The organism is Pollutibacter soli, assembly GCA_029269725.1.
In the GTDB taxonomy this organism is placed as follows: domain Bacteria; phylum Bacteroidota; class Bacteroidia; order Chitinophagales; family Chitinophagaceae; genus Pollutibacter; species Pollutibacter soli.
Window position 1 is genome coordinate 1 of record JARJHS010000008.1, and the last position, 230686, is coordinate 230686.

Annotated in this window: 185 protein-coding genes (1 of these 185 cut by a window edge); 100 read left to right on the forward strand and 85 right to left on the reverse strand. The window is 42.1% G+C overall.

The window, feature by feature from the left end; all coding sequences use genetic code 11:
• Positions 1–216 precede the first annotated feature (216 nt).
• Positions 217–2685 carry an outer membrane beta-barrel protein gene (locus P2W82_RS18150; protein WP_336517345.1) on the reverse strand — a complete coding sequence of 823 codons (2469 nt, stop codon included), beginning with the start codon at positions 2683–2685 and terminating at the stop codon, positions 217–219.
• A gap of 197 nt (positions 2686–2882) precedes the next feature.
• Here P2W82_RS18150 and P2W82_RS18155 point away from each other — a divergent pair, with 197 nt between their 5' ends.
• Positions 2883–3929 (forward strand): sensor histidine kinase, encoded by a 1047-nt coding sequence (locus P2W82_RS18155; protein WP_336517346.1) that lies wholly within the window; start codon positions 2883–2885, stop codon positions 3927–3929.
• Between the two features lie 4 nt (positions 3930–3933).
• Positions 3934–4638, forward strand: coding sequence for a LytR/AlgR family response regulator transcription factor (locus tag P2W82_RS18160; protein ID WP_336517347.1), 705 nt, complete (start codon positions 3934–3936; stop codon positions 4636–4638).
• A 37-nt stretch (positions 4639–4675) separates the two neighbouring features.
• On the opposite strand, the gene P2W82_RS18165 is transcribed toward P2W82_RS18160, so the two are convergent.
• The 5 genes from P2W82_RS18165 to P2W82_RS18185 all read right to left on the reverse strand — a co-directional run bounded on the left by P2W82_RS18165 (position 4676) and on the right by P2W82_RS18185 (position 17173).
• Positions 4676–5710: a PorP/SprF family type IX secretion system membrane protein gene (locus P2W82_RS18165; RefSeq protein ID WP_336517348.1), complete on the reverse strand. Its 1035-nt coding sequence runs from the start codon at positions 5708–5710 to the stop codon at positions 4676–4678.
• Between the two features lie 222 nt (positions 5711–5932).
• Positions 5933–6073: a hypothetical protein gene (locus P2W82_RS18170; RefSeq protein ID WP_336517349.1), complete on the reverse strand. Its 141-nt coding sequence runs from the start codon at positions 6071–6073 to the stop codon at positions 5933–5935.
• Between the two features lie 174 nt (positions 6074–6247).
• Positions 6248–15196 (reverse strand): PKD domain-containing protein, encoded by an 8949-nt coding sequence (locus tag P2W82_RS18175; RefSeq protein ID WP_336517350.1) that lies wholly within the window; start codon positions 15194–15196, stop codon positions 6248–6250.
• A gap of 244 nt (positions 15197–15440) precedes the next feature.
• Positions 15441–16346, reverse strand: a complete 906-nt coding sequence (locus P2W82_RS18180) for a ribonuclease Z (protein ID WP_336517351.1) — start codon at positions 16344–16346, stop codon at positions 15441–15443.
• A gap of 458 nt (positions 16347–16804) precedes the next feature.
• Complete coding sequence (locus P2W82_RS18185; protein ID WP_336517352.1) at positions 16805–17173, reverse strand: STAS domain-containing protein; 369 nt, start codon at positions 17171–17173, stop codon at positions 16805–16807.
• Between the two features lie 201 nt (positions 17174–17374).
• Between P2W82_RS18185 and P2W82_RS18190 the strand changes: the two genes are divergently transcribed.
• Together P2W82_RS18190 and P2W82_RS18195 are read left to right on the forward strand one after the other, a co-directional pair.
• Positions 17375–19912 (forward strand): ATP-dependent Clp protease ATP-binding subunit, encoded by a 2538-nt coding sequence (locus P2W82_RS18190; RefSeq protein ID WP_336517353.1) that lies wholly within the window; start codon positions 17375–17377, stop codon positions 19910–19912.
• A gap of 144 nt (positions 19913–20056) precedes the next feature.
• Positions 20057–21580 (forward strand): bifunctional GNAT family N-acetyltransferase/carbon-nitrogen hydrolase family protein, encoded by a 1524-nt coding sequence (locus P2W82_RS18195; protein ID WP_336517354.1) that lies wholly within the window; start codon positions 20057–20059, stop codon positions 21578–21580.
• A gap of 74 nt (positions 21581–21654) precedes the next feature.
• Here P2W82_RS18195 and P2W82_RS18200 read toward each other — a convergent pair whose 3' ends face one another.
• Positions 21655–22083, reverse strand: a complete 429-nt coding sequence (locus P2W82_RS18200; RefSeq protein ID WP_336517355.1) for an META domain-containing protein — start codon at positions 22081–22083, stop codon at positions 21655–21657.
• 356 nt (positions 22084–22439) lie between these two features.
• Between P2W82_RS18200 and P2W82_RS18205 the strand changes: the two genes are divergently transcribed.
• A complete protein-coding gene (locus P2W82_RS18205; RefSeq protein ID WP_336517356.1) occupies positions 22440–23405 on the forward strand; it encodes an L-threonylcarbamoyladenylate synthase in 966 nt (321 codons plus the stop codon).
• 172 nt (positions 23406–23577) lie between these two features.
• Here the strand turns inward: P2W82_RS18205 and P2W82_RS18210 are convergent, their stop codons facing one another.
• The 3 genes from P2W82_RS18210 to P2W82_RS18220 form a co-directional block, all read right to left on the reverse strand.
• Positions 23578–24435 (reverse strand): sugar phosphate isomerase/epimerase family protein, encoded by an 858-nt coding sequence (locus tag P2W82_RS18210; protein WP_336517357.1) that lies wholly within the window; start codon positions 24433–24435, stop codon positions 23578–23580.
• A gap of 118 nt (positions 24436–24553) precedes the next feature.
• Positions 24554–25459 (reverse strand): ThuA domain-containing protein, encoded by a 906-nt coding sequence (locus P2W82_RS18215; RefSeq protein WP_336517358.1) that lies wholly within the window; start codon positions 25457–25459, stop codon positions 24554–24556.
• A 161-nt stretch (positions 25460–25620) separates the two neighbouring features.
• Positions 25621–26664, reverse strand: coding sequence for an acyltransferase family protein (locus P2W82_RS18220; RefSeq protein ID WP_336517359.1), 1044 nt, complete (start codon positions 26662–26664; stop codon positions 25621–25623).
• A gap of 235 nt (positions 26665–26899) precedes the next feature.
• Here P2W82_RS18220 and P2W82_RS18225 point away from each other — a divergent pair, with 235 nt between their 5' ends.
• The 7 genes from P2W82_RS18225 (at position 26900) to P2W82_RS18255 (ending at position 36629) form a co-directional block, all read left to right on the forward strand.
• The gene (locus P2W82_RS18225; protein WP_336517360.1) at positions 26900–27331 is read left to right on the forward strand and encodes an RrF2 family transcriptional regulator; all 432 of its coding nucleotides are present in this window, start codon (positions 26900–26902) and stop codon (positions 27329–27331) included.
• A 15-nt stretch (positions 27332–27346) separates the two neighbouring features.
• Positions 27347–27748, forward strand: a complete 402-nt coding sequence (locus P2W82_RS18230) for a group III truncated hemoglobin (protein ID WP_336517361.1) — start codon at positions 27347–27349, stop codon at positions 27746–27748.
• Between the two features lie 221 nt (positions 27749–27969).
• Positions 27970–30435, forward strand: a complete 2466-nt coding sequence (locus tag P2W82_RS18235; RefSeq protein ID WP_336517362.1) for a glycoside hydrolase family 95 protein — start codon at positions 27970–27972, stop codon at positions 30433–30435.
• A gap of 170 nt (positions 30436–30605) precedes the next feature.
• The gene (locus P2W82_RS18240; protein ID WP_336517363.1) at positions 30606–31766 is read left to right on the forward strand and encodes an alpha/beta hydrolase-fold protein; all 1161 of its coding nucleotides are present in this window, start codon (positions 30606–30608) and stop codon (positions 31764–31766) included.
• Positions 31767–31806: 40 nt separating this feature from the next.
• Positions 31807–32880, forward strand: a complete 1074-nt coding sequence (locus tag P2W82_RS18245) for an alpha/beta hydrolase-fold protein (RefSeq protein WP_336517364.1) — start codon at positions 31807–31809, stop codon at positions 32878–32880.
• A 77-nt stretch (positions 32881–32957) separates the two neighbouring features.
• Entirely contained in the window at positions 32958–34877 is a 1920-nt protein-coding gene (locus tag P2W82_RS18250; protein WP_336517365.1) for an alpha/beta hydrolase-fold protein, read from the forward strand.
• A 27-nt stretch (positions 34878–34904) separates the two neighbouring features.
• Positions 34905–36629 carry a family 43 glycosylhydrolase gene (locus tag P2W82_RS18255; RefSeq protein ID WP_336517366.1) on the forward strand — a complete coding sequence of 575 codons (1725 nt, stop codon included), beginning with the start codon at positions 34905–34907 and terminating at the stop codon, positions 36627–36629.
• A 453-nt stretch (positions 36630–37082) separates the two neighbouring features.
• Here the strand turns inward: P2W82_RS18255 and P2W82_RS18260 are convergent, their stop codons facing one another.
• A complete protein-coding gene (locus P2W82_RS18260; protein WP_336517367.1) occupies positions 37083–38348 on the reverse strand; it encodes a hypothetical protein in 1266 nt (421 codons plus the stop codon).
• A gap of 319 nt (positions 38349–38667) precedes the next feature.
• Between P2W82_RS18260 and P2W82_RS18265 the strand changes: the two genes are divergently transcribed.
• Together P2W82_RS18265 and P2W82_RS18270 are read left to right on the forward strand one after the other, a co-directional pair.
• Positions 38668–39192 carry an ATPase gene (locus P2W82_RS18265; RefSeq protein WP_336517368.1) on the forward strand — a complete coding sequence of 175 codons (525 nt, stop codon included), beginning with the start codon at positions 38668–38670 and terminating at the stop codon, positions 39190–39192.
• A gap of 463 nt (positions 39193–39655) precedes the next feature.
• Complete coding sequence (locus P2W82_RS18270) at positions 39656–40273, forward strand: hypothetical protein (protein ID WP_336517369.1); 618 nt, start codon at positions 39656–39658, stop codon at positions 40271–40273.
• 191 nt (positions 40274–40464) lie between these two features.
• On the opposite strand, the gene P2W82_RS18275 is transcribed toward P2W82_RS18270, so the two are convergent.
• Positions 40465–40833, reverse strand: a complete 369-nt coding sequence (locus P2W82_RS18275) for a winged helix-turn-helix transcriptional regulator (protein WP_336517370.1) — start codon at positions 40831–40833, stop codon at positions 40465–40467.
• Between the two features lie 125 nt (positions 40834–40958).
• Here P2W82_RS18275 and P2W82_RS18280 point away from each other — a divergent pair, with 125 nt between their 5' ends.
• The 9 genes from P2W82_RS18280 (at position 40959) to P2W82_RS18320 (ending at position 47309) form a co-directional block, all read left to right on the forward strand.
• Positions 40959–41753: an SDR family oxidoreductase gene (locus P2W82_RS18280; protein WP_336517371.1), complete on the forward strand. Its 795-nt coding sequence runs from the start codon at positions 40959–40961 to the stop codon at positions 41751–41753.
• A gap of 20 nt (positions 41754–41773) precedes the next feature.
• Positions 41774–42088, forward strand: a complete 315-nt coding sequence (locus P2W82_RS18285) for a nuclear transport factor 2 family protein (protein ID WP_336517372.1) — start codon at positions 41774–41776, stop codon at positions 42086–42088.
• A 231-nt stretch (positions 42089–42319) separates the two neighbouring features.
• A complete protein-coding gene (locus tag P2W82_RS18290) occupies positions 42320–42685 on the forward strand; it encodes a hypothetical protein (RefSeq protein WP_336517373.1) in 366 nt (121 codons plus the stop codon).
• 191 nt (positions 42686–42876) lie between these two features.
• Positions 42877–43563, forward strand: coding sequence for a hypothetical protein (locus P2W82_RS18295; RefSeq protein WP_336517374.1), 687 nt, complete (start codon positions 42877–42879; stop codon positions 43561–43563).
• 170 nt (positions 43564–43733) lie between these two features.
• Positions 43734–44165, forward strand: coding sequence for an OmpA family protein (locus P2W82_RS18300; RefSeq protein WP_336517375.1), 432 nt, complete (start codon positions 43734–43736; stop codon positions 44163–44165).
• 2 nt (positions 44166–44167) lie between these two features.
• Positions 44168–44617 (forward strand): hypothetical protein, encoded by a 450-nt coding sequence (locus P2W82_RS18305; RefSeq protein WP_336517376.1) that lies wholly within the window; start codon positions 44168–44170, stop codon positions 44615–44617.
• 129 nt (positions 44618–44746) lie between these two features.
• Complete coding sequence (locus P2W82_RS18310; protein WP_336517377.1) at positions 44747–45739, forward strand: SDR family NAD(P)-dependent oxidoreductase; 993 nt, start codon at positions 44747–44749, stop codon at positions 45737–45739.
• Between the two features lie 60 nt (positions 45740–45799).
• On the forward strand, positions 45800–46564 hold the full coding sequence (locus tag P2W82_RS18315; RefSeq protein WP_336517378.1) for a helix-turn-helix domain-containing protein: 765 nt from the start codon (positions 45800–45802) through the stop codon (positions 46562–46564).
• A gap of 103 nt (positions 46565–46667) precedes the next feature.
• Positions 46668–47309, forward strand: coding sequence for a hypothetical protein (locus P2W82_RS18320; RefSeq protein ID WP_336517379.1), 642 nt, complete (start codon positions 46668–46670; stop codon positions 47307–47309).
• A 55-nt stretch (positions 47310–47364) separates the two neighbouring features.
• On the opposite strand, the gene P2W82_RS18325 is transcribed toward P2W82_RS18320, so the two are convergent.
• The 5 genes from P2W82_RS18325 to P2W82_RS18345 form a co-directional block, all read right to left on the reverse strand.
• Complete coding sequence (locus P2W82_RS18325) at positions 47365–48618, reverse strand: sensor histidine kinase (protein ID WP_336517380.1); 1254 nt, start codon at positions 48616–48618, stop codon at positions 47365–47367.
• 272 nt (positions 48619–48890) lie between these two features.
• Positions 48891–49568, reverse strand: coding sequence for a response regulator transcription factor (locus P2W82_RS18330; RefSeq protein ID WP_336517381.1), 678 nt, complete (start codon positions 49566–49568; stop codon positions 48891–48893).
• Between the two features lie 344 nt (positions 49569–49912).
• Positions 49913–51400 carry a Do family serine endopeptidase gene (locus P2W82_RS18335; RefSeq protein WP_336517382.1) on the reverse strand — a complete coding sequence of 496 codons (1488 nt, stop codon included), beginning with the start codon at positions 51398–51400 and terminating at the stop codon, positions 49913–49915.
• A gap of 522 nt (positions 51401–51922) precedes the next feature.
• Entirely contained in the window at positions 51923–53455 is a 1533-nt protein-coding gene (locus tag P2W82_RS18340; RefSeq protein WP_336517383.1) for a tannase/feruloyl esterase family alpha/beta hydrolase, read from the reverse strand.
• A gap of 230 nt (positions 53456–53685) precedes the next feature.
• Positions 53686–53853, reverse strand: a complete 168-nt coding sequence (locus P2W82_RS18345; RefSeq protein WP_336517384.1) for a hypothetical protein — start codon at positions 53851–53853, stop codon at positions 53686–53688.
• Positions 53854–54493: 640 nt separating this feature from the next.
• Here P2W82_RS18345 and P2W82_RS18350 point away from each other — a divergent pair.
• Positions 54494–55156, forward strand: coding sequence for a hypothetical protein (locus P2W82_RS18350; RefSeq protein ID WP_336517385.1), 663 nt, complete (start codon positions 54494–54496; stop codon positions 55154–55156).
• 185 nt (positions 55157–55341) lie between these two features.
• On the opposite strand, the gene P2W82_RS18355 is transcribed toward P2W82_RS18350, so the two are convergent.
• Complete coding sequence (locus P2W82_RS18355) at positions 55342–58350, reverse strand: sensor histidine kinase (protein ID WP_336517386.1); 3009 nt, start codon at positions 58348–58350, stop codon at positions 55342–55344.
• 17 nt (positions 58351–58367) lie between these two features.
• Here P2W82_RS18355 and P2W82_RS18360 point away from each other — a divergent pair, with 17 nt between their 5' ends.
• A complete protein-coding gene (locus P2W82_RS18360) occupies positions 58368–59594 on the forward strand; it encodes a clostripain-related cysteine peptidase (protein WP_336517387.1) in 1227 nt (408 codons plus the stop codon).
• Between the two features lie 6 nt (positions 59595–59600).
• Here the strand turns inward: P2W82_RS18360 and P2W82_RS18365 are convergent, their stop codons facing one another.
• From P2W82_RS18365 to P2W82_RS18375, 3 genes are all read right to left on the reverse strand, one after another.
• A complete protein-coding gene (locus P2W82_RS18365; protein ID WP_336517388.1) occupies positions 59601–59906 on the reverse strand; it encodes a hypothetical protein in 306 nt (101 codons plus the stop codon).
• Positions 59907–60818: 912 nt separating this feature from the next.
• Positions 60819–63968: a PVC-type heme-binding CxxCH protein gene (locus tag P2W82_RS18370; RefSeq protein WP_336517389.1), complete on the reverse strand. Its 3150-nt coding sequence runs from the start codon at positions 63966–63968 to the stop codon at positions 60819–60821.
• 442 nt (positions 63969–64410) lie between these two features.
• Positions 64411–64977, reverse strand: coding sequence for a hypothetical protein (locus P2W82_RS18375; RefSeq protein ID WP_336517390.1), 567 nt, complete (start codon positions 64975–64977; stop codon positions 64411–64413).
• 264 nt (positions 64978–65241) lie between these two features.
• Here P2W82_RS18375 and P2W82_RS18380 point away from each other — a divergent pair, with 264 nt between their 5' ends.
• Both P2W82_RS18380 and P2W82_RS18385 read left to right on the forward strand, forming a co-directional pair.
• Positions 65242–66267, forward strand: coding sequence for a sensor histidine kinase (locus P2W82_RS18380; protein ID WP_336517391.1), 1026 nt, complete (start codon positions 65242–65244; stop codon positions 66265–66267).
• On the forward strand, positions 66264–66980 hold the full coding sequence (locus tag P2W82_RS18385) for a LytR/AlgR family response regulator transcription factor (protein ID WP_336517392.1): 717 nt from the start codon (positions 66264–66266) through the stop codon (positions 66978–66980). The genes P2W82_RS18380 and P2W82_RS18385 overlap by 4 nt, the downstream gene beginning before the upstream one ends.
• Positions 66981–67302: 322 nt before the next feature.
• Here the strand turns inward: P2W82_RS18385 and P2W82_RS18390 are convergent, their stop codons facing one another.
• On the reverse strand, positions 67303–68202 hold the full coding sequence (locus P2W82_RS18390) for a Kelch repeat-containing protein (protein ID WP_336517393.1): 900 nt from the start codon (positions 68200–68202) through the stop codon (positions 67303–67305).
• A gap of 141 nt (positions 68203–68343) precedes the next feature.
• Here P2W82_RS18390 and P2W82_RS18395 point away from each other — a divergent pair, with 141 nt between their 5' ends.
• On the forward strand, positions 68344–68778 hold the full coding sequence (locus P2W82_RS18395) for a DUF2214 family protein (RefSeq protein WP_336517394.1): 435 nt from the start codon (positions 68344–68346) through the stop codon (positions 68776–68778).
• Between the two features lie 81 nt (positions 68779–68859).
• Here P2W82_RS18395 and P2W82_RS18400 read toward each other — a convergent pair whose 3' ends face one another.
• The 5 genes from P2W82_RS18400 to P2W82_RS18420 all read right to left on the reverse strand — a co-directional run bounded on the left by P2W82_RS18400 (position 68860) and on the right by P2W82_RS18420 (position 74375).
• The gene (locus tag P2W82_RS18400; protein ID WP_336517395.1) at positions 68860–69732 is read right to left on the reverse strand and encodes a sugar phosphate isomerase/epimerase family protein; all 873 of its coding nucleotides are present in this window, start codon (positions 69730–69732) and stop codon (positions 68860–68862) included.
• A gap of 267 nt (positions 69733–69999) precedes the next feature.
• On the reverse strand, positions 70000–70902 hold the full coding sequence (locus P2W82_RS18405; protein WP_336517396.1) for an alpha/beta hydrolase: 903 nt from the start codon (positions 70900–70902) through the stop codon (positions 70000–70002).
• 73 nt (positions 70903–70975) lie between these two features.
• Positions 70976–72973, reverse strand: coding sequence for an ABC-F family ATP-binding cassette domain-containing protein (locus tag P2W82_RS18410; protein ID WP_336517397.1), 1998 nt, complete (start codon positions 72971–72973; stop codon positions 70976–70978).
• Between the two features lie 145 nt (positions 72974–73118).
• Positions 73119–73769 carry a J domain-containing protein gene (locus P2W82_RS18415; protein ID WP_336517398.1) on the reverse strand — a complete coding sequence of 217 codons (651 nt, stop codon included), beginning with the start codon at positions 73767–73769 and terminating at the stop codon, positions 73119–73121.
• 66 nt (positions 73770–73835) lie between these two features.
• Positions 73836–74375, reverse strand: coding sequence for a nuclear transport factor 2 family protein (locus tag P2W82_RS18420; protein WP_336517399.1), 540 nt, complete (start codon positions 74373–74375; stop codon positions 73836–73838).
• 223 nt (positions 74376–74598) lie between these two features.
• Between P2W82_RS18420 and P2W82_RS18425 the strand changes: the two genes are divergently transcribed.
• The gene (locus P2W82_RS18425; protein ID WP_336517400.1) at positions 74599–75504 is read left to right on the forward strand and encodes a polysaccharide deacetylase family protein; all 906 of its coding nucleotides are present in this window, start codon (positions 74599–74601) and stop codon (positions 75502–75504) included.
• A 160-nt stretch (positions 75505–75664) separates the two neighbouring features.
• Here the strand turns inward: P2W82_RS18425 and P2W82_RS18430 are convergent, their stop codons facing one another.
• Together P2W82_RS18430 and P2W82_RS18435 are read right to left on the reverse strand one after the other, a co-directional pair.
• Positions 75665–76516, reverse strand: coding sequence for a dienelactone hydrolase family protein (locus P2W82_RS18430; RefSeq protein ID WP_336517401.1), 852 nt, complete (start codon positions 76514–76516; stop codon positions 75665–75667).
• A 50-nt stretch (positions 76517–76566) separates the two neighbouring features.
• The gene (locus P2W82_RS18435; RefSeq protein ID WP_336517402.1) at positions 76567–77622 is read right to left on the reverse strand and encodes a saccharopine dehydrogenase family protein; all 1056 of its coding nucleotides are present in this window, start codon (positions 77620–77622) and stop codon (positions 76567–76569) included.
• An 86-nt stretch (positions 77623–77708) separates the two neighbouring features.
• Here P2W82_RS18435 and P2W82_RS18440 point away from each other — a divergent pair, with 86 nt between their 5' ends.
• Positions 77709–77972: a short-chain dehydrogenase gene (locus P2W82_RS18440; RefSeq protein ID WP_336517403.1), complete on the forward strand. Its 264-nt coding sequence runs from the start codon at positions 77709–77711 to the stop codon at positions 77970–77972.
• Between the two features lie 100 nt (positions 77973–78072).
• Here P2W82_RS18440 and gcvP read toward each other — a convergent pair whose 3' ends face one another.
• Complete coding sequence (gene gcvP / locus P2W82_RS18445) at positions 78073–80964, reverse strand: aminomethyl-transferring glycine dehydrogenase (protein ID WP_336517404.1); 2892 nt, start codon at positions 80962–80964, stop codon at positions 78073–78075.
• A 183-nt stretch (positions 80965–81147) separates the two neighbouring features.
• Between gcvP and P2W82_RS18450 the strand changes: the two genes are divergently transcribed.
• Positions 81148–81636: a YkgJ family cysteine cluster protein gene (locus tag P2W82_RS18450; RefSeq protein ID WP_336517405.1), complete on the forward strand. Its 489-nt coding sequence runs from the start codon at positions 81148–81150 to the stop codon at positions 81634–81636.
• A gap of 1244 nt (positions 81637–82880) precedes the next feature.
• Here P2W82_RS18450 and P2W82_RS18455 read toward each other — a convergent pair.
• On the reverse strand, positions 82881–83816 hold the full coding sequence (locus tag P2W82_RS18455) for a sterol desaturase family protein (protein WP_336517406.1): 936 nt from the start codon (positions 83814–83816) through the stop codon (positions 82881–82883).
• A 336-nt stretch (positions 83817–84152) separates the two neighbouring features.
• On the opposite strand from P2W82_RS18455, the gene P2W82_RS18460 reads away from it, so the two are divergent.
• A complete protein-coding gene (locus P2W82_RS18460; protein ID WP_336517407.1) occupies positions 84153–85403 on the forward strand; it encodes an MFS transporter in 1251 nt (416 codons plus the stop codon).
• A 309-nt stretch (positions 85404–85712) separates the two neighbouring features.
• On the opposite strand, the gene P2W82_RS18465 is transcribed toward P2W82_RS18460, so the two are convergent.
• Together P2W82_RS18465 and folK are read right to left on the reverse strand one after the other, a co-directional pair.
• Positions 85713–86345, reverse strand: a complete 633-nt coding sequence (locus tag P2W82_RS18465) for a deoxynucleoside kinase (protein ID WP_336517408.1) — start codon at positions 86343–86345, stop codon at positions 85713–85715.
• A gap of 36 nt (positions 86346–86381) precedes the next feature.
• Complete coding sequence (gene folK, locus P2W82_RS18470; RefSeq protein ID WP_336517409.1) at positions 86382–86885, reverse strand: 2-amino-4-hydroxy-6-hydroxymethyldihydropteridine diphosphokinase; 504 nt, start codon at positions 86883–86885, stop codon at positions 86382–86384.
• Between the two features lie 60 nt (positions 86886–86945).
• Between folK and sppA the strand changes: the two genes are divergently transcribed.
• Positions 86946–88706, forward strand: coding sequence for a signal peptide peptidase SppA (gene sppA / locus P2W82_RS18475; protein ID WP_336517410.1), 1761 nt, complete (start codon positions 86946–86948; stop codon positions 88704–88706).
• Between the two features lie 32 nt (positions 88707–88738).
• Positions 88739–89272: a hypothetical protein gene (locus P2W82_RS18480; RefSeq protein ID WP_336517411.1), complete on the forward strand. Its 534-nt coding sequence runs from the start codon at positions 88739–88741 to the stop codon at positions 89270–89272.
• 214 nt (positions 89273–89486) lie between these two features.
• Here P2W82_RS18480 and P2W82_RS18485 read toward each other — a convergent pair whose 3' ends face one another.
• Positions 89487–94883: an alpha-2-macroglobulin family protein gene (locus P2W82_RS18485; protein ID WP_336517412.1), complete on the reverse strand. Its 5397-nt coding sequence runs from the start codon at positions 94881–94883 to the stop codon at positions 89487–89489.
• Positions 94884–95140: 257 nt separating this feature from the next.
• On the opposite strand from P2W82_RS18485, the gene pbpC reads away from it, so the two are divergent.
• Positions 95141–97468 (forward strand): penicillin-binding protein 1C, encoded by a 2328-nt coding sequence (gene pbpC / locus P2W82_RS18490; RefSeq protein ID WP_336517413.1) that lies wholly within the window; start codon positions 95141–95143, stop codon positions 97466–97468.
• Positions 97469–97640: 172 nt separating this feature from the next.
• Here the strand turns inward: pbpC and bioA are convergent, their stop codons facing one another.
• Entirely contained in the window at positions 97641–98936 is a 1296-nt protein-coding gene (gene bioA / locus P2W82_RS18495; RefSeq protein ID WP_336517414.1) for an adenosylmethionine--8-amino-7-oxononanoate transaminase, read from the reverse strand.
• Positions 98937–99019: 83 nt separating this feature from the next.
• On the opposite strand from bioA, the gene P2W82_RS18500 reads away from it, so the two are divergent.
• From P2W82_RS18500 to P2W82_RS18515, 4 genes are read left to right on the forward strand one after another with little or no spacing between them, the layout of a single operon-like run.
• The gene (locus P2W82_RS18500) at positions 99020–99583 is read left to right on the forward strand and encodes an RNA polymerase sigma factor (protein ID WP_336517415.1); all 564 of its coding nucleotides are present in this window, start codon (positions 99020–99022) and stop codon (positions 99581–99583) included.
• Positions 99573–101078, forward strand: a complete 1506-nt coding sequence (locus P2W82_RS18505) for an outer membrane beta-barrel protein (protein ID WP_336517416.1) — start codon at positions 99573–99575, stop codon at positions 101076–101078. Before P2W82_RS18500 ends, P2W82_RS18505 begins: the two co-directional genes overlap by 11 nt.
• 33 nt (positions 101079–101111) lie before the next feature.
• The gene (locus P2W82_RS18510; RefSeq protein WP_336517417.1) at positions 101112–102392 is read left to right on the forward strand and encodes an LVIVD repeat-containing protein; all 1281 of its coding nucleotides are present in this window, start codon (positions 101112–101114) and stop codon (positions 102390–102392) included.
• A 5-nt stretch (positions 102393–102397) separates the two neighbouring features.
• Positions 102398–102985, forward strand: coding sequence for a hypothetical protein (locus P2W82_RS18515; RefSeq protein WP_336517418.1), 588 nt, complete (start codon positions 102398–102400; stop codon positions 102983–102985).
• 124 nt (positions 102986–103109) lie between these two features.
• Here the strand turns inward: P2W82_RS18515 and P2W82_RS18520 are convergent, their stop codons facing one another.
• From P2W82_RS18520 to P2W82_RS18530, 3 genes are read right to left on the reverse strand one after another with little or no spacing between them, the layout of a single operon-like run.
• Positions 103110–103583, reverse strand: coding sequence for a YdeI/OmpD-associated family protein (locus P2W82_RS18520; RefSeq protein ID WP_336517419.1), 474 nt, complete (start codon positions 103581–103583; stop codon positions 103110–103112).
• The gene (queG, locus tag P2W82_RS18525) at positions 103561–104511 is read right to left on the reverse strand and encodes a tRNA epoxyqueuosine(34) reductase QueG (protein WP_336517420.1); all 951 of its coding nucleotides are present in this window, start codon (positions 104509–104511) and stop codon (positions 103561–103563) included. The genes P2W82_RS18520 and queG overlap by 23 nt, the downstream gene beginning before the upstream one ends.
• Positions 104512–104571: 60 nt before the next feature.
• Positions 104572–105597, reverse strand: coding sequence for a serine hydrolase domain-containing protein (locus P2W82_RS18530; protein ID WP_336517421.1), 1026 nt, complete (start codon positions 105595–105597; stop codon positions 104572–104574).
• 81 nt (positions 105598–105678) lie between these two features.
• Between P2W82_RS18530 and clpB the strand changes: the two genes are divergently transcribed.
• The 3 genes from clpB (at position 105679) to P2W82_RS18545 (ending at position 110563) form a co-directional block, all read left to right on the forward strand.
• A complete protein-coding gene (gene clpB / locus P2W82_RS18535) occupies positions 105679–108294 on the forward strand; it encodes an ATP-dependent chaperone ClpB (protein ID WP_336517422.1) in 2616 nt (871 codons plus the stop codon).
• A gap of 189 nt (positions 108295–108483) precedes the next feature.
• Positions 108484–109038 (forward strand): DsbA family protein, encoded by a 555-nt coding sequence (locus P2W82_RS18540; RefSeq protein ID WP_336517423.1) that lies wholly within the window; start codon positions 108484–108486, stop codon positions 109036–109038.
• Between the two features lie 400 nt (positions 109039–109438).
• Entirely contained in the window at positions 109439–110563 is a 1125-nt protein-coding gene (locus P2W82_RS18545; RefSeq protein WP_336517424.1) for a hypothetical protein, read from the forward strand.
• A 370-nt stretch (positions 110564–110933) separates the two neighbouring features.
• Here P2W82_RS18545 and P2W82_RS18550 read toward each other — a convergent pair whose 3' ends face one another.
• Positions 110934–112154 (reverse strand): DEAD/DEAH box helicase, encoded by a 1221-nt coding sequence (locus tag P2W82_RS18550; protein WP_336517425.1) that lies wholly within the window; start codon positions 112152–112154, stop codon positions 110934–110936.
• Between the two features lie 92 nt (positions 112155–112246).
• Here P2W82_RS18550 and P2W82_RS18555 point away from each other — a divergent pair, with 92 nt between their 5' ends.
• The gene (locus tag P2W82_RS18555; protein ID WP_336517426.1) at positions 112247–112768 is read left to right on the forward strand and encodes a YdeI/OmpD-associated family protein; all 522 of its coding nucleotides are present in this window, start codon (positions 112247–112249) and stop codon (positions 112766–112768) included.
• 394 nt (positions 112769–113162) lie between these two features.
• On the opposite strand, the gene P2W82_RS18560 is transcribed toward P2W82_RS18555, so the two are convergent.
• Positions 113163–113471, reverse strand: coding sequence for a DUF3817 domain-containing protein (locus P2W82_RS18560; protein WP_336517427.1), 309 nt, complete (start codon positions 113469–113471; stop codon positions 113163–113165).
• Positions 113472–113629: 158 nt separating this feature from the next.
• On the opposite strand from P2W82_RS18560, the gene P2W82_RS18565 reads away from it, so the two are divergent.
• The 6 genes from P2W82_RS18565 to P2W82_RS18590 all read left to right on the forward strand — a co-directional run bounded on the left by P2W82_RS18565 (position 113630) and on the right by P2W82_RS18590 (position 119261).
• A complete protein-coding gene (locus tag P2W82_RS18565) occupies positions 113630–113959 on the forward strand; it encodes a YtxH domain-containing protein (RefSeq protein WP_336517428.1) in 330 nt (109 codons plus the stop codon).
• A gap of 239 nt (positions 113960–114198) precedes the next feature.
• Positions 114199–115281: a hypothetical protein gene (locus tag P2W82_RS18570; protein WP_336517429.1), complete on the forward strand. Its 1083-nt coding sequence runs from the start codon at positions 114199–114201 to the stop codon at positions 115279–115281.
• Between the two features lie 494 nt (positions 115282–115775).
• Positions 115776–116894: a DUF2911 domain-containing protein gene (locus P2W82_RS18575; protein WP_336517430.1), complete on the forward strand. Its 1119-nt coding sequence runs from the start codon at positions 115776–115778 to the stop codon at positions 116892–116894.
• A gap of 374 nt (positions 116895–117268) precedes the next feature.
• Positions 117269–117571, forward strand: a complete 303-nt coding sequence (locus P2W82_RS18580; RefSeq protein WP_336517431.1) for a transposase — start codon at positions 117269–117271, stop codon at positions 117569–117571.
• Between the two features lie 132 nt (positions 117572–117703).
• Positions 117704–118354: an outer membrane beta-barrel protein gene (locus tag P2W82_RS18585; protein WP_336517432.1), complete on the forward strand. Its 651-nt coding sequence runs from the start codon at positions 117704–117706 to the stop codon at positions 118352–118354.
• A gap of 400 nt (positions 118355–118754) precedes the next feature.
• Positions 118755–119261, forward strand: coding sequence for a cupin domain-containing protein (locus P2W82_RS18590; RefSeq protein ID WP_336517433.1), 507 nt, complete (start codon positions 118755–118757; stop codon positions 119259–119261).
• A 161-nt stretch (positions 119262–119422) separates the two neighbouring features.
• Here P2W82_RS18590 and P2W82_RS18595 read toward each other — a convergent pair whose 3' ends face one another.
• The 9 genes from P2W82_RS18595 to P2W82_RS18635 all read right to left on the reverse strand — a co-directional run bounded on the left by P2W82_RS18595 (position 119423) and on the right by P2W82_RS18635 (position 129395).
• On the reverse strand, positions 119423–119782 hold the full coding sequence (locus P2W82_RS18595; protein WP_336517434.1) for a hypothetical protein: 360 nt from the start codon (positions 119780–119782) through the stop codon (positions 119423–119425).
• Positions 119772–120323 (reverse strand): RNA polymerase sigma factor, encoded by a 552-nt coding sequence (locus P2W82_RS18600; protein WP_336517435.1) that lies wholly within the window; start codon positions 120321–120323, stop codon positions 119772–119774. The genes P2W82_RS18595 and P2W82_RS18600 overlap by 11 nt, the downstream gene beginning before the upstream one ends.
• Before the next feature lie 519 nt (positions 120324–120842).
• Positions 120843–121241, reverse strand: coding sequence for a sulfite exporter TauE/SafE family protein (locus tag P2W82_RS18605; RefSeq protein ID WP_336517436.1), 399 nt, complete (start codon positions 121239–121241; stop codon positions 120843–120845).
• A gap of 3 nt (positions 121242–121244) precedes the next feature.
• The gene (locus P2W82_RS18610; RefSeq protein ID WP_336517437.1) at positions 121245–121787 is read right to left on the reverse strand and encodes an inorganic diphosphatase; all 543 of its coding nucleotides are present in this window, start codon (positions 121785–121787) and stop codon (positions 121245–121247) included.
• A gap of 59 nt (positions 121788–121846) precedes the next feature.
• Positions 121847–122218 (reverse strand): fluoride efflux transporter CrcB, encoded by a 372-nt coding sequence (gene crcB / locus P2W82_RS18615; RefSeq protein ID WP_336517438.1) that lies wholly within the window; start codon positions 122216–122218, stop codon positions 121847–121849.
• A complete protein-coding gene (locus tag P2W82_RS18620; RefSeq protein WP_336517439.1) occupies positions 122215–122664 on the reverse strand; it encodes a nuclear transport factor 2 family protein in 450 nt (149 codons plus the stop codon). The genes crcB and P2W82_RS18620 overlap by 4 nt, the downstream gene beginning before the upstream one ends.
• Before the next feature lie 138 nt (positions 122665–122802).
• Positions 122803–123765, reverse strand: a complete 963-nt coding sequence (locus tag P2W82_RS18625) for a PhoH family protein (RefSeq protein WP_336517440.1) — start codon at positions 123763–123765, stop codon at positions 122803–122805.
• A 479-nt stretch (positions 123766–124244) separates the two neighbouring features.
• A complete protein-coding gene (locus P2W82_RS18630; protein WP_336517441.1) occupies positions 124245–126635 on the reverse strand; it encodes an ABC transporter permease in 2391 nt (796 codons plus the stop codon).
• A gap of 252 nt (positions 126636–126887) precedes the next feature.
• Positions 126888–129395 carry a TonB-dependent receptor gene (locus P2W82_RS18635; protein WP_336517442.1) on the reverse strand — a complete coding sequence of 836 codons (2508 nt, stop codon included), beginning with the start codon at positions 129393–129395 and terminating at the stop codon, positions 126888–126890.
• Positions 129396–129502: 107 nt separating this feature from the next.
• Here P2W82_RS18635 and P2W82_RS18640 point away from each other — a divergent pair, with 107 nt between their 5' ends.
• A complete protein-coding gene (locus P2W82_RS18640; RefSeq protein ID WP_336517443.1) occupies positions 129503–130531 on the forward strand; it encodes an SMP-30/gluconolactonase/LRE family protein in 1029 nt (342 codons plus the stop codon).
• A 243-nt stretch (positions 130532–130774) separates the two neighbouring features.
• Positions 130775–132349, forward strand: a complete 1575-nt coding sequence (locus P2W82_RS18645; RefSeq protein WP_336517444.1) for an ArnT family glycosyltransferase — start codon at positions 130775–130777, stop codon at positions 132347–132349.
• Here the strand turns inward: P2W82_RS18645 and rpe are convergent.
• Together rpe and P2W82_RS18655 are read right to left on the reverse strand one after the other, a co-directional pair.
• Positions 132346–133014 (reverse strand): ribulose-phosphate 3-epimerase, encoded by a 669-nt coding sequence (gene rpe / locus P2W82_RS18650; protein ID WP_336517445.1) that lies wholly within the window; start codon positions 133012–133014, stop codon positions 132346–132348. The two genes, P2W82_RS18645 and rpe, sit on opposite strands and share 4 nt — an antisense overlap.
• A gap of 44 nt (positions 133015–133058) precedes the next feature.
• Positions 133059–133871: a tetratricopeptide repeat protein gene (locus P2W82_RS18655; protein ID WP_336517446.1), complete on the reverse strand. Its 813-nt coding sequence runs from the start codon at positions 133869–133871 to the stop codon at positions 133059–133061.
• A gap of 85 nt (positions 133872–133956) precedes the next feature.
• Here P2W82_RS18655 and P2W82_RS18660 point away from each other — a divergent pair, with 85 nt between their 5' ends.
• Together P2W82_RS18660 and P2W82_RS18665 are read left to right on the forward strand one after the other, a co-directional pair.
• The gene (locus P2W82_RS18660; protein ID WP_336517447.1) at positions 133957–135075 is read left to right on the forward strand and encodes a TolB family protein; all 1119 of its coding nucleotides are present in this window, start codon (positions 133957–133959) and stop codon (positions 135073–135075) included.
• 351 nt (positions 135076–135426) lie between these two features.
• Complete coding sequence (locus P2W82_RS18665; protein ID WP_336517448.1) at positions 135427–135897, forward strand: hypothetical protein; 471 nt, start codon at positions 135427–135429, stop codon at positions 135895–135897.
• A gap of 215 nt (positions 135898–136112) precedes the next feature.
• Here P2W82_RS18665 and P2W82_RS18670 read toward each other — a convergent pair whose 3' ends face one another.
• A complete protein-coding gene (locus P2W82_RS18670) occupies positions 136113–139724 on the reverse strand; it encodes an amidohydrolase family protein (RefSeq protein WP_336517449.1) in 3612 nt (1203 codons plus the stop codon).
• Positions 139725–139960: 236 nt separating this feature from the next.
• On the opposite strand from P2W82_RS18670, the gene P2W82_RS18675 reads away from it, so the two are divergent.
• Positions 139961–142240, forward strand: a complete 2280-nt coding sequence (locus tag P2W82_RS18675; protein WP_336517450.1) for a cation:proton antiporter — start codon at positions 139961–139963, stop codon at positions 142238–142240.
• Between the two features lie 210 nt (positions 142241–142450).
• On the opposite strand, the gene P2W82_RS24835 is transcribed toward P2W82_RS18675, so the two are convergent.
• Positions 142451–142561 carry a four helix bundle protein gene (locus P2W82_RS24835; RefSeq protein ID WP_419555724.1) on the reverse strand — a complete coding sequence of 37 codons (111 nt, stop codon included), beginning with the start codon at positions 142559–142561 and terminating at the stop codon, positions 142451–142453.
• Between the two features lie 260 nt (positions 142562–142821).
• Positions 142822–143316, reverse strand: coding sequence for a metallophosphoesterase family protein (locus P2W82_RS18680; RefSeq protein WP_336517451.1), 495 nt, complete (start codon positions 143314–143316; stop codon positions 142822–142824).
• Between the two features lie 109 nt (positions 143317–143425).
• Here P2W82_RS18680 and P2W82_RS18685 point away from each other — a divergent pair, with 109 nt between their 5' ends.
• The 15 genes from P2W82_RS18685 to P2W82_RS18755 all read left to right on the forward strand — a co-directional run bounded on the left by P2W82_RS18685 (position 143426) and on the right by P2W82_RS18755 (position 154901).
• Positions 143426–144583, forward strand: a complete 1158-nt coding sequence (locus P2W82_RS18685) for a homogentisate 1,2-dioxygenase (protein WP_336517452.1) — start codon at positions 143426–143428, stop codon at positions 144581–144583.
• Between the two features lie 302 nt (positions 144584–144885).
• Complete coding sequence (locus P2W82_RS18690; protein WP_336517453.1) at positions 144886–145287, forward strand: alpha/beta hydrolase family protein; 402 nt, start codon at positions 144886–144888, stop codon at positions 145285–145287.
• Positions 145288–145502: 215 nt separating this feature from the next.
• A complete protein-coding gene (gene infA / locus P2W82_RS18695; protein WP_336517454.1) occupies positions 145503–145721 on the forward strand; it encodes a translation initiation factor IF-1 in 219 nt (72 codons plus the stop codon).
• 37 nt (positions 145722–145758) lie between these two features.
• Positions 145759–145875, forward strand: a complete 117-nt coding sequence (gene rpmJ / locus P2W82_RS18700; RefSeq protein ID WP_336517455.1) for a 50S ribosomal protein L36 — start codon at positions 145759–145761, stop codon at positions 145873–145875.
• 73 nt (positions 145876–145948) lie between these two features.
• Positions 145949–146329 carry a 30S ribosomal protein S13 gene (rpsM, locus tag P2W82_RS18705; protein ID WP_336517456.1) on the forward strand — a complete coding sequence of 127 codons (381 nt, stop codon included), beginning with the start codon at positions 145949–145951 and terminating at the stop codon, positions 146327–146329.
• Between the two features lie 153 nt (positions 146330–146482).
• Entirely contained in the window at positions 146483–146905 is a 423-nt protein-coding gene (rpsK, locus tag P2W82_RS18710) for a 30S ribosomal protein S11 (protein ID WP_336517457.1), read from the forward strand.
• A 97-nt stretch (positions 146906–147002) separates the two neighbouring features.
• Complete coding sequence (gene rpsD, locus P2W82_RS18715) at positions 147003–147608, forward strand: 30S ribosomal protein S4 (protein WP_336517458.1); 606 nt, start codon at positions 147003–147005, stop codon at positions 147606–147608.
• A gap of 91 nt (positions 147609–147699) precedes the next feature.
• Positions 147700–148698 carry a DNA-directed RNA polymerase subunit alpha gene (locus P2W82_RS18720; protein WP_336517459.1) on the forward strand — a complete coding sequence of 333 codons (999 nt, stop codon included), beginning with the start codon at positions 147700–147702 and terminating at the stop codon, positions 148696–148698.
• 91 nt (positions 148699–148789) lie between these two features.
• The gene (rplQ, locus tag P2W82_RS18725) at positions 148790–149308 is read left to right on the forward strand and encodes a 50S ribosomal protein L17 (RefSeq protein WP_419555725.1); all 519 of its coding nucleotides are present in this window, start codon (positions 148790–148792) and stop codon (positions 149306–149308) included.
• Positions 149309–149394: 86 nt separating this feature from the next.
• Positions 149395–150495, forward strand: coding sequence for a glutamine-hydrolyzing carbamoyl-phosphate synthase small subunit (gene carA, locus P2W82_RS18730; protein WP_336517460.1), 1101 nt, complete (start codon positions 149395–149397; stop codon positions 150493–150495).
• Between the two features lie 2 nt (positions 150496–150497).
• Entirely contained in the window at positions 150498–150923 is a 426-nt protein-coding gene (aroQ, locus tag P2W82_RS18735) for a type II 3-dehydroquinate dehydratase (protein WP_336517461.1), read from the forward strand.
• 240 nt (positions 150924–151163) lie between these two features.
• A complete protein-coding gene (locus P2W82_RS18740) occupies positions 151164–151991 on the forward strand; it encodes a hypothetical protein (RefSeq protein ID WP_336517462.1) in 828 nt (275 codons plus the stop codon).
• A 150-nt stretch (positions 151992–152141) separates the two neighbouring features.
• Positions 152142–152960: a hypothetical protein gene (locus P2W82_RS18745; RefSeq protein ID WP_336517463.1), complete on the forward strand. Its 819-nt coding sequence runs from the start codon at positions 152142–152144 to the stop codon at positions 152958–152960.
• 36 nt (positions 152961–152996) lie between these two features.
• Positions 152997–153530 (forward strand): RNA polymerase sigma factor, encoded by a 534-nt coding sequence (locus P2W82_RS18750; protein ID WP_336517464.1) that lies wholly within the window; start codon positions 152997–152999, stop codon positions 153528–153530.
• 12 nt (positions 153531–153542) lie between these two features.
• Complete coding sequence (locus P2W82_RS18755) at positions 153543–154901, forward strand: hypothetical protein (protein ID WP_336517465.1); 1359 nt, start codon at positions 153543–153545, stop codon at positions 154899–154901.
• 365 nt (positions 154902–155266) lie between these two features.
• Here the strand turns inward: P2W82_RS18755 and P2W82_RS18760 are convergent, their stop codons facing one another.
• From P2W82_RS18760 to P2W82_RS18780, 5 genes are all read right to left on the reverse strand, one after another.
• The gene (locus P2W82_RS18760; RefSeq protein WP_336517466.1) at positions 155267–156184 is read right to left on the reverse strand and encodes a DUF5777 family beta-barrel protein; all 918 of its coding nucleotides are present in this window, start codon (positions 156182–156184) and stop codon (positions 155267–155269) included.
• A gap of 13 nt (positions 156185–156197) precedes the next feature.
• Complete coding sequence (locus P2W82_RS18765) at positions 156198–156752, reverse strand: YceI family protein (protein ID WP_336517467.1); 555 nt, start codon at positions 156750–156752, stop codon at positions 156198–156200.
• A 4-nt stretch (positions 156753–156756) separates the two neighbouring features.
• On the reverse strand, positions 156757–157173 hold the full coding sequence (locus tag P2W82_RS18770) for a hypothetical protein (protein ID WP_336517468.1): 417 nt from the start codon (positions 157171–157173) through the stop codon (positions 156757–156759).
• A gap of 116 nt (positions 157174–157289) precedes the next feature.
• Positions 157290–157700, reverse strand: a complete 411-nt coding sequence (locus P2W82_RS18775) for an OB-fold protein (RefSeq protein ID WP_336517469.1) — start codon at positions 157698–157700, stop codon at positions 157290–157292.
• 362 nt (positions 157701–158062) lie between these two features.
• A complete protein-coding gene (locus P2W82_RS18780) occupies positions 158063–158695 on the reverse strand; it encodes a peptidylprolyl isomerase (RefSeq protein WP_336517470.1) in 633 nt (210 codons plus the stop codon).
• Positions 158696–158807: 112 nt separating this feature from the next.
• Here P2W82_RS18780 and P2W82_RS18785 point away from each other — a divergent pair, with 112 nt between their 5' ends.
• From P2W82_RS18785 to P2W82_RS18795, 3 genes are all read left to right on the forward strand, one after another.
• Positions 158808–159485, forward strand: coding sequence for a toxin-antitoxin system YwqK family antitoxin (locus P2W82_RS18785; RefSeq protein ID WP_336517471.1), 678 nt, complete (start codon positions 158808–158810; stop codon positions 159483–159485).
• Between the two features lie 305 nt (positions 159486–159790).
• Positions 159791–160672: an SPFH domain-containing protein gene (locus P2W82_RS18790; protein WP_336517472.1), complete on the forward strand. Its 882-nt coding sequence runs from the start codon at positions 159791–159793 to the stop codon at positions 160670–160672.
• Positions 160673–160685: 13 nt separating this feature from the next.
• Entirely contained in the window at positions 160686–160874 is a 189-nt protein-coding gene (locus P2W82_RS18795; protein ID WP_336517473.1) for a type II toxin-antitoxin system antitoxin, read from the forward strand.
• Positions 160875–161000: 126 nt separating this feature from the next.
• Here P2W82_RS18795 and P2W82_RS18800 read toward each other — a convergent pair whose 3' ends face one another.
• The 8 genes from P2W82_RS18800 to P2W82_RS18835 all read right to left on the reverse strand — a co-directional run bounded on the left by P2W82_RS18800 (position 161001) and on the right by P2W82_RS18835 (position 168163).
• Positions 161001–161201, reverse strand: a complete 201-nt coding sequence (locus tag P2W82_RS18800; RefSeq protein WP_336517474.1) for a helix-turn-helix transcriptional regulator — start codon at positions 161199–161201, stop codon at positions 161001–161003.
• A 3-nt stretch (positions 161202–161204) separates the two neighbouring features.
• Positions 161205–161645, reverse strand: a complete 441-nt coding sequence (locus tag P2W82_RS18805) for a hypothetical protein (RefSeq protein ID WP_336517475.1) — start codon at positions 161643–161645, stop codon at positions 161205–161207.
• Between the two features lie 341 nt (positions 161646–161986).
• Positions 161987–162985 carry a DUF4097 family beta strand repeat-containing protein gene (locus P2W82_RS18810; RefSeq protein ID WP_336517476.1) on the reverse strand — a complete coding sequence of 333 codons (999 nt, stop codon included), beginning with the start codon at positions 162983–162985 and terminating at the stop codon, positions 161987–161989.
• Positions 162982–163545 carry a hypothetical protein gene (locus P2W82_RS18815; RefSeq protein WP_336517477.1) on the reverse strand — a complete coding sequence of 188 codons (564 nt, stop codon included), beginning with the start codon at positions 163543–163545 and terminating at the stop codon, positions 162982–162984. The genes P2W82_RS18810 and P2W82_RS18815 overlap by 4 nt, the downstream gene beginning before the upstream one ends.
• A 5-nt stretch (positions 163546–163550) precedes the next feature.
• Positions 163551–164090 carry an RNA polymerase sigma factor gene (locus P2W82_RS18820; protein WP_336517478.1) on the reverse strand — a complete coding sequence of 180 codons (540 nt, stop codon included), beginning with the start codon at positions 164088–164090 and terminating at the stop codon, positions 163551–163553.
• A gap of 269 nt (positions 164091–164359) precedes the next feature.
• Positions 164360–164953, reverse strand: a complete 594-nt coding sequence (locus P2W82_RS18825; RefSeq protein ID WP_336517479.1) for a porin family protein — start codon at positions 164951–164953, stop codon at positions 164360–164362.
• 55 nt (positions 164954–165008) lie between these two features.
• Positions 165009–165632, reverse strand: a complete 624-nt coding sequence (locus P2W82_RS18830) for a hypothetical protein (protein ID WP_336517480.1) — start codon at positions 165630–165632, stop codon at positions 165009–165011.
• A gap of 263 nt (positions 165633–165895) precedes the next feature.
• Complete coding sequence (locus P2W82_RS18835) at positions 165896–168163, reverse strand: aconitate hydratase (protein ID WP_336517481.1); 2268 nt, start codon at positions 168161–168163, stop codon at positions 165896–165898.
• A 396-nt stretch (positions 168164–168559) separates the two neighbouring features.
• On the opposite strand from P2W82_RS18835, the gene P2W82_RS18840 reads away from it, so the two are divergent.
• Positions 168560–169546 carry an AraC family transcriptional regulator gene (locus P2W82_RS18840; RefSeq protein ID WP_336517482.1) on the forward strand — a complete coding sequence of 329 codons (987 nt, stop codon included), beginning with the start codon at positions 168560–168562 and terminating at the stop codon, positions 169544–169546.
• 140 nt (positions 169547–169686) lie between these two features.
• On the forward strand, positions 169687–170634 hold the full coding sequence (locus tag P2W82_RS18845) for a helix-turn-helix domain-containing protein (RefSeq protein WP_336517483.1): 948 nt from the start codon (positions 169687–169689) through the stop codon (positions 170632–170634).
• Between the two features lie 1051 nt (positions 170635–171685).
• Here P2W82_RS18845 and kdsA read toward each other — a convergent pair.
• Positions 171686–172507 carry a 3-deoxy-8-phosphooctulonate synthase gene (kdsA, locus tag P2W82_RS18850; RefSeq protein WP_336517484.1) on the reverse strand — a complete coding sequence of 274 codons (822 nt, stop codon included), beginning with the start codon at positions 172505–172507 and terminating at the stop codon, positions 171686–171688.
• 555 nt (positions 172508–173062) lie between these two features.
• Here kdsA and P2W82_RS18855 point away from each other — a divergent pair.
• The 4 genes from P2W82_RS18855 to P2W82_RS18870 all read left to right on the forward strand — a co-directional run bounded on the left by P2W82_RS18855 (position 173063) and on the right by P2W82_RS18870 (position 176383).
• On the forward strand, positions 173063–174007 hold the full coding sequence (locus tag P2W82_RS18855; protein ID WP_336517485.1) for an NAD-dependent epimerase/dehydratase family protein: 945 nt from the start codon (positions 173063–173065) through the stop codon (positions 174005–174007).
• Between the two features lie 60 nt (positions 174008–174067).
• Entirely contained in the window at positions 174068–174409 is a 342-nt protein-coding gene (locus P2W82_RS18860) for a hypothetical protein (protein ID WP_336517486.1), read from the forward strand.
• 75 nt (positions 174410–174484) lie between these two features.
• Positions 174485–175060 carry a hypothetical protein gene (locus tag P2W82_RS18865; protein ID WP_336517487.1) on the forward strand — a complete coding sequence of 192 codons (576 nt, stop codon included), beginning with the start codon at positions 174485–174487 and terminating at the stop codon, positions 175058–175060.
• Positions 175061–175153: 93 nt separating this feature from the next.
• Positions 175154–176383: a peroxiredoxin family protein gene (locus P2W82_RS18870; protein ID WP_336517488.1), complete on the forward strand. Its 1230-nt coding sequence runs from the start codon at positions 175154–175156 to the stop codon at positions 176381–176383.
• A gap of 21 nt (positions 176384–176404) precedes the next feature.
• Here the strand turns inward: P2W82_RS18870 and P2W82_RS18875 are convergent, their stop codons facing one another.
• Both P2W82_RS18875 and P2W82_RS18880 read right to left on the reverse strand, forming a co-directional pair.
• Positions 176405–176890: a GAF domain-containing protein gene (locus P2W82_RS18875; protein ID WP_336517489.1), complete on the reverse strand. Its 486-nt coding sequence runs from the start codon at positions 176888–176890 to the stop codon at positions 176405–176407.
• A 43-nt stretch (positions 176891–176933) separates the two neighbouring features.
• Positions 176934–177737, reverse strand: coding sequence for a glycoside hydrolase family 16 protein (locus P2W82_RS18880; RefSeq protein WP_336517490.1), 804 nt, complete (start codon positions 177735–177737; stop codon positions 176934–176936).
• Between the two features lie 239 nt (positions 177738–177976).
• Between P2W82_RS18880 and hisG the strand changes: the two genes are divergently transcribed.
• The 7 genes from hisG (at position 177977) to P2W82_RS18915 (ending at position 185804) form a co-directional block, all read left to right on the forward strand.
• Entirely contained in the window at positions 177977–178834 is an 858-nt protein-coding gene (hisG, locus tag P2W82_RS18885) for an ATP phosphoribosyltransferase (RefSeq protein ID WP_336517491.1), read from the forward strand.
• A gap of 23 nt (positions 178835–178857) precedes the next feature.
• Positions 178858–180147, forward strand: coding sequence for a histidinol dehydrogenase (gene hisD / locus P2W82_RS18890; RefSeq protein WP_336517492.1), 1290 nt, complete (start codon positions 178858–178860; stop codon positions 180145–180147).
• Positions 180148–180434: 287 nt separating this feature from the next.
• Positions 180435–181490 carry a histidinol-phosphate transaminase gene (gene hisC, locus P2W82_RS18895; protein WP_336517493.1) on the forward strand — a complete coding sequence of 352 codons (1056 nt, stop codon included), beginning with the start codon at positions 180435–180437 and terminating at the stop codon, positions 181488–181490.
• A gap of 43 nt (positions 181491–181533) precedes the next feature.
• The gene (locus tag P2W82_RS18900) at positions 181534–182808 is read left to right on the forward strand and encodes a PQQ-dependent sugar dehydrogenase (RefSeq protein WP_336517494.1); all 1275 of its coding nucleotides are present in this window, start codon (positions 181534–181536) and stop codon (positions 182806–182808) included.
• 40 nt (positions 182809–182848) lie between these two features.
• Positions 182849–183268 (forward strand): c-type cytochrome, encoded by a 420-nt coding sequence (locus tag P2W82_RS18905; protein WP_336517495.1) that lies wholly within the window; start codon positions 182849–182851, stop codon positions 183266–183268.
• A 94-nt stretch (positions 183269–183362) separates the two neighbouring features.
• A complete protein-coding gene (gene hisB / locus P2W82_RS18910) occupies positions 183363–184502 on the forward strand; it encodes a bifunctional histidinol-phosphatase/imidazoleglycerol-phosphate dehydratase HisB (protein WP_336517496.1) in 1140 nt (379 codons plus the stop codon).
• 147 nt (positions 184503–184649) lie between these two features.
• On the forward strand, positions 184650–185804 hold the full coding sequence (locus tag P2W82_RS18915) for an acyltransferase family protein (protein WP_336517497.1): 1155 nt from the start codon (positions 184650–184652) through the stop codon (positions 185802–185804).
• Positions 185805–185918: 114 nt separating this feature from the next.
• Here P2W82_RS18915 and P2W82_RS18920 read toward each other — a convergent pair whose 3' ends face one another.
• The 9 genes from P2W82_RS18920 to P2W82_RS18960 form a co-directional block, all read right to left on the reverse strand.
• On the reverse strand, positions 185919–187679 hold the full coding sequence (locus P2W82_RS18920; protein WP_336517498.1) for a type 1 glutamine amidotransferase family protein: 1761 nt from the start codon (positions 187677–187679) through the stop codon (positions 185919–185921).
• A gap of 99 nt (positions 187680–187778) precedes the next feature.
• Positions 187779–189059, reverse strand: coding sequence for an IPT/TIG domain-containing protein (locus P2W82_RS18925; protein WP_336517499.1), 1281 nt, complete (start codon positions 189057–189059; stop codon positions 187779–187781).
• A 22-nt stretch (positions 189060–189081) separates the two neighbouring features.
• Entirely contained in the window at positions 189082–190218 is a 1137-nt protein-coding gene (locus P2W82_RS18930; RefSeq protein WP_336517500.1) for a glycan-binding surface protein, read from the reverse strand.
• Between the two features lie 38 nt (positions 190219–190256).
• Complete coding sequence (locus tag P2W82_RS18935; RefSeq protein WP_336517501.1) at positions 190257–191942, reverse strand: RagB/SusD family nutrient uptake outer membrane protein; 1686 nt, start codon at positions 191940–191942, stop codon at positions 190257–190259.
• Between the two features lie 12 nt (positions 191943–191954).
• Entirely contained in the window at positions 191955–195149 is a 3195-nt protein-coding gene (locus P2W82_RS18940) for a SusC/RagA family TonB-linked outer membrane protein (RefSeq protein ID WP_336517502.1), read from the reverse strand.
• Positions 195150–195556: 407 nt separating this feature from the next.
• Entirely contained in the window at positions 195557–199696 is a 4140-nt protein-coding gene (locus tag P2W82_RS18945) for a two-component regulator propeller domain-containing protein (RefSeq protein WP_336517503.1), read from the reverse strand.
• Positions 199697–199735: 39 nt separating this feature from the next.
• Positions 199736–202951, reverse strand: coding sequence for a T9SS type B sorting domain-containing protein (locus P2W82_RS18950; protein ID WP_336517504.1), 3216 nt, complete (start codon positions 202949–202951; stop codon positions 199736–199738).
• A gap of 66 nt (positions 202952–203017) precedes the next feature.
• Complete coding sequence (locus P2W82_RS18955; RefSeq protein ID WP_336517505.1) at positions 203018–203659, reverse strand: HdeD family acid-resistance protein; 642 nt, start codon at positions 203657–203659, stop codon at positions 203018–203020.
• A gap of 62 nt (positions 203660–203721) precedes the next feature.
• Entirely contained in the window at positions 203722–204831 is a 1110-nt protein-coding gene (locus P2W82_RS18960; protein WP_336517506.1) for an acyltransferase family protein, read from the reverse strand.
• 209 nt (positions 204832–205040) lie between these two features.
• Between P2W82_RS18960 and P2W82_RS18965 the strand changes: the two genes are divergently transcribed.
• The 14 genes from P2W82_RS18965 (at position 205041) to P2W82_RS19030 (ending at position 216562) form a co-directional block, all read left to right on the forward strand.
• Entirely contained in the window at positions 205041–206474 is a 1434-nt protein-coding gene (locus P2W82_RS18965) for an anthranilate synthase component I family protein (protein ID WP_336517507.1), read from the forward strand.
• A 19-nt stretch (positions 206475–206493) separates the two neighbouring features.
• Positions 206494–207087: an anthranilate synthase component II gene (locus P2W82_RS18970; RefSeq protein WP_336517508.1), complete on the forward strand. Its 594-nt coding sequence runs from the start codon at positions 206494–206496 to the stop codon at positions 207085–207087.
• Between the two features lie 5 nt (positions 207088–207092).
• Positions 207093–208082: an anthranilate phosphoribosyltransferase gene (gene trpD, locus P2W82_RS18975; RefSeq protein ID WP_336517509.1), complete on the forward strand. Its 990-nt coding sequence runs from the start codon at positions 207093–207095 to the stop codon at positions 208080–208082.
• An 8-nt stretch (positions 208083–208090) separates the two neighbouring features.
• Positions 208091–208885 (forward strand): indole-3-glycerol phosphate synthase TrpC, encoded by a 795-nt coding sequence (gene trpC, locus P2W82_RS18980; RefSeq protein ID WP_336517510.1) that lies wholly within the window; start codon positions 208091–208093, stop codon positions 208883–208885.
• Between the two features lie 22 nt (positions 208886–208907).
• Positions 208908–209522 carry a phosphoribosylanthranilate isomerase gene (locus tag P2W82_RS18985; protein WP_336517511.1) on the forward strand — a complete coding sequence of 205 codons (615 nt, stop codon included), beginning with the start codon at positions 208908–208910 and terminating at the stop codon, positions 209520–209522.
• Positions 209519–210031 carry a GNAT family N-acetyltransferase gene (locus P2W82_RS18990; RefSeq protein ID WP_336517512.1) on the forward strand — a complete coding sequence of 171 codons (513 nt, stop codon included), beginning with the start codon at positions 209519–209521 and terminating at the stop codon, positions 210029–210031. Before P2W82_RS18985 ends, P2W82_RS18990 begins: the two co-directional genes overlap by 4 nt.
• A 40-nt stretch (positions 210032–210071) precedes the next feature.
• Positions 210072–211271, forward strand: a complete 1200-nt coding sequence (gene trpB / locus P2W82_RS18995) for a tryptophan synthase subunit beta (protein WP_336517513.1) — start codon at positions 210072–210074, stop codon at positions 211269–211271.
• 8 nt (positions 211272–211279) lie between these two features.
• The gene (trpA, locus tag P2W82_RS19000; RefSeq protein ID WP_336517514.1) at positions 211280–212050 is read left to right on the forward strand and encodes a tryptophan synthase subunit alpha; all 771 of its coding nucleotides are present in this window, start codon (positions 211280–211282) and stop codon (positions 212048–212050) included.
• Positions 212051–212057: 7 nt separating this feature from the next.
• Positions 212058–212654: an imidazole glycerol phosphate synthase subunit HisH gene (gene hisH, locus P2W82_RS19005; protein ID WP_336517515.1), complete on the forward strand. Its 597-nt coding sequence runs from the start codon at positions 212058–212060 to the stop codon at positions 212652–212654.
• Positions 212654–213382 (forward strand): 1-(5-phosphoribosyl)-5-[(5-phosphoribosylamino)methylideneamino]imidazole-4-carboxamide isomerase, encoded by a 729-nt coding sequence (gene hisA, locus P2W82_RS19010; RefSeq protein ID WP_336517516.1) that lies wholly within the window; start codon positions 212654–212656, stop codon positions 213380–213382. Before hisH ends, hisA begins: the two co-directional genes overlap by 1 nt.
• A 108-nt stretch (positions 213383–213490) precedes the next feature.
• Positions 213491–214078: a hypothetical protein gene (locus P2W82_RS19015; protein ID WP_336517517.1), complete on the forward strand. Its 588-nt coding sequence runs from the start codon at positions 213491–213493 to the stop codon at positions 214076–214078.
• Positions 214079–214104: 26 nt separating this feature from the next.
• Positions 214105–214875, forward strand: a complete 771-nt coding sequence (hisF, locus tag P2W82_RS19020; RefSeq protein WP_336517518.1) for an imidazole glycerol phosphate synthase subunit HisF — start codon at positions 214105–214107, stop codon at positions 214873–214875.
• A gap of 14 nt (positions 214876–214889) precedes the next feature.
• Positions 214890–215486 (forward strand): bifunctional phosphoribosyl-AMP cyclohydrolase/phosphoribosyl-ATP diphosphatase HisIE, encoded by a 597-nt coding sequence (gene hisIE, locus P2W82_RS19025; protein WP_336517519.1) that lies wholly within the window; start codon positions 214890–214892, stop codon positions 215484–215486.
• Positions 215483–216562, forward strand: a complete 1080-nt coding sequence (locus P2W82_RS19030) for a TlpA disulfide reductase family protein (protein ID WP_336517520.1) — start codon at positions 215483–215485, stop codon at positions 216560–216562. Before hisIE ends, P2W82_RS19030 begins: the two co-directional genes overlap by 4 nt.
• Positions 216563–217176: 614 nt before the next feature.
• Here P2W82_RS19030 and P2W82_RS19035 read toward each other — a convergent pair.
• Positions 217177–220488, reverse strand: a complete 3312-nt coding sequence (locus P2W82_RS19035; RefSeq protein WP_336517521.1) for a TonB-dependent receptor — start codon at positions 220486–220488, stop codon at positions 217177–217179.
• A gap of 179 nt (positions 220489–220667) precedes the next feature.
• On the opposite strand from P2W82_RS19035, the gene P2W82_RS19040 reads away from it, so the two are divergent.
• Positions 220668–221867, forward strand: coding sequence for a bifunctional 3,4-dihydroxy-2-butanone-4-phosphate synthase/GTP cyclohydrolase II (locus P2W82_RS19040; protein ID WP_336517522.1), 1200 nt, complete (start codon positions 220668–220670; stop codon positions 221865–221867).
• A 233-nt stretch (positions 221868–222100) separates the two neighbouring features.
• Here P2W82_RS19040 and P2W82_RS19045 read toward each other — a convergent pair whose 3' ends face one another.
• The 5 genes from P2W82_RS19045 to ggt all read right to left on the reverse strand — a co-directional run.
• Positions 222101–226846: a translocation/assembly module TamB domain-containing protein gene (locus tag P2W82_RS19045; RefSeq protein WP_336517523.1), complete on the reverse strand. Its 4746-nt coding sequence runs from the start codon at positions 226844–226846 to the stop codon at positions 222101–222103.
• A gap of 411 nt (positions 226847–227257) precedes the next feature.
• Complete coding sequence (locus tag P2W82_RS19050; protein WP_336517524.1) at positions 227258–227875, reverse strand: porin family protein; 618 nt, start codon at positions 227873–227875, stop codon at positions 227258–227260.
• A gap of 221 nt (positions 227876–228096) precedes the next feature.
• Positions 228097–229041, reverse strand: coding sequence for a hypothetical protein (locus P2W82_RS19055; RefSeq protein ID WP_336517525.1), 945 nt, complete (start codon positions 229039–229041; stop codon positions 228097–228099).
• A gap of 55 nt (positions 229042–229096) precedes the next feature.
• A complete protein-coding gene (locus tag P2W82_RS19060) occupies positions 229097–229675 on the reverse strand; it encodes an O-methyltransferase (protein WP_336517526.1) in 579 nt (192 codons plus the stop codon).
• Positions 229676–229714: 39 nt separating this feature from the next.
• A protein-coding gene (ggt, locus tag P2W82_RS19065) for a gamma-glutamyltransferase (protein WP_336517527.1) crosses the window boundary here: on the reverse strand, positions 229715–230686 show its 3' portion. Its footprint extends 774 nt past the window's final position; only the last 972 of its 1746 coding nucleotides appear in the window; the start codon falls outside the window, past its right edge; the stop codon is at positions 229715–229717.

The following is a 230686-nucleotide window of genomic DNA, read 5'->3' on the forward strand; positions in this document are numbered from 1 at the left end:
TCTATGTACTGGTAATAATCGCCAAGAAGAACTTCCAATTAAAGCAATCGATATATGAAATACTTCAAGTGTTCAGTATATCAATTTTTGATAAAACACCAATACATTCTCTGTTCTCCAATCCAACTCAGCAACAAAATTTTAAAAACAGTAATGATAACCAATTGAAAATCTTTGACTAAAGACGCAACGCTAGTGACAACGAACAACTAACAACTACTCCGTCCTTCCCTTTAAATCATCTCCACCTTCCACATTCCTTCTTCTCTTATTAAATGTATCTTTTCCAAAATTGAAATTGAATGCCAATCCAACACGACGTGTATCGCGTACCTGGTAATTGGCAGCTTCACTGCCTTCTGCGATAATAATATCTTTGAATTTCAGACTCCAGAAAATATCATCGACGGTGAGTTTGACATTGCCCTTGCCCTTGAGTACTTTTTTCTGCAGCGCGAAATTCACATACCAACGGGGTTCCATGATGCGTTGAATGTTGATCACCCGATGCGTATATCTTCCGGACAATTCCGCACTCCAGTCTTTTTTAAAGGTGAACATATTGATCGCCTGTACCCGGAACGCATTGATGTTTTGCGCGAGATCCTGGCCATAGATCTCACCCTGTGTTTTGAAATTCGCGACCGCAAGCATAAAATTCATGCGCCACCATTTTACTATCGGGATCTGGAAGTTCATTGTCGTTACCAGCATCCGACGCATCGCCGCATTTTCAGGCCGCGTGATGTAGAAGCTGTCTACCACTCCTGTAGCAGAGAAAATGGCATCATCATAGCGTTCATATCCCAGCGAGAACATAAACCATTGTTTATAGTTATAGTTCATTTCCGCCTGGAAATTATACGCCGGCATGAGGTATGGATTTCCTGTGCGGAAATTGTACTGATCGATAAATACCAAAAACGGATTGAGTTGCTGATAATAAGGTCGGCTGATCCTTCGTGCTACATTCACCGAAATTTTTTGCCTGGTTGCACTATCGAGTAAATAACTCACATAAACACTCGGGAATAACCCGGAGTAGTTTCTTTTGACAATACTTTCCTGGACACGTGAATTCGCCAGCAGGTGACCTTCAGTGTTGGTATTCTCTATTCTCAATCCAATTTGTGAACTCCATTTTTTCCAATCTTTTTTGCCGTTGACATAGAGCGCATTGATATTCTCTTTATACACAAAGTGATTCGATTTGGATGGATCAAAACTGCTTCCACCGTTGATCATATCATAGTATTCGGAGTTGTTGTCATTTTTTACCCAGCTGGATTTATAACCTGCAGAAAAGCTAAACCTGTTTTTCATCGGGTAACTGTAATCGGCTTTCAGCACATAGATGTCCAGCGTTGAAGGCAGTGCATACCTGAACGTATAGCTACTGTCGCCGGCAGGAGAAAAAGAGTTCACATAATTGTTGAATACCTGGTCGGCGTCGTTATTGTACCGGATATAGTTGGCTTCCGCAGAAATTTCATGCCCGGTATTATTGAACTTATGCAGCCCGTTGGCATTGATGTTATACTGACCCCATTTGTATCTGCCATTCATAGTACCATAAGCATCGGCTTCGGGATTCAATCCAGACTCACCAAAATAATTATCGTACACCATCTCTTCTTTGCGGGTTCTGAAATAACCCAGGAACTGCATTCCAAATGAAGTTTTTTGCGTCAGGTTATAGTCAAAACCTATCCGCGCATTTCCATCATTTCCCCAATCGGTTCTGTAATTCAGGAACGTCGCTTTGGAAGTGATGGCGTGCGCAGAGTCGTAATACGTGCGGTAATTTCTTTCATCGGTGAAACCTTTTTCATCATTGAAACTGAAATTGCCAAACAGCGCGAATTTTTTTGTGTTGTAATTCAGGTTTAATGAATTGTACCAACGGTTGCTTATACCCTGTGAAAAGCTGGAGGAAAGGTTGCCTGTAAAACCCGCCTGTTTATTTTTTTTGAACCGGATATTGATTACTGCGCCACCGGCTGCATCATAGCGTGCAGGCGGATTGGTGATGAGTTCGATCTTATCGATGGTTGCGCCGGGAATTGATCGCAGGTATGCAGCAAGATCAGCTGTTGACATATAGGTTTGCCTTCCTTCGATCAATACCAGAACGCCTGCTTTATTATTTAGCGATATTTCACCATCTGCAGTTATCGCAACACCAGGCGTTTTTTCAAGCAGCTCCAGTACATTGCTGGTGGCCGCAGTGATCATAGCGTCAACGTTTACCACGGTCTTGTCGATTTCTCTTTCCAGCAAAGGTTTTTTCGCATTGACAATAACTTCCTTCAGATTTTTTTCGCTGTCTGGTGTCAGAATAATTACCGGAATTTTATAGTTCATCTGCCCCGTACTCAGATCAACTGTTGTGCCGCTATAACGTAAGTGGCCCTTCGCATTAATCTCAATGCAGTATCGATCGGCAGAAAGTCCATTAAAAACAAAACGGCCATTATCACGGGAAATTTTTCTTTGTACAATGGTTGAATCCGAAATCCGGATCAGTTTGATTTCTGCACCGGAAACCGCCTCCTGCTGAATATCTTTTATAAGTCCGATGATTTCTCCCGTGCCTGTCTGTGCGTCGGTCGTAAAAGCAGTCAGTGTGAAAAGCAAAGCCGTTACTAAAAAGATCCTGGTCATGGCTGAAGTATTTTTGGTCATGCAACAAATATTCAGCGCTTCAGAGTGCCTTGAAAATTATATTGATGTACATATGCTTTACCTTGTCAGAACCGGTGTTAGGCATGACGAAGGATTTGGTCATTGATTAGCCTGTTTCCGACAGGAATAAGGCTGTGTTCGACCTTAATGTTTTGATACCGATGAGGGGTAGTTAAGTTTGTAATAAGATTTGTATAATGAAAAGTAATTCGACAGAACAGACTGGCAGAGAATTCCCGATTCGATGGTTTAGTAGGATAGCATTAACGTTGTTTATCAGCGGATTGATTTTATTCTTTGCGCATTTCTATTTTGGAGTAGTTAAAAATGTGCCTCAGGAAAAAATTTCGTTCGGTGCAGTTATCTATTTTGTTGTATTAATGGTTGCGGGTCGATTTATCGCTTTATGGTGGACAAGCAGGAATGAGAAATTTTCCGGAAGGGCAGTGGCGATGATTTCGGGCTTTTTGGTGATCGCCATCATTGCCACTTTTTTTGTTGCGGGTATTACATCACATTCGGATGTCTTCACCAGTGTAATGTTTGCGGGAATTCCTTTTACGATAGTTGCTCTGATGACGGGCATGCTCCTGAGAACTATTCGTGCGGGTATCCGAAGCCGTGTGAATATTGCAGAGACGCGTGCAGAGAAGTCCAATACTGAGTTGAGGATGTTGCAGAATCAGTTAAGCCCGCATTTTTTATTCAACACTTTGAATAACCTCTATGGGATGTCGCTCACGCAACAGGATAAGGTTCCGGGAATGATTTTGAAATTATCCGACCTTTTGAGGTATTCTGTATATGAAGGCAAACAGGAACTGGTACCGTTGAAGAGCGAAGTGGATTATCTGAAAGATTATATCGATTTTGAAATCATTCGCATTGGCGAAAAATTGAAAGGTCATATCTATCTGGAGGAATTATCGGATAGCAGTATCCAGATTGCTCCGCTGGTGCTGATTGTATTTGTGGAAAATGCGTTCAAACATTCAAAAAATACTACCGATAGTGAAATTTATATTGATATTACACTTAAAACCTGGAATGGTTGGGTGTTGTTTTCGATAAGGAATTCTGTAGATCGTACAATTAAAGAGGGTGAGGTTCTGCGAAGAGAGTCTGGAATCGGGCTGGAAAATGTGCGGAAAAGGCTCAAACTGCAATACCCGAATGAGCATGAACTTGATATTCAGCAGGGAGAAAAATATTACCAGGTCAATATGAAACTGAAAATCAAATAAACTGATGGTGCGTTGTGTAATAACTGATGATGAACCGATCGCGAGGGATATAATAGTAAAATTCTGCGGTCATTTTCCTGAGCTGCATATTCTGGCCATCTGCGCCAATGCACTTGAAGCAAAAAAGGTTTTACATCAGGAAGAAGTCGATCTGTTATTTCTGGATATCAATATGCCGGTGCTGGATGGAATTTCTTTTTTAAAAACCCTTCGCAACCCACCCCAGGTTATTTTTACAACAGCTTATAAGGAATATGCGTTGAATGCTTTTGATCTTTCTGCGGTGGACTATCTGCTGAAACCTTTTTCTCTGGAGAGGTTCATGGTTGCTGTCGATAAGGCGTTGGATAAGATTTCAGGCACCAGAGGCAAGGCCGAAGAGCCGACTGTAGGCGCAGTGGAAGACGCGTTATTTGTGAAGGCAGATGGGAAAATATTCAGGATTCAGTTTCGTGATATGGTTTATGCAGAAGCCAATGGCAATTACACCAAAATCGTTTGTAAAAATCAAACAGTAATGCCAATGACGAGCTTCAGCAGCTTTGAAGAACAGTTGCCGAAGTCACTTTTTATAAGAATACACCGGTCATTCATCATAAATAAAAACTTAATCACTCTGATAGAAGGGAACCGGGTTTTTGTCAACGGTTTAGAAATTCCGATAGGAAGTAATTATAAAGAAACCTTTATGCGGGAACTTAAGCTGTAATGGTGAGCAGTCTTTGTCCGCGGGTATTCATGCATTGTTAAAACCGGGGGCATCTTGCCGCGTCCAGCGACGACCTTTCGCTATTCACAAAAGCCTTCCACGACATAGTCAGTTCAAATCCGCCGCGGCCCTGGCTGGCTGTCATTAGTTTTGAGTAATTGAGATCATAGCTGAAGCCCACATTAAAACTGTTGTATTCCAGTTGTACAACAGGAACCAATGCATCACCCACGCGAAGCATGGCTCCCAACCCGACAGCGATATGGTTCAATCCTTCGGGTGCATCGGTCATGTCATTGAAAATGTAAGAGACAATTCCGCCACCAATAATTTCGGTGTATGCGCCTTGCTTTACATAATTGAATTCAGAACTGAGCCGGACGACATCTGAAATCATAACCCTTATACCTGCATTCCCCTGCCATTTCGGACTAAGTTGAATTTCTTCATTGATAAATCTTTCCGTTGGTTTGTTGAAATGCCATAATGAGGCGCCCACATAAAAATTTCCAATCTCACCAATATTGCTGTTGAAACTCATGCCTACCGCCATATCGGCGAAGGTTCTTTTCATTCCCGAGAATATTTCCCCGGTCGGAGCCGAAGGATCATATCCGCGGGATGATGAATACTGATTATCGAACGTCAGGTCTTTTGCATTAAAACTCCGCTGAACAACCCCACCCATAAATCCGAGCGACAGGTATCTGTTTCTTTCAGCATCTAACGACTTGTGAAAATTAACAGCCGGCATCAATTGAAAAGTTTTCAAACGACTGCTTCCCGCAACATCATAAAATGAATTAATTCCCAGAGTGAGAAAATCATCCGCTCTGCCGACAGGCATTTTGTACTCGCCACTGACGATCGAAGTCTGAAAAGGCACTCCTAATGATTGCCACTGGTTCCTGTACGCAATCTGCACACGAACATCACCCGTGAAAATCCCCGCCAGCGCAGGGTTCCGCATCAGCGGAGTTTCATAAAACTGCGATAAGTGTACATCCTGCGCCTTTACAGGCTGCAATTGAAACATCGCTGCCGACATCAGTAAGAGTAGATATTTTTTCATCTCTATTGAGTTAAACGTGAAACGTTCAATGTTGAACGTTATCTGTTGACATTCATGGTTACATAGGGAATTTCATTGGGATTGATATTGCGTTGTTCGATGATCATTGTTCGTTCTTTGTTATTCGTTCATCGTTTAATGTTCATCGTTAGAGCCGGACAGATTGAAGTTCATAAACTTCATTTTAGCCGCTTAGGCTTACGTTCTACGTTTACCGTTAAACTATTTCTTTCGCCATTTTTCCGGATTCGGTTTCTGTGCAATCATTTTCGCAGCGGATATGATTGATAATGATTTGTTTGCTCTGTTGAATCCAACAACTGAAATGGATGTTGATCTGAGCCTGTTACGAGTTTTGTTCATTTGTTTTATTTATAAGTGCTACCAATTGCGTTGTACGTTAAACGTTGTACGTTAAACGTTATCTTTTCTATTTCATAGTGTTTTCTGAATTTCATAGACCAGACTGTGTCCGCTTAGGCTAACGTTTCACGTTTCACGTTCCACGTTTCACGTTCCACGTTTTACGTTTCACGTTTAACGTACTATCATAATGCTTCCACTCTTATCAATCCTCTGTCCATTATCACAAACCATCTGTATCGAGTACACGAATACTCCGGATGGAAGTTTCTGACCTTTATACACACCATCCCATCCTGCTTTTTTATCATCGATATTGAAATCTTTATTTTCAAAAACCAGTTCTCCCCACCGATTGAATATGCGGAGATACTTCACGCTTCTTATTCCTTTACCACGTGGATAGAAGATATCATTGGCTCCATCTCCATTCGGCGTAAAGGTGTTCGGTATGAATACATCTTTATCTGAACAGGCAAGTGATACACGCAGGTCGTCGCTGGCTTTACATCCCTGTGCATTTGCAACTGTGAGCTTGTAAGTAATTGCCGAGATCGGGCTCGCCACCGGCGCCGGGCAATTGGTACAGCTCAATGTATTCGATGGCGCCCAGGTATAGCTGACCACATCATTGCTCACTTTGCTGTTGATAATAAAAGAGTCGCCACTGTATACTGAAGTATCACGACCCAGTTCAACTTCCGGTAGTGGGATTACTGTTATGGTTACCTGTTGTTCGCTGGTGAAGCACTGGTCGGTTCCATATCCTGTTACTGTATAGGTTGTTGTTACTTCCGGTTTGGCAATCGTTTCTGCAGTATTGATGCTGCTTAACCCGGTTGCAGGCGTCCATGTATAACTAACCGCGCCGGTTGCCCTGAGTGTTACCTGTTCGCCAATACAAATCGTTTTATTTTCCGTTGCACGGATGGTGAATGGTTGTGTTACTCTTACTCTCACTGTATCGGTGTCGGTACACCCTTCTTCAGATGTTACAGTAACGGTGTATACAACATCAGTGAGGGGAGTTGCCACAGGATTTGCGATTGAAGGATCTGACAAACCACGGACCGGAGTCCAGCTGTATTTCACACCGCCACCTGCAATCAATTGTGTTGATTGACCACGGCATATTTTAATATCCCGCGTATTTAAAGTGACCGTAGGTTTTGGATTCACAACGAGTGTAAATATGGCTGTATCCGGGCACGAACCGACAGCTGTTCCTGTCAGTATAATATGATAGGTTCCCGCAGTATTGAATTGTTGGGTTGGAGGTAGTTGCTGATCAGAGTGATTTCCATTCGCAAAATCCCATGACCATTGTTCAACATTCCCGGTCGCAGTAGCGCGGAAGTTAACGCTGCTACCAATACAAATCGACGCTGGTCCTGAAATTCTAATGACAGGTTTGGCGACAACCTTGATGGTGTCATCAAAAACAGATGTGCATCCGGAAGCAGTTTTCACCGTTAATCTGACAGGATATTGTCCCGGCTGGTTAAATGTTACAGTCGGGTTACGGTCAGCGCTTTGTGGTAACGCATTCCCAAAATTCCAGTTGAAGCTATTGGCTGTTGCTGTGGAGGTGTTTGTGAAATGTGCCGTGAATGGCGCGCATCCGGATTTCGCGTTCAATGTAAACCCAGCGACCGGATTTTTAACCGATTCTATTTCAATGGTATCTTTTGCACTGACAACAGTACATCCGTCACTTACACTTACCATCACCTGTTGCTTACCCGCGACAGGAATAAAGCTGACCTGGTTATTGTCCGAACCAGGTACGGACCAGGCGTACTGATAGCCTGCGCCCATTCCTCCGTTCGCTGTTGCAATCAGCGAAATTGTACCGCCCTCGCAAACGATCGGAGTACCTGATATTTTCACGGTCAACGGTGCTCGTCGGGTGATGGTAACTGTTACCGTACTATCACATCCTGCAGCATTCACAAATGTCTTGCGGAAAACCCCGCTTCGGGTAGTTGTATCTCCCCAGGGAAGCGTATAAATTTCACCGGTGCATTGTGTAACCTGTATCGACGATGCTGTCGCGATTTTATTTGACAGCACCAGTGTTGTGATAAGACTATCACATCCCCTGGTATTCTTCACTGTATCCAGATATGTTCCCGGTAATGTAATAGTGAATCCCGATGGCAGCTTGTATAAAGTACCCATACAAACTGAAGCTGTCACTGATTTTCTTTCCGCAGTTTCCACCAGCAATTTGATTGTCGTGATGATACTGTCGCAACCTCCGGCACCACGGATGGTATCCGAATAGTTACCTGCCAGATTTGTTTTCCTGCCCGAAGGGAATGTATAGGTGTCGCCAAAGCATATCGAGGCATTGATGTCTTTCCTGGTCACGGGGATTAATCTCAATTGTATGGTGTAGAGAATACTATCACAACCCAGATTATTTCTCAATGTATCCAGGTGTCGGCCCGCAGTATTCACTGTTTTACCAGATGGCAACAGGTAACTGTTACCGGTACAGATAGCTATCTGCAGGTTTTCTTTTACCGGATCAAACACCTTCAGCTCCACCGTATAAATAACACTGTCGCAACCGGCGATATATTTCAATGTATCCAGGTACTGATTTTGTTTTGATACAGATTTTCCGGATGGAAGAATATATAAGTTACCAGCGCAAATAGTTGTGCTGATGTTTTTCCGTACCACATCAACAACAGTAACGGTGATTGTTGAGATCAAACTGTCGCATCCGCGGATATTTCTTACAGTATCAATGTATGTTCCGGCTTTATCAAAAAGTGCACCGGAGGGAGCGGTGACTTTTGTTCCCGCACAGATACTTTGTGTGTTTGATTTTCTCGTGACATCGTCAATGCTTAATGTCACTGTGTTAATAATACTGTCGCAACCAAGATCTGTTCTGATAGTGTCAATGTATACCCCAGCTGCTTTTACTGGTCTGCCGGCGGGAAGTATATAAGTTCCACCTGCACAAATACTGGCATTGATTGATTTTTTTATTGCAGGTATCAGGATCAGATTGGTGGTGATAATCGCACTATCACATCCATTAAGAATACTTCTGAGCGTATCAACATATTTGCCTGCAGTTGTAACAGGTTTGCCGGAAGGAAGCGTATATGATTTTCCAGAACAGAAACTTGCGTTTACGGTCGTTTTTCCTGCGAGATATACATTGAGACTGACGGTTTGAATAAGACTGTCGCAACCACCGGCGTATTTTAATGTATCGGAATATATTCCTGCATTTGAAACTTTTTTTCCTGAAAGCAGCGTATAGCTTCCACCGGAACAGATGAGGGCAACAATGCTGTCCCGTTTCAGGTCAGCTAATGTTGTAGTAAGGTGTGTTATTACACTATCGCATCCTGAAACATATCTCACGGTGTCGCTCACCTGTCTCGCGGTATTTACGACAAGTCCGCTGGGTAGCGTGACTTTATCTCCGGCACACAATGCCACTTTTAATGTGACCTCATTCTTTTCCTGTACGGTAAGATTTAATGTAGTGATCAGGCTGGCGCAGCCGTTTGCGTTATACAGCGTATCTTTTATAGTTCCTGTTGTTCCCCATTTTTTACCTGAAGGAAGCGTGTACTGCTGACCTGCGCAGATATTTGCTTTAACTGTCGCAGTCTTGAATGAGTCGACCGCAACTTTTATTGTATCGGTAAATGTGCACCCTCCCAACTGGATCTCCAGCCAGTAGATTCCCGGTTTCGTGACTTTGAATGTTGGATTGATTGAATTGTCTTGCCATTTGTAAGATGTGGCACCGCTAACAGTGGCATCAATTGTCCATGGCAGATTTGATTGACATATCGTGGTGTCATTGCCCAGCGGATGCAGATCTGTGCTGACCACAAGGAATGAATCCCTGATCATACATTGATCAAGAAGAATATCCACCCAGTAATAGCCAGGTGTTGACGTATAGATGTAATAATCGGTAGCGCCTGTATTCCATTTGTATTTTTCACCGCGGCCACGATATGCACTCAACGTGACTTTATCAACATTACATAAAGCCTGTGTTTGTAATGATTTCTTTTCTATCGGTGTAATGAAAAGATCGAGGGTATCCCGTGCAATACAATTCTTGTATTTTACTTCCACCCAATGTTTGCCAGAATAACTGAATGTTGCTTTCGGTGTTGCGGAACCGTTACTCCAGTAGTAAGTTGCTCCGTCATGCGAAGTTGCATTCAACTGTATACTTGCCCCGTAAGTGCAAATACTGGTGTCTTCACCCAATTCAACAGAAGGCCGTGCAGGAACTGTAATCGTTTGCCAGGCGGTGTCTGTCTTTCCGCAAACTGTATTTTTAACTACGAGCCTTGCATTGTATGTTTTGTTGACCGTGAGTGCAGGGTACGCGAAAACCGGAGAAACTGCATTTGATTTCTGGTTATTATAACCAAAATCCCACTCATAAGCGATCGATGACCCGTAGGTGGAATTGTTTAAAAATTGTACTCCTTTGTCCTTTGTACAATCAAACTGCGTATCAAAATTGGCGACGGCAATACATACATTACCGGGTAAACAGGTGTCCACATGTTTTACTGAAGAGATATTCAATTCGATTTTCCCGGTTACATATTGATTGTACATATTCACCTCCGGAGTAAACACCTGGATATAGTAGCTCGTTTTCGGAGCCAGACATTTATAAGTGTTTTTCGTTAATGCATCCTGTACGCAACTCTGCTCCTGCATAGCTCCGCAGTTGCCTGTCATCATGCGGTATTTTATTTCTGATGATCCTGCATTTGTAGTTTCATTGATGAAAACAGTAACATCCAGCGTATCCTTTCCTTCAACATCGATCCTGTACCAGCTGGACTTGTATTTCGCAGTGCTTGCTCCGGGTGGACAGGAAAGCGTAGGATTGAATTCGCCATAGTCGGTACCTATTGTGTGGCAGTCAACTGAAAGCTCAACGATCTTTGTTGAAATACTTGTGAGTGTAGTTACCACCGGCCGGCTACAGAAGTCACCTGCTTGTTCCTCCATCCTAATTTCCGGATACACATCTTCAGTCGTTGCACCACATCCTGTAATCATGATATAATACGTACCTGGCTCGATGCATTGTGTTCCGAAATTATCCGCGTTTGTGCTGGTACTGGGTCGGTGCTTTAAACCTTTGTTTGTGGAATCACCCGGAATTACTTCTTTAAAAAGCTGGATGTAATAATCTCCGGAATATTTAAGCGTATTGTTAAGAACTGCTCTGTAATTGAGAACGCCGGTTACACTGGTTTTGAATTTGTACCATAATGTTTTCTGACAGTTGTATGCATATTGCGGGTCAGTGAGATCGCCGGTTGCACAGGTCAGGTTATCGGTTTCTCCTTTTTTCGTTGTACCCGGTGATATTGTTCCCATATCACTGGTTTGATAATAATGATCGAATTTTGTTCTGGGTACGCTCGCAGAATCCACCAGCACTGATACTTCCACCTGGTGATTAGGCTGCATATAGTATGAGTTCGCGTAAGGATATGGATTATTGTTTTCTACGATGATATAATAGCGGGTAGGAACAAACGAACAGGGTTCTACAAAGAAGTCCACCTCGTTGTAACCCGTACAGTAATAATAGTAGTTGTTGTTTTTTACAAAGCTGAGGCCTTGCGTAAGTGTCGAATCAACGCCTCCGCCACTGACAAGCTCGACAAAAGAAAGTTTTCCGTCAGCGTCTGTTTTATAAATCGAAAACGGATACTGGTAAGTCTTGCCAGGTGTTTTATTTTCAACCTTGACTTTTACCGTTCCCGGTTTATCTATCTGAAAGGAATACCATAGATTTCGTCTGTCTATGGTATACCAGTCGGGAGATGTTGCATTATCGGGATGTAAGACGTTGTTTGTTTTGTCGAGGTAAATATTGTCATTTACGGCTGATCCGCAGGCAGATGTATTAGGATCTTTTTCGCGTGCACCTGTTGTGCAATAAAAGAAATCATTGCTGGGGGCGCGATCTTTATTCAACGGGTTTACTTCACCCTTTTTGCCGTTATACCAGGTGCTGTCCGCTTTTACAACTCCAAAATCATATGCATTTTTGGCATGATCAAAACGGGAGTAACCCACCTTATCAATGTATATCGATGGCGTTACATTGTGACAGTACGTTCTGGACTCAGAAAAAATGGCAAGCGTGTACGTGCCCGGCAGCAACCGGCATATCTGGATCTGTCCTTGTTTATTCAGACATTCCTGCAGCAGCCCTTCTGACGTCATTTTCGTGCTGTCTTTTCTGACGTCAAATGGAAATACAGTACCCCAATACCCTTTGGTATCAATCTGCAGATAGCTTTCCTGTGTTGTGGTAAACACATAATAAGCTACATGTTTCATATCCGGAGAACATGCTTTAATCGGATGCTTTGAAAATGGCGTATCAGGAGTACAATTGAAGTTTTCGGTACGAAGATTATAAGTCTGATAAGTTACCGGATAGGCAGCAGTAGAATTTGATTGTGCACCCCATTCAATCAGGTAGGGTTTTTTTGTATTGGTGTCGATGGATGCTTTATAAGGTCGGTTGAACTGCGGTTGTGGACAGGCTTCTGCAAGCGTGATGGTAATCTGATTTGAAAATCCTACTTCTGAAACCTGCGTATTGAATTTGCCCAATGGATCAGAATAAGAAGGTCCATAGGTTGATGCAATGATGGTGTACCAGCCGGCAGGAAGTGGATTACACTGGTCGGTAACCCCACCATTTTTGAAGCAACTGCTCCAGCCGGCAACGGGAGAAAGCTTATCAACTCCATCGGTGATTTTGCCATTCAGTAATGTAAGATAACCGGCATAATTATAGTAGTATCCGATTCCTGCACTGATATTGATCAGCGACGGTTTGCTGAGATAGAACTGGCGGAAAATATGTTTCGTATAACCGTTACAGGTAGTAAGGTTTTTGATCATGTCGCCATTGTCTTTACAGCTGAATGTGTCGATGTCGCTGTAAAGAGTCATTGAGCCTTTCTTCATTGCAGTATCCCAGATACTGCCCATGTTCTGCGCTGTAGCTGGTGTAAAGTGCTCAGTGGTATAAGTTGCGGTTGTATATTTTATATTCGATGCAGTACCGATAAAACCAGGCCCTCCGAATGTCGCATGGGTGTAAGTTCCGGGAGTGACACATGCCGAAGTTCCGGAGTTGGAATACCACATACAATTCGTCCATTGTTTAAGCCCGGTAATTCGCTGCGGGAAACTGAATTTATTCTGTGCAGTAGCAAGCGCATTGGCATCGCCCTGGTATAAAATGGAATAGGGAATGGTGGCCTCTGAAAAGATGATGCTCATACTATCTTTCACAGAGAACTCACGATAGATAACTTTGGTAGTATCGTTATTGTAATTACAGACAATTCCTGCAGGAAGCACGGTATTAGCGCAACCAAAAGTGTCGGGCTTGGCTGTATATGAAGTATTGTTTTTCAAGGGTTGCATTTCTCCTCCGGAGACATTGATAAAGTCAACTTTATCTTCCGCAGCAAGAGAGAACTTATTTGATGGATTAACCGTTTTTGCTACCATATAAACATTGACGGTCTGCCCAAGGCTGCTCATCAGGCACTGGGTATAATTCCCGGTATAAAAATTACTTGTATAAAAATTAGTTGCAGGAACGGCGCTATCGGATCCCATCACCTGTAATACATAGTTCCCCGGATCAAGACAAGGTAGCGTATTGTTGTACTGATACGTTGCAATCAGATTTGCCGGATCAAGATCAGTACAATCTGTAGTCAGGCTTTGTTTGTAAACACGTAATAAAATATAAGGGCTGCATGACTGTGTCGCGTAAATCTGGAGAGTCGTGGTTTTGGCAAGTGTAAAACTGAAAAAGGTACTTAGGTTATATCGTGTGTTATTGAAAATGACACCTTTCTCCGGCATCGATTTCGGGCAGCTATGTTCGCTGTGTCGGGCGTTACATGCCAGCTGATCTGAAAAATTATGACTCACTCCATTATTATCTGAAGTGATTACACCCAGTTTATTTGAAGCGGGCATGGTCGTTACAGGGTTATGACCTTTAGTTGGTCCTGTACCATCCCACACCAATGCAAGTTTGTAATCTTCAATAACATCTTTATGAAACAGTAACTGGACAGTATAAACCTTGTTGGTTTTCAACTGTCCGCAACTGTATATTTTTCTGTCATAGCCATAATAACCGCCGATAAGACTATCACAACCTCCAATCTGTGTAAGTCCGCCAGTCCCTGCTGCCGCTGTTACATCACCTTCATACAAACGATATCCCACAACGCGACGCGGATAGTTGTAAACCATGTTAGAAGGTCCGAGCCAGACACTGAAGTAGTCAAAATAATCAGGTGTGGTGAACGTATGCCATGTACTTTTAGTAAAGTCTTTGAAGGATCCGTTGGGAAGACACACTTCACCTGCATTTTCGATCGACTGGCACTCCACATGAAAGGTGTTTACAGTCATTCTGTTTGCAGACACCTTGCCGAATTTCATAGCCGTTTTAGGCTTATCATATTCTGCTCCTGTTGTATCTGTGACATCGAGAGTTATATAGATCGGACCATTAGCATTGTTATTTGAACTCACCTGAATCAGGTAGTCGCCTTTATCAATACAGGGATGTTGCGTCCAACCGAAAGTTTCAATCGGCGTAAACTTGGTGGCGAGTTCGGGATTGCCGGGAAGACATTGATTGGTTTTAAAAACAGCGAATCCCACATTGCCTGCCTGTATCGCACTTCCGTTCTGACTGAGTGTTACCCTTACTGCCCGTGTTGTGGGAAGTGAAAATTTATACCAAACTGTTTTTTTATTGATTCCACCCGTGCTGAATGATTGAACAAAATATTCTCCGGTCTGTGTTGTTGCTTTAGTCAGATCAGATTGTGCGGAAGTGAATTTCCCCAAACCGAATCCATCACTGCCGAAAGCGATTTCCGTGGCTTTGCTGCAGTCATTATTTGCTGGTTGAGCAACTGCGCCAATGCAAAAGAATAACGTTATAAGCAGAAAGAAAACCTTCCTCAGCCGGAGATAAATGCTTCGTGAATCGACATATCGGTTGTTCCTAACAGTTATTGCAGGACGGGGATGGATCATGGGTTAATACTTTCGGGTTTCAGCAACAGAAGACTGTTGCAGGGTCAGCATCGGAGGATGGATAGATGGTGTTTCCCGGAGTGGATACGCGGCTTGAAATCGTTATTGACAGCGAATAAGCTTTACAGAATCAGGTTAAAATTCCGCAGGTAAGTCAGAGGACAGGGAGATGTTAAAGGTTCGTAAAAATAACAGACAGATTCCGATTTTGCAAACCGGGATGTTAAACGTTAAGGTTCAACGTTCAACGTATAACGTAAGTAACGCCTTCTTTTGCGAGTTCTACTTCAGGGAATACCAGTTCAGCTTCCTGGCGGAAGGCATCCAGTTCTTCATATTTGCTGCTGAAATGCCCGAGGATCAGTTTTTTTACGCCGGCAGTTTTTGCAATGGTGGCCGCTTCTTTTGCTGTTGAATGAAATCTTTCACGTGCGCGCTCCCTCATTTCATCGAGATACGTCGCTTCGTGATAAAGCAGACCACAACCTTTTACAATTTCTGCTATTGATTCATCATAAGAGGTATCGGCAGTGTATGCGTAAGAGTAAGAGGGTGGTGAAGGTTTGGTCACCTCTTCATTTTTTGTCAATATCCCTTCGGAACTGGTATAATCTTCACCTTCTTTCAGGTGAGGATAAAAACTGGTAGGAACGCCAGCTTTCACTGCTTTATCAGGATCTACTTTTCTTGGTTTCGGTTTCTCACGGAAAAGAAATCCCCAGCAGGGAATCCGATGCCTTACTTTGAAACTATGAACAGTAATTTTTCTTTCATCAACCAGCAAACCGGGTTCGCCCAGCGGATGAAAATGTAAAGAGTAAGACAGATGTGCCTCACCAACTTTAAACTGCAGGTCAAGAATCTCTTTCAACGGAGCAGGAGCATAGATATGCAGCGGCTCTGTTCTGCTCGTTAAATTAAAACTGTTCAAAAGTCCCGGCAATCCGAAGTAATGATCTCCGTGGAGATGAGAAATAAATATGTGATTGATACGACTTCTCCGGATTTTATACCGGTTCATCTGAATCTGTGTGCCCTCACCACAATCCACCAGGAACAGGTGATCTTCGGTGGTAATTACCTGGGATGTCGGATGCCTGTCGTGCATCGGAAGAGCAGAATTATTTCCCAGGATGGTTACAGCCAGCATAATTTGTCGCGAGTCAGTAGTCGGAACCCTGCCTGCAGGCAGCACCAGGTGGATAAATTGAACTCCTGGGAATTACAAATCCTTACTGATTCTCTTTTGTTTTATTTAACAGATTCAATTCAACTTTTATTTCAATCTGCGCGAAATTCCTTTTTGAATTTCTGCAGTATAATTCCTTTACGTTTAAATAATGTGCCGCACGGAGCGTGAACGTTTTAATGCCCTTGCAATTACAGATGAATCTGGCATTTTTCACCGACACATTAGGCGTTGTTTTTCCAACTACATCAAATTACTTATATCACCTCACACCTTCGGCCTGATGCAAACAGGATGTTTCTACCGCAACACGAACGTTTCCTCCCGTTGCAACTGAAGATGAAGCAGGCATTCGCAAAAGCTAACTTATCACTTTCAGCCTTCAACTTTCAACTGCTGCTTACTACTCACTACTCACTTCACAGATCCAGTTCCCTCTCAATTTCCTCCATCTGCACGATATCCCATGCTTCACTTTCCGTGGGGGTAGTATTGAGTAATTCAAGAATCTCCTGTTTATCGAGCCACTCTTCAAGCGACGGCTGAAGGCAGCAAAGCACAAGGGATTGTTGTTTTTCGTACGATTGCTGTTGCTCTGCTGCAAGCGATTCGGCTGCCGGGGCATCCATAGCGATTACGGCAGACATATTGATGATCACATTGCCTGTAACATTTTCACGCGTTTTGTCTAGTATCTGCTTCCATTCTTCTGTCATATTGCCAGAAAAAACGGGCTCCTGTATAGTTATGACATGAAATTTTTCCTTGGTATCAATTTTGACATTCATCCATTCAATATTTCAACTTTTGTTTTTTCCGAGGATACTCTGCATTTCGGAAATGGAAAGGATCACGGCTCGCACATGCCAAACGCCTCACAACTAATTGAGACCTACCATACAATAAATGCGATAGCATCTGAGTTCTAAGAACATAAGTCAAAAATATTCGTTATTATTGTATTGCTTCAAAAAATAAATCATGCGCTAATGGATAATAATTTTTCGGCCCAGGTTAAAGAAATAATTTCTTTTAGCAGGGAAGAAGCGCTGAGGTTGGGTAATGATTTTATCGGTACCGAGCATTTATTACTCGGTTTGATCAGGGAAGGAGAAAATACGGCCGTTAAAATCCTTAAAAATCTTAACGTAGATCTTTACGAACTCCGCAAGGAAGTTGAATTGGCTGTGAAGGATAAAACCGGAAAAAACATAGCTAATATCAACAGTCTGCCTTTAACCAGGCAAGCGGAAAAAGTGATACGGGTAACCGTTCTGGAAGCAAAGGCACTGAAAAGTCCTACTGTTGAAACGGAACACCTGATGCTTTCTATCCTGAAGAATAAAGAAAATATTGCAACGCAAATCTTAAATCAATTTGACGTGGACTACGATCTCTTCCGTAATGAACTAGGCGTGGTGAAAAGCAATGATGTCCGGAGCGAGTACACTGATGATCCGGATGATGAATTTGATGATGAAAAGAAAAGCTATTCACAACGCGGAAAACAACAAGGCAGCGCCGCTGCAAAAAGCAAAACTCCGGTACTCGACAATTTCGGCAGGGATATTACTCGCCTCGCTGAAATGGGATCTCTTGATCCTATAGTAGGCCGTGAGGCAGAAATTGAAAGGGTATCACAGATCCTATCACGCCGCAAAAAGAATAACCCGATCCTGATCGGTGAACCAGGTGTGGGTAAAACAGCTATCGTGGAAGGTCTTGCACTGCGCATCGTGCAGCGCAAAGTGTCCCGTGTTCTGTTTGATAAACGTGTAGTATCACTTGATCTGGCAGCATTGGTTGCGGGTACTAAATACCGTGGTCAGTTTGAAGAAAGAATGAAAGCGATCATGAATGAACTCGAGAAGAACAGGGATGTGATTCTCTTCATTGATGAAATCCATACAATTGTTGGTGCCGGTGGCGCGAGCGGTTCGCTGGATGCTTCCAACATCTTCAAACCTGCGCTCAGCCGTGGTGAACTTCAATGTATAGGTGCATCTACTCTTGATGAGTACCGCATGTATATAGAAAAAGATGGAGCATTGGATCGTCGTTTTCAGAAAGTGATGGTAGATCCGCCAAGTGTGGATGAAACTATCCAGATACTGAATAATATCAAGTCGAAATACGAAGACTATCACAATGTGAATTATACTGAAGATGCCATCGACGCCTGTGTGAAACTAAGCGATCGTTATATCACCGATCGTCTGTTGCCGGACAAGGCTATCGACGTGATGGATGAAGTTGGCGCAAGAGTTCACCTGAAAAATATCAATGTTCCTGAAGAAATTCTGGATCTGGAAAAGAAGATCGAGGATATCAAGCAGGAAAAAAATAAAGTAGTGAAGAGCCAGCGCTTTGAAGAAGCAGCTTCTCTCCGCGATAACGAAAAACGTTTGCAGGAAGAGCTTGAAAAGGCAAAGAACAACTGGGAAGAGGAAAGCAAACATAAACGTTTTCCGATCACTGATGAGGCCATTGCTGAAGTAGTGAGCATGATGACGGGTATTCCGGTAAAACGCATGGTACAGGCGGAAACTGAAAAACTGCGTAACATGTCTGTTGACATGAAAGCGATGGTAGTAGGACAGGATGAAGCCATCGTCAAAGTGGTGAAAGCCATCCAGCGTAACCGCGTAGGTCTGAAAGATCCGAAGAAACCAATCGGCACATTTATCTTCCTTGGTCCGACCGGTGTCGGTAAAACTGAATTGGCGCGTGCGCTTTCCCGTTATATGTTCGACTCGGAAGATTCTTTAATCAGGATCGACATGAGTGAATACATGGAAAAATTCACAGTCAGCCGTTTGATCGGTGCGCCTCCCGGGTATGTCGGTTATGAAGAAGGTGGGCAGCTTACAGAAAAAGTGAGACGTAAACCTTACTCCGTAATCCTCCTGGATGAAATTGAAAAAGCGCATCCGGATATCTACAACATCCTCCTGCAGGTGCTGGATGATGGACAACTGACCGATGGTCTTGGCCGCAAAGTCGATTTCAAAAATACACTGATCATCATGACATCAAATATCGGTGTGCGCCAGTTGAAGGATTTCGGTGACGGTGTTGGTTTTGCAACAAATGCACGCCAGGCCACTTCTGATGAGAATAACAAAGCAGTAATTGAAAAAGCGCTGAAGCGTACATTCTCTCCTGAATTCCTCAACCGTGTGGATGATGTGGTGATCTTTAATTCACTTACGCGCGAGAATATATTCTCCATCATCGATATCCTGATGAAAGGTGTGATGAAACGTCTGTCAAATCTCGGGTTCTCTCTCGAGCTTACCGAAGACGCGAAGAATTTTATCGCTGATAAAGGATACGATTCACAATTCGGTGCAAGGCCATTACACAGGGCTATCCAGAAATACCTGGAAGATCCGCTGGCCGAAGAGATCCTCAACATGAGTATCAAACCCGGTGATGTAATGATCGCAGACCTGGATAAGGAGAATCAGAAAATCAGTTTCCGGCTGAAAGAAGATTCTGCCAAAGTGGAGAAATCTGAAGCTTAGGAATTTACAATCTTTAATAGTGAAGGTGCCTGAAAAAGTCGGGCACCTTTTTCGTTTAACGTGTAACGTTAAACGTTAAACGTTGAACGTTCAACGTTGAACGTTCAACCTTAGTTGTAACTTTGATTCGTAAACGATTTCAGCATGAGTACTCCCATAATCAACGTCCGCAATTTAACGATCGACGATTACAAAGAACTGAAAGCTGCAATGGTGCAGGCTTATGCAAGCATGGGAGGACAGTACTGGGGAGAAGCTGCACTCAACAGGTTGATCTCAAAATTTCCCGATGGGCAGGTAGTGATTACAGTGGATGACAAGGTTGTAGGGTGTGCGTTGTCGTTGATTGTGAATATGGAGCGATTCGGTGATAATCATACTTATCGTGATATCACGGGAAACTATAGTTTTGAAACGCATGACCCGAAAGGGGATACGCTGTATGGGATTGAAGTTTTTGTACATCCGGATTATCGTGGAATGCGACTGGCGAGAAGATTATATGAAGCAAGGAAAATTTTGTGCGATCGTTTGAACCTGAAAGCAATTATCGCTGGTGGAAGAATTCCGAAATATGGAATGTACGCGGATCAGATGTCGGCCAGAGATTACATAGATAAGGTAAAAAAGCGGGAAATTTTTGATCCTATTCTCAGCTTTCAGCTCGCAAATGATTTTCAGGTGAAAAAAGTACTGAGGAATTATTTACCTGAAGATGAGGAAAGTCGCGGCTATGCGACCCTGTTGGTATGGCACAATGTGTATCATATTACGGAACAGAATTATCTCCGGAGAAAAAAGGATATTGTTCGGATCGGAGTCGTGCAATGGCAGATGAGACCCTATCACGAGCTGAAAGATTTTCTTACACAGGTGGAGTATTTTGTCGATGCAGTGAGTGATTATCAGTCTGACTTTATTCTCTTCCCGGAATTGTTCAATGCACCGCTGATGATCAGGTACAATAATCTTGATGGCAGGGCCGCGATAAAAGAACTTGCCGGATTTACAGATTCGATTATTGATGCCATGAGTAAAATGGCCGTGAGTTATAACCTGAATATCATTGCCGGAAGTGTTCCTGAACTGAGGGACGGCAAAATTTATAATGTTTCGTATATACTTCAACGTAATGGAAAGATCGACAGCATTCCTAAAATTCATATCACTCCGTCTGAAGAGTACGACTGGAATATCCAGGGGGGTAACGAGATTAAAGTGATCGATACGGATGTAGCCCGGATTGGCGTACAGATATGCTATGATGTAGAGTTTCCGGAAATGACCAGAAAGCTTGCAGAGGATGGGATGGAGATATTATTTGTTCCGTTTCTGACCGACACACAAAATGCATACAACCGGGTTCGATTCTGCGCCCAGGCACGTGCAATAGAAAACGAATGTTTTGTTGCGATCGCAGGCAATGTCGGCAACCTGCCCAAGGTAACCAATGTGGACCTTCAGTTTGCACAATCAGCAGTGCTTACACCTTCTGATTTTGCATTTCCCGTCAATGGCGTTAAAGCGGAAGCAACGCCGAATACGGAAATGATTGTAGTAAGTGATGTTGACCTGTCATTGCTGACAGAGCTCCATAATTACGGCAGCGTACAAACGCTGAAAGACCGTCGTGTGGATTTGTATCAGCTACAGTTTTTAAAGACCTGACAGGTTTTCAAAACCCGTCAGGTCTGCAGCAGTCGGCTGTTGCCTATTGCCTGTTCACTATTGTCTCCTTTTGCCTATAAATACAGCGCTTCAAACTCCGCCAGCAAATCATCTCCTTTCTTCAGCTGCATATGATCCCCTGAAATCAGGTATCCGTCGGCGTTCGATAATGCTTTTAAAAATGCATCCTCCACTTTCATAATTTCAGCAGTGCACATCATACGTGTGCCCGCCTGAGGTCCGAGTTTCAGTTTGTCTGCAGTTGCTGATTCATAGCTTCCGGTAAACCTGTTGCATCCGGAACTTCCGGTTGATTTACCATCATAGAACCGGATAAATACATCATTCATTTGCGGAAGTTCCATACCTGGCATTTTCATCAGCTTCCAGCGTGTGTTGGTGAATAGTGCATTGGGCTTTGTATTGTTTTCGGGCATGGTTGTTTTTTTTGAACATGAAGTTGAGAATGCAATCAATAAGATCAATGCTAAAATATGTTTCATCTCTTTTTGTTTTTAACCAGATGAAAAGTTGTCGATTCTTACATAATTTAATGTTTCTGTGGCTATGTTTTTGGCTTTTGAAGTTATTTCTTGTGTGGGCAGAGGGCAGTGGTAACAACCGGAATTTGAGAATGGAGTTTTATAAACTAATTGATAAACGTTACTAAGTCCGTACAGAACAGGAATGTGACAGATGTCAGCGCTTTTAACTTTCGGTTAAAATTTTAATCTATTCAACTGGCTTTGCGACGATGAACAATAAACCTTGAACCATGAACTATGAAACTGCCGGCCGGCAGGCAGGCTGGCTGTTCAAACTGTGCCTGTGACTGTAAACTGTGAACTATATTTGCCCCATGCAAACCGAGATCGGTCATGACATCCATAAAGCCATTGAATTTCTGAAAGCCGGAGATGTTGTGGCTATTCCTACCGAGACGGTTTATGGTCTTGCTGGTAATGCATTAAATGAAGAAGCAATCGTCCGGATTTTCGAAGCCAAGCAACGGCCACGATTCAATCCTCTGATTGTACATGTAGCCTCATTTGACCAGGTGATCAATTTTGTACAGGACATTCCTGTCGACTGCACAAAACTCGCGGAGAAATTTTCGCCCGGCCCGATTTCATTTTTACTTAATAAGAAGGATATCATACCTGATCTTGTAACGGCTGGCAGCCCGAAAGTGGCGATTCGTATTCCTTCCCATCCGGTAACACTCGAAATATTAAAGCATACTGGATTTCCGCTTGCTGCGCCGAGTGCCAATCCATTCGGTTATGTGAGCCCGGTTAGTGCAGAGCATGTATTTGCCGGTCTGCACGACGTGATTCCATACATTCTTGATGGGGGACCCTGCCAGGTCGGCCTGGAGTCAACTATTGTAGGGTTTGAAGAAGAAAATATTACCGTATATCGTCTTGGAGGTGTCACTACGGAAGAAATACAACAGGTGACGGGTAAGCAGGTCAACCTTCAATTAAATCACGAACAGCCGGATACTCCTGGTCAGCTGAAAAGTCACTACGCTCCCAACTTACCTCTATGGGTAGGCGATGTTGACAGCCTGATGCAGGTACACACGGGCAAACGGATTGCTGTGATTGCTTTTAAGAAAAAGTATGTTTATCCCGAACCGGCGTTCCAGTTCACGCTTTCGCCCGAAGGCGATCTGCAGGAAGCTGCGAGAAATTTGTTCAGGGTTTTAAGAGAAGCAGATGCGCTTGATGCGGATATCATCCTTGCTGAAAGATTTCCTGAGTCCGGCCTTGGTCGTGCAATCAATGACAGGCTTACGAGAGCGAGTTTTATCGATCGTTAAGTTTGATCATTTGCCAGAATCGCGGTTGTTTTCTATGTGCCTATGTGGTGCAGAATTTTTTTGCACCACATAGGCACATAAAACACATAGAAATACTCCCCCACAAAAATTTACATTTGATTATAGCATGGCTAAACTGCCTGATACTACGTTTTACGTTTAACGTTATACGTTATACCACTCCATGTTTCTCCCGCATCTGCTTTATAAACGCAAACCCTTTTTCCGCCATATCCCATGGCGCTGAATACTCTCTCCAGACATTGATTGCATTAGCAAAATCGGGATCATTCCTGGTGAAAGCTTCTATCGTCAGCCATCCCGAATAATTTATGGCTGCAATGGAACTGAAGATATCATCCCATGGCAGGTGTCCGTCACCTGGAGTGCCACGATCGTTTTCGCTGATATGAATATGTGCGAGCACCGGTGAGATTCTTTTCAGCGCTTCACCAATCTTTTTCTCTTCGATATTGGCATGATGTGTATCGAACATCGCACGCACACGCGGATGATCAGCTTGATTAATCAATGTTGATAACTGGTCCATGGTGTTCACGAGATAGCATTCAAACCTGTTCAGCGCTTCAACTGCAAAGGTGATATCAGCCTGGGCTGCGTAGTCGCCTGCTTCACGGAGAACTTCTGCACTCCACCCGATTTCCTGATCACTTGGCGGCTGACGATTTGGAAAATACGCAAACGCAGAATGTATCGGACCACAGATAATACGTGAACCGATTGCCTGCGCGCAATCCACCGCATGTTTTAACTGATCAACGGCCTTCGCACGAACAGGTGCTGATGCACTGACAGCATTACCCTCAACGCTTCCACCCGTAACGCATGTGGCTTCCAGCCCGATCGATTTCAGATGTGCTCCGAATTTTCTATATACCTGAGGATCCGGTTCCGCCATGAATACTTCTATACCATCATAGCCGATCTTTTTTATTCGTTCAGCAATGGGGTAAAATTCATTTGGAATACCACCGTTCCATACCAGTAGGTTAAAGCCCGTCTTTATCATGAGTTGTCGGTTGTCAGTTGTCAGATCGTGTGATAATCTCTGACAATTTTAAAATTTTAATCTGGGAAAGAGTTTACATCCGCATCGTCTAACGTTCAACGTTAGACGTTTCCCGTCCTCACATACCACGGTAAGGAACATCCATCTTAAACTTCCCCTTCCAATGGTCGGGAACTTTTTTTCCAAGCGTCCAGAAGATGGCATTGATCACCATTCGTTGTAAAGATTCTTCTTTGAAATCTTCGGGATGCCCCAATGTGGTAAAAAATATTGTTGCGCCTTCCGGATTTTTCCATGTCCAGGCCACAGGGTTCTCAATGGCAGGTTGTGATTCAGGATCTACTGATTTTCCCATCAGCAACCAGTTTGCTCCTTTTACGGGATAGTCGGGAAGTGTTCTGTACAACCATGAGCGAACATGGAAGTCTGGGTTCACACCTTTAAGGATCGGATGATCTTTTGCAGCAGGAATACCAAATACATCTGTACTGCTGGTGTGTCCGTAATGTGTATGTTTGGCAACGCCGCCCCAGCCAGGAGGGGCACCAAATGCACGTTCACCGAATGCGTTCCATTTTTCCAATGGATCTCCTTTTGGATAATTGAATGCATGTGTTGTTGTTCTGAATCCGATCATTGGTTTGCCGGACTTCAGATAATCATCAATATGTTTTAATTGCTCTGCAGGGAGTCTTCTCCAGCGAAGAAAAAAGATGGCGAGGTCTGCTTCTTTTAAAGCTTCAAGCCCGGGAATATTTTCTTCTGCATTCTGATCCGGATAGGCCTTCAATACTTTTGTACGCATGCCATAGTTCTTTTCCAGTTCAGCAGCCAGCAGTGGCATAGTAGATTCGCCACTGTATTCATGATCGCCGGTAATGAAAACGATTAAAGGTTTTTTCTTTTCTTTCTGCGCACATGCAGAAACAGAAAACAGTAAGAGAAACATGGACGGAAACAGCATGCGCGTTACTGAATAGATCGTGAATGGAGCGGATGAAGGAAGCTTCATTTTCAATGGCATGGGCTATTTTTGAATATTGATCTTCGAATGTAATTAAAACAGATGTGAAAACTGCCAGCACAGTGCGTGACAGTTTCCTGTATTTTTCAATTATTAGAGGGGTGCAATTATTTCGGACCCGGCCCCTGAAAAGAGCAGATCATCATTTTTTTCAACTGATCTCAGGCCGTCTGTACAGTCGTAGATTCTTTTTGAATAGCCTGTTTATTGGATTTTTGCGGAAGCAGGGCTTTTAGAATCATTTTCTGAAGATTTAATTCAAAAAATTTATGGAGCAGATAAGCTAATAATAACGCAGCAATCACAGAAGGAATAATTATCAATACACTGCTGGAAAACTCCGGGTATCTTATTTTCAATGCATGTATAATGACATAGCCAATATTCTGATGCACTAAATAAAGTGTGTAGGAAATTGAGCCTAGAAATACTAATACAGGGATTTTTATAAATGATAAACGTCCTTTTACAAAGAGGAAAAATAACAGATATAAAATAGAAATCATCGCTGTCCCGATTAGTTTGCCATCATGCAACAAAGCAATTACATAAGTGGCTGCTAAAAGTGCATAGGCCAATTTGGAATTGATAGTTTCATTTTTCAATTTATAAAAAAGAATTCCTGCAATAAAATAGCTGCCGTATGGCAGATTCAGGTAGGTGTCTAAAGTTGACGGCAGGTTAAAAAAGTAGTCAACATAGATCAACGATAACCAGACACAACAAATGGCTGTAAGCCTTTTGAGATTTCCGGTGGCAATGATTATGGCAACCAAGGCATAAAATAAAATTTCACAGGCTAAAGTCCAGTAGGCCCCATCAACTGGTAATCCCCCCAAAAGCTTGGGTACCATGGTGAGATTTAAAAAGTAATTTTTTAAAGAGACAATTCGACCAGGTAAATTATATAACCTTGTTATGATGAATGTAATGGTCATTGCAATCCAAAAAACAGGATATAATCGCGCAAACCTTTTTATTATGAATTCTTTTGAAGATCGAACGTTGCTGGCGGTTACGATGATCACAAATCCGCTGATCATGAAGAATAAATGAACGCCATAGTAGCCAAAAAAAATGTCGTATTCAGGACTGAAGTTATGGCCGTATAAAAGTCTGTAATGTTCAGTATAGTGTGCTATCATTACCAAAAATGCCGCAATACCTCTCAACGCGTCTAACTCTCCAAACCTGTCTTTATTCATGTCAGCACACTAATTTTAGGATATTAAAATTTGCCGAAAGTACAAAATATTCCAACCCTGCGGGATAAAATCGATCATAAGGAGTTGAACTCGTTTGGATAATATTGTCATGTAGTAAAAAATTATATCTATTAAAATCCGGCCGCTTTTAAAAATAGCAGGGTATGGCTCAATCAGATAACAATAAAAGAGTTTTTAGTCTTTTATTTAATTGTGTTTGTATCTTTGTGCAGATATGTTTTCAAAAACATGCGAACACGCCATCCGTGCGATGATTTTTGTCGCTCAGAAATCCCGGATGGGTGAGAAGACAGGTATCAGGGAAATTGCAAAAGCAGTGGATTCTCCTGAGCAGTTCATTGCTAAAATTTTACAGGATCTGAGCAGGAAAGGTTTGGTCAGATCATTAAAAGGTCCAACCGGTGGATTTTTTCATGACGAACATACTTTGAACCGACCGATTGCTGATATCGTAAAGGCTTTAGATGGGGACAAAATTTTTAAAAACTGTGCTCTGGGACTTAAACAATGTTCGGAATCTCACCCATGTCCGTTACATGAAGAGTTTAAAAAACTTAGAAATGGAATCAGCCTATTGCTCGAGAAAACAACACTTAGTAAATGTTCAGAAGTGCAGGCCAAGCATCTGGTCTTTCTGAGAAGATAAAAGTAATAATAGAAAATGCAAACTGAAACATCAAAAGATATTATTTCAATTATTGAAGTGCAATTGCTGGTCAACAGTTTTTACGAAAAGGTAAAACAGGATCCTGTGCTGGCGCCGATATTTTACGCTGTCATCCAGGACCGTTGGCCGCATCATCTTGAAAAAATGTATCGCTTCTGGCAAACAGTTTTGCTGGAAGAACAAACCTATTTCGGTGCTCCATTTCCTCCGCATGCAAACCTTCCCGTAACAAAAGATCATTTTGATCGCTGGCTTTCGCTCTGGTACGAAACGATCGACCAATATTTTACAGGTGCTAAAGCCGATGAAGCCAAATGGCGGAGCAGCCGGATGGCGGAAGTGTTCCTAGCAAAAATTGAATATTACAGAAACAATGCTGCGAAACCTTTAATATAATAATCTGAAAAACAGTTCTCATTTCTCTGCAACGACAAATATCCAATGCAGCATATTTCCGTGCATGCATAAGGATATAGAATTATCGGGGCGTTTTTATCGTTCGTATTTCCGCAACCTTTAAAATATTGCCTGAAAAATTTTGCATGTGAATGATTTATTAAAAACATAATTTCAAAGATTGGACTTGCTGATACTTTGACTGTTTTTAATTAAATAATATGCGTCTCCTCGTTGCTTCTGTACTGATGGTTCTTTTTTCCAATCCTGTATATTCACAAAGCCAGCATCTCAGGCTTTGGTATAAAAAACCTGCTGAAAATGTGTGGGAAAGTGCATTGCCTGTGGGTAATGGCAGGCTTGGTGCAATGGTGTATGGAAATGTTCCTGCTGAAACTATTCAGCTGAATGAACATACAGTCTGGAGTGGGAGCCCCAACCGGAATGATAATTCTCTCGCGCTTCAATCATTACCAGAGATCCGTCAACTCATTTTTGAAGGGCGCCACAAAGAAGCAGAAGAGCTTGCCAATAAAACCATATTGTCTAAAAAATCGCACGGTCAGAAATTTCAACCGGTGGGCGATTTACAGATCCGGTTTCTGGGCCACGAAAACTATACGGGTTACTACCGCGAGCTCGATATCGAAAAAGCTGTTGCCAGGACTGTTTATGTGGTAAACGAAGTGGAGTATCAGCGGGAGGTGTTTGCTTCATTTGCTGATGATGTAATGGTGATCAGGCTTTCTGCTAATAAACCCGGCATGCTTTCATTCACTGCCCATTTTCGCTCACCTCACACGGGCGCCATCAGGAAAACAAATAAAGATGGCAGTATAACAGTTGAGGCAGTAACATCCAGCCATGAAACGGTGGAAGGCAAAGTCAGGTTTAAGGGAATTGCGAAAATAAAAAATAACGGAGGTCGTGTGTCGGTGACCGACACGGCTATGATTGTTGAAAAAGCCAATGAAGTAATCATTCTTGTTTCTGTCGCGACAAATTTTAATAATTATAAAGACCTTGGTGGTGATGAACAGAAAAGATCGGCTGATTATATCGGTCGTGCATTTGCGAAGAGTTTTTCCGCTATGATTAACGCTCATGTAAAAGCTTATCAGCGATATTTCAACAGGGTAAAACTTAATCTTGGGAAAACCAATTCACCGGACCTGCCTACGGATGAACGCCTGAAAAACTTTCGCAGCAGCGAAGACCCGGAATTTACCACGCTGTATTTTCAGTATGGCAGATACCTGCTCATTTCTTCTTCAAGACCAGGATCTCAGCCAGCAAACCTGCAGGGCGTGTGGAACAACAGAATGAATCCACCATGGGATAGCAAATACACCATCAATATCAACGCCGAAATGAATTACTGGCCGGCAGAGAAAACAAATCTTGCTGAATTGCATGAACCGTTTTTAAAAATGGTTCGTGAGCTCTCTGAAACAGGTGAGCAAACAGCAAAAGAAATGTATGGTGCCCGCGGATGGATGGCCCATCACAATACAGATATATGGCGGGCAACGGGAGCCATCGACGGCGCCTTCTGGGGGCTGTGGACCGGTGGCGGCGGATGGACGAGTCAGCATCTCTGGGAGCATTACCTGTACAGTGGCGACCGGAAATATCTTCAATCCATCTATCCCATTCTGAAAGGAGCCGCTTTGTTTTATGTGGATTTTCTTGTAGAGGATCCGAAAAGAAAATGGCTGGTGATCAACCCGGGGATGTCGCCGGAAAATGCACCAAAAGCGCATGGCGGTTCCTCTCTTGATGCAGGCGCCACTATGGATAACCAGATTGTATTTGATGTGTTCAGTACAACGATACGTGCAGCATCGATTCTCGGTACCGACGAGGCATTTTCAGATACTTTAAAACAAATGCGTGACCGTCTTCCGCCTATGCAGGTGGGTCAGCATGGACAGTTACAGGAATGGCTGGATGATATTGATGATCCCAAGGACGACCACCGGCATATTTCGCATCTGTATGGATTATTTCCCTCCAGCCAGATCTCACCGTATCGCACACCCGAACTTTTTTCAGGAGCGAAAAATACACTCATACAAAGGGGTGATGTTTCAACCGGATGGAGTATGGGATGGAAGGTCAACTGGTGGGCGAGGATGCTGGATGGTAATCATGCGTTTAAACTAATCAGGGATCAATTAACGCCGGTGGGTACTAACCCTGGTGGAGGTGGCACATATGCAAATCTTTTCGACGCACATCCGCCATTTCAGATTGATGGAAATTTCGGTTGTACGTCGGGGATAGCTGAAATGTTAGTGCAAAGCAGTGATGGATCAATTTCAGTTTTACCTGCACTTCCTGACGAATGGAAAACGGGTGATGTAACGGGGCTGCGCACACGCGGCGGCTTCGAAATTGAAAGGATTGAATGGAGAGATGGAAGGCTTGTAAACCTGGTTGTAAAATCCAACAATGGAGGACAACTCAGAATCCGTGTTCCTAACACGGTAAAGGCATCCGGGCAATTTTCCATGAAACCTGCAGCAGGTGAGAATCAGAACATGTTCTTTTTTGTCGAGCAGACTAAAACGCCTTTGATCTCACCAAAGACAACGATTACAAAACCACAATTGAAAGAAACATTTTTATACGACATCAACACTGAGCGTGGAAAGACTTACCGCTTCATACCAGATCAACAATAAACTTCTACTATTTTATCATTGACAAACGGCGGATGATAATAAACAGTAAGTTCCGGTCGTGCTCCATAGAATTTCTGTTGTAAAACAGGATAATCTACAAATTTGTCATGCATTTTTTAAGTGTGTTTGTTGTCCATTCGATATATTTAAAATCCGAATACTGCTGCCGGATGAAAAAGAAAATTATTAGCTGGTTGACGACTGGTTTACTCCTCTTCTGTTTTGCTTTAAACTCAAACGCTCAGCCGCCTCGTGGGCCTTTTGTTATCTCACCGCAGATCCTGCCGGATAAAAAGGTGGTGTTTCGCTACCTGGCTCCATCAGCATCCAATGTAAGATTGAATGCGCAATTCGAAAAGGCGCCGGTGCCGATGGTCAAAGACAGCATTGGGATATGGAGTGTAACAGTAGGGCCGGTGATCCCTGATATTTATCCCTATAGTTTTTCTGTTGATGGTGTTACTGTGATGGACCCCGCTAATCCGGATTATTTTCCTAACGAAAGATTTAAAGCAAGTCTTGTTGATGTTCCGGGTTTCACACCACTGTTGCATTCCATCAGAAATGTTCCGCATGGTGTCGTCAGCTATGAGTATTATCCTGCCTCAGATGGCCTGACCGGAACTGTAATGATATATACACCTCCGGGTTATGATCGTGACCAGGCAAAGAAATATCCTGTTTTCTATTTGATCAGCGGAACAACTGATACGGAAGAAACTTTTTTTAAAGTCGGTCGGGTAAATATGATTCTCGACAATCTTATTGCGGAAGGTAAAGTGAAACCGATGATTATCGTAATGCCGTATGGAAACATTGCGGCACGAACTGCGGAGCAGAAAAATCAGCCCAAACCAGCAGATCCTACCGGAAGAGATAATCCGGAAGCGGTGGCAAGATCAAAAGCATTTGAAGATGATCTGACAAAAAAATTAATTCCATGGGTCGATAAAAATTACCGCACTGTGGCAAATCGGGATAGTCGTGCAATTGGTGGATTCTCTCGTGGAGGAGGCCAAACGCTCAGGGCAGCCTTCGGAAATCTTGACCAGTTTGCATGGGTCTGCGCTTACAGTTCTTATTTGTCTGACGAAGAGATGAAAAGAAGTTATAGCCATATAATCGATAATGTGGCAGAAACCAATAGCAAACTGAAACTTTTATGGATCGGTGTGGGTACAGAAGATTTTTTATACAGCGGCACGGCAGGCTTTCTGAATTTTCTTACAGCCAACAGGGTTGTGTACACCAGCAGAATAAGTGGTGGCGGACATACATGGATGAACGTTCGAAATTACGTTGCCGAAACGGCGCAACTGCTGTTTAAATGAATCCAAAATAGGTATCTCAACGATCATCGAAATAACAGATATGAAAACATTTTTCATAACCTCGCTGGCTTGTATCCTTTTACAACTTACTGTAAGCGCTCAACGCCCGCCAGCTTTGAATTCTCCCGAAGTACACCCTGATCATAGCATCACATTCAGGTATTTTTCACGCGATGCGAAACAGGTTTCAGTAAGTGGCGAGTTTTTGAAAAAGCCACAGATGATGACCAAAGACACCGGTGGAATCTGGAGTGTGACTGTCGAACCTGTACAGCCTGACATCTATCCTTATAGTTTCCGGGTGGATAGCGTTCAGGTTGCCGATCCAAATAATACTTATGTGTTTGCGAATGAAAGATTCAAAAGAAGCATAGTTGATATTCCGGACGAAAAGCCCCTTGTTCATTCCTTACAGCCAGTTCCTCATGGCACAGTCAGCTACCGGTATTATTTTTCATCTTCTTTGCAAACGACACGACGTTTACTCGTGTATACCCCACCGGGATATCGCGACAGCAATAAAAAATATCCGGTCCTCTATTTAATACATGGCGGATCGGATACAGAAGAAACCTGGACGAAAGTTGGCAAGGCAAATCTTGTTGCAGATAATCTGATTGCACAGGGCAAAGCGCAACCAATGATTATTGTTATGCCCTATGGCAATGTCAGGCCCGCGCCTATGCCTGATTTTACCAGGGATGTAATGAATGATATTATTCCTTTCGTAGAGCAGAACTATCGGGTATTAAGTGATAGCAAGCATCGTGCGGTTGCCGGTTTTTCGGTAGGTGGTGGGCAGACATTGAATATTGGTCTCACGAACACAAATCGTTTCGGATATGTATGTTCCTATGCACCATATACAGAAACGGAAGAGTTTAAAAAGAATTTCACCAACTATTCTCCTGATGTAAAAAAACTGAATGATCAGCTCGCGCTGTTTACCATCAGTGTGGGCACAGAAGATTTTTTATATGAAAGCGTGAAGAAGAATATTGCCATGTTCGAAGAGAAAAAAATCAAGGTTAAACCATATATCGTTGCGGGCGGACATACCTGGATGAACTGCCGGTTGTTTCTTGCTACTTCTCTGCAGGAAATTTTCAAGTAAAACAAAAGAGAATTGCCAGAATTGATGACGATATAATCAGATTGAAAAATTACCCAGGTATTTATAAAAATTTTGTGATGAAAAAATTATTGATCGTATTAGTTCTTCATTTGTCAATGCGTGTGGAAGCACAGGACATTGAAAAACAGGCCCCGGCGGGTTTTGATTCCCTGGTTGCAAATGTTCCACACGGCAGGATCGATACCATAACTTATCCTTCAAAAACGGTAGGCGTAAATCGCAGGGCGATTGTTTATACACCACCAGGATTTTCAAAAAGTAAAAAATATCCTGTACTTTATCTTTTACATGGTATCGGTGGCGACGAAAAAGAATGGTTCACCAATGCAAAGCCGCAGAATATTTTCGACAATCTTTATGCAAAAGGCAGGATCGAACCCATGATAGTAGTGATGCCGAATGGAAGGGCGATGAAAGATGATCGTGCCGGTGGAAATATTTTTGACAGCGCAAAGGTAAAAGCCTTTTCTACTTTCGAACAGGACCTGATTAACGACCTGATTCCATTCACAGAAAAGAAATACCCTGTGATTAAAGATCGTCAGCATCGCGCAATTGCCGGACTATCGATGGGAGGGGGGCAAACACTCAATTTCGGATTGGGTCATCCGGAAATGTTTGCCTGGGTGGGTGGATTTTCATCTGCACCGAATACAAAAGCTCCGGAACTATTGGTTCCTGATCCTGCGAAAACAAAGCAGAGCAACCAGCTGATCTGGATTTCCTGCGGAATAGATGACGGCCTCATCGGCTTTAGCCAGCGAACACATGAGTATTTGCAAAAACATGACATTCCACACATCTACTATGTCGAGCCGGGCGCACATGATTTTAAAGTATGGAAAAACGATCTGTACATGTTTTCCCAGCTGCTTTTTAAAACTCCCGATCCGTCCTTGTTTCAAAAGTATTCAGTGCTGGGAACACCCGCTACAACCAATGTGCGGAATGCAAAGTATCCGCAGGTATTGCCGGACAGTCGTGTGATTTTTAGGTTGAAAGCACCCGAAGCGCAGAAAGTTCAGATTGACCTTGGGAAAAAATACAACATGGCGAAGGATACAGGTGGCTACTGGCAGGTAATCACTGATTCAATCAGCGAAGGGTTTCATTATTATTCTTTATTGATTGATGGCGTGGCTGTTGCCGATCCGGCGAGTGAATCATTTTATGGCATGGGCAGGATGGCGAGTGGAATAGAAATTCCTTTTGTTGGTGGCGATTACTATGCTGTGCGGGACGTCCCGCACGGAGTCATTGAGCAGAAAAGGTATTTCTCGCCGGTGACCAACAGCTGGCGGAGAATGTTCGTGTATACGCCACCGGGATACAACGAAAACTCTGGCAGCAGGTTTCCTGTGCTCTATATACTGCACGGCGGTGGTGAAGATGAAAGAGGCTGGGGTATGCAGGGAAAAACAGATATGATCATCGACAATCTTATTGCCGAGGGAAAAGCAAAGCCGATGATCGTAGTGATGATGGATGGAAACCTTGGTGCGGGAGGTCTTGCAGGATTCGGGGAAAGAAATTTGATGCTTTTTGAGAATGAATTGAAGCGTGGAGTAATTCCATATGTTGAAAAAAATTTCCGCGCGGCTAACACGGGAGATCAACGGGCACTTGCAGGACTATCAATGGGTGGATTGCAAACTTTGCATGCCGGTGTCAGGAACACCGATATGTTTTCTTACCTCGGTGTATTCAGTTCGGGATGGTTTGCCAATAGGACTGATATTACAAATCCGCAGTATGAGTATATGAAGAACAATGCGACGACCATCAACAAAAACGTGAAAAGTTTTTGGATCTCAATGGGAGGAAAAGAAGATATCGCCTACAACAATTGCAAAGTCATGATGGCTAAGTTTGATGAGCTCGGTATAAAGTATGTGTATACTGAATATCCGGGAGGGCATACATGGCCTGTGTGGAGGAATAATCTGTATAATTTTGCTCAGTTGTTGTTTAAGTAATTCATTTGCTTCGCTAAAAAAATGTCTATGTTTTCTTTATCCTGCCGGTTAATATCGTTGAGTGTTTTACTGATTTTGCAATTGAGCACAATCGGTCAGACAAATGGCGGAAATCAGTTTACCATTTGTAATCCGATGGACCTGAGTTATCGCTATTGCCTCGACACGCCTTCACGTAGAGAAGCAGCAGATCCTACGATGGTGGTGTTTAAAGACGAGTATTATTTGTTCGCTTCAAAATCCGGAGGATATTTTCATTCTACTGATTTAATCAGGTGGGATCTGATCACGACTAATGATCTGCCAATTGAAGATTATGCACCGACAGCGATGGTGATGAAAGACACGCTCTATTTTATGGCGTCTGGTGCTGCTCCGAAAATTTATAAAACAACTGATCCGAAGTCAGGCAATTGGACCGTGGTGAATGAGTCTTTTCCTATCGGGATGATTGATCCGGATCTTTTTGTTGACGACGATGGTCGTTTGTTTTTTTATTATGGATGCTCAAATATTGATCCTTTGCATGCAGTGGAACTCGATCCGGTTTCGTTTAATCCAATAGGTAAGCCGGTAGATCTGCTGAACAGCAATAAAAAATTACACGGCTGGGAAAGAAAGAGTGATTACAATGACCAGGCAGTTGATCCATGGATTGAAGGAGCGTGGATGACAAAATATAACGGTAAGTACTACCTGCAGTATGCTGCCCCCGGAACGGAGTTTAAAAGTTACAGCGACGGTGTATATGTATCAGACAAGCCATTGGGTCCTTACACAATGGCGAAACATAATCCGGTTGCTTACAAACCTGAGGGATTTGTCGCAGGAGCCGGGCATGGCAATACTTTCCGGGATCGTTATGGAAACTACTGGCATATCGCAACGATGACAATATCCAATAAGCATATGTTTGAAAGAAGACTCGGATTGTTTCCTGCTTTCTTCGACAAGGACGGGACCTTTTATATTTATACCGGTTTTGGCGATATGCCGATACGCTTGCCTTCAAAAAAAATAAATGGTCCTGATGAAATTTCTACCGGATGGATGCTGTTGTCATACAATAAGCAGGTGCAGGCTTCGTCTGAGTTGCCGGAACATCCTAAGCAAGATGCAGTTGATGAAGAAATCCGTTCATTCTGGAGTGCCCGAACAGGAGAGAAAGGTGAATGGTTTAGTATAGACCTCGGAAAGTCGGCCGAAGTAAATGCCGTGCAGATCAATTATTACGAGTATAAGTCTGATCTCCTGGGAAGGAAGCCGGGAATTTACTATCAGTATTTACTTGAATATTCTGATGACAACAAAACCTGGAAAACGATGGTTGATAAAACCAGCAACACCGAGGATCGTCCGCACGATTATATTGAACTGGGTAAACCTGTAAAGGCAAGATATATCCGCATAACAAATTACCGTGTGCCGGATGGAACGTTTACATTGTCTGGCATCAGGGTATTTGGAAAGGCAAATGGAAGCAGGCCTGCGCAGGTGAATAAAATTGATGTGTCCAGGAATGCAGCCGATCGCTGCCAGGCGGTGATTAAATGGCCGGCGGTGCCAGGTGCAACAGGTTACAATATCCGTTATGGTACCGATCGAAATAAGTTGTATCACAACTACCAGGTCCTTGGTGTAAATGACCTGAAGCTGAACAGTCTCGACAGCAATGAAAAATATTTTTTTACTGTTGATGCTTTTAATGAATCTGGTGTAACCCGAGGATCAGCGATAAAGGCCGTTGAATAAAAAGATGTAGTGCTGATAAAAGGCTAACCAGATGCAAGGATTTTCACACTTCGACTTTTACATCCATGCAGACACTGACATCAGAATTCTTATGTAATCCAGTATCCACCAGGATTTGCGCAACAAACAGCAGGTCCTGATTAAAAAGAAACGTCTACAGAATTATCGTGTACTAAAATTTTAAAAAGCAGACTTGCTGTGTAGAACAGATAAACACCCTTGCACTCCCGAAATAAATTTGCCGTTACTTTATTCCTGTGCTTGCCTTACCGTCTGGTTTATTGTATGTTTAGCGAGCGTGCATGTTTTTCTGAGAGTCAGATGGAAAAGACGGGAATATCGGAAAGAATCGGTAAAGGAAGCTTTGATATAATTTTAAGAAAACAGCAAAAATATATTACTCTTACAATGTAAAAAGCCTGTATCGGAGACGTATCATCAGTCCTTAAATCTTCACCTGTTCGCTTCTGAGATCCAATGAAACTGGTTCTCTGTAAGTTGAAAATGTCTGTTGTTTTTTTCGAGATAGAAAAACAATGTATCCTTTCTTACCGGTCCCCAGAGCTGAAGCCGGTTACTATCAACGATTTTATAATTAAACGAAAACAGGGGAACACTGTCCGTAGGAAATTTTTTAAAATCAATCACGTGTTTAATTGTATCCGGCTGATACGCAAAATATCCGCGACGATATCGTTGTCTGAATAAACTGTCGGTAGTATTGACGCTGCCCATTCCATTGACGTCAAAAATAAAGTCTTTCCAATCGGTATCTTTATTCGCTGCGACAGCAAGTGTATCTCCGTTTCTGGCAAAAACCTTTATATCATAAATGCCCGTGTTGATCGGTCGTGGAGCAACGGGTTCCAAACCATTCAGGTATCGGTCCCGGCTCTGAATAAATGGCATAATGATAAAAACGATGATGAATGCCAGTTTCAGAATTCCTCTTCCGATACGATGCCAGGTCTTCGTCAATTCGATATCGTATAAGGCAGTTGCGCGCACAGATCTGTTGAGAAAAAAGAAATGGAAGAGTCGCCGCCAGTCCTGTAATACAAGGAACAATGAATAGATCATCACCTGCATGGAATACAGTTTCACAGGGATATCATAGCTGAGGTTGAGCATAAAGACATTGGTGAAAGTGGCGAGGGCCAAAAGAGCGCCGGGTGTAACTGTTTTCCTGTTCAGTAATAAAAGCCCGGTAAATGTTTCAATGGCACCGGAAAAAATCTGGTACGGTGCTGAATAACCGAAAAACATCCACGAAAAACGCATCGGGAGATAATCGCCCAGTGGGGTGGCCAGCTGACTCAGGTTAGGAGGATACATCTGCAGAGCAAAAAGTTTGATGATGCCGTAGCTCAAAGCGACGATGGAAACATAGTACCTGACCATCGTTCTTAAAAAATAGCCGAGTGTGTTGTAATTGCGTTCTCGTTTTCTATCGATGATTGTCCAGATGATGGCACCTGTAAATGCCAGGATAAGGTAAGTGTAAAATTGTGCCCATGCGTATGAATAATCGCCGCTGCCGCCACCATCGATGTTCAGATTATTCTTTACATGAAGGATGTTTTTGTTGAACAAATTGACTATCCAATGATCGATGGTGTCGACCCATGAGAATAAGTCCGATATCCATGGGAACCAGGCCCATGGACTGATGGTGACGAGGAAGAAGATGAAGAAAAAGCGAAATAGGAAATTACGCATGGATGGAAGGTTGAGGGGCTAAGATATTGAAAAAGGCAGCAGGCAGCAGTATGCCGGTAGCAGATATAAAGCGGTGTTCGTTTTGTTTTCGCCGTTTTCAGTTTTCAGTTTTTTTGTAGGCCGCGGATAGCAGACGTAAAGCAATGTTCGTGTATTTTCTTCCGGTGTTTAGTTTCCTGTTTCCTGCTCCGCTGCTTACAGTTTTTATTCGATCCAGCTATAAATACTTACTGTATAGTTAAGCGTTTAATTGCCAGTATAGTCGGTTATAAGCAATTGTAATCAATTGTCGGATTGTGTATATTTAGCGTTGCCTGCAATGCAGTTCCCAATTCAGCAAACTTCTCGAGAATTCAGTTTTGACTATATTGCAGAAAAGCTTTTGCCAAACGTATTTATAATTGCAGGTTGTAATGGGGCAGGGAAGACGACAGCATCATTCACTGTTCTACCTGAGTTATTGAATGTGAAAGAATTTGTCAATGCTGATGAAATCGCACGTGGTCTTTCACCTTTTCAACCAGAAACGGTTTCAATTGAAGCTGGAAAGATTATGTTACGACGAATTGATGAATTGATATCATCTGGGCAAGATTTTGCTTTCGAGACAACTTTATCGACCCGTAGTTTTGTGAATCTTTGTCACGAAGCTCAAAGTGTTGGGTATTCAGTTAATTTGATATTCTTTTGGTTAGATAGCATAGATCTTGCAATTGAGCGAGTTAGACAAAGAGTATCTGAGGGCGGACATAATATTCCTTCCGATACGATCAAGAGGAGATATAGTTCAGGATTAAGAAATTCGTTAATTTGTTCCAGAATGAAGTTGATTATTGGTTGCTGATAGACAATTCGCGAACAGAACTTGAAGTGATAGCCGAAGGAAAGAAGCAAACAAAATTGACAATTCATAACGAAGAAAAGTGGAATGGCATCAATGACTACGTTAGAAATAAAGAATAAGGTTATCGAAGGGAGCAAACTTGCGGTACTTCGATTAATTGAAAAGCGGAGACGCGAGAACTCTTACCTCATTGTATCTGACAACGGGAAAGTTGTCAAAGTAATGGCAAAAGACATTAAGGTCTAAGACTGCACTGCAGGCAACATCGGCCTATGACGCAATACGGGCAGAAGAAAATATCCTGATCGACATGAACACAGATGAACTTCGGTTCCGGGCGACAGGAACACAGATCAGCTTTGGAATATAACATCGACGACATAACTTTACTCAGCTGACGGTCCAGGCAGACGGAATCCTAATTCCCGTACTGCGCAAAGCCGTGGGCGTTAGCGGCAATTTTATGACAGGCAAGACAATTATACTGGGAATTTTCATTTTGACATTTTTTTCATGCAATTCAAATAGAAGAAACGATGAACCTAAAAATGAAACGCCTAAAGCGTTGGAAGATAAAAGTTATTCATCAGAGATAATTTCTAAACGAAGTTATCTCGACATGATAGAAAGTCTTTATAATGAAGTATTGCGAGTCGACTCGGACTTGAAAACTTTAGAAGACAAAATCACAAATCTTGGCAAGGCAAAGTCGGACTCGTTGGATAGGTTTGAAAATTTCAACGAAAAGAATGGATTGTATTACGATTTAGCGGAAAAACGAATTTCAGCAATTAAAGATTCTTTATTGCGTGATAAATTGAAAACACTCATCATCAACAGTCTTACAACGTATAGTCTGAAAATTGCGAATCACAAGGAGTTGATGACGACGATTGAGACTAACAGTATAACAATTTCTGACTTACATACCTCTTTAAAAATTGTGACTACTTTACCAATAATTGAGAAATTCCAGGCTGATAACTTTCCTAAATCTCAGGCAATTGAGGGATATATAAAACAACAACAAGACGCTTTAAAAATGACGGATACCCTATTTAAAAAAAGAATTCCGTTTTAATCGCAATGTTCGTATAACGCTGCTACCATTGGCCTATGCGAAATACGGGTAGGCATTGACAAATATCTGCGTAAGTCTCGTTCGTAAAATCTCAACCGTAGTATTTCTATAACTGATAGTGGAAAGAGTCTGGTTTTACAGCGTATAGGACCATTTGTGAACCACTTATAACTTCAGCCTCCATTATAAAACTACTCACTTTCGGAGCTGAGGCGTTTTGATATGACCGATCGTAGCTGGCCTTCATTTTGGTCGCCCCAGTTTCCCAGCGCTGCAATTACGGGAATCACCGTTTTACCTAATTTAGTTAAGCTGTACTCCACCTTTGGCGGCACAACCGGATAAATTTTTCGTGTAATCAATTCATGTTCTTCCAATTCATTTAACTGAATATTCAGCACACGTCTTGAGGCATCAGGAATTTTTCGTTGCAGTTCACTCGGACGTTTGTATCCTTCGTTGATAAACCACAACAAACGGATTTTCCATTTACCATACAGCACTTCACCAATCAGATCCAAACCACAATTCAGATTCGGTAAGCTCTTTCTTTCATACATAAGATAAAAGTAAACCTATGTTCCAAACTGTACAATAGGGGAGAAATTTATCCCTATATGAATCGTAATTCCGTACTTGTACGTGGGGTACATAAGTTCCAATTTTGCCTTAAATAATTTAATTCATGGATCAGCAATTTAATTTCAATAATGAACTATCTGGCAAAATCGCTTTGGTAACAGGTGGTACGAAAGGAGCCGGAAAAGCAATTGCAGAAAGGCTTTTACAAGCCGGAGCAACGGTTATCATTACCGCAAGAAACGCACCGGAAAAAGAAAACGGTAGTCTGCATTTCATTCCTTCTGATTTGAGTAAGGCAGCAGGAACACAAACAGTAGTCAGAGAAGTACTATCGACCTTTGGGAAGGTAGACATTCTTGTAAACAATCTTGGCTCATCGGCGACTCCTGCTGGTGGGTTCGCTGTACTGACTGATGAAGATTGGGAATCAACTTTACAGGCTAATTTGCTTGCTCCTGTCCGACTGGACAGAGGCTTTTTACCACAAATGATCAATCAAAAAAGTGGTGTTATTATTCATATAGCTTCTATTCAGGGCAAACTACCCCTATATGATTCTACATTGCCCTATGCAACTGCAAAAGCAGGATTGATCAATTACAGTAAAAGTTTATCAAAAGAGGTTACCCCAAAAGGTATCCGTGTGTTAACTGTTTCACCGGGATGGATAAATACGTCAGCATCGATAGCCTGGTTGGGCGAGATCGCAAGAAATGCAAATAGTACAGTAGAAGAAGCTCAGCAAAATGTCATGGATGCATTGGGTGGAATACCTTATGGCAGACCTGCCGAACCAGAAGAAGTAGCTGAGTTGGTTGGTTTTCTTGTTTCACCAAGAGCCGGTTATTTAACAGGAACAGAATTTGTAATCGACGGCGGAACAATTCCGACCATTTAATAATCTCAAAAATTAAGACAATGAACTTACCAAAAGTAATTACCGAGTTAATAAAAACACAGAACAGTTTTGACAGCACAGCCTATGCAAATTGTTTTACCGAAACAGCAATAGTGTTTGACGAAGGAAAAACACACAGTGGGAAGGCAGAAATAAAAAACTGGATAGACAAGGCTAACAAAGAATATCAGGCGGTAATGAAACCCCTGGAATATTCTGAAAACGAACATATATTGAAAACGGAAGTTTCCGGGAAGTTTCAAGGAAGTCCGGCTATAATGACTTTCCATTATGAATTTAGAGATGGATTAATTCAGGCTTTGAAAATCGTGTAAACAAATAGTATTCCATGGCAAGGTATTGGCAAAAACAGGGCTGAAGGGCGACCTTCAGCTTTTGTATTACTATTAAGCTCTTTACTTTCGGCCGGCTGAAATATTTATATTGCCATGCCTTCGTCGATAATCAAAACGTTGGGTGAAATTCCGTTAAAACTCCGACCAGGAGTGAAATTATTGAGTATCAAAGGTATAATTACAGCAAATAATTAATTTGAAAATAAAATTATGGCAAGCACAGCAAAGTTATTAGAGGACAGTTTACTGGTAATCTGGAATGACCGGAATTCTGACAAGCGGCTTGAAACAATGAAGCAAATTTATGCACCAGACATTCATTTTTATGAAAACAATGATGGAAATGCAATTGTGGGACATCAGGCGATAAACGAACTTATTTCAAAATTGCAGAGTGGGTGGCCAATTGAATTTCAGTTTGAACTGAACAAGCCATCGCAGGTAAATCATACTGCACAGATTATTTCCTGGAATCTTGGACCAAAGGGAGCGACGCCCATTGCGACTGGGATGGATGTAGCCATTACAGAAAATGATTTGATTAAATCGTTGTATTTATTTTTAGACACAAAATAAAATAGCCACTGCTGTAGCCTGGCGCACGGCTAAGAATGTTCCAGAATTCTACTTCTATACCTGACAACCTGTTTCAGGAAATTTCAAAAACAGTTACCCTGAACACAAATGACGAAAGATGGTGTAGTGAGTTTGATGTACTTAAAATAAAGAATTGCTATTGCAATCAATGAAAGGAAACTTACTATATTATGTCGCTTAGGTTAGTTTTTGGGTTTCATCATAGCACTCATTCTATGCGTTATTGTTTTTCAGTTTTTTTACTGTTGCTATGTGGTTGCAGCAAATATCCTGTTGTAGCTGAAAAGCCCGAATGTAAATTAGCGACCGTAACCAGGTACGGTTATGACGATTATACACTTACTTATGACGGTGCAAAAATTATTAAAGCCGGAAATGATCCTATAACCGGGTCTTCGTTGACTTATGATAATAATGGCAGACTTACAACAGTAGAAATGCCATCAAATTCTCCCATGTATAAAAAAGTATTGTATTATAATGCCGAAGGAAAGGTGTCGATAGAAAAGAATTATGAGAAGCGAACTGTGAATTGGGTAGAGAGTACTGTTTTATATTTTACTTATACCAATGGCAGAGTAACTTCGATCAGGGAAACGGTTCAGTGGGCTTCACCTGCCATGGAATTCGAACACGAGGTAATATGGGATGGAAACAATATTCGCAGTATCATTATCAGATCTGGTGGTACGACTATTTGTTCACAGCAGTATAGCTACGATCTTACCCGAAAGAATGCTGTAACTGCTTTCATGGATCTGTATCATGTTGATCAACTTCAGCCCCGGTTTAAAATGCCTTTGTATTTTAGTAGCAACCTGCTGATAAAGAGGAGAATGATTGTCCTTCTGCATTAACAACTGATATTACATACGATCTCAGCGACAGTCTTCACATAAAAATATACACATATGGAAACGAGTTTCTGGCGTATACCTATGAGTGTCGCTAATCGTATCTCAAAAATATTCAGGCACGTTTTTAATGACCAGTAACTTTGCTTTATATGATTCTTTAAAATCCCGACATGCAAATGACTTCAAAGATATTAGCATTCCTGTTTATTTTATTGGGTGAAAGTCCGGTTTTTGTTCCGGTGAGTGAACAACATGTGACGACGATACATTTTGAAAAAGGCGATTTTAAAATCAGTAACGTCAATAAAGATAAACTTGACGAAATAGTTAAAAAGTCTGTGCCTGATTCAATTACTTATCTGAAAATATTTGGTTATTCTGATACTGCAGGAAGTGCGAAATACAATGAAGACCTATCGAGAAAGCGTGCGTATGAAGTTTATCATTATCTGGCCAGAAGAATAAAGATTGACTCTTCAAAAATCTATATCACCTGGTTAGGCGAGAAGGCTGAAGGCTATGATTTGCATTTTCCGGATGCGCATATTCAGCAGCGTTGTGTGGATGTTATTGCAAGTTTCGGTAAACGAGTGAAAAATTAGCGATGATTTCATTCTCTTCTAAATGGCTGACGAAATTCCTGATCTTTTCTTTGCTCGTTCTTTTAATAATACTAACAGCTTATTTGATTAAACAGAAAATACTGGCGGCGAACCAGCAAAAAAATGTGGCAAATGCGGTTGCCGGAATCGAAAGCTTACATGAATTGATTAACCGGCAACAAGTGGAATTTGGAGAATATCTATTCAAAAAAGATTGCATTAGTTGTCACCCCGCTAGAAACCAAATGGAAAATTATCTGAGGGGGATTTTGAATCAGATGGATGAAAAATATCTGATTCTTTTTTTAACCAGGCAAGACTCACTCGTAAAAGCTAAAGATCTGATTGCAATGGACATTAAAAAGCGATGGTATCCCGTGAGTACAAGTCAACACTTTAAGTATTCTGGAAGTGAACTTGAAAAGTTGATTATTTATTTACGCGATTTGTAATTTTTCGCTCTAGGTACAATGACAATAATTGCTGCTAAAAGACTGGCCTTTTAAACAAACCATCTTCGGACTTTTAAACAAAGTCAGCTCAATTTAACCTGTCTAGTTTTGTTCCAGCAAACAATGAAAATGGAACAGAACAATTACTATGGTGCATTACAGAAACCACTCGATTCAGGATTCAATGCCAGGTCATCTACGGCCGATGTTATCAAAGGAATAGATCTCACAGGGAAAATTGCAATCGTTACCGGCGGCAATACTGGTATTGGGCTGGAAACTACAAGGACACTTGCGGCTTCTGGAGCAACAGTGATTGTACCTGCGCGGGATACTGAAAAAGCGAAGAAGAACCTCTACGGCATTGATAATGTAGAAATCGGGTCGATGGATCTCATCAATCCGGATTCGGTAGATGCTTTCGCAGAAAAGTTATTGCCTCTGGAAGACCTTTTGCATATGCTCATTAACAACGCGGGCATAATGTGGGTGCCATTGAGAAAAGATAATCGTGGAATCGAATCGCAACTGGCGACAAATTATTTAGCACAGTTCCAGCTGACTGCCAGACTTTGGCCTGCACTTAAAAAAGCCAATGGAGCAAGAGTAGTGAACGTCTCATCGCAGGGGCATCAGTTTGCACCTTTCAATTTCGATGATCCGAATTTTCAGAATAGAGAATACGAAACACTTCAAGCTTATGGTCAATCCAAGACAGCTGTCAATTTATTTTCCGTTGAGCTTGATAGCCGTGGGAAGAAATTCAATGTAAGAACTTACGCTGTTCATCCTGGTTCGATCGGCGGCACTGAGTTAGCAAGAGAAGCGTCGCTGGAACTATTTCAGCAGATGGGTTTTCTTGATGCTGACGGAAAATTGCGGGCCGAGGTGGCCGCATCATTGAAAACAGTTCCCCAGGGAGCTGCTACTACTGTCTGGTGTGCCACAAGTCCGCTTCTTAATAACATCGGCGGAGTGTATTGCGAAGATGGTGACATCGCTCCGATTGCCGCTGAAACTTCACCTTCTGTTGGGGTAAAACTCTATTCGCTTGATGAGTCCGATGCAAAACGCTTATGGAATCTAAGTGAAGAAATGACGGGATTAAAATTCAGTATTTAATGTGTACTATTTTTGTAGAACTGATTCCTTTTGTATGATAGGAATGCAAAAAAATGAATGATGGAGTATAAGGCCAAATATATCACTGAGGATATTAAACTCTCCTGGTACGAGGATAAGTTTTTCAAATCGGATATCATGTTCGATCACCATATGCTGATCTGGTTTATCTCTGGTGAAACTAAAATCGTTCAGGCGGACGCAACATATATTTTTAAGAAAGGTGATATTTTTTTGATCCCCAGAAATCAACTGGCGACAATCATCAACTATCCGAAAGATGGTGAGCCTCATAAAACCGTGGTAATGCATTTATCGACTACGCGATTACGGGATTATTATTCGAAACTGAATGTAAAACCAAAGCCATCGGCCTCACATAAAATATTAAGCTACAACAATCATCCCTTGCTGGAAAGTTGCCTCTCTTCTTTGATTCCATATTTTGAAATGAAGGATCTGCCCGGGGATATTGCGACATTGAAAATAACAGAGGCGTTAACAATTTTGAGAACGATCGATGAGAAAATCGACGACGTTCTGGCAAATTTTGAAGAGCCAGGAAAAATTGACCTGGCCAGTTATATGGAAAAGAATTTTATGTTCAACCTCCCCCTGGAAAAATTCGGCTATCTGACCGGAAGAAGTCTTACTACTTTTAAGCGTGATTTTAATAAAGCCTTTAATACAACTCCGCAACGTTGGCTTACACAAAAGCGACTTGAGCTTGCGCACTATCAATTCGTAGAAAAGAAAATGAAACCCATCGATGTTTGTTACGAAGTGGGTTTTGAAAATTTATCGCATTTTTCATTTGCGTTTTAAAAACAGTTTGGTTATTCGCCGTCAGAATTGGTCGGGAGATGAATTGGCCGAATCATCCAATATGTATAATTTGGACGAATAAGCTCCATCTTCAAGTAATCGAATGAACTTTATTCTGATTTTTTTCATTTTGGATATTCTGATTTCGATAAACCTTAGCGGACAAAAATTCAGACGTGTAGCTGTTACTGATTCAGGGGCAGGATCAAGAAGAATGTTAGAGGGTTATGTTGCGAAGTTTGACGAGTATTCTGCTGCAAGCTTCACGCTGTATGAGAATAACTATTTCAGTTTTGTTATTTCGATTCAGAATAACTTAAAAGTAAGTGATGGTGAATATCGGTTTCACGGTGATACACTGGTTTTGAAATCTTACTATCCGGAGAAAAAGATGCCCATTAAACTAATGGTAAGGGAAAGGGAGATTGGAGATTCAAACATCAGAAATTTTGATATTATAGAAGATCTGGCGGGGCATCAGTATCCTAATTCGGCAATCAATATCAACCAGGATTCAGTTCAGTGCTTTTATGGAGATATGGAATGTTTTGGGTCATCAATCAAATCCATTGACAGTATCAAAGTGGTTATTGGAACAGGAATTTCCTCTGGTTGGTTAAAGGTATCGCCTACAAAGAAAATCATGAGGATCCAGTTGCAGACGGAAATTCCGATGGATAGGTATTTCGCTATGCGTCTGCGTTTAGTCAGGAGGGAAGGCGGATTTGATGAAGTCTATGAATAAATTTTCTATCGAAAGTAGAGCATCAGGTAAAAATCGGCCCTGCAACAATTTAATTTTATTTTCTATTGATCCGGAGCGTGACCTGCCCGTCTTCATGTTCATAGGTTATCTCCAGTCCGTTTGTATCTGCAATCTTTTTCACAATCGCCAAACCAAGTCCGTTTGAACCCGACTCAGCGCTCGTTGCTGCAAATCGTTTGAAAAGTTTTTCCGGGGCAATAGGTGCAGCATGCGTAGTATTACTGATGCTGTAGCTATTACCATTAACCGAAATATCAATCCTTCCACCTGAATAATTGTGCCTGATGGCATTTCCCAGGAGATTTGAGATTAACGTGTCGGCGAGTAGCGGATGCAGCTGCACGCGAAATTCATTTGCGTAATCTGTTGTTATATTGAGCTGTTTGTCATGAATAAGTTCCGATAACAAGCCAATGTATTTTTTAGTCACTTCATTCAGATTGAGCTCTTGATTGGCGGGATATTGCTGGTTTTCGATTTTTGCGAGCAGCAGCAATTCCTGGTTGAGCTTGGAAAGCCGAGACAAAGCATCTGAAGCTTCCAGTATCGACTGTACATCTTCGCCCTGGAGATGTTCACTTTGAAGCAGAAGTTCAAGCTTACTCTTTGCAGCACTCAAAGGCGTCTGCATTTCATGCGCTGCATTTTCAGTAAATTCTTTCATATTGACAAAATCTGCCTGGATTTTAGCCGTCATGGAATTGAGTGAAGCATTAAGTTCATTGAATTCTGTTGTTCCGGTTTCTTTTTCAAATACCGTATTCTGTATGGTTTGTAAATCTGCCTGCCGGACTTTGTTAAGAGATCGATAAAATGGATTCCAAAGGTTTTTACTGATTAACCAGGTATACAAAAATGTTGCAAGCAGAAGTCCTGCGAAAACCAGCAGGATGATTCTTGTTGTGTATGCAATCAGCGCAGCTTTTTGTTCCTGGGATTTTCGAAGAATGATCTGGTACGAAACGCCGTAAACAGATACGACCTGGGTCAGCTGACGATAGGTGATTTTTCCCGGTCCGTCATTTATGTCTGCAATGGCAGGAAACTTTTCACCAGAAACTTCAACAGGATAAATAGAAACATCCGGCGCCCGCAATACAACGGTAACACCGCGGGACATTTCATTCTGGAGATATTTAATCCATACCACTTCTTCCTGCAATAATTCCTGGTCGCTTTTGCGATTCAGTTCCCAGCTGAACCTCGAGAACAAATAGTATCCTGCAATGATCAGCAATACTGTCATCGCGGTAAGAAAATATAATGTTGTTTTTGTAAGAAGCCTCATGCAGGTCTCAAAGTTATAGGTATTAAGTTGCTAAGTTGTAAGTAAACGCTCGGTTGTTACTCTGTGAAACACTCTCTTGTTCCTCTGTGTTTTGATGTTCCCGTTTTGCATACAACTCTTTGTCTTTCCTTTGCGGGCTGTTTCTTTGCGCACCCGGCGGTTTGACTTTTAATTGCGGCTCAGAACATCAAACCGCAAAGCAAACAGCCAGGTATTTCGCAAAGGAGCAGCCAGGGACTTACCTAAAGCCTAACAACCCACTACCTGAATCATTAGCTATCTGTAAATCGGTATCCTGATCCATACACCGTCTTAATATAGTCGCCACTCCCCGCATCTACCAGTTTCTTTCTCAGGTTACGGATATGCGTATAGATAAAATCATAGTTGTCGAGAAACTCATAATCATCGCCCCATACATGAGCTGCAATGGCATTTTTTGTTAATGCCCTTCGTTGGTTCACGATAAAATATTCAAGCAATCGGTATTCTTTTTCCGTAAGATCAATTGCTTTATCATTGACCAGTACCAGTTGTGCATCTGCATTGAGTTTGATCTCGTGAAATATTATTATTTTATTTCCTCCAAAAGATCTGCGCCTCAATACTGCATTGACCCTTGCATTTAGTTCTGATAAGTGAAATGGTTTGGTGATATAATCATCCGAACCTGATTCAAGACCAGCGAGTTTATCATCAAGGGAATTTTTTGCAGAGATAATGATGATCCCAGCTTCTGACTCAAGATCTTTTAGTTCTTTCACAATATCCAATCCGCTGCCATAAGGTAAGCCGATATCAACAACAATGCAGTCGTAACTGAATTGCTGAATCTTTTCTTTCCCTGTAAGAAAATTCTCGGCTGTTTCGCAGACATGCCCCTGGTACTCCAGGTATTTCTGGATGGATTCTCTTAATGCCTTTTCATCTTCGATGATGAGGATCTTCATGAAAGCAAACTTATTAAAAGTTGTAAGTTATAGGATATTAAGTTGTAAGTAAGATGCTATCCTGGCTGTTACTTTGCGTGTAACCCCGGCTGTTCGCTTTGCGGTTTGTGTTTTAAATAAAAGTCAAACCGCAAAAAGCGCGAAGAAACAGCCCGCAAAGGAAATACAAAGATTAAGTAAATAAGAAATTCTCCATGTGCCCTATGTTCCTTTGTGGTTCAGATTTTTGTCTGCACCAAAGGATCACAGAAAACAAAGAATCTCTGCGACGCGACGATCAACGTTCAACGTAAAAAACCCGCCACGAGGGCGGGTTAACTTCAAGATCAGAGCACAAACTATATTTATCCATTAAGATCGTTGAGTGCGTATTGATATTCTTCTTTCGGATCAGAAGGATACACACCTGTGATAACTGCACTGTTTCCTCCCTTTTTCAATGCTTCTTTCAGCTGATCGATGCTGGCAACATTGTTACCATTCACTTTGGTGATAATGAATCCATCGCGCATACGGGTTTGCTCTGAAAGAACACCGTCGCCCAATTGTTTCACAATAACACCTGATGGAATATTCAGTTTTGAAGCCTGCTCAGGGGAAAGGTTTTCAAGGTTTGCACCAAGTTCTTCAACCACCTGGCTTTTTACGCTGGCATATTCACCTGACGCGCCTTTCAGTGTAGCCGTCACCGTTTTCTCATTTCCATTGTGAGTAAAACTAATAGCGATTTTTTCACCAGGCTGCATAGAACCGATCTTACCCATCAGTTCAGTACCGCTGTTTATTTCAACACCGTTGAGTTTGGTAATGAAGTCACCTTTCTCAACACCAGCTTCTGCAGCAGTACTTCCCTTTGCAACTTCAAGCACATATACACCATTGCCTTCTTTGATATTATTTTTCGCACGCTCTTCAGCACTCATCTGATCGTTAGGGAACATGATACCGAGATAAGCTCTTTTTGCAGATCCGTATTTTACTATATCGTTTGCTACCCTGCGAACCAGGTTAGAAGGGATCGCGTATCCGTAACCGGCATATGAACCTGTTGGGGAGGCAATCGCACTGTTGATACCAATCAGGTCGCCTTCCGTATTTACGAGCGCTCCGCCACTGTTTCCAGGATTGATCGCAGCATCGGTCTGAATAAATGATTCGATGGCTGAACTGCTGTTACGGCTGTTGATGCCGATATTTCTCGCTTTCGCACTCACGATACCTGAAGTAACCGTTGTTTCCAGGTTGAGAGGATAGCCTATCGCGAGCACCCACTGACCGAGATGCACATCATCAGAATTAGTGAAATTGATTACAGGAAAATCCTTTCCTTCAATCTTCACCACTGCGAGGTCGGTACTGGGGTCAGTACCAATAACTTTAGCCTTGAAATCGGTTTTGTTGTTTAATGTCACGATTACTTCGGTAGCTCCATCAACCACGTGGTTATTGGTGATGATATAGCCGTCCTTTGAAATCAGTACTCCGGATCCTGAACCCCGCTGCGGCGCAGGCTCCTGACCGTTTTCGCCAAAACCAGGTCCGAAGAATTCACGAAACTCTTTTGGCAGCTGCGACATTCTCGCTGATTGTTTTGCTTTCATCGTTGTTTTGATGTGTACTACCGCAGGACTAGCCTTCGTAGCGGCTTTTTCAAAATCAACCATAGCAACAGCGCCTGGTGTTTCAGAGTACTTAACATTTTCAAAAATTGCCTTCGCTGGTTCAGCGGTTGGAATTAATTCTCTGCCCTCATATTTATTGTAAGCCCAAAGACTTCCGGCGGCAATCGCACCGGATACAAGGGTCGTGGTTAAAATGTTTTTTAATGCCATGTCTTTAATTTTTAGTTTGTTCAGAAACCAAAAATCATATGGAGATCTAAAGAGATTCTGAAGATTTGGGTTAAGGAGAAGTTAATAAGAAGTAAGAGGTAAGAAGTAAGTGGTGAGGTAAGAGTTGGCAACTGCAACCAGGGATATGCAACATCTGCTGGAAATTGTTGCTTTCTTCAATAGAGATCAAGAGGGTGGCAGGAGTAGGACCTATGAGGTGAATCTGAATTGACCGTTTAGTGTCGAAAATTGCGCCCTTTTCGAACCTGTAGTTAAACCTGATGTCGAAGTAATCACAGTATTTGCGATTTAATTTCGAAAAGATGTTACAAATCCGCTATGAAATATGTATGATGACGATTTGATCGACCTGAATAAAATTCTATGTCGAAAATTGATAAAATTTGACATGATAGCAGACGCAGTGATTTTCACCACACAAAAAATAGGAAGGGCAACTTTTTATATTAATTCAGGATTAATTTTATCTGCCAGTGAATAGCTTCAGATTTCAAATAGCTCTCACTTCTTCAATCCAAAACTGCTTTCCATCTTAGGATCACCTTTTCCATCATATACAGCCACTTTCGGATAAGGATAAACCGGTCGGGTCATTACAGTTTTGCCTTTTTCTTTTTTGGAGAAGATTACCCGCTCGGGAGCATTTCCTTTTTCCACCCAATCAGTGATCAGTTTAACATAATCAACATCATCCGCGCCCGGCCCGCCATCGCAATGTAAAACGCCAGGCAAAAGAAAAAGCCGCATGAATGATTGCAGATCGGCGTTCTTTTTTAAAGCTTCATCATAATGTGCAATAGTTGCGTAAGCAGACAATGCCGGATCATTCCAGCCGTGATATAAAATCAATTTTCCTTTTGATTTTTCGAAAGCAGAATAATCTGTGTTAGTAGCGTCGAGAAAGGAAGATGCAAAAGCAGTCTTCGTAAAGAAATCATCAAAGTGATATGTCTGATAATCCCATTTTGGGTCACTATAGATAAGATATTTGTAAATATTAGTAGCGAAATAATGCCAAAGGCTTGGTTTCAGATAAGGGCTTGTGCCTGCGATCCAGAGATCGATTCCTGTAGGTTCAGCTTCAATGCCATGAGGAAATCCCGGGTGAACGAGTTTCCCGTCTATTGTCAAAGGATCGAAAATAGTTTTGAGTGCTGTAAGCTGCGCTTTGGTAACACAATCTTTTCCTGCAGAGTCGCCTGGGCAAACCGGCAGTTTACCGAGATCAATTTTGCAATTGTTGGGCTCGTTAAGGATGCAATCATTTAAACCATCTGCAAGATCACATTCCTTGCATACGAACTCCTGTACCAGTTTCAGATTATCGTTTGTGATAACCGGATTGAGTTTTTTTGAATCAGGATAATTTTTTTGCAGCGTCTCAATACCTTTTGCTGCAATGGCGGGCCAGTTGTATGCAGGAGCACCGGCAACAATTCCATCGTAGTCGTCAGGATAACGTTGTGCTTCCATCAGCGCCTGGCCACCACCCCTTGAACATCCGAGAAAATAACTGTATGATGCAGGAGCGCAATACGCAGCGCGAATCAGTGCTTTGGACACTACTGTTGTTCGATGTACCGCAAGATGACCAAAATTCACCTGACGTTCCATATTATTATAGGCCCATGCTGCGCCGTCATTGTTATCAACATGACCCGTGTTTGTGGCAGCTACAGCATAACCGCTGCTGATATAGGGGAGAAGAAAATTCTGAAATGCGCCTGCGAAGCCGCCGTTCCCACTCATCAGGAATCTGCCGTTCCAGTTTTGCGGTAGATAGAGTTCAAATGCAATCTCTTTTCCAATGATTCCCTGCAGCCGGCAGAATGGTTTGTTGATAATGATCTCCGGCCGGAACTGAGTTGCCTTGATTGTGTCCTTTAGATATGATTCTGTTTTATTGATGACAACATCCGGAAGATCGAGTGTTTTGAAAGATTCGCAAGGCTTGCAGGTTTTGGTGATTTTGTTTTGACCGAGGGCCGTTGCCGTTAGAGCCAGGCAAAGCACGACTGCAATGGAAAATTTCATTTTCGGGAAGTTGAGTGAGTATGAAGGTAGGAGTTCTATGAATAGGAAAACTTCTGGCAGGAGCTTAAAGTCCTAAATCCGTGCAAGGGATAACGGGCTATTAATGCTGGGGATTGAATGATTCTGGTAAACAAAGTACAATGGAGCCAGCTTTTTTGCAGCATTTTTACCGATTCTTTCCGGACCGGCCGTGTTCCCGGTCTACCTTCTTATTTCGCAATTTTATTTTGTTAACCATGAGGCGTTTGTTTTGCCGGAAACCGGGGATGAAGAATATAGCAATGTACTTTTTTGATCAGATCGTACCCTCCGAACCATGATTCAGATATTTCTTTGAGGATCTGGTGAATTTCCGGATGGAAATTTCGATTCCGTATATAGTTGCTGTTAGATTTCATTTTGACTTTTTTTAAAATACCGTGATTTAACCCAAAGTAAAATCAGCCTTCATTATTATTATTGGAAAGCATTCTGGTTTATGAATCAATTCAGGAGATATTTAAGCGTGGTTGAAAATCCTTTTTTACTAACAACACTATTCGCTGTTCTAGGTTGGTGTTTTACCCGGTTAATTGATAAAGTGAGCATGGTGCCTGTATTGGAGTTTTCCGTGAAACACCCGACGGGTTCTGACGCGAATACCTTCCGTTATACTTTTAGAAATATTTCGCACAGCGAATCATTCGACAATCTTAAATTATTAATTGTTTCAAAAAGTGATTCAATAAAAAAGTATGATCTGCAAATACCACCTCCAAATTTCATAGACAAAAACAATGATTCAATCGCATTAGATAGAATTAATCACTCTTTCTTTTTCAGACTTACAAAACTAAATCCAAAGTCTGAATTTAATCTAATACTTATCACAACTGGTAAAAATCCCGTTCCTGTAAGAATCTCGTCTGATGGCTCCATTAGAATTACGCAATCGAATCTAATCACATTCCTGATCAAAAATGAATTTGTAATACTAGGCGCATTGATTATAATTTGGTTGGGTTTAATAATATTGTATATCTCGGCTAAATGATTTTTATGAAATATTTTATAATGATATTTATTTTCTTTACGCTTCAGCGAAAGGAGAATAATCACCTGAGGGTACAAGTAATTGATGATAACGGTAAGGGAATAAAAAGTGCGATCTTTATTTGTAAGAGCGGAGATAATTTTGAAGACTTTGGCCTGACAGACGAATATGGCTATTTTGAATTGCCATGTGCAACTAATCAGAAAATTCAAGCAAGACCGTTTTCACCATTTCACTTGCGTAGTCAGGTTAAATATTGTCTTGAAATAATGAATGTTATCTACGTCCCGCTTTATTCATATACAGAGAGTCAGCTCATTGATGCTAACCTTAACTTCAAAAATAAAAATTTTGGAGTGGCAGCAGTTCTTTATTACGATTTGGCTCAAACGACATCCGGGCACGATTCTGTAACCGCAAAAAATTACTCCCAACGAGCATTGTTGTCTCTCGGGCTGGAATTTAACATTACCAACGGCGCTGTTTTTGACTCAATAAGTCAGGAATTTAAACCCAATAAGGAATTACAAAAAGAAATTATTAATGTGCAAAAGAAAAACAAGATTCCTGCTACTGGTGAAATTGACGCATTGACTTTAAAATTTACTGTCGGTGATGAGAAAAGTACAATCGAGTATTTTAAAAAAAACCGGCCAAAAAGTTTTTAATCGAAAAAATACCAGGTTAATCACTTAAAAATAATTAAACTAAGAAGTATAACTATTCTGCTTCTTTGTCTTTTCAAAACTCTCGCATTTTACATCTCATTATTTCTCAGAAGTTGACCGCTCACTTCAATAGCTTTTTCCGTTTGTTTATTGGTGTATAACTCCGACCACTGTAATTTTCACAATCAGAAATATTTGGATATAATCAGTTGAGTTCCTTCCGCACTCCTGGAAAAAATTTCAAGATTAAAGTTGATCTGCCGGGCCCTGTATTTCATATTGTTTAATCCGTTACCACGGGGCACGTCTTTTGGAAATCCTTTTCCGTTGTCAATAATAGTGCAGATGAATTTTTTACTTTGGCGTTGAAACCTGACTTCAATTCTGGTACATTCAGCATACTTGACAGCGTTGTTGATGGCCTCTTTCGCAATCAGTAAGAGGTTTTTCTTTACGCTCTTGGAAATCCGGCTCTGAGTTTTATCGGAATCAATTTCGCCTAAAAATTCTATATTTTTTGCATGACATACAGGAAGTGCGAATTTCTTTATTCGCTCCATCAGGTCATAAATTGAATCCTGTTCATCTTCCAGGACCCATATCATGTCTCTGAGGCCATAACTTGCACGATTAACCGATTCTTCGATCTGCGAAAAATAGAACTCACTTTCGTTTGTATTCCTGGCAAGATGAGTAAAGATCTTTATTGAGTTTAAGGTGCTGCCAATATCATCGTGAAGGTCACGGGAAATTTCCTGTCTTATCTCATGTTGTCTCCTTACCTGGTTTAATCTATACCGGAAAGCGGCATATATCAAACCAATTACCAGAGATGCAATCCCGAATTTGAACAGAAAAGTCTGGTACCATTTTGGTAAAACAGTGAGAATTATTTCAGGTGTTTCTTCTGATAAGATGCCGCTTTCATTTGTGGCACGAATCATCAGACGGTGTTCCCCTGGAGTGAGGCCGATTAAATTTACGTGAGTGTCCCTTCCTACAGAGATCCACTCATTCCCGGCCGTATTGAGTTTGTAAGAGTATGAGATCCTGCCAGGGCTAAGATAGTCGATTCCAGTCATTCTTATCGTCGTCTGCAATACATCGCTTTCAATTGTAATGTTCTTTAAGAAAATGTTATTTGAATCATTTGAATTTTTCTTTCGCTTGAGTTCGTATCCTGTAACATATAATTTGGGCGGTATGGTTTTAGAATCCAGAAGATGGGTCTCGATTCTGGTAAAGCCACCGGATCCACCAGCATAAATAATCTTTGATTCTTTATAGCCGCACATTTGTTCAAAGACATCCGAGTGTAACCCATCTTCCATGTAATATGCATTTGTAAAATAAGTTTTCTTCGTTACGACCGAAAGTCCAATATTAGTCGTGGCCAAAATTGATCCTGAGACTTCAAATACACGATACACACAGTTGTTGGATAAACCGTCTGCCGAAGTGAGGTTTTTTACAACATCGAATTTATTATTTACGAAAATAAGTCCGGAGCCGTAAGTCGCAATACAATATCCGTTATCCGATTTACAAATGTCCATTAGGTTCGAATAATATTCGTTTCGTTGAGCGTTGTAAACCCTGGTGGTTTTGTGACTGCCATTAACCGGATTGAAAATTATTATTGCGGTGTTAGTAACAATTAACAGTTCATCTTGTTCAGTCTTGTATAAACCATTTACAAAGCTCAAATCATCCGGAACATTATTTATAGAATCTTTGAAATAGTTTCTAATAGTTTTGGCTTTCTTATTCCAAAGTGTAATACCTTTTTGAATAGCGCTGGCGAAGATTATAATAGAATCATTAAACTGAATTGCGCAACTCAGAATATGTTCATTTAAAGGATGAAGTTCGGGGTATCGCGATTGTGCAGGGATAAGTTTCAAATGTTTTATTATAAACAATCCGGATTTATTTGAGGTGAAAATATTTCCGTTAGCATCGCGAAAAAGCAAATAGTTTGAAGCAGTATTACTGATTTTTTTTACAGCGATCAGGTCTGATGAGACCATATAAATGCCCGATTCATCACCACATAGAATTTTCTTGTCGGATAACGGGAGAAGGGCAAAGAGATGTTTTGTTGTTTCTCCTGTACTGTTTGTTTTTGAAAATGATGCAAAGGGAATTTTGTTAAACGAAAACCCGGCCAGCCCCGATAAGGTACCGACCCAAACACGGGCATATTTTTTATCATAGTACGAGGAAAAAACAGAACTGAGCCATTCGTTGTCTTCCGACTGATCCAGGATCTTTTGCGTTTTTCTGCTATGTTGTTCTTGAATATAAAATCCGTCAGTTGTGGAGAATAAAAAGGTATCTCGTGTGGGGAAGCAAATGCTTCGGATTTCTGCTGAATCTATCAACTCAGTATTTGAATTTGGAATGTACCCACTGGCTGATTTGGCAATGTTAAATCGGCGTAGTCCCCAACTTGTTGCAGTATATAAAGTGTCGGCCTGGATAGCCCAGTTCCAAAATCTTAACTTTCTTACTTGCGGGATTTTATTCGCCAGTTCTGATGAAAAGGACTTTTGTACGCAAAGTGAGCTATCCAGTTGTATAACTCCGAACCCCTCGTTAAGGAGCCAGATTCCTCGTTGTTTATCTACTACAATTTTAGCTATATTGAATTCTTTGCTTCCAAGATGAGAGTTTAAAATTGGTTCTAGGTTGATGCATTTTCCGGAAAGGAGGTTAATGCCAAAAAGAGCCTTGGATCCGCCAATGAGGATCGTATCTCCAAGGAAGGCAAAACTTCTAAACCACCGGGCGGATAAAGGATTTCCATGCTGATCTTTCTCGATACGATACTTAATTCCGCGAGTAGCAGGGTCAAACGCACAAATATCTCCCTGCGATGTTAATACCCATATCCAGCCGTTTTTTTTGTCTTCTACCAGGTCCTCCACCAAATGGCCACCCAGCCGCCTTGAACCTGTTGAATATTTTGAAAAATTTTGAAATTGATTACCGTCAAAAATGTTGAGCCCTTCCTGTGTACCTATCCATAAAAAACCGTGTTTATCCTGTAAAATATGGGTGATATTATCGTTGCTTAGCCCTTGGGTATGGGTATATTTATTGAGAAAAACCCGCCTGCCCTCCTGCGGGAAGGAGCGGATATTACTGACAGTGAGCACTATCAGCGCGACATAGGTTATACAATATTTCACCTAAACTAATCTACAGAATGCCTAGACAAAATCAGCGTTTATGGACCGTTTTTTTTCTGGTGAAATCGGCCAATGATAATATCCTTGATTTGATCAGGATGGTTAATGAAATTAGAGCCATACAAATGTCAAGTGATGTTGCTGTTGTGTTTTGTCTGAATGTGATAAAAGAATTTGTACCTGCTGTAGAGAAAGGAGATCCCGAACTCACAAACGTGAAATACGGCGATACGTACACGACAAGATTTTATTTTTTAAAACAAAGAAATCAAATTTGCGACGGGATAAGCAGTGATTTGGAATTCTTGAGTGGATCTGATGATTTTAGACTCACAGATCCCGATAAAGTCTCAGAATATTTCAGAAATCAGGTACTTGAATTTAAAGCAAAAAAATACATGTTGATTACCTGGGATCACGCCAATGCTTTTGAGACATTTAGTGACGGGCCTGGTTTTAAAAAGCGCCTTACGATAGTTAAGCAGAGTGGCGTAGATACACTAACTATGGACGAACTCGCTGCTGCAATTGGGTGGGCCTTCAGAGGAAAAAAGATTGATGTACTGATAATGTGTAATTGCTATATGCAATCGATTGAAACAAGCTATGCATTACGTAATCATGTTAAATTTGTTATCGCACCAGAACGAAAGATATTTTTCTCTGGTTACAACTATCCTTATATATTCGAGTTGATAAACAAGAAACCTAATATTGGACCACGAAAAATTTCAAAAGCAGTCGTAGATTCATTCGAATTGAAGGAATATCCTGATGGTATAGATTACGACAGAAATAATACTGATTTATTTGCAAATAACCTCCGTTTCATAAATATTCTCTTTCAAATAGTCGGACAAATAGCCCTTCATTTAAGTAGAGAAAATCTCCTCAATCGCGAGAAAATAAAAAACGCACGTGAGGCCTCGCTTGTCAGTGTAGCTGACCATCTCATCGATTTTACAAACTTTATTACAGTTCTGAATGAAGCAAACATGTTTTCTGATGCACCATATATACCTCAGCTTTATTTTACCATTATTAAGGAACTGAAAATTAGAGAGTTTGTAGGAAGGGACGTAAAAAACCAGCACAATGGCTTGTCGACTTTTTTCCCTTCAGTATGGTTTGCAAATAGTTCTCGACGCGATTTTAAACAGTTTTTCAAAACTTCATTCTGGAATCATTCAAATTGGTCCGAATTTGTACATAGGTATATCTATCCTGAAGGTCGCGGTGACTGAACATGATTAGCCACCAGAACCAGGAATTTTTGTCGCGATTACTGAATTTATTTCAAGTCTGGAGGAACGGTCGTCAATATCGTAAAATTTAATTTGAACATTTCCTTGTGAGGCTCGGTTGATGTCATAATGTACATCACGATAATCTTTTTTTTCTGCCGGCGAAGTTGTGCGTACCGCATCTAGTTTAGTTGAAGATATTTCGAATGTCAAAACCATAAAATGTTTAGAGTCGATTTCTACAATTTTAATTTGGGGAACATCTGTACCGATTATATCAGTTGATAATTTTACCCTTGCAATTTTTGCCATAAATGGAATTTTTTTGTTGTTATTTTGAATTAAATTAATGACTTGCCTCTCATCTCCTTCCAGCTCAATAGCCGACTAATTACATTAGCTTTTTAAAGACTACTCATGATGAACCTCAATTGTTCACACTTTGACAAATTCACATTTACCCTAAACTCAACGGGCCGACTTAGAAACTCATTTCTTTTTTAATAAACCCTTTGGGTTCAATTTTACCCATATCGTTGCAATTGGGAGAAGTTTATATTCGCCCAGTCCCAATAAAGTATCCTTCTACAAATACTTCCGTTGATGCAACTTGCAATATCCTCAGTTGGTGTTTTCGCACTAATAATGCAAATGCACCAACCTTGATCGAACAGTTAACGGAAACTCGTTGTCATCCTTGGTCAGAGTAGTGACACTGATGCCTGGAAATGACTAACCTAACTTTTTTGAAGTATCGATATCAATGTATTATTTTAACTTTGATACCTTTAAACGTCATTTCGGGGAAATCCGCACCTTTCGATAACTATTGAGCTGATCTTGCCCTTTCTAAGCAAACAAGTTGAGTTCAAAAACTAAAGCGATCAATTATTTACTAATAATTTTGTCAGAACAAATTTAAAGCTATCATCATTTTTAAATTCCAAGGATTTTCCCGTATTTTATCGCTGTTTTCCCCGTTTTTTGATTGGAATAAAAAGCGTATGAATTCAAGTAAGAATCAAGTGAAACTAGAATGGGAAAAAAATGAAATTTTCTAAATCCTTTATACGTATTTTTTAACTATAAATTTCAAACTTACAACCTTGGCAAATATAAAGTAAGGTGTGAAGGCGTTCGATCAAGTAAGAAAGAATCATTAATCGAAAGGCTAATTCCCACGAATTCATACTAAATCTATTAAAATTTCCCGACAGGTTTAACCTATTTCTTAACTTCTGTCTCCTTCTCCAACTCCTCCACCGTATAAAATCCTTTCTTACTCAGCACCTTTTCGCGAACTGTCCTTACTTTCTCCGGACTGATCACTGATCCTTTATTGCCAAATGAATTTCGTACATAAGTCAGTACAGCAGCCACTTCTTCATCATTCATCAAACCTTCAAACGGAGTCATCGGCACCTGTCCGGGGTAAGTTTTACCACTGACCTCAATCGGTCCCTGCAGACCTTTAAGCACAAGTTTAATCAAACGATCTTCATCACCGAGGATCCAATTGTTTCGGATGATCGGAGGGAAGAATGATGCAGACAGTCCCGCGCCATCAGCCTGGTGACAGGTGATGCAAAAACCTTCTTTTGCATAGATGGCTTTTCCTTTCTGAAATAGTTCGGCATCCCTGCCGGTTAGGGATGTCAATTGTTTCGCATCACTTTTCTCTTCGCGTGTAGTGCCGTTGAGATGTGCCAGAGCTGTTTCGTAAGCAGGTAGGATCCAATCATCAAGAGGCTTCTTAGAAGCTACATTGAGTACGGCCAAACCTTTTTCTTTCGGGAGCCAGGAAGCTGCCACAATCGCCTCAAGACGCACCCGGCCACTGTCATCATTCGCAGCCTGTATCATGAGTTCTGCCTGGTCAGGAACCTGGTGACCTGTATATCTTAACACACGAACTGCGGCTGCACGTGCACGGTAGTCCTGCGCGTGCAGCATTTTTTTTAATAATTCCTGGTCCACCTTATCCATTCCCCAGCTAACCCACAAAGCTTCCATCAGGTGATGTTCATAACGCGGATCTTTTTCTTCGAGTGAAGCAGTCCATGTTTTAGAATACTTTAATACTTCATCAACATTACGTCCCCGCAGTTCCCGCCGGGTACGATATCGTGTACGGTACTCCGGTAGTTTGAGATTTTCAAACAATTCAGGAATACTGGCGCCCGCAATTTTTGCTGGAGTTACTAATGGACGTGATGGATAGGTGACGCGATAAATTCTTCCATGTACATGATCACGCAACGGGTCGCGCGCATTGTGTTGCATATGGCCAATGAGAATATTATGCCAGTCGGCAATGTAAAGACTTCCATCCGGACCGAATTCAAGATCAACTGGACGATAATTCATGTCCGAAGATTTTACCAGGTCCTGGCGCCAGCGTGTAGCGAAACCAGTACCGGCATCCATCACTTCATGCTCTTTTGTACCCAGAAAACCGATAGTGTTATTAAGAATCATATCACCCTGAACATCTACCGGAAAATGGCGACTGGAAATGAATTCGAGACCAGATGTAGGACGAACTTTATGTTTCTCTTCGATCAGGTTAAAAGATTTATGCGTCGCGACACCATAACGCGGTTTTACAGAACCCGGCAGCATCCAGCGCACATCCGGACCAGAAGTCTCTGCAAAAAAGTTCTGTCCCCAATCATCAAATGCAATACCCCATGGATTGGGAATAGATAATTGCGCTGTACGTTCCAGCATACGACGTTTTGGATTATAGCGATAAAAACCTCCATTGGTTGCGCGTACGGTTCCGTATGAGGTTTCTACATTGGTATGAAGGAAAACCCCTTCACCCATATATATCGCGCCCGAAGGATCTGATGTGTACGCATGATGCGCGTGATGTGTATCATGATCATCGAAGCCACTGAGTAAAATTTGTTTTTTATCCGCCTTGTCGTCACCGTTAGTATCTGTATACAGCATGAGATTTGTACCCTGGGAAATGTACACGCCTTCTGGTGCTATCTCAAAACCAACAGGAATATGCAATCCATCTGCGAACACAGTTTCTTTGTCCGCCCTGTTATCGCCATCGGTGTCCTCGAGAATGATGATCTTATCGTTTGGTTTTGGATCACCGGGTTTGTAGTGCGGATAGCTTGGCATACAAGCCACCCATAAACGACCTTTATTATCAAAGGTGATCTGTACCGGTTTTGCGAGATCCGGGAATTCTTTTTCAGAAGCAAAGAGTTCCGCTTTGTATCCCGGCGGCAGCTGTAGTTTTTTTAATGCTTCTTCTGGGGATAAGTAGGTCAGACTGCCGTTTTTTGCAGGATCGTAATTTGTTTCAACTGAGGGCAATGGCGGGATACGTGCATCTGAAGCAGCAATGTCCATTTTCTGACCTTTGAGGGCTAACCATATGGCGCTATCACGAATGCTGGTCATTTCGCGTATGCGTGCCAGTTCGGGAGGATAGTTGGCCGGCCCGAAGGGATTATATCTGCGACCAAACACATGTACGCCGTTGGGAATTTTAAAATCGTTGTGCCAGAACCAATTCTTTTCCTGTACTGCGTCGTGCACCAATTGGCGATTGGTTTCATTGGTATTTGCAGATTTTCCAAAAGCCTGGTCGGCAAGAAAAGCAGAAAACTTCACGTAGCCGGCATCGTTAAGCTGTGATCCGTCGATCGTCAGGTCTTCTGCAGTGTCATCAAACCACTTTTTTGATGCGTCGAATGCATCAATGAACAAAACATTTCTTTTCGCTGCCACTTCGCGCATCGCTTCAGTATAAAGAGAAAGATTTTCATTTTCTTTTTTTCCGTTGGGAAGATCGAATTTGGATGAAAGATCTTCAAAAGCAATGGGCGATACCAATACAAGCTGCGGTGCAGAAACACCGTTATATTTCTGACGCTGTGTCCATCCGACAAATGAATCCAGTTCAGCTTTATAGTTAGCAACACCCTCTTTACCAGAAAAGGATTCACTGAAACCAAAGAAAGCAATGATCATATCGGCTTTGAGCCGGGTCAGCCACTGATCTTCTGATTCAAAATGCCCTTCACTTCCGGAATTGGTGGCCAGTTCGGTTTGAAAAGTTTCAGCACCGGGAAATGCCCATGGCGTCATTCGTCCCGAATGAGGTCGGAAGCCCGGTGTATTCCCACCGTCGCACATGTTGCGGATCAAAAGGTTGCTATCTGGAAAGCGTAACTGAACATCGGTTTCGAAATAGCCGTAGTTCATCATTCGTGAGCCGAGGTTATTACCTATCAGGACGAGGTGATCATTCTTTCTGACCTGCAGAACGGATTGATCGGATGATTTGCAACCGAAAAAAAGTACGATGATTGCAAGGGGCAGGAGGCGAAGGGCGAATATTTTCATACCAGGAAATCGTTGGGTGAACCGTTTGGGCAATAGCGGGTAAAGTACGAAAAATCGGGGAGGAACTTTCATGGGCTGTCTTGGTAGGCAGGAGGCAGGAGATAGGAGGGAGGAGAGGCAACATATGGAGGAAGAATGCAGAATACTGAATACAGGATACAGGGAAAAACTCAAGTTTTCGTTGTTGGTTTTTCCGGGGAGACTGTATGCGATTGTGACTTAAAAAAAATCCACGGGGATCATATTTGTTGGTGTTCCGGTAATTGTCTGTTTCATACATAGTTTCTATCAGGAACACCAACAAATCATTGGTCATCATTCGCACCCGCCATTCGACCAATACATATTTGTTGATATTCCTGTCGGGTTTTTGTTTGTTGGTGTTCCGGACAGTTTTTATTTTTCGTGAGATTCTTTATTTGAACACCAACAAATGAAATCTTTATCGTCCGGAATGTCGTGCATCGCTTGTCTTTTTATTAATAGCTGCCATCTCCCGTATTTCTTTCTGAGCCTGCTTTCTTATCGTAAAAAACTTCTTTGCAAGTCCGTCATCGTCAGCATAAGCCTCATTTTCCCAAGGCATAGAATACAACTGGTCAGGATGCAGATAGTATCTTTTTCCATGCCATAAAACATCATCCCCGGTAACATCAAGCAAACCTGCTGCATATTGCTTTACATGAATCAGTTCATGGGCGAGAATCAGAAACTGTTTTTCGGATTTTAAACCGGATTGTACATACACTGAATATTGATCGATACCTGCAGAATCCGGAGCATGCCTGACAGTTCTTCCTTCGTAAGGGTAAGGGAGATGATCAGTAATAAAAATATTTACCCTGATCTGATTTTGGATGTTCAAAAGGGAAAGACATTCCTCCGAATATTGTTTTATCTGCTGAGGATATATGGATCCGAACACCTGCATTTCCACTTGTGCATTTGCATTTGTTGTATTTAAGAATAAACAGTATACCAAAGCCGGTGCGATCAATTTTTTAAGCATAGCCATAGATTTAATGATTTGGGAAATAATAGTCTCAGGTTTTGTTGCAATGCTGACTATATAAACCTAGATCAGTAAATCTGCGGTGCAAGTCATTTTTAGCTTAACAACATTGCTTTTAGATCATCAACTTTGATAGTCCATCAATGTTGATCGTGGGTATAAAAAGCCGTTGGTCTAAAAGAATGGTGAAATAGTGTTTTTGATGGAATACGTGGACAAAAAGCAGGTACTTTTATAGATATTGATATCATAAAAATCAAATTGTCAAACACCAAGCGAAATATTTTATTCAACCTGGTCTTCTGGCTATCTTATTTTTTATACGAATGGCTAAGTAACAGTGCCTGGGATGACCAATACCTGCAACATTTCATTCACGCCTGTATGGTGATCCCGACCGCTATGATTGCTGCCTGGTTGAGTGTTCATGTACTTGTCACGAAGTATTATTTCACTAACAGAAAGGCATTCTGGATATCCCAGGTGCTAGTCGCAATTGGAATCGTTTTGTTTCGCCGTGCATTTAATTACTATTATACTTACCCTAATTTTTATCCGGATGCTTTAATGCAACCCTTCTTTTATCCTGTAAAACTCATGATAGAGATGGTGAACCTCTATCTGTTTGTATTTTTGTACGCAACATTTTACGTGTTAAGAAACTGGTATGAACAACAGAAGGTAGTGCAGGAGCTGAAAGAACAAAATACAAAAGCGGAACTGGAATTATTGAAGTCACAGGTGCATCCGCATTTCATTTTCAATACTCTAAATAATATCTATGCAGTTACCGTAAAGAATAATCCGGAGACTGCTGCGCACCTGTTGAATCTTGCACGTTTCCTCGAATACAACTTGTACAATACCCAACAGAATTTTGTTACGCTTGAATCTGAACTCGCGTATATCAAAGATTTTGTAAGTCTGCAGCAACTTCGCTATGGTAATAAAGTTGATTTTTCGGTGAGTGTTTATGGTCCGACAGAGGGTGTTAAACTTCCGCCGTTACTATTGTTACCTTTGATTGAAAACAGTTTTAAGCACGGTGTTGATTCGATGGAAGCCAATGCCTGGGTGCGTCTAGAAGTAAGCAATCGCGAAAATGATCTTTCAATAAAGGTGGAGAATGGCCGCGAAATACAGGTGCAGAAAAATGGTACCAACGGAGGTTTGGGTTTGAAAAATGTGAAGAAACGTCTGGAGCTGATCTATCCTGATAAACATGAATTTAAAGTATTCGATGAAAGCACGGCATTTATGGTTGTTATGAAAATTAAGAAAGTTTGAAATTCAAATCAGTCATAGTGGAAGATGAGGCACCTGCTCGCGAGTTGCTGCAGATGTATCTTGCGGATATGCCGGAGTTTGAACTAACGGCAAGTTTCGCAAATGCATTCCAGGCTTTTTCCTACCTGCAATCAAATGCTGTGGATCTGATGTTTCTTGATATCCAGATGCCGCGAATGACCGGCCTTGAGTTGCTACGTTCCTTGAGGTTTGCACCAAAAGTTATTCTCACTACTGCTTATCGCGAGTATGCGCTGGATGCTTTTGAACTCGATGTGATTGATTATCTTCTAAAGCCTGTTTCGCAGGAAAGATTTCTTCGTTCAATTTCTAAATTTCATTCTTATCTCGGTGCATCAACCACAGGTGAGGAGAAGCCAGCGATTGCAGAAAATGCGTATGTATTTATAAAAGTAGGAAAAGACCAGATCAAGGTTTTCCTGAAGGATATTTTATTCATCGAAGGATTTAAAGACTATATCAAAGTCCACACGGATCAGAAAATGTATGTTGCCTATGATCGGCTGGGATATATGGAAGAAAAACTGCCCGAATCGAATTTTTTTCGCATACACAAGTCTTTCATTGTAGCGAAAGACCGGCTGGATGTTTTCCGGAATGAATCTGTCCGCATTGGAGGTGTCGAAATTCCGATCGGGCGTGTATATCGCCAGGGATTTATTGCAATGATGAATTCAGGCAGCAGGCAGTAGGCTTCAGGAAAAAGGCAGAATCAATAATGGCAAAAGGTAAAAAGAACAATCTGGTCAAATGAATTTAATGAGGGTCTGCTGTTTTATTGTTCGAATCCCATCCGATGTTGAATTACAAAGGAATGTTGGTGTCATCATCCGGATGGATCTAAAAGGCAAACTGTGAAATGACCTGCTCCTGGTTGACTTAGGTTTTCGGTTTAAACTTCACATCTTTCAATTCTGCATTTCTGCAAAACACAGCCCTTCAACGAGCAACGAACAACGAGCAAAGCCGCCAGTTCTCACTTAGTAAGCAGCCCCCTTAATGAGGTAATAACCATCAGGGGTAAACGATCTTCTTCCACAAATCATTTTCCAGGCGCCACATTTCTGAAGTCGGCATTCCTTTTTCATTCGTACCACCGTACAAAATCAAATCTTTTGTAGCGGGTAATAAGTGAGCTCCGGCGCGAGGCGATGGTCCGGAAGTACTTATCTTTTTTGAATGTCCGTCCTGTATTCTGTAGAGATCCGATGAGTAAACCTGGTTATTTTTTATTCCTCCGAAAACGAAAAAGCAATTTTGATGGGGATGGTAACTGATTGCAGCTTTATCGGCTTTAGGTTGGTCCTTGATCTCCTGCGTTTCACCATTACTCAGATTCCTGATAATAAGACCATCTGAAGAAAAATTAGAAAGCACAATTCCATTTTTTGTATTCATCAATGCAAAACCATCCGGCGCGAACCCGATATCTATTGTCATCTTTTTTGAAAACATGTTATCCGAAATCTCCCATACTTCAAAAACATTTTGATCCAGATTTGACTGACCAGCAAGGATTAATTTTTCCGCATCTGAAAATAATGATGGGCGATTGAGTAAAGGTCCTTCGCCTATTTTTTTCCAGGTTTTGCGAAAGGTATAAAGGTCGTTCAACAATACTTCTGCTCCCTTACTGTTCAATGTTAATCCCCCGTAAGTGTACAAATCATTCTTGTGCCAGACTAATGCGTGAGACCATCGTCCGGATATGCTATTGTCATCGAAGTACTGCCATCGTTGATTAAAAATCCAAAGTGAATCAGTTGTATAAAATTTTCCGTGGCTGAATTCTGCGCCGCTGAAAACGGCGAGTTCGTCTGTAGATTCATTATAGGCAACTGCCTCCCAATGTTTTGGCGGGGGTTGCAAGCTGATTGCAAGAAAAGCCAGGAACCAGGTGCAGCATTGTATCATTTGCAGATAGCATTTGTTTCCATTTCAAACTTACCATTGACGATTAGTTGAAATAACCTGTTTTTGATGATCTGCAGGATTTTCTCCACCTCTTACCCCGCTGTATGCTTTGCTTTGGCCTTTTATATACATTTGACCCCTATGACTTACTACATCCTTTTTAAGTACATGCACCTCGTGGCAATCATCACGATGATTGCCTGCCTGGCGGCCGAGCTGGTTTTATTGAAAAAGGTTATGCACCGGCAGGAAATTAAACGCGTAGCACGTGTTGACTCACTATATGGTATAGCCGCAATTATTGCCGTTGCTGCCGGACTTACACTATGGTTTGGTGTAGGCAAGGGCACTGCTTTTTATAATAACCCAGTGCTGCACATTAAAGTGACACTCGTTGTGATTGTAGGGCTAATTTCTATCGCACCGACGATTTATTTTATAAGAAATTCCAAAGGTCTGCCGGAGGAAAAAGTGGAAGTTCAACAGCGGATTCGAAAGATGGTATCCTTGCAATTGATAATCCTTGCATTGGTGCCACTGCTGGCTACAATGGTCGCAAATGGTCAAAGGCTTTAAATAAAAGACCTAACAGGTCTGGCGGTAAATCGCCAGGTAGGCGATTTGAGGTAAGGACCTGCTAGGTCTGAATGAGCATTCCTACGAGAGATTTTTAATATACTGCGCGCATCCCTGCATTACCGTTGGATCAGATTCCATCTCAACGAATATATATTTAAGTCCTCCGGCTTTTGTAGCAGCGAAGAAATCAGGCCAGTCAACGATACCGGTTCCCATAACCACTTCTTTCTTGTGATCGGAAGGACTATAATCCTGGAGATGTGCTGAAATAAAGCGGCCTGGGAATTTGCGGAAATAATCCTGTGCCTTATAACCTGAAGTGATGGCAGCGACCTGGAACTGCATTTTTACCAACGCCGGATCAAGACGCTCCAACATGAGATCATATTGCGGACGATCACCGAATTTAGCGTCAAACTCGCCGTTATGGTTATGATATCCTGCAACCATGCCGCCTTTTTTCACGAGCTCTCCTACATGATTCATCTGGTCACACCGTTTCTTCACTTCATCTTCTGTTTTCGCCTGAAGTCCTCCGGAACACACCATATGTTTTAAACCTAACTGGTTGGCAAATTCAATGCGTTCAGCCAGGCTTGCATCATCAGTAATTTCTTTCCAGGTGAAATGGCAACTGACCGCGTCCAGTCCGTTATCGTTCGTGAGCTTTTTCAATTCTTTACCAGAAAATTTCTCCAGCGGAGCGAACGGGCCCTTGTATCCTTTCGGGCTGCACCATTCAATGGTTTTGTAACCATAGCTTGCGAGTTGTTTCATCGTCTCTTCCGGTTTCGCTCCGATCTCACTACGATATACATATGACTGAAATCCAAGTGGCAGTTTGACTCTTTTTCGTGCTGACATGGCAAGGAGAGAATCGGGAACCGAACTAAGAAAACCGGTAGCAGCGAGACCGGCAGCGGCATTACCTAAGAATGATCTTCTGTTCATGACAATCGTTTTGATAAGTACTTGTTTACAATAAAGCAACCCGATAGCGACAACATCAATTGGCAGTCAACCCGCAGTTGCTGATGACAAAAGATAGACATTAATTTCCGATGTTCAATAAAATGGAAAGAAACCATACAGAAATGAAAACATAAAATAACATTGGATAAGACAGAACTTACAAGTAAGCGATTTAATCTTTTTTAAGTGGGATGTAATGGGATATTGGCGAAAGACTAAAAGTATTCACGAGTGCCCCGACATTCGCTAGTTTCTCCTTCTGCCGTATAACACTTTCAGCGTTCGGCTGGTCATTGCGGGAACCACGGAAACATGTGTTTCTCCTTCGAATACAAAAGTGGTCAGAGCAAGATTTAAGTATTTTCTGCTTGCCAGCGAATCTGCAAAATCCTTCATCGACGAATTCATCATCTGTCCTTCTCTACTGCCAACCGACATAAAGACCTGGGCGGGTAATGATGTCCGTCCCTCTGAAAATCTTTTCTCAACCGTAAACATTTCTCTGCTGTTCCACCAGAACGAAGGGCTGTTGATTCCGAATTTATTAAAAGTGTCTGTTCCGTTTAGCAGGCAGTATCCGGCAAACAGTCCGCCGAATGAGTGACCCGAAATACCTCTGTCCCTGTTGGTTTTGTACGTTTTTTCTATAAAGGGAATAATTTCTGTCTTTATAATGTCTAAAAATGCAGGAGCTCCACCCGACACAAGACTTGAAGTAACTCCGAAACTTCTGGCAATCGCATTTTTTTCAAACGAAGTATCTCTTGTCGGGGTGTAATCCCGTGTTCTGTTGATGAACCACGGTGCAAGTGAGCGTTCCCATTCATACTCAATCGCAACAATGATCACATCCTGGATTTCGTTTGACAAGTCCAATAAAAATCTGGTTGAATGCGCGATAGGAAAACCTGCGCCACCGTCAAGCATATACAACACAGGGTAATGGGTTGTGTCGTTGGCAGAGTAATATTTAGGTAGGGAAACATACAAATGATAATTCACACCATTGACTTTCGATTTTATATCATGCTCAGCTTTCGCATTAATGACAGGACCAGCCCCGGATTGTGCATTAGTCATCATCATTGAAAAAAGATTGATAAAAACAAATGCTGAAATTATTTTTAAAACAATTTTGCAGAGAGCCATGGTGAAGAATATTTGTTGAATTCGTGCCTGATCAGATATCGAATAAAAATATTGAATTCAATGTCGGCAATAACTATTCCAGTTCACTCAACTCCAGCCATCTCATTTCATTCGTATCAATCAGATCATTCAGCTCATTGATCCGGACAGAAATTTTGTTCAACTCTGTATAATCCAGGATTCCTGAGTTGAGTTTTTCTGTGAGCTGAGTTTTTTCATCCTGCATTTTCTTCAGCTCTTTTTCAAGTTTTTCAAATTCGATTTTCTCTTTGAAGGACATTTTCTTTTTTGCTGCTGGTGCATTCAGAGTTGCTTTCGCAGTTGCAGCCGCTTGCTTAAACTCCGTTTCTGTTTCTGTTTTCTGTTTCTGTTTTTTATCTTCTGCGATGCGGAATTCTGCATAGTTACCTGGAAAATCTGAAATCTCACCGTCGCCTTCAAAAACGAAAAGGTGATCTACGAGTCGATCCATAAAATAACGGTCATGACTTACAATCAGGATAGAACCCGGATAGTCTGCCAGAAAATTTTCAAGGACAGTCAACGTCGGCAGATCAAGGTCATTCGTAGGTTCATCAAGAATAAGAAAGTTAGGATTTTTAAAAAGTACAGAAAGTAATTGTAGTCTTTTTTTCTCGCCTCCGCTAAGTCTGCTGATATACGTGTACTGTTGTTCAGGAGTAAAGAGAAACAATTCAAGAAACTGAGATGCGCTCAACGAACCGCCTTTTGCAAGAGGAAAATGCTCTGCGATATTTTTGACGTATTCGATGACGCGCATGTCTTCTTTGATCTCAAGTCCCGCCTGTGAAAAATTTCCGAATACCACCGTATCTCCGATATTGATTTTACCGCTATCGGGTTCGTCGATTTCCTGGATGATATTGATAAAAGTCGACTTACCTGCACCGTTTTTGCCAATCACACCAACACGTTCACCGTTTTTAAATGTGTAATCGAATCCTTTGAGAATAACTTTTTCTCCAAATCTCTTATACACTTTTTTCATCTCCACTACCTTGCCTCCTAACCGGGTCATTTTCACCTGCAACTCTACTTGACGATCTTCGATTTTTTGTTTTGCTTTTGCTTCTACCTGGTAGAAATTATCCTGACGGCTTTTTGATTTTGTTGTACGTGCACGTGGCTGCTTGCGCATCCATTCAAGTTCTTTGCGATAGGTATTCCTGGCCTTGTCGATGCTCGCCGTATCCGATTCGATTCTTGCTGCCTTCTTCTCCAGGTAATCGCCATAATCACCAGAGTAAACAAAGAGCTGGTTATTGTCCAGTTCCCAGATTTCTTCGCACACATTATCGAGAAAATAACGATCGTGACTTACTAAGAATAATGTCAGGTTTTGTTTACTGAGATAATTTTCCAGCCATTCTACCATCTCCACATCGAGGTGGTTGGTAGGTTCATCCATGATCAGCAAAACATGTTTGTGTTCAAATCCAATGTCAATCAAGGTACGTGCAAGTGCAACTCTTTTGCGCTGTCCACCACTGAGTGTTTTTACCTTCTGATCAAGGTTCCGTACCTGGAGTTTCCCCAGTATCTGGTGCACTTTTGATTCAAAATCCCAGGCGCCCAGTTCGTCCATTGTACTTATTGCTTCACCCAACAATTCGTCATCGCCTTTTTCTACTATTGATTCATATTTCCTGATAGCGTTGATAACGGGATGATCATGAAAAAAAATATTGTCGAGAATTGTCGCTTCTTCTTCAAAAACAGGATCCTGTTCAAAAAAAGCAATATCGACATCTTTATGTACCCACACTTTGCCGCTGTCAGCATGTTCTTTTCCCGCAAGAATTTTCATCAGGGTTGATTTACCCTGGCCATTCCTTGCGACTAACGCGATTTTGTCCCCTTCTTCAATGTGGAATGTGATATTGGTGAATAGAGGTTTAATTCCATATGATTTACCAAGATTTTCGACGGATAGATAATGCATGGCGCAAAGATAGTAAGTAGTAAGTAGCGAGTAGTACCAGGCGTCTGAATAATAGCTGATATCATGTATTGTGGTGAGTATAGAAAAGATTACAGCCCGGAAGTCCAAATTGAAAATGATAACCGCTCAATCTATAAATTATAATTGATTACCAGGAGGTATAAATAGCTGTAAAATGGTAGTTAATACAAATGCAATTCAACAATAGCAACCGCCGGCTGTTCACTACTTACTTCTTACTACCTACTACTCACTAATTACTCATCTTAAATATCAGGTAACAAATCACCACGGTCACCATCAAAACAATCGGAACTCTCCACTTCTGCCAGAATTCCTGTTGTGATCTCACTGCGATAAATTTTTCGATTGATGAATAAGCATCTGATTTTTCGGGAACGAGTAGTTGAAGAAATGGTGCAAGTCTAATGGCCTGGCTCAGATTATAGTGTTTGCCGCTGTCGAGAGAGAGCCTGACAATTTCTGAAGAAAGATTTTGGTCGTTGAAATTTTTTAATATTTCGATGTTTTCAGAAGAAAAAAGTTTCAGCTGGTATTCCACCAATCCGTCACGATCCATACGATAAGGGTTCAGTTGCGATGCATAACGGTTAAGCCTGACCGCTTCCTGGAGAATGCTTTCAGCAGTCAATGGTTCTGAACCACCCAGTTGTCGCCCCATACTTTGTTCGTACCAGCGTTTTTGCAGGTAAATCTCCTTTTTATCCGGATCCATTAATGTATCATAGGCTTCATGAATCTCCATAAACCTTGCCATCGACGGCTCATTATCCTCATGTTTATCGGGATGATAAAGCATGGCCAGCTGCCGGAAGGATTTTTTGATTTCTCCCGGTCCGGCATTGGGGGGTACACCAAGAATTTTGTAATAGTCTTTCAGCATCGCCAGAAACCTGCGAATTTACGTTAAACGTATAACGTAGAACGCATAACGTAAAACGATGCCTGCTCACTTTCTCTGCGCCATCATCGGCTTATGCATATCATAATACATCACCATGACGTCAAATTTACCTGCACCATTCTCGTGGGCAACGGTATGTACCGGTAGAAAAATGGCATTTCCGCTTTTATAATTAATCTGAAATGAGTACCAGGCCATCAGCCATTCGCCTGGCATCACAGAGTTGCTTCTTTTTACATTCACAGCAAGGAAAGTGGGGTTCACCATTTTAATTGAATCAATCAGTTTCCACCTCCCTCCATAATAAGTTTGAACAGCCGCTTTGCCAACAAGACTGTCTCCCGGTGCCGGATAATAAAATTTGATGTCGTCTGCCATTGCACTTGTGAACTGGTCCATATTTCCAACTGCAAAAGCTTTGATCGATTCTTCCAGCATTTTTGATTTTGAAGAATCTAATACATCCACCGGACCGTCACTTTCAGGCCGGGCAACAACCTCGTTGGTTTTTTCAGGCGTGCTTGTATTACAGCCTGCCATAATGATGAGCAAAAAAAACAGGGGCAAAACAATCTTCTTTTTCATTTTGAATGCATTTTTAGAAGTGAAAGAATAGTGCGCATTCGTCAAAGGGCAGGATGGGAGCGGAGGTGTATAGGCGAAGTACCTGTTAAAGGTAAAATTTTCCTGTGGTAGCCTGATAATCTTTTATTTCCACATTGTGCATTTGTTGTAATATCGCGGCAAAATTTTTCGTTATTAGCCCGGTGAATTTCAAAACCTGACCTTTTTGAATATCCAATACACTATGAATCAAAGCAAAGCACTCAGAGCGCTGGTATGTTCCGTACTCCTGGTCTCCGCAACTTCTATGATTATTTCCGGTTGTACGCGGACGAGAGCGGGTATCAACACAGAAAATGCAGAATCTGCAGTGGATAAAGATTCCATTGCAACAAATCCGGCAAAGGAACTGCCTGCTGCCCCGGCACCGGAATCGCTGAAAATTGCCAACGCAAAAGCCATCCTGGAAAGAAGACAAATTCCTATTCTTTGCTATCACCAGATCCGCGACTGGAAAGCAACTGACAGTAAAACTGCCAAACCTTATATTGTTCCGGTTGACGCTTTCAAAGCGCAGATGAAAGCCCTTGCTGATAGCGGCTATACCACCATTTTACCCGACCAGCTATTCTCTTACCTGGCTACGGGAACAGAAATTCCTGAAAAATCAGTTATGCTCACTTTTGATGATGGTGATGCCGACCAGGTGACTACTGGTCTTCCGGAATTAAACAAATACGGATTCAAAGCTGTGTATTTTATAATGACCGTTTCAATGGGGAGGTCGATTTACATGACCAAAGAACAGATCAGGGCTTTGTCTGATGCCGGACATGTGATAGGTTCGCATACCTGGGATCATAAAAACGTAAAGAAATTCGAAGATGCTGATTGGGCAACGCAGATAGAAAAGCCTTCGAAGCAGCTGGAAGAAATTACCGGCAAGCCCGTAAAATATTTCGCCTATCCTTTCGGGTTATGGAAACCTGAAGTAATTGCTCCGCTGAAGGAAAGAGGCATGGTGGCTGCTTTCCAGCTTTCCACTGCCCGTGATGAAAATGATCCGCTGCACACGATCCGCAGAATTATTGTACCGGGTACATGGAGCGGGGAAGCGTTGATTAAGAATATGAAGAGCTCTTTCAAATAGATGGGAGGCAGGAGTAGGGAGGCAGGAGAGTTAGAGTAAAGGATGCAGCGATAAGCTTTCGGGCTTGTAAGCTTTTTTGTTTTCGGATGCTTGTTAATTTACGCTCGGCTTTAAATCTCCTGACTGCAATCTCCTGCCTTCTGCCTCGACGACCTCTTTGTTACGCGAGATATTTTTTAAAAAAATCCAATGTCCTTTGCCATGCCAGCTTCGCAGCAACCTCATTATAGCGTGATGGCGCAGTATCATTATGAAATGCATGTTGCGCGCCTTCATACATATATAATTCATAAGTTTTACCGCCAGACTTTAACGCAGCCTCATAACCGGCAATTCCAGCATTCACACGTTCATCAAGAGATCCATAATGTAATTGTACCGCAGCCTTGATTTTAGGAACATCAGCAGCGTCAGGTTGCCTGCCATAAAATGCAACTGCCGCCTTAAGATCCGGCACGTTCACAGCAAGACTGTTTGCCATCGCTCCGCCCCAGCAAAAACCAACGCATCCGAAATTGCCGTTGCAGTCTTTTCGTGTTTTCAGATAAGGGAAAACGTTAATGAAATTCTGTAAACTGTTTTCCTGTTTGAGTTCCTGGAATTTTGTTCTGGCTTCATCTTCGTTGGCAGGAGTACCACCCAACGGAGCGAGCGCATTTGGAGCGATGGCGAGAAAACCCGCGTTGGCAACCCTTCTTGCAACATCTTCTATGTGTGCATTCAATCCGCGGTTCTCATGAATCACCACAACAGCCGCATATTTTTTTTCAGCTTTGGGCCTTGCTATATAGGCCTTCATCTCTGCAGGAACACCGGGATAAGTAATATATTCTGTGAACAGTTCCTGTGAAGATGTAACAGCTGCATGTGCCTGGTTCACTTCTATCATCGGAAGTATCGCCATTGCACCTGCAAGACTCCCTGTTATTTTTGTAAGCCTCCTTAAAAACTCTTCGCGGGTTAACGGCACATGAGTGTATTCGTCGTAAAGATTGATGATGTTCTGATCCATATTAGAAGTTTAATTAATACAGTAAAACGTAAAACGTAGAACGTTCAACGTTATACGTTCAACGTAGTTCCGGGAATTTCCTCAATGAGCCCATCACCATAGCAGGTTGCCGGCGTTTGAAATCCTGGCTTAAAATTTCCGTTTAAAATCTTTTTTGTGATGATCAATGTACCATGGGCAGTAAGCAAATAGGACTCTGCAGCTTCCATCCGTATAGTTACCTTTTCTCCTTTCGGATTTTTTACCTGTGCCCATACGAATGACTTTCCATTTCTCAGCATTTCATCATCAGGGCCGGGTGCACGTTTACTTATTTTTCTCCGGATGATATTTCGCACAAATTCAGTGCGCAATAGCCAGTTGAAAAACTGCTGGTATTTCATGGCATTGATCATTGACCTGGGGGCCGCGGCATAGGTTTCAATATTTGGAATTCCGGTTGAATACCATGCGGTGAAAACATCACCCCAGGAAATATTCATCACCTTGATTTTTTTAACACCAAAATCAACTTCCATCGTTGTCGAACCAAAGGGAATGGAAACAATCCGGCCATTCTCTCTCTTTGATGCTCCTTCGCCTAATTTTCCTGCCATCGTCAATGCTGTGCCATGGGATATCATACTTCCCAGGTTAGCGAAAGCAAGTTTTAATTCATTTGCATCTGGTAGTAGTTTTTTTGCTTTCAATGCGAGGCAGTCGGTAGGAATTACGTCAAAGCCCGCCCCAGGAAGAAGCATCACTTGTTTTTCCCGTGCCGCCTCGTGATAGCCATGAACGATTTCAAAACATTTGATATCTCCATTAATATCGATATAATGCTTCCCTAGTTTCAGACAGGCTTTTATCACAGGACGACAGGTATGAATGAACGGTCCGGCCGCAAGAAGCACCATGGGTACTTCAGCCAATGCAGCTTCAATGGAAGGTTTATCCTCCAAAGAAAAACAGAGATACCTGAATCCGGTTTGGGCCGAAAGTTCCTTTAAAGCCTGTTCATTTCTTCCGGCCAGGATCGGTGACAATTGATAATCAGAAGCCAGTCTTGCGATCAATTTTCCTGTATACCCGTTAGCTCCGTAAAGGAGAAATTCGTTACTGGCCATAGACTTAGATATTAGTAAGATATTTAATGTAGGCCATGCGCGGGGAAAACGGCCTGAAATCCTTACCTTTATTCAAATTTAATGTTATGACAAGTGAACAGATCGAGAAATTTTTGGAACCCAAACATCTTGACAAACATCCGGTGAAAATCAGTTTCAAGACGAGAAACTCGCTGAGCGGAATTTTTATCCATACCAATGACTATAATGATCTGAAGTCGAAGAATTTCTGGCGCGTGGTAAGTGAATCAAATATCAAGCAGTGGGAAAAGACTAAAGACTTCAATCTGGCGCGCATCTTCAATGGTGCGGAATTCACACGCCTTACAGAGCAATCAAGCAATAATTAAGCAATATAAAAAACCCCGGTCATACGGGGCTTTTTTATGAGTTGAAAGTATAAAGTTGAGAGTTGAAAGTCTGGAACAGCCAGACTTTCAACTTTTAACATTAAACCTCTGCTTCCATATAACTGCTCACAGGTTCACATGTACAAATCAGGTTTCTGTCGCCATGTGTATTATTAACCCTGGAAACGGAGGGCCAGAATTTGTTTTCGCGAACCCACTCCAGCGGAAAAGCTGCTTCTTCCCGACCATAAGGTTTGTTCCAGTCGTTAGAAATGATTACCTGCTGTGTATGCGGTGCATTTTTCAGAACATTATTTTTTCTGTCCGCGCGACCTTCTTCAATGGCACGAATTTCCTCCCTGATACCCAGCATCGCGTCGCAGAAACGATCAAGCTCTGCTTTGTCTTCACTCTCTGTGGGTTCAATCATGATCGTACCTGGTACAGGAAAGCTTAACGTTGGTGCATGAAAGCCGTAATCCATTAACCGTTTAGCTACATCTTCAGCTTCTACTTCAGCAGATTTTTTGAACGGCCGAAGATCAATGATGAATTCATGCGCACAGGTTCCGTGTGTGCCGAGATAAAGGATTTCATAATCCTTCTGCAATCGTGCGCGCATGTAGTTTGCATTCAGGATAGCATATTCAGTGGCCATGCGAACGCCATCATAACCCAGCATCCTGATATAACCATAGCTGATCAAAAGGATACTTGCACTTCCGTAATGAGCAGAGCTCACTGCCGTCTGACGTGTTCCGTTTAATGTATGATTTGTTTTTTCTTCAACATGTCCCGGCAGGAAAGGCGCGAGGTGTGCTTTTACACAGATTGGTCCCATACCAGGCCCCCCGCCACCGTGAGGGATAGCAAATGTTTTGTGCAGATTAAGATGACAAACATCAGCGCCGATCAGGCCCGGTGCAGTTAAACCCACCTGGGCATTCATATTCGCACCATCCATATATACCTGTCCGCCATTCTCATGAATGATGCGGGTGATGTCTTTTACAGTTTCTTCATAAACACCATACGTGCTTGGATAAGTGATCATGATACCGGCCAGTTCTTCTTTATATTGATTTGCTTTTGCTATCAGATCATTAACATCGATATAGCCATTCTCCAGGGCTTTCACCACCACCACTTTCATTCCAGCCATAACCGCTGATGCCGGATTGGTGCCGTGTGCTGAAATCGGGATCAGCATTACATTTCTATGATGTTCGCCGCGTGCTTCATGATAAGCGCGAATCGCAAGCAGGCCTGCATACTCACCCTGCGCACCGCTATTAGGCTGCAGGCTGCAGGCATCAAAAGCAGTTATCCTGCAGAGATAATCTGCCAGTTCGGTTACCACTCTTTTATATCCACGCGTTTGGTCAGCAGGCGCAAATGGATGAATCTTGCCCCAGTGTGACCAGCTCAGTGGAATCATCTCAGCCGCTGCATTCAATTTCATTGTGCAGCTTCCGAGCGATATCATTGAAGTGTTAAGTGAAAGATCCTTATTCTCCAGCGATTTCATGTACCTCATCATCTTGCTTTCGCTTTGCCATGTATGAAATACCGGGTGAGTGAGAAAAGGAGATGTACGTGTTAAGCCTGGGGGAATATGTTCAAGAGTTACGTCTTCATCAATTGAAAAACTTACCGGATCCTGGCTGTTATCAAAACAACGGATCAGGTCGAAAATATCTGAAGTTGTTGTTGTTTCATCAAGAGAAATGCCGATCTGACCAGGAGCAGGATAACGAAGATTCAACTGCAGCTCGGCCGATTTCTTTTTAATTGCATCGGTCATTGTTGTATTAACAGTGATCGTGTCAAAGAAATCCTGTGATACAAGACTGTAATCTTTATCGGCAAGCGCATCGGCTAGTGTCTGTGTCAGCAGCGCAACACGTTTTGCAATATTTTTCAATCCATCAGGTCCATGGTACACTGCGTACATCGCGGCCATGTTTGCAAGTAGGGCCTGTGCTGTACAAATATTTGAGGTTGCTTTTTCTCTCTTGATGTGCTGCTCGCGTGTCTGCAAAGCCATACGCAACGCACGTTTGCCGGTAGCATCGATACTCACACCGATGATACGACCAGGAATATTTCTTTTGAATTCTTCCTTAACCGCAAAGAAGGCAGCGTGTGGTCCGCCAAAACCGAGAGGAACTCCAAAACGTTGAGAGTTTCCACAAGCCGCATCCGCGCCTAACTCGCCGGGAGGTGTTAATAGTGTCAATGCAAGGAGATCAGTAGCCATTACTACAAATGCGCCTGCTGCATGAACACGATTAATAAATTCACGGTAATCAATAATGGCGCCCTTGTCATTCGGATACTGAACGATGGCGCCGCAATAGGTATGATCGATTTCCGCGTTATAATAATTTCCGATAACGATTTCGATGCCGATGGGAATTGCTCTGGTGATCAGGACATCGATTGTTTGCGGAAACACATTTTCATCGACAAAAAAACGATGACGTTCAATATGGTCATGTTTGTTGAGCATATTGAAGAACATGGCCATTGCCTCAGCAGCCGCAGTACCCTCATCCAGAAGAGAAGCGTTTGCAATAGGAAGAGCGGTAAGATCACTCACCATCGTCTGAAAATTCAAAAGGCTTTCCAACCGACCCTGGGCGATTTCCGCCTGGTAGGGGGTGTATTGGGTATACCAGCCTGGATTCTCAAAGAGATTGCGCTGAATAACTGCGGGGGTATGGGTGTCATAATAACCCTGACCGATATAATTTTTGAAAACCTTATTCTCAAGACTGATGTCCTTGATGTGTTCAAGATATCCTGCTTCGCTCATGGGAGGCGGGATGGGAAGATCGCCTTTCATCCGGATGGATGCTGGTACAGTTTTACCGGTCAGTTCGTCCAGGCTCGCTTCACCAATGGTGCGCAACATCTGGGCAGTTTCTGATGCTGTCGGGCCGATATGTCTTTTTTTGAATTCGTTCTTCTGCTGGTCGAAAAGATTCATATTCAATTTTATAATGATGTAGATCGATGGGTTTGTTCCGTGAATAAGTTGCAGCTTATTTCTGGCGAGTGCAAAGGTAAAACGCAGGAGTCAATAAAATGATATTTAAACACCAGCTAAAATGATCGTGGTTAGCATAGATGTTTCCTAAAGAAATCGCCTGCATTCTGAGTAAATTGCAACATGAATGAACAGGTACTGGTTAACTGGCAGAAGAAATCGGCCGAGAGGCAGAAAATTTATCAGCGTTTGCTCAACCGAGCCGATAAAAATGACGTGTTGAAAACCTTGCCTGACCTGCACGAAGAAGCCTTTGAAAAAGTCGATTGTCTCAGTTGTGCCAATTGCTGTAAAAATTATTCGCCCAGGTTCAAAACACCGGATATTAAGCGGATCAGTAAAATGATGAAGATGAAGGAAAGTGTTTTTATCGAGACCTACCTGAACCTGGATGAAGATGGCGATTATGTGGTTAAAACAAAACCTTGTCCCTTTCTGGGAGCCGATAATTATTGTTCTATTTACGAAGATCGTCCATCGGATTGCCGCCGGTTTCCTTATACTGATGAAGATGTAATCGTCAAACGCCAAAAGCTGACTTTAAAGAACAGTGAGTTTTGCCCGATAGTCTATTATGTGTTGGAAGGACTTAACGACAAGCTGGGGCGCTGATAACAATTGCATAAAACATTGAACTTAAAACGTAAAAGGTTGATGATTCGGAAAAAGCGAATAACGGTTTATTCCAATGGGATAGAACTTAAACAATCGGACCTAAAAATGTCTTCCCTTCTTCTTGTAAAATGTTTTTGAAAGCCGCAGGTTTTTTTAACAAGAAGGCAGGAAGGCAGGAAGAAATGTTACTCTAGACCTTGTCACAATGTTGAGATACTTACAAATCAGATCTAAAAAATGTCTTCCCTTCTTCTTGTAAAAATGTATTTGAGAAACCGCAGGTTTTATTAACAAGAAGACAGGAAGGCAGGAAGAAATGGTATACAAGGTTTTGTCGCAATGCTGAGAAAGGTACAAATCCGATCTAAAAAAATGTCTTCCCTTCTTCTTGTAAAAATGTATTTGAAAAACCGCAGGTTTTATTAACAGGAAGACAGGAAGGCAGGAAGAAACGGTATACAAGGTTTTGCCGCAATGCTGAGAAAGGTACAAATCGGCTCAAAAAAATGTCTTCCCTCCTTCTTGTAAAAATGTATTTCAAAACCGCAGGTTTTATTAACAGGAAGACAGGAAGGCAGGAAGAAACGGTTTACAAGGTTTTGTCGCAATGCTGAGAAAGGTACAAATCGGATCAAAAAAATGTCTTCCCTCCTTCTTGTAAAAATGTATTTGAGAAACCGCAGGTTTTATTAAAAGGAAGACAGGAAGGCAGGAAGAAATGGTATACAAGGTTTTGTCGCAATGCTGAGAAAGGTACAAATCGGATCAAAAAAATGTCTTCCCGCCTTCTTGTAAAAAATGTATTTCAAAACCGCAGGTTTTATTAACAAGAAGACAGGAAGGCAGGAAGAAACGGTATACAAGGTTTTGCCGCAATGCTGAGAAAGGTACAAATCCGATCTAAAAAATGTCTTCCCGCCTTCTTGTAAAAAATGTATTTCAAAACCGCAGGTTTTATTAACAAGAAGACAGGAAGGCAGGAAGAAATGGTATACAAGGTCTTGTCGCAATGTTGAGAAAGGTACAAATCCGATCTAAAAAAATGTCTTCCCGCCTTCTTGTAAAAAATGTATTTCAAAACCGCAGGTTTTATTAACAAGAAGACAGGAAGGCAGGAAGAAACGGTATACAAGGTTTTGCCGCAATGCTGAGAAAAAGGTACAAATCCGATCTAAAAAATGTCTTCCCTTCTTCTTGTAAAAAATGTATTTGAAAACCGAAGGTTCCACTGCAACGGAAGCCTAATTATTGGCTTTGATCGTTGAATTCTCAAGTCCTTTAGGAAGCTCACCGTTTTCTGCCTGCCGCATCTCGTCACTGGTTTGTCGCGACCCATCGTGGCTCCAGCCGGGCGGACCGAATAGATAACCCAACTTCTCCCTTATCCCAAGATCCTTTCTTTTCAGATCCTGTGCGATGGCCTGCCACTCATGAAATATTACTTTTCCGGGATTTGGTTTCTCCAACGGTTTTGTAAGGCCATATTTTATCGGCTGATATTCCTGTTCCGGAAGCTCTGCCTGGAATGTGCCAAAAATTTTGTCCCAGATGATCAGGAACATCCCCATGTTTTTGTCGAGGTACAAGGGGTTAGACGCATGGTGCACGCGGTGATGCGATGGTGTCACCAGGAAATGCTCCAGGAAGCCCATTTTTTTGATGAGTTCCGTATGTACAAAAATGCCCCAGATCTGTGTTGCTGAATAAACGAACATCATATCCAGCGGATGAAAGCCAACAAATGCAAGTGGAATAAAATAGAGAAACCTGTACAACGGTTGAAATACGGATGAGCGGAATCCGACAGTAAAATTCAGGTGATCTGAAGAATGATGGGTAACATGTACTGCCCAGAAAAAACGGATCTCATGATCAAAGCGATGCAACCAGTAATACATGAAGTCTTCCGCCAGCAGCAAAGCGATCCAATACAGCAGCACTGTTTCAATTTCCATCAGGCGATGTTCCCAGCAATAAGCCAGAACACCGAGATAAAAGCCGCGCATAAGCAGGTCCAGCAAACTGTTCATCAGCATCAGAAAAACATTGGTGAATGTATCCCTGAAACTGTACAGCTTTTTGGGCCGGTAATGGCTCAACAACAACTCCAGACCAATGATGATCATGTATACCGGCGTGCTTATCAGAAGCAGTATTTGTTCACGTAGTGATTCCATGAAGTGCCAAAAATATTAAAAAACAAATTTATAGTTCACAATAACGGACGAACGGAGAGAAAAGTACGGGGGAAGATCATAGTTGATCGTTCTTAGTTCATAGTTAGAACAGCCGGTTCATGGTTCATAGGATGGTTCAGTTGAACAGCCGGCTTAATTTGAGTTGTCAGTTGACGGTGGTCAATTGTCAGACCTGGTGTATCTACTGGCTAATCACAGCCAGTTGTCAGGCTTTCATTTTTTTTGATTTTAAAGACTACTACCTATTCATCAGGATAATGGCTTATGTTCTGACAACTGACAACAGACAAGTAACAACTATCTTTGCCTTTCCCCATGTTGACATCACGATTACGAAAACACGCGGCATTCGATTCTTTTAAATTTCCTGAATTCAGGAATTATATTCTGTCCCGCTTCTTTTTCATTTTCGTTTTGAATATGCAGGCCACGCTGATCAGCTGGACGGTTTATGATCTCACTAAAGATCCGTTCAGCATCGGATTGGTGGGTTTGGTTGAATTTTTCCCGGCATTTATCACGGCTTTTTTCTCAGGTTATATCATTGATAAGAATGATAAACGAAAGATGCTTTTGTTGAGCATTGCAGGAAATGCCTTGCTGACCATCTCACTCTGTTTCGTCACCAGCAATTTTGCAGCACAGCTGATGCATAAGCATGCGGTGCTTATGGTGATTTATGGGATAGTATTTTGTACAGGCATCGTGAGGGTTTTTGCCGGGCCGACCTCGTTTGCACTGGTGAGTCTGCTGGTGCCGAGGGAATATTTGCCCAATGCTATCACCTGGCATAGCGGCATGTGGCAGGTGGCTGCGGTTTCGGGTCCGGCACTGGCGGGTATACTTTACGGTACGGTTGGTATTACCTACACTTTTTACCTCATGATTTTTTTTATGATAATAGCGGTAACCGGCGCTTCTTTGATAAAACCAAAACCATTTGTGTCCGCCCGGCAACAGGAACCGATGTGGCAAAGCATCAAACAAGGCTTTCGGTTTATATGGCATTCCAAGGAAGTGTTGGGAGCTATGAGTCTGGATCTGTTTGCCGTTTTCTTCGGTGGTGCGACGGCGTTACTTCCCTATTTCGCAGATGTTATACTGAAAACAGGTCCGCAAGGCCTGGGTATGTTAAGATCAGCGCCGGCTCTGGGCGGGGTGTGTATCCTGTTGCTGATGACTTTCAGACCCCTGAAACGAAACCAGGGGCGTAACATGTTGTTCTGCGTTTTCGGATTCGGTCTTTGTATTATCCTTTTTGGCCTATCGAAATATTTTTATTTGTCACTGGTCGCACTGTTTTTTTCCGGCGTACTCGATGGAATCAGTGTTATCGTCAGATCTACGATTCTCCAGCTAAAAACGCCTGACGATATGCGCGGTAGAGTAGCTTCTCTGAACAGTATGTTTATCATGTCGTCAAATGAACTCGGGGCGTTCGAAAGCGGAACAGCGGCCAAATTGTTCGGAGTAGTACCTGGCGTAATTTTCGGTGGTGCGATGACGATAGCTGTCGCTGTTACGACGTGGTTTAAGGCACCGGGATTGAGGAAACTGGAATATTAGGCAAGTAGGCAGGAGTAGGGAGGCAGGAGGGCTGGCGTAGAGTGGGATAGTAACAGGCATTAAATTCGAAAATGTTTCTTTAAGATAATAATTTGAACCTCCCGGATTCGTGGATAAAAGGAGAATGGTCAGAATCTACATTCAATAGAAAGAATGAAATTTTTTTGCCAGACCTTAGATAGGAAATAATCAACAAAGCGGGAAATAAGTTCAGATAATTTTTAGAGATTAACAGCTTCACATCAGGGAGCTTGATACTAACTCCTAATTTCTAAATCTTCTGCCTCTTTACTCCTCCTCCCCACTACCTCATGGCAGTGCCACATAATGCTGCCCCGGTCCCCATTTATGCCCGAGCGCATTAATCACTGTTTGCAGATGCTTTTCATTCCCTAAAAAATCAGCGTGTTCTGCATCGATAATCAAAGTGGTGATATTGTGCTGACGGATATAATGCGTGTAGGTTTGCTGAATATTGAAAAGATATTCGTTGCTGATATTCTTTTCGTATGACCTGTTTCTTTTTTTTATGTTTTCTTTCAGCTTATTCACCGGTGCATGTAAATAAAGAAGAATATCCGGTTGAATCAATTGCTGATAAATGATATCGAACAATCGTTGATACAATCTGAATTCATCCTCCGGCAAATTCAGTTTTGCAAAAAGGAGACATTTGGTGAAAAGGTAATCGGAAATAGTAACCTGCTGAAAAAGATCCTTCTGCTGAAGCAGATCTTTCTGCTGTTTGAATCTTTCTGCCATGAAAAACAGCTCGAGAGGAAAAGCATACTGGCCCGGGTTCTCATAGAATTTTGACAGAAAAGGATTGTCTGCAAACTCTTCCAGGATCAATCTCGCGTTAAAGTGTCGGGACAACAGATGGGCTAAAGTCGTTTTGCCAGCACCGATATTGCCTTCAATCGTGATGAAGTGATAGTCCATATCGCGGGTCAAACTTAGTGTACGGAGGGCGAAGGGTTAATCTTTGTTATTCACAATGGGAAAATATTTATACACAGCCAATTCATCCTTGCAATTTGCGAGAAGCCAGGAAATTGTTTTTCCCGCTACAGGATGTATAAAGTCCGGAGCAATTTCATTCATAGGAGTCAGTACAAACCTGCGTTCGGCAATTCGCGGATGAGGGATCTGCAGATGTTTTTCATCGACGATGATGTCATTATAAAAAAGAATATCAATATCAATGGTGCGCGGCCCGTATCTTTCATTTCTGAAGCGCCCAAGGTCATTTTCAATAGCAAGAATGACCGGCAACAGCTCCTGCGAAGCCAGGGGGGTGTCGATCTCCAGAACCTGGTTAAGGAAATCCGGTTGCGGAATATCTCCCCATGCGGCAGTTTCGTACAAAGAGGAAGAATTTAGAATTTTACCGCACCTGGCACCGATCAGCTTCCGGGCCTGGGCCAGGTTTTCTGTTCTGTTTCCTAAATTGCCGCCTATCAGTAAATAAACCTGTTTCATTCAACCGTTCTCTTCCGGGCTGTCAAATATCATTATTTTTGCCAGATTAAATTTTACGTAGTGAGGAGTTTCTTTAAATATTTCTTTTCTGCACTTTTAGCCCTGATTGTTTTTTTCGGATTGCTTTTTATCATTTTCTCCGCTGGGGTAGGAATGTTGATGAGTTCTGAAAAAGTTACTATTCCAAGGAACTCTGTGTTCGTTTTAGATCTGTCAAGATCCTTTAATGACCGACAGATGGAAAACCCGATCCTCGAATTAACCGGCAGGCTGGAAGATAAAGTGCCGACACTTTCCCAATTGATCCGATTGATTCATGCAGCGGAAAAAGATTCTGCAATCCGGGGAATATATATTGTCGCAAGAGATAATAACAATGGTTTTGCATCAAGCGAAGAAATAAGAAATGCATTGATCAGTTTCAAACGGAGCGGAAAATTTATCGTCGCTTTCGGAGATTATCTTGATCAGAAAGGTTACTACGTTGCAAGCGTCGCTGACCAGGTGTATTGCCATCCTAAGGGAATGCTTGACTGGCGTGGGTTTTCAGTGGAGTATATGTTCTTCAAAAAAACACTTGATAAACTCGAAATAAAACCGCAGATTTTTTACGACGGAAAATTCAAAAGTGCGACTGAACCTTTCCGGGAAGAAAAAATGACGGATGCAAACAAGCTCCAAACCAATATTTGGCTTGGTGATATATATGGTCAGTTTCTTACGGGCGTTTCTCAATCACGAAAAGTAGATACTGCGCAATTACATCGGCTGGCAAATGAATTTGCTCTTCGTGATGCCGAAGCAGCAACAAAAAACAAATTGCTTGACGGCGGAAAATATGACGATGAAGTAAAATCGGTTCTCAAATCAAAACTGAAACTTGCTGATGATGATAAAATTTCTTTTGTTACTCCGGGTTCATACCTCGAATCTGGTGCATTAAAAAGAACATATAATTCAGATAGGATCGCTGTTGTATATGCTGAAGGTGAAATTGTATATGGTACTGGTGTTGATGGTCAGATTGGTTCTGATGAATATCTTGCTTTGCTGAGAAAGATCAGGTATACAAACGATATTAAAGCTGTTGTTTTAAGAATCAATTCACCAGGAGGAAGCAGTCTTGCCAGTGAAATCATCTGGAGAGAAATTGAGCTGATAAAAAAATCCGGAAAACCAGTCGTCGTGTCGATGGGTGATGTTGCAGCCAGTGGTGGTTATTATATGGCATGCAGTGCAGATTCTATTTTCGCGCAGCCGAATACGATCACCGGTTCCATTGGTGTGTTTGCTATGGTTCCAGACTTTTCTTCCTTCATGAAAAATAAACTTGGCGTTACATTCGATGGTGTTAAGACCGCAACATATGCTGATGCAATGACTGTTACAAGACCGCTGACTCCAAATGAAAAAGCAATCATTCAAAAAGAAGTCGATGATATTTATTCTGATTTCAAAACACGTGTGGCTGAAGGCAGAAAGAAAGACACCGCTTACATTGACAGCATTGCACAGGGTAGAGTATGGACCGGACAGCGCGCTTTAGGGCTTGGTTTGGTAGACAGAATGGGGAGCCTGGAAGATGCGATTGCCTGTGCCGCACGTCTCGCAAAAGTTTCAACATACTCTTTACGCGAATATCCGGAGCCCGTCTCACCATTCGATGCAATTTTCCGCAATATGGGAAAACAATACAAGACTGATCTCATTAAAGAAGAAATCGGTGAGGAAGAGTTCAAAGTGTTATCGCAGATCAGAAAGATCAAACAACAAACCGGTCAACCACTTGCCCGGATGGTTTTTGATTTCACCATCAGATAATCGCTTCGGTATTAATATTAAAAACATTTCTTTTGAATCTCAGGTTGATCAAACCCTTATTGATTGGTATCCTTGGTGTTTTATCAGTCGTCACCTTAATTTCTTTACTTCTTCCCAGCCAGGTGATGACTTCAAAGTGGGTACAGGTAGCCGCAGGAAAAGATACTATCCTGAATAATATCCGCGATCTGAATCAGTGGAAAGATTGGAACGGTTTGCTGACAAACGCCCGTGATATTCAGGTTGTGCAAAAAACATCCCTTACAGATACCGGTAGCCGCATTTTCTGGACAGATTTAAGAGATTATCACAATGAAATTCGTGTTACCGGAAACAATGAAAAAGGATTAGTTACTAACCTCTACATGGGCAACCAGCGACCGATGACATCAGGCTTCAGCGTTGAAAAAAGACATCCCGATTCTGTCCAGGTGGTTTGGTATATTGTTGAGAATCTCAAATGGTATCCCTGGGAAAAATTCTATGGCATGATGAGCGGAGACATGAAAGGACCCGTCATGCAGGAAAGCCTCTATCAGCTAAAGAAACGGTTGCAGACTCAGTGAGAAAAACTGCAACTCAAGGTTTATTGTTTAACGTTTAATGTAACACTTTCACCACCGTGATAAAATAACTACGCTGTACTTTCTTAACAGCAATTACAAATGTTATGGCAACATGTCTTTGTCTTGCACGTAAACCGTTTGCGGATCAGGCATGAATAATCCCATCTCAGAGTATAACGTTCAACGTTTAACGTTAAACGTTATACCCCCGGTGTTATCGTGTAATCCGGATCTTCCCTCCACCGTGATAAGAATGATATTCCCCATTGTACATTGCATCGGCACTGACAGGCCCTATCCTGAAAACACCTGGAGTTATGGCACGGACCGCATAATAATAGGTTTGCGTTTTTTCATCCAGGTCGACAAAGAAATGGATTCTGTCGTCACGAACGTCCAAAGCATCCGGTGATGATGCGCCTTTGATCCAATCCATTCCCGGTATTTCTTTTGTCCTTGGGTTTTCGATTTCAAAACCGGCAGGAAGAAGATCCGTAATTACAATGTTGTCTACTGGTGACGAATAGCTGTTTTCAAGCGTTATGCCGACAATGACCAACTGATTTTGTTCAAACTGGTTGCCGCTAATTTTCTTTCCATATCGATCATAGAATTGTCTGCGCACGCGTATGAATTTATCTTCTTCGATATAATTACCTGTTATATCCAGTCCTTCAGCTTCCCATGAATAATACAATTGGCCGGATCCTTTGGTGGCTATGTCAAATGATGCAGGCCCGCTAACTATTTTATCAGTAATTAACACAGTCTTATCTGAAATTGCGGCGATAAATTTATTAGCTGATTTTATTTCGCCGGTAATATTTCCTTTTGCACCATTTCTTGCAATTTTGCCTAGAGCCAGGAATGAAAAAGCCCGTTCCTGTGTACTCAGGTATCGCTGGGATTTCAAATAATCCTGAACATGTTTTGCCATCACCGGTATTTGTGCATTCGAAGGCTCCGTATCGACAAGCACAGACAAAGCCAATGCTTCATCACGCACAGGGGAATAAAAACTTCCTCCCGTTTGTGTCACTGAAACTTCACCCTGGAAAGATGATGGTAACAAGGATTCAAAACTTTTTCTGTTTCCGGACAATGCAAATGCTGCAGCAAGTGTATACCTGCCATCAAGGCTCAGCCAATCTGTATTTGATTTGTAATAATTCATTGTACCAGACTGGGGCTTACCTGCCAATGCGAGAACATACAAACTATAAGCAACTTCTTTCGGTGCAATTTTCTTTTGCTTATCGCGGTTGTAATAATAGTTGATGAACTGCCTGTTGCGTAATTTAAAAATCAGGTATTGGTATAATGTTTCAAGAAGTGATTTGTCAATTTCATAACCACTTCTGCTGGCTTCTGTAAGGAAGTGTGCAGCATACGCACTTGCCCACCAGTTCTCTTCACCTTCGCCATCCCACATCGTAAGGCCACCATTCTGCAATTGTCGCATTTTAATTTTCCTGATGGCTTCATTAATATTTCCGGCTGCAGCATTTGCTGAAGTTGTTTTTGTTTTCCCGATGTTGGACAAATCGGTATAGTATAGCTGAGGGAATGCCGCTGAAACTGTTTGCTCCGTACAACCATAAGGATACTGGATAAGGTAAGCCAGCTGGTCACTTATAGCAGTTACCGGATTCGAACTGATCATGAAACGATAATTGGTCGTGCCTGCAAGAAAGCGACTCATTGGCAGGTCTACTTTTTCCGATTTATTTCCCGCAATCGTTCCGCTGCCGGAAACTTTCTGCAATGTGGATGATGGTCTTACAGCAATGGGTATCTCTTCAAAAGCCTGAACACCTTTCCCACTGACTTCCACCCTCATTTTTGCAGTGTCCATTCTTGCTTCAGCATACACTTTATAATTCAATCTTACTTCACCGCCAGCAGGTACAGTTGTTTCCTGTTTTGGATCGCCGCTGACGCTTAATGGTCCTGTGAGTTTAACAATGGCGGCACCATTGATCGGGTTTTTCGTTGTATTAGTAATGGTAACGGGCAGGCTGATCGTGTCACCCGGACTTAGGAAACGCGGAAGGCCTGTACTGATCACCAATGGATCAGCAACACGCATCTGCTGTTCTGCACTTCCGAATGTTTCATCTTTGTATGCAACAGCCATCATTCGCAACGATCCGCTGAATCCTGGAATGGCAACATCAAATCTGGCTTCACCATTACTTCCGGTTTTTCGAATTCCACTCCAATAACTCACCACTTTTATACGGCCAGCCGGCATTGGATTCGTCCTCTTTTTCATTTCAATACCATCACCACCTGTGCTGCTGAGCCTTGCTCTTAACTCTGGGAAAAGCAACGGATAAAGATCGTAAGAGGTGGTTGTGAGTTTTCGTTTCTGATAAAACCAATGATAAGGGTCAGGCGTTTTCATATCAGTAACCTGCAATACTCCTTCATCAACTACCGCCAACGTTACCATTGCACCAGGAGTTGTGCTTACTGTTATCTGTTGCTTCGTTCGACTCCCGCTTGTGGCAACAGCATTTATTTTTACATCAAGTTTTCTCTCTTTTGATTGAACCGAAACCGATTGAATGCCATGTGCAACTGTCAATGGCAATTCCGAAACGCCATGAGATTTGAATAAGGTTGCCGTAATATAGACATTTGGTAAATGCTGGAACTGAAGAGGCAGCTCAACAGTTGCGGTACGCTCCTGTACATCGACATATTGCCAGGAAAGAATTCCATCATTTTCCAGGGATACCAGCATCTTTCCGTTGAATGGCGTTTTGAAAAGGAGTTTTGCTTTTTCACCAACCTGGTAGGTTTTTTTATCTGTTTCTATTTCTACCCGACCTTCCGGATCTACTTCAAATGCAGTTGCATTACCCCGGGAACCGTAGCTGTAAAATGATCTGCTTACATAGGTTGATCCACCGGGGACGAACACCCGAATTTCATAGTCGCCGGGTTGTTGAGGAGAGAAAGTGTAAAAGCTATTCTGCGTGTTTATTGAAATGGTTTCATCTTTCAGGATTTTATTTTCCTGTTGTGAGGTATACCTGAAATATCCGTCACTCCGGTTGAGGATGGTACGATAATCATGTTTTATAATCTGGATTTTTGCATTTGCCGCAACAGGTTTCCCATCTTTCTTTACTGCGATTAATGGAAATCGAACTGCCTGCTTTAGAGGATAGTAGTCGTACCCGTCATATCCAATTCCAAAATAAACATCCTGAGTATTGATGTCTACAGAGGTTGTCCTGCTCACAGGCCTGCCTGTTTCATCAAATACAGTTGAATAGAAAGTAGCTTCCAACAGGCCCATATTTTTATATATCGAGGGAATACTTATTCCGATGCTGGCTTTTCCATCATCATCTGTCTTCCCTTCTTTTACCACTTTGTCGAAAAAGTTTGTTTGATTGGTCAGCTGGAATGTGTAATTGTCGAACTGCTGCGGCCTGAATGTTTTCTGACTCAGCTGCATTTCATATTCGTAGTTGCGGTTGGCAGCTGGTGGGCCAAAGAGATTTACAGCGGTGATCTGCAAACTGGCCGAATCGCCAGGCATTAATACTGTCTGACTAACGGCAACGTCTACCTTAATTCTATCAGGTACAAACTCCTCCACACTGATTGTTTTTGTTCCCAGAAGAATATCGTTGCCACTGTAAACTTCCAGCCGGTAGGCTCCGGTATATGCTTCATAGGGAATAGGTACTGCTATTTCCGCAGAACCTTCGTCATTCAGCATTTTCCTGATATTCTTCATCTCCTTGCCATTCGGCATTACCAGCCTGAATCTGACTGGAATTTCACCCGGACTTTTCCACTGTTTATCACGAAGTACCAGTGACTGATGTATTTCTTCACCGGGGCGGTAGATATCTCGTTCACCATAAATAAAGGCATCCATTCCCGTTAGTGAAATCGATTTTCCATCGACATTGAATCTGCTGGTATTTACACGGGTAGACTGAAAAGGCAGATAGTTGAAGTCATCTGCAGTGGTGGCAATCAACATAGCTGGTTGAAATCCTGCATATTCTTTTCTGGTATAATTAATTTCAACAGCCCCTTGTGCATCAGTAGTTCCCATTCCCAATACCTGGTTGTTCGAACCGTATGCCGTTACCTGCACACCATTCATTGCATCAGCTGTTTTCAGTGAATTTGCAAAAACAACCAGTTTGTCACGACTTTCCTTTGCAATCAAACCGATATCCGATACCGCAAGAAACCTGCTGTCCCTGATCCAATAGTCGGTTGCGCTTCTGATCATGATATGATAAATTCCTTTGAAATCAGGCAATTTGTCTTCAGGATTGAAATGCAATAAATACCCTTCTCCTTTTTTAGGAAGGCTGCGGGTCTCAATCTCTTTTTCATAGATAATATCACCCGGTGTACCATCTGTTGATGAAGTTTCGTAGCCATAATATTCTTCGTCATCATAGTTACCTCTCTTGTCTGCCGGATAATATCCATATCGTTGCGCCGTCAACAGATTCGATGCATATATCTTTGAAATAATCAATTTTACCTTCGGGATATTGGTGATGCGGATATCAATATTTCTTTCACCTGATGCCATCATGTACACAGCTTTGGAACTACCAAAACTGATGTTTGGTTCGAGTTCACCAAATCCAACTTCTTCTTCATATTCATCTTTCAGAACACCACCCAGTATACCTCGCAAACCCTTGAGCAGTTTCACTGCGTAAGTTTCACTCGCTTTGAAATTCTCACCTGATATCTGCAATCCGTCTTCAGTTGTTTGTACCTGAAATCCTGTGGTTGGGTTTATCCTGACAAATGCTTTCAGGTCTTCGGATGCAATGGGCTGCGAAGTCAGGATATTCACGGTACCTGTAAGCCCATCATGTTGCGCTTCAACGCCACGAATTACAAGAACGAATGGCGATGGCACCTGCAATGTTTCTGTCAGAGCTTCACCCGTCGGATTTTTACCTTCATCGGGAATAAGGCCTTTCTCTAAATTGACTTTGATATTGTAATCTTTATCAGTTGCCGGAACATTGTTCAGTTGCAGTGAAACAAATCTCGTTGCTGTCGTATTCATGAAATTCAACTCCTGCAGTTTGTCATCAACAGTTACAGTCATTTTCTCTTTCAGCACAGCAGGAGAAATTGCATAATTAAATTCCAGATCGATTTTCGGAACTGCTTTCTGACTGCCTTGCTGTGAAAGTACCCAGCTCGCAGCTGCGTTCTGCAATTTCAATGGTGCTGTGTAAAAGCTGAGTGCTTCAGATTTTGCTACATTTTCAACTTCGCTGAATGCAAGTAAATCATTTCGTAATTCAGCTGTGTAATTGGTTGCGGGAGCAAATGGGGATGCTGGTGAAAAAACCAGCTGATCCGGGCTTTCCCAGCGGAATCGTCCTTTTATCGCAGGTTTGAAACTGATGAATTCGGTTGAATCCCACCGGTTAAGCAGGCTGTCGGGAACAAGAGGTTTGTCGAAGCGGAAATAAAGATTTCCCAGGGGTGGAATTTCATTTCGGGCATTCGTTTCAGTTAGTGATACAGTAGATCTGTTGCATGAAAATAGCGTGATTGTTGTCAGGATGACAAAAACCAGGGAAGAAAGCTGTCGCATAAAAGGGGAAGTCCGTTTGTGGAGAATCCAATATGAATTTAGATAAGTCCGGTTCATATTTTCATTTTCCCGGTAGAAAATATTTTGTTAATAGCGATTTCAAATCGGTTTTAAAACCATGGCTGATTATTCCAGGCTGAAAATCTTGTGTTTAACCGATTAAATAATTCAGGGAAGATCAACAATAATTTTAACATGGCGTTTTGCTTGCCTGAAAAAAAGGGATTTCGTATTTTAATGTCTTTCGTTTTCAACCAATGCCTCAGACCCGAACAATAATTTTTAGGCGGATCCTCCGTTGGACCTGGCGTGGCTTCCTGTCGGTAGGAGTTTTGTTTATTCTTTTCCTGATTCTCAATTTTATTTTTCCATTAAAAGATCAGGTCAGCTATTCAATTACTGTCGCAGATAAAAAAGGGGAGATCATACATGCTTTTCTGACGCCTGATGAGAAATGGAGGATGAAAACTGAAGCAGGGGAAATAACTTCCCAGCTAAAAAAAGCGATCCTGTATAAAGAAGATCGCTATTTCTATTATCACCCGGGTGTTAATCTTCTTGCGATTGTTCGTGCCGCTTTCAATAACGCTATTGGTAGTCACCCAACGTCAGGCGCAAGCACGATTACCATGCAGGTGGCCAGAATGATGGATCCGGGAAAAAGAAATTTAAAGAACAAGATCAAAGAATCATTTCGTGCGCTTCAACTCGAGTGGAAATATTCCAAAGATGAAATTCTGCTGATGTATCTCAATCGTGTTCCCTATGGAGGAAATATTGAAGGAGTGAAAGCAGCGTCCGTTATGTATTTCGGAAAACAGCCAGATCATCTTTCACTTGCGGAAATAACAGCACTATCAGTCATACCTAACCGACCAGTTTCTTTGGTGATGGGAAAGAGTAATGATAAAATTGTTGTTCAAAGAAATATCTGGCTGGAAAGATTTGGGAAGGAAAAGTTATTTCCTGCAGAAGCAATTGCTGATGCTATGGATGAGTCTCTCGAAGCCTGGCGCAGACCGCCGCCGCAGTTTATTCCGCATCTCGCAAATAGATTAAAATACAGCGGTGGACATAATATCGCTTCAACAATCGATTTCAATCTGCAGCAGAAGACTCAACAGATTGTGAGCGATTATGTACAGGAATTACTGTTGAAGAATATTCACAATGCTTCTGTGATCATTATGGATAATGAAACGCATGAAGTGTTGTCTTACATCGGCTCTGGAAACTTTTTTGATTCAACAGACGGTGGACAGGTGAATGGTGCAAGAGCAGTAAGGCAACCGGGAAGTACGCTCAAGCCATTGGTGTTTGGCCTTTGTATGGACCAGGGATTGATTACGCCAAAGACTGTGATCAATGATGTTCCCGTAAATTTCTCTGGCTATACTCCGGAGAATTATGACAAGCAATTTCATGGGCCTGTGACAGTTGAATATGCGCTCGAACGGTCGTTGAATATCCCTGCGGTAAAAGCGCTCAGTATGACTGGCCTGGAAAATGTTACATCGCGTCTTGCACTGATGGGATTTAATAAAATCAACCCGCGCAGCCAGGGGCTTGGCTTATCGCTTGTGTTGGGTGGTTGTGGTGTAACTCTGGAGCAGCTGACCGGAATGTACAGCTGTATAGCAAATAGTGGCGTTTATGCTGCACCGGTATATCTTGCTGGCAAGAAAACACAAAAAGGAACAAGGATTTTATCTGAAGGAACCAGTTTCATGATTTCGGAGATATTAAGCAAAGTAAATCGCCCGGATTTCCCTTTGAACTGGGATGCCACAGCAAAACTTCCTAAGATAGCCTGGAAAACGGGGACTTCTTATGGGAGGAGAGACGGATGGAGTATCGGGTATAACAAAAAGTACACAGTCGGCGTTTGGACAGGTAATTTTTCGGGGGAGGGAAATCCGGCGTTGAGTGGTGCAGATATAGCAACGCCTTTGTTATTCAGGATTTTTAACACACTCGATTATGATACTGACCGGGAATGGTATTCACCACCGCCGGGATGCGAACTAAGAATGATCTGTGCGGAAACGGGAAAGATTCCATCGGCACATTGCGGGAATATCATCATGGACTATTTTCTTCCTGGGGTATCGGCGACGGATACCTGTAATCATGTACAGGAAATTATGGTCAGTGCTGATGAACGAATCAGTTACTGCATGTCCTGCCGCCCCGAGTCGGGTTACAAAATGAAATTATTTCCATCGCTTTCACCGGAATTGCGTCATTTTTTGCAGAATGGACATGCGCCGGTGGTACAGATACCACCGCATAATCCTTCATGTGAACATGTGTTTTCCGGGAATGCACCACAGATACTTTCTCCTGTCAACGGTACCGAATACCTGATCAGCAAGGAAACGCCGGAGCCATTAATGCTGGAATGCAAAACAGGTAACGATGTGCAAAAAGTTTTCTGGTATATCGACAACCGGTATTACAAAACGGCCGATGCCGGTGCTGCTCAATTCTTTATGCCGGAAGAAGGTCCGGTAAAAATTTCCTGTACAGATGACAAGGGCCGCAACCGGGATGTTACAGTTATAGTGAAAAAGGTTGACTGGTGATAACCTGGCAGGTCTTTTAAACCTGGCAGGTCTTTGAAACCTCGCAGGTCTTAAACCTGGGAGGTTTAGACCCCCAAGGTTCACTTTCCCGGGAAATTTCTTCTTTTAATTTCGTGATTTTCGCAAGTGAAAATCCCATAGAAATGTTATCGATTGCCGGCTTGTGGAAAATTTATAATAAGCCTAACACCTTAATAATCGTTGTATATACTTTCTGCGATTCTTCTTCTGTAATGCAATACGGTGGTAAAATATAAACAGTATTTCCCAACGGCCGGAGCAGCACATTTCTTTCCAAAGAAAGCTTTGCAAATTTTTTTCCGATTGTATTCAGGTAATTGCCGGATGAAGATTCCAACTCAAACGCGAGGATCGTTCCTTGTACCCGAACATTTTGAATTTTTTTCTCAGTGAAAAAAACTGATTTCTTAAGCTGTTTTTCGAACTGCAAATGTTGATAATTAATTCTGCGGATTGCATCAAATGTCTCTGCTTTCATAATCAGATCCATACTCGCTAACGCAGACGCACAGGCGATGGGATTGGCAGTGAAGGAGTGGCCATGAAAAAGCGTTTTTGTTTTATCAGCACTGATATAGGCTGAATGAATTTCAGCGGTGCAAGCTGTAACTCCCATCGCCATCGTGCCACCCGTCAATCCTTTACTCAGACAAATAATATCGGGTTGAACGCTCAAATATTCTGAAGCAAAAAGCCTTCCTGTTCTTCCGAAACCCGTCATCACTTCATCAGCAATACAAAGGATTCTTTTTGATTTACAATATTCAAGCAATTGGTTCAATAATCGCTGCTCAGTCATGATCATACCTCCGGCGCCCTGAACAAGAGGTTCATAAATAAAACAAGCAGTTACTTCCCCGGTCTGTTCAATTCTATCGCAAACCGAATCGATATTTTCTTTGGTGGGTGCATCGATAAACTCAACATCAAAAAGATAATCCTGGAAAGCGAGTGTAAATACCCCTCGTTCACTCACACTCATTGCGCCGAATGTGTCGCCATGGTAGCTGTTTTTAAGCGCAATGATTTTAGATCTGCGGGGATTTTTTCCATCACCCAGGTTCCGCCAGTATTGAATGGCCATTTTCAGCGCAACTTCAACCGCGGTAGAACCATTATCAGAATAAAATATTTTTGACATTTTACCCGGCAGGACTTCCAGGAGTCGATCGGCCAGTCGCACTGCAGGCTCATGGGTAAATCCCGCAAAAATGACCTGTTCCAGTTGTAAAGCTTGCTCATATATTTTTTCTGCGATATACGGGTGCCCGTGACCATGAATGGTCACCCACCAGCTGCTGATGGCGTCGATAATTTTTTTGCCATTGGTATCGATTAGAATCGTTCCTTTGCCGCTCACAATCCCCAAAGGATCAACCATTTCTGCCTGCTGCGTGTAAGGGTGCCAGATTATTTCCCTGTCTTTTTGTATCAAATTGGCCATCATAGCGTCAAAGATATGGTTCGGAGATGCGGAACAGGTGCAACGGAACCTATAAATTGTTTGTCAGGAGCTATCAAGACATCAGGATGTTCAATCAGAAACAGGTAATCAAAGACTGCCAGAAAGGAAATGTATTGGCCCAGCGCCAGTTGTACGACCATTATGCCGAACAGATGTTTGGTGTCTGCTATCGCTATACCAAATCTTTTGAAGATGCTGAAGATGTGCTACAGGACGGGTTTATCCGGGTGTTCACCAATCTCCACCAATATCGTGGCGATGGCGAACTTGGTGCCTGGATCAGAAGGATCATGGTACATACTTCCATCAACTATCTGAAAAAAAATGTTCATTACCGAAAGGAAATGGTGTTTACTGAACCATCCTTGCACCCGGTATTGAACGACACGCCGGATATCCTTATCCAGGCGAAAGAACTTGCTGACCTGATCCGTCAGCTGCCGACCGGCTACCAAACCGTTTTTAACCTGTACGCAGTGGAAGGTTTTGCACACGCTGAAATTGGCAAAATCCTGGGTATTTCGGAGAATACTTCCCGTTCGCAATACATGCGGGCCAGGAATCTTTTGTCCGAATGGATTGAGAAAATTGATGAAGACAATAAAAAATCGGAAAAATATGCCCGATAACTCATTTGAAAAGAAAGTCAGCGATAAGCTCAATGATTTTGGGCTTTCTCCTACGCCCCGGGTTTGGGAAGGAGTTGAATCGCATCTCCATTCCCGGAAGAAAAAAGACAGGTGGATCCTGTGGTTATTTCTTGGTCTGTTGCTGATAGGGGGAGCAGGATACTTCATGTACAATTCTTCAGAACCAGGAATTGAAACCGGATTCCAGGCATCTGTAAAAGATGCTAACGGGCCAGGCAAATCGAATCCATCCGACAACTCAAACAATCAGAATGCAAATCCGATAGAATCAGACAACTCTACAAACGAAAGAGCTTCCAAGGAAGAAAAAAATTCATCCGCAAGATCAGATGAAATTACAGGTAAATCAAACCAGCCTGAAAACTCAATTACGATAGTCGATAAGTCTGATGACAATACGAAGTCTGAAAAATTATCAAGTAAAAGCACATATTCAAAACAAAAGAGAAATTCCGGCGGAAATAAGATCAGTGAGCTTAGAGAAGTAAACGTAGAAAAAGAGATGTCAAATGAATCATCCGCAGCTATTGTTCATGCGGGAGAACAACCTATAAAAAACAGCAACTCAGAAATCATTGATCAGAAAGATCAGGCCGCGGATTTATCGAACACAACAGAAAAGAAAAATGAAACCACAGCCGAACTGAAAAGGCCTGATTCTTTGTCTGATCAAAAAATTCCGATAAAAAAAGCAGAAACGGCTTCTGCAAAAAAGCTGAAAACAAAAGATCCTCAAAAAAAATGGCAATTTGGTGTTAGTGCAAATGTGGGATTGACAGGATTGCCTGAAAGTTTTACTGTTGCTACACAGAAATCTTTTGTTGCAGATAATCTCAGCGTTGGCAATTTCCCTGTAAGTCCGGCAGCACTACCAGCTTATTTCCCCTATAGCCAGGAACAATCCACAGGATGGGGTGCCGGTGTTTGGGCAAGAATAGATATTGGAAAAAAATCATCACTTTCAGCAGGCCTCTTATATCAATATTATTCCACTACAACAACGACAGGTTACCAGGCAAGCGGAAATATTTCCGTCAACAATGGTTACACCAATATGGCGCTCAGGAGTTACTACCTGCCGGGAACACTATCGGAATACCGTAACCGATATCATTTGTTGCAGGTTCCTTTGAACTACAGAATAACCTTTGGTAAGAGTAAATTACTTCCTCTTTCGCTGGTTGCAGGTTTGCAGCCGGGATATATCATGGGATCCAATGCACTTTTAAAAGATACTTCCGGTGTCTTGTACACCAACATCGGGAATTTCAATCGTTTCCAGCTCGGCGTTAACGGCGGCGTTCAATTGCGGCTGTTTAACAAATCAAAAATGCCGCTGGATATTGGTCCTGTGTTTCAATATCAGCTTACTGACGCATTCAGAAAAAATGTTGGCTACTCGGGCCACCTGCTCTTCGTAGGATTGCAGGCCGATTGGCAGATATTTAATCTGCAAAAGAAGCAACGACAGTAATATCGTTTTTGTCAGAGTACCAAACCGCTGTTTATGAAGAAAGAACTTTTCAGGATTTATCTGCCTGCAATCATTGCTATGTTTTTCTTCAGCTCCTGCCTGAAGGATCAGTGTACTCACACCTACAGTTTCTACACTCCGGAATATCGAACTGCTGATGAAGTCAGGGCCAACATAAAAAGCAATGATCCTGTTCCTGTAACAAAAGCAGGCAAACTCTACCTGCGCGGAAATTATATCTTCCTGAACGAACCAGATCGCGGAATACATGTATTTGATAACAGTAACCCTTACTCGCCGAAGAATGTGGCCTTTATTGATATACCGGGCAACATCGATCTTGCCGTAAAAGGAAATTATTTATATGCTGATGCTTACACTGACCTGGTGGTGATTGATATCACTAATCCTTTGGATGTAAAATTGAAAAATGTTAAAGAAGGTGTATTTCCTCAGCGATTTTATTCGACATTCTTTGCGCAGGATTCTTCACGCGTGATTGTTAACTGGAAAAGAAGAGATACCACTGTTGTTGCGACTTGCGGCAATGATGGTTTTTTCGGTATCAACCCAATGAAAACCGATGTTCTGGTGCTGAATTCAGGTTGTCCTAATTGTGCCAACGCAGATTTTTCAAATGGTAATTCTTCGCCGAATTCTCCCTACGGTATGGGGGGATCAATGGCCAGATTCACACTGATGAACAATAATCTATACACTGTATCCAATTCTCACCTTAATGTTTTTAATATCAGCAACGCAGAAGATCCGAATTTCAAAAAAGACATCATGTTGGGGTGGGATGTGGAAACTATTTATCCTTTCAAAGATAAATTGTTCATAGGCTCAATGAGCGGGATGTTTATTTACAGCGTCAGCAATCCTGATGAGCCACAGCAGTTAGGCACATTTTCGCATGCGCGTAGCTGTGACCCCGTAGTTGCTGACGATGATTTTGCTTATGTTACCTTAAGGTCCGGCACAGAGTGCCTAGGTTTTATCAATCAGCTGGATGTACTGGATATCAAGGATATCATGCAGCCTTCTCTGTTGAAAACATATCCACTTACAAATCCGCGTGGTTTGTCAAAAGATGGCAACTATCTTTTGATTTGCGATGGAGATGATGGCCTGAAAATATTTAACGCAACCGACCGTAACAATTTGGAGCTTCTCAGCACCATTTCATTAAAAGATACCTACGATGTAATTGCATGGAGAGGTGTTGCACTTGTTGTTGCACAGGATGGTCTGTACCAGTATGAATATTCTGATCCATCTGCTCCGAAACTGATCAGTAAAATTTCACTTTAATCCACATGAGAATTATACCGGGCTTTGTGTTTTTGCTGATAATTTCGCTTGTGGGAAAATCGCAGGATCAGAATTCTTCAAAGCCTGCTAAAAAAGTCAAAGTGAATTTCGCGAGTTACAACACGTTTAACCTGTTGCACAGTGTTGAGTCTGTTCATGCAGGATTGCAGACGGTGAATGGCGTCAGTATAAACAACACATTTATCGGCGCTGGTGTTGCGATCGATTGGTATGGTATGCGATCTGTTCCCATGTTCGCTGATTTCAGGCAGGTATTTAACCTTGGTCGAGCAACTTTCTTTGCTTATGGTGACATCGGATATAATGGCCCCTGGTATAAGAAAGAACCAGCAACGATGTGGGGGTATTCCCACCAAAGTACTGACGGTGGAATTTACTATGATATCGGTGCCGGCTACCTGATTCCTTTTCGGAAAAGAAATGCTATGATCCTGAGCGCAGGATATTCGGTGAAGGAAATGGCAAAATCATATCAGCAAGTTGGTTGGGGTTGGCCGACGGAAGAAGATCTTTACGAAAAATTTAATTACAAATACAGACGGCTGTCGGTGAAAATCGGCTGGCGGTTTTAATTTCGCCGCAATCCGCCAGGTATCCGATACTTGCAAGTATCGGATACCTGGGAGCTTTCACGAAGTTCAAAAGCCGTTTTGGATAAAACAAGTGAAAAATCTTTTATAACGTGGGTTTTTTCTGCTACGTCAGCAGTTTATTCTGTGCGATTTTTTCTACTGCGGATGCCATTCTTGAAATACGCGTTTCTTCTTTCTTAGCGTCAGATATCCAGTCGATATATTGTTTCTGTACAGCATCGCTGAATGCGAAGAAGTTTTTGTGAGCAATCGGCTCATCGCGCAGGCATTCGAGAAATTCAACGGGAACTTCTACAGGATCTGTATTGATGTAAAGCGTGATATGAACAGTATCGCCTGCCTCTCTTTTGATTTGTTTCCTGATTTCTTTTTTAACTGCAAAAAACATTTCGCCATCTTTCATTGGCATCAGGCTATAGGTAGGAAAAACATATCCGTCGATGGAACCCTTAACTTTCATCCAGCCAAATCCTTTTGACCTCGGTACTTTGATGCCTTTCAAACGAGCGAAAGTCCAACCGCCTTTGCCGTCGAATTTTTCGAGCTTTACCTTTTTATTGAATATGGGTTTTTCCATCATCTGTAATAAACCGAAGATTACGTTGTATTCCTGCGAGCTTTGTTCTTTTGATTGGCGAATGTTTAAATATTGCACGGAATTTTTCTTCCGTAAGTGCTTCCCAATCCTTCGTATTGAAGTTAAGAATTTCAGGGATGGGTGTGAACTGCGGCTCAGTAGTTTCTGTAGAAAAACGATTCCACGGACAGACTTCCTGACAGGTATCGCATCCAAACATCCAGTTGTTGAACCGTCCTTTTTGTTCTTCAGGTATCAGTGCATCCTTCAGTTCAATCGTAAAATAGGAAATGCATTTACTTCCATCAATTTCTTTGTTTGGAAGAATCGCATCTGTGGGACATGCATCAATACAACGTGTGCATGTGCCACAAAAATCTCCCGCAAAAGGATTATCGTAATCGAGGTCCAGGTCGAGTATCAAAGTGGCAATAAAAAAATAAGAACCATTCTTTTTTGTGATGATGTTTCCGTTCTTTCCGATCCATCCTAATCCGCTTTTTAATGCCCAGCTTCTTTCCAGCACCGGTGCTGAATCAACGAATCCCCGGCCCTGGACTTCACCAACCAGGTTATTAATATCAAGTAAGAGAGTTTTGAGTTTTTCCCGGATGACTTCATGATAATCATTTCCGTAAGCATAACGGGAAATCTTAGGCGAAGTTTTGTTTTGCTTTTCAGCCTGGTAATAGTTCATCATTAAAGTCACTACAGACTTTGCTCCCGGAACAAGAACACGCGGATCCACACGCTGTTCAAAATATCGCTCCATATAATTCATACTGCCCTGTCTTCCTTTATTTAGCCAGTTTTCCAGGCGCCTTGCGTCTTCGTCGAGCTTTTCTGCTTTTGCAATACCACAATAAGAAAAGCCCAGTTCAGAGGAACGTGTCTTTATATACCGGGTAATATGTGCAGTTATTGGCAAATGAAAAAATGCCGGCTGTTAAATGCCGGCATCTGCAAAGTTAATATGATGTGAGGAAGGCTAGTTCATTCTACTATCAATATCGTTCCTGATCTGAATGATGGGTTTCTGCTTTTCATCAGATAATTCTTTCTGTGGTAAGATCACAGCCGCATAGCCTTTGCCAAAATTAATCCAGGGGATAGGTCCTGAAAAACCCGGACTGCTGATAATGATGGGTTTACCGGATCCATCCGCTTCCTCGATCCACGCTCCTGGTACGGGAATAAATGAGGCCAGTTCTTTAGGAATATATTTTACTGGCTGGTCAGTAAACTGTTTCTTCAAAAGCTGTTCAACTGAAGCTTCACTGAGTACTTTTTTCCCGTTGAACATTCCATTGTTCATCAGCATGGTCATGAAATTCATCATGTCGAATGCTGAACTGTTTGCGCCGGCTGCCGGATCAACAGAACCTTTTTCAGCATAGAAACTGCTGTTTCGCATGCCTAACGGACGAAATAATTTCTGTTGTGCCAGCTGATCAAAGCTCTTTTTGCCAACAACTTCTAATACTCGCCCCGCAATAACAGTTCCCAGGTCGCTGTAGAAATAGGCCGTACCGGCGTTGTCCTGTATATCTTTTTTTGAAACGATATTATTTACTTCGGCTTCGAGACTTTCAAATCGTTTTTTCTCTGTGAGTTTCATAATACCTGCAGCCTCCGCACGGATGCCAGTTGTATTTGCAAGACAGTGACGGATCGTAATATAGCCCTTCAGGTAAGTGTTAAAAATCGGCAAATACTTACCAACCTTGTCATCCAGTGATATCTTCCCTTCGTCTACATAAATCATCACGAGCGCTGCAGTAAACCAGCGGCTGACAGAGTTCACCGGCGCCGGGTTTTTAAGTTTGAATTCAGGAATTTCACGGGTGTAGATATTTTTTCCGCCTTTACTGACGATAATAGCGATATCGTTCCCGATCAGTTTCTGATTTTGCTTGATGATCGATTCGATGTGTGCAGAATCCGGCTGAGCGGAGCTGACCTGAAAAAATAGCATGAAACCCAATACAATACTGAATTTGAGGCAGTTTAACATAGAATTGGCTGACATATTTTCCTTCAATGATGATTGGTTTATGATTTGAGAAAGGTTACCTGTACAAATTAAAACTTGATTATGAATTTAGGGAACTTTACTATTAAGGCTGCTGAAGCGATACAACAAGCTCAGCAATTAGCATTTAATTCACAGAACCCGAATATTGAAACGGAACATATACTGAAAGCATTGCTCGAACAGGAAAATTCACCTGTCGATTATTTGCTTAAAAAGAATAATGTAACAGTCAACCTGGTGGATAATAAACTGGGTGAACTGATTAATAAACTCCCGAAAACAAGTGGTGAACCTGCACAATCGATTAGTCGGGACGCCAACAGTGTGGTATTGCGTGCCGGGGCCGTATTAAAGCAGTTCAATGATGAATTCGTGACACCAGAGCATCTTGTTTTAGCGATATTGCAGGGTAATGATGCTTCTGCAAAATTGTTAAAAGATGCGGGTTTAAACGAGAAGGGGTTAATCGCATCGATCAAAGAATTACGTAAGGGTGAAACCGTTAGCAGTCAGACACAGGAAACGCAGTTCAATGCATTGAATAAATATGCAAAGAACCTCAATGAACTTGCCCGCCAGGGTAAGCTTGATCCTGTAATAGGTCGTGACGAAGAAATAAGAAGAACACTGCATATTCTTTCCAGGAGGTCAAAAAACAACCCGATCCTTGTGGGTGAGCCTGGTGTAGGTAAAACGGCAATCGCAGAAGGTTTGGCGATGCGCATTATTAATGGTGATGTTCCGGAAAACCTGAAATCAAAAATCATTTATGCGCTCGATATGGGGCAGTTGATAGCAGGTGCAAAATATAAGGGTGAATTTGAAGAGAGATTAAAAGGCGTCGTGAAGGAAGTGAGCACCAGCGAAGGTGAGATCATTCTTTTTATTGACGAGATACATACATTGGTTGGTGCAGGTGGTGGAGAAGGCGCGATGGATGCTGCAAATATTCTGAAGCCTGCGCTTGCACGTGGCGAACTCAGAGCAATTGGTGCCACCACTTTGAATGAATACCAGAAATTTTTTGAAAAAGATAAAGCGCTGGAAAGAAGGTTTCAGAAAGTAATGATTGATGAGCCAAGCGTGGAGGATGCAATATCCATTCTTCGCGGTCTGAAGGATCGTTATGAAACACATCACCATGTGCGTATAAAAGATGAAGCGATCATTGCTGCTGTTGAATTGTCCAGCAGGTATATTACAGATCGTTTTCTTCCAGACAAAGCTATTGACCTGATTGACGAAAGTGCAGCGAAGTTGCGTTTGGAAATGAATTCTATGCCCGAAGAGCTCGATAAACTGGAGCGTCAGATAAGACAATTGGAAATTGAGCGCGAAGCTATCAAACGTGAGAATGATGAAGTGAAACTGAAAGAACTCAATACAGAGATTGCAAATCTTTCTGTTGAGAAGGATACGCTGAAAGCAAAATGGAAAGAAGAAAAAGATTTAGTTGAGAAGGTGCAGTCAGCAAAGGCAGAGATCGAAAATCTGAAGGCACAGGCAGAACGTGCGGAAAGAGAAGGCGATTATGGAATGGTCGCTGAGATCCGTTACGGGAAGATCAAGCAGCAGGAAGAACTGATTGCAAAGCTGACAACTGAGCTGTCTTCAACAGGCGATAAAAGATTGTTGAAAGAAGAAGTTGATGCAGAAGATATCGCAGAGAACGTAGCGAAAGCAACGGGTATCCCTGTAACAAAAATGCTGCAGTCTGATAAAGAGAAATTGATTCACCTGGAAGAACATCTGCATGAAAGGGTGGTGGGTCAAGAAGAAGCGATCACAGCTGTTGCTGATGCGATCCGCAGAAGCCGTGCAGGTTTGCATGATCCGCGTAAGCCGATCGGTTCCTTTATTTTCCTGGGTACAACAGGTGTAGGTAAAACTGAACTTGCAAAAGCGCTGGCTGAATACCTGTTTGATGATGAGAGTATGATGACCAGGATTGATATGAGTGAGTACCAGGAGAAACATACCGTTTCAAGATTGGTGGGTGCCCCTCCGGGATATGTAGGATATGATGAAGGTGGTCAGCTAACGGAATCGGTCAGGCGAAAACCGTATAGCGTGGTTTTGCTTGATGAAATTGAAAAAGCACATCCGGATGTATGGAATATTTTACTGCAGGTGCTGGATGATGGAAGATTAACCGATAGCAAGGGAAGAACAGTGAATTTCCGGAATACGATCATTATCATGACCAGTAATATCGGAAGTCACCTGATCCAGGAGGCGTTTGAGGACGTGAATGAAAACAATATTGACAAGGCTGTGGAGAAGGCGAAAGTCGAAGTGATGGCTTTGTTACGTCAGACTATAAGACCGGAGTTTTTGAACCGTGTGGATGAGATCATCATGTTCCAGCCTCTGCTGAAGAAAGAGATCAGGAATATCATCAGGATACAGCTGGAAAACCTGAAGAAGCTGGTGGGGGAGAGTGGTATCAACCTGCAGTTCAGTGAATATGCGATTGATTACCTCGCAGAAAATGGATTTGACCCGCAGTTTGGAGCAAGACCTTTGAAGAGATTGATTCAGAAGGCAATTGTCAACCAGTTATCGAAGAAAATATTGACCGGAGATATTGATAGGAGCAGGCCAGTAGTTGTGGATGTGTTTGACGGTGTTGTCGTGTTCAGGAATGATGCAGCTGCAGAGAAAGTAAGCGTTTAACGTAGAACGTAGAACGTTGAACGTTGAACGTAAGTCGCTGATTAGGTAGAGCTATTTTAATATTAATAAAACCAAAGCCATCTGCATAGTTGTGTGGATGGCTTTGTGCGTTTTACGGCGAACGTGTACCAATCAACGAAAAACGAAAAACGAAAAACGAATTAAAGTAAAAAGTTTAAAGTAAAAAGTATGTCACATAAAAACAAGTCGCTGGATATTACTCCTTCGAAAAACTTCTGGACCGGAGACGCGCATGCTCCGATCGCGTTGGTGGAATTCGGTGATTATGAAAGCGAGGAATGCGCTAAAGCTCATGAAGTGGTGCTGAAAATACTGGAAGATTATTCAGGCAAGGTCAAATTCAACTTCAGGCATTTTCCTCAGACGAAGATTCATCAGAAAGCACATAAAGCTGCTGAGGCCGCTATTGCCGCGGCGCAGCATGGAAAGTTTGCAGAGATGCATGATCTTCTTTTCAAAAACAGGCGAAACCTGGGAAGTATCAGTCTGAGAGAATATGCTATTGAAGCCGGTGTTGTTGATAAAAATTTTATTCCCAACCTGGTCGATTCGGTATTTGGATGGACGGTGCGTGAAGATGTACTTGAAGCCGTACGGTTAGGTGTAACCGAAGTGCCGACCTTTTTTATCAACGGAGAAATGTATCATGGCAAGAATGACTATGCCCATCTGAGTAAAGCCATTGAAGGCTATCTGCAGAAAAACGGCAGACAAAGAGCGTGATGGATGGTTTTGATTTTGTACAGACCCGGAGGAAAGTCCGGGTTTTTTTACGCGCGGATTTACTGATATACAGTTGATGTTCAGCATTTTGTTTTTGCGTTTATGATTAATTAAACGAGTATTTAAGTAGGATATTCGTTGTTTCGTATGATTTATGAACAATGAATCGAAAATAAACCTAAAAATATCTTGGTACAATTGTCATATCAACATGCAATATTATGTACTGGTCCATTGCTTATAATTTGCAGCAAAGTTTTTTCTTTATCATCCACTAATAATAGCGATCGTTCAGGCTGAACTGCTCCAGAATCGTTGAGGGATTTCTTTCCATATTCTTAATTTGTTAATATATTAGATATGCTAACACTAATCAATAGCCTAAAAATTTCAGGATTTCATGTCCGAAACTAGAAAGCAGCGCCTTGTGAGATTGCGTATCGAAAGGAAACGTAAAGGAGAAGAACGCAAAGAAAAAGAGCGCGCACAGGCGCAAGCTAAAGTGAACAAAAACACTACGGAAAAAAAGACATTTCCTGCCGAACGAACTCCAACTGGTGAAGAAGGCAAAACTGATAACGATTATAAAGGCATAGCTGAAAACAATTCACAGCAACAATGCCACAAAGAGAGCATCGAAAATGATGGAAAAATAAAAAGTGAAAATCATCGATTTTGGCTCTGGCTTGAGCATCCCTATACTCAAAACATTATAGCAATTTTCGTCGCAGTTATAAATGTTGTTCTTCTTTGGATTGGTGTGAGCCAAATATCCGCGGCAAAGGAGGGTGTACGTGATATTAGAGATCAATTTGAAAAAGAAAACAGACCGATGCTTCAAATTGATTCGATTGGCTATCCATGTCCAGAGAATTGCGATTGGCCTGTAACTTTTAAAATAGTAAATATTGGCAAGGTGCCTGCTCGAATAATTGAAGCCAGCATGATGGTTCGATTTGAGCCTATTACATTTAATCCCGTAGTTCCTTATAAAGCATATGAAGATTTTGAAGATACCGATAAAGACTTGTTCATTCCGAATGATCGTCCTTTGTATCTTAGGCGATTTCTGGAGTTTACGCCCGCTAAAATTGATATGGCAAGTGGAGAACGGTTGTTTTTGTTTGCTTATGGATTTGTCCATTATAAAGACCTTTTCAGTGGAAAAGAATATTATTATTTATTTGCTGTTCGTAATAGGAAAAGATTCACTAGAAGACGAGATGTTTTGCGATTAATCAATGAAAACATTTTATTAGACAGTTTAAAAATTGACTCCAGTTCAATTTTTTATAATGATCCTAAGAAAGAGATAGCCTATACCATAGAACCTGAAATTGATACGATGCTAAATGAGAAAGGGAAAATAGGTATTGTTGCTATTAAAAATCAACATATGTATGATTCAGCCGAGGTAAGAAAAGCTTGGGAAAAATTGAAGGCCAGTGATTCGACGTTTAAGGTTGACCCTCCTCCGCCAGTTCCGCCGTTTCCAAACTTACCGCTTCCGAAACGGAAGCGTTAATATATACCATCGTCAGGTGCTCTACCGGAGAAAGGTTATGCATCGTTCGAACACAAGGCTACAAGGATGATAGATGCACAGCCACAGGGTTCGCAATGCTTGTTCGAAGCCTTGGAGAAACAATTTTTTACACACGTGAATAGCAGGATTTATTTTTAAACCAACTGGCTTCTATATACCTCGCAACTGAAGGAATTAAAAACATTTCAAATCTTGATAGTGGGGTACAGGATGATATCCGCACACTGATTAGTTTTACTCAATCTCAAGATGAATTGAGAGAAGAGACTAGCATTACCGACTCCTTGGTTGGTTCTGGCAAAACAAATTTCAGGGCAGGCTAAAATTTCACCTCCGAATGCTATTGACTTTACTGTCCCGCCTTCCTCTTCTTATGAAAAAACTTTTTCTTTTTCCCGCCATGTCCACCACTTCCGCCCGGGTTATAAGATGGCACAGGCCCTAATTCAGGAGGTACTGAGGCTTTGGGAACTTCCCTCCCGATCAGTCTTTCGATCATCGCCAGTCTGCGCTGTTCTTTTTCGGTTACAAACGTGTACGCAGTACCGTCAGTCTCCGCACGCGCAGTACGACCAATGCGATGAACATAATCTTCACCGTCATGAGGAACATCGAAATTGATAACGAGCTCGATATGATCGATATCGATGCCACGGCTTAGTATATCGGTTGCAACGAGTATAGGCAGGCGCTTGTTGGCAAAGCTGCGAAGTACTTCTTCACGTTGCAGCTGTTCGAGATCGGAGTGAATTTCTTCCGCATTAAATCCGGCCCTTTTTAAATCACGCGTCAACTGTTTTACATTCTGTTTCTTTGAACAGAAAATCAATATGGATTTAAATGGGCTGTCTTTCAACAAATGTTTTACTAATGGAATCTTCTGAGGTTCGTAAATAATAAATGCCTGCTGGTTAATTTTTTCCGGAGGCTTGGAGATGGCGATATTGATCTCTTCAGGGTTTTTCAGGATTTTCTGTGCGAGTGTCCTGATCTTCGGAGGCATGGTTGCAGAAAAAAGTAATGTCTGTCGTTTCTCCGGCAAATTGGAAATGATTCTCATGATATCATCATGAAATCCCATATCCAGCATGCGGTCGGCTTCATCCAGCACCAGGTATTGCAGCTGTTTAAGTTTTACATATCCCATATTGATATGCGCGATCAATTTGCCAGGAGTACTAACAACAATATCAGCTCCTTTGGACAGAGCCTGTTTTTCCTGCACAAAGTTCTGACCGTCGCCGCCGCCATACACCGCGATGGAACTCAGCGAAGTGAAATAGGTGAGCCCGTCCAGATGCGTGCTGATCTGGATCGCCAGCTCCCGGGTCGGCACAATGATGAGCGCACTGATATGATGATCATTGCTTTCGCCGGTCAGGAGATTGTTTAACAAGGGCAATAAAAACGCAGCTGTTTTACCAGTACCTGTTTGTGCTGAGGCAATAACATCCTTGCCTGCCATGATGATCGGCATCACCTGTTCCTGAACAGGGGTAGCGTCTTCATAGCCGCTGGCTGCAATACTTTCAAGAATATTTTCGTGGAAATTAAATTCGGAGAACTTCAAGCTTAAATAAGGGTGGGTTTTAATGATCGGTAAAGTTAATCCAATTCCGCCACTGCACAAGAATATATTAACTTGAGCCGCTATTTGTTCTTATGATCCGTTTTAAAGCATTGATTAAAAAGTACGACGCCAACGGAGAGAAAACCTGCTGGACTTATATCGAGATACCACAGAAAGTAGCCGATAAGATCAACCCGGGTAGCCGCAAATCCTACCGGGTGAAAGGCAAACTGGATAAGCTGGAGATCGAATCCATGGCCCTGGTGCCCATTGGTGGTGGTGACTTTATTCTTCCTTTAAAAAAAGAAATCAGGAAACAACTAAGAAAAGACAAAGGCGCAGAATTGGTTGCATCTCTCGAACTCGATGCCAATCCTGATCCGTTTCCATTGCCTGACGACTTTTCGGATTGTCTTAATGATGAACCTGCATCCCTGGTTCAATGGAAAAAACTACCAAAATCCCATCAGAATTATTTTATCAAATGGATTGATTCGGCAAAAACAGATGCGACAAGGGTCAAAAGAATTGCCCAGTCAGTAAATGCGCTCAGCTACGGAATGCAATATGGAGAGATGTTGAGGGCTTTGAAAAAAGAAGAAGGGGAGAGATGATTTTATTGAACATGTTATTCGTTGCGGCCAATGGGTATCATAAAGACTTATACCATTTTTCGATATTTGTCGTTTGAAAAAAACTTTATATAAACAAAGTAGATGACCAGGGTCTCCTGGGTCACCTGTTTATATCTGTCGTCCACGCGTAAACGCAGAAAGTTGTTAGCTGACAATGTTACCGTCCGCCGCGGCGAACAATATTCTGAAATGATACCGGCATCATTTACATCGAAGATAACCTGGGCGTATAGCCTGTTCCAGGTGCAGATCTTCATTTTCCAAAGTGAAAATCAACCGGAAAAAAGTTGAAAATCCGGAGCAACTAACCCAGTTTTTCTGACAAAGGAAATGAGTCATTAAATTTGAAAGTAAGGCTCAAAAAAACCATTAACTATCCTGTTGCCTGGGCGGCCTTTTCTTCTGCTTTCAATGGTTTATCGAGTAAAAAAGTACCGAAGGGGAGCAGTGAAGAAATAAAAGCGATTGCTGTTTTCTTCAACGACCATTTTCGGCTAATCATTACATCTGCCAATGCAAAAATAAAAGCAACAAACAGTAGTCCGTGTAGCCATCCGGTGTACTTCACAGCTTCAGGATATCCTCCGAAATATTTCAATGGCATGGCAATTCCCAGCAATAACAGGTAAGAAACACCTTCGAGATTTCCAATAATCCTGAGTCTTGACAATGCAGTCTTCATGTACTGTTTATTTCGGCCTGCAAGTTAATAGTAAAAATCTTTCTGCTGCTCCGGTTTTAAACTGCGGAATCCGTATATTTCCAATACAAACGTTTTCCGTTCCCCGAAACACTCTCCGGGCTCTTTTGTAGTTATTTTCAAATTTTAAAAAGTTAAAAATGTCTGAAAATCCGACTAAACAACCGGCTACGGACGGAACTGAAAAAATTCAAGCAGAGGAATCTTTCACTGATAGACTGACTACTTCCGCAGGAAACCTGGCAGAGAAAGCTGGTGATGCCTGGGAAAAAGTGAGCGATAAAGCTGAAGACACCTGGGAAAAACTTGAAGACAAAGCTGAAGAACTTTGGGATAAAGCTAAAAACAGTGAACTCTATGCAGATGCAAAGGATAAGCTGGAAGATCTCAAAGATGGCGCACAAAAATTATGGGATAAAGTAGTAGACAGGTTTGATGGTAACGATGAAGAAAAGCCAAAACAGGCTTGATTTATCTACTGTCTGACTTAAAGGCTGGCCGATCACATCAGGCCAGCTTTTTTATTTGCAGAAAGTTGATGCTGTTTTTCTGCACTTAATCCTGCAGCCAGTATATTTGCGCCCTTTAAATAGTTGGAACGAGGTTTGATATTACTGCATCTGATTATACGTTTTTAATTGCGGGTGATTAAAATAAAGCAAGAGGTAACCCGTTAATAACAAATCTTCTGTCCATGAAAATGCCTGTTATGAAATCAATGTCCCTGAGAAAAAGGTCTGCCCAAACCAGAATAATATATTCTGCTGGTTTTGCTTCTTTATCATTGTCTTTACTGACGTTCAACAGCTGCGGAAATGTTTCCGGTAGTGAGAATCATGCCGATACAGCTGTTGCCAAAATAACAGATTCAGTTTCCGCTGTGGTTGCAACACCGCCGCCGGCTGCACCTGTCGCCGATGTTGCGAGCTACGAAACAGCATTGAATCATATGCTGAATGGAGACAGCTCCGGAAAATGGCCCGCGAAAACGCCGATGCCACTGGAGGGTTCTATTCTTCCATTTAAAAGGGTAATTGCTTATTACGGCAATCTGTACTCAAAACAGATGGGTATTCTTGGTGAATTACCGAAAAACGAAATGTTTGCGAAGCTGAAAGGTGAGGTAGCAAAATGGGAGAAAGCTGATCCCAATACCCCCGTTCAACCTGCACTTCATTATATCGCTGTTACAGCACAGGGTTCACCTGGTAAGGCAGGTAAATATCGTTTACGTATGCCCTTTAACCAGATCGATACGATCCTGAAAATGGCTGATGAAATCAACGCAATTGTATTTCTTGATATCCAGGTTGGTCTGGGTTCACTGCAGGAAGAAGTTCCTGAACTGGTGGAGTACCTTAAGAAGCCCAATGTGCATCTTGGTATCGATCCTGAGTTCTCTATGAAAGGTGGACAGAAACCAGGAGCAGTAATAGGTGTATTTGATGCCTCAGATATTAACTTTAGCATCGATTTTATGACCAGACTGGTAAAAGAAAATAATCTTCCTCCTAAAATCCTGGTGGTTCACCGTTTCACACAAGGTATGGTGACCAACTATCAGAATATCAAACCAACTCCGGAAGTGCAGGTGGTAATGCATATGGATGGATGGGGAGAGCCTGAACTTAAGAAAGGAACTTATCGTAATCATATCTTCAAAGAGCCTGTACAGTTCACTGGTTTCAAACTCTTCTATAAAAATGATATCAAAAAAGCACCGCACGTGCTGATGACTCCGGAGGATCTGATGAAGCTGAAGCCATTGCCATTGTATATTCAGTACCAGTAGGAAAGCAGGAGTGAGGAGTAAGGAGGAGTTTATAGTTTTTAAAGGCCTTGCGATTGTTAGTGAATGACCGAAAGATAGAATTGCTCTATTACAGATATAAATAAATTCAAAGAGGTGCGGTTTTCCGTGCCTCTTTTTCGATTATGTAGCAGCGAAATATTTGTTGGATGCAAGGCTTCATTCAGCCTTCATTGAGAAAATCAGAGATACCCTCAGGTATGCTTATGCATTCAGAGACAAAGGCAGGTTGTTCGATGAAGAGGTATGATTTGTAGAAATATAGTTGAAGGAAATCGAATGATAACGCCGCCTGCCGTCACTTAAACAGCATGCCCTATTTAAACCCGTTCCGTTGAGCTGCTGTACAGCATTTACAACCGCCACCTTCTACTTACTACTCACTACTTACTATCTATCGTTCCCCTTCTGCCTTCCGTGTAAATCCCGCTGACATTCTTCCCAGGACTATCTATTTTCAGAAAAACTATGCGAAAATGAAACGAACAAACCGATTATGGCTGACTGCTATTCTTTTTTCTATTCTGCCAGGACTTGCAGATGCACAACTCACCACGCTTCCCAGTGGCGGTAATCCGCGTGCCTCTGTATACGAGCAGGTAGGCCTTACCGATATTACAATACATTATAATCGACCAGGTGTAAAAGGCCGCGAAGGGAAAATATGGGGCGACCTGGTTCCTTATGGCTACACCGATCCGGGTTTTGGCATCGCAAAATCCGCTCCATGGAGAGCCGGGGCCAATGAAAATACAGTAATCAGATTTTCTACGGATGTTGTCATTGAAGGAAAGCCACTAGCTGCCGGCGAGTATGCGTTACTGATAGATGTACAGCCAGATGCTGCCAACATCATTTTTAATAAAAACGTCAAAGCCTGGGGAACCTATTTCTATAAACCTGAAGAGAACGTGTTATCTGTTCCGGTGAAAACAGGAACGTTAGCTGAAAGCCAGGAAAGACTCAGTTTCGAATTTCTGAATCAGAAAGAAAACAGTGCTGTGATTGCTTTACTGTGGGAGAAAAGATCATTTCCATTTACAGTGCAGGTGGATGCTGTAAAAAATCAACTCGATTTATACCGCGGTGAGTTAACGGGGCAAACAGGCTTCCGTAATGATGTATGGGCTGAAGCCATTCAATTTTGTGTGAACAGGAAAGTGAACCTGGAAGAAGCTTTGCAATGGTCGGACTATGCATTGAACGGGCCATTCTTTGGTGTTAGGAATTTCAGTAATTATAAAGCCAGGGCTGATGTGCTGAATGCATTGAACAGGAGTTCGGAAGCAGATTCAGCAATGGCTCAGGCAATGAAAGTGGGTGATGAAGTTGAAGTTCATCAGTATGCAAGGCAGTTACTTGCGCAGGGCAAAAAGGACAAGGCTGTTGAAGTTTTCAAAACAAACGCAAAGAATCACCCCAATGTGTATACGACTAACATGGGTCTTGTCCGGGCTTATTCAGCACAGGGCGATTATAAAAATGCACTGAAATATTTAAAGCTTGCGCAAGCGCAGGCACGTAACCAGGCTGATAGGGACCAGATCGCAAAAATGATGACCGATCTGCAGGCGGGGAAAGATATTAATCTCTGAACGGCATACTTTCCGGACATATTTCAACATGTCTTGAACGATCTCTTTAGGGAACACTTTATCATAAAGCAGACCGCTGATGGCGGTCTCTTTTTTTGGCGGCGATGAGTCATTTAACGGTAAACTCATCCCGTTTGCTGGCATTCCTCAAAAAAATGAAAAGATTTGGCTTACTTGCCTTCTGAGATGTGTCTTATGAAAAGATGTGGTGTATCCTAAATAGCCGGGAAGTTGCATACATCCAAATAACTCCCGTTATTAGCCAGCACCAGTTGTAAATTCATCCTGATAAACTGTTCCGGGTACCTGTTTTTTTCTTTCATAATTAAAATGCGTTGGGTTCGAAATATTTTACCTAGAAAACAGAATGAAATATGGCGGGGCTAAGACGAAAATTTACCGAGCAACAAAAGCTTGCAATTCTCGAAGAAGCTCGCAGTATCGGAGTCAATGCTGTACTGCGGAAATATAAATTGTCATACAGTGCTTTCTCACGCTGGCGACTTCAGCTTGCATTTGAAACTGTGGCTCAAACAAAAGCTGCTGTGCTTTTTCAAACCCGGGATGAATTGCACAAGTATAAAGAAGAAAACCTATTACTCAGAAAACTCGTTGCTGACCAGGCACTCGAGCTGATGCGGAGGGAAGAAGAATGGAAAAAATTAAATCACGCATAATGTTGATTAAACAGTGAGATGTCACTAAAGATATTTCTGTTTCGTAAAATCTATACCTGTAAAAAAAAGAAAAACACCGCCTCTTGAAAAGGGAATTTCGAAAAAGCTATTAAAAATCAAAATCTAGAGTTTATGAAAAAGATGTTTCTGCTGGCTGGTTTTCTGTCGATGATCTTCGTTTCCTATGCGCAGTCAAAATTCCGGCTAAATGGTTTTGCGGCGTATACGTTTCAGGACAATTTTGATGGTTACTATGATGCCAACAATTTTTTTACCGGTAAAGTGAATGGTAGTTTTCAATGGGGTGCCAGCGCTGAATATTTTCCTGGAAGTCAGATCAGTATTGAATTGCTTTATCAGCGTTCAGATACCAAGGCACCGACCTCTTTTAAAAATGGTGCAGCAAATCCGCTTCAGACCGAGAACTTTAATGTTGGTCTGAACTATATCATGGCAGGTTGTAATGGTTACATGTACACTGGCAACGATAAGTTTGAACCTTATGGAGGAATTATGGCAGGAGTTGTACTTGCAAACATTGAAGCTCCCTCCAAGAATGCATCGAATTCTACTTCAAACTTTGCATGGGGTGCAAAACTCGGAACCAATATCTGGTTATCCGATAGAATGGGATTGAAATTACAGGCGCAGATGTTGTCATCATCACGTGTGACAGGCGGAGATGTATACTTTAGCTGGTGGGGACCTGTTTATCTCGATACCTACAGCACGTTGTGGCAATTCAGTCTTGGTGGTGGTTTGGCTTTCAAACTTGGTCATTGATTGAATCGACGTACACGATAAGCGAAAAATAATTTTCAGAAAAGTTTTCAGCAATGCAGAGCTGGAAACTTTTTTAATTGTGGCCTGCTTTTGAAGTCAATTCAGGCCTTTAACGTTATACGTACAACGTTAAATCTGCATGTTCTTACTTAAACAGCAGCTCCTAAATTAAAAAAGTCCGGGTATCAGCCGAACTTTTCTTAAAAGTGGTTTTGGTTGGTTAATCAAACCAGGGAACAATCTATAAATAACAAAAAAATTGAATAAAATCTAAGGAAATAATAGTGAAGTTATAGGCTTAGCAATCAAAACACACTTGTATTAGATCAGGTGGGTGTAAAGGAAATGCAATATTTCTTTACAAACAAAAATAATTTCGGGTTAAATTTAGCAGGCAAACATGACGATCACAGCCGAACAACTCGTTGAGAATTATCATATGTCCGAACACCCGGAAGGAGGGTTTTTTGTTGAAACCTACCGCGCGAGTGAGTTTCTTCAGGAGGAATGTTTACCACTTCGCTTTCGCGGGGAAAGAGTCTTTTCAACCGCGATTTATTACCTGCTCCGGGGAAATGAATATTCCGCATTTCATCGTATTCATAGCGATGAGCTTTGGCACTTTTATTACGGTTCGTCTTTGAACATTTATATTCTCGATCCCTGGGGAAATTTTGAGTTGATAACATTGGGAGCAAATCTTTCAAACGGAGAAGTTTTTCAGGCGGTAGTAAAAGCAGGACACTGGTTTGCTGCCCATCCCGTCAATACAGATCATTTCTCTTTTGTCGGTTGTACCGTTGCTCCTGGTTTCAGCTTTGAAGATTTTGAAATTGCCGATCCCGCAAACCTGTCGGAGCAGTTCCCGAAGTATACTGATATGATCTGGAAATTCTCTAAACGTTGAAAGTAAAACGTATAACGTTGAACGTTAAACGTTAGCTAACGCGGTTGTTAGCGATTGTGATAATTTAAGACCTGGTATTTCCGCGGTAAGAGTTTAAAATATTTCAGGACTTTTGCCTAAGCGAACTCTAACGTTCAACGTTACACGTTTTACGTTCTACGTCACTTGGTCATGTACATCTTATAAATCACAAAAGCGAGTACTACCATACCAATAACAGTTACAGTCGCGACGATCAGCCAGGCGGGGAAATACAGATTGGCGATTCTTCTCTTCTTCTTTCTATCCTGGATTCGTTTCTTGAGTTGGTTATCCAGTTCGCTGATGATGGTGGCGATCTTTTGTTTGTCTTTCAATTCACCTAATCCCTCGAGGGCATCGTTGAGAAAAGGGGAGTCGTTCAGGAAAGATTCCACTTCATGCTTTTCAGCATCGGACAATTTCCCCTGCAGATAATCCATCAGTTTTTTCTGATCGATCCTTTCCTTATTGGCCAGTATGTCCTTCCAGTTACCGTTCATGGGCCTTGATGCGTTTTTCCAGAAAAATCCGCAGGTTTCTTTTACCGTTCTGAATATAACTCTTTACCTGCATATAATTAAATCCGGTTTTGTCGGAGATCTGCTGATAGGTTTGTTTCTCCAGGTAGAAAAGCATGATACATGTTTTCTGTTCGGGAATCAATTCCAGCAATGCTTCATTCATATCTGAATATTGCTGATCGCGAAGAATATGCAGCAACTGAATATTTTCGGGCTCTTCTGTCAGCAATAAATTTTCATGTACTTCCACCAGTTTCCTGTTCTTTTCCCGCAGTTTCATCAGGCAGTGATTCTTTGCAATCGTGTACAGCCAGCTTTTAAAATACTCTATCCTGTATTTTGGAATTTCTGTTAATGCTTTCAGAAATATCTGCTGCACGGCATCCCTTGCTTCATCTTCATTCTTCAGGTATTTCATGCAAACACCAAAAAGCAATAATGTATATCGTTGGAGTAATTCACCGAGCCAGTGATTGTCATGAGTTGCCTGGTAGTGTTCAAGCAGCTCGGTATCGGTCATATGGTTGAAATTCGAATGGGGCACCAGATGAAAATAAGGGTTTTCTCTCTGATGAGATGCTAAGGGTTAGTGAATTCCATAAAAGTGAGATTGAGTAAGGAGGGAGCAGCCGGGCAACAGGAAGCTGAAGAGAGAAAAACAAACAGAGAACGGAAACAGTGAGTAAAAGGCAATGGAGAACACAGAGCATGGAATACAGAATAGAGTAAGTAAACGCGCCTGAAAACAGAAAACTGAAATGAAAAGAAAATTCAATATTTAAAGCTTGTTAATGGTAGAGACGTGATGCATCGTGTCTCTACGATTAACAAGCAAAAGGAAGACAGGTAGAAAATCTGATACTGAAATCAGGATCTCTGCATAGTATCTGCTGCCTGGAAGAGAAACAGAAAACAGAAACGGAAACAGTGAAGAAAGCAAAATGACCTGACTTCTAAATCTCCTGCCTGCTGCCTCCTATGAACTATGAACTATGAACTAAGAACTAAGAACTATGAACTAAGAACTATGAACTAAAAACTACTTCTTATCAAAAAACAACATCTTGATAGCAACAATGATCATAATCACAGCAAACACTTTCTTAATATTTGCCTCGGGTAAACTGAGAGAGAATTTACTTCCAAGATAACTGCCGAGAACAAAACCGATAGCAAGCAATCCTGCATACCGGAAATCGACATACCCTCTTTTGTAATAATTAAGTACACCCAATATGCCAACAGGAAATAACATTAAAGCCAGTGATGTGCCCTGTGCCTGGTGTTGAGAGAATGCGAGAAAGTATACCAGCGCAGGAACAATGATTATTCCTCCGCCGACGCCCACCATACCTCCAAGCATTCCCGCAGCCAGACCGGTGAGGATGATCACGATGATGGTATGTGTCGTCATGGGAGGCTTATCGGGGTTTTGCATGCATCAATGCTTATACGTTTCCTTGTAGAGTGTTAATGCATCTGTAATGATCTTCAAAGCTGTGGCTTTATCCTGGAATTCTTCCACGACCACCGTTTTATTCTCGAGTTTTTTATATTCTTCAAAAAAGTGCCTGAGTTCATTGAAGAAATGTCTTGGCATCTCTTCGATGTTTTTGATATAATTCACACTGGGGTCAGTGTGTGCCACCGCAATGATTTTATCGTCGGCATCGCCGCTGTCGACCATCTGCATGACACCGATTACCCTGGCTTCCACGAGACAAAGTGGTTGAACGCTTACACTTGACAATACAAGGATATCCAGGGGGTCCTTATCATCTCCCAGTGTCTGAGGAATGAAGCCATAATTAACCGGGTAATGAAATGAAGAATGAATCACGCGGTCCATTCTGAGCAAGCCGCTGGGTTTATCGATTTCATATTTCGCCCGTGCGCCTTTAGGGATTTCGATAACACCATTAACTATACGAGGAGCCTGATCGCCTGGATTTACGCCGTGCCATGGATGGAGAACTGTAAGCATATCTTTCTGTGTTTTGCAAACCTAATAAAAAACAATTGATACAATAAACTGATATACAATCATTTTATTATCTGAAAACCCAGAAAAACTGCACCGATGCCCGTGACCAAGCTTATTGCCGTGTAGGCAAACGCATAAACGCCAGCACCGGTTTTGAGCAGTTGCATGTTTTCGAAAGCAAAAGCTGAGAATGTCGTGAAACCTCCACAAAACCCTGTAGTGAGAAAAAGAACAATTGAAGGTGAAAGGGGTTGCTGACGTGCAGCGAGCGCATAGAAGATGCCGGTTAAAAAACAACCGGTAATATTTACAAAGAATGTACCCCAGGGGATCAACGCTGGAAAATGTTCGTTGATCCATTTGCTCAGCAGGTATCGGCACACCCCACCAGCGGCACTTCCGGCAGCTATATAAAGAACGTTCCTGATCATTTCAAACTATCTTCCAGTGACCTGCCGGAAAATGTATAACTGAAATCCACCCACCATTCGCCATTGTGTTTTACTACGCGAACGTCGGCAGGATGTTTTTCAAATGAATTGGCGTAGTTGATCACGGTAACACTGTCATTCAGCTCATCCACTTTGTTGATCTGGATCGATGCCGATTTCAATCCAAGCCTTTCGTTCTCCGGCCTTTTCTTCATGTGTTCTGTAAACCTTTCGAACAGCTGCCTGTCTTCTGCTTCTGGTAACACAAATAATTCTGCCTTGGTATAATCTCCATCAAGTACTGCACGAACAAACTCACGCCCTGCATCCAGTGCGTCTTCCGGTTTTTTGAAACCTTCAGGACCGCCACAGGACAGGCAAAAGGCAACAGGCAGCAGGCAGCAGATGAATGCAATGATGCTGTAGTTTGGAATCAGAGGTTTCATTCCTTTAAGGTTAAAATATTTTTTTTGCGAAATATTTTCAAAGATGTTCTGCATTACAAATTCGTTATAATACAAAGAAAGGAAACCTTTATAAGATTTCCTTCAATCACTTTCAATTGACAAGATCACTGCCCAAAATTACTGCGGTTGATTGCTTTCTTTATCGTAAGCTCTGATAATCGCTTTAACCAAACGGTGACGAACAACGTCTTCTTCATCCAGTTCGATATGAGCTATACCGTCAATATTCTTGAGAATCCGGATGGCTTTATCCAGACCGCTTTTCTGATTTTTTGGCAGATCCACCTGGCTGAGATCACCGGTGATAATGGCCTTCGCATTGGCACCAATACGTGTCAAAAACATTTTGATCTGGAGATCGGTAGCGTTCTGCGCTTCATCAAGAATGATATAGGCATGATCCAGCGTACGGCCACGCATATACGCTAACGGCGCAATTTCAATGACGCGTGTACTCATATAGTATCCGAGCTTATCTGCCGGGATCATATCATCCAGCGCATCGTATAATGGACGCAGATACGGATCGATTTTCTCTTTCAGGTCCCCGGGAAGAAACCCCAGACTTTCTCCAGCTTCAACTGCAGGACGTGTCAGAATGATTTTCTTGACCATCTTATTCTTCAATGCGCGAACCGCAAGTGCAACAGCAGTATATGTTTTACCGGTACCTGCGGGACCAATAGCAAAGATGATATCATTGCGATCACTCATCGTCACCATCTTCTTCTGATTCGCTGTGCGCGCCCGAACCGATTTGCCATTCGGTCCGAATACCAATACCTCATTGGGGTTGCGCTCAACGAAATTGTCTACCGTTTCGGCGTCATCACCGCCGAGTATCTGTTCAAAATAATTTTCACTGAGATGTCCGTTGCGTTCAAGGTATTGAATCAATAATTCAATTTTTTCCCTGGCGCTTTCGATTTGTTCCGGTGCTCCGCTGAGTTTGATCTGTGTACCTCTGCTGAGGATTTTGAGTAGGGGGAATTTCTTTTTGAGAATGTCCAGCTTTCCGTTATTGACCCCGAAAAATTCAAGGGGATTAACGGATTCAAGGTTAATGATAGTTTCTGTCAATTTTCCTGTTTTAATGTTCACAATGCTTATCTACTGACGAGGAACGGACTATAATTCGTCTCTATCCAAATATAATCAGGATTGAGCGTACTCTTTCAAAGTTACTTATTAACAGCGTGTGGGAAAACTTAAAGTTTAGGCAGCAGGCAGCAGTGAGCAGGCCGCAGATATTCCGCAATGAAGTTGAGTATAAGCAAACAATATCTAGACAAAATGGTTCAAATGAAAACAAAGTTTGTATGCAGATTAACTATCGGCATGGGGCGGCACCGGATAGGGGTGATCAATATTTAAAATGTGTGAAAATGATGTTGCTGATATTTAACAAAAACCAAGATTGAAAATTTGTTTGCTTTTGTGAAATTATCTGTTGCGTGCTGCCTGAACAGAATACGTAATACAGAATACAGGAAGACAACTGAAAACTGAATTTGCCACACGAAATAATTTAACGACGAAAGCGGGCTACTTACTGCTTACTACTCACTTCTCAGATCCACCACCGCATTCGCATTCGCCGCTTTCCATGTTTGTGAAATAATGGTACACAACCCCAGCAACAATAACAATGCAAAACAAAGCACAGCGCTGCCAATGCCAAATGAAACGCGGTTTGCAAATCCCTGCAGGAAGAAGAATGCAGCAGTATACCCGATCGGCACTGCTATAAAGCCCGCAATGAATAATAGTTTTACAAATCCGGTCGATAAAATCCTTAAAACCTGTTTCACATCTGCACCAATAATTTTCCTGATGCTGATTTCTTTCCGTTTGGTTTCAACTGTATAAATCACCAGGCCAAGCAATCCAAGTGTGGCAATGGATATTGCCATAAAGGCGAGATAGCCTAGCAATGAAATGGTGGCCGATTGGGAATTGTTTTTCTCCAGAACTTCCGCCAGCCATACAGGAGTAAATTCCTGCTTTGGCGAGATCGTTTTTAATGTTTGAGCTATTTCAGAGGGCAGCATCTTGTTATTTTGTGCATTCGCTTTCACATAGAGATAATGATATTCTTTTTGTTTTGACATTATAGCTAATGCTTTTACGGGCCTTCCTGCGCCTTCGTAATTGAAATCCTGCATTATTCCTGCTACCTGCAGGCTCGTACTGTCATTTATTTTCACCAGGCTTCCGATAGCCTTATTGAAATCTTTAAATCCGAAAGCAATAGCGGCTTGCTGGTTGAGCAAAATATATTGATTGTTATTTGCACCATCCGGAATATTTTTTCCTGCAACAATTTTCAGATCCATATCGCTGATGAAAGATGGTTCAGCATAATAATAATTCATCTGGAACGCATCCGATTTGTCTTCGCGCCACGCAGTTGTTGACTTACCATTGAATCGTGCTGCGAGTGTCGATGACATCGCTGAAACGGATTCGATGCCGGCTATCTGTTTTATTTTTTGCGATGCTAATTCATCATCAACACCTTCGAGTGGAACAACAATCACATCGGCCCTTTTATACCCGGGATCAACATCTGATAAATAGGCAAACTGCCGGTAAAATGCAAGCAGAAAAATAATAATGGTAAGAGAAAGACTGTATTGAAAAACCACCAGTGTTTTTTGCAGACTTACCTTACCAACAATACGTGCTGTAACCATGTTCTTCAGCACACGCAGAGGTTTAAATGAACTCAGTATCCATGCCGGTGCGATTCCCGCGAGAATGCCTGTCAGCAATACATATAAAACACACCAGAGATAGTAACTCCGGTTCAGATGAAAGGTTGAAGGAATAAATTCATAGCCATCATTGAAAGGTGCGTAGTGCAGGATAAAAGAGAGCAGCACTGAAGCAAATCCAAAGGCAAGAATGGAGACAATAACGGATTCGAAAATATATTGCAGAAAAACCTGGTAGCGTTTTGCGCCGGCAACTTTTCTTATACCAACTTCTTTTGCCCTTGTGAGTGCGCGGGCAATATTCAGGTTGGTATAATTGAAGGCGGCAGCGAGTAAAACAATCAACGCAACTCCGATTTCAAAAAGCATTTTCGACCATGAAGTGCCCCTGCCAATATCATTGTATAATTGTTCACTTCCTGGAGTGATATCATCCAGGGCCTGCACGCCATAATTGACTTTGCCTTCCTTATTAATTTTGTTGAGTTCTGCCGATACCTGCGCTAATTGAATTTCAAGACTTGCTTTTTTGGCCGATTTATTCAAATGGACGTAGGTATACGCATTGTCCATCCCAAACCAAAGAGAAGATTTTTGAGGAAGTTTATCGGAACTTTCCAATACAGGTACTGTTGCCATTGATGCCCATGCTTCATATTCGAGGTGCGATCTTGAAGGTGGTTCAGTCATGACGCCGGTAACTTTATAATTCACGCCATTCGTCATATTGAAAATTTTCCCCATCGGGTTTTCAGTCCCGAAGTATTTTTTTGCGGTGACCTCTGAAAGAACCACAGCGTTGGGCTGGTCCAATGCCGTCTTTGGATCTCCATATTTTAGTGTAAATCCGAAAACTTCAAACAATGATGATTCAGTGAATGCACCATTTAAATTTATTTTCTTGCCTTCTGCTTCGGCTTCACCATTGAATGCCGGATAGATATTTACCGAAGATGCTATTCCGTTAAAATCATTCCTTACCTTTTTCAACAAGGGTAAAGGGGTACTCGCCATTTTCCAATGTTCACCAGTAGTTTTTTTGAATTCACTGATAATGCGAAATGTACGATCCGCATCGGGATGGAAATTATCGAAACTGAACTGGTCCTGCATCCGAACCATGATCATCATTCCTACTGACATAGCCAGACCTAAACCGAAGACATTAATGAAAGAAACCAGTTTATGCTTCCGGATACTTCTGATGGCTACTTTGATATAGTTCCTGATCATGATCTTTCTTTAAATGCCGGTTTACTACGATTTCAATGCCGGAAAGTTAATTTACTGAAATTCAGCCAGGTAGTTAGCAATTTCTGAAGGTGATGAACGATAATGATACATCCTGTGTACGGATTATTAAACCTGATGTGTCTCCGCGCTGATTCCTGACCTGACAGGTCCCGCAAGCGATTTGAAATTTAAAATTACCTGTCCGGAACTGTCAGGTCTGATTCCTGTCAGGTTTGTAACTTACTTCGACCTTTAAAATCTTACCATTAATTTCAGATTCAATAATCTTGGAGTAAGTCTGTTCGGAATTGTGTAGTAAGTATTGGAAAAATCCTTTATCAGCATGTAAGAAATCGTGTTGCGGCGATCCAGCAGATTGAATATTTCCAGACTTGCCCAGATATTATCGAGTCCGCGAAAAGGATTATGGCTTCTTCGTTTTGATTTTTCGCTATCCATCAGTAAAACACTGAAACCGATATCCACCCTGAAGTAGGGTTCGATAATAAGCGCATTTCTGTACTTCACGCTACCGGGAATATTATACGGCATATTGGTACCATACAAAGTATTCAGATGAACTTTGAAATTTTTATTGGTACTTAGATAATCCTGGAAGAACAATCCAAATGTAATCAAACGATCCGTAGGCCTGCGGAGCCAGCCGGGATAAACGATTGAACTGTCAGTGACAGTCTGATCTTCCGTGTTTCCGGTTATTAACTGTCCGTCTTTATTGTAGTAATTGTAATAATAGTCGTCCTGCAGGTTCTCCATGGTTTTCATTAATCCAATACTCAGCCAGCTTTCTGCATCTTTCACCCATTCACCTGCAATACGCATTTCTATTCCTGTCGCGTAGGCTTTGGCGTTATTCTCACCAAAATAACGAATACGAACATTGTCGATATCATAAGGTACAACATCGCGCATTCCTTTATAGTATGCTTCTGCACTCAAACGGAACGGCCTGTTCCAGGCGAGAAACTGATAGTCCGCACCGAGAACCACCTGCCAGCTTTTTTGCGCAAGCAGGGATGTGTTCAGTGTTCCGTCATATCTTCTTAACTCCCTGTAAAAGGGCGGCTGATTATAGGATCCAAACGCAGCTTTAAAAATGATATCCTTTTCCCATTTGGGTACCCAGGAAAACTGAAGGCGCGGCGATACAAGAAATTCTTTGTTCAGGCCATTGTAATTGAAACGTACACCTGCCTGCGCTGTGATCCCTTTGGATTCGCTGATAACAATGTTGTCCTGGAGAAATCCTGAAAATTTATCGATATTAAGATCCGCTGAAGATTTAATGACATCATACAATGGAAGGCTTCCGGGAACATAAGGCAGGGTATATCCTGCCGAGTCTAGTCGCTCCCATTGATTGAGCTTATCGTTGATCAGTGTTTTATCATAAGAAACTCCCCATTGAATCAGATGCTTCCCTTTACTCAGCTGACCGCGATGAGAAAAATTGTAATCAGTGATGTCAAGCGTATTTCTTGCAAACTGGTGATAGAGGCCAGCACCCAGCGGATTAACTATCGTTCCGAAAGTGGGTTTACTTCTATCGAAGTCTCTTTCGCCAAAAAGATAAGCGCCGATGATATCGTAATTTTCTTCTTCGTTGTTTTCAAAACGACTCACCATCCATTTCAATCGTAAGTTTTTATTCACCTGCTGAGTTGCTGATAAACCCAGCATATGTGTTGAATAACGATCTTCTTCGCTTCCTTCAAAATAAATATCAACTCCCAGGTTTGCACTGAAAAGCGGTGAAAAAACAGAAGAAGTCAACTGAGAAAATTCCGGGATGAATGTGAATTTCGTTCTTGAGAAATTTCCAAAAAATTCAAGCTGCCATTTTGGTGTGAACTGCCAGCTGAACAAACCCTGTATATCTGTCGACGAAGGAATATAAGCGCCCTTGGTCTCCTGCGAACTCAGCAGGTTCCTGTTTGTTCTTTGTCTTACGCCAAGCAGGTAATTGAATTTCTGATTTTTAGATGCGCCTTCCACATGGAAGCCCTGTTCCAGTAAACTCAGATAAGCAGAACCCCCAAATTTTTTAGGCTTCTTATACTGAATGTCCAACACACTACTCATCTTGTCTCCATACCTGCTTTGAAATCCGCCATTGTAAAAGCTTACTTTTCCTGCCAGTTCAGGATTGATAAAGCTGAGGCCTTCCTGCTGACCGCTTCTTACCAGGTATGGACGGAACACTTCAAAATCGTTTACATAGATCAGGTTCTCGTCATAGTTGCCACCACGCACTGCATACTGAGAAGTAAGTTCGTTATTGCTCCCCACAAATATTTTTATCAGTGCTTCGATGCCACCTGTGGCGGAAGGCATCTGAAATGCATTTTTGGGATTAAGTCTGATCAGGCCAATTTCTTTTCTATCCGGTTGTGCGCTTACAATTACTTCTTGCAGCGTACGTGTACCTTTTTCCATTCGCACAACAATTCTTTCCTGTTCCTTATCGCTCAGGTAAAAATTTCTTTGCTCGGTATTGTAGCCGGAATAAGAGAAAATTATCGCAAAAGCTTTATCGGCGGGAACTTTTAATTCGAATGTTCCGGAGTCTGTAGTTACCAGCCCGGTTTGTCTGCCCAGGATTACTACTGAAACCTTTGCCAGCGGTTGCTCATTTTCATCGATCACCTTACCACTAACGGTAGCCGATTTTTTCTGACCAAAACAAACGGCAGAAAATACTAGGAAAAAGAAGAAAAGAAAAGGTTTCGGTTTCAGCATCAGCCTATAAACGGAATATAATCTTCAATATTACGCAAAACGTTTTACGTTCAACGCTTTACGTTTAACGTTAATCTTCCTAAATTGAAATCCTAAAACGATTGATAATGCGACGAATTTACGTTCTCCTGTTGCTATCTGTATTTTGCTTCCTGTTTTCCTGCGGCGGAAACAAAGAGAAGAAAGATGACGCCGTTGTGGTCGAAAAGTATAAAAAAACCGGAAGTTTCGAAGTTCTCGATCCTGCATTCCTGGACCTGGTGGATACCAGCGCCGGGATTGAAATCCTCGCTGAAGGTTTTGATTGGAGCGAAGGTCCGGTTTGGGTAGACAAAGGCAATTATCTTTTGTTTTCAGATATCCCGCCAAACAAGGTGATGAAATGGAGTGAGGAAAAGGGCCTTGAAACTTATCTCCATCCCGCTGGATATACAGGGAAAGATCCACGCGCTGGAGAATCCGGATCGAATGGTTTAATCATTGATGCGAATGGAAACCTGGTTTTGTGTCAGCATGGCGACAGAAGAGTCGCGCGCATGGATGCTCCTTTGGATTCTCCCAAAGCTGTTTTCATATCTCTGGCCGACAAGTTTGAAGGCAAAAGATTAAATAGTCCGAACGATGCGGTATTTCACAAAAACGGCGATTTGTTTTTCACTGATCCACCATACGGATTGCTGAAAAATGTAGATGACTCTTCAAAGGAAATTCCATTCCAGGGAGTATACCATGTGACAAAAGATGGAAAGGTGCAGCTTGTAACGAAGAACATGACAAGGCCAAATGGTATTGCTTTTTCTCCTGATTATTCAAAGCTTTATGTTGCTAATTCAGACGAAAATGCAAAAATCTGGAACGTGTTTGATGTTGCTGCGGATGGTACAACTTCCAACGAACGTCTGTTTTATGATGCAACAAAAGAAACAGAACCCGGAGGACCTGATGGATTGAAAGTGGACGGCAAAGGAAACCTTTTCGCTACAGGTCCTGGTGGCGTGTGGATTTTCAATGCTGAAGGAAAACCGCTGGGTAAAATCAAACCTGGACAGCTGTGCGCGAACGTAGCTTTTGATAGTAATAAGCAGACATTATATATTACTTCTGACCCTTGGCTAACCAGGATTAAACTGAAATAATTTTTTTGCGGTTTTTTTCACCAGGAAATAAGTTTAAAAAACTTTTCTCACCGTGAAAATACCTTTGCCGGAATTTGACGATTTCTAACTTCGCGAAAAGGTATCCGACACTTTGGATGAAACTTCAGAAGCAATGCGTTCTGAAGAAGTGTCGGATACCTTTTTCGGTATTTTGACATTTTACAATCTTTGATACTTAATCATCAGTTTATTTGTATTTAATGCAAGGTTAATATAGTATGGATGCGCAATAAACCATTATTATGGCTGATCATTATTACTACGATTATCCGTTGTATTGCATCATCCCTTGTTGAAACTGGAAATGATGAAGCCTATTATTTTATTTATGCTCTCGATCCGCAATGGAATTATTTTGATCATCCTCCGTTCGTAGCCTGGATCATCAGGTTGTTTACCGCAAATCTCTACTGGGTGAATGATTTTTCCATGCGCCTTGGCGCTATTGTCTGCGCTGCAATTGCAACATTACTTATTTATCAAACCGGAGTATCGATCGGCAATAAACGAACAGGTTTTATTGCAGCAGTTTTGTACAATACATCAATTTATAATGGAATTATTGCCGGGCTTTTCATTTTACCTGATTCACCCGCTGTTGTTTTTTGGCTTGCATCGATTTATACGATGATCAGGTCAGTAATTACTGATGAGAAAAATCCGGGCAATAAAAATTTGATTTTTTTCGGCCTCTTTTCCGGACTTGCGATATTAAGCAAAGTACACGGAGTTTTTTTGTGGCTGGGATTTCTGATTTTTTTGCTGATGTACAGAAGAGATTTCTTTGGCAGATATCAGTTATACATATCTCTGGCAATGACTGCTGTTGTAATATCGCCCATACTGATCTGGAACGTCAATCATGAATTTATCAATTGGTCTTTTCATAGTGAAAGAGTTGAAGTGAGAGCATTTAATTTGAACTGGTCCACTTTATTTACAATGATATCTGGCCAGTTTTTTTACAATAACCCTATGAATGTCATTCTTATTGTACTTGCATTAATATCGATGCGCCGAAGTGCAATAAGGCCGGGAAAGCAAATTGGTTCGCTTCTTTTGTGCTTAGGATTGCCTCTCATTTTCGTTGCAACAACCATATCCGTGTTCAGGGAAACATTACCACACTGGAGTGGTCCGGGATTTATCGCTTTGATAATACTCGCCTCATATGGAATTGATCGTTTAATCAATACAGGGCGAATGCGATTCTGGAGAAGAGCATTGCTTATATCGGGCTCGTTTTTTCTCTTTGTCCTGGTGGCAGGAATAACGGCAGTTAATTTTTTCCCCGGAACTATGGGTGAAAAAAAACCTGAAGAAAGAGTAGGTTCAGGGGATCCTACGTTAGATATGTATGGATGGAAAGAGATAGTACCGGTAGTTAATTCTATTCGCAGTAGTGATGTGGAAAGAGATACAACGATGTTGAATGCACCACTTGTAATCAACAAATGGTTTCCCGGTGGCCATCTTTGTTATTACCTCACTTATCCGTCAGGCATGCGGATTGTTGGCATTGGTGATCTTAATGAAATCCATCAGTTTGCTTTCCTTAATACCAAGCAGGGTTTTTTGGAGCGAGGGGAGAATGCATATTACATTTCGATCTCCAATTATTATTATGATCCACATTTATTATATGCCGAAAAATTTGAAAAAATTGAATTGATTAAAACCATTCCTCAATACCGAAACGGAAAAATTTCGAGGAATTTCTTTATATACAGATTGATCAATTCAAAAGAAGAGCAGGGGAATTATTTCGGGAATAAAAATAATGAATCGGATAACTAACTTTTCAACGCAAACCTGGTTACGTTTTTCAACTTGGTAATTTCCTGTTTTGGATCTTTTGCACTGAAAATGGTATTGCCCGCAACCAATACATCGGCACCGGTCTGAACAATTTCTTCCGCGTTGCCGGGCGTTACGCCACCATCAACTTCAATTAATACATTGAGATTATCGTGATCAATCTTTTCCCTGAGTGTCGCAATTTTTTTCAATGTATGCGTAATAAACTGCTGACCACCAAATCCAGGATTTACACTCATCATATTTACAAGGTCAATTTCTCCCAGGATATCATACAACATTTCAACCGGTGTATGTGGATTGATAGCAACTCCCGCTTTCATGCCAAGACTTTTAATCTGTTGGATATTCCTGTGAAGGTGAGGGCATGCTTCAATATGTACACTGATGATATCTGCGCCAGCTTTCTTAAAAGCCTCAACATATTTTTCTGGCTCAACAATCATCAGGTGAACATCGAGAGGCTTTTTTGTAGCTTTCCTTATTGCGGCAACTACCGGTATACCATAACTGATATTAGGTACAAACCGACCGTCCATGATGTCCAGGTGATACCAATCGGCTTCACTCTCATTCAGCATCCGGCATTCGTCACCAAGCTGAAGAAAATTTGCTGAAAGAAGTGAAGGAGCGATGATGGCCATGGTCAGTAATTTTAAAGTTGCAAATGTATAAATTCAATCGGCAGTTATTTTTCCAGGTTTTTCAGGCGGTCTTCAGCCTCTGCTATTTTATCATCAAGACCGAGTGTTTTCTTATAAAATTCGATGGCTTCCTCTTTTTTATCCATGGCCTCATAAGTCTTGCCGGTCCAGAAATAGGCATCTGCGTTGGTATTAGAAACAGTTCTTGCCTTTTCAAATATTTTCAAGGCTTCTGCATATCGCTTCTGATTGTATAAAAGAATTCCCTTTTCCAGGTAGGCATCGATGAACGTGTAATCGTATATGATACATTCATCATAAGCCGCCAGCGCTTTTTGAATTTGCCCGATATTACTGTAATAAAGACCTCGCAGGTACATGGCGTTGGTTTTCATCCGGGGATCGGGTGATTTTTCCATAAAGGATGCTATACCCAATGCTGAATCATTTTTCATGTCAGCATAGATGAACCCTACTTCTAAAAGCAGATCCGGTTGAGCCGGCTGTGCATTAAGCGAAGCCCTCAAGGTCGACAAAGCTGAAGCTGTGTCACCAATACTAAGGTAAAGAGAAGCTTTCCGATTGTACCAAAGTGCATTCGTACTGTCCACCGTCAGCAACGAATCATACATATCGATCGCTTTTTCAGCTTTCCCGGCATTTTCATAAGCGTCTGCAAGTTCAAGCCTGATCAAGGGTGAATCCGGGTAGGATGAGACTTCCTTTTCAAGATGGGCGATATTTTGCGAAGTGCTGTCGGCAGGTACGACCTTGTTCTCGGTGTTTCCGCAGGAAAAAAAACCAGGAAACAAAAATGAGGTTAGCAACCATTTGCTGTATTTCCGGATGTATATCAAAATAAATCTCTGTTTAAACTGTGACAATTTTCTGACAAAGTCAAGGCTATTGCCTGATAACTTCGCGGCAAAATTAACCTTTCCCATGTCAGGTGCAAAAAGTCGCTTTCTGATTTTAACAGTAGCCGCAATCGTATCCGTAGCAATATTTTCAACTGCATTCAGGCCTGGCGCCGCAAGCGAAACCCATGTAAAAGCTGATACATTGCAATACCCTGAAGAAACTCATTTTAAAAATATACAGCAGCTCACATTTGGCGGTGATAATGCGGAAGCTTATTTCAGTTTTGATGGAAAATGGTTGATTTTTCAGAAAACAAGTGCAAAGGAGGGTATCCCCTGTGATCAGATATATATAGGAAAAGTACCTGTAAAAGATGATGACAAGTTTATTCCGAAATTGGTGAGTACGGGTTTAGGTAGAACGACCTGCGGGGCTTTTTTGAAAGATGGAAAACATATTGTTTATGCTTCAACCCATCTTGGTTCAGTTGATTGTCCTCCGGTGCCGGACCGTTCAAAATACGGCAACAGGTATATCTGGCCGGTATATGAAAGTTTTGACATATTCAAAGCCGATCTGACCGGAAAGATTGTAAAGCAACTGACCAAAACCAAAGGGTATGACGCAGAAGCCACCATTTCACCTGATGGAAAGAAGATGATTTTTACGTCTGCCCGTGATGGTGATCTTGATCTTTATGTAATGGATCTTGCTTCAGAAAAAGTAACACGCATTACAAACACGTTGGGTTATGATGGTGGCGCCTGGTTTTCTCCTGACGGGAAAAAAATCATCTGGCGTGCATCAAGACCATCGACCCCGGAAGAAGTTTCTGAGTACAAGGCTTTGCTCGCTGAAAACCTGGTTGCGCCTACACGCATGGAGGTATTTGTTGCCAATGCAGATGGATCCGAAGTGCAGCAGGTGAGTAAATTCGGCCAGGCCAACTGGGCTCCGGCGTTTATGCCTGATAGTAAGAATATTATTTTTTCTTCTAACCACGAATACAAAAGAGGCTTTCCATTCAATCTGTATATTATGGATGCCACAGGTGGTAATCTTACTAAAATCAGCCGCGACAAAGGATTTGATGCTTTTCCTATGTTCAGTCCGGATGGTAAGAAAATCGTTTTCTGCAGCAACAGGAATAACGGAGGAACGAGAGATACGAATATTTTTATTGCGGACTGGGAGAAATAAGGCCGAAGGCCGAGAGGCGAGTTGACTCAGGCAGGAGATGGGAGGCAGGAGAATTAGGCGGTAGGGTATAGTGACAAGCATGCCCCGGTAATAGGCTCCCGCATATTCGAAAGTTGTTGTCCATATCTATATAGTTAAGTTTACGTGTAGCTTCCATATTGCTTGACCATCTGCCTTATACGGTTTGTACGCGGAAGAATTATAAAAAAAATTGTCATAAACTTTCGTTGATTCAATTCTGCAGAACTTTTTAAAGTTCAGGCTGTATACTAAGAACTTACCACTGACTCTCCTGCCTCCGTTCTCCTTACTCCCCACTTTTCATTACTTTCGCGAGCAAAAGCTCCACATATGCAAACAGGTCTGGTTCATCTGCATAATTTTCTACGTTGGGTAATCATTATTCTATTGCTCGTTTCCATTTTCAAAAGCTATGCTGCATGGAAATCAGGTCGCAGCTTCACAGCTGGCGATAAACGTTTGTGGTTGTTTACAATGATTTCTGCTCACGTCACTTTGTTACTGGGCATTGCGCAATTGCTGGTGGGCCGTTTCGGCATACTGACCACCAGGGTTCCGGAAGGTGTGTCTGTGATGAAAGACAAGTTCTTTCGTTTTTTCTGGGTGGAACATCCGGTGCTGATGCTGATCGCAATTGTATTGATCACTATCGGCCGCGGACAGTCGAAAAAAGCAATACCGGATACTGTAAAATTCAAAAAAGCATTCTTGTTTTTTCTTATTGCGCTGATCGTTATTTTCCTTGCTGTTCCCTGGCCATTCAGAGTGGAAATTGGAAGGCCTTTGTTTCCGGGAATGTGAGGAGGAAGTTGTTAGTTGTTAGTTCTTAGTTCTTAATTGTGAGTGATAGGATGTGCGGATGAATAGCATTCAGTACCGCAAAAACATAAAAGAACTGCCGGTGAAATTTCACCGGCAGTTCTTTTACAATATCAATTTAAAAATCCACGGCAATTGCTCAGGTTCACTACGTCCTAAGAACTAAGAACTAAGAACTGAGAACTAAGAACTATGAACTATTCCTTCACCGCTGTTGTTGCTGGCGGTGGGTTTTTCTTCCATACCCCATCATCGAGTTTTCTCGCAGCAGGATATACTTCATCAAGTGTTGCCCCATCATACAATCTTCCGTTTTTTACCACCCATTTAATGGTGTTGGTATTACGGATATTTTCCAGAGGATTTTTATCCATGATGACCACGTCCGCCAGTTTGCCTGCCTCAAGAGAACCGAGTTCCTTATCTAGACCAAGCGCAGTGGCACCTAGAATAGTAGCCACCTTCAACGCATCGTGAGTACTCATTCCACCGCTGGCTACACTCCATACTTCCCAATGATAGCCGAGACCCTGCAACTGACCATGGCTTCCGATACCAGCCAGACCGCCCTGGCTGACAATCGATTTAATTCCCTGCGCATGTTTAGGGAACACATGATCTTCAGGAGTGAACCAACCTCCAAGTCCACCAGCGCGGCGTCTTGCTTTTGCAGACAATTCTTCATACGGAGTAAAGTGATTCAGTTTCTCATCTTTCAGCGGGCTCTCTTCTGTATAGTAATAGTTCTCAGCCCATGGTCCGCCATAAGCAACAAGCAAGGTAGGTGTTACTGCCATCTTTGATTCAGCGATGGTTTTTGTGACATCGGTATACAGCGGGAAGATGGGAATGGAATGCTCATGACCAGGATAGCCATCAAACATCTGGGTCATGTTCAGCTTGTAATCAAGACCACCTTCAGTAGTTGGCATCAGGCCCTGCTCTTTTGCGGCCATGATCACCCATTGCCTTGCCTGGCGGTTTCCTACCAGGTACATTTTAATATAATGCGTGTTGTAATATTTGCTGTATTGTTTCAACACATTTCTGGTTTGTTCGAGCGAACTCAGGTTATACATCCAGAATCCTACACCAGGTCCTGTACTGTAAATACGCGGACCTACAGTTACTCCGGCATCTACCATATCAGCATAGGTGAGTACATCAGTTGTCGCTGTCTGAGGGTCACGTGTGGTGGTAACTCCATAGGCCAGGTTCGCTGCATAAATCCAGGGCTGCGTTTTATGCAATCCCCAGTATGGCCACATGTGGGAGTGGGTATCGACAAATCCCGGTGTCACTGTTTTCCCCGTACAGTCGATCACTTTGGCGTTAGCCGGCACCGTTAGTGTACCTGTTTTGCCTACTGCTTTTATCCTGTTGTTTACTATCAGCACATCTCCACCTTCAATGATTTCATCTCCTTTCATAGTGACTACTCTTGCATTTTTCAGAAGGATGGTACCGTTTGGCATGTCTTTCTGATAATAGACTTTTACCTGCACTTCGTCAGCTTCATATTTGGGATTTTTCAGTTTCGCTTCAGCAATACTGTCTTTACGTGCTTTCGCCGTATCGAGTTTCGCTGCCGCTTTCAATGAGTCTGTTCTTTTTTTGAACAATGAATCTGCGAGCTTTTTAGCATCCGGTCCTGCTTTGGTGAGCGCTTCAACGCTGTCTGCTTTTCGTTTTTCTTCTACTTTACGGAAAGCCTTAACCGAATCCTCAAAGAAATCAGCTCTTGCTATATCATATACCCAATGACCATTACCCAATGACCAGTGTACTTTCTTCCCATTGGCTTCCCACGCAGGAAAATCTCCGCCGATCTCAGTCAGTTGCCTGGAAGGGAAATTGGCAGATTTTGCATCGGCCACATTGATATTCACAACTTTTCCAGGGGATGGTACAGTAACGACATAGATATTATTGTTTACCTGTGCCAATGCATAGTTTCCTTCCGGGGCCATCAGAATTATTCCTGCCGCGCTCGGCGTATTCTGCGGTTCTCTCATACTCGCACTTTCAGGAAGCATACAATAGTTCAACGGATCTTTGGTCATCGTGTAACGACCCATCACGTACTGAAACCCGTTGTTGTGTGAATCTTCTCCATCGGCAACAGATCCATAAGTAGTGATACCGGTTACATTCACATACGTTTTTTCATCTGTACCGTCCCACCGCATAGAGATCAGACTACCTGCGCCCGTATTGAGCCAGACTTTAGAGGAATCTTTTGTAAAATGGATATTGCCTCTGTTGCCGGCCATGTCAATAGTAGTAATTGCTCCACCAGATGCAGGTATCCATGCAATCTCGCCTTCAGCACCGCTGTAGAAAGGATCTTCTGCATCCTTGAACAATCTCTTCGGGGCCTTAAAAAATGCGATCCTGTTGTTATAACTCCATGCCGGCTGAACATAGAATGCAGATTCAGTAGTAAGTTTAGTTACGGTTCCTTTGCCTGCGGAATTGTATTTATAAAGGTTTCCACCCTCTTTTTCATCCCAGGTAACGAAAACGATCTGTGTACCATCGGGGCTCCATGCCGGCATCGCTTCTGTAAAATCGTTTGTAGAAACACGTTTGGGAGTTCCGTTGGGATAATCCATCACATATAAACGATTCAGTACAGTGAAAGCGAGTTTCTTACCATCCGGAGAAGGAACCGCATCGCGGATCTGCTGCGCGAGCGCATGCGATGTGTCTTTCACTTCGTAATTGAAATAAAGACGTGGGCCGAGCTCCAGGCGAACATTTGCATCAAAAGGAATTTCGGATGCAGCACTACCGTCAACGGGTAGCCGCCAGATTTTCCCACCATAAGATGCGATCAGCACTTTGCTGTCAGGAGTAAATGACATGCCGGGAAGCACACCCTGTGGTGCAATAGATTCCTGTTCGTCGCGCTGTACCGGGTAAGCCAGCCATTTTTCTTCACCGGATTTGATATCCCGGATGATCAGTCCTGTTTTATCCTGGTAACGACTTCCATAAACGAGCCACTTGCCATCAGGGGAAAGTGTTGGTGTAAATGCGGAACCGTACCTGCTGGTAATGGTATTGAGTCTTCCTTTTTTACGATCGTAAACACCGATCTCGTATTGGGGAAGCAACGCATTATAGTTCCATGAACCGAAGCGCTGACTGTAATACACGAAATTGCCATCGGCACTCATCGCAGGGTCGATGGTTTTCATTCCCGCTGGTTGGTCGTTCAGCTGTATGCCACCCCCGCCATCTTTGTGGAACATCCATAATTTCGGAATTCTTCTGCCACGTGAAGCGATGATATAATTTCCATCTGGCGTCCATTCCGCTGAGGGGAATTCGTTGGTACGATCTTTTGTCAGCTGTACAGTATCCTGTTTTTCAGTATCGATATACCAGATATTATCTGCACCTGATCTGTCGCTGGTAAACAGAATTCTCTTTCCGTCAGGACTGAAGCGGGGATGCGTTTCGTAGGCAATACCTGTCGTCACAGGTTTGGCGGTACCACCCTCAATGGGCATGGTATAGATATCTCCCATCAGGTCGAAGGCAATGGTTTTACCATCCGGACTTACATCCACACTCATCCAGGTTCCTTCTTTTGTATTGAATTTGATTTCCCTGGTGGGTTTAAGAGGAAGGTCCTTAATTGCGGTGAACGCAATACTATCTTTCTTTTTGGTTGTATCGTTGAGTGGCGGGGAAAGAGAAAACTGATTTAGTTCCGGGCCTAACGGACGGTTCGAAAATGCATACCAGGATCCGGTTAGAACCAATCCGGTAGTAAGAAGCTGAAGAAAATTCTTGGTCATGACAGAAGGTTTTGAAAATGGAATTTAGGTAACCCTGACAATAAGCGGTGCAAAGATTTTGAAGAAATCGACTTTAGAGTTATAAACGGTTTTTATTTTGAAGATTTACCCAGATACCACAGTGATGAGTTGGCGTAAATGCTTTTTAGATTACGATTTAATAACCGGTACTTCATCTGAAAAACGGGCAGGAAATTGTATTTTGTGCTGTATTGATTGAAGCATTCTGATATCTTATGGGCAAATACAAGAACCTCATTGTTTATACCACAACGATCGTGGGGTTTTCCGCGATTATGTATTTTGTCTTCCGGAAAGGTGTCGCTCTTCAGGCTACACATGCGGTTAAAACACCGGTTGGCGGCGGCAGTTCGTCCTGGGCTGATTTTATCGATACAATACAGCATAATGTTGCTTACCCGCTGGCGATACTTTTATTGCAGATTCTTGCAATTATCATAGCCGCACGCATATTTGGATATCTCTTCAAGAAAATAAGGCAACCGTCGGTTATCGGTGAGATTGTTGCAGGTATCGTCCTGGGACCTTCTGTTGTCGGTTTTTTATGGCCTGAGTTTTCTGCTTTCCTTTTTCCCGCAAAATCACTTCCTAATCTGCAGTTCCTCAGCCAGATCGGTTTGATTCTTTTTATGTTCGTAGTGGGGATGGAGCTCGATCTGAATGTAATTAAGAAGAAAGCAAAAGACGCGGTTGTAATCAGTCATGCGAGCATCATCATCCCTTTTGCATTAGGAGTGGTGCTGTCGTATTTTGTATATACACAGTTTGCGCCGCAGGGAATTAACTTTCTTTCTTTCGCTTTGTTTATGGGCATTGCTATGAGCATCACTGCATTCCCGGTACTGGCCAGGATTGTACAGGAACGTGGATTATCAAAAACAAAGCTCGGTGCCATTTCGATTACCTGCGCAGCTACAGATGATATCACTGCCTGGTGTATTCTCGCAGCAGTAATCGCCGTTGTGAAAGCAGGTTCCGTATTAAGTGCAGTATACACCATTATTATGGCACTGGCTTATGTAATAATAATGCTGAAAGTTGTACAGCCATTTTTAAAAAGATATGGAGCTAAATATTCTGACAAGGAATCGTTGAGTAAGCCGGTCGTTGCGGTATTGTTTATCATTATGCTATTATCTGCCTATGTCACTGAAATCATCGGTATACATGCTTTGTTCGGAGCGTTTATGGCAGGTGTGATCATGCCTGCTAATGTCAACTTCAGAAATCTTTTTATTGAGAAACTGGAGGATGTTTCCCTGGTATTGCTGCTTCCATTGTTTTTCGTTTTCACAGGACTGAGAACACAGATTGGACTATTGAACGAGCCATATCTATGGAAAGTCTGCGCTTTGATTATTGCAGTTGCTGTTACAGGAAAATTTGTAGGCAGCGCCCTGGCAGCAAAATTTATCGGGCAAAACTGGCGTGATAGTTTGTCGATCGGGGCTTTGATGAACACGCGCGGACTGATGGAGCTTGTTGTATTGAATATTGGTTACGATCTTGGTGTACTCAGTCCGGAAATTTTCGCGATGCTCGTGTTGATGGCGCTGGCTACGACATTTATGACCGGCCCGGCACTTGATCTGATAAACAAGTTCCTGCCTGAAAAGGAAACTCTCACCCCGGAACAAATTCTTACAGAAGCCGGCAAATACAAAATACTCGTGTCTTTCAGCAGTCCGCAGAAAGGTATTTCACTCATGAAACTTGCATACAGTTTTATAAGAAAAAATCCCGATCAGTCGGGTGTTACCATGCTTCACCTTTCACCGAGCAATGAATTGAATACTTATAACCTTAAAGAATACGAGAGGGAAAGTCTCGAACCCATAGAAGAGGAAGCAAAAAAGCTAAATCTTCCGGTAACGACGATGTTCAAACCTTCACTGCAGATCGAAAGTGAAATCACGCAAACAGCAAATGTTGGTCATTTCGATTTATTGCTGATTGGATTTGGTACAAGCGTGTTTGAAGGAACCCTGCTGGGAAAAATTCTGGGTTTTACTACCAAGATCATCAATCCCGAAAGACTGTATGATACTATCACCGGTAAAGAGAAATTGTTTGAGCATTCAGCATTTGAAGATCGCATCAAGAATATTGTAAAGGCTTCAAAAATTCCCGTCGGAATCTATATTGATAAGCAAAGAACAAAATTCAAAAAGGTGATTGTTCCCATATTCTCTATCAGTGATCATTTTTTACTGATCTATGCACAAAAACTCAACAGGAATAACCAGTCTGTCGTAACTGTTGTTGATGCAACTGGCGTTATCCGCCAGAATCCTGAGTTCCGCGCTTCTGTTTTCGCGATGGAAGAAGACTCCTCGGGAAAATTCATTTTGCTTGAGGATAACGATGGACTTCAACATTCATTGATGGATCAGCAGGATCTGATGCTGATCAGTTACGATAACTGGCGCAATGCCGTTGAGCAGGAACAGGAGTGGTTGGGGAATATTCCTTCGGCGTTGATAATAAAACCGTAGTTGTCGGTTGTCTGTTGTCAGAAAAATACAGTGTCATTTAGTGACATCGACCATCTTCCAGATGCCATCAGGTTGCCAGATCACGATGATTTCTTAGTCCGAGACATCATTTTATTTTATAGACTTACAGCCTAAGCGGAGATAATAGCAATTGGATTTCAACAGTAATATACTGTAGTGCTATCCCTTTCTCAATTTTGAGAATCGAGCTTAAAAAAGTGAAGGTCCCGCTATTGTATAAAATCGATGCTGATCAGCATTTGTGCTTCTGGCTAAACCTTCTGCTATATTGGAACAGATGGAAATGGCGCCCCTGCGCATTTAAGATTTAATGCCATATTCTTCAGATTCATGAAAACTTTTCATTAATTCATAAATGCTCTCAACCAGATCCATTGACTTACTCCACACAAAAAATTTTTTATGGTTGCAATACGACTTAAAATTTATTTGTCGCAAGCAACAAAAAAGTATTGTCTGATCCTGTTGAAAATATCGGGTCTCAGACGTTCTTACTCTGTTTCTTGAGTGAAAAATACCTGCCCCTGTTTTAATAATTCCATCGGTCTGACAACCGACAATTACTTTTTCACCAATTCAATCACTTCCGCATTCCTAATATCATTTCCATCAATTACAAAACGCACAAGCGTTTGCACTTTATGCCATCCCTGGATTCCGGCAGCGCCGGGATTAATATGAAGACAATTGAATTTATCATCGTAAATGATCTTCAGGATATGTGAATGACCCGAAATGAAAAGTTTCGGCCTGCGAAGCAGAATTTCTTTTTTAGCCAGCGGACTGTATTTTCCGGGATAACCCCCGATATGGATCATCAAAACATCAACTCCTTCCGTTTTCCAGCTAAGTACTTCAGGAAAACGGCTACGGATATCATAGCCATCAATATTACCATAAACACCTTTCAATGGTTTAAACGCTTCAATTCTGTCGGCCAGTTCTGCATTTCCGAAATCTCCTGCATGCCATATCTCATCGACATCTTTAAAATGATGAAATACTGCATCATCGAGATAATTATGTGTATCTGATATCAGACCAATCTTCGTCATTGCGGAAAGTTACGTTATACGTTGAACGTTTAACGTTGAACGCCTGCCCGCCAGCAGAGGCAGGTTCAACCTAACTTCGTAATTTGCCCCTTCAACAACGCAAGCAATAATGCCTTACTATCATTCGCTGGGTACCATTCCTCATAAAAGACATACACAGTTTCGTAAACCTGATGGAAGTCTTTATTCAGAACAGCTTTTTTCGACTGAAGGTTTTTCCAATGATTATTCGCTGTTGTATCATTGTCATCCTCCCACAAAAATTATTGAAGCGGAACCTGGTTATTCAGTAGCACCTGATATTGCTGAAGAAAAAATGCTGAAGCACCGTTGCTTCGAAGGTTTTCAATTGAAACCGGGCGGAGATTATTTACAATCACGGGTACCTGTACTCGTAAACTCAGATTGTCACCTGGTGCTGGCAGCGCCAAATAATGGAACCGGAGATTATTTCTATAAAAACGCGGATGCAGATGAATTGATTTTTATTCATGAAGGCAGTGGTGTGTTGCATACGGTGTATGGCGAGATTGCTTTTGAATATGGAGATTATTTAGTCATTCCACGTGGAACGATTTACCAGATCAACTTCGAAACGGAAAACAATCGTCTTTTTATTGTTGAATCTTTCAGTCCGATTCGTTTTCCAAAAAGATATCTAAGCAAGTTTGGTCAGTTAATGGAGCATGCGCCGTTTACAGAACGGGATCTTCGCGCGCCATCTATACTTAGAACATTTGATGAATCGGGCAATTTCGTTATCCGGACGAAAAAGAAAGGGATGATGTATCATCTGCATTATGGTACACATCCGTTTGACGTGATAGGGTGGGATGGATGTTGTTATCCTTTTGCTTTCAGTATTCACGATTTTGAACCGATTACCGGCCGCGTTCATCTTCCGCCGCCTACTCACCAGACATTCGAAGCCAATAATTTTGTTGTCTGTTCATTTGTTCCGCGCATGTACGATTATCATCCGCTGGCAATTCCCGCTCCTTATAATCACAGCAACATTGATAGTGATGAAGTATTGTATTACGTTGATGGAGATTTTATGAGTCGTAAAAATGTTACCCGCGGGATGATCACACTTCATCCTGCAGGTATACCGCATGGCCCGCACCCGGGTGCCGTAGAAAAGAGCATAGGCAAAAAAGAAACCGGAGAGTTGGCTGTCATGGTGGATACTTTTCATCCGCTGATGATCACACGCCAGGCTCTGGAGCTGGAGAAAACAGATTATACGATGAGTTGGGCCGAGTAGGGTTACGTTGAACGTAAAACGTAAAACGTAGAACGTAAAACGTAGAACGTAAAAGCTTCCTGTAATGAATATTTCGGGTAATGGTTATTTTTTTCTCTGTTTTAGGAAAAGAATTCCATATTGAATTGAAATAACGCTACAATTAATTAAACACCAGCTGTTTCCTCTGCCCAGCTACAACATCAACTTACCCCCACCTGAGCCGACTGATCCCTGCTTACTGCTTACTACTTACTACTCACTAAATTTTGCCGATTCTCCCGTTCTGTTTAAATTCGGAAAACTCAAAAACTGCACATCATATGATTAAAATCAATGAGGTAAAAGAAGGCGATATTGTCATGGCTGATTACGAAGGACAAATGACGACCGGCGATGTAACCGAAGTCAGTGTTGGTACCCAGACCGCTAAAGTGGCGCATGGGGATCAGGAATACTGGTATGATATCGGCGATTTATTTGCCGTGCCAATTACGGATGAACGCCTTAAGGAACTGGGATTTCTTGCCGTTCCAGTCGGTGAAAATGGTGCGGTTCGATATGAACGTGGGCCTTTTTCAGTGGAGTTTCTGAAAAATAATACGGAAGAGTACAGCGAGCTTCATTATAGGGATGAAACCCGCCATGTGCATGACCTTGAATACATGCATCAGCTGCAGAACCATTACCATGCAATGACCAATTTTCATCTCACCTGGCCATGATATTGATAATCAGTCAAATAGAATATTTTAAGGAAATCAGGGGCGCCATTCGCTCCTGATTCTCTACCTTTAGCCCCTCAGAATTTTCTTCAACCCCACCGGCAATTTTTACAGGAAAATCCGGATCCGCGGGAACGATCAGGTGCATTGAAAATCATGTCAAAAAGATTTTTTCCGGTTTGGCATAAATCGCTATCTTTGCGCACCCAAAAAGTATGGCGAAACAATCTTTAATTAAACAGGACGGCGTTATCATTGAAGCACTGAGTAATGCCATGTTTAAAGTAAAGCTGGAAAACGGGCACGAAATTCTTTCTACGATTTCCGGCAAGATGAGAATGCACTATATCCGCATACTTCCAGGGGATAAAGTGGGCGTGGAAATGAGCCCTTACGACCTCACCAGAGGTAGAATCATTTTCAGGTATAAATAATAAGAAATTAACGCCGCAAGGCATCAATACTAAGATTATGAAAGTAAGGGCAGCAATTAAAAAACGCAGCGTTGATTGCAAAATCGTTCGCAGAAAAGGCGTGTTGTTTGTGATCAACAAAAAAAATCCCCGCTTCAAACAGCGCCAGGGATAATAATGCGTAGGGACGGCATGCGGCCGTCCGTTACACGAAACAGAAAACAGAAACAGAAAACAGAAAATAAATTATGGCTCGTATTTCCGGTATTGACTTACCAAAGAATAAAAGAGGTGAAATCGGTCTGACATACATTTTTGGTATCGGCAGGTCAACCGCTCAGTACATTCTGGGTAAGGCAGGAATCGATTTCAGTAAAAAGGTGAACGAATGGAACGATGAAGAACTGTCTCAGATCAGGAACATCATTACCAATGAGTTCAAGGTTGAAGGTCAGCTTCGTTCTGAAGTTCAGATGAGTATCAAACGTTTGCTGGATATCGCCTGCTACCGTGGATTACGCCATCGTAAAGGGCTCCCGGTTCGTGGACAACGTACACGTACCAACAGCCGTACACGCAAAGGAAAACGTAAGACAGTTGCCGGTAAAAAGAAGGCACCTAAAAAATAATACAGAATATACCGGCTTTTCAGCTGGTATTTTTCAGTTAGCACCAATAGCTGTTTATCGCCGGATCCTGGGTGCGGGGGAGGGTTAAACAAAACCATCTTGAATTTTAAAAAGTCAGGTGGGGCATTACTAACGATTACCTATTAATTAATCATGGCAAAAGCACAGGCAAGTGGCGGCGGAAAAGCTGCCGGTGGTAAAGCAGCAGCGAAGAAAAGAATAGTGAAAGTGGACGCATTCGGCGACGCACACGTTACGGCGAGTTTCAACAACATTATTGTTAGTCTTACCAACAAAACAGGACAGGTTATTTCCTGGAGCAGTGCTGGTAAAATGGGCTTCAGGGGTTCTAAAAAGAACACTCCTTATGCAGCCCAGATGGCAGCACAGGATGCAGCCAAAGTTGCACTCGAAGCGGGTTTGAAGAGAGTAGATGTTTATGTGAAAGGTCCGGGTTCAGGACGCGAAGGTGCTATCCGCGCATTGGCAAATTCAGGTATCGAGGTGGTAATGATCAAAGACGTTACTCCGCTTCCTCACAATGGTTGCCGTCCTCCGAAAAAGCGTCGTGTATAGTATTTACAGAACAATTCATTCTATAACAGGTCTGCGATTCAGTTTTCTGATTTTTTCATAATCGCAGATCATCAGTAAAAAATCAGTATAATTAATCATGGCACGTTATACAGGTCCCAAAACAAGAATCTCCCGTAAGTTCGGAGAGCCGATTCTCGGAAACGGCAAATGGCTTACTAAAACCAGTTTCCCCCCGGGGCAGCACGGTCCTTCACGCAAACGCAAAGCTCCGGGAGAGTATGCAATCCAGTTGCGTGAAAAACAAAAAGCAAAATACACTTACGGTGTACTCGAGCGCCAGTTCCGCAACACATTTGATGATGCAGCGCGTATGAAAGGTGTTACCGGTGAAAACCTGATCAAACTCCTGGAAGCCCGTCTTGACAATACAGTTTTCCGTATGGGCATCGCGCCTTCACGCCCGGCAGCTCGTCAGCTCGTTGCGCATAAACACATCACAGTAAACGGTGAAGTTGTAAACGTTCCTTCTTTCCGTCTGAAAGCTGGTGACAGCATCGGTCTCAAAGAAAAGAGCGCCGGTAACAATTCTCTGAAATCCATGATGAGGGGCAAAAACCCTAAATTCAGCTGGGTTGACTGGAATGAAAATGAACTCCAGGGTACATTCATTTCACTTCCTGAAAGGGAAAATGTTCCTGAGAATATCAAGGAACAGCTGATCGTCGAGTTGTACAGTAAATAACGGATAGGGCTATTCGCTTACCGCGGATGGTCCTGATTTCATACATCACCGGTTGAAAAACCGGCCAAACAAGTAAAACAGAAATTTAAATATGGCCATTTTAAATTTCCAGAAACCAGACAAAATCATACTCCAGAAATCCAATGATTTCGAAGCTCAGTTCGAGTTTCGTCCTTTGGAACCTGGTTTCGGAGTAACTATCGGTAATGCATTGCGTAGGGTATTATTAAGCTCACTCGAAGGTTATGCCATCTCCGGCATCGTAATCGAGGGAGCTGATCACGAATTCGCTACTATCAAAGGTGTAGTTGAAGACGTAACCGAAATTATCCTCAACCTGAAACAGGTACGCTTCAAGAAAATCGTTGATCACGATGTACCGACAGAAAAGATCACCCTGAATATTAAAGGCAGATCCGAATTTACCGCAGGTATGATCGGAGAAGCTACAAGTTCATTCCAGATCATGAATCCTGATCTGCTGATCTGTACTATGGACTCTACCGCAAAGCTGAACATTGAACTCAATGTGAACAAAGGACGCGGTTACGTTCCGGCTGATGAAAACAAAGTTAAAGATGCGGCTTTTGGCCTCATCGCTATCGACTCTATTTATACTCCCATCAAAAATGTAAAATACGCGATTGAAAATACGCGTGTTGAGCAGCGCACAGACTACGAGAAACTGTTGATGGAAGTGAAGACAGACGGTACAATCAATCCTGAAGAAGCTGTAAAACAGGCTTCAAGGATCCTGATCCAGCACCTGATGATCATCACTGATGAGAATATCACTTTTGACAACAAAGAAGAGAAAAAAGAGGACCTGGTTGATGAACAAACACTTCAGCTGCGTAAGATTCTGAAAACTCCTTTGGAAGATCTGGATCTTTCAGTACGTGCTTTCAACTGTCTGAAAGCTGCTAAGATCAACAGTCTCAGTGAGCTGGTACAGTATGAGCAGGAAGACCTGATGAAATTCAGAAACTTCGGTCAGAAATCACTCGCTGAAATTGAGCAGGTATTGCACGAAAGAGGTCTCCACTTCGGTATGGATCTCAGCAAACTTGGTCTTGATAAAGAAGAATAATATGTAACGGAACAGGCTATCCATAGTCTGTTCCGATTTTTTTTAACCGGCTGTAATTCCTGACACGGTACAGCTTTAAACAAACAGTCAAATGCGTCACGGAGACAAAATCAACAATCTCAGCCGTACGGCTTCGCACCGTAAGGCGTTGATGAGCAACATGGCTTCTCAGCTCATCGTACACAAGAAAATCGTAACTACATTGGCGAAAGCGCGTGCATTGCGTACGTATATCGAGCCACTGATTACGAAAACAAAGAAAGCGGAAACCAAAGAGCAGATCATGCATCAGCATCGTGTGGTTTTCAGCTATCTGAATGATAAAGATTCAGTAAAAGAATTGTTCACTGTCGTAGGGCCGAAAGTTGCTGGTCGCCCAGGTGGTTATACCCGCATCATTAAACTCGGAACACGTATCGGTGATAACGCAGAGCGCGCACTGATCGAGTTGGTTGATTTCAACGAGATCTATGGAAAAGGGGTTGCTGATACTTCAGCTTCTGCTGCGAAGAAAACAAGACGTAGTGGTGGTAAGAAGAAAGCAGCTGCCGGAGATGAAGCAAAGAAGGAAGCGCCTGCTGAATCAAAAGAAGAAAAATCAGCTGAATAAATGATGTTGATAAATAATCAAAAAAAGGCAGGCCATTCTGGTCCTGCCTTTTTTATTTTGCAGAAATTTTAAAACAATTACGCCTAATGCCAGCAACCACAGAGCAAAGAAATGCGGTTCTTATCCTTGCAGATGGAAATGTATTTTACGGTAAAGCTTTCGGAAAGATCGGTACTACTTCCGGAGAGATTTGTTTTAACACAGGCATGACGGGCTACCAGGAAGTATTTACTGACCCGAGCTACTTTGGCCAGGTTTTGATTATGAATAATGTACACACCGGGAACTACGGTGTGAAAAAAGATGACCGTGAAAGTGACAGCGTGAAGATTCGCGGATTGATTGGAAGAAACCTGGAAGAGAAATACAGCCGAATGATGGCTGACGACTCTCTGCAGGATTATCTTGAAAAACAGAATGTAGTTGCGATTGAAGAAATAGATACACGCGCACTGGTTGCGCATATACGCACGAAGGGGGCAATGAACTGTATCATCTCGTCTGAAACAACAGATGTTGAAGATCTGAAAAGGCAATTGGCCTCTGTCCCATCGATGGATGGTCTGGAGCTCGCATCAAGTGTTTCCACAGACGAAGTATATCATCTCGGAGATCCTGAGTCGCCCATTCGCGTTGCCGTTATGGACTACGGAGTGAAGAAAAATATTATTCAATGTCTTGCTGATCGTGGTGCTTATGTAAGAGTTCATCCGGCGAAAACTCCCGTGAAAGATTTGCTGGAGTTTAATCCTGACGGCTACTTCATCTCGAACGGTCCTGGCGATCCTGCTGCGATGCCTTATGCTGTGGAGACGGTGAAGGAATTGCTCAAAACAGATAAGCCTTTGTTTGGCATTTGTCTCGGTCATCAGTTGCTTGCATTGGCAAATGGTATACCTACATTCAAAATGCATCACGGACATCGGGGATTGAATCATCCGGTGAAAAACATAGTTACGGGTTATTGCGAGATTACAACTCAGAATCATGGTTTCGGAGTAGATCCGGAAGCCGTGCGCAATTCCCCGAATGTTGAGATCACGCATGTTAATCTTAACGATGAATCGATAGAAGGTATCCGCATAAAAGGCAAGCCAGCATTTTCGGTTCAGTACCATCCTGAAAGTACGCCTGGACCACATGATAGCAGATATCTGTTTGACCAGTTTATCGGAATGATGAAATAATCATGGCAAGCATTACCATCATCAATGGCCCCAATCTGAATCTTCTCGGAAAGAGAGAGCCAGACGTGTATGGCAATACCAGTTTTGAAGATTACCTGCAAAAATTAAGATCGGCCTTCCCGGAGATAGATATTGAATATTATCAGAGTAATGTGGAAGGCGAAATCATTAATAAGTTGCAGGAAGCTGGTTTTGCAAAAGACGGGATCATAATAAATCCAGGTGGATACACGCATACGTCGGTTGCCATTGGTGATGCAATTGCAGCTATAAAATCTCCCGTGGTGGAGGTTCATATTTCGAATATCCATGCCCGTGAGGAATTCAGAAAACTTTCTCACGTTTCTGCAAAAGCAAAAGGTACTATTGCTGGTCTTGGCCTGAAGGGGTACGAGCTTGCAATTCGTTTCCTTTTAGAAGAGCAATAAGACATTTGCCGGAAGGTTGCAGCTTAAACACAAGATATCTCTTATCTCTTGTAACCATCCCTTTTTATATATTAACCCCACATCAGTTTCACGCAGATTATCAACGGTTCCCCATCAGTAATTGCTCGATTATAGGCCATCAATCGATCTCATGCCCGGGTCTGGAAAAAAGTATTTAATACCCAACCTTTCTCCAATCGCCCACCGTTTACTATAACAGAACCCAATAAATATTCGGTTATGCTAAAATCAAATATTGCCGCCATAATTTTATCAGCCTTTCTGTTCATTTCCTGCTCAAAGGAAATCTCAGATGAGCCTTCACAGCGTACAGCCGTTACTGATAGTAGTTCAATTGGACTTCTGCATAAAATGGTGGTCACCTATCTGCCGGAAAATTTTGAAAACACTGTAGTTGAATATTTGTATGACAATACAGGAAGGCCGATCAGTAGGATAGCCACTTTCAAAATTAAAGAAGCGAACGGAAGCATTACTACGAAAACAGATTTGCGGAAATTTCACCGGGACAATGAAGGAAAAATTATCCGAATCGGTGAGTTGACTGACACTGTTTATTTACTGGTTGAATACGAAAACAGTTCGTCAAAAGTGAAAAAGATATCGGATAACAGGGACAGGTTTTATACTGAATTTGTTTATGACGCAAATAACAGGATTGAGAAATTAAACTTCTATCAACGCACGCCTGCTACAACTGATCCTTACAAACTGGTGTCTTTCCATACGCACAAATTTGATAGTGATGGTAATATGCTGGAAAAGATCTTCAACCAGGATGATGATAATAATGGCACCTGGGAAAAACCTTTAAAAGTCTACTTTTCATACGACAACAGGACTAACCCGGTGTACCACGTTGACGATGCATTGTTTCCGGAAAATTGGTCACTCAATTCTCCCAACAATACGGTGCGGCAAATCAACGAGTACATCGGTTTTCCTTACAGAGATACCCTGAATTATACTTTTACCTATGATAGCCAGGACCGGCCGGCGACGTGCACGAAGGACAACGAAAGCGAAACAAAATTTATTTATTATTAGTCCATTGCTTGTCCATGAATACCTGTTCTTTAACCTGTTGATGTGCCTGCGGAAAGCCGGTTCCCGGCGCGTTAGAAGAAAAAATTTCAATATCCGGACATTTTTGATTTCTTTTCCGTTTCTATTAAAACACCTTATACCTGAAAGCTTATGAAAAAATTGCCCATGCTGATCGTACTATCGATTGTAGGGCTGGCAGGCTGCCGTAAGGAAATGTCTGCTGATGCTAACAGAACAATCAATTCTGATACACTTTATGTAAGTCCGCTAAAAAAAGAAGTATCCACTTATATTCCTGACAACCTCGAAAACCTTGTTTATGAATATCAGTATGATACATCACGCAAACTGATTTCCAGGTACGGACTTTTCAGAATGAGGGATCCCAACGGCGGTGTTGTAAAATCAGAAGGAACACGTGAATATGTACGCGATGCACAAGGAAGGGTTATCAGCATTAAAGAAGTAGGCTTCCCGGTATATATGACAGTTGAATATGAAAACGCAGCAAACAAAGTCAAAAAGATATATGACAATTCAGGGCGTATGTATATCGTATACCTGTTTGATGCTGGCGGACATTTGAGTAAGTTAAACTACTACGAGCGCTTTCCTACGGCGAACGACGATTTTCAATTGATGGGTTATAACGTCTATAAATACAATAGTGGCGGAAATCTGACTGAACGTTCATTTTATAACGATCCTTCTGGTGCGGGAAATCTGCAACTGAGATACCAGGCTTTTTTTGAACACGATAACAAATTTAATCCTCATTACTCCAATGATTATGCACTTTACCCGGAGATATGGGATGCACCATCACCTAACAATATAATAAGACAGATCAATATTTACAATGGCACCGATAGAGATACTATCAATTTCAGTTTCACTTATGATAGTTTGAACAGGCCCTTGACGAGCCTCAGGAATGCTGATACTGAAACGAAATATTATTATTACTGATTAAAGAAAGCTGTATTCTAAACGTATTCTAAACGATTGCAGGACCAGGATCAAATCATAAAAGATTGTCTGGCAAATCACAGGCAGGGCCAGGAAAAACTGTATCGGACGGTTTATCCTGCGCTTATGCTTTTATGTAAGCGATTCTTCGCTGATGAACATACTGCGCTTGAAGTACTGAACGACGGAATGCTGAAGGTTTACAGACAAATAGAAAAATATGATTCTTCGAAAGGTGATCTTTTTAACTGGATTTATACCATTGTACGTAATACCGCGCTTGATAAATTAAAACGCTCTGCATTACCGCTGACTTCTGAAATTAATGATGATGATCCCGGGCTCTTTTCTGTGACACCGCTGAATTCACTGGAAGAAAAAGAATTCTATGTTTTCCTTGATGTGCTGAATCCCGCTACCAGGGCTGTTTGCAGCCTGTACTACTTTGAAGGCTTCAACATCAGAGAAATTGGAGAAATACTGAATTGCAGTGTGGGTACTGTAAAATGGCACCTCAGTGAAACCCGGAATAAATTACGACCCGTTTTGAAAAAATACTATTTCAAATAAATTATTTCAATTGTGAAAGAACAGGAAAAACTGATAAAAGAGAATGAGTCGCCGGTACCGCTGCCTGCTTCTGATGAAGCATGGAGTGCAATGCGTCGGTTACTCGATGAACATCAACCTGAGAAGTCGATCCCTGTTTACACTGAATCCGGTTCTTCAGGAAGTGCGAAAAAGTGGCTGGCCGTTGCTATCCTGTTTTTTATTTCTTCTCTGGTAACTTACCAGCTTCTTCGACCTGCAGATGGCAAGCGTTCGCAGACGAATCATGATCCATCAAAAAAATCCGGAAGCGAAATCAAATCTGAAAAACACAATGCTGACTTCGGAATGATCAACGGTAAGAAAGACCAAAGCTTGAGTTCTTCTGGTGTTGACACTAATGAACAGTCAAATCTTTCAGAAAAAGAAGATAGGCTTGGGAAACAAAAAGTTCCTGTAAAAACCAAAACCGGTTCAACAAATAAAGGCGGGAAACACGGCAGGAAATCCATTGGGGAAAATACATCCGGTGACAAAACCGTGATTCCGGGTGATGAAACAATGGCAAAAGTTGATGATAATTCAACAACGAAAGTCGAAAATAATACAGGCAGAGTTACTGCCATGGATAATATTGCACAGAAAAAAACAAATGAAAAATCAAAAGACTCTGCAACTGCAGCCAATGCGTCCGAACAGAAAATAGATGAGCCCGTCGATGACTGGCGATTCGCCGGTGGTTTATTCTGGACGCTTCCTTTAAATGCTATTTCTGATTATGAAACATGGTCGGCTGGTCCTAACGGTAAGCCACAGCCGTACCGTATATTATTACCAGGAATATGGTTGGAAGCAAAACACGAAAGGCATCTGATGACGGTGGAGCTGAATCCCTTTGCTTACGGAATTCCGAAGCAAAAAGCATTTAAGTATGTTGAGGGAAGTCAGCCAGGAGCAGACACGTTATTGAAGACGTATACGTCGCACACCATGCTGAAGAGTTTTGGTGCATCTCTTGGAATGGGATACCAGTACAATATCAATAGTAAATTATGGCTGGGTGGCGGATTCCAGGCTATTGTGTGGACGCGTGCGGTAGAGCAGGAAGGAATCGTTTATGAAAAGATTCCATCAAACAGCAATCCTTCAGTATTCACCGCGGAATCATTTACTTACCCGATGAAGGAAAACTGGGAATATTTTTCAAAATTCCAGTTGAACCTGAATGCAGATCTTACTTATAGAGAGAAGAACTGGCAGACAGGTATAAGAACGGGCATCTCGGTATCTCCTTTCGCTCAAAAAGATGGCCCTGCACATCCATTCAGTGCATCATTATTTTTCAGGTGGAGGTTATTTTACCTGGAGAAAAAAGTGGCGGATAAGGAATAAAATTTTTTCACTACAACATTTTGCCGGACATATGGCTTTCGTTTATAGCTGTGTCAGTTTACATTTAAAGTACCGTCGAAGAAAACCATCTCAGGTGGAATAAATTCGCGGCTGTCGCTCAATGTAAGGCTTCTGCTTTTTCTGCAGGGGAATTGTTTGCACAGGCCGGAATTCTACCTGGTGCTTTTCCAATTGCGAGCGTTAAATGTCATCGTGGCTGGCGTTTCTACACTGCCCAACAGGTTGCCGATAAATTGAAGAACGGTTACATTTCCAGAAACCGTGTACTCATCACTTTCAACCATGCACAATTCATTTCTAAACTATTACTTCCAATCTTCTCCCAACTTTTAACTTTCTACTTTTTACTTATTTTCATTCTTCCTGTTGTCCTTCGCCCTTTTCCCCAATGCAAAAACACGTCGGATATTAAATCCAAAATGAATATCTCCATCATTCCATTTGCCGCTTGTTTTCGCGATGTACTGATTTTCGGCAATACCTGTACTGTTGGTAAACATAAATTGAAATACATGGCCGCCGGTTTCAATATCAAAACCTAAACTGAGTGCGTTGACAGAGCCTGCAGCTTTTGTATCAGGTAACTGGTAATAGTATTCACCATTAATGGTTATCCTTTTCGTGATTTTTTGTCGCGCTCCTATTCCGAAGGCAATAATGTCATTTTTATCTGTGGTTTCCGGAACAAGATTGCGGTGAACCAATGTAGGCGAAATCTGCAATGAAAATCCTTCGCCGAATTTCCTTGCAAGCAGCAGCTGGAAAACATAATCAAGTCTTGAACGAAAAAAGATTTCTTCATTGGGATCTGAAGGTTTGAGTGTGTTTATATACATACCCGCAAGCGCACTTAAGGAAACAGGCATTCCGCCATCCTGTTGCCAGAGAATTTTATATTTTATGAAACCGTCATATTGTTTTTCATAACTACTTCTGCCGATTCCGATCATGAGTCTTTTTGTAATTCCATAGTCAATCCCCAGGCGAAATGTAGCATTATCGAGTCCGAAAAACTCATATATTCCTGTGTTTAGTGTTCCGAACCGATGTGCTATCTGGATGTCCAGTTCATTTTTCCCAAGGCTCTCGACAGAATGTGCGTTTATCAGCCTCGTAGATTTAAAAGTTGATTTTACATATTTGTTTGCCTTCGGAGTGGATGAAATGCTGTCAATCAATTGCATCACAGACGATGTATCAGTCACCTGGGCATTTGCAGCGATCGAAAAAAGGAAAAGACCTGTAAAATATATTTTCTTCATTTGAGAGAATTGATCAGTTACGTGGATCGTATTGACATTGAATCGAGATATTTACATCCTTAGAAATCTTATCTGCTACAACCGTTGGTATTTTGATATTATAGTCATCCGTTTTCAATATAAAATTGCAGATGGCAGAAACCTTTTTATTTTTTACGAAGATGGTAGCTGTTGCTGTCACCAGTTTAGAAATTCCATGCATACTTAGAGTTCCTTCAACATTTGCAGAATAAGTCCCGTCCGCAGAAAAATTAATTTGTTCAATGTTGTTGACTTTTCCGTTGAAAGTTGCCTTTGGATATTTGGAACTCTCCATATAATTTTCATTGAAATGTTCTTCCATCAAGGCGCGTCTGAAATGAAAACTTTTGATGAGTACCTGGAATGCGAGTGATCCTTTCTGAATATCCAGAACCGAAGTGACTTCATTATTTACAGCATCGATATCTTCGAGAGTTGTACCCGCATGAAATTCAACTTTGCCTGTTCTTGTAAAATAAACCGACTGTGCTTCGGAATAGAATGAGCACAGCAATAACACTATACAGCTGAGTATACCATTCTTCATGTTCTTAGTTTTCGGGTGCTCCGGCGCGGATCCAGGTTTCGATTTTGTCAATATCGCACTCAGAAAGTTTGGCCGCATTTTTCGGCATTTCGGGATATCCGGGTAAGTGATTGATCACACCGACAATAGTACCATCGTCAACATGGTGTTTTAGTTCGTGGTACTGATCAAGAATAATTCCTCCGCCCAAAACGACACTGTTTTGTGTGCTGTGACAGCTGTAGCAATTTGCCATGAGAAGCTGAACAATTTCTTCAGAATAGTTAATTCCTGTTGTATCGCATGGACTTGATGGATAAAGAATTTCCGCTTTTTCGTATACGCATGCAGGTGAGCCGATACTGATAATTACAATGAGGCAGAGGCTTAATGTAAAATAGGAGACACGGGATATCCTGTTCCAGGATCGTACTGAAACCATATTGCGTTTGGGTATTATCGTTAGAAATAATCTGATGAGCCTGTTGCTCATCGTCGCTCAGGATGGTATACGATTGAATTTGTTAAAGCGTTGCCCGTATGCCGTAGTTATGAAAATTACTCTGTCACGAGTATACATTCGCGGAGCACAACATCCGAAGCGAAACCTGAACAGATGCCTTTGACAGTAATGCGATCCCCGTTTTTAACTTGTATACCGGGTTGATCTCTTAAAGTGGCAGAAACTGCTGCTATCGGGTCGCCGGTTGCGAAAAGTATGACTGGTTGACCTTGCTGATTGGTAATTATTTCCTGCACAACTCCATGAACACTGATCGCTTTGTCAAGGAATTGTTTGTTTGCATCTGCCTCATTTGAGTTGTATCGGGCGAATAAACTGTCGGCACCGATGGAGATACTTTTTTCATTGCTTACATCACGATGTGGTTTATTCCAGACATACCACCAGACCATTCCTGCAATAGCCAGAATAACAACTGCGATTAAAGCCAGCCTTCGCTTTCGCATTCAACAAACTTTATCTCTTACTACGTACAGCAGCATCCGGCGGTTGGCAATAGCGGTTGAAATTGTGGCGCTTTAATCAGGGTTTGCTGTTGATTGTAGAAGTTCTATTCGACATTGCATTATAAAGGGATTTGGTTGTCAGCGCCAGCACGGGTTTAGTAGTTAAAGAGTGAAATTCCTTGCATCTGGTTGACTTAGGCTTTCGGTTCAGACCTCGTATCCTTCTATTATAAATTTCAGCAAAGTGCAGCGGTTCAACGAATAACGAACAACGAACAACGAGCAACGAACAACGAGCAACGAACAACGAGCAACGAACAACGAGCAACGAACAACGCCAGCTCTCACTTAATCAACAGTCCCTAATTAGTGTTGGTGCTAAGGATGATTGCAAAACCTGCATCCTGAACAGGCGTGCCGGTAATTTTTACCACATGCAATCCGTAAGATGTCCACACTTTAATGATGTCGTTCTTTTTCTTCTTCAGTATTGCATTTTCCAGTGCGGGCAATAATGTACCCCGCGCCCGCCATCCGAGATCGCCACCCTGCGGACCGCTACCGTCGGTGTTATATATTCTTGCGAGATCTTCAAATTCTGCAGATTTTCTTCTGACCTTACTAATGATCGTATCTGCCAACGATCGTGCGACTTCTGCATTTAGTTTGGAGGTATCCAAAAGGATATGACTCGCCCTGTAAAAGACATTGGGCGCTTTTGCCAGGATTTGCATATAGACACTGTCGCCATATGGACCGTACACTTTTTTTATTTTTCCGTAATAGCCGAGACTATCGCTCAATCCGAAAAATCTTTTATTGCTTGAAATAAAAACGGTATCCAGCCGCCATTTTTTCTTCGTTTTCTTAACATAAGCAACAGGATCCGGCGAGCTTTCGAGTGCCGTTTTCAGATTGCTGGTATTGCCTGTTTGTGCCTGGACTGAAATGTGCTGTAGCAGAAAAAAAAGTACCCCAATAATAGCCTTGTACATAGCGGAATATTACTAATAAATCGATAAAATCAGCTCCTGGTAAAATTAACAGAGGCAAATATCGTTGAATCAGGTTAAGTCTTGATCTTTGTGTTTTCTAAACCGTAATGCCATGAAAAATGCATTTTTCACCTTTTTATTTACTTGTGCTTTCCTGGGGATAAAGGCCCAGCAATGGGAAAGCTACCTTATATCGGTGAATGGCGATACGATCAATTGCCTGGATAAAAAGAAGCAGAAACAGGGGAAATGGGTGATCCGTGTGGAAGAGCTCAGAGGTGAACCTGGATATGAGGAAGAAGGGGAATTTGTCGATAGTAAAAAGGAAGGCATCTGGCGCCGGTATAATCTCAGTGGCGATCTGATCGCGATGGAAAATTACAGATGGGGTTTTCGTGATGGCAAGCAATCATATTATACGATGCTTGGTGACCTGATGAGAGAAGAAAGTTATAAATCGGTGAATCCGGAAAATCCTTATGATACCATTGATGTTCCCGATCTTGACAATCCTGGACAGATGATGACAAGAATCGTCAAACATGATGGAACGGAGATTCGACATGGTACCTGGAAAACATATGATCCTTCAACAGGAATGGTAGTAAAGACCGAGCAGTTTGTTTTTGGTGAAAAGTATACTGGTAATAAATCTGCATCAACTAATGGAAATGCAGCAGTGGATGAAGATAAACCAAAGGCAAAGCCCAAAGAAGTAGAGGCCTGGGAGAAAAAGAATTCCGGGAAGAAAAAGGTGACTGTAAGAGATGGGCGAACGGGACCCGGTTAGATGAAAGGTGGTATTAGGGTGGACGTTTAAAGTGAAAGGTAGTAAGTGATAGGTGCTATGTCAGCCACCGCGTATTTCACACTCATTTCAGGTTATAATACAGGTTCGTTGATGTTCCGGCAGGAACATTTTGTTTGCGTCGTCCGCCACTCAGCGGACGGGGATGTAAATAGAAATTAAAATTTATAATGTTCGTATAAAAAGAGAGCGCTCGTCACGCTCTCTTTTTTTTTAAAATAAAGTTTTAACAATTCGCAACCCTTTAACTATATTTGATATCATTATGATATCAAAATGAAATTCATATGGAAAAAACATTAAAGCCCATGTCGGGTTATTTCGCGTTGATTTTGGGTATTGTGCTTTTGGCTCTTGCCGTTTTTTTTATGGTGACCCAGGGCAAAGAAGGTAACGGAACATATGTGTTCTTGGCTGTTGTTTCATTCCTGTTCGCTATCTTCTTTTTAAAAGGAATAGTTGTGGTAAGTCCCAATCATTCGCGTGTCCTGACATTCTTTGGTAAATATGTCGGCACTGTAAAAGAAAACGGACTTTTATTCATCAACCCGTTTTTTACAAGACTCAAAATTTCTTTGCGTGCAGAAAACCTGGAGAGTGCAAAACTAAAGGTGAATGATAAATTGGGTAACCCGATAGAAATTGCAGCGGTGATCGTTTGGCAGGTAAAAGATACGTACAAGGCAGCGTTTGAAGTAGAAGCATATATGCAATATGTGAAAGTCCAGAGTGAGGCTTCCGTAAGGCATCTTGCTATGATTTATCCTTACGATAGTATGGAAGCGGACCACGAAACCAAACCAGATAGTATAACATTGCGGGAAGGTGGAGAGAAGGTAAATGTGATGCTGGAATCTGAATTGAATGATCGCCTTGCACCCTCCGGTATTCATGTACTTGAAGCGAGAATTTCGCATCTCGCATATGCTCCGGAAATTGCGGGTGCAATGTTGCAACGCCAGCAGGCAACGGCAATTGTTGCAGCGCGTGCAAAGATCGTAGAAGGTGCGGTGGGTATGGTAGAGATGGCGCTGGATATGTTATCGAGCAAAGAAATAGTTCATCTCGATGAGGAAAAGAAAGCTGCAATGGTCAGTAATTTGCTTGTTGTTTTGTGCGGTGAAAAAGCTGCCACGCCGGTTTTAAATGCAGGCACACTCTATCAATAAAACGGGATAGGTTTTGAACAAGAAGAGTTTTGTACTGAGGATTGATGAAGAAATGTATCAGGCGCTCGAAAAGTGGGCGTCTGATGAATTTCGCAGTGTCAATGGTCAGCTGGAATGGATAATTCATCAGCAATTGAAACAAAGCGGGCGGGTGAAAGAGAAAAAAACGACAAATCCCGCTTCGAAAAAGAACAAAACCTGATTGTTCTTCCGTTTCCTGCATCTCGACCTATAACATCTAAGGATTAAATACTTTTTCCGCCAGAATATCCGGACACTTGCAAGTGTCGGCCATCTGGCGGGATTTTTTTTCAAAATGGTTTTTGACTTAGTCGCCACGCTCGAGATAAAAAATATCCTCTACTTTTTTCCCGAGTACTTTCGCCAGTTTTAAGCTGAGTAAAATTGATGGCGTATATCTATTGGTTTCAATAGAAATTATCGATTGACGTGAAACCTGTACTAGATCAGCCAGGTCTTGTTGCGTGATACTTTTTGAAATGCGGATCTCCTTCAAAAAATTTTTCATTGATTATCTTAATCGGAAATGGAGTATATAATTGAATCGAATAAGGTAGACCAACCAGAAAATCAAGATGAGGGCTATAAAGAAAAACATCATTCCATCTTTTCCCGGATCCCACTTAACCATGCATACAAATCCCGCGATCATAATCATCAGCTGCACAAGCGCTGCTAATTGAAAACTGTCCAGCCTGATTTTTTTTATCATTTCATCTTCAGCTTTTTCCCTGGAAAAGCTAAGAAAGAATAATCCGATAATAAAACTGAAAAAAGAAACAACAGCAACTGCTACAGCAAAATTATGATGGAAACTTTCAGGGAATGTAGAAAATAGAAATTTCGAGAATTTTGCTGTGTATCCTCTTTGCATGAGAATCCATAAAAGCAATCCTGCTGGGGTAATAATCAGTCCTGATTTTTTAAAATCATAAGGAAGAAGAAAACTCATAGTGGTTGTTTTTGATAGAACGAATGTAAAGTATACTTTACATAGAAAGACACCTTTTGGTGGACATTAACAAATCTGTTCAAAAACTGGACGTTTACGGATGAGAAAAATTACAGAACCGGAGTAGAATATTCTCCCTGATTTCCGGTGGTTTTCACTTTGTTTAATCTAAAATCCATTTGAACTTCGTGAAAGTTCCCAGGTATCCGACACTTGCAAGTGTCGGATACCTGGCGGGTTTCGGCAAAAAAGATAAAGGGCCGATAAAAATCGCCCCTTTATGCCGCACAAGAGAAATAAAAACTGAGAAAGTCAATAGTAAACGAATAGTTGTAGTTGGATCAGATTACTCTTGTATCTTTTGATTTTTTCTTATCGTCTTTATCAGAAAAATCCACTTGTAAATTATGGCCGAGTATCACCTCACCAAATTCTGTTCTGATCTGAATTTTGTTTGAGCCGCTTCCTGAATTGCCGCTAAAGTTCTTATCGAATTTTGGTCCGCGTCGATCTTCATCTTCTCTTTCTTCTTTTATATTGAATGAAGTTTTGTTCTTGAAATCTCCAAAATTTGTCCGGATTTCCCAATTGGCTGATAAATCATTTGGAGCATCGAGGTAGATAGTAGAATAGGAGGTACGCAGATCAAAATCTTTTACTGAATTGTTGATACCAATCTTTACTTTGCCACAGAATTCAACACGCATTTCACAGTCGCCGTACAGATTTTTGAATTCGCCGCTGGAGAATTTGATTGTTACACGGCCGCCATTCACTGATTCTACTTCTGCTTTTCCAAATTCAACATCCACTTCTTTTACATTACTGAGTTTGCCGGCAGTCAGGGAACCGAATTTACTTTCGAGGTAAACGCTCCCTTTGTAATCAGGCACAATCATCGGTCCGAATTGATTGGTAGCATCAAGCGCTGCAGAAACAGGCATGTATACTGCGTAATCAATCTTCATGCTCTGTTCTTTGTATTCTTTTTTATCTCTCCTGTCTCCGTCGTGATCGTTATTCCTCATTTTTGTTTTAAAGAATACCTGGCTCGAACTTTTTCCATCTTCGATGGAAATATTATCCATCATGCGTTGTGCATATTCATCGCTTGATGCTTTAGTTACGATCGTAACATCAACTTTGATTTCATTTTTCTCCCAGGCTATGATCTTCATTTCACCGAACTGGTTTTCCAGTTTCACTTTGTCACTGGAAGAAAGGGGGTAACTTTTGGAATAGGTTTTTCGTTTCTCAACCAGTTTTTCACCTTCACCAGCGTAGGTTATGCTACCCGTTAAAAATGCAATACTAACTATAAGGAATAAACGTAATTTCATGTTGTTGCCCGTGTTGGGTTTTTAACTTTTTTAATAATGTTCAGTTGTTGATTGAGCAGGTCGATCTGCATCTGCAGGTTGCTGATCATGGCCTGTAACAATTGTTCTTTGTTTGGATTCGCAGGGAGGGTATTGCGCAATACCTGGTAAGTGCTGTCCAGTTTTTTAATATCCCCTGAAAACTGACTATACAGTGCAGGGTTGTCTTTTTCAATCGATTGAATTTCTTTTTGTTTTTCTTCGATCATGCTGCTGAACTGAGCCACCATTTTTCCTATCTGCGGATCGATGTTGTCAACAACAGTGTCTTTTGCATTTGTTTCCTGATTGCCTGCAATAGCTGGACTTACCTCAGTTTTTTCCGGCTGTATAAAATAAACAACCGATAAGATAAGACCGAGTAACACTGCAGCAGCAACACTCCATTTGACATATGATATCCTGACCACCTTTGCCGGTGGGTTTTTTTTATTCATTCCGGTCTCGATCTGTTCCCATACTTTCATCGATGGTTCCTGGTCGTCAAATTCGTCGCGGTGATCCCGTATAAATCTTTCCATATTTGTCATTGGGCACCTCCGTGTTTTAAGATTTGCAATAATTTTTGTTTCGCTCTCATGTATTGAGTTCTTGTTGTGGATTCTGCCAGGCCCATGATCTGAGAGATTTCCTCATGATCATAACCTTCCAGCAGGTATAACGTTAGTACGGTACGATATCCATCCGGTAAAAGCATGATTGCTTTTTTTACTTCCTGCACTTTTAACTGAATTTCATTTTCGTCTACATGACTCTCTTCCGGAATCTCGCTTACCCAAACCTTGTCGATGTCTACCAGTTCTAATCTTCTTTTCCTTAGTGCATTGATGGACTTATTCACTACAATTTGTTTCAACCAGGATCCGAAACTGGATCTGTTGGCAAAACTGTGGATATGCCTGAATGCGTCTGTAAATGCCTCCTGCAAAACATCCTCTGCCTCAGCCTGGTTATTCAGAATGCGCAGACTGGTATTGTACATGGCCTTTGCGTATAATTCGTATAATTTTCTGAAACCGGTTGAGTCACCCTGTTTACAGCTATCTACCAAATCCTTATGTGGCATTGTTGCAGTCAGCTCCACCCGTTGTAGTTTGTATTAAAGACACAACACCGAAACCGATGTTGCATATTTTACGGTTTTCGTGAAATATTTTTTTAAAAGCGGGAGAGCTGGCTATGAAGTTACCACGCTTCAGACCAATGGAGTTACCAGCAATAAAAAGACCCGGAATTTATTCCGGGCCTGTGAACCGTCCGTCCAAAAATGCTTTTTGGTCTTCTTGCAGAGACAAGGCATGCCTTATCTCTGCAAGATGGCCTTTCAATACTTAGTTATCGTCTGTTATTAAAAAAAGTATAAAATAAGCTCAGCTGAATCACACTGTTTTTAAAATCGGGATTCATTTCGCTGGCATTGAAGTCGCCTACTTTGGAAAGGCCCGCAATATACCTGGCACCAATGCCAAAGCCGGACCTGCTGTGAAAGCCCAAACCGGCCCCGATACCAAGATCAAGATTTTTCGCAAAATTATCAATGGTCTGGTTGGGAATATCTACATCTTCTCCCACCTTAAAACCTACCTGCGGACCAGCTTCCAGATAGAGTCCTCCATTAAATCGAAATTTTGCTAATACCGGCACCTGGATATAACTCACTTTGAGATTTTTTTCTGTTCCAAGCTCATTATATTTAGCACCCTGGGATGAGAAAAGTATTTCCGGGGAAATGGAAAAATTATTTCCAAGAAGAAAATTGAAATTAGTGCCTGCATGAAAGCCCAGCAATGTTTTTGAGTCAATATTTCCACCAGTAAAATTACTGGCATTCATACCTGCCTTAAGACCAACCTGGAATTTTTGAGCGTAAGTGGTTCCTGAAATAACGAGCAGCACAAAAGAGGCAATAAGCCATTTTTTCATTTTCATAATGATCGGTTTTATTGAAATGGATTAATAAGAGATTGCTTTTTTCCGGGAAGGTTTAATCGGTTTGCTTTTTTTCTCCGCATTTGCATTTCGGAAAATTGAAAAGCACACCAACATCTACTGATGCGAAACTGCTTTTTGCGTTTGAAACTTCAGGAACATTGCCCTCTGCTTTTCCACTGAAAAGAAAATGATATTGACCCTGAATAAATGGTGAGACTATTCCTGTTTTAAACAATACTCCTGCTTTCGGTGCAACTCCGAAATTTGTCTGGCGGTTGTTACCGTCGAACGCAAAAGATTTATCTCTGAATTCCAGATTGAGGTTGGATGCATACATGCCAATATCTGTTCCTACATAAGGCCTGATCTTGCTGGTCCCAAAATACCATTCAGCAAATGCGGAGAAATTGGTAGACATATCCATCGTTCTGAGATCCTGGTTGTTTACGGAAGTTTTTTCATAGTTGTTTACCCAATGCCGGATACTACCACCAACGGCTAGTGGAATTTTTTTGAAAAAATATTTTCCCTGTAATCCGTTTCCCCACGCGTCCTTATTATTTGCGCCGGATTGCGAATGCCAGGAACCACTTAAGCCAAGACTGAATTGAGCTGATGCTTTGAAACTGCAGAAGATGATAGCAGTCACTGCGACTAAAAAAATACGGGTCTTCATAAGAGAAATTTTTTGGTGAAGAATTAAGATGCAATCATACCAATAAAAAGCCTGACCGTTACCGTCAGGCTATTATTTAACATCAATTAAAGGCGATGTGAAGGAGAAGTTAAACTCGTTTTTAGTTCTTAGTTCTTAGTTCATGGTTCATAGTTTAAACAGCCCGTTCGTCGTTGTTCATTTTTCGTTGTTCGTTTGAACAGCCGGTCGTTCAACTTTCAACTTTTTACTTTCAACCCCTGCTTACTACTTACTTCTCATACTTACTTTTTCGCAAATTGCGAACGAATCACATTCAATGCCCCACCGGCTTTAAACCATTCAATCTGCTGCTCATTATAAGTATGTAACACTTTAAATTCATCGGTCTTACCATCAGGGTGCGTACAGAGAATTGTCAGCGGTTTACCGGGAGCGAATGTTGTGAGACCAATGATATCGATAGTATCATCTTCGAGTATCTTATCATAGTCTTCTTTTACGGCGAATGTCAATGCGAGCATTCCCTGTTTTTTAAGATTGGTTTCATGTATACGTGCGAAGCTTCTTACAAGAATAGCTCTTACCCCGAGATGTCTTGGTTCCATTGCAGCGTGTTCACGGCTTGAACCCTCACCATAGTTTTCATCACCGACAACGATGGATCCGATGCCTGCAGCTTTATATGCTCTTGCGGTGGCAGGAACGGCCATATATTCACCTGTGATCTGGTTTTGTACCAGGTCGGTTTTGTCATTGAAAAAGTTCACGGCCCCAATCAGCATATTGTTCGAGATATTATCCAGGTGACCGCGGAATTTCAACCAGGGGCCTGCCATCGAAATATGATCTGTAGTACATTTTCCTTTTGCCTTGATCAGCAATTTCAATCCTTTCAGATCGGTACCTTCCCATGCTGCGAATGGTTCAAGTAATTGCAGGCGCTGTGACTCCGGGCTGACAATTACGGATACTTTGCTTCCATCTTTTGCAGGTGCCTGGTAACCGGGATCATCAACAGCAAAACCTTTTGGAGGCAATTCATATCCTGTCGGTTCAGCCAGTTTTACTGATTCTCCTTTTTCATTTATGAGTGTATCGGTAACCGGATTGAATGCGATAGTACCTGCAATTGCCATAGCTGTTACAACTTCAGGAGAAGCAACAAAGGCATGTGTACTTGCCAAACCATCATTTCTTTTTGCAAAGTTCCTGTTGAAGGAGGTAATGATGGTATTTTTTCTGTTGGGATCATCGATATGCCTTGCCCACTGTCCTATGCAGGGACCGCATGCGTTCGCGAGCACGACTCCACCAACTTCCTCAAACTGACGGATGAAACCGTCACGTTCGATAGTGAAACGTACCTGCTCACTGCCAGGGGTAATCGTAAATTCAGAGTTTGCTTTCAGTCCTTTACTTACCGCGTCTTTTACGATAGATGCAGAACGGCTGATATCTTCATATGATGAATTTGTACAGCTTCCAATCAATGCTACTTCCAGTTTTGCCGGCCATCCATTTTTTTCGACGGCAGTTTTAATTGCTGAGACCGGTGTAGCGAGATCCGGAGTGAACGGTCCATTCACGTAGGGTTCGAGTTCGTTCAGATTTAATTCGAGAACCTGGTCGTAGTAAGCAGACGGATCAGCATATACTTCAGCATCAGGACGCAAATGATCTCTTACGCCATCAGCAAGTGCTGCAACTTCTTCGCGACCTGTAGATTTAAGATAGGCTGCCATTTTCTCGTCGTATGCAAACAATGAACATGTTGCCCCGATTTCAGCACCCATGTTACAGATCGTTCCTTTTCCCGTTGCACTAAGACTATCGGCACCTTCGCCAAAATATTCGACAATAGCACCAGTTCCACCTTTTACCGTCAGCTGACCAGCTACCCAAAGAATTACGTCTTTCGCAGAAGTCCAGCCACTCATTTTACCAGTCAGTTTAACACCGATCAGTTTCGGCATCTTTAATTCCCAGGGAAGGCCTGCCATAACATCCACCGCATCTGCTCCTCCAACACCGATTGCCACCATCCCGAGACCGCCCGCATTGGGCGTATGTGAATCAGTACCGATCATCATACCACCTGGGAAAGCGTAATTTTCAAGCACTACCTGGTGAATGATTCCAGCACCCGCGCGCCAGAAACCGATGCCATATTTATTGGAAATTGAAGCGAGGAAGTCGTACACTTCTTTGTTTACATCGAGGGCTGTCTTAAGGTCTTCTGCAGCTCCCACTTTAGCCTGTACCAGGTGATCGCAATGTACAGTGCTTGGAACGGCAACCTTATCCCGACCGCAGGTCATAAACTGTAAAAGGGCCATCTGGGCGGTAGCATCCTGCATTGCCACCCGATCCGGCGCAAAATCAACATAATCCACACCCCGTTCATAAGGCCTGTTTGCCGGTTGTGAAAGATGGGCGTATAATATTTTTTCAGCGAGCGTTAAAGGCTTGCCAACAATTTTCCTGGCAGCGTCAATTTTTCCGGGGAGTTCAGCGTACAATTTCTTAATGAGATCGAGATCGAAAACCATGGGTTACAATTTTTTATATGTGCCCGCCGGTTCAGGATGGAGGTATTCAGGCGCAGAACATGAGCGGGCTGAAAAGTGATGCGAATGTAAAGAAAAGACTATGGGCTACCAAGCGTTCGTTAAATAAAAAAGGAATAACTAAATTTGAATTATGAACCGGTTTAAGCAATTTGTCGAATGGCAGGCCTTCGGGGTTTGCAGCAGGATCGGTGAAATCATGGGTATTTCCACCCTTACGATACGGAAATATTTTATCTATATTTCCTTCATTACAATGGGCTCCCCCGTAATCTTATATTTATTTCTGGCTTTTTGGATGAATATTAAGAACTATATTACCAAAGCAAGGAGAAATCCGCTGCGGTATTTATAACAGCCAGGATTAAAATGTAGCCGGTGTTTGAATTCAGTTTTGATCACTCAGATTTTGTTACATTGTTGAAGGACTTTGCAGCACAGCTTGGCGCTAAGCTGCAGGGAAACACTTTGTATTTTGAACCCTCACAGGGCGAAGGCTATATTACTGCATCCAATCTGCCAAATGGTTTAAGCATTCTCATTTCGAGCAATTGCACCGAATTCGACACCTTTCTTCATCGAAGAGCCAGTCATGACCTGGGATACATTTTAAATTTTGATGAAATCTTCATTCGTAGTCAGTACATGGAAATCATCAATAAATTTAAAGCAGACTATCCTCCGCCGTTCTTTTCCGGGGTCGTTCTGAATACAACACTTTTTGACAAAGTGACCATCAGCAGCCGGGGTAATGGAATGAGAGTTATTAAATGCCTGTTCGATGCAAGGTGGATGTCAAAGTACCTCGGCATTGAGAAAAATGATGAGGTATTGACAAAATATCTCTCGCTTCGTGCGCGTAACCTGAATTTTGAACCGATGGATGCGGAGTACCGCATGCTGGTCAACGAGATTTTTCATCTTGATCCTGAAAATCCATTGTTCAATACGATCACAGAGAACAGGATCATGATGCTGATTGAGCTCTTTTTCATCCGCACATATCATCGGTCAGCAGATCTGAAACCTTTGCGGTTTAATGAAAAAGATATTTTTCGTTTGATGGAAATCGAAAGTGCATTGGTTCATGATTTCTCAAAAGCTCCTCCAACAGTCGAAGAGCTGGCGGAAAAACATACGATCGGCGTTTCAAAATTAAAACGGCAGTTCAAGATGGTATATGGTAAACCGGTATACGAGTATTACCAGAAATTCCGCATGGAAAAAGCCAAGCAGCTCCTCCTCTCAGGTCAGTATGCGGTTAAGGAAGTAGGCTATCGCCTGGGGTACCAGAACCTCAGCAATTTTGCCAGCGCCTTTAAAAAAGAGTTTGGTGTTCTGCCCAGCGATCTCAAAAAGATCTGACCGGATATAACCGTTAAGTGGTATAGGAATCTTGCCATTTTTAATCACTAAATTTGTGCTGTTCTCCCCAAACGCCAAAAACTCTTCCCGTGATACGGTTCAGGTATGCAATATCAACCTTCCCTAATTTCCTATCTGAAATGGGTAAACAATTTGGAGCTACGGTTGAAAATAATACGTTGACTTTACCCGAGTCTATCGGTCATGGCTACCTGAAATCAGTGGATCTTCCCAATGGTCTGCAGGCGCTCATCGGGGATTTCACTCTGCATCAGGATTTACTCATTGAAAGGTCCAAAACAAACATGGAATACTATGTTTTCATCTGCGACCGTGTAACCAACCATAAGAAATTATATGTTGATGTTGACCAGGACAGGATGGAAGGGAAGAGTCAACGGATGGAAGTGATGTATCTCCTGAGTTTTCTTTCTGATCTGAATCAGTTTGCTTCTGCAGGCACACACCTTGAATCTATACGGGTAATCATCAGCAGGGAGTGGCTCGCTCGCTATCTCCGGATAGATCAGCTGGAAAATGTTTTGCAACGATATCTTTCACTCAAAGCCAAAAGTATACATATCCGTGAAATGGATTTTGAAACAAAAACGCTGATGAATGAAATTCTGAATCCGCCCAATGTTTCTCCTGTAGAAACTGCTTTTCTGCAGAACAGGATTATGATGATGGTTGAAAATTTTTTCTCGTGGATGTATGATCAGCTTTCAGTAATGGAAATGCAGATTCATATGACCAGGGATGAAATTGAACAAATGATGAAAGTGGAGGAGTCACTCACCGGAGATCTGTCAAATGCGCCTACCATAAAACAATTATCTGTTCAGGCTGCAATGAGTCCTTCTAAACTAAAGAAGCAGTTTAAGGATGTCTACGGATTCCCCATTTATGAATATTTTCAGAAGAAAAGAATGGAGAAGGCGCGTGCCATGTTGCTCGAAGGCAACCGTACTATTAAAGCAGTGGGAAGAGAACTCGGCTTCTCCAATCTGAGTAATTTTTCCGTGGCGTTTAGAAAAGAACATCAATTATTACCCAGCGAGCTCCTGAAAATCAGAGAAGAAAGTTGAACGGTCGTTCAATTAAATTCCCCAGGGCGCAATCATTCTTCAATTCATCCTGCTGCCTTTGTCCATCTAAGTTGTTCAAGTAGTTTTCCCCAATTTTTATTTTCTTATATTTTTCAGTCGGACGGTTAAACATTGAATTTCAAAGTTTTAAAAATTACTGGGCTAAATCGATCAGTTCATATCATCATTTGCGGGCATTTATTTGGCCGACCTCGGTACATCATTCTGATTTTTAGCATTGTATTTGTTAACTGTATAAAATCTTCTATGAAAACCAAAAATGGGGAAGGTTGGTTAAGGCTTTTTCCGCCTTCCCTTAATCCAAATCCTTTGAAAGAAACAATCTGTATTCCTTTTGTGCGGGGTCGTTACCATTACAGGCCCTGGCATTTTGGGTAGGCTTTGGTTCCCGTTTTTAATTTCCACCATCTGTGTTAACCAATCCCTATGAAAATTTGCCTCTGTAATCCCTGATCCTATTTTGTTATCCTGACACCTGGAAATAAAAAAAAAGTCCCGTAGGTAAGCGGGACTTTTTTTCGTAAAAAATAAGTGGTGATTACTGAGAAATAAAAGTTCGAGCTCGATTGGTGAAGGGTAATAGTACAACCAGAAGGACCAGCAGAAAGCAGATTGTTGAAACACGAAGTAAACAATCAACCAACCGTTAACGACTGGCTATAACTGGGCTTTACAGTTGATTGTACAAATCCTGGTCGACATGGAATTACAAAGGAATTTTGGTGTTAGCTCCTGGACGGATCTAAAAGTTAAGGCGTTAAATTCCTTGCACCTGGTTGACTTAGGCTTTCTGTCTGAACCTGGTCTCCGACTAGTCTACATTTCCGCAAAATGCAGCAGTTCAACGACCAACGAATAACGAACAACCAACAACGACGAACGAACAACGCCGCTCTGACTAAATCAGCAGCACCAAATTAAATAGTGTGGCCCGATAAATTTTAGCCGCCAGTGAAAACCATAAGGTGCTGCGATTAACATTCTCATCAATACTTCTATGCAGTTAGTTTAAAAGTCCGATAAGCCGGAATTAAATGACGGCTTTCCGAATTCTGATCAGTTGCCCAAGCAAACTCTCCAGCAAATCCAGTTTCAGCATATTGGCTCCATCGCTTTTGGCGACAGCCGGATTGGGATGGGTCTCTATAAAAAGTCCATCAACTCCCGATGCTATTGCTGCCTTGGCGATTGTACTGATGAGTTGAGGATTTCCACCGGTAACGCCACTTATCTGATTAGGCTGTTGCAGTGAATGCGTACAATCCATCACTACGGGATATCCAAATTTTTTCATCGCGGGGATATTGCGATAATCGACAACCAGGTCCTGGTAGCCAAATGTTGTTCCGCGTTCCGTGAGCATGATCTTTTCGTTTCCCGCATTTTTAATTTTCTCCACTGCAAAACGCATGGATTCACCACTGAGGAACTGGCCTTTCTTTACATTCACAACTTTGCCTGTCTCGGCAGCGGCAACGAGCAGGTCAGTCTGCCGGCATAAGAAAGCCGGGATCTGAAGAATATCAGCATATTTCGCCGCAGGCGCAGCCTCATCATGCGCATGAATATCTGTGGTAACCGGGAGGTGGTATTTTTCTCCGGTTTTTTTAAGATAACCAAGCGCAGTTTCATCGCCAATTCCGGTAAAAGAATTGGAGCTTGTACGGTTCGCCTTACGATAGGATGATTTAAAAATATAAGGTATTCCCAAATGCTTACAGATAGCTGCCACTTTATCAGCTACTTCCAGCAGAAGTTCTTCGCTTTCAATAACACAAGGCCCAGCTATCAGAAAAAAATTATGTTCATCGTATGATTGATCTTTGAACAGATCTATTAAAAAATCCTGCATGTCGCAAATATACAGACCTCGCAGGTTTTAAAACCTGCGGGGTGTAAGACCTGGCAGGTCTTACACCTAGGAGGTCTTAGACCTAGGAGGTCTCAGACCTCCCAGGTTGGGGTCCCTGAATTCCCAGCCAAACCATCCCATCTGTCACGAAAATCCTGGCGTTGACACCTGCACACCCACTTTGGCACTAAAGATTTTGTGCGCCTTTAGCCTTAAAAGACCAACCTTTCCACTAAAACCTTCAAGGTTTAAGACCTGGCAGGTCTATTAGACCTGGGAGGTCTCAGACCTTCCAGGTTGGGGTCCCTGAATTCCCAGCAAAACCATCCCATCTGTCACGAAAATCCTGGCGTTGACACCTGCACACCCACTTTGGCACTCCACATTTTTTGCTCCTTTAGCCTTAAAAGGCCAACCTTTCCACAAATACCTTCAAGGTTTAAGACCTGGCAGGTCTATTAAACCTGGGAGGTCTCAGACCTCCCAGGTTGGCTGTCTGCCGCTACCAAACCTCGAAGGTTTTATATAGGTTTGCAGCTCTCAACTCTGAACTATATGATAAAAGATAAGATACTGGTGATTGGCGCTTCCGGACAGATTGGTGTTGAACTTACCCTGGCATTGAGAAATATTTACGGGGGGGCAAATGTCGTCGCCTCCGATCTGCGGGAGCAGAATCCACTCCTGGAAGGAACTGGTCCATATGTGAGCCTGGACGTGATGAACAAGGAAATGCTCCACGTGCAGGTGATCCGTCAGAATATCACACAGATATATCTTCTGGCCGCAATACTTTCCGCGACCGGTGAAAAAAATCCTCCATTGGCCTGGCATCTGAATATGCAGGGGCTGCTGAATGTACTCGACATCGCGAGAGAAGAAAAACTTCGAAAAGTTTACTGGCCGAGCAGTATAGCGGTTTTCGGGCCGACATCCCCGAGAGTGATGTGTCCGCAACAGACCATCATCGAGCCTACGACTGTTTACGGTATCAGTAAGTATGCTGGCGAATTCTGGTGCAACTATTTTCATCAGCGTTATGATGTTGATGTGAGAAGTCTTCGTTATCCGGGGCTGATCAGTTACAAATCTTCGCCAGGTGGCGGCACTACTGATTATGCCGTTGAGATTTTTCATGAAGCACTAGAAGAGAAAAAATATACTTCCTTCCTGAAAAAGGATACCTATCTCCCCATGATGTATATGCCTGATGCGATACGGGCAACAATCGAATTGATGGAAGCACCAGCAGATAAATTAACTGTGAGGACATCCTACAATGTTGGAGCTATCAGTTTTTCACCTGAGGAAATTGGCGCAGAAATAAAAAAGCATATCCCGGAATTTGAATTGAGTTATGAACCAGATTACCGTCAGAAAATTGCAGACAGCTGGCCGCAAAGTATTGATGACAGTGTTGCCAGAAAAGACTGGGGATGGAAGCCACAATATGATCTCAGTTCCATGACTTCAGAAATGCTGGAGAATCTGCGAAAGTAAAATGTAAACAGTTCCGGGCTATTTGCATCGGCACTCATTTTTGGTTATTTTTATTTGATAATGCTGATCAGGATAACTGCAATATTTTCTATTTCGTTGTTGCTGATGTTGCAATACGGCAGGATCACCAGCTTTCTGTATTGCGAATGGGAAGCGAAAGTTATTCAACAATTACCTGATTGTGATTGCAGTTTAATCCTCACCGGTGTATTTGATCAGGACGATGATCATTCAAATACAAACATTTCAGTTTCTTCTGTAAAATTTGCAGATTATGTTCCAACAGTTTTTCAAATAAACTTTAAATCGCCTCACCGGACTATACAACATTTCAACTTACAGCCCGAAGTGGTTACAAAAGATGGCTTTTGTTCCATCATTCCCAGACCTCCACTGGCTTGAAAAAAAATATTTGTAAATATCTCGCTTCGGTATCCTCCGGAGTGGGTGATTGTTTTATCCATTAAAATACTATTAATGAAAATCAAATATATACTGGCAACAGCCAGCTTAGCTGTATTTATATTCAACTCCACATTTGCCCAGGAGACGAAAATCTATCAGAAGATAAAAGATCATTCCGGAAATGAAATGCTCCTTGGAAAATGTGATCCATCCGCGTTAAAACAGGAACCGTTTGCAGCCTGGTACTATTCTTCATGGCAGAATTACACTCTTGATTCCATCACATGCAATTTTATTCGTCCATTGCTGGCAAATAAAAAATTAAAACTTTTCATGGGAACCTGGTGTGACGACAGCAGGAGAGAGGTACCCAGGATATTTAAAATGCTGGAATGCTGCAATTTCCCGATGGAAAATCTCGAGCTGATCATGGTAAGTAATGCTGACACATTGTACAAACAAAGTCCTTTACATGAAGAACGTGGATTAAATATCCTGCGCGTTCCAACGATGATCATCTATTCGAACGGAATTGAGACGGGACGAATAGTAGAATTTCCTATGGTGAGTCTTGAAAAAGATTTGCTGGCAATTCTTCGCGGGCAGAAATATACTTTAAGTTATACCGGGGAAGTAGGTTCGAAATAAGAACCAGTGAGGCGATTTTTCAAAAGTTAAAAAAAAGTTTGGCCCGCCTTAATGAAGGTTGGTCGGCTTTAATATACTATTTTTGTAGACATTATGCGTTCTATTCTTTTTGTTGTTATTCTTTTTTACGGAATCGCAGGCTTTGGTCAGAAATCAGCTCCACCTCCAACAATATATCGGGCAACACTCGTACGTGAAGACAATCTGCCGATCGTTTTCATGATAGAATCAGTTCAAAAAAAAGGGAAACCCGTTTGGTTAATTCGTAATGCAGATGAAAAACTGGAAGTAGCAGATATACGAACATCCGGAGATAGTGTATGGATTGAGATGCCTTTTTTTGAGTCAGCATTTTATTTGAAGAAGAATCCGGACCAGTCTTTGAGTGGAAATTGGGTCAGAGGTACCAGTACAAAAACCTGGGTGATGCCTGCTAAAATTGAACCAATAAAAAATCGATTTCCGCTGATCAAAGGAAATGCAACAGGAAATGTGAGCGGTCGTTGGAAGATCGAATTCACCAGGCCCAACGGAAACTCACGGCCTGCTATAGGCGAATTTTACCAGAAAGGAAATATTGTGACAGGAACTATTCTTACACCGAGTGGTGACTATCGTTATCTCGATGGTATACTCAGCGGTGATAGTTTGTTGTTATCGACTTTTGACGGAAGTCACGCTTATTTCTTCAGCGCAAAATTGAGTTCTGCAGGAAAAATTGAAAGGGGTTTATATGCATCAGGACCTGTGAACCTGGAAACCTGGACAGCCGTGAAAGATCCAAAAGCAGTACTTGATGAAACAAGCGCTGCAATGTATCTGAAAGACGGAGAAGAAAAATTGAATTTCAGATTCCCTGATCTTGACAGCAATTTTGTAAGTATCAATGATCCCAGATTTAAAGATAAGGTCGTTGTAATCCAGATCATGGGATCCTGGTGCCCGAATTGTATGGATGAAACTGCTTTTCTGAGTAAGTATTATAACGAACACAAGCAACGAGGATTAGAGGTGGTCGGATTGGCATACGAATATGGAACTGATTTCTATCGTTCGCAAAGAACGTTGAAAAAATTCCGTGATAAATTTGATGTACAGTATCCGATGCTGATCACCGGAGTAACAACAACAGACAGTTTGAGAACAGAGAAAACATTGCCTCAGCTTACTCCGATAAAAGTATTTCCTTCAACCATCTTTCTTGATAAAACAGGCAAAGTCAGGAAAGTGCATACCGGTTTTTACGGACCTGGAACCGGCGAGCATTATGTTGCTTTCAAAAAAGAGTTTGAAGAAATTATCGATGGATTGTTGAAAGAATAGCACTTCGGTAATTGTCTTTTTTTACTTCCAGCTTTCTTCTGGAATAAGTGATACAATTTCCTCCAGGAATTTCTGATCGGTTGCATCATAGTGATTCAAAAACTCGCTGTCTGCATCCAGTACTCCAATTACTTCACCATTTCTGAAAATCGGTACCACAATCTCACTTTTGGAATAGCTGCTGCAGGCGATATGTCCGGGAAACTTTTCAACATCCGGCACAATCAAAGTACGCGCCTGTTCCCAGGAAGAACCGCATACACCGCGACCTTTACGAATACGCGTACATGCAACAGGTCCCTGAAATGGTCCCAGTACAAGCTCGCCATTTTTCACAAGATAAAAACCTATCCACCACCAATTGAATTGTTCTTTCAAGGCCCCGGCGATATTTGCGAGATTTGCGATCAGGTCCGATTCGCCCTCGAGTAAACCTTTGATTTGCGGTATCAGTTCGCGATATTGCTCCTCTTTGGTCCCTCTAACGATATGTAAATCTTCAGCCATAAAACGAAATTACGTTTTACGTTCCACGTTTAACGTGGAACTGTTATTGATACACCCTGACATAGTCCACGATCATCCTGCGCGGCCAGATGGTGGAATCGACACCTTTGGCACCACCCCAGTTTCCGCCTACAGCAACATTCAATAACAAATGCATCTTATTGTCAAATGGCCAGGCTTCATAGCCTGTTTTCTCATTTTTAAAATTGAAGAAATTTTTTCCATCCATTCCGATATTCACTTCCTTCTCATTCCATTCCACTTCGTACACGTGAAACTCCTGTGAACAATCAGGTACAATGATATTTGCAGTCTTCTGGGTTCCGATAGAATGATAATATTTTTTGCAATGAATTGATCCATGGATTTTTCCCTGGTCGTACCCGACATGTTCCATGATATCAATCTCGCCGTCATCCGGCCATTGCATGGGCGTTTTAGATGCCAGCATCCAGATGGCTGGCCAGGTGCCCAGCCCATCCGGGAGTTTTGCTCTTACTTCAATCTTTCCATATTTCCAGTCGCCTTTGCCTTTTGTTATCAGCCTTGCCGAAGTATAATTCCTGTTCTGCCAGTTTTCACGATGCGCTTCAATAATAAGCATCCCATCTTCTACACGGGCATTTTTCGATCTCTCTGAAGTATAATATTGAAGTTCATTATTTCCCCAGCCATCGCCACCAACATCATAGTTCCATTTTGTTTTATCGGGCAAGCCGGGTTTACTGAACTCATCCGACCAGATCAGTTTTGCATATTTTTTTGAGGAACTTTTTGGACTATTGCTCAAAAGCAAAATACACGGGGAGAGAAGAACGAGGGTTGCGATCAGCCAGTTTGTTTTCATATACAAGCTTTAAATAAAATTAGTAAATGTGCCTGGGATGGCTCACTCCCAACCAGCGATAATTCAAATCAGTTTTGGAAGATATCTTTTCAGGCCTTACTTTTGAAACATGATTTTAAACGCACATACTCACCATCATCTCTTTCCCGACCAGGTAAGCCGGTGATGTGATTATTGCTAAACAATATACAGGCTTACGGAAACGTAAGCTTTTTTTTTGCTCTAAAACAGAAGGAACAATGTCCAATCTCAGAATTGCAATACAGAAGTCCGGTCGCCTTTTTGAAGACTCTGTACAGTTACTAAAGGAATGTGGAATCGATCTGCGTAATGTGAAAGACAGGCTTCGAACGGAATCCGACAACTTTCCACTTGAAGTATTTTTTTTAAGAGATGATGACATCCCTCAGTATGTGGAAGACGGAGTTGCAGACATTGGTATCGTAGGAGAGAATGTGGTTTTTGAAAAAAACCGCCAGGTGGAGATTACAGAAAAACTGGGCTTTGGAAAATGCAGACTATCTATCGCGGTTCCCCGAAGCCAGGAGTATGACAGTATCAAATGTCTGGAAGGTAAAAGAATAGCGACCAGTTATCCACACATGGTAACGTCTTTTCTTGCAAAAAATAATGTGACGGCAGAGATTCATGAGATCAGTGGTTCTGTGGAAATCGCACCGGGAATCGGACTTGCTGATGTTGTTGCCGATCTGGTTAGCAGCGGTTCCACTTTGTTTATGAATGGCCTGAAAGAAGTTGAAACAATTTTGAATTCACAGGCAGTCCTGATAAAAAACAAACAGCTTCAACCATTCTCGATTTCACTTCTTGATAAATTATTGTTCAGGATACAAGCCGTAAAAAAAGCAAAAAGAAACAAATACATCCTGCTGAATGCGCCCAATGATAATCTTGAAAAGATCATTTCATTATTGCCCGGAATGAAAAGTCCGACAGTATTACCGCTGGCAGAAAGCGGCTGGAGCAGTATTCACAGTGTGTTAAGTGAAGACCAGTTCTGGGAGTGTATTGAAAATCTCAAAGCAGCGGGTGCACAGGGAATTTTAGTAGTTCCGATTGAAAAAATGGTTATCTGATTCAATTCATAAAACATTAGAACATGAAGATTTACAGGTATCCGGAAAAAGAAGATTGGGAACGAATAATAAAACGACCTGAATTTGATCAGTCGTCATTGTTTGAATCGGTTGAAAAAATTCTTCAGTCAGTTAAAACAGAGGGTGACCTTGCAGTAAAACGATTCACACAGCAATTTGATAAGGTTGTTCGTGATGAAATTTATGTAACGGAATCTGAAAAAGAAATGGCAATCTCATCATTGCCTGAAGAGATTCGTTCGTCAATAGAGCTCGCTGCAAAAAATATTCGACGTTTTCATCAGGTGCAACTCGTGGCTCCCCAGGTTATCGAAACCATGCCTGGCATAATATGCTGGAGAAAATCCGTAGCCATTGAAAAGGTGGGATTCTATATTCCCGGTGGTACGGCACCCTTATTTTCTACGATATTGATGTTGGGTATCCCGGCGTCTATCGCCGGATGCAAAGAAATTATTCTTTGTACTCCGCCGGGACGTGATGGGAAAATTCATCCTGCCATTTTATACACCGCCGGCATTTGTGGAATCAAAAACGTATTTGCTGTCGGCGGCGTACAGGCTATAGGTGCGATGGCTTATGGAACAGCGACCATTCCGAAAGTGGATAAGATCTTCGGTCCCGGTAATCAGTATGTAACGGCCGCTAAACAACTTATACAACAAAAAGGTGTGGCGATTGATATGCCTGCAGGGCCAAGTGAAGTATGTGTTCTTGCAGATGAGGAAGCATCACCTGCATTCATTGCAGCTGATCTGATTTCGCAGGCGGAGCATGGTGCGGATTCGCAGGTGCTGCTGGTATCGACAAGTGATGATCTTGTGACATTGACGATCGCCGAACTGGAGAAACAATTATCAGCAATACCCAGACGTGAGTTTGCCGCGAAAGCACTTCAATACAGCAATGCTGTTGTAACGAGAAATATTTCGGATGCATTGGATATCGTCAATGCATATGCGCCGGAACACCTGATTATTATGAGTAAGAACGATGAAGAACTGGCTGAAAAAATCATTTCGGCAGGATCAGTGTTTCTTGGAAGTTTTTCTCCTGAGAGTGTTGGTGATTATGCAAGCGGCACTAATCACACATTGCCGACAAATGGGTATGCAAAAGCGTATAGCGGAGTAAGTGTTGATAGCTTCGTGAAAAAGATCACCTATCAGAAGCTGACGCGTGAAGGACTACATGCGATTGGTCCGGCAGTAATTACGATGGCGGAATGCGAAGGGCTGACAGGTCATGCCGAAGCGGTGAGAGTGAGGTTAGCGACGATAGGTGAGAAGTAGTTGAAAGTTGAAGGTATAAGTTGAAGGTTATAAGTTTTAGGTTATAAGTTAGCCTTCGCGAGTGCCAATGCATTTATACTTGCGATCAGAAGAAAGGTTCATGTTCCTGTTTGTAGCCGTCGGAAGAGCGGGTACGATTAAATGTAAGAAGCAAGAGCTGTGAAGTAAGTGGTACATGGTGTTTGTGAACAGCCCCGGGCTTCAGCCAGGAGATAGTTAAATAAAAGGAAAGTTTTATTAATAGCCCTTTACTTTAACAGGGCAAATGGAGATAGAAAAATCAAACAATGCAATTCGATCTGGAATCTTTGGTTAGAGAGAATATTAAAAAGCTGGTACCTTATTCTTCTGCGCGGGATGAGTTTCACGGCGAAGCAAAAATATTTATCGACGCGAATGAGAATTCATTGGGCTCACCGTTGACAAAATGGTACAACCGATATCCTGATCCGTATCAGCAGGAATTGAAAGAAAAGCTGAGTGAAATAAAAGCTGTACCGAAAGAGAATATTTTTATCGGTAATGGTAGTGATGAAGTGATAGATATTCTCTATCGTGCGTTTTGCGAACCGGCAAAAGACAATGTGATTATTTGTCCGCCAACTTATGGGATGTATGAAGTGAGTGCGAATATCAATAACGTGATATTGAAAAAAGTAAACCTGACCAAAGATTTTCAACTCGACCTTCCTGCACTTGAGGAGGCAGTGGATGAAAATACCAAAATCATCTGGCTTTGTTCCCCCAATAACCCCACAGCAAATTCGCTCAACCGGGAAGATATTGAGATCATCTTAAATAATTTTCCGGGAATTGTTGTGGTAGATGAAGCGTATATAAATTTTTCCAGGCATCGTTCCTTTGTCCAGGAACTAAAAGAATATCCTAACCTGGTGGTGATGCAAACGCTCAGTAAAGCGTGGGGACTTGCAGCATTACGCATCGGTATGGCATTTGCAGATGAATATATCGTAAGGGTGATGAACAAGATCAAACCTCCTTATAATATCAGCCAGGCAGCCCAGGAACTGGCATCGAAGGCATTGGATGAAGTGGACCAGGTGAATGATATGATACGTTTACTGGTAGAAGAAAGAAAATCACTCGAGGAAAAACTGAAACTCATTTCGGTCGTGAAGCATATCTATCCCTCGGATGCAAACTTTTTATTGGTGAGGGTAACCGATGCGAAATCGATATATAATTACTTACTCGGGAAAAGCATCGTGGTGAGGGACAGGAGTAAAGTAGAGCTCTGCGAGGGCTGCCTGCGGATTACCGTTGGAAGTCCGAATGAAAATAAAGTTTTACTGGAAGCCATGGCTACTTATCCTGGTAGGTGACTGCAGGAAATAGTTTAATTTTAGTTACTCCAAATTTTAAATCATGAAATCAAAATTCAGTTTATTTCTGCTGATGTCTTTGTTTCTGATGCATGTTTCTTTTGCTGGTGATACCACAAAACTTCGCAAAACAGTTAAGGTTCCAGATGAGGTAAATGGTGGAATTACCTTGCCTGCAGGTTTCAATGCGGTTGTAGTAGCCGATACCCTTGGTGTGGCAAGACATATTGCCGTAGATGCTAACGGTGATTTGTATGTGAAACTGGGCCGCGTGAAAGGTGGCGGCGGGATCGTTCGGCTTCGGGATAAAAATGGTGATGGGAAAGCCGATGAGATAAAAACATTTGGTGATTTTAATGGTTCTGGGATTGCGGTCAAAAACAATGTGCTTTACGCAACATCGGATGATGCAGTGTTCAAATACAATATCGTAAATAATGAAGTGGTCAATCAACCGGAGAAGATCGTACAGGGTTTGGTGAATAAACGTCAGCATGCATCAAAGACAATTACGCTTGACAATGCCGGAAATATATATGTGAATATTGGTGCCCCAAGTAATGTTTGTCAGACTTCTGACAGGCAGAAAGGTTCCATGGGAATGAAACCTTGTCCGATTCTGGATTCAGCTGGTGGTATCTGGCAATTTAAAACAAACGTTGCGGGTCAATCGTATAATAACGGTGTACGCTATGCGACAGGTTTGAGAAATGTAGTTGGCCTTGACTGGAACAGTGAAGTAAATGAACTGTATGCTACACAGCATGGTCGTGACATGCTTTTTCAATGGTATCCTGAAATGTTTAATCAACAGGAAGGTGCTGTTAATCCTGCTGAAGAATTATTCCGGTTGAAACCCGGAGCTGATGCCGGATGGCCATATTGTTATTTTGATATCGGCAAGAAACAAAAGATGCTGAATCCTGAATATGGTGGCGACAGAACAAAAGTGGGAGAGTGCGCAGAAAAGGTTCAATCTATCGTTCAGTTTCCTGGTCACCTTGCACCAAATGCAATCGTGTTTTATAATGGAACTGCATTTCCCGAGAAATATCGCAATGGCGCATTCATTGCATTTCATGGATCATGGAACCGGGCGCCCGAGCCACAGGCAGGATATTTTGTGGTGTTTGTACCTATGAAGAATGGTTCACCTACAGGCGAGTGGGAAGTCTTTGCAGATAATTTTGCCGGCGCGGTTAAAGAACCTGCAAAAGCGACCTATCGTCCCTGCGGTCTCGCGGTTGGACCAGATGGTGCTTTATATGTATCAGATGATCAGAAAGGAAGAATCTGGAAAATCACTTATGCACGTTAAACGTAGAACGTAGAACGTTAGACCACGAAAATTATAAATCATGATGAAAATTAAAATGACTGTATTGTTGATATGTTTTTTCGTTATTGGGCTTATTTCCTGGCAGCAACCTGATTTGAAAGCGTCGATTGAAAGAGGACAGAAAGTGTATGAAACTTATTGCCTTGGATGTCACCAGTCGGATGGCTCAGGTGTACCCCGGTTGAATCCACCATTGTCAAAAACAACTTATGTAACCGGTGACAAAAAGAAATTGATAACTGTAGTACTTGCGGGGCTGGACACAGAAATTGAGATCAATGGTGAAGTTTATAACAACGTAATGGCTCCTCATGATTTTCTGAAAGACCAGGAAATTGCTGATGTACTCACTTATGTAAGAAACAGTTTCGGTAATAAGGCAGCAGCGATTACACCAGCAGACGTAAAGAATGTACGTGCATCACTCACAAAAAAATGAACTGCATACTAAAAAAACTACCACTGCCCTCTGCCTACTGCCCTGTTCAAAATTGACACAAACCTTTCAACAACATTCAAACATTTCCTCTTTCATGAAGCGTGTTCTGTTTATCGATCGTGATGGTACCATTGTAAAAGAAGCTCCCCCGACATATCAGCTGGATTCCTGGGAAAAATTGCAATTCTATCCCGAAGCATTTTATTATTTATCGCAGATAGCAAGGACGATGGATTATGAACTGGTCATGGTGACTAACCAGGATGGATTAGGTACTTCATCATTTCCTGAGGCTGATTTTTTACCCCTGCATGAACATATCATCCGTTCATTTGAAAGCGAGGGCGTTCATTTTTCTGAAGTGTTTATCGACAGAACTTTTCCAAAGGATAATGTACCAACGCGCAAGCCTGGCACCGCCATGTTGACGAAGTACATCAACAATCCAAATTATGATATTGAAAATTCATTTGTAATAGGTGACAGAATAACAGACGTACAACTCGCGAAAAACCTGGGATGCAAAGCGATCTGGATGAACCAGGACGCATCATTGGGAGCCGCAGAAATCAGCAGTAAGCAGGACGAACTGAAAGAAGTGATTGCGCTTGAAAGTCCAAACTGGAAGGAAATATTTGAATTCCTGAAACTTGGCTTGAGAAAAGTAACCCATCAGCGGAATACATCAGAAACAAAAATTAAGGTAGATCTTAATCTTGACGGTAACGGTCAGGCGAAGATACATACCGGTCTAGGTTTTTTTGATCATATGCTTGATCAGATAGCGCGACATGGTAAGCTCGATTTAACTATTGAAGTGAAAGGCGATCTGCATATTGATGAACATCATACCATCGAGGATACGGGCATTGCGCTGGGTGAGTCATTTGCAATGGCGCTGGCCGACAAGCGCGGACTTGAGCGTTATGGATTTTCTTTACCTATGGATGACGCTGAAGCAACAGTATTGATCGATTTTGGCGGCAGGGCATGGATCGTGTGGAATGCGGAATTCAAAAGAGAGAAAATCGGTGAGATGCCCACGGAAATGTTTTTTCATTTCTTCAAATCTTTCAGTGATGCCGCAAAATGCAATCTGAATATTTCCTGCAAAGGTGACAATGAACATCATAAAATTGAAGCCATTTTCAAAGCATTTGCAAAAGCCATCCGGATGGCTGTAAAGCGTGATCCTATCAGTAATTATCTTCCTTCAACAAAAGGTGTTCTTTAGGTGTGAATGTGCGGAAAATATTACACACTAACACCGGGCTTTTATTATCTACATTCGATGGTAAATAACAAATCTGAGGCATAGACGTTTTTTGTTTGATATTTCTCAATCAATGCTGAAAACCATCCGTTCTTCCTTACCACCACTATGATGCAGCCTGAAGGCAAGAAGAAAGTGTATTTTCCTAATCTTAATGGAATACGGTTCATTGCTGCATTCCTGATCATCCTCCATCATGCTGAATTATTAAAATTCTCTGCCGGGCTACCAAATTATTGGGAGGCATATCCTTTTTTTGAAATGATCGGCAAGCAAGCTGTTGTATTATTTTTTGTTCTCAGCGGATTTCTGATCACCTATCTCTTACTTGCCGAAGAACATTTTTTTAAACGAATCAGCATTAAAAATTTTTACGTTCGAAGAATACTCAGGATATGGCCTCTGTATTTTCTGATTATCGGGCTTGCTTATTTTGTTCTGCCCAATATCCCGGCAATGGTAATTCCGGGGCATGAGAAGCAGGTGTTGTACCAGCAACTGGGATTGAAATTGGTTTTATATGTTTTCTTTCTTGCCAACCTGGTACTGGCAAAGTTTGGCATCGATCCCTATGTGTCACAGACATGGTCAATTGGAACGGAAGAGCAATTTTATCTCGTTTGGCCTGTATTCCTGAGCAAAGTCAAAAGGAACAGACTTGCTATCATGTTCACGGTAATCTTCTTATACATGGCGATGGAAAGATTGCTTGCTTCATCCATTTCTGATCACTGGCCGCAAATTGATGTACTGCGATCTTTTTGGTTATTGTTCAATATCGACTGTATGGTGATTGGTGCCGTTTTCGCCGTACTGTTATTCAGGAACCACAGCCTATTACGATGGCTGATGCAGCCGGTATTTTTTTATGTCGTGTTATCAATTACGTGCCTTTTATTGATCCTCGGTATAAGACTGCCGGTATTTCAGAATGAATTTTATGCAATTCTATTTGGAGTGATTATTCTCAATTTCGCTGCGAATAAGAGAAACCGTATATCGCTGGAAAATCGGGCATTTAATTTTCTTGGCAATATTTCTTACGGAATGTACATGTTCCATCCCATTGCGATATTACTTGCATTTGGCATCTGTACTTCTACCGGGATGATGAGAAACATGACTTTCTACCCATTGAGTGTTCTGCTCACGATTTTGTTTGCTGCAGTTTCCTATTATCTTTTCGAAAGGCATTTCCTCAAACTAAAAGAAAAGTTTTCTTCAATTGTGAGTGGAAATTTTTTTCGCAGAAATGCTGGATAAAAAACCAGGACACAGGGTTTACTGCCCCCGCTTATCCAGGTCCCCCGAACTGAATAAGTAAAAACTGTGTGTAACGGGTGGTAAACCGCTGTGTCCCGGCGATTGGTATTTTATTTATTCCTTATCTATTACTGTGAACACTGCGCCAAGTGCAGGTACTGTTACTTTGATTCCATTCAATGTATTTGACGCATTTGCTTTTATCAAAGTAAAATTATCGGGTCCGCCAGCCGATATGGTTGGCCCGGTTCCGTTGATCAACACCTTTGCAGAAAATTCACCATTGTCATTTCCACCTTCCAGCGTGTAGTAATAAAACCGGGTTCCCTTTCTGAAATTTTTCGTTTTTATTTCTACTGTTATGGCTGATTTTGATGTATTCAACAAACTGACAGCTGCCTGGCCTGACGTATAGGTGGATGCATATGCACGAAGTGCTGTATTACCAATTATCGGTGCAGGCACTAACCTGTCGCCAAGAAACTGCTGCAAATAGTACAGGTAATAATAGGAAGGACGGGCCGTCCATTTAGGAACTCCCGGTTCATTGCCATCACTAAAGAGTCCGTGATCATTTCCGTTTTCCCAACCATTCAAAAGATCCCACCGTGCAGCAAAACCGTAACCTGCTTTTAATGATTCACCCAAAACAATTGCTGCAAACAAGCCACTCACATTGGATACCTGCTGTTTTGAATCCTTCGCCCACATATTGTATTCTGTGAGTGCAATTGGTTTTACAGATGCAGAACCCAATCCGATATTGGTTTTTGCAAGATTGATCATTTCACCGGGAACTGTAGTCGCTGCATTCAGTATCGTTAACGCTGTAGAATTTTCGTTGTATGGCGTGAAATAATTATGTACGATATAGAAATCAGCATTATCACCGATGCCATTGAATAAGCCGCTGTTCCATGTTTTTACTGCATTGGATTGCCATGATTGTGGGGCTGACTCATACATGGTCGCGCCGATATAAATTGTTTTCCCTGTTTCAGAAGCCGCTTTTCGCATCGAATCAGCAAACACCTGGAAGTGTTGACCATACAACTGACCTGTTACATATTCTGGTTGTCCATCTTTATTTTTTGATACATCAATTCGGTATCCCCATTCCCATTCCCCGTAAGTTTCATTGCCTATTTCCCAATAAGTAGTTCTTCCGTTATCATATCTTACCCAATCAGCTGCAAGATGTGCGGCAGTTGCTACCGGATTTTCGCTTGTACCATACCGTGCGTATCCATAGTTTACGGTTATCATTCCACGGTTACCTGTTTGTTGGAGAACAGAGTAATAATTGTCCAGCGAAGCGGACCAGTTATTATTTGTTCTTCCATACCAGTAGCCAGGCGCTTTTATCACGCCATTGTTATCCATGATCTCAGCAGGAGCATCAGCTGGTGGAGTATTCTCCGGTTGATTCCAGAAATAAACATCACTGCAGGATCCGCATGGCCAGCGAATAATATGAGGGTGTAAAGTGGTGAGCGCTGTAAGTAGTTTTGGTTCTGTTACCATCGGTGTCATCCACGTATTGGCATTGTGACTGAATACCGAAAGCGGAATTTTTGAAATGATGGAAGATGCATCAATCGTAACGGTATTTGCTGTTGCTGTTGAAACCGCTGACACTTCTGTGTATGCTGGTGCCACAAAATTTTTAGGCTGCCAATCGTTAAGGAAAAATCCCATCGTTTTGGAAACAGCCGGATCTGTAACCGGTCTTACAACTGTAGTGTCTTTATTGCCGGGTTCTTCGCCTCCGGGCCCTGGGTCAGGGTTTGCAGGACTTTTTTTACATGCGCCGACAATCGACAAGACAGTAGCGAGGAAAACTGCGGTTATGCAGCAACGTTTGAAAAAATTCATAGAGGAATAGAATCTGTTATCTGTTTAATATGAGCCAGAAAAAATCCCCATGGAGATATTCCACGCCATGGGGATCGGGCAGTAAAAGTCAGAGCCTGTTTATCTTAAACCAACATGATCGATATACACTGTTCCCGTCCAGGCCTGGCACTGAAACGTGAGATCGGAGATCGTTGCCGGATTTCCAATCTGTGCTTTTGATAATTTATATTCAACCCATTTTCCTTCTTCTATGATGATCTCATAAGTAGATCCACCACTGGGTGCGAGATTGATTTTTTTACCTCCTGTACCTGGTGTTCCGTAAACCGAAAAGGTGAGTTCATTATACGGCGCAGTTGATACGCTGCTGTTTGCAAATTTTAATGCTCCCCATTGACCCGTATATTCCACTTTGATAGCACGCTCTCCATCGCGGACAAAATCCTGGCTATCAAATTTGATGCTGCTGCTCCATCCCCAGTTCTGCCAGTTTCCCTGTAGGGCATCAATATAGAATGCATAAGTGAGCGGATCCAGCGGAGGAAGATCGCCAACAAATGAAATCGGTTTTGTCGATTCGGTGGCTACTCCTGAAAGAGCAATTGCTGACACTGGTCCGCGGTTAGCCGCGTCCGGTACTGTCAATACAATCTGCGTTGCTGTTTTACTTTTGAAAGTTTTAATCGGCGCAGTAAGACCTTTGAATAAAATTCCATCCACAAGATCAAGGTTCGTTCCGATAATTTTTACATCCTTCCCTTTTTCTGCCGGCAACGGATCGAAATCTGTTATCTGTGGTAACACAACTTTTAATTCCGTTGCGGTTTCTGTTTCCAACGGTTCAGTGCCTCCTGAATAGAAAAGCAGAAAACCTGTTTTTGCTGAATCCGGCACTTTTACCACAAGTTCGTTTACCGACTGACTAACGAATTGTGTAGCAAATCTGTTATCGGCAAAACGGATTGACGTTACCCAGTTGAGATAGTCACCAGTGATCGTGACGTTTTCTCCAGGCCTTGCCTCAGGAGTGAATGAATTAATTACAACAGGAGCCTCAAAGTTGATAATCGTTTTTGTAACAATATCACCATCTGTAGTCTTCAATGTAACATAACCTTCCTGTGCAGTCTGAGGAACATTCAACCGGATCAGGTCCGCTTTTTGTTCAGTGAAAGCCGCTTTCTCCACTGTTGCTCCAACGAATTCAATGGTATTAACTTTCTGAAGATTTAAACCAATAAATTTTATTTCCTGCCCAGGCACCACACCGACCGGGCCAAAACTTTGCAGTACAACAGCCGAGCTGGAATTGTCGTCATCTTTATTGCAGGATTGAATTGCAATACAGATGAACGCTAAACAAAGTCCTGTAAATATTTTATTTATATGAGATTTCATATGTTGTTTTTTGTTCGTTGAACTATTCAATCACTTTTGGAACAATCCTTAAATTATCGAGCGCGAAATCTGCATCAAGATCGCCCGGACCATGTACCAGTATCCTGCTCCAGTATCCATTAGGATTTACAACAGGTTTCACCTTATAGCTTGCCACTACTTCTTCGAAAGGAATTGTTACAGTTACCCATTTGCCTTTTGAATCAAACGGTGGCCTCCACACATAGGCGTCATTATCTTCTGCATTCAGAGCAGCATTTATTTTGATGTAATTCGCGTTGTACGGCTTGACAGTATTTATTTCAAACTTCAGATTATAGTTCGCTGGTTTAAGAATTGCTTCATCAGGGATGTTTTTAGAATGTACAGGCATCGCAGACGCAGGTCCACCTGCAAGTTCATTCCAGCTCCAGCCTGCTGTGAATTTTTTATACCGGATATAATTACCGCTGATTTTTGGTGGATCACCAGGTCCGGGGTTGCTTACTACATATCCTGAATTCCACCATCCTTCATAAGGATCGCTGTTAATGAAAGAATTTCTTGTATCCCGGAACCAGAAATCAGATTTTGTAGTACCAAAATTGGTAGTTACTTCCAGTTGGCCTGAAGATGAACCCGCAGGCACACGCACCTGGATCTCCTGATCGGTTACCGCAACTATTTCTCCATCACCGCCACCAGGAAATTTCACTGATAGTGGTGCATAGAAATAATCTCCACGAATAATTGCCACCTCACCGTCATTTACAAATTCGCTCTCCATTCCGGAAACAACAGGTTCGCTGATCTGTACTTCAAAATCATACAACAACTCATAACCATTTTTGAAAATGATCTTGAGTTTGTTGGTAACATCCAGCGGAATCTGGCTGGGTACCGAAACAAGAATGGATTCTTTTGTAATGTAGGTAGGAGTGAGTCGTGAAGCCTGGTCATTGAACCAGATCTCAACTGCGTCCTGTAGATTATCACCCATGATGGCTATCAATTGACCCTGGCCGGCACCTACAAGCAGGGAGTCAGATGCTTCGGGCCTTGTTACGCGCACATATTTGATCATGGGCGTGCCTCCTGAATCTTCTTTTTCGCAGGAGGCGAGCATCATTCCGGTAATAGCCAGGATGGTGAGGGAGAATATGCTGATAAATTTTTTCATGATAATTAGTTTCTTGAAGTTTTTGATTTCAACAAATGTTATGGGTAATCAACTGGTGCTTTCTGCAGGTTTGGTGCCTGTGCCAGCTCCACGTTCGGAATTGGTAACAGAAAGTTTCCATCATTTGCATTGATCGTACGTTCATTGAACCATGATGTTTTTGTAAATGTCCAGCTCGTAGGACTTGGCATCTGGTCAGGTTGAGTAAAAAATAAACCACGATCCTGGGAATTCAGGATGGCATAAGCTTTATTCGGATTCCAGTAGTGAAGACTTACCAGGTCATACCACGACATACCTTCCATTGCAAACTCTTTGAAACGTTCGCTGTACACTTTGTCCAACGTAAGTGGTCCGCTGCCGTTGGTACCAGCAACTTCATAAGGTGGCAAGCCAGCCCTTGTATGTACTTTGTTGAAATATTCAACAGCTTTAGTATCGGTTGTTGACTCACTGTTACCAATAGTCGCCTCAACATAGATCAGGTACACCTCTGACAAACGCATCATGTAAGTATCATGCGGATAGTGCTGCTGTGAAGCTTTTCCTGCAAGATCAATCGGTGAACCAATTACGTATTTTTTGACAGCAAGAAAATTCTGATCAGTACCGGTGAAAGGATATATCAATTTTGCTTTATCAGAAACCTTAGTGATTTCAGGATAATAAAAACCAGGCAACATGAAAGTTGCATGAAGACGCTGGTCTAGAGTTCTTCCTTTCAAAGTACCGTTGGCCTGTTCTTCAATACCATCATATTGTTTAATCAACCACCAGGTAGCGCCTTTGTCACCTCCCCAACCACCGAATGAAATATCAGGACTGTAAGCAAGATATTCCGGCATGCTGTTCTGTGTTCCCCAAACATCAGGTCCGGAGAAAACCCACTGCAACTCAAACAGCGATTCCGCATTATTATCGTATGGAAATTTGAAGAGGTCTCCATAATTTGTCAATAATTTTCTGCCACTGTTATTGATTACCCTTTCTGCAAAATATTTTGCGCTATCCAGGAAAGTTTGATTTCTTGAACCACCACTTCCCTCAACACCCGCGCGTGTAAGATAGAAACGCGCAAGCATCGCCTCAGCCGACCATTTGGTAACGCGTCCTTCCTGTGCAGGCGTTAATGGCAGGTCTTCTGCAGCAGCGCGCATTTCACGTGTAATGAAACGCCACACACTCGGAACAGTATTACGAGCAATGGAAGTATCGTACATGTGCTCGAAATTATTTTCGATGATGGGTACTGCTCCCCAGTTCATCACGAGGAAACGGTAGGCCAATGCACGCATAAATCTTGCTTCTGCAATAGCTGTTTTCTTTACAGCTGGAGTCACATCTGGTCCGCCATATCTTTCTATGTTGTATAGGAACAGGTTCGACTGCCCGACAACGTTATAGAAGGCTCTCCATGAAGCACCGTTCTCGCCGTTATCACCTGTTGTGTTGAACATTACGTTTCCCCTGTCGTTCCATGCGGAGAACGCTGTACCGCCGCGGAAATCACCGAGGTTGTACATCGCTTTGTCATTGTAATCAAACCATACCTGGCTGTACAAAAGACTTGTACCCGCCATTACCTGTTCATCTGTTTTGTAGTAATTCGCATCAACAACAGAACTCAATGGTGGTTTTTCCAGAAAATCACTTTTACATGCAGGCATCGCTGCTATCATGGCCAGCAGGCCGGTGATATATATTATGCTATTAATTTTTTTCATTGGAAGCAGTGATTAGAAGTTAACATTTACTGAAGTGATGAACATTGGCGTGATAGGGTAGCGACCGAAGTCGATACCAATCGCCTGGTTGTTTGAGCTTGATCCCTGGCCAACATAAGCACCTACCTCAGGATCATATCCTGTGTACTTTGTCCATGTCAGGATATTCTGAGCACCAACAGTAAGCTTCAGTGCTTTGATCACTCTTGTATATTTCAGCCAGTCAGCAGGAGCATTGTAAGAAAGTGAAATATTTTTCACCCGGAGATAAGATCCGTCTTCAACAAACCTGCTGGTATTTCTTGAGAAATTGTTCTGACTGGAAATCTGGTTGTTACTGATTCGTGGAATTCTTGTACCCGGGTTGGATAATGCTGGTTTTCCACCTGCGTCAGTAATTTTTGCATAATCCATCACTTTGGTCAGGAGGTTGCGACTCAGGTTGATGTTATTCGGATTACTTGCTGCAGCAGCGATATAATTGTAGATATCGTTGCCATAAGTACCGATGATCAGGATGCTCAGGTCAAAACCTTTATAACTGAATGTATTGGTAAATCCACCCGAAAGTTTTGGCCATGGATTTCCAATATTCGTCATATCGTTCACATCAATTTTCCCATCGTTGTTCAGGTCTTTGTATTTCACATCGCCCACCCAAAGGCCTGTTGCAGGATCTACAGTTACGCGATTACCGCTGTTGTCAACGGGAATGGCGCTGTTGTTGATTTCTTCTACAGACTGGAAAATTCCTTCTTCAACATAACCCCTGAAAAGCCATGGCTGCATGCCGATAGATGCGCGTTGCGTCCAGTTGTTCATCCACCATGAAGAACGATCGATGAATGCATTTTCAGAATTGAGTGCAGTGATCTTACTCTTGAATTGTGAAATGTTCAGGTTGGATTCCCATTTGAAATTTTTATTCGCAATGTTCACTGTATTCAAAGTGAAGGCCCATCCGTTTGTTTTCAATGAACCCATGTTCACGAGCGGAGCACCCACTGATCCAGGACTTCCATTTGTTCCCATATACCAGGGCAGGCTTGCATTGAGGATCAGGTCGTCAGTTTTCTTGATGTAGTAATCTGCTTCGAGTGAAATTCGATTACCGAACATACCGAGATTAAAACCAAAGTTGTTTGTCAGTGTCTGCTCCCATCCTAAATCAGGATTGGTAAATGTTGATGGAAGAAAACCAGTACCCCATTGTGTTGCGCCGGTTGCCATCGGAGCGTAGATTCCGGAACCTGTTCCCTGGTTACCCGTAAGACCAGTTTCATAGCGGAGTTTTAATTCACTGATCGCACCGATCTTAAAGAAATCTTCCTGGCTGATGCGCCATGCTACTGACAAGGAAGGGAAATTACCCCAGCGTTTATTTGCACCAAAATAGGGTGAACCATCCGCACGGAACGTTGCGGCGAGGATATAACGGTTATCGTAATTATAGTTCACCCTTCCGAGATATGATTCCATTGACCATGGATATGTACCACCTCCATTTGTTGCAGATGTAGGATTACCTGCGTTTACATCAAATATGTCGTTGGTGAGGAAACCTGTTCTTCCGGCGGTCAATGCTTTCCATTGTGATTCCTGTGCTTCATGTGTAGCCATCACCTGGAAATTATGTTTGCCGATGGTTTTGTTATACTCCAGCAATTGGTTCCAGTTCCAGTACCAGCTGGTATATGTACCGTTCTGTAATGAAGCCAATGTGTTATAATGCCATTGGTCGATCTGGTAAGTAGGAGTATAATAAATTGAATTACCTGTTCCGTAGTTTCCATTCAGGGATGTTCTGAAAGTCAAACCGGGAAGAATCGTAATCCCGATATTCAATCCACCGAGGAATTGTTTTCTATCATTATTATTGGTGATGAGTGATGCAATTGCGAGCGGGTTGACCGGAGCGAACTGGTTAGCGCCGTTGATCGGATCACTACCGCCCCAGCTACCATTCAGATTTTTTACCGGTATCTGTGGGGTCAGCTGAAGTGCATTGGAGATCAGCGGACTTTGTGCATCACCATAGTTGGTAGTGGTCAATATTTCTTTCGTCTGGTTGAAAGCCATGTTCACCCCGATCGTTGCCCATTTGCGTGGCTTATTATCGAGGTTGAGGCGCGCACCATAACGTTTAAAACCAGAGCCTGCAGCAACACCTTCCTGGTTCAGGTATTCACCGGAGAGATAATAGGTAGTATTGTCACTACCACCACTCAGATTGATCTGGTGTTTATTCATGTTTGCATTGTTGAACAAAGCACCCTGCCAGTCTGTTCCTTCGCCGAGGATGGAAGGATCTTCAAATTCACCGGGAGTTACACCACCAGCGATATCATGATATTCTTTCACCATCTGTGCATATTGCCTGAGGTTCATTACATCAAGATGTTTCGGTGGCATCTGAAGACTATATTGATAAGCGTAGTTGATTTTGAAATCACCAGACTTACCTCTTTTGGTGGTGATCAGAACAACACCATTACTGGCACGCGAACCATAAATTGCTGTTGCGGAAGGTCCCTGAAGAATCTGGATGTCATCAATATCTGATGGATTGATACCTGCCAATGGATTGGTTGAACTTGATGAACCGAAGGACACATCTTCACTGGCCTGCATCTGTATTCCATCAACCACATACAAAGGCTGAGTGCGACTGAGTGAACTGATACCGCGGATATTTACTGATAATCCACCACCTGGCTGTCCGGAGTTCTGAGTTACATAAACACCGGCAGAACGACCCTGCAGTGCCTGTTCAACCGTAGTATTGACAGTCTTATCGATTTGCGCAGCGGTAACTGTGGTTTGTGCTGAAGTCAGATTGGCTCTTTTTGCAGAACCATAACCAACGATTACCACTTCGCTCATTTTTGTATCCAGGGGATTCAACCTGATCTCGATGGTATTTGCCGTACCCACCTTAACCTCTCTTGGCTGAAATCCGATGGAAGAAGCAACAATCACATCACCCGTTTTTGCAGTGATGCTGAATTGACCACGATCATCTGTCGCAGTGCCTCTGTTTTGATTTTTTACTGAAATCGTTACGGACGCGATGGGAACATTTTCATTCGATAACACGCGACCGCTGATCGTCCGGTCCTGTGCTCTGGTAGAAATGTTGAATAATAACAAAAACGCGAAAGTCCATAACCATGCACCCTTTGGGGGAAAGGATCTTTTTCTTTTCATACACAAGCAATTGTTTTTAAAAAATGCGGGAAATCGATTTTAAAAAAATGGTCGAATACTAACGATAAAATTATCCGTGAATTACCCCGACTGATGTGCTCAAACTGTTTTTTACGGGTATAATAATATTCGTGAGCAGGGGTGAAAAATGTTTTTTGAGGGGTATAAAATCGTTCAAACAAAACAATCGCCGGCCATCAACGATTTTGTTACATTGTAAATAGTATGATAAAATAGTTCCTGGAGAATAATCAAGAGGGCTGTCGTATTATGTGCTCAATGTCTAGCACTTAGACGTGGGAAGTTGAAAATAAAAATTGAAATGAAAGGCTGTAAAGAATAAACAGAAATGAGGAAAAACAAAAATGTACCGTTATAAAATGTTCAAAAAGGTGAATTGCTTTGGATTAATTCAATTTCGATTTGTTCTTCATGAAAGTCTGGTAGGCAGAAGGAAGCAAACCATACTCTTCCTTGAAGTAACGTGCGAAGTATTTAGGGTTATTGAAACCCGTCATATATGCAATTTCGGTAACATTATGGGCGCTTTTCTCCAGCAGTTGAGCTGCCCGTTTCAACCGGATGTGCCGGATGAATTCAATAGGCGTTTTTCCCGTAAGTGCAAGAATTCTCTTGTACATACCCGTCCTGCTCAGCAAAAGTTTTTTCCTGAGAAACTCAACTGAAAACTCTTCATTGGACATATTCTCCTCGATGATTTCCAATAAGTTTTTCATGAATTCACCTTCCGGCAATGCAGTTTCTACGTCCGATGGGCTGACGCTCAATTGTTTTTGATAGGTTTCTTTTACGGCCAGCTGATAATCCAGCAGGTTCCGGATTTTTGAAAGCAGTATTTCGAAATTGAAAGGCTTGGTGATATAATCGTTCGGTCCAGTCTCGAGTGCCAGTAACTGTTGTTGTTCACCGGCAAGTGCGGTCAGCAGGATAACAGAAATATGCCTGGTGCGGGAATCCGTTTTTACTTTTTTGCACAATTCGATTCCATTCATCACCGGCATACTGATATCACTTACGATCAGATCCGGATGTGCCGACAATGTTTTCTTCCATGCATCCCGACCGTTACCAGCTTCGATGATATTAAAATGTTCTTTCAGGTTGTCCTTGAGATAGAACATAAAATCGTCATTGTCTTCAACCAGTAGTATCGTTGGTTTTTTGAAATTCAAAACATGTCTGCCCATCTCCGTTCTGACTTCGGAACCGGCAAGTGCATGGTTATAGGTTTGCAGTGAATGACTTTCTTCCGGTTGTTTCGGTAATGCTGCTGGTTCTTCTTCTATAGGTTTTACCGGTAATAAAACAGTGAAGCAACTTCCTTCGTGCAATTCGCTTTTTACCTGTATTGATCCGCCATGCATTTCCACGAATTCACGGGTGATGGATAAGCCAATACCGCTTCCCTGGTTGAGGATATGTTCCGGAGCAGAGATCTGGAAAAAGCGATCAAATATCCGATGTTGTTTTTCCGGTTCAATACCGATGCCCGAATCTTCCACCTGTATTTCCAGCCATTGCGAGTTTTCTTTCTCAAGTTGATTGAGTTCCACTGAAACTGTGCCGTCTTCAGGGGTGAACTTAAAAGCATTGGACAACAGATTGAATAAGATGCGCTCAATCTTATCCTGGTCAAAAGACATATTCAATTGATCAATATGAGAAAAATAATTGAACTGTATATTTTTCTTATCTGCCAGATCCGTAAATGAAAACGATACTTCATGAATGAACTGAACGATATCCGCTTCGGTGAGATGCAACTTCAATTCGTTCACTTCCATTTTTCTGAAATCCAGCAACTGGTTAACCATGTTGAGCAAACGTTTTGCATTGCGCTGGATCAGCGTAAACTGATTTTTCAATTCAACCTGCTGTGTTTGAGCGATCAGTTTTTGTATCGGGATGAGTATGAGCGATATCGGTGTTCTGAATTCATGACTCACATTAGTGAAGAATTTAATTTTCATCAGATCGAGTTCATGCATTCGTTGCGATTCCTTTCTTTCTGCAGCAAGAAGGTGGCGATTCTTTTCCCGCCTGATGATCCAGTAACGAGCGAAATACAACAGAGAAGCCGTTAACAGGAAATACAAGAGGTAGGCCAATGGTGTTTTCCAGAAAGGGGGGAGAATAGTAATTTCCAATCTGATTTCTTTATCATTCCAAGTACCATCGGTATTTGAAGCTTTGGCATGAAAAATATAGGTTCCGGGATCGAGGTTGGTATATGTTGCTGATCGCGCATTTCCATTTACATAGATCCAGTCATTCTTAAATCCTTCAAGCATATATGCGTAGCTGGTCTTCGCAGTATTGGTAAAATCAAGTGCTGCGAATTCAAAGGAAATATCGTTTTCATAATGTCTTAACCTGATCTCTTTGGTAGCAAAAATGGAATTGTTAAGGATCGGATGTTTGTTTATTTCATCACCAACGCGTACTTCTTTATTAAACAGACTGAACTTGGTTAATACAACCGGTGGCTGAAGAATTTTGTCGCGGATATTTTCAGGTCTGAATAAATTAAAACCATTTGCGCCACCAAAAATCAATTCTCCGTTTCTCGTTTTAAATGCTGCGAAACGATTGAACTCGCGACCCTGCAATCCGTCATTTTCATTATAGTTTACGCAACGGATCCGGATATTTTCCCCTTCAGGTTGTATCACTTCTGCCCGTGCAAGTCCGCCCTTGGTACTGATCCATAGATTGTGATTTTCGTCTTCAACAATATCCAGTACTGTATTGTCGGGCAATCCATCTTTTACAAAAAAACTAATGAAGTCATTTTTGCCTTTGGGCATTACATTCAAACCACGATTGGTTGCGATCCAGATATTTCCTGCGTGATCCTCAGTAATGCCATTTACGTTGTAGTAACTGAGCTTGCTGTTGCCATCAAAATAATGAATGAAGCGCGAAGTGCTTTTGTCCAGTACGTCAATTCCCCAGGAAGTCCCGATCCATAAATTTCCACGCGAATCTTCCATGAGTGAAGTAACATTTTGCGAATGCAATGTCTGCGGAACGGTTGGGTTATAGTGATAGAATATTTTCTTTTCCCGATCAAAACGATCAAGACCGTTGTTGTTTGTACCGATCCAGAGATTCAGATTGCTGTCTTCAAAAATGCAGAAAGCCCGATCATCAGCTATGCTTGCAGGATCAGCATCGTTGTGGCGGTAATGCGTAAAAGTTTTTCCATCATAACAATCGAGCCCGCCGAGATAAGTGCCGATCCATAATTTTTCCTGGTGATCGATGAACAAAGCAACTACCACATCATTTACCAGGCTGTTATCGTTTTTTGGATTGTGCTGGTACTGGGTGTATTCATTTTTTGCGCGATCATAATAGATCAGTCCACCACCATTGGTGCCGATCCAGAGATTGCCTTTTCTGTCTTCAGCAAATGCATTTACATCATCAAAAGGGAGACTGGTATTGCCGGGACCTGAACGATGAAAGAGCGGAAATATATTGCGGTTCTCATCATAATAACTGATGCCGCGTTTGTTGGTGCCCAGCCAGATGATGCCCTGGTCATCTTTATATGCAGTGTTCAGTACATTGTCCGCAACCGACTTGTTATCATTCTCCGCGTGTACAAGTCTGGTAATTGTTTGCCTGAATTTGTCGAGGATATTCACACCTCCATGATCCGTAGCGATCCAGATCAGGCCATTATCATCCTGTGTAATTCCATTAATAGCATTATGTGCAAGAGTGGGTTCTCCTTCTTCGCGGGAATAATGCTGCATCTGGTTTCTTCCCGGATTAAAACGAAACAAACCACTCAGTGTATTTCGCTGATAAAACCAGAGTTCATCCTCTTTATCGATGAACATTTCAAAACCAAACTGTACCTGCAGATGTTGTTTTTGGAAAATAGAACTGCGGAGTAAATTTTTCTGTTGCTCACCATCATACTTCTCAATCATTCCATCGTAGCGAACGATCCAGATATAATGCTTGGAATCCAACGCAGCTCCGGTGATGGCACTTTCTGTACCCGTATTTCCGTAACCCGACATTACAGGAGTTATCCTGCCTTCTTCGTAAGCGTAAATTCCTTTATTGGCGTAAACGAAATAGAAAATCTTTTTTGATTGAAGAATGGTAACAAGACCTTCCATCGGTAAGCCAGCTGACTGAAGCCATTTTTCCGGATGTCGGCTGATCCTGTCTGTTAGCGGATCATAAACGTTGTAGCCGCTTTGTGTTTTTATCCAGATACGATTTCCCGGTCCGCCAAATACTTTGTTTATATAATCATCACTTAACGTTGAGGTATCGGCTTCATCATGCTTGAAGTTGCGAATGTTGTATCCATCGTAACGATTTAAGCCGGAAAGCGTGCCGAACCACATAAAGCCGATGGCATCTTTATAAATGCAATTGATCTGGTTATTGGAAAGACCAGCCTGTACATCCAGGCGGGAAAACTGGTAATCCTTCTGCTGAGAGAACAGCAGCGTGGGAAGGGCTAAGAATACGAATATGATAAAACGAGGCAAAAGCATGGTTGAATCCAACGGTAAATATAATAAAATGACCTTTATTTACCGGATCAAAACGAAGCTGCCTTTCTTTTGGAATGGCCCTTTGGAATTGACTCCTTTTACAAAGTAAGTGTATGTTCCGGCTGGTGCTGCTTTTCCTTTGATTCTGCCATCCCAACCAGCAAATACGTCGGTCGTTCGAAATACAAGCTCTCCCCAGCGGTTATAAATGGAGAATTGCTGAACACCAGTCCTGCTTTGTCTGGGTATCCTGAAGATATCGTTGAGCCCATCGCCATTAGGCGTGAAGGCATTGGGCATGTAAAAGTCAAATTCTATTTTGATGATGGCCGAAGTTTTAGAGTGACATCCATCTGCATTCAAAACTGCAAGCGTAATAATTGTTTCATCATTCAGCGGTTTTGTTTGCGGATTCAATGAATTTGCAGAAATCAATTGGCTTGCAGGAGACCATTGGAATGACTGGACGGAACCTGAAACATTCGTGTTAAGTTGTAAACCGGTTCCTGGTCTCACCGTTGTTTCTGCCGGTTGAATAGAGAGCATGGTTGTGTCTTTCACAATCGCCGTTAAAGTTTCGGATGAAAATTCAGTCTGTTGACAGGTGCCAGGGTCCGGAATCAGTATAAAACGAATGAGTTCACCTTGTTTTGGTGACGTGTAAGTAAGAGTGGAGGCATTCTGTACCAAAAGATTGTTGTTGACGTACCAGTTGATCTCCGGACTAGCGCCTGCGTTGGCATGTGAAGCGGAAAAAATCACTGGTTCTCCCTGGCAAACATTGTTTTTAATTTCGTTGATATTTACTACAACCGGCAGCGGTTTTCTGAGGTATAAAGTTTTTGCCAATGCATCTGCCGAATCCAGGAGTGCACACGTTTGAGACTGATCGGGATAAATCCGGCAACTGATCTGATCGCCATCATTTACTGAATTCAATTCGAGTGTTGCATTGTTTGTACCTGCAGTGATCCCGTTTAGAAACCATTTGAACTGAGGGTCAGGTCCCGCATCTCTTACCATCGCTTTTATTGTAACCGGACTGCTTTCGCAAACAGTATCGGAACTTGTTTCCAGAACAACTGATGGTGTTACACCTGAAGTAAAATTGATTTTTAATTCATTTGAATTTACTGCGCTGCTGAGGATACAAGGAGAACTTGCATCCGGCTTCAGCGTGCAAGTAATGATGTCGGTAGCCTTCAGGTCAGGTAGCACGATCGTATCGTTCGATAATGCGAGTAATTGATTGTTTTTTCTCCATTCGAAAACAGGATTGGTTCCTGCGTTCGTGGTTTTGGCAACGACGGTTACAGGATTACCCTTACACGGATATTGAGGATATGAAACGATAGATATAGTGGCCGGTTGTGCGACATCGTTAGCCTTCATCTGAATCACATTGGATACGATATAGCCAGGCGCTGCCAGGCAGGCGTCATTATCGGAATAACGACAGGTGATAATGTCCCCGTCTTTTAAAGTGGATGAAGCATATTCGGGAAGGTTGTACCCGACAGGGTTTCCGTTTTTAAGCCATTGAAATGAAGAATTGGAACCTCCGTTGATTCGCGTTACAGCAAAATTTATTTCAGAGCAATCGCAAATAAATTCTGTACTGGCTGCGATGTTCACGGTCGTTAATGCAGATTGACTTTTGAATCCGATGGTCACCTGGTCTGAAATACTGAAAGGAACCGTTTCACAATTGTCCGCTGATGATATTGTACAACTTACCACTTCACCGGTTTTAAAATCAGATGCTGTAAGAGTAGTTGAATATATGCCTGGAACTTCTATACCATTTCGTTTCCACCGGTATTGAGGTCGTGATCCGGTGTTTAATGTTTTCGTCCTGATTGTAGCAGTCTGACCCATACAAACAGCAGCCGAGGATTTATCAATTTCAAAAGAAGGCGGATGAACGGGCACCGTCAACGATTCTGCATGGATTTTTATCGCCCAGATATCTCCGACTGAACTGTTCTGTCCGCTGGTATTTCCATAAAATCCTGGAACATCTTTTGAGTTGGCGGTAGCTGCAATGAAGACGGAAAAATCATTTGCCATGTCGATGGATGCAAACCCTTCATAGTAATTACTTGGGATAATTTTTTCCCATAACAAATTACCGTCTGGCGAGAGCCTGAAAAACCATAATCCTCCATTATATCCATACGAGCATGTGTTGTTTGGCATAAGCGAGCGATAACCGGAACCAACAAAACCGCCGTCCGGTGCGCGTTCCATCACCTGGATATGATCATTGAATTCACCTGCAAAGATTTTTTTCCACTGAATAGTACCCGCGGAATTTATATTGATCAGCCAGGCATCAATTCCGATGGGATGCGTGGCAAGCCCCGACAGATCCCCATCTTTGGAAGCGCTGGTACCGCCAATGACAAATGAATTATTAACGGAGGGTAGTATGCTGTAGAACAAATCGTAAAATGCTCCGCCAAACAATTTGATCCACGTAATATCACCTGTTGCTGCAGACATGCGGGCGGCGATAGCATCAGTCCCGCCTTTTCCGCCAGAGAAATCACCGGAAGCCTGTTGTGTATAACCCACAACCATAACCGAACCGTCAGGAGTGACATGAATATCTTTTATACCGTCTTCACCCGGTCCTCCGAAACTTTTTTGCCAGATCTTATTTCCGGATGGTGACACTTTGATCACCCAACAATCGCGATCGCCCTTATTTGTTGTGAGATCACCATTGGAAGATTCTGAATTTCCTGCCAGGTAAATATTTCCTTCGTGGTCCGTTGCCATTGCATTTCCATATTCATGTAATCCGCCACCATACCTTTTTTCCCAGATGGTTTCACCGGTTTTACTCATTCGCGCCAGGTAGAAATCCATGCCGTTTTGCGAAGGGAAACGACAATCTGTAGTTGCGGAATTGCCGAACACCATGTAACCGTCCGATGTTTCAATGGCACTTACACCAAAGTCTGGTCCTTGTCCGCCAAGGCAGCGCTGCCATTCCATTTCTCCATTTGCTTTGAGTTTTATTACGAGGATATCGCCTGCAAAAGTGGTCCCGAGATAACCACGAATATCGCGGCCACCGAATTCCGTGTAACCTACAATCAGGGAGCCACCATCATTTGTTGATAAGGCCTTGCTGGAGTAATCACCTTCATTACCGCTGAATAGTTTCTGCCATGCAATAACAGGTGCCTGTGCTGAAACAGACAGGCTCATCGCAAATGATAGTATGGAAAGCAGCAGAATCTTCATAGGTAAAATAAGAACGAATCATGCTGATGAATTATGCTTAAAGGTATAGGCATATTTTCAACACAATCATCTTTTAGACAACTCCGCCTGCATTTCCTGCCGGATCTTTTCGTAGCGGGATTTTAATTCGTCGGATAAAGCAGCGCCTTTTTTGTGCAGTTTCCTCAGCTTGAAACCAAGGATTATTCCTGTCAGTCCTGCAGTAATCAGTAACAGACCTGTCCAGAAAACTACGGTCATGCCGCCAAGTGCAGGATTGCTGATGAGTATAAATGATAAGATAATTCCTAAAACTCCGATGAAAAGCATCCATGCCCAGTCTGCAACACCGTAAGATCTGAGCTCGATGGAAGTACTGATGGCAGCGATGGACCTGAACATAACTACAAAGCCGACATAAATGGCAAGTACATTCATTGATATGACGGGATTAACTATCAGCAGAAACCCAATAGCAAAATCTACTATACCAAATGCCAGGTGCCATCCCCAGTGATCAAGCGTATTGCGGTTAGCAACGGCAAAAATGATTTCAGACAATCCTGAAATTAAAAAGGTCCAGCTGAAAAAAATGGCGAGTGCGAGGAAAGATGCGGCGGGTGATGTCAAAGTGTAAATTCCGGCAATCAGAAAAAGAATCCCGATCAGGAGCGGGATATACCAGTGACTTACGGCTTTTGTGACTGTTTTGATGAATTGTGCAGGCATAAATTTGATTTTATGATGTGAATAGAACCTGGCACGGTACAGTCTGCAAAAGGAACGGTGTTTTACAATTTGAAAAATAATTTCTTTTTATACAAAAACCAGCATAATCCCCATTCGAGAGCAAATATCACCAAAGAACCCAGAATATTCTGTGTATGCCCGCCAAAACCAACAGGGCCAGTCAAGCCATGTACGATGGTTTGTACGTAGCCATTAAACCAACGGTGACCAATAATTTCAAAAAAGAGATAAATGAATATCGAGTTCATACCGACAATTGTAAAGAACTTCAAACATTTCCGGTGATCTTTTACATCGATCCACCAATAACAAGTGGCAAGACCCAGCAGACACCACCCCAGCGATGCCAGAACAAAACTGGAAGTTGATATTCGTTTAATGATCGGCGTTATACCCGAAAAATCAAGCGCATATCCAAGAACAAGACAAATCAACCCCCATCCGAAAAGATATTTTAAAGGCTTGCCGTTGCTGATCAGCAGCTTTCCGACCAGCGCGCCCGCAATGGTATGTACAGCCGTAGGGATACAATTGATCGCGACCCAACCATCGCCGTTGATCTTGTTCATCAGGATAAGATCCATGTAATTCCCAAAATTGTGCTGGTCAGTAAAAGGCTGATCAAAGCCGGGGATGTCCGTAATCCTGTAAAGCACTTCAGTCAGTAGCAAAAGCGCTGCACAGAAGAGGATCTGGTAGGAAATTTTCCACCGGAATATCAGAAAGGCAACCAACGTGGTGAAAGACAATTGTGTCAATACGTTCCATAATTCAAACGATAAACCATTTTTGCGAACGGCATAATTGAGAACGCCCCAGAAAAAAAGCCAGAAACAGCGCACTAATATTTTCCGGAAGGACTCATTCCAGCTTACTCCGTTCTGCCACTGTTTTTGAAGGGAATAGGCCATAGCTGTTCCGGCAATAAACATAAATCCCGGCTGGATCAGGTCCCAGAAATAAAGTCCATTCCAGGGGTGATGAAAAAATTGTCCTGCAAAAGATCTGAGAATGCCGGGCTCAAGCGCTTCATTGATATGATCGTATAGCCCCGTACTTTCAGCCATCAGCAGGACCATGATCAGGCCCCTCATAAAATCAAGGGAAAGCAGTCGTGACGAGAATTTCGGAGGATTCAGTTCTGGCGTCATAATTATTTGTAAAGAAAAAAGGTATTTAAAAATTTGTTTTATTAGTAAAAAATCATGCATATTTGTGGCGTGAAAAATGTAAGTATCAATAACAATTGGTGGTGGCATAGCAACTCTTAGGGGTTTGTGATGTCACTATTATGTTATCAACATACAAGGCCCCGGATAAATATTCGGGGTTTTTTATTTTCATTCGGGTAAGCTAATTCATGAAGAAGAAAATTGAAATAAGAACGACGGTCAAAAGGATGCTGGCAGATGTGTACACTCCGGTGGGTATCTATCTCCGCCTCCGTGACCGGTTCAGAGATACGGTTTTGCTGGAGAGTACCGACAATCACACGTCTGATAACAGCTATTCTTTTATTTGTATCAATGCTATTGCAGGAATAGAAATCACCAACCAGAAAAGCCTGGAGTACAAACTGCCAGGTGATAAACCTCAGAAGGTGCCTGTTACCAAAGGAAGCAATGTAACTGAGATCGTTTGGGAGTTTATGCAAAGATTCGAACCCTTGCCTGCGCCGGCAGAAGCCTCCTATGCGCAGGGGCTTTACGGATACACCAGCTTTGATGCTGTTCAGTTTTTTGATAATCTTCATTTAAAAGATAAATCTTATACCTCAACACTGGGAACTGAAGGACCGGTTATCCCTTTAATGAGGTATCGACTATACCAGTACGTTATTGCCATCAATCATTTTAAAGATGAGCTCTACCTCTGTGAAAATCATTTCGACCAGTTAACTTCTTCAGTTGAAATAGTGGAGAACCTCATCAGGAGCAGGGATATTCCGTCTTTCCCTTTCAAAACAATGGGGGAAGAAACTTCGAATATGGATGACGCTGCCTATATGGATATGGTCAGGAAAGGAATCAGCCATTGTCATCGCGGAGATGTTTTTCAGATCGTTCTCAGCAGAAAATTTCAGCAGTCATTTGCGGGAGACGAATTCAATGTGTACCGGGCTTTGCGCAGTATAAATCCATCACCTTATCTTTTCTTTTTTGATTATGGTGACTATAAGCTGATGGGTTCTTCACCTGAAAGTCAGTTATTGATCCGAAACGGGCTTGCCACGCTACATCCGATCGCAGGCACTTTCAAAAGAACCGGAGATGAAGAGACCGATCAGAAGGAAGCGGAACGATTGTTACAGGACGCAAAGGAAAATGCGGAACATGTAATGCTGGTCGACCTTGCAAGAAATGATCTGAGTCGTGTGTGTGACGATGTGAAAGTAGCGTATTACAAACAGGTTCATTATTACTCTCATGTTATTCACCTGGTAAGCCAGGTGACAGGCAAAGTAAGAGAAGGAAGCAATCCTTTTGTTTTGATGGCAAATACATTTCCTGCCGGAACTTTAAGTGGTGCCCCAAAGCATAAAGCGATCAGCCTGATAGATGAATTTGAACCAACGGCCAGATCATGGTATGGTGGTGCGCTTGGTTTTATGGGTTTCAATGGCTCGTGTATACATGCGATCATGATCAGGAGTTTGCTGAGTATGCATAATACATTGTACTACCAGGCAGGCGCAGGAATTGTTGCAACCAGTAATCCTGAACTTGAACTCCAGGAAGTGAATAACAAACTGGGCGCGTTGAAAAAAGCAGTGGAAGCTGCAGGTGAAATCTAAAATTTTAAAATAGCAGAACGTGCGGATTCTTGTTTTTGATAATTACGATTCATTTACATACAACCTTGTTCACCTGGTGGAAAAGATCCTTCATCAGAAAACAGAGGTGTATCGGAATGATGAGATTGCCCTGGATAAAGTGGAAGAGTTTGATAAAATTATTCTTAGTCCAGGACCCGGAATTCCCGAAGAGGCGGGTTTGCTTTTACCATTAATCAAAAGATTTGCGCCAACAAAATCCATACTCGGTGTTTGCCTCGGTCACCAGGCCATCGGTGAAGCATTCGGAAGTGAACTCACTAACCTGAGTACAGTGTTTCATGGTGTTGCAACTCCCGTGTTCCGTGATGCAAAAGTTTCTGAAAATCAGTTTCACAATGATTGGTTTGATGGTCTTCCTTCAACAATTGAGGTAGGCAGGTATCATAGCTGGGTGGTAAAGGAAGAAGGACTTGCAAAAGATCTTGAGATAACAGCAAGAGATGAAAATGGTTTCATCATGGCCCTGCGACACAAAACTTACGATGTTCAGGGTGTACAGTTTCACCCGGAAAGTGTACTGACACCCATGGGAGAAAAAATGCTGCGCAATTGGTTGGGGGCATCAAATTAAATAGTATGAGAAAGATTCTTCAATATCTTTTTGAACATAACTCGCTTTCAAGAACAGAGGCATACGATGTCATGATGAATATCGGTCGCGGTGTTTATAATGAACATGAGATAACGTCATTCATGACTGTTTATCTCATGCGCACGATTACGATTGCCGAATTGCAGGGATTCCGCGATGCATTACTTGAACTTTGCGTACCTGTTGCTCTTGAAGAAAATGTAATCGACATTGTTGGAACAGGTGGCGATGGAAAGAATACCTTTAATATTTCAACCCTTGCATGTTTCATTGTGGCTGGCACGGGTCAGCCTGTTGCGAAGCATGGAAACTATGGTGCATCTTCCATCAGCGGTGCATCGAATGTGATGGAAAGGATGGGTTATAAGTTCAAGAATGATCCTGCACAATTGAAACATGAACTTCGTGAAACGAATATCTGTTTTATGCATGCGCCTTTATTTCATCCCGCTTTGAAAACGGTGGCGCCCATGCGGAAAAATCTAGGCGTGAGAACGTTTTTCAATATGCTCGGTCCGATGGTGAACCCGGCTTCTCCGGCGTTTCAATTGGTAGGCGTATATAATATGGAAATGGCCAGGCTCTATAATTATCTCCTGCAGGAAACAGGAAAAGCCTTTACGATTATTCATGGTCTCGATGGATATGATGAGATTTCATTAACCAATGATACCCGGGTGATCACACGTGAAGGCGATAGTATAATGACGCCGGAAAAACTGGGCAAGAGAATGGTGAGTGCATCAGATATTAGCGGCGGTGAAACACCGGAAGAAGCAGCAGAAATTTTCACTAGGATATTAAAGGGAAAAGGCACCTGGGCACAGAATGCAGTTGTACTTGCGAATGCAGCCATGGCGCTTCATTGTACAGGCAAGTATAATAGTTATGAAGATGCTTATGCTGCAGGCGTGGATAGTCTTGATAACGGCAAGGCTTATGCGACACTGGAAAAACTGATCCAATTGCAATAAAGAAAGGAATGAAAGACATTTTAAAGAAGATAGTCGATTCTAAATACAAGGAGATTGCTGAAAGAAAACAGCGGGTTTCTGTAGATGAACTTTTGCAAATGGAAGGATTCAACCGACCAGTAATATCCCTTGCGAAACGCTTTGAAACAAAAGTTTCTACGGGGATCATTGCCGAGTTCAAAAGAAAATCTCCTTCGAAAGGAATCATTAATGACAGATCATCTGTGGCAGATGTAGTATCTGCCTATGAGAAATTCGGCGCTGCCGCAGTTTCCGTTCTCACAGATGAAGAATATTTTGGTGGATCTGCAGCTGATTTTGCAATTGCAAGGCAGCAACTCAACATACCATTGTTGCGGAAAGAATTTATTGTTGACGAGTACCAGGTGGTGGAGACAAAAGCAATGGGGGCAGATCTGATACTTTTGATCGCTGCATGTCTTAGTCCGGCCGATGTGAAACAACTGAGCAAAAAAGCTGCTGCGCTTGGGCTTGAAATATTACTTGAGTTGCATGATGAAGATGAAATTGGTCATATCTGTGATGAGATAACGCATGTGGGAATCAATAATAGAAACCTGAACAGTTTTTCGGTTAACATCGACCGCAGCATCGATATGGCGCATGCTTTACCTGCCGGAAAATTCAGGATTGCGGAAAGCGGCATAAATAGTGCTGATCAGGTTGATCTCTTCCGTAGGAAAGGATTTGATGGGTTTCTGATAGGAGAAAATTTTATGAAAGAAGCAGATCCGGGGTTGGCTTTCCAGCTGTTTACGAAGAACATTAAAAAACCAGCCTGAGATGAGGATAAAGGTTTGTGGAATGACAAAAATTGATCAGGTCCGTTCACTGGAGGAAGCCGGGATTTCTTTTGCCGGTTTTATCTTCTACCCGAAGTCACCGCGATATGTTGAAAAATCCGGCCTGCAGGCTGCTGATCTCAAACGTGAACGAATCAATATTAACCGCGTCGGAGTATTTGTGAATGCAAGTGCCCAGGAAATATTGAAAACGGTTGATGAATGGCGTTTACATATGGTGCAGCTTCACGGTGATGAGTCACCGAAATTTTGTGAGATCATCAGTAATCATATCACCACAATAAAAGCATTCCGGATGAGTGCAGATGATAATGTCGGTTGGAAGATCTATCCATATATGGACGTAGTTGACATGTTTCTTTTCGATGCAGTAGGAGTTGGATATGGTGGTACTGGTCAGCAGTTCGATTGGAAGATGCTGGATTCTGCTACGATCGGGAAATCATTTTTTCTCAGCGGTGGCATAGGACCTAGTGATGTGCAGGCGGTGAGAGATTTCTCTGCTGGAAAACCGGAAATGTTCGCAGTTGATATCAACAGTAAATTTGAAATCGGTCCCGGTGATAAGGATATAGATAAGATTATTCAATTTAAAAAAGACCTGGACAAGCCATGAGCAGTATTATTCTCAGGGATGGGATATTAGAAGATCTTCCACAGATGCTGGAGATTTATAATGACATTATTCTGAATACGACTGCTGTTTACGACTATAATGCGCACACATTGGAAATGCGTACGAATTGGTTCAACGATCGTTTGCGAATGAATCTTCCTGTTATCGTTGCGATGGATGGTGAAGATCTCGTTGGCTTCGGTTCTTTCGGACAATTCCGCGCCTGGGCGGCCTATAAATATGCAGTTGAACATTCAGTGTATGTAAGAAATGATCAGCGTGGAAGAGGCATTGGCAAAAGAATACTTGTACAGTTGATTAATGAAGCAAAAAAGAGAAATCTCCATACCATGATCGCAGGTATTGATGCTTCCAATGATGCGAGTATCCGTCTGCATGAACAATTGGGTTTTATTGAAGTCGGACATTTTAAAGAAGTGGGATATAAATTCAACCGATGGCTTGATTTAAAATTTCTGCAACTAACTATAGATAACAATCCTGAGTAGACAATACGATTTTTTGATTTCATAAGTATGTATTTGTGTTATGGAGAAAAAACTAAAATGGACTGAACCCGACCAGTGGGGATATTATGGTGAGTTCGGAGGTTCATATATATCGGAGATGCTTTATCCCAACGTGGAAGAGTTGCGGCAGCATTACGTGGAGATCCTGAAAGATCCATCATTCATTTCGGAATTTCAGTTGCTGCTTCGCGATTATGCAGGCAGACCCACGCCTTTATTTTATGCTGAGCGATTGAGTGATAAATATAAATCTCAGATCTATCTTAAAAGAGAAGATCTCTGTCATACGGGTGCGCATAAGATCAACAACACGATAGGCCAGATCCTGATGGCGATTCGTCGCGGTAAGAAAAGAATTATCGCTGAGACAGGTGCAGGGCAGCATGGTGTTGCAACCGCTACTGTTTGCGCTTTGAAAGGATTGGAATGTATCGTGTACATGGGAGAAAAAGACATCGAGCGCCAGGCGCCGAATGTGGCAAGGATGAAAATGATGGGGGCTGTTGTTATACCGGCTGTAAGTGGAAGCAAAACGCTGAAAGATGCAACCAACGAAGCTATCCGCGACTGGATCAATCATCCTGAGGATACGCATTATATTATTGGAAGTGTTGTCGGACCACACCCGTATCCGGATATGGTGGCGAGATTTCAAAGCGTGATCAGCGAAGAAATGAAAAAGCAACTGGAAGAACATACCGGAAGAACTATTCCCCATCGGGTGATAGCATGCGTTGGTGGTGGCAGTAATGCTGCGGGTGCTTTTTATCATTTTCTTGAGAACGAAGAAGTGGAGCTGATTGCAGTGGAAGCGGCTGGCGAAGGAGTTGACAGTGGGAAATCTGCTGCAACGACAGCATTAGGAAAATCAGGTGTATTGCACGGAAGTAAGAGCCTTGTGATGCAGACCGATGACGGACAGGTGGTGGAACCACATAGTATTTCTGCAGGTTTGGATTATCCGGGCATTGGACCTTTGCACGCAGATCTTTTTAAACGTGGCCGCGCAAAATTTATGAATGCAACGGACGAGGATGCACTGAAAGCGGCTTTTGAATTATCAAGACTGGAAGGAATTATTCCTGCACTTGAATCAGCTCATGCACTTTCAGTATTGGGAAAGATCGGGCTGAAACCTGAGGAAACCACCGTTGTTTGCCTGAGTGGACGTGGTGATAAGGACCTTGCCACATATATGAAAAATATGGACCTGAAATAATTATTTGTATGAGCAGGATCAGAATTCTTTTTCAGAAAAAAAATAAAAAAGTGCTGAACGTGTATTGTACTGCCGGCTTCCCTCAGCTCAACAGTACAATCGAAGTAATGCAGGCTTTGGAAAAAAACGGCGCAGATATCATTGAATTGGGAATGCCATACAGTGATCCGCTGGCTGATGGTCCGGTAATCCAGGCAAGTTCAATGGTCGCGATTCAGAATGGTATGACGGTGAAAGAACTTTTCCGGCAGCTGAAAGGTTTTCGCGAAAAAATTTCAGTGCCTGTTGTGTTGATGGGTTATATGAATTCAGCGCTTCAGTATGGGTTTGAAAAATTTTGTGAAGACGCATCAGCACTGGGTGTTGATGGGTTGATACTGCCTGATCTTCCGATCCATGAATTCGACAGCTATTACGGAGCGATCATCAAAAAAAACAATCTTGATTTTATATTCCTGGTGACGCCTGAAACCAGTGAAGATCGGATTCGCGAGCTTGACAAAAGAAGCAGCGGGTTTATCTATGCTGTTTCAAGTTCGAGTACAACCGGGTCTGACAAAGACATGAGTCACGTGGACGCTTATCTTAAAAAGTTAAGTGGATACAAATTAAACAATCCGGTGCTGGTAGGTTTTGGAATAAAGGACAAGGAAAGTTTTGAGAAAGCGAGCAGGCATACTAACGGCGCGATCATTGGGTCGGCATATATCAAAGCTTTGCAACAGAGTAATGATGTTGCAAAAGCGACAAAAGAATTTTTAGAACCAGTCTTAAACTGATGAAAAAGTGAATGTTGCGGTGATAAAATACAATGCGGGGAATATCCAGAGTGTGTTGTATGCCCTGGGCCGGTTAGGTGTCGAGGCAAAAGTGACTGATGATCCAGAAGAAATCCAATCCGCAGACAGGGTTATTTTTCCAGGGGTAGGGGAGGCATCTTCGGCTATGCGTTACCTTAAGGATCGAAAACTCGATGAAGTTATCAAAGGGCTTTATCAGCCTGTATTGGGAATTTGCCTGGGTATGCAACTCATGTGTCGACATTCTGAAGAGAATGATACCGGATGTCTTGGCATATTTAATGTTAATGTGAAGAAATTTGTTTCCACATCAGCGTCTGAAAAAATTCCACAGATTGGTTGGAATACGATTTATAATCTCAAATCAGACCTGTTCGAAGATTTGCGCGAAAACAGTTACTGCTATTTTGTTCATAGTTTTTACGCGGAGAAATCGGTATTCACTATTGCAGAAACCGAATATACAAAAGCATACAGCTCCGGATTAAGACGTGCAAATTTCTACGGCGTACAATTTCACCCCGAAAAAAGTGCCGCTGTTGGTGAAAAAATCATTACCAACTTTTTAAATATTGCAGGCTGATGGAAATTATACCAGCGATAGACATCATTGGAGGAAAATGCGTGAGATTAACGCAGGGCGATTACAATCAGCAGACAACATACCATGACGATCCTGTAGAAGTAGCTATCGGATTCGAGAAGGCCGGATTTAACAGATTACACCTGGTGGATCTTGATGGTGCTAAAAAAGGAGCTGTTCAGAATATCGATGTATTAAAGAATATTGTTGCGGCCACTGATCTGATCATTGATTTCGGGGGTGGTGTGAAAACAGCCGAGGCTGTGAATGAAGTTCTGGAATCCGGAGCCGCGTATGTGACTGTTGGAAGTATTGCAGTAAAAAACAGGAATGAACTACTGAGCTGGTTTGAGCATTTCGGCGCTGGGAGTTTTGTGTTGGGCGCTGATGTGATTGGAAGAAACATCGCTATCCACGGTTGGACAGAGAAAACAGATACAGATCTTTTCAGTTTCCTGGAAAGCTATTATAATGTGGGTATCCGTGAGGTGTTTTGTACAGACGTGAGCAAGGATGGAAAACTGCAGGGGCCGTCAACAGAATTGTATCGGGAGATCATTGAACGCTTTCCTGATTTTTACTTTATCGCGAGTGGTGGTGTTTCGGGTATCGCTGATCTTGATGAACTGAAAAAGGTGGGTTGCAGTGCGGCAATCATAGGAAAAGCTATATATGAAGGAAGATTGAGCAGCGAAGAACTTGTTAGGTGGTTTCGGGAGGTGGTATAGCTGCAACAGGGTATTTTCAGTTGCTGATCATTCGCAGTTCATTTCAGTTATTTGATCTTTCAAGAGACAATAATGGCAGATGTAAGGTCGGACTATAAAAGTAAACTGTTGAAGACAATTCAAATTCAGAATACACTCGTCAAAGACTTTGATTTGTTTGACTCCAGGACCAAAGAAGGTTTGTTAAATCACGGAATTTACTTGACTGAGAGATTACATAAAGAGTCGTTTACATTGGCTCAATTAAAATCAATCGCAGGCGATATACTCACTTTATGGAACGAAAGCATAGGGATAGCGACGGAATTGTTCTGGACCGAAATGGAGAAAAATAATATAGAATTTGAACGAAAGGACGAATTGATTTTTGCTTTGGAGAAAGGTAGATTCAGAAAAGTGGAAATGGGTATGGGGGCCAGAAAAGATTGGGCTGTAATTAAGGACTATTGTTCAATTAAAAAAAGATTCTCAAATGACGAGATTGAAAAGATTTCCTCAATCATTGAATCAGATGAAAGCACCAGACTCGGCATTTTAAAAAAATGCCTGAAAAAAAGGGAAATTCCACAGACGCAGTATTTGAAGTTCGGAGAATGTATGGCCTATATGAGCAACTGTGCACTTTGGGATCGATATTTTAGTAAATCGGAAGTTGATGAACTTTATACCATTTGGCAAAACTTTGAAAGCAAATGACCTGCAAATAAAAACCTTTGATAGTAATGCTTACAAAAAGAATCATTCCCTGTCTTGATATCCGCGATGGACGTACAGTGAAGGGAACCAATTTTGTTAATCTGCGTGATGCAGGTGATCCTGTTGAACTTGGCGCTACGTATGCGCAGAATGGAGCTGATGAACTTGTTTTCCTGGATATAACGGCAACGCATGAACGTCGTAAAACGCTTGCAGAACTTGTAAGGAGAATTTCCGGTGAAATCAATATCCCTTTTACAGTTGGTGGCGGAATAACCAGTGTGGATGATGTCTACAATCTGCTGCAACATGGTGCCGATAAGGTATCAGTTAACTCCGCGGCATTCAAAAGACCGGAGCTGGTTGGTGAGCTTGCCAACGAGTTTGGAAGTCAGTGTGTGGTACTAGCCATCGATACGAAAAAAGAAGAGGACGGCAACTGGTATGTGTATCTGAATGGAGGCCGGCTCGCAACAACTACCTTATGCACAGAATGGGCAAACAAAGCCGTTGACCTGGGTGCGGGAGAGATTCTGCTTACATCGATGAATCATGATGGCACAAAACAGGGGTTTGCTCACGAAATAACCTCTGAACTGGCCACCACCTTGCCTGTGCCGGTTATTGCTTCCGGCGGGGGAGGTACTATGGAGCATTTTTATGATGTGTTCACCAAATCCCATGCAGATGCGGCGCTTGCTGCGAGCATTTTTCATTTCCGGGAGATCGGAATACCTGAGCTTAAAACTTATCTTGCGGAACGGTGGATTCCCATAAGAAACGATCTGATCATTTAATAAAAAATATTTCATTGAAAGTAGATTTCAAAAAATCAGCCGATGGCCTGGTACCGGCGATTATACAGGATCACAGGACGGGGAAAGTACTTATGCTGGGGTATATGAATGAAAACGCGCTCATGATAACAATGGAAACCGGCCGGGTGACGTTTTATAGCAGGACTAAACAGCGTCTTTGGACAAAGGGCGAAGAAAGTGGTAACTACCTCGAACTCAGGTCTATCGACAGCGATTGTGACAATGATTCACTGCTGGTGAAAGTACAACCCAAAGGACCCGTTTGCCATACAGGCGCCGATACCTGCTGGAATGAAAAAAATCATACACAGGATTTTCTCAGCTACCTGGAGGACATTATTTCGCTCAGAAAAAAGAGCGACGATGAAAACAGTTACGTAAAGAAATTGTTTAAAAAAGGCATCAATAAGATTGCTCAGAAAGTAGGCGAGGAGGCCGTGGAATTAGTGATTGAGGCAAAGGATAATGATGATGAAAAATTTCTTGATGAAGCGGCCGATCTGATGTTCCACTATTTGGTTTTGCTTAACAGTAAAGGGTTTAATTTGCAATCCGTGAGTGATATCCTGAAAAAAAGGCATTCTAAATGAAAAAGTTGTTGCTGATCTTTTTGCTGGCTCCTGTATTCTGCATTGCTCAGCAGGAAAAAGATTTTGTTATTAAAGGATTTCTGAAAGGATTGCCTGATGGCACTGAATTGGTAATCGGGTCAGACGATCCAACTATTTCGCCGCTTGCCAAAGGAATTTCCAGGGCCGGCAAATTCGAATTGAAGGGTAAGCTGGCTACGCCCGGTTTGTATCATCTCTCTTATCCTGGTACAAAACAAAAACTCTATATTTTTCTTGATCCGTCAACGGTTACTGTGAGTGGCACTAATGATTCCCTTCCTGTAGCCAAAGTTACGGGCTCTGCAACCAATGATGTATTCATCGCCTTTAATAAAACATTTACTCCTCTTTTCGCTGAACTTGGTGCTGTAGTTGAACATATCAATTCAGGCAAACCAGATCCTGATGGTTCAAAGAGAAAAAGATATGAAGAGCTGATCGGGCAGATCAATACACTCACCGATCAATTCGTCATTGAACATAAAAATTCATACGTCACTCCTTTTGCCATTTATGTGATGAAAGGTGTCAGTGATGTGGCGCAGATTGAGAACCGGTACAACCAGATGAATCCGGATTTGCATGGTAGTATTTTTGCTAAACAACTTGCTCAGCAGATTGCCGATAGTAAAGTCGGTGCCATCGGCTCAGAGGCTATTGAGTTTGTACAGAATGACATAGAAGGTAAACCTGTATCACTTTCATCTTTCCGCGGAAAATATGTCCTGGTGGATTTCTGGGCGAGTTGGTGTGGACCTTGTCGTCATGAAAATCCGAATGTCGTTGAAGCGTATAAAAAATTCTCCGATAAAAATTTCACCGTCCTGGGCGTTTCCCTTGACCGTGCACGTGAGCCATGGTTGCAGGCAATTAAAGATGATAATCTTATCTGGACCCAGGTGAGCGATCTGAAATTCTGGAACAATGAGGTTGCCAAAATATACAGGATCGAGGGTATACCGCAGAATTTCCTTGTAGATCCTAAGGGTGTCATCATCGCTAAAAATCTTCGCGGGCCGGAGCTGCATCAGAAGTTACAGGAACTGCTGCAATAAAGGACGAACGATAAACTACGAAGTACGATTTAAAAAGAAGTACAGATTCTATTCCAAAGTTTTGAAGCCGTTTCGAGGTAAAGTGCATTGCCTTCAGCGATATTTAAATTGCATAATGCGGAGTACACTAAAAAATACACGCGGAGGAGATTTTTTCTTCAATCATACCATAAAATTTCTTTATTCAGTTCCGCCGAAACGGAAAATCTGCAGGTAAATATGTATTAATTGGTTTTAGCATCTTTATGGTTCAAAATAACACCAGAAAAAAAGCACATCATCATGTATTTTTCTGTGCCGGATATTTTGGATCCTAGGAGATTTGATTTTTGCGACAAAACCCGCCAGGTATCCGATACTTGCAAGTATCGGATACCTGGGAGCTTTCAGCAATTTCGAAAACGATTTGTAAAAAAACAAGTGAAAAACCCGCCTGACTGACAGATTTTTCTATCTGATTTTGTGGATTTCATTTTGGTTTAGATATAGAGAAAATGTATAGTTCTTTTCCGGAATTCCGACACGAAAAAAGCCGCTGCATTTCTGCAACGGCCTTTAAACTTTTAACTTTTAACCTGCCTGCCGGCAAGCACCTGCTCGCTACTTACTACTCACTAGAAAATGTAACGAATCCCAAACTGCGCCTGCCATACATCGATAAGGCTTGCACCTCTCCTCGTTGTCGTGTAGTCGAGACTGTTATTCACCAAAGTCATTCTGTACACAGGAGCTCCGGTGGTTGTGTTATAACCTCTCGCTGCAAGAGGTGAGCTGTTGTTCACTACATAACCTACTCCCCATCTTGGATTGATCAGGTTGCCTACGTTGAAAATATCTGCCCGAAGCTGAATCGTGTGTCTGTTTTTTCCGATGTTGCGGAAAACTTCCAGCATCGCGCTCAGATCAAAACGGGTAACCATTGGCAGGTTAAGACCATTACGATCTGCGTATTCACCACGGTGTTTGCTCAGATACTTATCCTGGTTGATGTATTTTTCAAAAGCTGCTTTCTGCTGATCAACAGTAAAAGCAGGAACCGAACCACTGGCTGGTATTTCCTGGAAATTCATTTCACTCATATCCCTTGGAATATAGATCAGGTCATTTCCTGAAACACCATCACCATTCAGATCACCAGAAACCGTGTATGACACGCGACCCTGGTTCTGTGACTGACCACCCAATACCAGGTGAAGTGCCATCGTCTTAGCAAGCTCAATACGATATGATACGTTTCCAATGAAACGGTTACGGATATCGTAATCGCTGAATGTAAGTGAAGGATCATTATTGCCTCTTACTGACCTGTTGTCTCTCCAGCTGCTGAAGGCAATTGAACCGGCAGTAATATAATCTTTGGTACTACCGTAGTTATATGCCACCATCCAGCCCAGGCCCGTTGCGCGCGCAGGCTTTTCCAGTTTTACAGTGAACATAAATGATCCACCATAAGGTCCGCTCTTCAACACTGTTGCATCAGAGATCTTTGGATTGATACGTGATGCCGCATTGAATGAACTGCCTGACAGCAACTGACCTGTGGTTGTATTAAACGTATTGTAACGAGGTCTTGTATCTGGTCCGGAAAAGCTCGCGGTGGCAGGTTTCAGATTAGCGTTATAATAGAACATATTGCTAAGGCTCTGTGTAAACATTGCCTCTACACTTGCAATGATTCCCCAGCCGATATTCTGATCAACAGCAAGGTTTGCGCGGAATACCTGCGGGAAACGGAAACTGTTTTCTGTTGTTGCAAGGTTATAACTTGGTGCCGGCTGACCAGGATTTGCAATTTCAGGAACATGCGCTGTCACATCCGGATTGAATGGATATGCTTTGGTATTGTCAGTGAAGATTGATCCACTCTGTACACCGTTATTACCCATCTGGTTGGAAATCCATACAAATGCAGGTCGCCCTGTGAAAAGACCAAGGCCACCACGGATCTGCGTTTTCTTGTTACCAAACACATCATAGTTGAATCCAAATCTTGGAGACACCATGAGTTTTGCCTTCGGAAGTTTTGAAGTACTCAGCTGCGTAGGATCGCCATTTTCATCTACGAAACTAAATCCATCAACTTCAGTATTCACAAAACCGCTTCCGGCGAAGAAAGGAATATCAAAGCGAACACCGTAAGTGATATTCAGCCTGTCGCTGAGCGGAACATCATCCTGAACATAAAATCCCAGGTTTCTTGCTTTGGTTACTGCGTTCCATAATCCCCCGCCGGCCAGATTGCTGTAGGCCAGCTGATATCTGCGCAACAGTACCGGATTTTCAGTCATGTTGGGATTTGCAAGAAATGCATTTGCAGATGCATAAAAGCTATCCAGGTTGTGGAAGACATACTGACCGTTGATATTCGGGGTAAACTGGTTGAAGAAATGGAATGTTTCAAAATTGAACCCGACAGAAATGGTATGCTTCCCGAAATACATGCTGAGGTTATCAGAAACCTGCCAGGTGTCTGTATCCAGTATATTATTAGGAGTAAATGGTTCTGATCCGAACGAAATATAGTTACGGTCATTGCCATCCAGGATATCTACTGTTGGGAAAGGAATTGCTTTCTCAGCACGGTAGTCACGGTTCGCAGTATAACCGAAGATCAACTGGTTATGAAATTTTTTGCTGATGCGACTGTTCAACTGTGCAATCGCAGAATAAATATCATTATTGATTACATAGTTGGAGTTTTCAAAGTTCATCGCAAAGGCGTTGTTATTTCTTCCATTGAAACCACCGGAGCTGCTCATAGGAACATCGCGTGATGATTTGAGGAAATTACCGCGGATGCTGAACTTGTGAACATCGCTGATGTTCCAGTCCAGCTTCAACATTGCTTTATCACTTTTAGTAAGCAATGAGTAATTGTCATACAGTCCAGTATTGTAATTAAAATTATCAGCAAGATATTTTGAAAGTGCTTCGAGATCGGTTGTTTTTACACGGGTTACGTTTGCGCCACCGGTGTTAGAACCATTATCTGCCACCCAAGCAGTACCCGGATCCGTTCTACGCTCACCTTCATAATTGGCGAAGAAGAACAATTTGTTTTTGATGATCGGACCACCGACGCTTGCACCAAACTGTTTAACATCAAATGCTGCAGTTACAACATTCGTTTTTCCCTCGGCACCTGCTTTGCGACCGGTCAGGCCTTCATTGCGGAAATTGTAAAAAGCACTCCCGTGGAATGTGTTGGTTCCGCTTCGTGTTACTGTATTGATTGAAGCACCAGTGAACCCTGCATCTTTCAGGTTGTATGGAGAAAGGTTGATCTGCATTTCTTCCAACGCGTCCAGTGAAATCGGCGTTGAGTTGGTCTGGCTTCCGGGAAGTGCCTGAAGACCGAAAGAGTTGTTGAAGATCGTTCCGTCAATGGTGAGGTTGATCATCCTGTTGTCCTGACCGCCAAAGGAAGTACCGTTGGATTGCGGAGTGAACTTTGTAACGTCAGTAATGCTCCTGCTCAGTGTTGGAATCGTCGCGAGCATCTGCCTGTTGATATTCGTTGAAGCTCCTTTTCTGTCTTTGGAGATCAACGAACGGCCACGCGTACTGGTAACCACCACTTCGTTCAGACTTTTGCTTGCTTCGATCAGCTGAATATCAACTCTCGTTGGCTCACCCAGCTGAACCGTAACATCACCCACTTCCTGTGGCGAAAAGCCAACGTGTGAGTAAGAGATTTTGTAAGGTCCACCGATCCTGATGCCCGGTAAGCTGTACCGGCCGTCATTGGTCGTTTGTGTTTTGTAACGTGTGCCGGAAGGCTCATGAACGGCTTCAATGGAGGCGCCGGCGATCGGCTTACCTTCAGAATTGACTACCGACCCGACCAATGTTCCGGAAGTTACCTGTGACATTGCCGGGACATAAAACAGCAGTGCCACAAGGAGTTTTACCCATGTTTTGTACATATTTTGTTAAGTTTTTCAGCGGCAAAGATGCAGAATTAACCTATTTGATTCCCCTGAATATGTTAACATTACTTAACATTTTTCGTACAAAATTTAATATCAGCCCAAGCAGCGTTTTCACATTTGTCTTATTCGTTTTTCGGGAGGCTTAAACTCAGTAATTTTGCAAAAAACTTTTTATGCTTGATTCGATAGAGTCCGCCATTGAGGATATCAAAAATGGTAAGATGGTGATCGTGGTGGACGACGAAGACCGTGAGAATGAGGGCGATTTTGTGACTGCTGCGGAAAATGCAAGTCCGGAAGTCATCAATTTCATGAGTAAGTATGGCCGGGGACTGATATGTGCACCACTCCCGGAAGAGCGTTGCGATGAGCTGGGATTGGAACAAATGGTGTCTAATAATACGGCTTTGCATGAAACGGCTTTTACGGTGTCCGTTGACCTGCTGGGTCACGGCTGTACCAGCGGAATTTCGGCACATGATCGTTCAAAAACCATTCGGGCATTAATAGATCCGGCCACAAAACCTGCTGATCTGGGTCGCCCGGGACATATTTTTCCGCTTCGTGCAAAAAAGGGCGGGGTGCTCAGACGCTCGGGCCATACCGAAGCTGCAGCAGACCTCTCAAGGCTGGCCGGATTTGAACCTGCTGGTGTTTTGGTGGAGATAATGAACGAAGACGGAACGATGGCCAGGCTGCCTGAACTGGAACAGATGGCTGTTAAATTCGATATGAAACTGATTTCGATAAAAGATCTGATCGAATACAGGTTGAAAACGGACTCATTAATCGAAAAAGTGGTGGCCGTTGATATGCCAACTAAATATGGTCATTTTAAACTCGTCGTTTTTCGCGAAACAGGTAATCCTCAAAGCGGCGAGCATCTCGCCCTGATCAAAGGTGAATGGAAAAAAGATGAGCCGGTAATGGTGAGAGTACACTCGTCCTGCTTTACAGGCGATATCCTGGGTTCACTTCGGTGCGATTGCGGCGAGCAACTTCACGCAGCCATGGAAATGGTACAGGCAGCAGGTCAGGGTGTTGTTCTATATATGAACCAGGAAGGTCGCGGAATCGGGTTGGTAAATAAGTTGAAAGCCTATAAACTCCAGGAAGATGGTATGGACACTGTGGAAGCCAATCTTCACCTGGGTTTTACTATGGATCAGCGCGATTATGGTGTCGGTGCGCAAATACTTCGTTCGCTAGGCATTTCAAAACTTAAACTGATCAGTAATAATCCGCGTAAGCGTGCAGGCCTTAGCGGCTATGGGTTAGAAATAGTCGAAACTGTTCCAATCAAAATTGATTCAAATCCTCACAACAAGAAATATCTGGAGACGAAGAGGGATAAGATGGGGCACGTTTTATAATGAAGTAGAAGTGATAGGTGAGTGCAGATAAATGTCACGGGCTTTTTTTCATGAATACTGAACAGGGATGTTACTAACAGATTTAGATTTTGATCTTTTTTGTAGAGACTATGTATCCCTGATCTCTACAAAAAAATAAAGTTTAAAAAAATAGGAAACTCAGACTTTATCATAATCAACCGCCGGCTTTTCCTGCTTAGCTGCCGGCAGGCAGGCTACTCACTACTTTCTACTTACTGTCTGACATTTGCGCTACTCACTGCACTGCTATCCGCTTTCGGTTGATCATCATCTTCGTCCTTTGGTTTTACAGCCGGACTGGCTTTCTTCTTCCTGAAAAAACGATCAAATTCTGTTCTGAAAGAAATATTGGCCCCGGTTCTGTCGCGGCGGCCGCTGGTCGACATTGCATCGAAAGTACTACGATAGAAAAATGAAGTTCTGAGTTTGCCATCGGGAGTGATCTTGTACTCAAGCACTACATCGGGCAGGAAAAGAAACGACTGGCTGTTACCCACTGCCGAACTATTTGCCGTTGAGAAATTGAAATCACTTCCGAATGTTACCGTGAGTTTGTCATCCAGCATCGACTTAATAAACTGCAGACTCACATTCTCTCTGAAATTATTTGAACTACCTGGTGCAGCGCCGGTACCGGTAATATCTGTAAGTATACGCGAATAGTTGAAGTTAACGTCAACAGACGATCCAAGAATTTTATAAAAGAAGTTGGATATGCTGCTGGCCAGGATGCTGTTGATTACACCCGAAATGGTATTATTGATCAGCTCACTGTTTAGGTCACTCGCAACAACCGCATTCTGCGGAGCAAAACTTTTAAACACAATCAGGTAAGTTGCCTGTTTGCTTACTTCAAGGGGGTCGCGATTGATGGTTTTTAACCTTCCATCGACAGCTGGATTATTCTTGATTTCACTGGTTGTAGGGAGTTGAATCAAAAAGCTCGGTTGCGGACTTGCCAGCGTTCCTGTAATATGACAAATCACCTCCACATCACTTAGTTCATTTAACACATCTGAACTCACGCCCGATACTGTCGAGGATGTGGGACTGGTGAATAAGGTACTCATTCGTACTTTTTCAGCGAGGTAAGTTGCATACACATTCAATTCTGCATTATATGGATCCCCGGTCCAGGTAATAGTGCTTACTGGATCGCGTTGAAGCACAAAGGGTTTTTTAAAAATATCCTGGAAATTGAAATTGTAATTTCCCCGGTCAACCGTGAATTTTCCGGTGAGGGTTAGTGCTTCAATAGTCGACGTATGCAATCTTAAATTTCCAAAGCCCCGGGCTGAAATTACATCACCACTTAATTCATCAAGAATAACATTCACCTTAATCAGCGGATTTGCTGTCAGATTGAGATCGATCGACAAAATATTCTCCGGGTTAGACAATGAGTCAAGGTTCATTTCCCTGCCATACAATCTCCATACGATAAAATCAACATCGCCTTTTTGTTTTGAATTGCCGGATGTGTTGATGCTGAAAGTGGAACTATCCACTGGCGTACCTTCAACATACATTTTCATGTTTTCTGAAGGACCTTTGAATGAAAATTTTACACTACCAACCGCTGTTCCGAAGAAGTCTTTATTTTCCAGGCGGGTTGTGTTCATCAATAATAATTTCGAAGATGTTGCATCAAAATCATAACCGAAATCATTGAAGAATCCATGCGTCAGTTTTCCTTTAACAAGGCCGGTATTTCCCAGCACATCAGTTATGGTAATTTCACCAAAATCAATTACTCCGGGCTGAAACGTGATCGTCGGATCGTTTAATGTATAGAAACACTGGGTATAATCGACCTTCAATCCACCACCGCTGATTTTCACTGATCCTGTGAAATCCGGCTTTTTCAGATTACCGGAAATCCGCAGTTTACCGGTTGCCTTTCCCCGGATATCTGAGAAAATATCCGTAAGATATGTTTCCAGCAAACCGAGTTTCAATTCTGTGATATCAATTGACGCTTCTATGGATTGATTGAGTGTGTCTTCAAGATTGAGTCCGCCTTTCACATCAAAACGATAATCCTGGTTATCTGAAACAAGAAAAAATGACGAACGTTTTTTCTTATTATCCCAGAACCCGTTAAGTGTAGTGATTCCAATACTGTCACCTTCAAAACGCGTCTGATCGGTCTGGGCATTCAGATAAATTTTGAGGTCACCATAAGGATCTTCGACAGTAATGTCTCCACTGGTAATACCTTCGATCTTCGGAACTTTCATAAAGAAAGGTAAGATATCGCCCATATTTACTCTCCTTAAAGAAAGAGCGAGATCATTACTGTTACCAACAGACGAAGGCAAAGAAGAAATCAGGATTTCCTGTTCACCGTTAGTAATACTGATATTGTTCGCATCGAGCAATGAACGACTGATCGTAAGCTCTCCGTTTTTTTCAATGCGCCAGGTTTTGTCATTCAATACGACAGTGGAAGGATTGAAATGAATTTTTACACCGTCAGGAAGATTGGTAATGGCTGCAGACATATCAGCAGCGTTGATTGTCTGATTCGCTGAAGTTCGGAAGTTTACCTGTGAAACATTCCCGGCCGACAAAATCGAAAGTGATGTCTCCGGGAATTCAAGACTATCGTTTACCGTAATCGTTCCGGCTTTTGAAAATATTCGCAGGCTATCCAGGTCGCCATTGCCTTCAAGATGAAAATCATTCAACTCGTATTTCTGGTAAGCGAGGTAAGGGATATCTACATTTATCGACAATGTCTTTTCTGCCGTATTTATCTTGCCGTTGATTTTACTGTAGTCCAGACCTTTTAGTTTGCTATCGAGAAGTGGCAGATACTGATCAATATTTTTCAGATCTGCACTGAATGAAAAATCCTGCGCTTTCAATTCGCCGGCGGGAGCTTTAAAATACATAGGGTAATACTTACTCAGATAAGCAGTAAGTGTATGTGGTAACTCCCGGATGGTATACACTCCAAACAAGGAGATATGAAAATCGCTGTTCGTAATTTCAATCTGTTTATTGTCTTCAATTTTCATTGAATAGAGGTAAAGTGTGTCGAAAACATATGTTTCTTCACCTCTGGTCAGTGCTACATCATACAAGGAGGCTTCTCCGATAAAATCATCAACTGTTTTTCCCTTAAAATTCAGCCTGAATTTTCCGATAACACTGAGATCTGCTTCCGTAAGATTGATTGTCTTCAGGTTACTGCGCTGTACATCAACCATCAGGTTATATTCCGGCTGCTCACTGTTCAGGTTAAACGAACCATTAAGTGCAGCTTTAAAATTGGGATCATCAATTGTTCCGGAACCGATGAATTCCCTGTTCTGAAGTTTTCCTGTGAGATCAACATTTTGAAATACATATTTATTCCATTCAATCGCGGTGATCTTTCCATTGATTTCGGCATCCGCCGATTTCGGATTGAATCCCTTGCCTTTCAGTTTGCCATTAAAGGCGATAACACCGAGTTCCGTATTCCCAAGAAATTTTCCAAGATTAAAACCATTGGTCTCTACTAATCCTGTATAAACAGGCTGACCTTCAGATGGTAATTTTAAATTGACATCAGCTTTTACTGTTCCCAACGCAGTCTCAATCGTTCCTTTTGTTACAAAATCCCTGATATACCCCGTGAAATTTCCTCTGAAATTCAGAAACTGCAGCTCTTTTAAATCCGGCTCTGTGATTTTCGAAATGGATGGAACGATAGTGACCACATCTGCATACGTTGTTCTGAAATCATTTGACTCAAAATTAATCAGCGTATTGTCGATGTCCGGAAGGCCTTTCATTTTAATGTCGCCATCAAGAAATGTATTTCGTCCATATTGAAGGTTGAAACCATTAGCGGTAAGATTGTCAATTGTGCCTGTAACGACACCTTTGATCTTAAGAGAAGTTTTCATCTCCTTCAGATCCGGTGCGAAATAAGCAATGTCAGTGGAACTGATATAGCTGTCCCTAAACCGTCCTTCCAATCGGACAGAATGCAGAAAGTCACCCATGTCCGAATTGAAGTCATCAAACCTCATCGAATAATAATTACTCAAATGACTTGTCGGGGTTTTGATATCCAGGTTGGAGAAAATCATCGCTTCCGGATAAAGTTTGAAATCCGCAAGTAGTTTATCTACCTGGAACCCACTGCGTTCTTTTGTACTTAGATCGAGATATGCACTGATGGTGTCTTTCTGCCAGCTGATATTTTTTGCTTTGAGATTGATGTCGGTGAAGTCGATATGACTTCCATCGAAATACGCGTAAGCTGGCCGTTCGGTGAATATATCGTTCCTGAAACGTCCGTCTTTCATTTCGAGGTCGTATACCAGGATATCCCAGTCTACAACATTCCATTGCAGTTCTCCCTTCACTTTTGCTGCCGGAGTTTTTTTGCCTGTTCTCGGTGGCCTGCGCCCTTCATAATTGTATAGGGTAAACAGGGGATCTTCCAGGTCAATTTTCCTGATGAAAATCTTCTTTCGGGCAAAATTGATTTCATCTGCAACAAGGTTGAGATAACCGACTTTGAACTCCCTGTTTTCACCAACCCATTGATCGATCTGCCTGAAGTCCACGTTTTTCAGTTCCATTCGTTTGATGGAGAATTCGATACCCCCTTCTTTTTTAGTGGGTTTTGATGGGCCAGCAAAAAAATCAGCAATGAACTGATGATTCCAGACGCTATCGGTTCGTTTCAGATTTATGATCGCATCGTTAAGTCCGAGGTAATGTAATTCGGCCTGGTTCTTCAAAAAAAACCAATCGGTGATGGAAACTTTCAATGCGCCGGCATAGAGAAGGGTGTCTTTATTTTTATCTTCGATAAGGGTTCCCTCCATGTACACGCGGTTCAGCAGGGATATGCTGACCCTCTTTACCTGGACCTTTGTACCAATGGCTTTGGAGAACCGGCTGGTGGCTTCACTCACCAGGTAGTTCTGCGCCCATTCCGTTTGTATCAGCATCGCCAGAATAACCAGGATCGTCAGCAGAGACAGTAGGATATAGCCGGATATTTTAAGGACTTTTTTCAGGAACGGCCGCTTTATCAGTAAAATTAAACTATTGCCACCGATGCGCAAATAAGGAACCTTGAATTAACTTTTTACCTAAAGGTTGAACGTAAAACGTTGAACGTTTAACGCTGGCCTAAGTCGATGGAAAACTCTGTCAAAAAGCAAATCGTTTAAGTTTCAGGACTTAGTAGATCTTTCATCAATCGACATAAGCCGATTTTTTTGAGAAGACCTATCTGAAATTCAATGAAGGAAATGAAAAAATCCGGCAAAGCCGGACTTTCAATATCAATAATAAACGGAAACTACTCCATCATAGGCTAACGTTCAACGTTCTACGTTCCACATTAAACGTTCTACCTAATTCAGAAAGTAGTGAACGCTCGCGGTAAACATCCTCGGCTTAATAACGGGTCCGTTGTCGTTATCCACAATGGTCCCCATGCCGTATACGTAACCGATAGTGAATTGAAAACTTCTGCCGAATTGATAACCCACATTTATTACTGCGTTTGCTTCAGCGCGGCCATAGGCGGTTGAGGCAATTTTCATCGGCTTATTCATTTCTTCCTTTCCGGTAATTTCTTCTTTTCCGCTTAGAACAAAAGACATTGAAGGACCGAACTGTACAAAAATGCCTGATTTGTAGAAGGACTTTTTCCATTCAAATAAGAGTGGAATTTCCAGGTAATTCATTTTCAGCGTATTTACGCTGGTATCCACATTGTTATATTCAATCGCAAAAACTTTGTGGGAATATTGGACCTGTGGCACAAAGTAAAGCTGTCCTTCCAGCAATACTTTCAGTTCCGCACCGACATGATAACCGCCGCTGTAGGGAACTGATGGCCTCGAACCGTCAGTAGCGATGACCTTGGCGGTAGTCGCATTTGCGCCGGCTTTTAAGCCAACACGCAGCTGAGCCGATGCCGCAGAAACACTAGTGACTAAAACGAGAACTAACAGGTACTTTTTCATAACGCTTGATTAAATAGAAGCGTAAGATTACTAAGAATTATTCGCAGGTACAATGTGGAATATCCCGGTTTTCGATTAAATATGGATTTTTTTAGATGAATGGAACCTGGCCCAAAGGTAATGGCTTGTAATTGAATAACAGACTTTTACGGCTAATATTAACCGTACAGAATGGGGATTCCGGGATTGGCTTTGCTTATACGTGAAGGTGATCGTACCTGTTAGTCTTCCAGTAATTCGATCAGGTAGTTCTCCGCCTGGCGGATAGACCCTGTCTTGGAGATCCTGGTTATCACAACCTGTTTTTTCCAGCCGTCCTTAAGCCTGAACTGGTGTTCAGACCTTTCAGAGATATCCATGGACTTTATAACTTGTTTTAACTCAGGATCATTCTCAGAAGCTCCAATTCTTTTGTATACTTCCTGTAATACTTTCATTGTGCCACTCCGATCGAGTTGAACATTCATGGCGATGGTTATAAATTCAGTGGAGACAGGAGAAAGTGTAACTGCGAGTTCTGTAATAGCTGGCAAACGCTCACTTACATAAGGACTTTCCAGCATTGTTTTCTTCTTCACTGCAGCCCTGCTGAACTCCAGCCCATACAAAGAATGATACAACTGTATTTCTTTGATCAGGGAATTTTCTACCAGTTCTCTTGTATTGAACATTGCCATCGTTTTTTCCATAATGGATTTGAACGAAGCACTTGCGGTGTCCTTCGCCGATAACAAAAAAAGATTTTTGTAGTTATCACGAACCTGTTCCCGGTTTTCAAGCTCCAGGAACATACCGCCTTCGCTGGTCGAGAAGAGAAATTCCATTCCATCAAATATGGGAACGCCGGCCCCATTTCTGACATCACCCGATTTATGTAATTCAGGACTGCGAAATTTCCAACGTATTTTATATCCCCCTTCATTAGAATCCAGTATGGTTACATGTGCCTCATAACTTAGAGCAGCTTCCGACCTCATATCCGCTTCCGAACTTCCGGTAGATTTTGTATGCGTGATTTTCAGTTTCCGCTCTTCACCTTTTTTCCAGAATGCAATACAGGTGACGCTGGAATCTGTGATCCTGTTCTGTGCATATGATGAAACATTTCCTGACAGGAACTGGAAAACAGAAAGGAAGTAAATGGTGCTTTGTCTGATAGATTGCATTTTCACGAGGTATAAAACGGTATGAGACTTCCATACTTTGTAAGTGAACCTTGAATCATTTTCTAACTGCAATACAAATGCCGGTTGACCAATGGATCATTGTTATATTCAGGCGCGGGTCATTTTGCATTTCACCAATCAACACATCCACTTTTGCCGCATGTCCTTCAGGCCAGTTGGGTTGAGGAAGAAGATCATCGATGATGTAGAAACCACCGGGTACCAACAGACCGATGGTTTCATTTCTCAGATTAAATTTTCCTGGCCATGCATCGGCGAAAATCAAATCAAATGGTTTGCCCTTGTAATTCTGTATCCATTCACCTCCGTCTCCACAAAAAAAACTTATTCTTTTATCATCCTTAAAATGTTCCACTGCCGGCTGCTGAAACTCTTCGCTATTATCGATACTGATTACCGATGAAGATTCGTCCATTCCTCCCACAAGGAAAGACAGAGACAATCCTGTACCTGTACCAATTTCGAGGAAATGTCCGCCTGGCTTTGAAGATGCAATTGTTCTTAACAAACTGCCGGTATACAGATCAGAAGCCATAGTAAAACCCAATGCCTTCGACTTTTCCATCAACTGCAAATGGCGTGCGGACAATACAATACGACTGTCATCAAACATCAGTACAAAATTTAAAATTGGAAATTGAAAAATTTATAATCAATAAGCGCGTGCATCGTCGTCACCGCGCTTATCACCTACCGCTTCAAGCAGTAATTTGTTGGATACAGACTTTGTAATTTTAATTACTTCGGTACGACCGATATATCCGCGTTTGGATATTTTGTACCCCATTTTTTTCAGTTGTGAAACGGTATCGTCGGGAAAATCTGCTTCAACAAAAATTTCATCGGGCATCCATTGATGATGAAATTTAGGTTTGTTTACGGCATCGGATACACTAAGATTGAAATCTATTACATTCATGATGGTTTGCAAAACCGACGTTGGAATTGTTGTGCCACCGGGAGTGCCGACTACCAGGTAAGGTTGATTATTTTTTAAAACGATGGTCGGTGTCATTGAACTCAGCATCCGTTTTCCGGCCGCAATGGCGTTGTTTTCATTTCCAAGAGCGCCATACATGTTTGGCACACCTGGCTTGATACTGAAATCATCCATTTCATTGTTCATTAAAAAACCAGCGCCACTGACAACAGTGCCCGATCCATAACCACCATTTAAAGTAGTGGTTACAGAAATGGCATTTCCCCATTGGTCAACAACCGAAAGATGCGTTGTTTCTTCGCTCTCCGGGGTTGGAATTCCAGCCTTTATTTCGCTACTGTTACCTGCTTTGTCTGGCTGATAATCCGCCATTCTTTTTTCGAGATAGGACTTGCTTACCAGTTGCTTCACTGGAACTTTCACTTTATCAATATCACCTAAATATTCAGCACGATCAGCATAAGCGCGTCTCTCTGTTTCCGTGACGAGTTGTACAGCGTCGGCAGAAAGAAATCCTTTTTCAGCGATGTTTTTACCGGAAATCATTGTCAGCGTCTGTTGTAAAATGATTCCACCGCTGCTGGGTAATGGCATACTTAAAATAGTATAACCATTATAAGTGAACTCAACCGGAATTCTTTCGCGCACCTTATAATTTTTGAGATCAGCATTGGTAATGATGCC

Bases quoted from the DNA above. Each gene is read 5' to 3' on its own strand.
- P2W82_RS18805 (WP_336517475.1), bottom strand. From the start codon at position 161,645: ATGAGTTTTCTTCTTCCTTATGATTTTAAAAAATCAGGACTGATTATT.
- P2W82_RS18555 (WP_336517426.1), top strand. From the start codon at position 112,247: ATGATCCGTTTTAAAGCATTGATTAAAAAGTACGACGCCAACGGAGAG.
- P2W82_RS18400 (WP_336517395.1), bottom strand. From the start codon at position 69,732: ATGAACAGAAGATCATTCTTAGGTAATGCCGCTGCCGGTCTCGCTGCT.
- P2W82_RS18395 (WP_336517394.1), top strand. From the start codon at position 68,344: ATGACTTACTACATCCTTTTTAAGTACATGCACCTCGTGGCAATCATC.
- P2W82_RS18665 (WP_336517448.1), top strand. From the start codon at position 135,427: ATGCAAACAGGTCTGGTTCATCTGCATAATTTTCTACGTTGGGTAATC.
- infA (WP_336517454.1), top strand. From the start codon at position 145,503: ATGGCGAAACAATCTTTAATTAAACAGGACGGCGTTATCATTGAAGCA.
- P2W82_RS18390 (WP_336517393.1), bottom strand. From the start codon at position 68,202: ATGATACAATGCTGCACCTGGTTCCTGGCTTTTCTTGCAATCAGCTTG.
- P2W82_RS18275 (WP_336517370.1), bottom strand. From the start codon at position 40,833: ATGTATGAAAGAAAGAGCTTACCGAATCTGAATTGTGGTTTGGATCTG.
- P2W82_RS18375 (WP_336517390.1), bottom strand. From the start codon at position 64,977: ATGCTTAAAAAATTGATCGCACCGGCTTTGGTATACTGTTTATTCTTA.
- P2W82_RS18780 (WP_336517470.1), bottom strand. From the start codon at position 158,695: ATGTACAAGGCTATTATTGGGGTACTTTTTTTTCTGCTACAGCACATT.
- kdsA (WP_336517484.1), bottom strand. From the start codon at position 172,507: ATGCAGGATTTTTTAATAGATCTGTTCAAAGATCAATCATACGATGAA.
- P2W82_RS18265 (WP_336517368.1), top strand. From the start codon at position 38,668: ATGCAGTTCCCAATTCAGCAAACTTCTCGAGAATTCAGTTTTGACTAT.
- P2W82_RS18290 (WP_336517373.1), top strand. From the start codon at position 42,320: ATGGCAAGCACAGCAAAGTTATTAGAGGACAGTTTACTGGTAATCTGG.
- P2W82_RS18870 (WP_336517488.1), top strand. From the start codon at position 175,154: ATGCGTTCTATTCTTTTTGTTGTTATTCTTTTTTACGGAATCGCAGGC.
- P2W82_RS18875 (WP_336517489.1), bottom strand. From the start codon at position 176,890: ATGGCTGAAGATTTACATATCGTTAGAGGGACCAAAGAGGAGCAATAT.
- P2W82_RS18435 (WP_336517402.1), bottom strand. From the start codon at position 77,622: ATGGCCAGTAACGAATTTCTCCTTTACGGAGCTAACGGGTATACAGGA.
- P2W82_RS18250 (WP_336517365.1), top strand. From the start codon at position 32,958: ATGAAAAAATTATTGATCGTATTAGTTCTTCATTTGTCAATGCGTGTG.
- P2W82_RS18515 (WP_336517418.1), top strand. From the start codon at position 102,398: ATGAGAATTATACCGGGCTTTGTGTTTTTGCTGATAATTTCGCTTGTG.
- hisB (WP_336517496.1), top strand. From the start codon at position 183,363: ATGAAGCGTGTTCTGTTTATCGATCGTGATGGTACCATTGTAAAAGAA.
- P2W82_RS18770 (WP_336517468.1), bottom strand. From the start codon at position 157,173: ATGGTTTCAGTACGATCCTGGAACAGGATATCCCGTGTCTCCTATTTT.
- P2W82_RS19030 (WP_336517520.1), top strand. From the start codon at position 215,483: ATGAAAAAGTTGTTGCTGATCTTTTTGCTGGCTCCTGTATTCTGCATT.
- P2W82_RS18810 (WP_336517476.1), bottom strand. From the start codon at position 162,985: ATGAAATTACGTTTATTCCTTATAGTTAGTATTGCATTTTTAACGGGT.
- P2W82_RS18225 (WP_336517360.1), top strand. From the start codon at position 26,900: ATGTTTTCAAAAACATGCGAACACGCCATCCGTGCGATGATTTTTGTC.
- P2W82_RS18925 (WP_336517499.1), bottom strand. From the start codon at position 189,059: ATGAAATCTCATATAAATAAAATATTTACAGGACTTTGTTTAGCGTTC.
- P2W82_RS18740 (WP_336517462.1), top strand. From the start codon at position 151,164: ATGCTAAAATCAAATATTGCCGCCATAATTTTATCAGCCTTTCTGTTC.
- P2W82_RS18190 (WP_336517353.1), top strand. From the start codon at position 17,375: ATGGATAATAATTTTTCGGCCCAGGTTAAAGAAATAATTTCTTTTAGC.
- P2W82_RS18635 (WP_336517442.1), bottom strand. From the start codon at position 129,395: ATGCTGAAACCGAAACCTTTTCTTTTCTTCTTTTTCCTAGTATTTTCT.
- P2W82_RS19045 (WP_336517523.1), bottom strand. From the start codon at position 226,846: ATGCTGATACAAACGGAATGGGCGCAGAACTACCTGGTGAGTGAAGCC.
- P2W82_RS18320 (WP_336517379.1), top strand. From the start codon at position 46,668: ATGAACTTTATTCTGATTTTTTTCATTTTGGATATTCTGATTTCGATA.
- P2W82_RS18235 (WP_336517362.1), top strand. From the start codon at position 27,970: ATGCGTCTCCTCGTTGCTTCTGTACTGATGGTTCTTTTTTCCAATCCT.
- P2W82_RS18210 (WP_336517357.1), bottom strand. From the start codon at position 24,435: ATGATAAAGACGGGCTTTAACCTACTGGTATGGAACGGTGGTATTCCA.
- P2W82_RS18510 (WP_336517417.1), top strand. From the start codon at position 101,112: ATGAAGAAAGAACTTTTCAGGATTTATCTGCCTGCAATCATTGCTATG.
- P2W82_RS18430 (WP_336517401.1), bottom strand. From the start codon at position 76,516: ATGGATCAGAACATCATCAATCTTTACGACGAATACACTCATGTGCCG.
- P2W82_RS18915 (WP_336517497.1), top strand. From the start codon at position 184,650: ATGATGCAGCCTGAAGGCAAGAAGAAAGTGTATTTTCCTAATCTTAAT.
- P2W82_RS18350 (WP_336517385.1), top strand. From the start codon at position 54,494: ATGAAATATTTTATAATGATATTTATTTTCTTTACGCTTCAGCGAAAG.
- P2W82_RS18790 (WP_336517472.1), top strand. From the start codon at position 159,791: ATGGAAAAAACATTAAAGCCCATGTCGGGTTATTTCGCGTTGATTTTG.
- P2W82_RS18285 (WP_336517372.1), top strand. From the start codon at position 41,774: ATGAACTTACCAAAAGTAATTACCGAGTTAATAAAAACACAGAACAGT.
- P2W82_RS18405 (WP_336517396.1), bottom strand. From the start codon at position 70,902: ATGGCTCTCTGCAAAATTGTTTTAAAAATAATTTCAGCATTTGTTTTT.
- P2W82_RS18630 (WP_336517441.1), bottom strand. From the start codon at position 126,635: ATGATCAGGAACTATATCAAAGTAGCCATCAGAAGTATCCGGAAGCAT.
- P2W82_RS19040 (WP_336517522.1), top strand. From the start codon at position 220,668: ATGCTTGATTCGATAGAGTCCGCCATTGAGGATATCAAAAATGGTAAG.
- P2W82_RS18425 (WP_336517400.1), top strand. From the start codon at position 74,599: ATGAATCAAAGCAAAGCACTCAGAGCGCTGGTATGTTCCGTACTCCTG.
- P2W82_RS18300 (WP_336517375.1), top strand. From the start codon at position 43,734: ATGCAAATGACTTCAAAGATATTAGCATTCCTGTTTATTTTATTGGGT.
- P2W82_RS18500 (WP_336517415.1), top strand. From the start codon at position 99,020: ATGTTCAATCAGAAACAGGTAATCAAAGACTGCCAGAAAGGAAATGTA.
- P2W82_RS18945 (WP_336517503.1), bottom strand. From the start codon at position 199,696: ATGCTTTTGCCTCGTTTTATCATATTCGTATTCTTAGCCCTTCCCACG.
- rpsD (WP_336517458.1), top strand. From the start codon at position 147,003: ATGGCACGTTATACAGGTCCCAAAACAAGAATCTCCCGTAAGTTCGGA.
- P2W82_RS18215 (WP_336517358.1), bottom strand. From the start codon at position 25,459: ATGCCATTGAAAATGAAGCTTCCTTCATCCGCTCCATTCACGATCTAT.
- P2W82_RS18205 (WP_336517356.1), top strand. From the start codon at position 22,440: ATGCAAACCGAGATCGGTCATGACATCCATAAAGCCATTGAATTTCTG.
- P2W82_RS18580 (WP_336517431.1), top strand. From the start codon at position 117,269: ATGGCGGGGCTAAGACGAAAATTTACCGAGCAACAAAAGCTTGCAATT.
- P2W82_RS18590 (WP_336517433.1), top strand. From the start codon at position 118,755: ATGACGATCACAGCCGAACAACTCGTTGAGAATTATCATATGTCCGAA.
- trpB (WP_336517513.1), top strand. From the start codon at position 210,072: ATGGAGAAAAAACTAAAATGGACTGAACCCGACCAGTGGGGATATTAT.
- P2W82_RS18905 (WP_336517495.1), top strand. From the start codon at position 182,849: ATGATGAAAATTAAAATGACTGTATTGTTGATATGTTTTTTCGTTATT.
- P2W82_RS18775 (WP_336517469.1), bottom strand. From the start codon at position 157,700: ATGCGAAAGCGAAGGCTGGCTTTAATCGCAGTTGTTATTCTGGCTATT.
- P2W82_RS18345 (WP_336517384.1), bottom strand. From the start codon at position 53,853: ATGAAATCTAACAGCAACTATATACGGAATCGAAATTTCCATCCGGAA.
- P2W82_RS18160 (WP_336517347.1), top strand. From the start codon at position 3,934: ATGGTGCGTTGTGTAATAACTGATGATGAACCGATCGCGAGGGATATA.
- P2W82_RS18660 (WP_336517447.1), top strand. From the start codon at position 133,957: ATGTCAGGTGCAAAAAGTCGCTTTCTGATTTTAACAGTAGCCGCAATC.
- P2W82_RS18315 (WP_336517378.1), top strand. From the start codon at position 45,800: ATGGAGTATAAGGCCAAATATATCACTGAGGATATTAAACTCTCCTGG.
- P2W82_RS18560 (WP_336517427.1), bottom strand. From the start codon at position 113,471: ATGAAGACTGCATTGTCAAGACTCAGGATTATTGGAAATCTCGAAGGT.
- P2W82_RS18985 (WP_336517511.1), top strand. From the start codon at position 208,908: ATGACAAAAATTGATCAGGTCCGTTCACTGGAGGAAGCCGGGATTTCT.
- P2W82_RS18370 (WP_336517389.1), bottom strand. From the start codon at position 63,968: ATGAAAATATTCGCCCTTCGCCTCCTGCCCCTTGCAATCATCGTACTT.
- rpmJ (WP_336517455.1), top strand. From the start codon at position 145,759: ATGAAAGTAAGGGCAGCAATTAAAAAACGCAGCGTTGATTGCAAAATC.
- P2W82_RS18940 (WP_336517502.1), bottom strand. From the start codon at position 195,149: ATGAAAAGAAAAAGATCCTTTCCCCCAAAGGGTGCATGGTTATGGACT.
- P2W82_RS18335 (WP_336517382.1), bottom strand. From the start codon at position 51,400: ATGGCATTAAAAAACATTTTAACCACGACCCTTGTATCCGGTGCGATT.
- P2W82_RS18465 (WP_336517408.1), bottom strand. From the start codon at position 86,345: ATGGACTATCACTTCATCACGATTGAAGGCAATATCGGTGCTGGCAAA.
- P2W82_RS24835 (WP_419555724.1), bottom strand. From the start codon at position 142,561: ATGCGCAGGGGCGCCATTTCCATCTGTTCCAATATAGCAGAAGGTTTA.
- P2W82_RS18855 (WP_336517485.1), top strand. From the start codon at position 173,063: ATGATAAAAGATAAGATACTGGTGATTGGCGCTTCCGGACAGATTGGT.
- rpsK (WP_336517457.1), top strand. From the start codon at position 146,483: ATGGCAAAAGCACAGGCAAGTGGCGGCGGAAAAGCTGCCGGTGGTAAA.
- P2W82_RS18950 (WP_336517504.1), bottom strand. From the start codon at position 202,951: ATGAAGATTCTGCTGCTTTCCATACTATCATTTGCGATGAGCCTGTCT.
- P2W82_RS18295 (WP_336517374.1), top strand. From the start codon at position 42,877: ATGTCGCTTAGGTTAGTTTTTGGGTTTCATCATAGCACTCATTCTATG.
- P2W82_RS18605 (WP_336517436.1), bottom strand. From the start codon at position 121,241: ATGCAAAACCCCGATAAGCCTCCCATGACGACACATACCATCATCGTG.
- P2W82_RS18200 (WP_336517355.1), bottom strand. From the start codon at position 22,083: ATGAAACATATTTTAGCATTGATCTTATTGATTGCATTCTCAACTTCA.
- trpC (WP_336517510.1), top strand. From the start codon at position 208,091: ATGAAAGACATTTTAAAGAAGATAGTCGATTCTAAATACAAGGAGATT.
- P2W82_RS18570 (WP_336517429.1), top strand. From the start codon at position 114,199: ATGAAATCAATGTCCCTGAGAAAAAGGTCTGCCCAAACCAGAATAATA.
- pbpC (WP_336517413.1), top strand. From the start codon at position 95,141: ATGCCTCAGACCCGAACAATAATTTTTAGGCGGATCCTCCGTTGGACC.
- P2W82_RS18960 (WP_336517506.1), bottom strand. From the start codon at position 204,831: ATGACGCCAGAACTGAATCCTCCGAAATTCTCGTCACGACTGCTTTCC.
- P2W82_RS18600 (WP_336517435.1), bottom strand. From the start codon at position 120,323: ATGACCGATACCGAGCTGCTTGAACACTACCAGGCAACTCATGACAAT.
- P2W82_RS18935 (WP_336517501.1), bottom strand. From the start codon at position 191,942: ATGAAAAAAATTAATAGCATAATATATATCACCGGCCTGCTGGCCATG.
- rplQ (WP_419555725.1), top strand. From the start codon at position 148,790: ATGCGTCACGGAGACAAAATCAACAATCTCAGCCGTACGGCTTCGCAC.
- P2W82_RS18745 (WP_336517463.1), top strand. From the start codon at position 152,142: ATGAAAAAATTGCCCATGCTGATCGTACTATCGATTGTAGGGCTGGCA.
- P2W82_RS18520 (WP_336517419.1), bottom strand. From the start codon at position 103,583: ATGGAAAAACCCATATTCAATAAAAAGGTAAAGCTCGAAAAATTCGAC.
- P2W82_RS18155 (WP_336517346.1), top strand. From the start codon at position 2,883: ATGAAAAGTAATTCGACAGAACAGACTGGCAGAGAATTCCCGATTCGA.
- P2W82_RS18800 (WP_336517474.1), bottom strand. From the start codon at position 161,201: ATGAAAAATTTTTTGAAGGAGATCCGCATTTCAAAAAGTATCACGCAA.
- hisC (WP_336517493.1), top strand. From the start codon at position 180,435: ATGCAATTCGATCTGGAATCTTTGGTTAGAGAGAATATTAAAAAGCTG.
- P2W82_RS18720 (WP_336517459.1), top strand. From the start codon at position 147,700: ATGGCCATTTTAAATTTCCAGAAACCAGACAAAATCATACTCCAGAAA.
- P2W82_RS18670 (WP_336517449.1), bottom strand. From the start codon at position 139,724: ATGACCAAGAATTTTCTTCAGCTTCTTACTACCGGATTGGTTCTAACC.
- P2W82_RS18675 (WP_336517450.1), top strand. From the start codon at position 139,961: ATGGGCAAATACAAGAACCTCATTGTTTATACCACAACGATCGTGGGG.
- P2W82_RS18880 (WP_336517490.1), bottom strand. From the start codon at position 177,737: ATGAAAACAAACTGGCTGATCGCAACCCTCGTTCTTCTCTCCCCGTGT.
- P2W82_RS18485 (WP_336517412.1), bottom strand. From the start codon at position 94,883: ATGCGACAGCTTTCTTCCCTGGTTTTTGTCATCCTGACAACAATCACG.
- P2W82_RS18360 (WP_336517387.1), top strand. From the start codon at position 58,368: ATGCCTAGACAAAATCAGCGTTTATGGACCGTTTTTTTTCTGGTGAAA.
- P2W82_RS18760 (WP_336517466.1), bottom strand. From the start codon at position 156,184: ATGAAGAAAATATATTTTACAGGTCTTTTCCTTTTTTCGATCGCTGCA.
- P2W82_RS18640 (WP_336517443.1), top strand. From the start codon at position 129,503: ATGCGACGAATTTACGTTCTCCTGTTGCTATCTGTATTTTGCTTCCTG.
- P2W82_RS18620 (WP_336517439.1), bottom strand. From the start codon at position 122,664: ATGAAACCTCTGATTCCAAACTACAGCATCATTGCATTCATCTGCTGC.
- P2W82_RS18340 (WP_336517383.1), bottom strand. From the start codon at position 53,455: ATGAAATTTTCCATTGCAGTCGTGCTTTGCCTGGCTCTAACGGCAACG.
- P2W82_RS18455 (WP_336517406.1), bottom strand. From the start codon at position 83,816: ATGGAATCACTACGTGAACAAATACTGCTTCTGATAAGCACGCCGGTA.
- P2W82_RS18900 (WP_336517494.1), top strand. From the start codon at position 181,534: ATGAAATCAAAATTCAGTTTATTTCTGCTGATGTCTTTGTTTCTGATG.
- rpe (WP_336517445.1), bottom strand. From the start codon at position 133,014: ATGGCCATCATCGCTCCTTCACTTCTTTCAGCAAATTTTCTTCAGCTT.
- P2W82_RS19035 (WP_336517521.1), bottom strand. From the start codon at position 220,488: ATGTACAAAACATGGGTAAAACTCCTTGTGGCACTGCTGTTTTATGTC.
- folK (WP_336517409.1), bottom strand. From the start codon at position 86,885: ATGAAACAGGTTTATTTACTGATAGGCGGCAATTTAGGAAACAGAACA.
- hisG (WP_336517491.1), top strand. From the start codon at position 177,977: ATGTCCAATCTCAGAATTGCAATACAGAAGTCCGGTCGCCTTTTTGAA.
- P2W82_RS19055 (WP_336517525.1), bottom strand. From the start codon at position 229,041: ATGCAATCTATCAGACAAAGCACCATTTACTTCCTTTCTGTTTTCCAG.
- P2W82_RS18540 (WP_336517423.1), top strand. From the start codon at position 108,484: ATGTCACATAAAAACAAGTCGCTGGATATTACTCCTTCGAAAAACTTC.
- P2W82_RS18530 (WP_336517421.1), bottom strand. From the start codon at position 105,597: ATGTTAAACTGCCTCAAATTCAGTATTGTATTGGGTTTCATGCTATTT.
- P2W82_RS18595 (WP_336517434.1), bottom strand. From the start codon at position 119,782: ATGAACGGTAACTGGAAGGACATACTGGCCAATAAGGAAAGGATCGAT.
- P2W82_RS18440 (WP_336517403.1), top strand. From the start codon at position 77,709: ATGACAAGTGAACAGATCGAGAAATTTTTGGAACCCAAACATCTTGAC.
- P2W82_RS18460 (WP_336517407.1), top strand. From the start codon at position 84,153: ATGTTGACATCACGATTACGAAAACACGCGGCATTCGATTCTTTTAAA.
- P2W82_RS18845 (WP_336517483.1), top strand. From the start codon at position 169,687: ATGGGTAAACAATTTGGAGCTACGGTTGAAAATAATACGTTGACTTTA.
- P2W82_RS19050 (WP_336517524.1), bottom strand. From the start codon at position 227,875: ATGAAAAAGTACCTGTTAGTTCTCGTTTTAGTCACTAGTGTTTCTGCG.
- P2W82_RS18280 (WP_336517371.1), top strand. From the start codon at position 40,959: ATGGATCAGCAATTTAATTTCAATAATGAACTATCTGGCAAAATCGCT.
- P2W82_RS18585 (WP_336517432.1), top strand. From the start codon at position 117,704: ATGAAAAAGATGTTTCTGCTGGCTGGTTTTCTGTCGATGATCTTCGTT.
- P2W82_RS18765 (WP_336517467.1), bottom strand. From the start codon at position 156,752: ATGAAGAATGGTATACTCAGCTGTATAGTGTTATTGCTGTGCTCATTC.
- P2W82_RS18310 (WP_336517377.1), top strand. From the start codon at position 44,747: ATGGAACAGAACAATTACTATGGTGCATTACAGAAACCACTCGATTCA.
- P2W82_RS18450 (WP_336517405.1), top strand. From the start codon at position 81,148: ATGAATGAACAGGTACTGGTTAACTGGCAGAAGAAATCGGCCGAGAGG.
- P2W82_RS18365 (WP_336517388.1), bottom strand. From the start codon at position 59,906: ATGGCAAAAATTGCAAGGGTAAAATTATCAACTGATATAATCGGTACA.
- P2W82_RS18785 (WP_336517471.1), top strand. From the start codon at position 158,808: ATGAAAAATGCATTTTTCACCTTTTTATTTACTTGTGCTTTCCTGGGG.
- bioA (WP_336517414.1), bottom strand. From the start codon at position 98,936: ATGATGGCCAATTTGATACAAAAAGACAGGGAAATAATCTGGCACCCT.
- P2W82_RS18230 (WP_336517361.1), top strand. From the start codon at position 27,347: ATGCAAACTGAAACATCAAAAGATATTATTTCAATTATTGAAGTGCAA.
- clpB (WP_336517422.1), top strand. From the start codon at position 105,679: ATGAATTTAGGGAACTTTACTATTAAGGCTGCTGAAGCGATACAACAA.
- hisA (WP_336517516.1), top strand. From the start codon at position 212,654: ATGGAAATTATACCAGCGATAGACATCATTGGAGGAAAATGCGTGAGA.
- P2W82_RS18930 (WP_336517500.1), bottom strand. From the start codon at position 190,218: ATGAAAAAATTTATCAGCATATTCTCCCTCACCATCCTGGCTATTACC.
- aroQ (WP_336517461.1), top strand. From the start codon at position 150,498: ATGGCAAGCATTACCATCATCAATGGCCCCAATCTGAATCTTCTCGGA.
- crcB (WP_336517438.1), bottom strand. From the start codon at position 122,218: ATGATCAGGAACGTTCTTTATATAGCTGCCGGAAGTGCCGCTGGTGGG.
- carA (WP_336517460.1), top strand. From the start codon at position 149,395: ATGCCAGCAACCACAGAGCAAAGAAATGCGGTTCTTATCCTTGCAGAT.
- P2W82_RS18860 (WP_336517486.1), top strand. From the start codon at position 174,068: ATGCTGATCAGGATAACTGCAATATTTTCTATTTCGTTGTTGCTGATG.
- rpsM (WP_336517456.1), top strand. From the start codon at position 145,949: ATGGCTCGTATTTCCGGTATTGACTTACCAAAGAATAAAAGAGGTGAA.
- P2W82_RS18305 (WP_336517376.1), top strand. From the start codon at position 44,168: ATGATTTCATTCTCTTCTAAATGGCTGACGAAATTCCTGATCTTTTCT.
- P2W82_RS18260 (WP_336517367.1), bottom strand. From the start codon at position 38,348: ATGCGTAATTTCCTATTTCGCTTTTTCTTCATCTTCTTCCTCGTCACC.
- P2W82_RS18965 (WP_336517507.1), top strand. From the start codon at position 205,041: ATGAAGAAGAAAATTGAAATAAGAACGACGGTCAAAAGGATGCTGGCA.
- P2W82_RS18180 (WP_336517351.1), bottom strand. From the start codon at position 16,346: ATGCTGGCTGTAACCATCCTGGGAAATAATTCTGCTCTTCCGATGCAC.
- P2W82_RS18220 (WP_336517359.1), bottom strand. From the start codon at position 26,664: ATGAATAAAGACAGGTTTGGAGAGTTAGACGCGTTGAGAGGTATTGCG.
- P2W82_RS18835 (WP_336517481.1), bottom strand. From the start codon at position 168,163: ATGGTTTTCGATCTCGATCTCATTAAGAAATTGTACGCTGAACTCCCC.
- P2W82_RS18195 (WP_336517354.1), top strand. From the start codon at position 20,057: ATGAGTACTCCCATAATCAACGTCCGCAATTTAACGATCGACGATTAC.
- P2W82_RS18150 (WP_336517345.1), bottom strand. From the start codon at position 2,685: ATGACCAAAAATACTTCAGCCATGACCAGGATCTTTTTAGTAACGGCT.
- P2W82_RS18170 (WP_336517349.1), bottom strand. From the start codon at position 6,073: ATGAACAAAACTCGTAACAGGCTCAGATCAACATCCATTTCAGTTGTT.
- trpA (WP_336517514.1), top strand. From the start codon at position 211,280: ATGAGCAGGATCAGAATTCTTTTTCAGAAAAAAAATAAAAAAGTGCTG.
- P2W82_RS18685 (WP_336517452.1), top strand. From the start codon at position 143,426: ATGCCTTACTATCATTCGCTGGGTACCATTCCTCATAAAAGACATACA.
- P2W82_RS18820 (WP_336517478.1), bottom strand. From the start codon at position 164,090: ATGCCACATAAGGATTTGGTAGATAGCTGTAAACAGGGTGACTCAACC.
- P2W82_RS18610 (WP_336517437.1), bottom strand. From the start codon at position 121,787: ATGCTTACAGTTCTCCATCCATGGCACGGCGTAAATCCAGGCGATCAG.
- P2W82_RS18565 (WP_336517428.1), top strand. From the start codon at position 113,630: ATGTCTGAAAATCCGACTAAACAACCGGCTACGGACGGAACTGAAAAA.
- P2W82_RS18330 (WP_336517381.1), bottom strand. From the start codon at position 49,568: ATGAAGATCCTCATCATCGAAGATGAAAAGGCATTAAGAGAATCCATC.
- P2W82_RS18415 (WP_336517398.1), bottom strand. From the start codon at position 73,769: ATGCTGAAAGACTATTACAAAATTCTTGGTGTACCCCCCAATGCCGGA.
- P2W82_RS18815 (WP_336517477.1), bottom strand. From the start codon at position 163,545: ATGGAAAGATTTATACGGGATCACCGCGACGAATTTGACGACCAGGAA.
- P2W82_RS18830 (WP_336517480.1), bottom strand. From the start codon at position 165,632: ATGAAGACCCGTATTTTTTTAGTCGCAGTGACTGCTATCATCTTCTGC.
- P2W82_RS18255 (WP_336517366.1), top strand. From the start codon at position 34,905: ATGTTTTCTTTATCCTGCCGGTTAATATCGTTGAGTGTTTTACTGATT.
- P2W82_RS18825 (WP_336517479.1), bottom strand. From the start codon at position 164,953: ATGAAAATGAAAAAATGGCTTATTGCCTCTTTTGTGCTGCTCGTTATT.
- P2W82_RS18645 (WP_336517444.1), top strand. From the start codon at position 130,775: ATGCGCAATAAACCATTATTATGGCTGATCATTATTACTACGATTATC.
- P2W82_RS18270 (WP_336517369.1), top strand. From the start codon at position 39,656: ATGACAGGCAAGACAATTATACTGGGAATTTTCATTTTGACATTTTTT.
- trpD (WP_336517509.1), top strand. From the start codon at position 207,093: ATGAGAAAGATTCTTCAATATCTTTTTGAACATAACTCGCTTTCAAGA.
- P2W82_RS18240 (WP_336517363.1), top strand. From the start codon at position 30,606: ATGAAAAAGAAAATTATTAGCTGGTTGACGACTGGTTTACTCCTCTTC.
- P2W82_RS18920 (WP_336517498.1), bottom strand. From the start codon at position 187,679: ATGAATTTTTTCAAACGTTGCTGCATAACCGCAGTTTTCCTCGCTACT.
- P2W82_RS18680 (WP_336517451.1), bottom strand. From the start codon at position 143,316: ATGACGAAGATTGGTCTGATATCAGATACACATAATTATCTCGATGAT.
- P2W82_RS18175 (WP_336517350.1), bottom strand. From the start codon at position 15,196: ATGATCCATCCCCGTCCTGCAATAACTGTTAGGAACAACCGATATGTC.
- P2W82_RS18955 (WP_336517505.1), bottom strand. From the start codon at position 203,659: ATGCCTGCACAATTCATCAAAACAGTCACAAAAGCCGTAAGTCACTGG.
- P2W82_RS18575 (WP_336517430.1), top strand. From the start codon at position 115,776: ATGAAACGAACAAACCGATTATGGCTGACTGCTATTCTTTTTTCTATT.
- P2W82_RS18505 (WP_336517416.1), top strand. From the start codon at position 99,573: ATGCCCGATAACTCATTTGAAAAGAAAGTCAGCGATAAGCTCAATGAT.
- hisF (WP_336517518.1), top strand. From the start codon at position 214,105: ATGCTTACAAAAAGAATCATTCCCTGTCTTGATATCCGCGATGGACGT.
- P2W82_RS18990 (WP_336517512.1), top strand. From the start codon at position 209,519: ATGAGCAGTATTATTCTCAGGGATGGGATATTAGAAGATCTTCCACAG.
- P2W82_RS18245 (WP_336517364.1), top strand. From the start codon at position 31,807: ATGAAAACATTTTTCATAACCTCGCTGGCTTGTATCCTTTTACAACTT.
- P2W82_RS18865 (WP_336517487.1), top strand. From the start codon at position 174,485: ATGAAAATCAAATATATACTGGCAACAGCCAGCTTAGCTGTATTTATA.
- P2W82_RS18185 (WP_336517352.1), bottom strand. From the start codon at position 17,173: ATGAATGTCAAAATTGATACCAAGGAAAAATTTCATGTCATAACTATA.
- P2W82_RS18690 (WP_336517453.1), top strand. From the start codon at position 144,886: ATGATTAAAATCAATGAGGTAAAAGAAGGCGATATTGTCATGGCTGAT.
- gcvP (WP_336517404.1), bottom strand. From the start codon at position 80,964: ATGAATCTTTTCGACCAGCAGAAGAACGAATTCAAAAAAAGACATATC.
- hisD (WP_336517492.1), top strand. From the start codon at position 178,858: ATGAAGATTTACAGGTATCCGGAAAAAGAAGATTGGGAACGAATAATA.
- P2W82_RS18165 (WP_336517348.1), bottom strand. From the start codon at position 5,710: ATGAAAAAATATCTACTCTTACTGATGTCGGCAGCGATGTTTCAATTG.
- P2W82_RS18325 (WP_336517380.1), bottom strand. From the start codon at position 48,618: ATGAGGCTTCTTACAAAAACAACATTATATTTTCTTACCGCGATGACA.
- P2W82_RS18545 (WP_336517424.1), top strand. From the start codon at position 109,439: ATGTCCGAAACTAGAAAGCAGCGCCTTGTGAGATTGCGTATCGAAAGG.
- P2W82_RS19060 (WP_336517526.1), bottom strand. From the start codon at position 229,675: ATGTTTGATGACAGTCGTATTGTATTGTCCGCACGCCATTTGCAGTTG.
- P2W82_RS18420 (WP_336517399.1), bottom strand. From the start codon at position 74,375: ATGAAAAAGAAGATTGTTTTGCCCCTGTTTTTTTTGCTCATCATTATG.